Here is a 229075-nt window from a genome sequence, read left to right on the forward strand (position 1 = left end):
CGGCGGCACCACCGGCATATCAAATCTCGGCCAACCCTGCCGCAAACACCACAAACTTCGGCACACCAGCAGCTGGAAACCAACACCGGCCACCATGAACGAACCACCCGGCTGGATCTCACCCACCGGCCGGCACTACAAAAGCGAACACCAGGACTGGGAACCACCCCACTGGCCGAGTCGGATTGCTGAATCAGGGAACTCATCCTCGCAGAAGCACTCAGAACGGCCCGGGCTTTCCTCGTCCGGGTACTTTAAATTTCCCGGGTTCTTTACCGTGCCCGAAGATTTTGGCCTGCCGGAAGACTTGCCAAATTTTGACGTGCCGGAAGACCCTGGCCCTTCTGAAGACGAACTGCCAAAGGACCCGTTTCCGGACTGGCACCTGTGGCTAAGCGGGTCCCTGTCTGCCCGTTAGGACTGACGGACCCGCAATAGCTCCGGGGCCTCATCGACCTTGAAAAGATCCAAGGAGCCACGCATCGTCACGTCTACTGCATGCTTGACCACTGCACCAAAGCCCAAGTCCTCCGGCGCCGAGGTGACCAAAGCTTTGTCGCGGATGCGTCGCTGTTCGGCTGCCCCTGTCCCGCGGGCAATGACGTCCTCTACCCCCTGCCGGGCCAAGGCAAGTTCGCCCTGCTCCTGCAATACTGGCGCGAGATAGTCCACCAGGGAACGCACGACATCGGCGGCACGGGCCGGCCGGAAGGAACCGAAGTCCAACAGCTCCCCGCTGAGTCCGCCGCTGCTCGCCTGCCAGGAAGCCATCCGCAAAAGTACGGTGGGCACGGGCGCAGGATCAACGCCCTCGTGCCACTCACGGCTCGCCGTCTCCACAAGCGCCCGGACGAGAACAGCGATGAGGGCCGCATCCTCGGCCCGCAGGCAGACATCTGCAACACGGACCTCCACAGTGGGGTGGTTCCGGGACAGTCGGGCGTCGAAGTAAATCATCCCTTCATCCAGCATCACCCCGCTGTCCAACAGCCGGGTGACCACCCGGCGGTAGGCAGCATAGGTTCCATAGATACCGGCGGGACCGGCCGTCGGCCACCGGTTCCACGCCTGCGTGCGGTAACTCTCAAAACCGGTCTGTAACCCGTTCCAGTACGGCGAGTTCGCACTCAGGGCCGTGAGGACGGCAAGCTTGTCACGGATCCGGTCCAGCACAGCCACGCCCTCGTCGTGAGACTCAATGTAGGTGTGGACGTGGAAGCCGCAGGTCAGCTGCTCCTGGGCAGTCAGGCCGAAACGCTCCAGCATTTTGGCATAACGCGGATCAGGAGTGGTGTGGCTGGACAACCCGAGGGGTGACGTGGCCAGCGCCGCCACCCGGGCATTGTTTTTCCTGGCAGCCTTGTCAGCGAGCGCCCGCCCGGCATGGATCTGGTCCAGCAGCACACCGTACTCCAGGCATGGCCGCGTCTGCGTCTCGATCTGCTCCAGCTTGAGTTCGGCACTCAAGCCCATCTCGTCGTCGTCGTAAACGGTTTTGTCTTCCGTTTCGAGGTCCCGAGGGTCATCCGGAGCATCGTCGGCAGCCAACCGGTGGCCGGACAGCAGGGCATCAGCGAGGGCAAGCGGCTCCCCGCTCTCCGGATCAACGATCAGGAGCTCTTCCTCAACGCCGAATGTTCGCATACTCACATTCTGCGACAGGTGCGGGCCTTTTAGAGGTCCTTATGGGTTCATGACGAAGCGTGAATGCTCAATCCTGGAAGTACTCCACTTTGGCGCCGATGGCGTTGAGCCGCTCCGCCAGGTCCTCATACCCGCGCTCGATAACGTAGATGTTCCGAAGCTCGGAGACCCCCCGGGCTGCCAGCATGGCCAGCAGCAGGCATGCCGCGGGGCGCAGTGCCGGCGGGCAGCCAACCTCCGCCGCGCGCCATTTTGTGGGCCCGTTGACGTAGATCCGGTGGGGATCCAGCAGCTGTACCTGTGCGCCCAGCCGGTTCAGCTCCGTGAGGTAGATGGCCCGGTTTTCGTAGACCCAGTCGTGGATCATGGTCTGTCCGCCGGCGTTGGCGGCAATGACTGCAAAGAACGGGAGGTTGTCGATGTTCAGGCCGGGGAACGGCATCGGGTGGATCTTGTCCTCCGGCGCGTGCAGCACGGAAGGCTTGGTGGTCACGTCCACCAGCCGGGTGCGGCCGTTGCGGGCCATGTACTCGCCGGATATCTCCAGCTGCTGGCCCATCTGCCCCAACGTTGCAAGTTCAATCTCCATGAACTCGATGGGGACCCGGCGGATGGTCACCTCAGAGTTGGTCACAATGCCGGCGGTGATAAGGCTCATGGCCTCAATGGGATCCTCGGACGGGAAGTATTCAATCTCGGCATCGATCACGGGACGCCCGGTGATCTTCAAGGTGGTGGTGCCGACGCCGTCGATGGTCACGCCCAGCATCTGCAGGTAGAAGCAAAGGTCCTGCACCATGTAGTTCGGGCTGGCGTTGCGGATTACCGTTGTCCCCTCGCGGTGCGCCGCTGCCATGATGGCGTTCTCGGTGACCGTATCGCCCCGTTCTGTAAGCACAAAGGAACGGTCCCGGCTATCGGCAGATGGAGCCTGCACCGCATAGAAACCGGCAGTTGCTTCCACTGTGAGTCCGAACTGGCGCAGCGCCTGCATGTGCGGCTCAACTGTGCGCGTGCCCAGGTCGCACCCGCCTGCGTACGGGAGCCGGTACTGCGCGGATTCGTCCAGCAGCGGCCCCAGCAGCATGATGACGCTGCGTGTGCGGCGGGCGGCTTCAACGTCCATCGCCTCGAGGTCGAGGACGGCAGGCCTGCGGAGCTGGAGGTCGGAATCGTTGAGCCAGGTGCACTCCACCCCAATGCTGCTGAGAACCTCAACGATGCGGTTCACTTCCTCGATGCGCGCAAGGCGGCGAAGAACAGTCGTCCCCCTATTGATGAGGCTTGCGCACAGCAGGGCAACGCCGGCATTCTTGCTGCTGTTGACGTCCACGGCGCCGGATAGCGTCCGGCCGCCCTCCACCCGAAGGTGTGTCATCTGCGGTTTTCCCACATTGACAATGCTCCGGCCGAAGATCGCCTCGAGCCGCTGGATCATTTTCAGGCTCAGGTTCTGCTTGCCCTGCTCCATGCGGGCTATGGCGCTCTGGCTGGTTCCCAGCTCGGAGGCCAGCTGGCCTTGGGTCCAGCCTTTCTCACCCCGGGCATCCCTGAGCATGGCGGCAACGTGTTCCGTAGTTTCCTGCGTCATGCCAGAAAATATATCACAAATGAGCTAATCGCCCGAAAATGATCCTCAAAGAAGCCGCTTCGCGGAGCCCTTACCCACTACATGCGATAGAAGTCGGCCCGCCGCCGTTGTTGACCTTGACCGCCGGGCGGGAGGAAACTGGATTAAATCCTACTTCAGACGACGACGGAGGTGACAGTGCGCCGAGCTCGAGGCACCAGAGTGGCAGCCGGGCTTGCTGTGTTGCTGTTCGCCGTCCTGCTGCTGTTGCCCGCGTGGCCGGCCTCCGCGGCGCCCTCGCCGGGTGAAGGCATGCAGTCAACACTGGGGAACGATGTCTCCTGGCCCCAATGCGACAACCGACTGCCTTCGGACCAGGCTTTCGCCATTGTCGGCGTCAACAACGGGTTGGCCAACAACACCAATCCTTGCCTGACGGAACAGCTCGGGTGGGCCGCAGCCTCATCCGGCATCACGCCCCAGCCAAAGGTGGCCCTTTACGTCAACACCGCAAACCCTGGAAGCAGCGGCTCATGGTGGCCCACCAGCAACGAGTACCCCATAGGATCGGCAGTGCATAACCCCTATGGCTCCTGCGGCGACAAGGACTACGGGAAGGCGTGCGCTTACATGTACGGCTACGCCAAGGCCTACGACGACGCCTACGTCCGCGGGATTACCAGCCCCTCGGACTATTTCTGGTGGCTTGATGTGGAAACCGGGAACAGCTGGTCCACCACCGACAAGGATGCCAACCGCGCAGTGCTGGAGGGCATGACGGACTTCTTCCACAGCATCGACGTCGCGGGAGTCGGAATCTATTCGACCGGCCTTCAATGGGGCCGGATTGTGGGGACCGTCAGCAGCTCGAGCAACCTCTACTCCCTGCCGAGCTGGCTGGCCGGGGCGCGCACCGTAACGGGGGCCAAAGCCAACTGCTCGGACCCGCCGTTGACAGACGGCGGCGAAGTAGCAGTCACACAGTTCGTGTCCAGGAAATTTGACTACAACTACTCCTGCGAATTGCTGCATTCAGGCTCCCGCGACTGAAACAGAAATCCGTCCTCAGGATCCCAGCCACACCATGTTCCACGTCCCGGCCCATACGGCCGCAACGAAGGCTGCGCCTGCCACCAGCACACCGCTCGCCAGCACCCACACGTCCAATGCGCTGTATGTGGATTCCCGTGCCCACGTCCGCGTTCCCCCGCCGAATCCACGCGCTTCCATGGTGACGGCCAGCCTCGAGGCACGCCGGATGGCCTGAACCAAGAGCCCGAAGCTCTGCCCCAGCGTCGCCTTCAGCCGTTGTACAGCACTGCCGCGGGAACCGACGCCCCGGGCGCGGCGGGCCATCCCGATTGTTTGCCACTCCTCCGCCATCAGCCCCACCAAGCGCATGGCGGCCAGGGTTCCCAGCACAAACCTGTGCGGAAGGCGCGCCTTCTGCGCCAACGCGTCGGCTAAATCTGTGGGATCCGTGCAGCTCATCAACAGCACCGCCGGGAGCGCAATTGCCAGGCCACGCAGCATAAACCCGGCCCCCAGCTCCAGCGAGCCTTCGCTCATGGTCCAAATGCCGACGTCGACCAGCGTCTTTCCGCTGTCTGCAGCCAGGATGGAAGTACTCCAGCCGCCGACAGCTGCGGCGAGGATCAGCGGCCACCCCCGCTGCCACAGCAGCGTCAGGGTGAGGCCCGCCAACGGGAACAGCAGGAACTCAAAGACCAGCGCCACGGAAGCGGACACCCAGTCGATGGAGAGCGCCAGGACTGCGGTGATCAGGAAGACGGCGGCGAACTTGCTCAGCGGGTTGGCGCGGGTCAGCAGGGCGCTGTTGCCGTGCAGGTTCAGCTCCTGCCTCACGGTGCCACCGCCGCCGCTGCCGCCAAACGCAGTTCCGCTCCGCCCAGCGCCGCAGTGAATTCGGCGTCGTGCGTCACGGACACTACGGCGGTGCCGGCGTCCAGGAGTTCGGAAAGGAATGATGCCAGCTCCGCCCAGGTGTTGGCGTCCTGCCCGAAGGTGGGTTCATCCAGGACCAGGACCTGCGGATGCGCGGCCAGAACGGTGGCTACGGAGAGCCGCCGTTTCTCGCCGCCCGACAGCGTATAGGGGTTCGCGTCAACGAGTTCGGTGAGCCGGAGCCGCGCCAGCAGTTCGTCAACGCGCTCCTCGCCGTGCCCAAGGTGCCGCGGGCCAAAGCGCAGTTCGTCCAGCACATTTCCGGTGACGAACTGGTGCTCGGGTTCCTGGAACACCGTGCCCACACGCTCAATCAGCTGCTCTGCCTTCCACCGATACGGGTCAATTCCCGCGCCGCGGCTGAGCGGCAGGGTGGCGGAAACCTTGCCGGCGACAGGCTCCAGCAGCCCGGCGAGGGTCAGCGCAAACGTGGATTTTCCTGCTCCATTGGGCCCGGTGATGGCCAGCGCCTGCCCTGCGCGGACCTGGGCGGAAATGCCCTGCTGTACGGGCACCGGCTGCACTTTGCGAAAGCCCTTGCGGCGGGCGCGTTCCCGCGATACAGCCAGTTCCTCCGCGGCCAGCAGCAGGTCTTCAGTACCGGAAGCAGGACCCGCCGCCCGGAGGCGGGTAGCCGGAACATAGCCAGGCACCCAGACCCCGGCCGCAGTGAGCATGTTCCGGGCTTCGCTGAGGACCTGGTCCGGCGCCCCGTCCAACAGCACAGCCGGATCGGCGGCCGAGCCGGGTTGCAGCACCACGATGCGGTCTACCAGGTCCTTCCACACGGCCACGCGGTGCTCCACCACCACCAACGTTGCCCCGGTTTTGTCGAGGCAACGGCCAACGGCGTCGCGCACCTCCAGAACCCCTGCGGGGTCCAGGTTGGCCGTCGGCTCGTCAAGGAGGATCAGCCCGGGCCGCATGGCAAGGATGCCGGCGAGCGCGAGCCGCTGTTTCTGCCCGCCGGAGAGGGCCGACGTCGGGTGGTCCAGCGGCAGGTGGGAAAGCCCGACGTCGTCCAGCGCCTCGTGCACGCGGGCCCAGATATCACCGCGGGGCACGGCAAGGTTCTCGGCGCCGAAGGCGACGTCGTCACCTACGCGCGAGAGGACAACCTGGGTCTCCGGGTCCTGCTGCATCAGCCCGGCCCGGCCGCGCTGCTCCCGGGGGGAGGCGCCGTCGATCAGCAGCGAACCGGACTCATCGGAATCGCCGGCCTCGTCGTCGTCATGTGCGTCCCCCAGCACCCCAGCCAGAGCGTGGAGGAGCGTGGACTTGCCTGCGCCGGACGGGCCCAGCAGGAGCACTCGCTCCCCCGGCTGGATGTCCAGGTCAAGGGCACGGACAGCAGGTTTGGAGCGCCCGGCATGCCGCCAGCCCCAGCCCCTGGCGGTGACTGCAGCCGGCCGCGCCGCCACCGCAGCGCCGGAGAGGGAAGGAGCAGTCATCAGGAAAAGACGGGCTCCGTTGCTGCCTTGCGCGACGCAAAGGAACTCAGGACTCCGGTCTTGGCCAAGCCGCGGGTGGCGATCCAGGACAGGGCTCCGGCGATCACGGCACCGGAAATCGCGGTGACGATGATGTAAGCCAGCTTGTCCCCGCCGGAGTAGGCGATGTTCCAGCCCCAGGGCGCGAAGGAGTCATTCAGGCCGCAGAAAAGCCCGGCAGCGGCGCCCGCGAGCAGGGCTACCGGCAGGTTGAACTTCCGGTACACAAAGATCGCGAAGATGATCTCGGCGCCCAGGCCCTGGACAAACCCGGAGAACAGCACGGAGGCGCCGTACTGCGACCCCATCAGCAGCTCACCGGTGGCGGCGACGGTCTCGCAGAACAGCGCGGCGCCCGGCTTGCGGATGATGAGCATGCCCAGCACCGCCGGGATCATCCATCCGCCGGCGATCAGGCCGGTCAAAGGCGGGTATACGGCGTTCATGGGGGCTGAGACTGCGTTAGCCCCCTGGGACCATGCCCAGAAGATGACGCCGCCGGCGATGGCGATCAAGGCCGCCACCACGATGTCCACGACGCGCCAGGACTTGCTGGTGGTCTTCTTTACTGCTGTTGTTGCCATGCGATCCTCCTGAGGAACAGGAGGGGAAAGCACGGCAACGGCACGCCGCTGCGGTGCTTCGAGAACTCGACTCCCTTGCGCCGGTACTAACCGGATCAGGTTCGAGGGTCTGCGGCTGTCCGCACTCTCAGCGCCCACCTGCGGATCCTGGCTTTGCCAGTGATGCCCGACGGCGGCGCTCCCCTGTCGTTGAATGATTCTGTGGGTAAATAATTGCCCTTGCAGGCGGGGTCCAGTTTACACCGGAGGGGGGTAGATTGTGGGCCATGACTGCCAATTCCCCGCATGTGACTGAGTTCGATCCGGATTCCGATGCCATCCAGCCGGAAGGATCCCTGCAAGCACTTATCGCCCGGATCGAGGGTGAAATCCGGGAGCTCCAGCTTCCAGCGTTCTCCATGGACGACGCACTGAACCTGGGGCTGCTGCTCGTGGAGCTGGGCAAGGAAGGCCAGTTCCCCATCGCGATAGACATCACCAAGGGTGAGCAGGTCCTGTTCCACGTTGCCCTGGCCGGCGCCACCCCGGACAACGGGCACTGGATCCGCGCCAAGCAGCGCACGGCCGCCAGGTATGAGGTGCCCTCCCTGCTGGTGGGGCTGCGCGCCCGGCTCCGCGGCGGACGGATCGAAGACCAGGGCTGGTTCGATCAGACCCGGTATGCGGCACACGGGGGTTCCTTCCCCGTGTACGTCGCTGGGGTGGGCGCGGTCGCAACGGTGACTGTTTCGGGGCTTCCCCAGGTGCAGGACCATGAACTGGTGGTACAGGCCCTGCGCGAGATCCTCAGCTCCATGCGCACGGACTGAGGACAGGCCGGCGCGATGGACCCTCAATATGCCTGGAGTACATTCGAAACGGCGAAGTTCCAAACAGGAGGGGCGCCATGCCCAGTAATGCAGCCGAAAACCAGGTGCAGGCGGCAGTGGACAAGGCCGCGGAGGAAATGATCTATATTGGCCCGGACCACCCCTACTATCCCCTGCTGGCGGAACTGGTGTCCGCCGTGGGCAAGGCCTGGCAGCAAGGGTACGAGCACGGCCGCCACGGTGGGCACCATGTAAACCCTTACGTGTGGACCACTCCGGAGGGTTGAGCGCCACCAGCGGCCTGCGAAAGCTGCGGGCAGCGGCGGGCAGCAACAGCAGGATGACCACCGCACTTAGCTTAAGTTAGTAATCATGCTTACTATGTTGTCTCCCGGCTTTTGAGGAGACAGGTCATGACAGTCAGCACCCGGGCCACCGGAGCGAGGACGGGCCTGCAGAAGGCTGCGCTCGCAACGGGCGTCCTCTTCCTGCTGGTAGGTGTCCTTGGATTCATCCCTGGGATCACCAGTAACTACGAATCATTGGGCATGGCCGGCCACGGTTCGAAAGCCTTGTTATTGGGCGTCTTCCAGGTGTCCGCCCTGCACAACATCGTGCACCTGGCGTTCGGGGCGGCCGGACTGCTGCTTGCCCGGACCCATCAGCAGGCAAGGAGCTTCCTCACCTACGGGGGCGTCGTTTACCTGGTCCTCTGGCTGTACGGGCTCTTGGTGGGCGATGAAACACCCGCCAACTTCGTCCCCGTCAACGGCGCCGACAACTGGCTGCACCTGGCCCTGGGGCTGGCCATGATCGTCCTGGCCATCATGCTGTCCCCGCGGACCACCCCGCCGGCCACCCCGCGGCGCAACCGCGGACGCGACCTGAACGCTTAGCCTTAACCGAAGCCGCCACCGTCGACGGCGCAGCACCGGCAGCACCGCTGCCGCCCGAAGGAGCATCATGAAGATCCCAGAACCCCGAGGACCCATCAGCACCGCCCTGTCCAAGGCCCTGGCAGTTACAACCGGGGCTGCCGACGGCGCCAAGCTCGTCGAGGAACTGCGCCGGCTGGTCACGGCACAGCTGGAGGCAACCACCGACATCATCGGGGACGACGACGTCCAGCTGGCACTCTTCTGCCTCTACGAACTTCACTATTCCGGCCTTCAAGGCGTAAGTGACGAGTGGGAATGGGAGCCGGACCTCATCCGCGTCCGCCGCCTGCTGGAAAGGCCATTCGAAAAAGCGCTGCGGGCAGCCGCCCAATCAGCAGCCGGGGAGCTGGACCTGCCGCCGGCGGCGGAGATGACCAGTGACGCCGTCGCCGACGTGCTGTTCGGCCTGGCCGCCACCGACACCGGACCCAGCGTGTCCCGGTATGTGGCCAAGAAGGCAACCCTGGACCAGCTCAAGGAGTTCCTGATCCACAAGTCCGTCTACCAGCTCAAGGAAGCGGACCCGCACACCTGGGCCATCCCCCGGCTTACCGGGAGGCCGAAGGCTGCACTGGTGGAGATCCAGGCCGACGAGTACGGCGGAGGACGCCCCGAACGCATGCACAGCGCACTGTTCGCCCGCACCATGCGCGGCCTGGGAATGGACGACCAGTACGGCGCCTACGTCAACGCAGTACCGGCCGTTTCCCTGGCGGCGGTGAACATGATGTCCCTGTTCGGGCTCAACCGGCGGCTCCGCGGCGCCATCACCGGACACCTGGCGATCTACGAGATGACCTCCTCCCAGCCCAACCGCCTGTACGGCAACGGTTTCCGCCGGCACGGCTTCGACGCTGAAGTGACGCACTACTTCGACGAGCACGTGGAAGCCGACGCGGTCCACGAGCAGATCGCCGGCCGCGACCTCGCAGGAGGACTTGTGGAGGCCGAACCTGAACTGCTCGGGGACGTCCTGTTCGGGGCGACGGCCGTGATGGCAATCGATGGCAGGCTGTCGACGCACCTCTTGGCCTGCTGGGAAAACGGAGAGACCTCACTGAGGGCGGCAGTGCCGGCAGCAGCGTGAACGTTACCGCCGTCGGGCAGCCCGCAGAGTACATCCTGCCGCTGCGCTGGAGCGAGGATTCGGAACTGCCCAACCTGGCCGCCTACCTTGAACGCCTCTCCGAATGGATCCCTGTCACCGTGGTGGACGGCTCAGGCCTGGAGCTGTTCGAGCGGCACCGTGCCGCCTTCCCATCCGCCGTTCGCCACATCCGTCCGGAGCCCGCCGGAGGCGGCGGCAGTCACGGCAACGGTGGCGGCGGCAACGGCAAAGTGGCCGGTGTGATGACCGGCGTCCGCGCCGCCAGGGCGGAGCTGCTGGTGATAGCCGACGACGACGTGCGCTACACACGCGAATCGCTCACCGCCGTCGTGAATCACCTCCAGTCAGCGGACGTTGTGCGGCCGCAGAACTACTTCGATCCCCTGCCCTGGCACGCGTGGTGGGACACCTCCAGGAGCCTGATCAACCGGGCCTGGTCGGCGGACTTTCCTGGGACCTTGGCCGTGCGCCGGAGCGCACTGCTGGCCACCGGCGGCTATGCTCCTGTGCTGTTCGAGAACCTGGAGCTGATCAGGACCGTCAAGGCCGCCGGCGGCCGGGAGAAGATCCTGCCGGACCTGTTCGTTGCCCGCAGGCCGCCCGGGCCGCGGCACTTCCTCAAGCAGCGCATCCGGCAGGCATACGACGACTTCGCCCAGCCCCGCCGCCTCGCCGCGGAACTTTCGCTGCTTCCGGTGATCGCCGCAGCAGCCCGCCTTCCCGCGAGGCACCGCGGCCGGGCCCTCCTGGGACTGGCGGCGGCACCGGTCATCGTCGCCGCTGTGGGGCGGCAGCGGCACAACGGGGCAACCGTCTTCCCCTTTCGGGCCGTGTGGTGCGCTCCGCTGTGGGTTTCGGAGCGGGCGGTCTGCATCTGGGTTGCGCTGGCCTTCCGCCTCAGTGGGGGCGTCCCCTACGCTGGGAGCCGGCTCAAGATCGCGGCGCACACGGAAGCCGAGCTGCAGCACCGGCACTCCGGAAAACTGGCCGCCCTGTGCTCCCAAGACACCCACACTTCCGCCCGCAACCCCCACCAGGAGCAGCCATGAACCAGGAACCAGCCGAAAGTTCGATCGTGGTGTGCCCCGACGGGCCCCTGATTATCCGGGGCGACTTCGAAATCGTGACACCCTCCGGGGACCCGGTTCCCCGCCAGCGCCAAACCGTGGCGCTGTGCCGCTGCGGCGCGTCGGCCATCAAGCCCTACTGCGACGGCACACACAAGATGATCAAGTTCCGGACGGAACCGCCCGCGGGCTGAGCAGCCCTCCTGCAGGACGTCCACAACGCCCACAGCGAATCGGGGCCACGCCGCTCCGGCTCCCGGCCGCGATGCCGCTAGGCTGAAGTCAGCCTGTTTTCCGCCCGCAAGGAGTACTAAGAATGAACCTCTTCATCAAGCTGCTCGGTACCGGTGTGAGCCTCGGTGCCGGCTTCGTCGGAACCAAGCTGGTCAACACCGTCTGGGAAAAGACCACCGGCCGGAAGCCGCCCACGGGCAAGGACGAGGACATCCCCACCAGCCTCCAGTCCGCGCTGACGTTCGCTCTGATCTCGGCCTCGGTGAGCACCATCATCCAGGTCCTGGCCAACCGCGGCACCCAGCGGGCCATCACCAGGTTCGCGAAGAGCAAGGACATCGTCTGACCTGCAGGGATCGCCCGGCAGTTACTTGCTGGAGCCGTCGCCGGAATCGTCCTCACGGGCGGTTTTGGCGGCGGCTTTTTGCACTACTGCCTCCAACTCATCGGCCGTCAGCAGTTCGCGGTGCAGGTGCTTGGTGCGGTAACCCGCCCTGCCCACCATGTGGGCGGACACCGGTACCGTCAGAAGCTGGAAAATCCAGGCCACCACGAGTGCGGGCCACACCCACCAGGTGCGCATCTGCAGACCGATGGCTGCCAGCAGCAGGAACAGCCCCAACACCTGCGGCTTGGTGGCGGCGTGCATGCGGCTCAAGAGGTCCGGAAAGCGGAGCAGGCCGATAGCGGCGGCCAGGGACATAATGGCCCCCACCACCATAAACACGGCGGATAGCAGGTCGATCCACAAGTCCATGCCGGTAGCGTCAGGACTCACCTGGCACCTCCCTTCGGTCGGCCACAAACCGGGCAACCGTCACGGACCCCAGGAAACCGATGATGGAGATGGCCAGCACCAGCATCAGGTTGTGCAAATGCCGGTTCACGGCCATGTCCACGCACAGTGCGCCGCCGAGGATGGCCAGCAGGACGTCCGCCGCGAGCACCCGGTCCAGCAGCGAAGGCCCGCGGGCGATCCTGATGATGGCACCCCCCGCAGCCAGCGAGAAGATGACGGCGGTAAGGACCAGGACTGTCTGCATCATGCGGCTGCCTCCGTCCGGACGGCGTCGAGTTCTTCCTTGGTGCCCATGATCCTGATCAGCCCGGCTTCGATGGAACGCACCTCTTTCCTCAAGTTTTCAACGTCCTCGGCGGAACTGATGTTCAGTGCATGCAGGTACAGGGTTGAGGTGGACCTGTCCACCTCAACCACCAGCGACCCCGGGATCAGCGAAATTACGTGCCCCGTTGCCGTGACCAACAGGTCCTGGTGGCTCCGCAGCGTCACGGCCACCACGGCGTTTTTCACCCTGGGCCCGCGCACCACGGCCAGGTACAGGACCTGCGCACTGGCAACCACCACCTTCGCCAGGAACACGAGCGCGAAGGGTACGGCGTAGAGGATGTTGAAACGGCCGCTCAGTTCCACCGGCGGGAGGTAGAACAACCGCGCGACGGCAACAGCCAGCAGTGCACCAAAGAGGAGATTTCCGGGGCTGAAGTCCTGCCACAGGGCGCCCCAGACAATGACCAGCCACACCAGGAGGGGAAGCTCCTGGCGCAATGAAATGCGCCGGCGGCTCATTTTCCTCCTCCGGACGTCAGGACCATTGGAACAATGGTGTCCTCGCCCAGGACGGCCTGGATGTAGGAGGACCTGTCCAGCATGTCTTCCGCGGCCTGGTCGGAAACCGCAAACAACGGACCGGCGAAAACAGTAAGCGCTACACCAAGAACCACCAGTCCCAATGTGGAACCCACCATGGTGCGCGGCAGGAGGGTTACCGTGTTCCGCTTGGCCCCCGGACCGGCCACCCTCGCAAGGGGCGGGGCAAGCAGTACGGGATCCGGGTGTTCGGCATCGGCCGGGCTTCGCCAGAAAGCGCGGTTCCAGACCCTGGCGATGGCAAGGAGCGTGAGCAGGCTGGTGAGGACACCGCCGATCACCAGTGCGTAGGCCAGCGGCGTGCCCAGCTCGATGCCGGCCTGCATGAGCCCCACCTTCCCCAGGAAACCGGAGAAGGGAGGGATGCCGGCCAGGTTCATGGCGGGAACGAAGAACAGCAGAGCCAGCAGCGGCGAGAGTTTGGCGAGGCCGCCCAGGCGGTCCACCGACGAGCTTCCGCCGCGGCGTTCGATCAGGCCCGTCACCAGGAAGAGGCTGGTCTGGATGGTGATGTGGTGGGCCACATAGAAGACGGCCGCACCCAGCCCCGCGGTGGAGGACATGGCGAGGCCGAACACCATGTAGCCGATGTGGCTGACCAGCGTGAACGAGAGCAGACGCTTGATGTCGTTCTGCGCCAGCGCACCAAGGATTCCCACCACCATGGTCAGCAGTGCGGCCACCATCAGGGGTGTGTTGAGGGTGTCCCCGGGAAAGAGCAGGGTCTCGGTGCGCACCATGGCGTAAACACCCACCTTGGTGAGCAGTCCGGCGAACACGGCGGTGACCGGCGCGGGCGCGGTGGGGTAGGAGTCCGGCAGCCAGAAGGACAGCGGGAAGACAGCCGCCTTGATGCCGAACGCCACCAGCAGCATTACGTGCAGCAGCGTCTTGGTGCCCTGGTCCAGCTCGCCAAGCTTGATGGCGAGATCGGCCATGTTGACGGTCCCCGTGGCTCCGTAGACCATGGCGATGGAGATCAGGAACAGCACCGAGGACACCACGGACACCACCACGTAGGTGACGCCCGCCCGGATCCTTGGCCCGGTGCCGCCAAGGGTCATCAGGACATAGCTTGCCGTCAGCAGGATCTCGAAGCCGACGTAGAGGTTGAAGAGGTCGCCGGAGAGGAACGCGTTGGAAACGCCGGCCACCAGAATCAGGTAGGTGGGGTGGAAGATCGAGACCGGAGCGTCATGGTCGCCGTCGGCCATGCCCTGGCCGGTGGCGTACACCAGCACGGCCAGGCTCACCGCCGAGGAGACCACCAGCATCAGGGAGGAGAACTGGTCCACCACCATCACGATGCCCCACGGGGGCAGCCAGCCGCCGATGGTCACGGCCGCAGTCCCGCCGTCCCACACCGAGGCCAGCAGGAAGCATTCCAGCAGGAGCGTGAGGGACAGCAGCGCGATGCTGACCGCCCGCTGCGCCCGTGAGTGCCGGATCAGCAGGAAGGTCAGGGCGGCGCCCAGGATGGGAAGTACGACGGCGAGCGGGGCAAAGCTTGCGATGTTCACTTTCCGACTCCTTCCGGGCCAGGGGCCACATTTTTGGAGCCGGGTTTTTCTTCCGCGGCTGCACGCTCGGCCGGCATCTCCCGGCCGCCCGCCACGACCGTCGCAACCGGGAACTCCGAGGTTTCTGCGGGGATCTCGGCGTCGTCCTCGGCGTCGAAGCTGGGCGTTACCGCCACACGGAGGTCTTCCACGTCGTCCTGGATTTCATCCTGGCGGGCCAGTACCCACGTGCGGTAGATGATGCCGAGCATAAACGCCGTGACCGCAAAGGAGATCACAATGGACGTCAGGATCAGCGCCTGGGGCAACGGATCGTTGTAGTCCTGGGCGGCAATGTCCTTTGAATACAGCGGGGCAAGGCCCGAGTATCCGCCGGTGGCCAGGATCAGCAGGTTGGTGGCGTTCGCCAGGAGCATCAGTCCCAGCAGCACGCGCGTGAGGCTGCGTTCCAGGATCAGGTAGATTCCGCTGGCGTACAGGGCACCCATCACAATCAGCAGGGTCAGGTTCACGCTCATGCTTGGCCCTTTGCGGTGGTTTCGGCGGACAAGCCTTCCGGCTCTTCGCTGCGTGCGGACGCGGCCGGGGCGCGGATATCCGCGCCCCGCAGGCCTGCGGCGGAAGCAGCCCCGGCCAACTCCGGCTCGTCATCGGTGGCACCGGCGGGAGCGGCGGACCGCTCTTCGAGGTGCTCGTCGATTTCGGCGCCGAGGCTCCGCAGGACGTCCAGCACCAGGCCCACCACCACGATGTACACGCCGATATCGAAGATGGTTGAGGTGACGAACTTGATGTCGCCGAACACCGGCAGCCAGAGTTCAATGATGGCCGTCTGGAATACCTGGCCGCCCAGCAGCAATGGCGCCACGCCGGAAGCTGCAGCAACTGCGAGCCCCACACCCAGCAGGGCACCCGCGCTCACGGGTGTCGCCTCTCGCAGTTCGAACCGCCCGCCGGCAAGGTAGCGGATGGTCAGGGCGAGACCTGCGGTGAGGCCGCCGGCAAACCCTCCGCCCGGAAGGTTGTGCCCGGCCAGCAGGAGGTACAGCGAGAAGATGATCATGGAGTGGAAGATCAGCCGGGTGACCACTTCGAAGATGATGGAGCGGCGTTCGGGGGCCAGGGTGCGCCCTGCCACTATCCACGCGTCCCGTGCTGCCGCGGCGAACTTCCGGCTGACCGCTAGCGCAGCGGCGTCCCGCGTGCTTGGGTTGACGGCGCGGTACCGGCCCACGGTGCCCGCGGCAACGGTGGCGGAGTTCCTGATGCGGTCGCCGCGGCCCCGGATGAAGATGAGGCTTGCGACACCTGTGGCTGCAAGGGCAAGGACGGTAATTTCGCCGAAGGTGTCCCAAGCCCGGATGTCCACAAGGGTGACGTTGACGATGTTCAATCCCCCGCCGCCCTCGTAGGCGAGGCGCGGGAACTCCAGCGAGACGGGGATGGCTGTCCGGGCGCCCATGGCGTAGATCGCGGCGAAAACCATGGTGACGCCGAAGCACAGGCCGATGATGACCCGTACCACGCGGTATTTTCCGCCGGTGCGGCCGCGGAGCTCAGGGGGCAGGCTGCGCAGCGCCAGGACGAAGGCCACCAGGACGATCGTTTCCACCAGCATCTGGGTCAGGGCCAAGTCCGGAGCGCCCTGGAGTGCAAACATCAGGGCGATGCCATAGCCCGTTACCGAAACCATCAGGACCGCCAGGAACCGCTTGTTGGCTTTGACTGCGGCCAGGGCACCGATCACGATGCCCGCGCCCACCACGAGCTGGAGCGGGGAACCGGGGTCAACAAGGTAGATATCGTCCGGAAGCGGCTTGCCGGCCAGCAGGATGGCCGAGAGAGGCAGCACAAACGCGACGCTGAGGATGACGGCGAGGTAGTAGTACAGCGAACCGCGCTGGGTACGGCCGGTAACCCACACCGCCACGTCATCCAGTGCACCGACGGTGTACTGATAGGCCTTGTCTCCGTCCACCCATCCCGGCACCAGGGACTGGGCCCGGGAAACCGCGTTGCGGCCAAAGTACATCGCCAGGCCAAGCGCGAACGTGAGTGCCGTCAAGCCAAGCGCGGGGGTGAAGCCGTGCCACAGCGCGAGGTGGCCCGCCTGCTCAGCGGGCGTTCCGGCGTCGGGAGCGGAGGAAGCAAACAGGGCGGCGTACGGCTGGATCCAGGCGTCCACGGGGACCGGCCAGAGGCCGTAGACAATGGTCAGGAGGCTGAGGATAGCCGGCGCTGCCAGGAAGGAAGGCTTGATGGCCTTGAAGGGCGTGCGCTCCACTCCGGGCTTGACGGCGAACGCGCCCCACATAAAGCGTGCGCTGTACGCGAAGGTGAGGATGGATCCCAGGACCAGCCCGGCCAGGACTACCGCACCCCAGAAACCGGCAGCGGGGTCACCTGCGTGGTGGACGAATGCCTCCAGCACTGATTCCTTGGCCACGAAGCCACCCAGGAACGGTACGCCTGCCATGGACGCGGCGCCGATGCCGGCCACAATACCCAGGGCACGGGAGGACCGGAAAACGCCGGAAAGCTTGCGGACATCGCGGGTGCCGGACTGGTGGTCGATAATGCCCACCACCAGGAACAGGGTGGCCTTGAACAGTCCGTGGGCCAGCAGCATCGCGAGGCCGGCCAGGGCGGCATCCGGCGTGCCGAGCCCCACCACCATGGTGAGGAAGCCCAACTGGCTCACGGTGCCGTAGGCGAGGATGAGCTTGATGTCGGTCTGCCGCAGTGCGCGGTAGCCGCCCACGAGCATCGTCGCCAGCCCGAGGCCCAGCACCACCGGCTGCCAGAACGACGTCTCGGAGAAACCCGGAGCGAGCCGCGCAACGAGGTAGATGCCGGCTTTGACCATCGCCGCCGCGTGCAGGTAGGCGCTGACCGGCGTGGGGGCGGCCATGGCTCCTGGAAGCCAGAAATGGAAGGGCACCAGGGCCGATTTGGTGATGGCACCTACCAGGATGAGTACGACGGCGGCGCTCACCATGGTGCCCGAAGGTCCGCCCATGAGCGCCGGCGCCTGCTGGAGGATGTCCGAGATACGGTAGGTGTCGGCGGCGTAACCCAGCATGATCAGGCCCACCAGCATGGCCAGGCCGCCCGCGGTGGTGACCATCAGCGCCTGGAGCGCCGACCGCCGTGCCGCCAGACGGGTCCGGGCGAATCCGATCAGGAGGTAGGACAGGATGGTGGTGAGTTCCCAAAAAATGAACAGCAGCAGGAGGTCGTCCGCCACCACCAGGCCGAACATCGCCCCGGCGAAGGCCAGCAGCTGGGCTCCGAAGGCGCCGAGGTCCTGGTCCTTCCGTTTGAAGTACCGTGCGCAGTAGATAAGGACCAGCGAGCCGACGCCCAGTACCAGCAGGGACATGACCCACGCCAGGGCATCCATCCGGAAGGCGAACTCAAGCTGGAGGCCCGGAATCCAAGGGACTGCCTCGGCCACCGCCCCGCGGCCCGAGTAGACGGATACGTGCTGGAGCAGCAGCCAGATGAAGGAGACAGCGGGAACAGCCGCCAGTGCGTAGAAAGCGTTGCGGCCCCAGGCCCTGAAGAAGAGCGGGGCCAGCACAGCCACCGTAAAGTGCACGGCAAGGACTGTGATCACTGGTATCTCCGCAACGTCAGGGATTCGATTGTCAAAAGTTGGAGCTGGCGGTCATTCGTAAGGTTCGGGAGGGCCCAGTTTATCAAGGCTCTGCTACCGCTTCCTCCGTGGGTGTTGTATCCTCCGGCCGCTTTCCCTGGCGTCACGGGCATCAGGTCCGCTGGGTGTTCGCCAGGGGCGGATACGATGCATCGTATGAACAGCGCCAGCGCTCCCGGGGCCACGCAACCGTCCTCGGAACTCGAATCGGGGAACCAGGCAACCAGCAAGGGCCGGATCCTTGCCTGGGCATCCTGGGACTGGGGGTCGGCGGCCTTCAACGCTGTAATGACCACGTTCGTGTTCACCGTGTACCTCACATCCAACGCGTTTGGCGGGGAAGACCAGGCGTCGGCGGTCCTGGGCGGGGCGCTGGCGGTTGCCGGCCTTGCCATCGCGTTGCTGGCTCCGGTCACCGGACAACGCTCGGACGCGGGCGGCCGGCGGAAGCTGTGGCTGGGAGTCAACACGGCTGCCGTCGCCATCCTTACTGCCCTGTGCTTCTTTGTTTTCCCCCGGCCCGAGTTCCTCCTGCTTGGGGTGTCGCTCATCGCCCTTGGCAACGTGTTCTTCGAGTTCGCGGGCGTCAACTACAACGCCATGCTGGCCCAGATCTCCACGCCGCGGAACATCGGAAAGGTCAGCGGACTCGGCTGGGGCGCGGGCTATCTGGGCGGTATCGCGGCGCTGCTGATCGTCCTGCAGCTGTTCGTCCAGCCCAGCTTCGACTGGTTCGGAGCCTCAACCGAGGACAGCCTGAACATCCGCCTCGTGGCAGTCTTCTCCGCCCTGTGGTTCTTCGTCTTCGCCCTGCCCGTACTGTTCGCCGTGCCCGAACTGCCCAAGGCCCCCCAGGCCCGCCGGCTGGGAATCGCGGCCAGCTACGGGCTGCTGATCCGGCGGATCAAGGCGATTTATGCCACCAGTCCGCACACCATCTATTTCCTGCTGGCGAGCGCAGTCTTCCGTGACGGCCTGGCAGCTGTTTTCACTTTCGGTGGAATCATCGCCGCGGGCACCTTCGGCTTCGAATTGTCCCAGGTCATCTTCTTCGCGATCTTCGGGAATGTGGTTGCGGCTGTTGGCGCCATCATCGGCGGATTCCTGGACGACAAAATTGGACCCAAGGCGGTGATCATCGGGGCCCTGGTGGGCTTGCTGATCGCCGGCACCGTCATCCTGGTCCTGGGCAGCGGCGATTACGTCTTCTTCGGAATGGCATGGCCTGGCAGCGCCACTTTCTGGGTGTTCGGGCTGTTCCTCTGCCTGTTTGTGGGGCCGGCGCAGTCCTCCTCGCGGGCGTACCTGGCGCGCCTTGCCCCGCATGGCGAATCCGGTGAACTCTTCGGGCTCTATGCCACCACGGGCCGGGCTGTCAGTTTCCTGGCACCGGCCCTCTTCACCCTCTGCATCACCCTGGCCACCCCGCTGGTGGCGCCCGGTGAAGCCCAGCGCTGGGGCATCCTGGGGATCATGGTGGTGCTCCTGGCCGGGCTCCTGGTGCTGCTGCCCGTGAAGTCGCCGGACAAGGCCTCCATCGCGGTGGTTCCCGCGGCCTGATTTTCCCCAGGCGTTTCGACGGCCCCGGCTGCCCCCGGGCCCGTCCTTACCGCGTTGGGGCTGGTCCTGCGGGAATCCTCAGGGCCCGCCCCACCGGGGTCGCGGCAGACTAGGCTTAACTCATGAACGTGGATGAGACCGACCTTCCGGGCCTCGGCCGGCGCAAGGACTTTATGACCGCTTCCGGCCGCCGTATTGGCGTCGTGGAGCTGCGGGAAGGCCAGACGGAACTTATCGTTTCCACCTGGGATGATCCCGATACCTGCCAGGCATCAATTCCCCTGACCGGGGACGAGGCTGCAACCCTCGGCAACCTTCTGGGCGGGCAGCACCTGGCCATGAAGCTGACTGAAGAACACAAAGATGTTCCCGGCATCGTCACCAGGCAGTTCTCGATCGCACCCGACTCCCCGTTCCAAGACCAGCCCATGGGGAAGGCCTGCATCCGCACCCGTTGCGGCGTTTCGATTGTGGCCATCATGCGCGAAGGCGAGGTGCTCCCCTCGCCGGGACCCGACGTCGTCCTTCACACCGGCGATCTGCTGGTAGCTGTTGGCACCCAGGAAGGCCTCGATTCGGCGGCCGATATCCTGCGTCACGGATAAACGCGATGGACCCGCTGGCCCTGACCCTCATCGAACTGGGGGCCGTTGTGTTCTGCCTTGGCCTGTTGGCAAGGCTGGCCGGACGGATCGGAATGTCACCCATCCCGCTGTACCTTCTAGGCGGGCTCGCCTTTGGCGCCGGCGGGATCATCAAGCTCGAAGGTATGCAGGAGTTTGCACACCTCTCCGGGGAAATCGGCGTGATCCTGCTGCTGCTTATGCTCGGACTGGAATATACCGCCGCTGAGCTTTTTACCGGACTTCGCCGTTCCTGGCAGGCCGGCGTGCTGGACCTCATCCTGAACTTCCTGCCCGGCGCCGCCCTCGCCCTGCTGCTGGGCTGGGGCGGGGTGGGTGCGATGGTGATGGGCGGGGTTACCTACATCTCCTCGTCCGGAATCGCGGCCAAGGTCATCACGGACCTGGGCAGGCTGGGTAACCGCGAAACTCCGGTGGTGCTGTCCATCCTGGTCTTTGAGGACCTGGCGATGGCTGTCTACCTGCCCATCCTCACCGCCGTGCTGGCCGGGGTGAGCTTCCTCGGGGGACTGACCACCGTGGGTGTCGCGTTGGCTGTGGTGAGCCTGGTCCTGATGGTGGCGCTGCGCCACGGGCACCGGGTCTCCAAGGCCGTGCACAGCGAGAACTCCGAAGTGTTCCTGCTGAACGTCCTGGGCGCCGCGCTGTTGGTGGCCGGCTTCGCTTCAGCCATGCAGGTGTCCGCGGCGGTGGGGGCCTTTATGCTCGGCATCGCCATCTCCGGCGCTACCGCCCACAACGCCACCCGCATCCTCGAACCATTGAGGGACCTGTTTGCGGCCATCTTCTTTGTGGCATTCGGCCTCAACACTGACCCCTCGTCCATTCCCCCGGTGCTCGGCTGGGCACTCGCGCTCGCCCTGGTCACCGCGGTAACCAAAATGGCAACCGGGATTTGGGCGGCAAAGCGCGCCGGCATCGCACGTCCCGGACGGTTCCGTGCCGGAGCAACGCTGATAGCCCGCGGTGAATTCTCGATCGTCATTGCCGGTTTGGCCCTGGCCTCAGGTGCGATTCCTGACGAACTTGCCGCACTGGCCACTGCCTATGTGCTGATCATGGCCGTTGTGGGTCCGCTGGCGGCACGCTATGTGGAACCGTTGGTAAAGTCCGTGCTGCCGCCCGCTGGTGTTGCGGCGAAGGCCTAAACGGTTGCGGCGACGCTAAATCGATGTGCGGTGGAAGTTGAGGTGGCTGCGGCTGGCCGTAGGCCCGCGCTGGCCCTGGTAGCGGTTGCCGTAGTCGCCCTGCCCATAGGGGTACGCGGCCGCGGACGTGAGCCGGAAGAAGCACAGCTGGCCAATCTTCATGCCTGGCCACAGCTTAATGGGCAGCGTTGCCATGTTCGAGAGTTCCAGGGTGACGTGGCCCGAGAAGCCGGGATCGATAAATCCCGCGGTGGAGTGCGTCAGTAGCCCCAGCCTGCCCAGGGACGACTTGCCTTCCAGCCGGGCAGCAATGTCATCCGGGAGCGTCACCGTTTCATAGGTAGAGCCAAGGACGAACTCGCCCGGGTGCAGGATGAAGGGCTCGTCCTGTTCCACTTCCACCAGCCGCGTGAGCTCCGGCTGTTCTTCGGCCGGATCGATGTGCGCGTACTTGTGGTTGTCGAACAGACGGAAGAACTTGTCGATCCGGACATCCACCGACGACGGCTGGACCATCGCCGGTTCGTACGGTTCCAGCACGATCCGCTGGGAGTCTATTTCGGCGCGAATATCGCGGTCAGAGATCAGCACCGTCCCAAATTACCGTATCGGTTATCCACAGCCGCATTCTTTCGTTGTTCCTGTGCCCTGGTGGGGCTAGTGTTGCCTCAGTGATTTAAGGCGCCGGATGGTCTCCCGGATGGCCCAACAGAGCTGGGGATGTTTGTGAATAGATTGGTCGCGCCCTCTTTTATTGGCGTGCTCTGCGCGTTGGCGCTGGTTTCCTCGTCCGGGGGCACGGCCCCCTTGCCGATCGCGGCGGGCCAGACGGCGAGCCCGGCAGGCCCGCGCAGCGTCACCCTGGGGCCGGCGGGCGCGAACAACGACGGCGGCGCTTCCATGCCGGACAGCTCAGCTGTTGCCGGCCTCACCCCCGCCGTCGAACCGGACATCCGTCCGGCATCACCGTCTGAAATGGCGGGTGCGGTGACGGAGCCCGCCGCTGCGGTTGCCACGACAGAGGCCCTCCCTGCACCTGCGCCGGCCGCCCCTGCCGCAGAAGCACCGGCCCCCGAAGTAGCACCGGCCCCCGAAGTTCCGTCGATCCCGCCGCTCTGGGCACCGGATGAGGAACTGGCCTCGCCGTCGCCCCAGCGCCTCGCAGCCCCCGAGTCTGCTGCCGCCCTGCCTTCACCGGAGGCCCTGGTGGCGGACAGCAATGCGGCCGCCGTGCTCACCGTGTTCAACAAAATCAATGAATATCGTGTGTCCAAGGGCCTGAACCCGGTGAAGTACCACCCCACGGTGGCAGGGTTGGCACAGGAATGGTCCGACAGCATTGCCTCCCGCGAAGTCATCGAGCACCGCGCCAATTTTTGGACTGACTCCCGGGCCATGAGCCCCAACAACGGCGCCGGCGAGGTCATCGCCATCCGTACGGACCGCGACGCCGCCCAGCTCGTGGAGTGGTGGAAGGGTTCCCCTGGCCACAATGCCATGCTGATTGATCCGCGGTTCAACGTTATGGGTGCCGGGGTCAGCTACACGGACCGAACCTACAAAATCTGGGGCGTGGTGAACTTTTTTGGCTACACCACACTGCCGGCCGGCACCCTCAACTCGCCAGCCAGCGCAGGGTCCGGCGGCGCCTTCCCATCACCAGCACCAACTGTGTGCGACGCTCCTGCCAAGCACATGCCCCCAACGCTCAACCTCTCCGCAGCAGCGATTAAGGGGCCAGGGGACCTCGTGACAATTGACGCCACGGGGCAACTCCTCGCCCGGGCAGTCACCGCGGCACGTACCTATTCCGCCGCCAAGGTGATTGGGTCAGGCTTCGCCGGCGCCAAGGAAGTGTTCACCACCGACTGGGACCGCGACGGCGCCTTCGACCTCCTGACGCAATGGAACAGCGGCACACTGACGCTGCACCGCGGCATCGCCACCGGGGGGTTCCAGGCGCCAGTCACTCTTGGAAGCAGCGGTTGGCAACCCTTGACCCTGGCCGTCGGCGGGTGGTGCGCCAGCAACCGGATGCCGCAGATCCTTGCATTGGACGCCGGCGGGAACCTTTACCTTTACCCGAACAAGGGCCTTGGAGATTTAAACTCCAATGCACCGATGGGCAACATCGGCGTTGCCCGAAAGCTGTCCATGGTGGACTATGACGGCGACGGGTTCCAGGATGTCCTTGCCGTACGGACGAACGGGTCGGTCCAGCTCCACCGCGGCTGGGGCACCACCGCCCTGCGTGCCGAGGCGAGGGCTACCGTGGCCACCGGCTGGGGCGACGTTACGGGCATTCGGCCACTGCGGGACGTCACCGTGCTGAACTCCACCGGATTGGCGCTGCGCCGGGCCTCGGACGTGGTGCAGTACTGGGACCTGACCTCCGGAAGCCTCACGTCGCCGTCGAACCTTACGGGGCCCTGGGCGGGCCAGCGGTTGGCGCAGTAAGGGCCTGGATGGCCGGCTGGAGCTCCATGACGTCCTCGAGGCGCTCCAGTTGGGCTACCTCGGAACAGAGGTTCCGCTGGGACATCCTGCTCAGGAACCCGAGCCTTTGCAGGAGACCGGTCCGGCCCTCCGGCCGGACTTCGAGGGCAAAGCGGACGCGGGTCCCCGAAGCCTCGGAACTGAGGTAGTAACCGCCCAGGCGCTGGCCCAACCCTGAGGCGATCCGGAACTGGATTTCGGCCCCTGGCCTTGCCTCCGTGATTTCCAGATCGGCCGGAATACTCAGTCCGGAACGTCCTGCCACCATCTTCCTGTACACGGCGCCCTTGGTGCCGGCGGAACCCTTAAGCAGCTTGACGCTGCGGACCCCGTCGCGCCAAAACGGAAGGTTCGTGGCATCAAGGAGGTACAGGTAGACAGCCATGGCATCGCGCTTGATGAGGACCTCATGCTCTGCGAATACCATCGGGATCTTTCATGGTCGACGTCTACTTGTCAGTAGCTGCACCCCCCGGCACCGCAGCTACCCGGAACAGGTTAGCCCGCGCTCCCCCGCCCCCACCTAGCCAGCACCCGGTACGTTATTGAAGAGTTACTGGATGACACCCCGTTGACCGGACACGGGCAGCCAGCCCCTCTGCTTGGACGGCCCACTGCCACATCTGCGCTAAGCTATGTTCTGCCCCTGGAACGGGGGCGATGCGGCTGTAGCTCAATGGTAGAGCGCTAGCTTCCCAAGCTTGATACGCGGGTTCGATTCCCGTCAGCCGCTCCACTATTCCGCTCGTAGCCGCTAAGCTGCGCCCCGGTTATTAGGTACCGGCGTGTAGGGTCAGAGGTCAGGAACCTCTTCGGTTCCGCTACAGGAGCATTCATGGCTGACAAGTCCCCGCGTAAAACAGCATCCGCTAAATCCGGAAAGTCCATTAAGGAAAAGCGCGCAGACAAGAGGGCCGCCGCCGCGCCGGCCAGCTCCCTGGACGTGACGTCCAGCAAGGCCGCAAAGAAGAAGTGACTGGCCTCGAGAACAAACTGACCCTGGGAGTCCTGGCTTCCACCCGTAAGCCTGCCGAGCGCCGGCTCCCTATCCACCCGCTGCACTTTGAGCGCATCGCGCCGGAGGTCCGCCAGCACATCATCCTTGAGCAGGGCTACGGTGAACGCTTCGGCGTCTCGGACGGGCACCTCTCAACTTTAGTGGGCAGGATGGCGAGCCGGGAGGACCTGCTGGCGGAGGCCGACGTCGTACTCCTGCCCAAGCCGCAACCGGAAGATCTGGCCGAGCTGAAGGATGGCCAGGTCCTCTGGGGCTGGCCGCACTGCGTCCAGGACCGCTCCATCACCCAACTGGCCATTGACAAGAAGCTAACGCTGATCGCCTTCGAGGCCATGAACCACTGGGCCAGTGATGGCGGCTTCGGCCTGCACGTCTTCCACAAGAACAACGAGCTCGCCGGGTACTGCTCGGTGCTGCACGCCCTGGCACTGACCGGTTCAACCGGTGACTACGGACGGCGGCTCAGCGCTGTGGTGATCGGTTTTGGAGCCACAGCCCGAGGCGCCGTCACCGCCCTCAACGCCCATGGCGTCCACGACGTCCAGGTGCTGACCAACCGCGGGGTCGCCGCCGTCGGTGCCCCCATTCATTCGGTCAATATCGTCCAGTTTGATCACGACGACAAAGCGCCCTTCCTGAGCCAGGTCATCACCGAGCGGGGCCGGGTGCCGCTGGCGCCGTTCCTGGCCGAGAGCGACATCGTGGTCAACTGCACCCTGCAGGACCCCAACAATCCGCTGACCTATCTGCAAACAGGGGATCTTGCCGCCTTCAAGCCGGGAAGCCTGATCGTGGATGTCTCCTGCGACGAAGGAATGGGCTTCAGCTGGGCAAGGTCCACCACCTTCGCAGATCCGATGTTCACCGTCGGTGACCACATCAACTACTACGCAGTGGACCATAGCCCGTCCTATCTCTGGAACTCCTCCACATGGGAGATTAGCCAGGCCCTGCTTCCGTTCCTGGAAACGGTCATCGATGGCCCGGAGGCGTGGGCCGGGAACGACACCATCAGCCGTGCCATCGAGATCCGCGACGGCGTAGTCCGCAACAAGGACGTCCTCGAGTTCCAGAAACGGGAAGACGCCTACCCGCACCTGACCCTGTAGCCCGGCTTCAGGCCGCCGTCGCCTTGCTGACGATGCTCACGGGGTGGCGGCGGTCCTTGAGGCTGACCCTCAGCAGCAGGGAGCCTTTCCGGGCCAGGACGACGGCGACTGTCAAGGCGGCGAGGGCCGGGACTCCTCCGGCCACCAGCAAGGCCAGGTGCGGGCTGGCGTGCTCCGAGAGCCAACCGAGCATCGGCCCGCCTATTGCCTGGCCGCCGATCAGCACCATGATGTACAGGCTCACCACCCGGCCCCGGATACCCATGTTGGAGCTCACCTGGACCATCTGGTTGGACCCGGTCAGAAACATCATGCACCAGAATCCGGACAGCACCATCACAGCCCCGAACACCGCCATTGACGATACAAAGGCGGCAAGACAGAGCATCATTCCGTACATGCCGGCGCAGAACACCACGGAGCGCAGCCGCAACTGCCGGCGCCGCGTGGACGCCACGGCTCCCGCCAATGCGCCGAGCGCCACGAGGGCATTCAGCAGGCCATAGCCCCCGGCTCCGACGTCGAAGACGTGATCGGCGAAGGCAGCAAGCACAACCGGCAGGCTCATTGCGAAAACCGCAATGAATCCGGCCATCAGCCACGGCCAGTAGATGGTGGGCTTGCTGAGGGCGTAGCGGAGTCCTTCACGGAGCATGCCCTTGCTCTTGGGGGCAGGGGCGCTGACGAACAACTGGTCCTTCCGCAGGACCAGGAGCATGGCCACCGTCGAACAACAGGCGACGGCGTTGCCGGCGAACGCCCACCCTGCTCCCAGGGAAGTGAGCAGCCAGCCGGCGAGGGCGGGACCGATCAGGCCGCCCAGCTGGAACGTGGTCGAGTTGACACTGATCGCATTGCGCAGGTACTTCGGGCCCACTAGTTCGTTGACGAAGACCTGCCGGGCCGGCTGATCCAGCACAGTGACCAGGCCGAGGACCAGGGCGATGACGTAGACGTGCCAGACCTCGACGGCGCCAGTCAGGGCAAGTATCGCGAGCGCTGCGGCCAGAATCGCGGCCATACTCTGGCACAGGATCAGGATCTTCCGCTTGGCGAACCTGTCCGCCACCATGCCGCCCCAGGGTCCCAGCAGCAGTGAAGGCAGGAACTGCAGCGCCACAGTGATCCCCACGGCGGTCACGGATCCGGAAAGCTGAAGGACCATCCAGTCCTGGGCGATCCGCTGCATCCAGATGGCAATGACAGCGATGAAGTGCCCGATCGCGAAGATCCGGAAGTTGGGGACCTGCAGTGAGATGAAGGTGTGCCTCCACGGAAGGCGTTCAGGCACGACGGCGAGGGGCTGGGTCTGGTGGTCCGGCGGTGCTGAGCCGGCTGAGTCGATGACGGGCTGGGTAACAGTTGCCGATGAAGGCGGTGGGGGTGCCACAGGAGTGTCCTCAAATTGCGGTCGGTCCGGGATGAGGTTAACGCTAGGGTGGGTGCACATGATTATGGAGACGTATTGTCCCTATAACTCGTATTGCGAACTGCAATGCCACCGATGCCCGCCCCTCGCCACCGGAGTCACAAGTGTTCGAACCAGCCCAGCTGCGCTCCTTCCTGGCCGTCGCCGAAACCCTGAGCTTCACTAAGGCTGCTGAGCGGTTGGGGCTGGCCCAACCCACCATCAGCCAGCACGTCCGCAAGCTGGAAACCGCAGCCAAGCGGGTGCTCATCACGAGGGATACCCGCGATGTCAGGCTGACGGACAACGGCGATGCGATGGCCGGGTTCGCGCGGAACATCCTCTCGGCCCACGACGCCGCCGCCCGTTATTTTTCCGGCTCAGCCATGCGTGGACGGCTGCGGTTCGGCACCGCTGATGACCTCGCCATCACCGGACTGCCACGCATCCTTCGCGAGTTCCGCCAAATCTATCCGCAGATCAACCTGGAGCTGACAGTTGGCCAGAGTGACCAGCTGTACCGGAAGCTCAACGCAGGCCAACTGGACCTTGTATTCGTGAAATGGGTGGCCGGAGCCAAGGACGGCACAGTGGTCCAGCATGATTCCTTCTCCTGGGTAGGGCAGGAACAGACAGTGCTGGAACCAGGATCACCTGTCCCGCTGATCGCGTACCCCTCGCCCAGCTTGAGCCGGAAACTCGCCATCGATGCCTTGGAGTCGCGTGGCAGGACGTGGCGCATCACCTGCACCACGCGCCAGATCAGCGGGGTTCTGGCCGCCGTCCGGGCAGGCATTGGAGTCGCCGTGATGCCGTCCTCCCTGGTACCCGACGACCTGAAGATCATCACCCGGCGCTTTGACCTGCCGGCAGTCGGCGACGTGGATTTCACCCTGATCCGCAACCCCTTGGCCAACTCCGAGGTGATCGACGCGCTGACACAGTCAATAGTGGGCCGGACCATCAACCAGCCGGCTTAAGGACATTTGCTGGAGCTCCGCGGTCACGGGCGGAGCACCTCGAGGCCCGGTGACCTTTCACGGGAGGCCTTTATTGCCGACGTCGTCAACGTCATCGAGAGCCCCACGGAGAATATGCAGCTCGGGGAATTCTTCCGCTCCTGGCCGGTTCCCTTCCTGAGCCGGGATAAGGCGCAGTTCGTATCGCGCGGCCACGATGTTCGGCGGGCTGACGTCCCGGACGCATCCCACGACGCGCACCTGGACACCAACGGCGCCTGGGCAGCGGCGTTGAAGTCGTTCCTGAGCAGCTAAAGCTTAGGACAGAAGACAACCCGTTCTCCATTGATGCCAGAAGGTAGCATCACCTATGCTGGTTTTCCCACTGGTCAATCAGTTGGCCAGGTCTCTAACACGAGCATGCCCTGCCCGTCAGGTTGCATGCCCGGGACAGGCAGCCAATGACGACAGCCAAGAACACCCACCTCAGCTCTTCACACGCCCGCCCGCATAACACCGCACGGCCGCCGGCCACCCGCCAATCCACCCTCGGCTCCGGACTAGCCACCACAGACACCGGATACGTGGGTAAGCCCACTTGCGACAAGTGCCGCACCGATGAATTTGTCTACCTTGAGTCCTACATCCCGCCGACATACCGGCGCGACGGATCCGTTGCTGCCCTGGGCGAAGTCGCCTACACCTGCACCCGATGCGAGGAATTTTCCGCCCACAGCGTGCCGGTGACCTGGTCACCACCAGGCTGGTACCTGGGCTGATCGGACAGCCAACCAGCCAGTACAGCAGAAGGCCGGGCGGCCACCGCGAAGGTGGCCGCCCGGCCTTTGCCTTGCTGGGAATGTGACTAGATCAGGGCGTCCGAAAGGTGGTTCGGTGTGCCGAAGCGGTGCGCGGTGATGCTGACAGCCTGCTCGTGCAGGAACGGCAGCAGTTCCACGCGGCCGGCCTCGGTGACCGGGTGTGCGTAGACAGCAAGGTCCGGGCGGCCGCCGGTCGCCTGAGCCAAGGCAGCGGCGTCTCCGCCGATCAGGCGGATGCGAGCCCCCGAAAGTTTACCGGCAGAAGCGAGCTGGCCAGCGGCAGCCAGCCATTCGCCGTCGGACTCAACCTTGACGTCGATATCCAGCGCGGTGAGGACCGGGCGCAGTTGGGCGGGAAGCTCGACGGCGGCGGACACCGTCAGCTCCGAGCCCGCCAGCACGCCTGCTGCTACGGTCCGGACCAGGTGCGCGAGCGGCGCGCCTGCGGACAGCCGCACCGTCACCGGCAGGCTGCGGTACCGGAAGATGTTGCGCTCCGCGCTGAGGCCGGAAACGTCCTTGGCGGTGCCGAACTCCTCTGCCCAGGCCTCCGCGTCCGAGGCCAGGGCCCGCTCGACGGATTCGAATTCTGCAGGCTCCAGGGCGGAACCTGCGGCATTGATGATCCGTCGGACGCCGGGATGGCTGATGGTGGCATCCGCCGTGCTCGTGGCGGCAGTCCAGTTGCCCAGACCCGCGAGGTAGTTGGGTCCGCCGGCCTTTGTGCCGGCGCCGACGGCCGACTTCTTCCAGCCGCCGAAGGGCTGGCGCTGCACGATGGCTCCGGTGATGCCACGGTTCACGTACAGGTTTCCGGCCTGGATGGTCTCCAGCCAGACGCCCAGCTCCTCCGGGTTCAGGGAGTGCAGGCCCGCGGTGAGGCCGTACTCGATCTGGTTCTGGATGGCGATGGCCTCTTCCAGCGTTTCAGCGGTCATCACGCCCAGGACCGGGCCGAAGAACTCGGTCAGGTGGAAGTAGGAACCGCGCTTGACGCCGTTGCGAACGCCGGGGCTCCAGAGCCGGCCGGTGCCGTCCAGCTTCTTCGGTTCCACTGCCCAGTTTTCGCCTTCGCCGAGCGTGGTGAGGGCGTTGAGGAGTTTGCCGTTGGCAGGCTCGATAATCGGACCCATCTGGCTGGTGGGATCCTCGGGGTAGCCCACCTTCAGTGAAGTGACGGCGTCGATCAGCTGGTTGTGGAACCGCTTGGATTTGGCCACCGAGCCCACGAGGATCACCAGTGAAGCGGCCGAGCACTTCTGACCGGCGTGGCCGAACGCAGAGTAGGCAACGTCCTTGGCGGCAAGGTCCAGGTCGGCGCTGGGGGTGACGATGATGGCGTTTTTGCCGCTGGTCTCGGCCAGGAGCGGCAGGTCCTGGCGGAAGGAGCGGAACAGCTCTGCGGTCTCGTAGCCGCCGGTGAGGATCACGCGGTCAACGGCCGGGTGTGAGATCAGCTGCTTGCCAAGTTCCCGTTCACCCAGTTGCACCATGGTCAGGACGTCGCGGGGAACGCCGGCTTCCCAGAGCGCTTCCACCATCACGGCGCCGCTGCGGGCGGCCTGCTTGGCGGGCTTGATGACGACGGCGGAGCCGGCCGCGAGTGCCGCGAGGGTGGATCCGGCCGGGATGGCGACCGGGAAGTTCCACGGCGGTGTGACCACGGTGAGCTTGGCAGGGACGAACGTGGCGCCATCGACCTTTTCCAGCTTGCGGGCAGACTCTGCGTAGTAGTGGGCAAAGTCCACTGCTTCGCTGATCTCGGGATCGCCCTGGTCGATGGTCTTGCCGGTTTCGCTGGCCATGACCTCGAGCAGGTCGGCGCGGCGGGCCTCGAGGACGTCGCCGGCGCGGTGCAGGATCTCGGCGCGCTCGTCGCCGGAGAGCTCGCCCCAGGCTTTGCCCTTTTCGACGGCGGTGGCAATCACGGTGTTGAGGGTGGCCTCGTCCCTGATGGATGCTGCAGCAACGGAAGCGTTACCCAGCGTCGAGGACGGAACACGTCCCAGGATGGCGCGGCCCCAGTCGCGGTTGGCGGGCAGGGACGGGTCGGTGTCCGGGGTGTTCTCAAAGCCGCTGTGGGGCATCGGAACCGGCGGCAGGCTGCGGTCCTGCTGCCGGTTGGCCGGCGGAACCGCGTTGTCCAGCGCTGTCAGCGACGCGAGGAAGCGCTGCTTCTCGCGCTCGAACAGGACCTCGTTTTCACTCAGCTCAAAGACGGCTGACATGAAGTTGTCCTGGCTGGCGCCCTCTTCGAGGCGGCGGATGAGGTACGCGATGGCGACATCGAACTCGGCCGGGTGTACCACCGGGGTGTAGAGCAACAGCGAACCGACGTCCTTTTTGACGGCTTCGGCCTGGCCCTGTGCCATGCCCAGCAGCATCTCGAACTCGATCCCGGATTCCACCCCGCGCTGCTTGGCCAGCAGCCAGGCGAAGGCGATGTCGAACAGGTTGTGGCCGGCCACGCCGATCCGAATGTTCTGGATCCGGTCCGGATGGAGCGAGTAGTTGATGACGCTCTTGTAGCTGGTGTCGGAGTCCTGCTTGCTGCCCCAGGTGGCCAGCGGCCAGTCATGGAGGGAGGCTTCCACCTGCTCCATCGGCAGGTTGGCGCCCTTGACCACGCGAACCTTGATGGCTGCACCGCCGTTGGCCCGGCGTTCGGCAGCCCAGTCCTGCAGGCGGATCATGGCTGAGAGTGCGTCCGGGAGGTAGGCCTGGAGCACGATGCCGGCCTCGAGGTCCTTGAACTCAGGCTTGTCCAGGATCCGGGTGAAGACCGCAATGGTCATGTCCAGGTCCTTGTACTCCTCCATGTCCAGGTTGATGAACTTGGCCTTCTTGCCGTTTCCGGCGAAGGAGGCGGCGCGCTGGAACAGCGGGGTGAGCTTCTCGACGACGTGTTCCACGGCTTCATCAAAGGCCCAGGCGGAGTGCGGGGCAACGGTCGAGGACACCTTGATGGAGACGTAGTCCACGTCGGGACGGGCCAGCAGGGTGTGTGTGCCTTCGAGCCGGCGGGAAGCTTCGTGCTCACCGAGGACGGCTTCACCGAGGAGGTTGACGTTGAGCTTGATGCCGTCCTTGCGGATCTTGGCGATGGCCGGGCCCAGCTTCGCCTCGGTGGCGTCCACGATCAGGTGGCCAACCATCTCGCGCAGGACTTTGCGGGCAATGGGGATAACAACCTGCGGCATGACCGGAGCCATGGTGCCGCCGAGCTGAACAGCGCGGCGCATGTACCAGGGCAGGAACGCGGGGACCTTGGGAGCCAGTGCGGCGAGGTTGCGTGCGGCGACGTTCAGGTCTTCGGGGCGGACTACACCGTCGACAAAGCCAACGGTGAAGTCGAGGCCGTTGGGGTCCTTCAACACACCTGCGAGCTGCTGGGCTGAAGCATCCACGGGAACCTTGGACGCCTCGGTTAGCCAGTGGCGGACCAGCGCGACGGTTTCGTTGGCAAGCGCCTTCGCCTGCGGCACATCGACGTCGACGGTCCGCGGCGTCGTTCCGGCGGCAACTGCCGGTTCCATTGCAATGTGGGTCATGGCTTTTCCCGTTCTTTCCTGTGGTTCGAGGGGTCTTACCCACCAGTATGATCTTGCAGTCACGTAAGATAAAGCGATCTTTTCTAAGCAATACAGGTTAGAAAAACCAAAGATTTAGGCCGCCCGCGTACGACCCAACCGGCCTTGTTAAACGCCCCACCACCTTCCGCACGTTTCAAGCCCACGCCCCATCACGTTCCGCATGAAATCCGGCAACCCTTTTGCACTGCCCAATAAGCAACGAACCCTCCCCCACAGGAAGTGGAAGAGGGTTCGTTGCTTTTACGCCAGAGGTGATAGAGCGTCCGGGAATTTGGTGCGGTAGGTGATGGGGCGTTGGGGAGAGGGTCAGCCGACTGGCCGGTGCATCTCCACAATCTCCTCGTGCCGCGGGCTGTTCGGGTTCATCAGCGAGTTCTTGCGTCCATAGAAGAAGTAGATGGCAAGGCCGACAAGAAGCCAGACGCCGAAGCGCGCCCAGGTTTCCCAGTGCAGCTGGAACATCAGGAAGGCCGAGGCCAGCACACCGAAGGCCGGGATGACCGGCATCAGTGGCAGGCGGAAGGTGCGGGGAGCATCCGGACGCTTGTAGCGGAAGACGATCACCGAGAAGCAGACGACGACGAACGCGGCCAGGATGCCGATGTTCGTGAGGTCCGCAACGGCCTTGATGGGAAACACTCCGGCCAGCAGGGCGGAGGCGACGCCGGCGATCCACGTGACACGCTGCGGGGTGCCGTGGCGGTCAGTCTTGGCGAACCAGCCGGGCAGCAGGCCATCGCGGCTCATCGAGAACCAGACACGGGTAACGCCGAGGAGGAAGGTCAGCATCACGGTGAGGATGGACAACACGGCGAACACCGAGATGATGGTGGCGATCACCGGCAGGCCCACACCGGTGAAGGCTGAAGCGAAGCCTGCAGTCGGGTCGATGTCCCTGTAGTTCTGCATGCCGGTCAGCACCAGGGTGGCCGCGACGTACAGCAGCATTGCAATGATCAGCGAAAGGATGATGGCCTTGGGCATGTGCTTCTTGCCGTCTTTCGCCTCTTCGGCCGCAGTACTCATGGCGTCGTAGCCGAACACGGCGAAGAAGACTGTGGCCGCGCCGGCGAGGACGGGGCCGAAGCCGCTGGGCATAAACGGGTTGTAATTGTTGGTGTCGATGTAGAAGACGCCCAGCCCGATGATGAAGAGGATCAGGATGACCTTGATGGCCACGGCCACGAGTTCAAAACGGCCGAACGCCTTGGTGCCGCGCGAGAGGATCCAGGTCACGATGAGGCACACCACGATGGCCGGGATGTTCACGATTCCGCCCCGGCCCTCATCGGCCGTGGACGTCATCCAGACAGGCATGTTGATGCCGATTCCGGAGAGGAAGGCGTCGAAATAGCCGGAGATGCCGATGGCCACCACCGCCACGATGGCGATGTATTCGAGCAGCAGGTCCCAGCCGATGAACCAGCCGATGATTTCCCCCAGTGCCACATATCCATAGGTATAGGCCGAGCCCGCACGCGGAATCATGCCCGCGAACTCTGCGTAGGACAGCGCGGCGGCCGCCGACGCAAGACCGGCCACCAGGAAGGAAATCAGCACCGCGGGGCCCACCCCGGGCGCGCTTTCGCTTCCTGCTGCCACCAGTCCCGCAAGGGAGAAGATGCCGACGCCGATAATGCCGCCTACGCCGATCGCCGTAAGCTGCCACAGCCCGAGTGACTTAAAGAGGCCACTGTGTTTGTTTTCTTCCTCGATGTCGTCGATGGGCTTGCGCCTCATGATCGACTGGCTCATGTCTCTAGTGCTCATCAGGAACTCCTGCTTGGGGTGCGACCCCGCCGCGGCACGCCCACGGGCGCAGTGACGGGGGTAACTCGGTCCCAACAGTATGCAAGCCTGCTTGCATTAGATAAAGTGACTACTTCTAACCTATATTCGTTAGTTTCAGTTAGGAATTCGCCATGCTTGACGTCCGCAGGCTCCGGCTGCTCCGCGAATTAAGCATCCGGGGGACGCTAGCGGAGGTGGCGGAGGCACTGCAGTACAGCCCGTCGTCGGTATCGCAGCAGCTTGCCCTGCTCGAGAAGGACGTGGGCGTGGAGCTGCTCCGCAAGACCGGGCGGCGGGTGCAGCTGACCCCCCAGGCCGAAGTGCTGGTAGCGCACACGGCGCAGCTGCTTCAGACCATGGAACAGGCGGAAGCGGATCTGGCGGCTTCCCTGACCACCGTCACGGGGACAGTCAGGATCGCGGTTTTCCAGTCAGCGGCCCTTGCGCTGATGCCGGACACCCTCACCCGGATGTCCTCCAAGTACCCCGAGGTCCGTATTGAGATGATTCAACGGGAACCCGAAACCGCGCTGCATGAGACGTGGGCACGCGACTTCGACCTGGTCATTGCCGAGCAGTATCCCGGGCACGCGGCGCCGCGATATCCGGAGCTGGACCGGATCAAGCTGACCACTGACGCCATCCGGCTGGCAGTCCCGGCCGGGTCCGACGGCGGGCCGGCCATCCGCTCGCTCGAAGACACCGCGGAACTCGCGTGGGTTATGGAACCCCGGGGTGCCGCGTCGCGCCATTGGGCGGAACAGGCGTGCCGCAGCGCCGGCTTCGAACCGGACGTACGGTACGAGACCGCTGACCTGCAGGCGCAGATCCGCCTGATTGAGTCCGGCAATGCGGTGGCGCTGATGCCGGACCTGGTATGGACCGGCCGCGGCACCACGGCACAACTGTTGGAACTGCCAGGCAAGCCGTACCGCACCATCTTCACCTCCGTCCGCCGCTCCAGCGCAAAACGTCCCGCCATCCTCGCCGCCCGGGAAACCCTCGCCGCCGCTGCAGAAGCGGTGGCGGGGAACGACGCCGGATGAGGACCGCCGTCGCACGCCCTTCTTCGTGCCGCCCAGGTGTTCCCTGCGTCACTGCGCGGAAGGGCCCCCGGCGCTAGACTGATGCCGTTATGAATCGAACAATGTTCAAGTCCAAAATCCACCGGGCCACCGTTACCCACGCCGACCTGCACTACGTAGGGTCGGTCACCGTTGACCTGGACCTGCTTGAGGCTGCCGACATCCTGCCCGGCGAACTCGTCTCGATTGTGGACATCACCAACGGTTCACGGCTGGAAACGTACACCATCGCCGGCGAGCGCGGCTCGGGCGTCATCGGCATCAATGGTGCCGCCGCGCACCTGATGCATGAAAACGATCTTGTCATCCTGATTACCTACGCCCAGATGACCACCGAGGAAGCCAGGGCCTACGAGCCGCGGGTGGTCCACGTGGACGAGAACAACCGGGTGATCCAGCTGGGCAACGACCCCGCCGAGGGCCTGACGCCCGGACTGCTGCGTCCCCCGTTTGCCCTTAACAACGCCAACTTCTAACCGGAGCGTGTGTCCCGGTACCTGCCTCCGCCGCGCCCTGTGGCTTAATCCGCTGCGGCTTGTCCCTTGCTAGGCGTACTGGCTGGCTTTTTTGTGGTCTGGTGCATCATCCTGGTGGGCTGGTTTGTGGGCCGGCAGAAAATCCTGGGCGACAATGCACGGCAGGTCCTCAGTTCCCTCACCTTTTTTGTGGCCAGCCCGGCGCTCCTTTTTGAAACGCTGAGCAGGGCGCGCCTCGCCGAAGTCTTCGCAGCACCGCTGCTGGTTGCGGCGGTGTCGGCCATTGCCACCGCCGCCATATTCTTTGCCATCGCCAAGTTCTGGCTGAAACGCTCGCTTTCCGAGGCCCTGATGTCCTCGATGGCGGCCTCGCTGGTCAACTCCGCCAACCTCGGCATTCCCATCGCCGTCTACGTCCTGGGCGATGCGAGCTACGTGGCGCCGCTACTGATCTTCCAGTTGGCCTTTTTCACGCCGCTGTTCCTGATGATCCTGGATTCGAGCACCAGCTCGCACCGCACCACGCCCCTGAGTTTTGTGGTGATGATCCTGAAGAACCCCATGATCGTCGGCTCCGCGCTGGGCCTGCTGGTGGCGGGTACCGGCTGGCAGGTCCCGCCGCTGGTCATGGAGCCCATCCACCTGATCGGCGGTGCGGCAATTCCGGCCATGCTGATCGCTTTTGGCATGAGCCTTAACGGCAGCCGCCCGCTGCAGGCCTCCGCGGCCCGCCGGGTGGACACGCTGCTGGCCAGTGCATTCAAACTGGCGGTCCAACCGGCGCTTGCGTATCTCTTCGCACGGTTCGCGCTGGGGCTGGAAGGCCATGTTCTTTTCGCCGTGGTGGTCACGTCAGCGCTGCCCACCGCACAAAATGTTTTTGTAGCCGCCAGCCGTTACAAAACCGGCCTCACCGTGGCCAAGGACACCGTGCTGATTACTACGGTGGTGGCAGTCCCGGCGATGATTGGCGTAGCGCTGCTGCTGACGTGATGGGAGCTTGATGGAAAAGATGCTGGACACCGTGGTGATCGGCGGCGGAGCCATGGGATCGGCCGCAACCTGGGCGCTGTCGCGACGCGGCCGGCAGGTGACGCTGGTGGAGCAGTTCGGGCCCGGGCACAAGATCGGCGCCTCGCACGGCAGCACCCGCAACCTGAACCCCGGCTACCACCGTCCCGAATACGTGGCCATGCTGGCCGAGGGGCTGGCCCTGTGGGACGAGCTGGAGCAGGAAAGCGGCGAGACGCTGCTGGCGCGCACGGGAATCGTGAACCACGGACCGGACCCGCGGCTTGCGGACGTCGCCGCGGCCCTGAACGAGGCAGGCATCCGCGCCGAGTTCCTGTCCCCCGTGGAGGCAGGCGAGCGCTGGCGCGGCATCCGGTTCGACCAGCAGGCGCTGCACATGCCCGACGGCGGCCAACTCAACCCGGAGGCTGCGCTCCCCGCCTTCCAGCGGCTCGCCACGGCCCGGGGCGCCGAGATCCGCCACCATACCAAGGTGGTTGAACTCCGGGTGATGGACGACGGCGTCCGGCTGGCTTTGGAGTCCGGCGCCGGTACCGAGGTGGTCGCCGCCGCCCAGGTGGTGGTCACAGCCGGCGGCTGGACGGAGAAACTCCTCGGCAGCAGCGGCGCAGGACTCCGGATCCCGCAGCTGCGGGTCACCCAGGAGCAGCCGGTGCACTTCCAAGCGGTGGACCAGGGGGCCGCATGGCCCGGGTTCAACCACATGCCGGGCATGGGCGAGCAGTACAAGAACTGGTACTCCCCCGTATACGGAATGCAGACTCCTGGTGAGGGCATCAAGGCAGGCTGGCACGGCGTGGGACCGGTGGTGGACCCGGACCGGCGCTCCTTCCAGCCGGAGCCTGCCCAGCTTGCCGCCCTGCAGGACTATGCGCGGGTGTGGCTGCCCGGCGTCGACGCGGACTTGTTCGAGGCGATCAGCTGCACCTACACCACCACCCCGGATGAGGACTTTGTCCTGGACCGGATCGGCCCCGTGGTGATCGGCGCCGGGTTCTCCGGGCACGGGTTCAAGTTCACTCCCGTCGTCGGCCGGATCCTTGCAGACCTCGCCACCGGCGCCCGGCCGGCCCCGGAAATCTTCCGCGCAGCACGCTAGGTATCAGTGCTGCTGCTGGCCCTCCCCACTGCTGCTCAGAGTCTCCTCTTCGGGTTGCTGAGCGGTGTCCGCCTTCACCGCGGGCATCGCCAGCACCGCGGCCACGGTGAGGATGCCGCCCACCAGCGCCGCCAGGAAGACAGCGCCGGAAGCAGCCACCACTGCGGGAGCATCACCTTCCCCGGCTGTGTTTGCGTAGATCGCATTGGCTACGGCGCCGAATACGGCCACGCCCAGTGCGCTGCCGATGGAACGGGCGAACATGTTGGTGCTGGTCACCACACCGCGCTCATTCCAGGAAACGCTGGACTGCGCAGAGATCAGGGTGGGCGTGGCAACCAGCCCCAGGCCGAGTCCCACCACAAAGCAGCTGGCCGCCACCAGCACCGGGTTGGGAGTGGCTGCCGTGAGTGTCAGGGCCATGAGTCCCGCCACGGTGATGGAGATGCCGATCAAGGCGGTTGCCTTGAACCCGATCCGCAAGTAGAACCGCCCGGCCTGCGAGGCGCTGATGGGCCAGCCGAGGGTGAGCGCTGCGAGCGCCAGGCCGGCAATGAGGGGCGAGGTGCTCAGTGCCCCTTCCAGGAACGTGGGGACGTAGGACGTCAGCCCGATCATCACCGCGCCGACCCCGAAAGACACCAGTGCAGTGGTGCCAAGAAGCCGCCGCGATACCACCCAGGATGGCAGGACAGGTTCCGCCGCCCGGCGCTCCACCACGAGGAACAGGGCCAGCAGCAATGCGCCCACCGCAAAGATGCCGATGCTGACCGGGGAATTCCACTCCCACCCCTGCCCGCCCTCGAGGGCGCCAAGGATCAGCAGGCCAAGTGAAACCGCCAGCAGGGCCGCGCCGGCGTAGTCCACCGTGTGCTTGGCGCGCTCCACGTTCTCGTGGAGGGTCCGGAACAGCATCCACGCGGCCAGCAGGCAGAGCGGAACGTTGACCAGGAAGATTCCGCGCCAGATCCCCAGTGCGGAGAAGATGCCGCCAAGGCTTGGACCAACCACCGAGGAAACCGCCCACACACTGGCAAGGTAGCCCTGGACCTTGGCGCGCTCCTCGAGCGAGTAGATGTCACCGGCGATGGTGATGGACACGGGCAGCACGGCTCCCGCGCCGAGCCCCTGCAGCGCCCGGAAAGCGATCAGGGCCGGCATGCTCCAGGCGATCCCGCACAGGATGGAACCGAGCAGGAACAGCCCGATGCCGGCCAGGATGATGGGCTTGCGGCCAACCATGTCCGAGAGCTTGCCGTAGATGGGCACCGAGACGGCCTGGGCCAGCAGGTATGCAGAAAAAAGCCACGGGAACGACTCGAACCCGCCGATGTCACGAACGATTGACGGTACCGCGGTGGCCACGATGGTGGAGTCGATGGCCACCAGCCCGGCAGACAGCATCAGTGCAATGAGGATGGGGCCCCGTTCAGAACGGAACCCCACTCCCTGCGAGCGGGCGGTCATCATCAGTCTCGTTTCGGTTTGGGTCCCTGTTACCTCCACTCTAGGTACCCAAAACGCACGCCTGCTATCTTTTGCCCTGGTGTTCGTCCAGGAGCCGGGCGCAGCGGATGAAGCCCAGATGGGAGTACGCCTGCGGATGGTTCCCCAGGTGGGTCTCCGTGCCGGGGTCGTACTCCTCCGGCAGCAGTCCGGTGGGCCCGAAAAGGTTCACCAACTGGTCGAACAGGTCCCAGGCCTCATCAATCCGGCCCACGGCCACGTAGGCTTCGATCAGCCAGGTGGTGCAGATGTGGAACCCGCCCTCCAGGCCCGGCAGGCCGTCGTCGTACCTGTACCGGAAAACGGTGGGCCCCACCCGCAGCTCCCGCTCCACGGCAGTGACGGTGTCCAGGAAGCGCTGGTCCGCAACGTCCAGCAGGCCGGAAAGGCCAATGTGCAGGACGGCAGCATCAAGGTCCGGGCTGTCGTACGCCACGGTGTAGGAATTTGCCGACTCATCCCAGCCCTCGCACAGCACCTCCTCCCGGATGGTGCCGGCGGTCAGCGCCCAGGCCGGGTCCGGCTCCCGGCCGTGTCGGGCCGCTGTGCGCAACGCCCGGTCAAGGGTCACCCAACACATCACCTTGGAGTAGACGTGGTGGCGGGCTGCACGCCGGGCTTCCCAGATCCCGTGGTCAGGTTCGCGCCAGCGGGCCAGGACCGCTGAGGACATCTGGACCATCAGCTCCCAGTGCTGATCGGCGAGCACGCCTTCCCGCTCGCTCAGCGCATGGATCAGCTCAGCAACGGGCCCGAAGACGTCCAGCTGGACCTGGTGGTCCGCGGCGTTGCCGATCCTGACGGGGCGGGAGCCGGCGTAGCCGGGAAGGCTGTCGACGACGGCTTCCGTGGAGAGCGGCGCGCCGGTCACCGAGTACAGGGGGTGCAGCCATTCGGGGCCGGGTGCGTGTTCGAGGATCCGCCCCAGCCAACCCAGGAATCCGACAGCCTCCGCCGTGGAGCCGAGGTCCACCAGCGCGTTTACCGTCATGGACCCGTCCCGCAGCCAGCAGTACCGGTAGTCCCAGTTCCTTGTCCCGCCGATTCCCTCAGGCAGCGACGTGGTGGGGGCCGCGAGGACTGCACCTGTTGGTTCGTGCACCAGGGCGCGGAGCACCAGCGCCGACCGCCGCACCAGGGAAGGTTTAACGGACGGGAGGACAAGCTTCTGGACCCACTGCCGGGCATGAAGGGCCACCCCCGACCGCCGCTCCGTCTCCCCTTCCGGGTCCGCGGGCTGCGGTTCCGTGTCTCCGCAGCGCAGGTTGAGCACCACGGGGCCGTCCTGCAGGTTCACGGATGCTGTGGCCGTAGCGTGGCGCCCGTCTGAGGTGATGCTGAAAGTGACCCCAGGGGCGAACAGGATGATCGGTTCTGAGGTACCCAGAATGTGAAGTTCATCCCCGCGGGCCTCCATGCTGAACGGGGCATTGGCGTAGTCCGGCCGGGGAGCAAAGGTTATCCTTGCGGCGCCATTGCCCGAGAGCACCCGGACCAGGCTGGTGATGCCGTCCGGGGCAGGCTCCAGGTAGTCCGTGACCGTGACGTCCGCCCACCGGGTTTCAGCAATCATGGTGCTGTCCACGTAGCGCTGCCCCAGCACCGGGGAGGCCTTAACCGGCTCCACGGAGAAGTGGCCGGCGGCGTCTCCGCCGAGGATGTGGGCAAACAAGGATCCCGAATCCGGCAGCGGATGGCTCATCCAGCAGATCTTCGCATCGGGTGTCAGCAGCGCGGTGGAGGAACCGTTGCCGATCATGGTGTGCCGCTCAAGTCCCACGGCATCCTCGCCGAACAGCCATGCCCTGCGCAGTTCGAAGAGGAGGGCCAGGACCCGGGCGAAAGTTTCCGGGTCACGGACACGGTGCGCAGCGCCGGTTTCCCCCGGCCCTACCCGCAGGCCCAGGTCCGGCCCGCGCAGGGTGGCGATGGCCAGTTCGTCACTGTAGGCATCCCCGGCGAACATGGCTGCGCTGGCTCCGAGCCGGGAACGGAGGCTTTCCAGGGCCTCCGCTTTGGACGGCTCCACCACGGACAGGTCCAGCACTGAACCGTCCACAATGAAGAACAGGCCGTGCGTGCGGGCAATCTCCCGGGCAGATTCCGTTACGGACTCCACGACGTCCGGCGGTGCAGGCCGGGTGTGGACAGAAATGGCCACGGGTTTGCGTTCAATCCAGATGCCTTTTTGGAAACCCACGGCCTCATTGAGCGCGGCGTTGACCTTCTGCAGGACGGACTCGGTGGCCAGGGTCTGGGCGTGCGCGAAGCCCATATCCGATTCCGCGCCGTGCGAGCCAATGAGATGAACCTCCACCGGAAGGCGGGATACCGCTGCAAGATCACGGAGCGAGCGCCCCGAAATGACTGCCGCATGGGTGTTGGGGAGGGCAGCAAGGGCGCGCAGGGCTATAGCCGCACTGCCGAGTGGGAGGATCTCGGTGGAGATGCCCTCGGCGCCGCACAGCGTGCCGCCATAGTTGCAGGCCACCAGCAGCCCGGGAACCCGAGCCAGTACTTTGAGCTCCGCGAGGAGCGCAGGCGTCAGCCCGTTCTCCACAGCATCCGACTGGACGAAAGCGCGGAGCATCTCCAGCGGGAGGGAACGGGTGAGCAGCGCGGAATCCGCCACGCTTTGGTTTAAAGGCGTCGGCATCCGTGTACCCCTCAAGGCAGGACCAGGCCGGGAACTCAGCCGCTGGATTGCCTGCGGACTACCGGTTGGTGCCCCTCGCGGGAATCCCGGCGGTTTCCCCTGGGGGCAGTTCCCATATTCGGCCCCGGCGGTTTCCCGCGAAAGTCCCCTTCATTGCGTATGTGTAAAAGTCCGGCGTCCGTCCCGTGCCCGTGTCAAAAGCGGCAGGGCCTGAACCTTCGCGAACTAGACCCGCACCAGCCCGGCAGCCATGGCCAGGAGTTCAACGGACCGCAGCCGCGCCCCGGTGTCGTTGCTTTGGTGGGCGACAATGAGTTCGTCGGCATCGGCGTACGCGCCAAAGCTATCCAGGTAATCCATAACGACGTCGGGCGTTCCCACCGCAGAGTAGGTCATCATCTGCGAGACGTGCTGCCCCTGTGGGGAGTCGAGGATCATGTCTGCTTCGTCGTCGGTAAACTCACGGCCGCCGCCAAAGAACAGGGAGACCCTGGCCCGTTTGGTGGCCTGCATCATCGCCTGTGCTTCAGAGGCGGAATCAGCGGCAATGACGTTGACGCCAGCGATGACGTGCGGGGCATCCAATTGCGCGGAGGGCTTGAATTCACGGCGGTAGATGGCCACGGCATCCTGCAGCGCGTTGGGGGCAAAGTGCGAGGCGAACGCGTACGGCAGGCCCAGCTGGGCGGCGAGGCGGGCACCGAACAAAGAGGATCCCAGGATGTACAGCGGCACGTTGGTGCCCTTGCCCGGGGTGGCTTCGACCCCCTGGATCCTGGTGGGGCCGGTGAGGTAGCCCTGCAGTTCCAGGACGTCCTGCGGGAAACTGTCCGCGGACATGGGGTCGCGCCGCAGCGCGCGCATCGTGTTCTGGTCGCTGCCGGGCGCGCGGCCGAGGCCAAGGTCGATCCGGCCCGGGTGCAGGGTTTCCAGGGTGCCGAACTGCTCGGCGATGGTCAGCGGCGAGTGGTTGGGCAACATGACCCCGCCGGCACCGAGCCGGATGCTCTCCGTTTGGGCGGCAACGTGGGCGATCAGGACGCTGGTGGCCGAGGAGGCAATGGAGGACATGTTGTGGTGCTCGGCGTACCAGACGCGCCGGTATCCCAGCTTCTCGGCGCTCTGCGCCATGGCCACGCTGCCTGCGAAACTCTCTGCCGCCGTCTGGCCCTTGCCGATGGTTGCCAGGTCAAGGATGGAGAGGGGGAGAGTCACGGTAAGTGCCGGCCTTTCAAAATGTTGCGTAGAGTTTGCCGGCCGGGTCGCGGCGGGCACTCAATGCATAACGACGGCGGCGTCCGGCTTATTTCTGTGACTTACGGCATACGCAGCGGGCTGCCGGGCTCCGCGAAGCCCACACCGCAGCCTTCACCATCACCGCGCTGCTGGCGCTTGCTGCCTGCGCAGATCCAGGTGCCACGGCGGCGACAGCGCCGTCGTCGTCCTCCGCCACAACGGCCGGTAAGACTTTCAACCTGTCCCCCGAACAGGACCGTTTCAAGGTCTCAGTTGACCCCGCGGCCGCAGCTTTGGTTCCCGAGGCCATCAAGGCTGACGGCAAGCTCACTGTGGTGAGCACCGGAGGTACCGCACCGCTGAGCCTTTTCGCCACGGACAACAAGACCCTCATCGGCAGCGAGGTGGACATCGCCTACGCCGTGGGTCAGACCCTGGGGCTGGAGGTCGAGGCTCTTCCGGTGGCCTGGGCCGACTGGCCGCTGGGCGTTGAGTCCGGCAAGTACGAGGCCGTGCTCTCCAACGTCACGGTCACCGAGGCGCGCAAGGAAAAGTTCGACTTCGCCACCTACCGGAACGACCTTCTGGGGTTCTACGCCAAGAGCGGTTCGGACATCGGCGGGATCAAGGAAGCCAAGGATGTTGCCGGCAAGCGCATCATCGTCGGCTCCGGCACCAACCAGGAAGCCATCCTGGTGCGCTGGGACGAGGAGAACAAAAAGAACGGCCTGAAGCCGGTTGAGTTCCAGTATTACGACGACGACTCGGCCTCCACCCTGGCCCTTCAGTCGGACCGGGCGGACCTGACGTTCGGGCCCAACGCGGGTGCCGCCTACAAGGCAGCCCAGGACGGCAAGAGCAAGCAGGTGGGCACACTCAACGGCGGCTGGCCGCTGACGGCGGAGATCGCCTTCACCACCAAGAAGGACAATGGTTTGGCCGTGGCCGCCCAGGCCACGCTGAACGAGCTGATCGAGAACGGCACCTACGCCAAAATCCTGGACCGCTGGGGCCTGACTTCGGAGGCCGTCCAGAAGTCCGAGCTGAACCCGGCAGGCCTCCCCAAGAAGTAGGGGGACCGGATCCGGAAAGTACACTCCGGGCGGGTTTGGCCATAGTCTGGCCCGATGGGGACAAATACCGTGAACTCCGGCGAACAGCTTGACCGGCAGTCCCGCATTCTCGAAGCGGCGCTGGAACTGCTGTCCCGCCACGGTATCTCCGGCGTGAGCATGCGGGCCGTGGCGCGCGAAGCCGGCGTCGCGCTGGGTCTCGTGAACTACTACTACGACGATAAGACCAGCCTCATCCGCGCGGCCCTGCACCGGGTGGATGAGCACGATCTCAGGCTGGTCTCGCCCGACCCGTCGCTGGCCCCGGACGACCAGTTGCGTGCGGCGCTGCGGCGCGTTGCGGGAGCTGACCTGCTCACCACCCGCTACCTGTCCCTGCGCCTGCACCTGTGGGCCCTCGCGCAGGCTGATGAAGGCTATGCGGAGATCAACGCCGCGGCCTTCGACCGGTATCTCGACGGGCTGGCGGCACTCGTCGGCAATGCCAAGCCCGAGCTCTCGCCGGAGGAATGCAAGGACCGGGCGGCCGACATCGTCGTCGTACAGAACGGTATGTGGCTGACCTCGCTTCTTGGCGTGGACAAGGCATCCATCCAGAGAAGCATCGCCCGCACGGAGCAGATTGCCTTCGGCCCGGCCGGGGACGATAACAGTGAGGGCGCCGCGCTTCACGAGCTCTAAGCCGGACGTTTCCCGGCGCCGGCCGGGAAGACGCCGAGCGCGCCGTCGCTGTAGCCCGGGCTGCCTTCAATTCCGGCGTCTGGTCCTCATTACCGGCACCGGAGGGCGGCACGTTCCTGCTCAAGGTCGCGGCGGAACTGCGCGTTCGGCAAGGCCTTCCTTGCGTGCACCCTGTCCGTCCACGCTGCCGCCATCCGGATGATGTTCGCGATGGCCCGGAACAATAACCTGCCGTTCAGCCGGCAGCTCAGCAAAGTGGATCCGGAACGCAGGACCCCGACTGTCGCGGCTATGGTGATCGGCGTCCTGGCCGTCATCCCGCTACTGGTCAACGTGAACCGGCTCCTGAAGAAGTGGCCGCTCGCCGACGACGGCTCCGAGCCCGGCTTCAGCCTGGGCAAGTGGGGACTGCCCGTGAACATCCTCGCGGTCCTGTGGGGCGGCGCCATGACGGTGAACCTGGTCTGGCTGTACCGCCGGAAGATCCGCCATCAGACGGGTGTGCTCCCGGAGCACGCCGCGGCCGTCGCAGCCCATCCGTCATCGGGCTCCGCCCTGCAGGCAATCTTAGCTGAATCCCGCGCTATGGAGGTCAAAGTGCCCTAGAGCCGCTGCTCCCATACCGTCAGCTGGAGCCTGACGGCCCCCAAGGAAGGGTCGACGGCGCACTCACCCTGCTGCCCGTCGGCCCTTCCTCGACGCTTTAAGCAGGTTAACAAGACGTTCGTTCGCCAATAAGCCGCGCGTTTGGTCCAACATATCGAGGGCGCCCTGCCTTATCCCAGGTTTCCACAAGATGCCCCGAGGCGCTGGTGTTGTTCGGAAATCAGCTGTGACTCACGAGCCACTTGATCCTGGATGACAACCGCTGATTGAAGAACCGCCGGGTCGGGCTTCGATTGCCGGGCCCGGCTCGCACAAGCATCTTGCCTCTGCGCCGGTACAAGCGGCACAAGGCCGCCCGTCTTCGTGGAAGTTTTTCCTGGGCCCCATCTATGGCAAGGTTCAGGGATTTCTTGCCCGGAAACGAGGCTTCGACAAGGTTTTTGCAACTTGGTTTCTAACGTTTCTCCAACTCGGGTTCATGAGAGTGGTTGTTACCTCGCAGGCGTCCGTCCTGCAGCTGAACTATTCCGGGGTCTGGGGGCGCCGCTAAGGAAAGGATTCGTAATGAGCTTTCGAAGGCACGTTTCTCCCGGTACGCCCGGTAACTCGTCCTCACGTAGACGTATCACTGGCTTGCTCGCGGGAACCACCACGCTTGCACTTCTGGGAGCTGGTGCGTCCGTTGTGATGGCGGCGAACCCCCCGGTCGGCCCTGGCAACATTGAAATCTTTACCAAGCGCGACATGGTCGCAATCGAGGGATACGCGGCACAGGCGGGACAGGACGCAACTATCCGCGTGTCCCGGGGCGGTAGCCTTATCGGCGTCGCACGCGGCGTGGTCGATAGCACCGGCTTCCTTGAGGTCAACCACCCCGGAGGCGTCTGCTGGGATCTGGTCACACCCAACATTTCAGGAGGCGACGACGTCACGGTCGAGTTTGAGGACGGCAGCTCAGACGGAGCGATAGCAGGCACGGCGGTCGTTACCTCAGTCGACGCTGTTGACGGGACGGCCACTCCGGAGACCGCCGGTGATGTCGAGGGCAAGGTTGTGGTCAAGGGCACGTACGGCGCGGACGTCGACATTGCCCGCATGGCGGTGGAAATCGTCAACCCCGACATGAGGGACATGGGCATCGGCGAGCGGGCAATCGGCTGGCCCGACGATGAGACACCTGCCGGCTACACGGTCGACGGCAGCACCGAGAACGGCGAGTTCACCGTGACGTACGGTTTCTTCTCCAAAGCCGAGCGCGACGCCGCTCTTGCTGGTGATCCGTCCGTCGCCAGCTGGCAGGCAGAACCGGTCGGCGTTGAAGCCCAGCTCGGCCTGACCATCTCCGAGTTCAAGGAGATTGACGGGCCAGGCTTCGGCGGATGCCCCGCGGGGCCCTCCGGGCAAGCACCCAACCAACCAACTGAGGCCTTCGCCAGCACGGCAGGCAACAACAGCATTACCGCCACCTGGGCACCCGCCACCGTTCCCGCGGACGCTCCTGCCATCACCGGCTACGAGGTAATCGCAGAGGACACTGTTCTGGGCCAGGAGGTGAGCATCAAGGTCGGAGCCGAAGCAACAAGCGCAACTATCCACGGCTTGGTGGACGGTCAGGCGTACCCGGTCAAGGTAGTGGCATTGAACGGACAGTCAAGTAACCCTGCGGCGGCCGGCACGGTTAACGTGACGTCTGCCGAGCAGCCTCCAGCGGCCTCCGCACCCGCAGGCCCGGGCGACGTGGCCGTGAAAGACGGCTCCCTGCTCGGTTCAGCGGATGTCACGTGGACCGCGGCCGCCGCCAACGGCTCGGCTGTCACCGGGTACACCGTTGAGGCGGTGTCCGGGGATGTGGCAGTCACTTCGGTTGAGGCAGGAAGCGGTGCCACTTCAGCCAAGCTCGAAGGCCTGACACCCGGAACGAAGTACAGCTTCGTCGTCACTGCTAATAGCCTCGCGGGTAATACCGCCGCTGAACCAGTGGCCTTCTCCGTGCAGGCAGGGGACATGACTGCACCGGCCGCTCCCAACGTCGTCAGGGTAACCACCGGCAACGGCAGCGCGAATGTCGAATGGCAGGCGGCAGCCGCAGGCAATACACCGGTTACCGGCTACGTCCTGACGGCCACCCCGGCATCCGGAACAGCTGTCACGGTGGAGACGGACGCGGCAGCGCGTAGCGCCGCCCTGAGCGGGTTGACAAATGGAACCACCTACACCCTCAAGCTGGTGGCCACCAGCGCGGCAGGCGAGAGCGCTCCGGCAAGCTTTGGTACCGGCGCTTCGTCAACCTTGACTCCCGCCGACCAGCTCACGGCCACGGCCGAGTTCCGCGCTGACAAGCGGGAATGGCGGCTTGGTGGAAGCGCCAGCATCACCACCGGCAACACCATCACGGCCACCAACGCCAGCGGTGTGCGGATCGGCACCGCAACGGTCGCCGCTGACGGTACCTGGACGATCCGCGCCCGTAACTCGACCGCGGCAGTGACGCCAACCATCAAGGTGACGTCCTCCGCGGGAGGATCCATCACGGTATCCGCCAGTACAAGGTAGCCGTATTCGCTGAAGGGCCGGTTCTATGAACTGCTCCCCGAAAGTTGGACTGAAAGTTCAGTTCTGACTTACGGGGAGCAGTTTCATGTTTAGGGTTAGTTCGTTGTCTGAGGAGCAGCGCGAAGCCGCGGTGGCGCTGTTTAAGACCGGTTGGGTGTCCAAGGCTGTAGCGACCAGGCTTGGGGTGGGTAGGAAGGCTGTCCTACGGTTGCACGACAGATGGCGTGTTCGCGGAGATACTGCCCTAGTGACCAAACCAGGCAAGCGGCTGTATCCATTCGAGCTCAACATCGCGTTCCTGCAGTTCCGGCACCAGGTGGTTCACGATGTCGTCCAGGCCGGTGGGAACCAGCCACGGTGAGATGTTGAAACCGTCCACCGCACCAACCCGCGCATACTCTGCCAACTGGTCCGCCACCGCCGCGTACGAACCGGTGAAGGTGGCGTCCACCCGCGCTGTGCGGGAGGTGACGAACTGCCGGATGAAGAGGCCCTTGTCCTTGGCCTCCGCCCGCCACTGGTCCGCCAGCTGCCGCGCCTTGGCCCGTGGAAGCCGCTGCCGCGCGTCTCGGAGGTCTCCTCCACCACGGGGTCGATCTCCGGAAGCGGCCCGTCGGGATCGTATTCGGACAGCTCACGGCCCCAGAGCAGCTGAGCTTCCTGCCACCGCCGGTCCCGCCGCGGATCCAGCCGCATACCTCGTCGAGCTGGCCAACGGCCGGCCGACGTCGTAGTGACCGCCCTGGGCCACACTGATTCCCGTCCTGAGGCCGCCTCTGCCGCCTGGGCCGGCTTCGCCGAGCGCCACGGGGGCTACCACGCGGCACGCAGCTACACCACCGACGTCGACTACTCACCCATCGCCCCCGGGCAGGATGTGATCGTTTTCCGGTAGGGTCTCGCCTTCGTTGACCTTCTGGTCCTCCTGATGGAAGGACGCGGCGGACGCTTCGTTGAAACTCCCGACGGCGGCCTGCAGTACCTTGCGTCGGGCAGGGAACCGAGGCTGTGGGCTGGTTCGCGCCCGGGTGTCCGCCACCATGTCCGCAGAACCAGCCGCCGTCGGAAAGAACTGAAACCGTGGCTGTAGAACCTGACCTCGCGTGCAAACCCCTTGAGGCTGGACCCGAGCCCAATGACGCGGAGCGCCAGCGCGTCACGCGCCGGCCCCTTGACCCGGCCGCGCTGACGGTCCTCAACCTTCCCATGCACGATCCCCGGGTCCGGCCGCTGCTGGACGAACTCGCCGTCGAATACGACACCCGCTATGGCGACCTCTTCGGACGGAAGGCGGCAGCGGAGGAACTGAACCGCTATCCGGCTGACGAATTCGAGGGACCCGGCGGTGCGCTCCTGGTGGTCCAGGAAAACGGCGAATCCATCGCCGGCGGAGCCTTCCGCCGCTACGACGACGCCACCGCCGAACTGAAGCGGATCTGGACCCACTCCGGCCACCGCCGCCGCGGCCTGGCAAAACTTGTGATGGCCGAGCTGGAAACCCTGGCCGCCCACCGCGGGTACACCAGGCTCTACCTCACCACCGGTCCCCGCCAGCCGGAAGCAAAGCACCTTTACCTCACCACCGGCTACCAGCCGCAGTTCGACCTGGCCGGCCACCCGGAGACGTTGAAGTTCCTGGCGTTCACCAAAGAGCTTCCAGAGGTTCCGGCCAACTGACGTTTCTTACCCCGCCGGCGGGGCCTGGCCGCAGCTAAGCTGGCGGCATGGCCAACAAAACCACAGCAGAGAAGCTTGCCACCATCCGGAAGGGCTACACGCTGGAAGGGCCCGCCATCGAACTGGGTGCCGCCATCGTGGACGGCGAACTCCATAAAGTGGCGCAGGTCCGCCTGCCGCTGGCCATGATGAACCGGCACGGCCTCGTGGCAGGCGCCACCGGCACCGGCAAAACCGTCACGCTGCACATGATGGCGGAACAGCTGTCCACCGCAGGTGTTCCGGTCTTCCTGGCTGACATCAAGGGCGACCTCTCCGGCCTGGCCACTGCGGCCGCCGGCAGCGGGAAAATCGCGGCACGCACCGAAGCTATCGGCCAGGCCTGGCAGGGCAAGGCTTTCCCCGTCGAGTTCCTGGCATTGGGCGGGGATGGCAACGGTGTCCCGGTCAGGGCCACCGTGACGTCCTTCGGCCCCATCCTGCTCTCACGGATCATGGAGCTGAACGACACGCAGGAATCCAGCCTGCAGCTCGTATTTTATTTCGCTGACAAAAACGGCCTGGAGCTGATTGACCTGAAGGACCTCCGGGCGGTCATCCAATTCCTAACCTCGGCCGAGGGCAAGGACCAGCTGGAAGAGCTCGGCGGATTGTCCAAGGCGACCGCCGGAGTGATCCTGCGCGAACTGGTGAACCTGGAGGCCCAGGGGCTGGAGAAGTTCTTCGGCGAACCGGAGTTCGACACCGCCGAGCTGCTGCGGACCGCTCCCGACGGCCGGGGCGTGGTCACCTGCCTGGAACTGCCCACCCTGCAGACCAAGCCCATGCTGTTTTCCACCTTCCTGATGTGGCTGCTGGCCGACCTGTTCGAGGACCTGCCCGAGGCCGGCGACCTGGACAAGCCAAAACTGGTGTTCTTCCTGGACGAGGCCCACCTCCTCTTTAATGACGCTTCCAAGGCCTTCCTTGAGGCCATCACCACCACCGTCCGGCTCATCCGTTCCAAGGGCGTCGGGATCTTCTTCGTCACCCAGACCCCCAAGGACGTTCCCGCTGCCGTACTCGGCCAGCTCGCCAACCGGGTACAGCATGCCCTGCGCGCGTTTACCCCGGAGGACGCCAAGGCGCTCAGGGCGACGGTATCCACGTTCCCGATGAGCGACTACGACCTCGAAGAGACGCTGACGTCGGCCGGAATTGGCGAAGCCGTGGTCACCGTTATGAACGAGAAGGGCGCTCCCACCCCCGTGGCGCTTACCCGGCTGCGAGCCCCTGAATCAGTGATGGGTCCCAGCGACGAGGCCCTGGTGAGAAGCACCGTGGCGGGGTCGGCTCTGCTGGGCAAGTACGGGACCGCTGTGGACAACCCCTCGGCCTACGAGAAGCTCACCGGCAAAGCTGCAGCTCCCACCGGCCCCGCCGCGACCGGCCAGCCGCCTGTTCCCGGCGTTGGCGCTCCCGGCGGGGATGGTCCTGACGGCGGTTCAGGCGGCGGTCCAGGCCGCGCGACCGCCGGGGGTTCCGACGTCGACGCCGAGGCCCGGCGGATCGAAGAGGAGATCCTCGGCCGTCCCAGCAGCAGGCCCGTTTCCAGGCCGACGTCCACCAGGCAAAGTCCGGGCCGCGCCCGCGCGGAGGCATCCCGCACCACCCGCCGGGAGACGGGGGATGGCATGATGGGCGACCTTGGAGGTGTCCTCGGTGGAGCCCTGGGCGGCGGGCTGAAGAGCATGGCCCGGTCCGTCGGAACCCAGCTGGGACGCGAACTGCTCCGCGGTGTGTTCGGCACCTCGTCCCGGCGCCGCCGCTGACGGGAGCCGCCGCGGTGCGCCGGCTCAACTGCCGCCGTCGGGCGCGTGGCAGGTAACGTATGGAACGTGCAAATGAGTCAAGCGTTAGTGAGGATAGCGGCCGGATGGCTGCTGGGCCTCATGCTTGCTGTTGCCGGCGCCATCGTTGCCATCAACCTCGTGAACAATACTGTGGCCAGCCCGCAGCAACCCGTTCGCGAGTATCTGGCCGCACTGCAGAGCGGCGACGGCGGCAAGGCGCTGGGACTCCTGCGGGCAACTGTGCCGCCCAGCGACGCCGCTATGCTCGACGGCACGGCCCTGCAGACCGCCGCGTCCCGCTTTACCAATGTGAACGTCGGCGAGGCCGAGGAACGCCCGGGGGGCCAGGTGATGGTGCCAATGGAATACACCATCGACGGCAGCCAGCTGCGCACCGAGTTCGCGCTGCAGAAGACTGGTACCGAGTGGATCTTTTTCAACACGTGGGCCTTTGTTCCGTCCCGGCTGCCTACCATCGATGTCACGGTGGTCAATGCAAGCGAGGCCACCGTCAACGGCGTGGACGTGAACATGCCGAACGGCCGGAACTCCTTTGCCGTTTTTTACCCGGGCGAATATGAGGCCACGGTGAACGGCGAGTACTTCTCTGCGCCCGCCAGCCGTGCCACCGTCACCACCCGCGACGTCCCGGTGGCGCCGCTGAACCTGCTGACGCAGGCCACGGACGACCTGAAGACTGACGTGGCGGCGAAGGTCAAGGAGTTCCTGGACGGCTGCGCGGCCCAGGCTGTCAAGGAGCAGAAGCTCCAGCCGGACTGCCCCTTCTACTACGCCAGTAACAACCGGGTCCAGGACGGCACCATCAAATGGTCCGTGACTGAATATCCCAACGTGGCCATCGAGCCCTTCGACGGGCGCTGGGTGGTGGCGCCGCTGGACGGCAAGGCGAAGGTGGAGGCGCTCCAGCAGAACCTGTTCACCGGCGCGTGGTACCCGCTCGACGAAGAGGTGGACTTCAGCTTCACCACCCGCCTGGACGTCGCCGGGGACACCATCAAAGTCACTCCGCTGCTCAGCTTCTAGGGCTGGATTCGGCCCGCCGGTACCTCCCGGACGCCAAAAGCCTGCCGCCCGTGACGCGTAGGTCACGGGCGGCAGGCTTTTGTTTCGCTACGAGGGCGGCGGGGTCAGTCCATGCCGCGCAGGTCCAGCACCAGCTCGGTATCGCCGTCGCTTTGCAGCAGTACAGGAATGCCCCAGTCCTGCTGGTAAAGGTGGCAGGCAGCGTGGTCTGGAATTTCGCCGTCCTCGGTCTCCGGGCCGTCGCAGGCTGCGGCGCGGGCGGTGATGTGCAGGACGCCTTCAGGCACGTCTGCGGACAGCTCAAGCGTCCGGAGCAGACCCACCGAGGTTCCGCCGCCGGACACCAGCAGCTCGGGTGGAGTGGACGAGATCTTCAGCTGGGTGGGGTCGCCCCAACGGTCATCCAGTTTCTGCCCCGTGGGGGCGGTGAAGCGGACGGTCAGTTCCAGGGGGCCGGGGGCCACTGGGCTCTTCGGACGGTGGGTCTGAACCGCGCCCTCGTCCACCTGCTGGGCTTCCTTGGGGATGGGGACGTACACCAGCTGGTGCTGGTTGGCCTCCACCACCACGAGCAGCGGCTCTGAACCGGCCGACTGTGTGTGGTCCACAATCACGTCCGAGGGCTCCAGGAGCCCGCGCGCCAGCGTTGAGACCGTTCCCGCTGCGGGGTCGTAGCGGCGTACCGCACCGTTGTAGGTATCGGCGATTGCCACCGAGCCGTCCGGCAGCACCGTCACGCCGAGCGGATGCTGGAGCCGGGCTTCAGACGCGGCACCGTCCCGGAACCCGAAGTCGAACAAACCCTTGCCGACGGCGGACTCCACGGTGATGGCGCCGTCGTCGTCGATCACGAGCTTGCGGAGGGCGGACGTTTCGGAGTCAGCCACCCAGATGTTGCCGGCCGCGTCTTCAGCGAGGCCGGAGGGCTGGGCGAACCAGGCCTCGTGGGCAGGGCCGTCCAGCAGGCCTTCCAGACCGTTGCCGGCCTCGATGGCCACGGCACCTGACAAGGGGTTGTAGCTGAAAATCTGGTGCGTGCCCGCCATGGCGATGACCACGGCGTTGAGCTTGCTGGACCACACAAGATCCCACGGCGAGCTCAGGGAGACCTCCAGCGGGTGTTCGCTCAGGCGTCCGGTGAAGCCGGCGGCGTCCTCGTCCACGCGGGCCGGGCCGGTCTCCAGCAGCCGCTGGATGCCATTGCCCACGAGGGTGGTCACCTTCCCGTCCTGCAGTGAAAGACCCCGGAGCCGGTGGTTCACGGAGTCTGCAATGACGACGTCGTAGCCCGCCTTGGCTGCCACGTCTTCCGGCAGCAGGACCAGGCCCTGGGGCTCGTTAAACTGGGCGGCGGCCGCGTCACCGGCGGAGGGGCCGTCAGCGTAGCCCTTCACGCCGGAGCCGTAGGTGCCCAGGACGGTGCGGAAGTCGGTGCCCAGTTCCACCAGGCGGTGGTGGCCGGTATCTGTAACCAGCCACGACCCACGCGTTGCTGCGCCGTTGGATGCTGAGCCGTTGGACGCTGAGCCGTTGGACCCTGGGGCGGACGCTGCGGCACTTGCCGCTGCGCCGTCGTCGGACATTCCCTCTGGGGCGGCTGAACCGCGCCCGGCGGGCAGGAAGAGCGCCTTGCCCGGGAACCGCAGCGTGCCGGACGTTGGCTCGGGCGCCACGTACGGGCCGGAGCCGCGGTGCAGGGTGCCCTTGGCCTCGTGTTCGGCGATGAGCTCGGGGATCAGCACCGCCAGCCCGTCCGCGTGGCCTTCACCGGAGAGGTGCGCCACGATGTAGCCCTCGGGGTCGATGACCACTAGGGTGGGCCAGGCGCGGGCGGTGTAAGCCTTCCAGGTATCCAGCTCGGGATCGTCCAGGACGGGGTGGTGGATCTCGTAGCGCTCCACGGCGGCGGCCAGCGCCACAGGGTCCGCCTCGTGTTCGAACTTGGGCGAGTGGACGCCCACCGTGACCAGGACGTCCGAGTACTGTTCCTCCAGCGGGCGCAGCTCATCCAGGACGTGAAGGCAGTTGATGCAGCAGAAGGTCCAGAAATCCAGCAGCACGATCTTGCCGCGGAGGGCCTCGAGGTCCAGCGATTTGCCGCCGGTGTTCAACCAGTTACGGCCCACCAGTTCGGAGGCTCGGACCCGGAGGTGGGTGCGTACGGTTTCGCTCATCAGCGTCCTTCCAGCTTGTTTCGTTCAGCCACCCTGGCGTCGCGTTCAGCCAATTTGGCGAACATATCGTTGTAAGCGGTGAGATCGGCGTCGTTATTCCTGTCCGCCGCCCGGTCCACGCGTTTGGTCTCCCGCTGGTCGGACCGGGACCACATGATGGCCACGCCGATGGCCACCAGGAGCGTTGGCACTTCGCCAATGCCCCAGGCCACCGCTCCGCCGGTCTGCTGGTCCAGCAGCGCCGACTGTCCCCAGGTCCGGCCCAGGTTGCCGAAGTAGTCAGCAGCCAGCAGGTTGGTTCCGCCCATGATCGCCACGCCGAAGAAGGCGTGGAAGCCCATGGTGGCCAGGAGCAGCAGCAGCCGCATGGGGTACGGTGCCCGGCGCGGCAGCGGGTCCGAGCCGATCATGCTCAGGATGAAGATGTATCCCGTGAGCAGGAAGTGCAGGATCATCAGTTCGTGCCCCACGTGCTCGCGCATGGCGAACCCGAACAGGTCCGAGTAGTAGAACAGGACGATCGAGCCGGCGAAGTTTGCGGCGGCGAAGAGCGGATGCGTGACCACCTGCGAGAACCTGGAGTGCACAAACACCAGCAGCCACTCGCGCGGGCCACGTGAACCGTCTCCCCGCGGGCGCAGGGCGCGCAGGGCGAGGGTCACGGGCGCGCCGAGGACCAGGAAGATGGGGGCCACCATGGTGAGCGCCATGTGGTCCACCATGTGCGCGGAGAACAGTACGCGGCCGTAGACCGACGGCGGACCGGACGTGATGTACGTCAGCACCAGCAGGCCGATCACCCAGTTCACGGACCGGAACCACTGCCACTTGTCACCGCGGCGGTGGACCTTCGCCACGCCCAGGAAGTAGGAAACGAGCCCGAACACTGCCACTGCTATCCAGAGCCAGTCCAGCCGCCACTCTGTGAGCCAGCGGGCGGGGGTCAGCTCCGGCGGGAGTTCGTAGCCGGTGAGAATGAAAGCGGGTGAGGCGTCGGGTGCATACGTGGTGGACTGGGGCGGGGCAGAGCGGCCCAAGGCCACGGCCACACCGGAGGTTGCACCCATGATCAGGAATTCAGCGAGGACGAGCTGCCATAGGACCCTTCGCGAGGACATGGTGGAACCCTTGCGGGTCAGCTGCGGGATGACCCACCGGCGGTGCATCAGGCCGATCCCTCCCAGGACCAGTGTTGCAGCGGACTTGGCCAGGATCAGCTGGCCGTAGGAGGAGCCGAAGAGGCCACCCCAGTTGGTGATGCGGATGCTGGCGTTGATGATGCCGGAGGCGAAGACCAGCGCGAACGCGAAGCCGGCCAGGGAGGAAAACCTTTTGAGTGTGGCCCCGGTGATGTCCGCCGTCGCGCCGGCTTTGGGGCCGGTCAGGATGCCGGACAGCAGCGCCAGCATGATGATGCCGCCCACCCAGGTACTGACGCCCACAAGGTGCAGGCCAAGGGAGTTGATGGCACCTTCGTGGTCCGAGGAGCTCGAGGAGTGCCCGATCAAGGCGGTTGGGACCAGGCCGATGAGTGCCAGGACCAGGGTCAGGGCGAGCCCGCCCCAGGACCGAACGCCGAACAGGGCTGTTGTCACCACGGCGGCAATGATGATGACGGCGAGCCAGGCACGGCCCGTCTCGATGTCGGTCATGAAGAAGACGAGGGCCTGGGTGAATTCGGCGTCTCCGGACACGCCCTGCCCTGCCACGTCCGAATAGGTGAGCACCAGGACGGCAATGGCGGACAGGGTCCAGGCGGCGCCCGCAGCGGCTGCGACGGACAGGGCGCGGGTGAAGGCGGGATGTTCGGCATCCGCTGAGGGGGCCTCCCGATTCCTGCTGCGGAGTCGCAGGCTCCTGGGCAGGATGCCTACGGCGAAGATGAGGCCGCCGATGACCGTGGCCACCGCTACGTTGTGGATTGCCTTGCTGACGGGCAGGCCCCAGCGGACCAGGGCGCCGGGATCCGAGACCTCACGGGCAGCGGCCGCGCCGGAAAAGATGAGTGCCGCCACGAGTCCGAGGAGGAGTGCCGCCAGTCCTGCCAACTGCCATGCCCTGGGGACGCCCGGGGCACCGCCGCCCTGCCCAGGGGCTCCCTTACCGGGAGCTGGCTGGGTTGGTGTGGATTGGGGTTTTGCGGCAGAAGGCACCTATCCATTGTCCGCTACCCTCGCCCCGGCCGCGAATCGGCTTAAAGCAAAGGGGCGGCAACCGGGTGGTTGCCGCCCCTCGTCCATGCCGGTGTGATGCCGGGAGGAAGAAGCTTTACTTCTTGTTGGAGACCGCAGCCTTCAGCTTGGAGCCGGCGGTCAGCTTGACGCTGTGGCCAGCGGCGATCTGGATGGTCTCACCGGTCTGCGGGTTGCGGCCGGTGCGTGCTGCACGGTCGGTGCGCTCAACGGCGAGCCAGCCCGGGATGGTGATCTTTTCGCCCGCGGCAACGGAAGTCTCGAAAACCTCGAACAGTGCGTCGAGGACGGAGTTGACGGCTGCCTGGCTGGTGCCTGCCTTGCCTGCTACCTCTGAAACAAGTTCACTACGGTTCTTAGCCATTGATGTCCTCCTGGACGGTAATAATTCTGGAGCCTGCACGCGGCATGCGTACAAGCCACTGTTCGAAAACTTACCAGCTTGGGCCGTCCCGTTCCGCAAATTCCGCGTGTTTCCGCGACTTTTTGAGGTTAATCACCAGATTTGGGGGGATTTCGAGCCCGCTTTCGCGCTAATGGCTGGCCGTGCCGCACCTCCCGGTGACGCCCCATCACCTCCCGCAGGTTTCCGGGGATCCCTCCATCACGTCCTGCAGGTTTCCGGGATCCCTCCATCACGTCCTGCAGGTTTCCGGGATCCCTCCATCATGTCCTAGAGTACGACGGCGGTGCTGCCGCGGGAGCTGATGCCGCGTTGCCCAGCCTGGTGCGGGAGCTGTTGGGGCGTTGCCGGCCCGTGCGGGGTGTGTTAAATGTGGGAGGCCCCAACCGTTGTGGTTGGGGCCTCGACCTAATGGTTGTCCGGCGGTGACCTACTCTCCCACACCCTCCCGGGTGCAGTACCATCGGCGCTGTGGGTCTTAGCTTCCGGGTTCGGAATGGGACCGGGCGTTTCCCCCACGCTATGACCGCCGTAACCCTTGTACCCGGCACCAACCCCTTTCGGGGTGGTGTGGGAAAACTTTTGTGGTTACAACAGGTGCTGCAGTGATGCAGCTGTGGTGTTGTTATTCAGTTGTGGTTTTGTTCCCTGGACAACAGTTTGGTTTGTTGTTCGGGAACCACATAGTGGACGCAAGCAGTCTTGTTTATCTTTTTACCAACCCGTGGTTGCAAACGCTTTTGAAGGAACGTTTGCCGGGGTGGTGTGTGGTGTAAGTTATCGGCCTATTAGTACCGGTCAGCTTCACGAGTCGTTAGTCCTCGCTTCCACATCCGGCCTATCAACCCAGTGGTCTGGCTGGGGGCCTCTCACACACAAGGTGTATGGAAATCTCATCTCGAAGCGAGCTTCCCGCTTAGATGCTTTCAGCGGTTATCCCATCCGAACGTAGCTAATCAGCGGTGCACTTGGCAGTACAACTGACACACCAGAGGTTCGTCCGTCCCGGTCCTCTCGTACTAAGGACAGCCCTTCTCAAATTTCCTGCGCGCGCAGCGGATAGGGACCGAACTGTCTCACGACGTTCTAAACCCAGCTCGCGTACCGCTTTAATGGGCGAACAGCCCAACCCTTGGGACCTACTCCAGCCCCAGGATGCGACGAGCCGACATCGAGGTGCCAAACCATGCCGTCGATATGGACTCTTGGGCAAGATCAGCCTGTTATCCCCGAGGTACCTTTTATCCGTTGAGCGACGGCCATTCCACAATGTACCGCCGGATCACTAGTCCCGACTTTCGTCCCTGCTCGAGATGTCTCTCTCACAGTCAAGCTCCCTTGTGCACTTACACTCGACACCTGATTGCCAACCAGGCTGAGGGAACCTTTGGGCGCCTCCGTTACTTTTTAGGAGGCAACCGCCCCAGTTAAACTACCCATCAGGCACTGTCCCTGACCCGGATTACGGGCCGAAGTTAGATGTCCAAAGTGACCAGAGTGGTATTTCAACGATGACTCCACCCGAACTGGCGTCCGGGCTTCAACGTCTCCCACCTATCCTACACAAGCCACTCCGAACACCAATACCAAACTATAGTAAAGGTCTCGGGGTCTTTCCGTCCTGCTGCGCGTAACGAGCATCTTTACTCGTACTGCAATTTCGCCGAGTTTATGGTTGAGACAGCGGGGAAGTCGTTACTCCATTCGTGCAGGTCGGAACTTACCCGACAAGGAATTTCGCTACCTTAGGATGGTTATAGTTACCACCGCCGTTTACTGGGGCTTAAATTCTCAGCTTCGCCTTGCGGCTAACCGGTCCTCTTAACCTTCCAGCACCGGGCAGGAGTCAGTCCGTATACATCGTCTTGCGACTTCGCACGGACCTGTGTTTTTAGTAAACAGTCGCTTCCCCCTGGTCTCTGCGGCCCCGATCCCCTCCGGACAGCAAGTGTCCATCAAGGTTGGGGCCCCCCTTCTCCCGAAGTTACGGGGGCATTTTGCCGAGTTCCTTAACCATAATTCTCTCGATCGCCTTAGTATTCTCTACCTGATCACCTGTGTCGGTTTGGGGTACGGGCGGCTAAAACCTCGCGTCGATGCTTTTCTCGGCAGCATAGGATCACCAAATCCCCCCAAACGGGGGTCCCATCAGATCTCAGGCATCATGAACAGCGGATTTGCCTACCGTTCGCCCTACATCCTTAGACCGGGACAACCATCGCCCGGCTTGGCTACCTTCCTGCGTCACACCTGTTAATACGCTTGCCTCCCAGGATCAGGTCCTGCGCTCCACCAAAACCCTTCACCCACAAGGGGTGTCAGGCAGGTCTCGGGCAGTTAGTATCCCCTGTTCAGCATGGGCGGTTTTTCGCCGGTACGGGAATATCAACCCGTTGTCCATCGACTACGCCTGTCGGCCTCGCCTTAGGTCCCGACTTACCCAGGGCAGATTAGCTTGACCCTGGAACCCTTGATCATTCGGCGGACGGGTTTCTCACCCGTCTTTCGCTACTCATGCCTGCATTCTCACTCGTGTAGGCTCCACCGCTGGTTTACACCGCGACTTCACTGCCCACACGACGCTCCCCTACCCATCCAGACGCCTGAACCACAAGGGCTTAGCTAATATCTGAATGCCACAACTTCGGCGGTGTACTTGAGCCCCGCTACATTGTCGGCGCGGAATCACTTGACCAGTGAGCTATTACGCACTCTTTTAAGGATGGCTGCTTCTAAGCCAACCTCCTGGTTGTCTTCGCAACTCCACATCCTTTCCCACTTAGCACACGCTTAGGGGCCTTAGTTGGTGGTCTGGGCTGTTTCCCTCTCGACTATGAAGCTTATCCCCCACAGTCTCACTGCTGCGCTCTCACTTACCGGCATTCGGAGTTTGGCTGACGTCAGTAACCTTGTAGGGCCCATTAGCCATCCAGTAGCTCTACCTCCGGTAAGAAACACGCAACGCTGCACCTAAATGCATTTCGGGGAGAACCAGCTATCACGAAGTTTGATTGGCCTTTCACCCCTACCCACAGCTCATCCCCTCCATTTTCAACTGAAGTGGGTTCGGTCCTCCACGACGTCTTACCGTCGCTTCAACCTGGCCATGGGTAGATCACTTCGCTTCGGGTCTAGATCACGCCACTGCAACGCCCTATTCAGACTCGCTTTCGCTACGGCTTCCCCACACGGGTTAACCTCGCGACGTAACACTAACTCGCAGGCTCATTCTTCAAAAGGCACGCCGTCACAACTACAAGGCTGCTCCGACGGATTGTAAGCACACGGTTTCAGGTACTGTTTCACTCCCCTCCCGGGGTACTTTTCACCTTTCCCTCACGGTACTGGTCCGCTATCGGTCATTAGGGAGTATTTAGGCTTATCAGGTGGTCCTGACAGATTCACACGGGATTTCTCGGGCCCCGTGCTACTTGGGATACTCATCCAGGCGGTACACAACATTTCGGTTACGGGGCTCACACCCTCTCTGGCCGGCCTTTCAAGACCGCTCACCTATGCCTGCACATCACACCCCACTGCCCCGGCAGAGACAGTACGGAAAGTCCCACAACCCCGACCATGCAACGCCCGCCGGCTATCACACATGGAACGGTTTAGCCTGATCCGCGTTCGCTCGCCACTACTAACGGAATCACTATTGTTTTCTCTTCCTGCGGGTACTGAGATGTTTCACTTCCCCGCGTTCCCTCCACGCACCCTATGTGTTCAGATGCGGGTCACCAGGCGACTCGCGCCCCTGGCGGGGTTTCCCCATTCGGACACCCTGGGATCACAGTCCGGTTATCGACTCCCCCAGGCTTATCGCAGATTCCTACGTCCTTCTTCGGCTCCTAATGCCAAGGCATCCACCGTGTGCTCTTAAAAACTTGACCACAAAAGATCAATCAGTAATTTTCGAGAGAACCATGAAAACCAGCCACAACCACAAAAGGGCTGCAACCAGATCCAGGTTCATATTCTTGGAAATTGCTTCTTATAAAAGATGCTCGCGTCCACTATGTAGTTCTCAAACAACAACCCCAAACCACACACCCCACACATCTACATGCATGATCGGTGCAGCCAGGAAAACCAGAAACAAACAAACCCGGGAACAAAACCCCCGGCCCTGTTGCCTCAGGACCCAACAGTGTGCCAAACACTACCCAACACCACAAACCACCAGCGTTCCCGAACCAACCCCACAAGGAGATCAGCCCGTACTAACAAACGGTCCGTGCCACCAGGCACCTATTCGTTGATATTCCACCCATGAGCACCCGCCGCAGAACAAACGTCTGCGCAACGGGCATATACTCCTGACAAACCCCCACCAACGCATACACGCAGCAGAAGCCTGTAGGTGCTCCTTAGAAAGGAGGTGATCCAGCCGCACCTTCCGGTACGGCTACCTTGTTACGACTTAGTCCCAATCGCCAGTCCCACCTTCGACAGCTCCCTCCCACAAGGGGTTAGGCCACCGGCTTCGGGTGTTACCAACTTTCGTGACTTGACGGGCGGTGTGTACAAGGCCCGGGAACGTATTCACCGCAGCGTTGCTGATCTGCGATTACTAGCGACTCCGACTTCATGGGGTCGAGTTGCAGACCCCAATCCGAACTGAGACCGGCTTTTTGGGATTAGCTCCACCTCACAGTATCGCAACCCTTTGTACCGGCCATTGTAGCATGCGTGAAGCCCAAGACATAAGGGGCATGATGATTTGACGTCGTCCCCACCTTCCTCCGAGTTGACCCCGGCAGTCTCCTATGAGTCCCCACCATCACGTGCTGGCAACATAGAACGAGGGTTGCGCTCGTTGCGGGACTTAACCCAACATCTCACGACACGAGCTGACGACAACCATGCACCACCTGTAAACCGACCGCAAGCGGGGCACCTGTTTCCAGGTCTTTCCGGTTCATGTCAAGCCTTGGTAAGGTTCTTCGCGTTGCATCGAATTAATCCGCATGCTCCGCCGCTTGTGCGGGCCCCCGTCAATTCCTTTGAGTTTTAGCCTTGCGGCCGTACTCCCCAGGCGGGGCACTTAATGCGTTAGCTACGGCGCGGAAAACGTGGAATGTCCCCCACACCTAGTGCCCAACGTTTACGGCATGGACTACCAGGGTATCTAATCCTGTTCGCTCCCCATGCTTTCGCTCCTCAGCGTCAGTTAATGCCCAGAGACCTGCCTTCGCCATCGGTGTTCCTCCTGATATCTGCGCATTTCACCGCTACACCAGGAATTCCAGTCTCCCCTACATCACTCTAGTCTGCCCGTACCCACCGCAGATCCGGAGTTGAGCCCCGGACTTTCACGGCAGACGCGACAAACCGCCTACGAGCTCTTTACGCCCAATAATTCCGGATAACGCTTGCGCCCTACGTATTACCGCGGCTGCTGGCACGTAGTTAGCCGGCGCTTCTTCTGCAGGTACCGTCACTTTCGCTTCTTCCCTACTGAAAGAGGTTTACAACCCGAAGGCCGTCATCCCTCACGCGGCGTCGCTGCATCAGGCTTGCGCCCATTGTGCAATATTCCCCACTGCTGCCTCCCGTAGGAGTCTGGGCCGTGTCTCAGTCCCAGTGTGGCCGGTCACCCTCTCAGGCCGGCTACCCGTCGTCGCCTTGGTGAGCCATTACCTCACCAACAAGCTGATAGGCCGCGAGTCCATCCAAAACCACAAAAAGCTTTCCACCCCCCACCATGCGATGAGGAGTCATATCCGGTATTAGACCCAGTTTCCCAGGCTTATCCCAGAGTTAAGGGCAGGTTACTCACGTGTTACTCACCCGTTCGCCACTAATCCACCAGCAAGCTGGCTTCATCGTTCGACTTGCATGTGTTAAGCACGCCGCCAGCGTTCATCCTGAGCCAGGATCAAACTCTCCGTTGAAGTAAAACAAAAACAGACACAACCCCCAGCCCCGGGAAAACGGGACCAAAAAGCTGCACAAAATTTGAAACCAGCTGTAAAAACCAGACCACCCACAGGGGCGGGCAGCCCGGCAAATCCAACCAATTCATAAAACAAATCGGTATCAACAAACTTGGCACACTATTGAGTTCTCAAACAACAGACACACCCGGCACCACCACAACACATACCGTGTCAAGGATCGCTCCGGAGCAACTTTTCAAACTTACCCGATCCCCCAAAGCTTTGCAAATCAGCGTTTCCGCGACACAAAACCAGGAAAACCAGCCCCACCCAAACCCGGCACGCCCAAAAGCGAACCATTTTCAGGCTGTTGAAGAAGGGGATTGGCCGCACTCTTTCCGCTTCAGCGGCGGCGACTCAGAAAACAATACACGCCCCCAACCCAACCCGCAAATCCACCCCAACACCACCCCCACACCCCCAAAAACCCCGCCAACACAAGGAACGTCAGGTCAACCGCCGCAGCTTTCCGGGGCACACGCAAGAAACGCGCACTATGGACTGGCTCACACTTACGCCGCCCTTAACGACGCGCAGTGAAGACCCTGCTCTCCATTGCGGGTGGGGCTTGGCGACGTCTGAACGCCGCCGGCGGATGGCTACCGACAAGGGCCCGAGGACGTGAGCACAAGTCCGCGCTTACACCGTTCGGGCGGACCAGCCGGGGGTCATTAGGGCAGCTTCCACTTGCACCAGCTTAAGATGACTTTGATCTGTCGACAGCTGGGGTCCCTTCGGGTATCCACGGTTGAAAAGTGGGAGCCATGGGGATAGCTCCCTGACTGCAGTAGCGATGGATAACCCATCAGGATTGTCCCCGGTTGTAGGCAGCGGAACCTGCTCCCGTTGTCGCTACTGACAGGAGCAGCGAAACGGCGACAGCAGCAGGCATGTACGACGCCCGTCTGTGGAGACTAAGCGTCGAAGTGCGTCCGCACTCTCGGGTCTTCGGACAGTGACGCGACGACTGACGCTGCGATGTCCCGGAGTTTAACGTTCCGGGTATTGGAGGCGATTTTCAGGATCTTCATCGCAGATTCCTGATTGCAACGGTTTTGCGCCATTATCGCGCCGGCTGCCAGATCAATGACGGTGCGGGACTCAAGCGCGGCAGTCAGGTGGTTCTTTGCCTCGGCCAGCTGGCTAATCCGCACCGCGAGCCGGAGAGCCTTGGAGGCGTGATAGGCGTAAGATTCGACCCTTTCGATGTCTTCACGGCTGAATCCATAGCAGCGGGTGGAGTACAAATTCAGGCCCGCTTCCGCTTCCCCCTCCAGGATCAACGGTACGGACAGACTGGAACCGACTCCCTCCACCAGTGCCGACGCGGTGTAGTCGGGCCAGCGGTGTTCGTGGCCTATGTCAGGCAGATGTATGACGATCTGCTCACGGATGGCGGTCAGGCAGGGCCCGTCGCCGGCGCGGTATTGGGTCTCATCGAGCCGCACGGCACCCTTTTCGCTGCTGGCTACCGTCAGTGGCTTCTTGCGTCGCATCAACGTGATGCTGCAGAAGGCAGCGGCAGGGTCAGAGAGCGTGAGAGCCGTAAAGGCGGCCAGTTCGTCCAGCATCTCCTTCACGTCCACGGTCTTCAGGACCAGGTCCTGCAGGTGATCAACGACAAGCTCAGGCGGCAATAGACGTGGTTCATCGGCCATGATGGGCCTCATTTCCCTTTTATGCCCAAACAACAACCCCTTGCAAGGGGGGCGACCCGAGGACAATGAAACCGCAAACGCGGCCTCCCCTCAGTATGCTCCCTATCCAGCGCATAGTGAGGCTCTCATGCTCACCCCGTCGTCCCAGCACACGCCCTCCAGCGTTGCCGGCTTAGAGTGCTGGAGCCAGGAAAGGCTCCGCAACGCTGAGGATATGCTCGTTCGAACGCACAGCAGCACTCCGGGCGAAATTTTCTAACGAACGCCCGCAACGATGAGGAACTCGATGCGGCGGGTCATCCGGGGGCGTTTATGCCTGAGGATGGTGACCACTTCGGGTTCAGTGTCCTCGGGCACGATGCAGCGCTTTGTTCGAACACTTCCGCCTGAACTCCTTGGCGAATCAGGCCATGATTGAGAGCCGACGCATTCTCCTGCTGCCCGGTGCCGACACCTCGGCGGCAGGGCCGCCATCCGGCTGGAGGAGGTCTTCGCCGCGGACGATCCGACCGGCGCCCTCCATCACGTCCTGCAGGTTTCCGGGGATCCCTCCATCACGTCCTGCAGTACGACGGCGGTGCTGCCGCGGAAGCTGATGCCGCGTTGCCCAGCCTGGTGCGGGAGCTGATGCCGCGTTGTCCAGCCTGGTGCGGGAGCTGATGGGGCGTTGCCGGGGCTGTGTGTGGTGGTGGTTAAAGCGGTAGGGCCCTGACGTGGTGTGTCAGGGCCCTGCCGCTTAATGTGGGAGGCCCCAACCGTTGTGGTTGGGGCCTCGACCTAATGGTTGTCCGGCGGTGACCTACTCTCCCACACCCTCCCGGGTGCAGTACCATCGGCGCTGTGGGTCTTAGCTTCCGGGTTCGGAATGGGACCGGGCGTTTCCCCCACGCTATGACCGCCGTAACCCTTGTACCCGGCACCAACCCCTTTCGGGGTGGTGTGGGAAAACTTTTGTGGTTACAACAGGTGCTGCAGTGATGCAGCTGTGGTGTTGTTATTCAGTTGTGGTTTTGTTCCCTGGACAACAGTTTGGTTTGTTGTTCGGGAACCACATAGTGGACGCAAGCAGTCTTGTTTATCTTTTTACCAACCCGTGGTTGCAAACGCTTTTGAAGGAACGTTTGCCGGGGTGGTGTGTGGTGTAAGTTATCGGCCTATTAGTACCGGTCAGCTTCACGAGTCGTTAGTCCTCGCTTCCACATCCGGCCTATCAACCCAGTGGTCTGGCTGGGGGCCTCTCACACACAAGGTGTATGGAAATCTCATCTCGAAGCGAGCTTCCCGCTTAGATGCTTTCAGCGGTTATCCCATCCGAACGTAGCTAATCAGCGGTGCACTTGGCAGTACAACTGACACACCAGAGGTTCGTCCGTCCCGGTCCTCTCGTACTAAGGACAGCCCTTCTCAAATTTCCTGCGCGCGCAGCGGATAGGGACCGAACTGTCTCACGACGTTCTAAACCCAGCTCGCGTACCGCTTTAATGGGCGAACAGCCCAACCCTTGGGACCTACTCCAGCCCCAGGATGCGACGAGCCGACATCGAGGTGCCAAACCATGCCGTCGATATGGACTCTTGGGCAAGATCAGCCTGTTATCCCCGAGGTACCTTTTATCCGTTGAGCGACGGCCATTCCACAATGTACCGCCGGATCACTAGTCCCGACTTTCGTCCCTGCTCGAGATGTCTCTCTCACAGTCAAGCTCCCTTGTGCACTTACACTCGACACCTGATTGCCAACCAGGCTGAGGGAACCTTTGGGCGCCTCCGTTACTTTTTAGGAGGCAACCGCCCCAGTTAAACTACCCATCAGGCACTGTCCCTGACCCGGATTACGGGCCGAAGTTAGATGTCCAAAGTGACCAGAGTGGTATTTCAACGATGACTCCACCCGAACTGGCGTCCGGGCTTCAACGTCTCCCACCTATCCTACACAAGCCACTCCGAACACCAATACCAAACTATAGTAAAGGTCTCGGGGTCTTTCCGTCCTGCTGCGCGTAACGAGCATCTTTACTCGTACTGCAATTTCGCCGAGTTTATGGTTGAGACAGCGGGGAAGTCGTTACTCCATTCGTGCAGGTCGGAACTTACCCGACAAGGAATTTCGCTACCTTAGGATGGTTATAGTTACCACCGCCGTTTACTGGGGCTTAAATTCTCAGCTTCGCCTTGCGGCTAACCGGTCCTCTTAACCTTCCAGCACCGGGCAGGAGTCAGTCCGTATACATCGTCTTGCGACTTCGCACGGACCTGTGTTTTTAGTAAACAGTCGCTTCCCCCTGGTCTCTGCGGCCCCGATCCCCTCCGGACAGCAAGTGTCCATCAAGGTTGGGGCCCCCCTTCTCCCGAAGTTACGGGGGCATTTTGCCGAGTTCCTTAACCATAATTCTCTCGATCGCCTTAGTATTCTCTACCTGATCACCTGTGTCGGTTTGGGGTACGGGCGGCTAAAACCTCGCGTCGATGCTTTTCTCGGCAGCATAGGATCACCAAATCCCCCCAAACGGGGGTCCCATCAGATCTCAGGCATCATGAACAGCGGATTTGCCTACCGTTCGCCCTACATCCTTAGACCGGGACAACCATCGCCCGGCTTGGCTACCTTCCTGCGTCACACCTGTTAATACGCTTGCCTCCCAGGATCAGGTCCTGCGCTCCACCAAAACCCTTCACCCACAAGGGGTGTCAGGCAGGTCTCGGGCAGTTAGTATCCCCTGTTCAGCATGGGCGGTTTTTCGCCGGTACGGGAATATCAACCCGTTGTCCATCGACTACGCCTGTCGGCCTCGCCTTAGGTCCCGACTTACCCAGGGCAGATTAGCTTGACCCTGGAACCCTTGATCATTCGGCGGACGGGTTTCTCACCCGTCTTTCGCTACTCATGCCTGCATTCTCACTCGTGTAGGCTCCACCGCTGGTTTACACCGCGACTTCACTGCCCACACGACGCTCCCCTACCCATCCAGACGCCTGAACCACAAGGGCTTAGCTAATATCTGAATGCCACAACTTCGGCGGTGTACTTGAGCCCCGCTACATTGTCGGCGCGGAATCACTTGACCAGTGAGCTATTACGCACTCTTTTAAGGATGGCTGCTTCTAAGCCAACCTCCTGGTTGTCTTCGCAACTCCACATCCTTTCCCACTTAGCACACGCTTAGGGGCCTTAGTTGGTGGTCTGGGCTGTTTCCCTCTCGACTATGAAGCTTATCCCCCACAGTCTCACTGCTGCGCTCTCACTTACCGGCATTCGGAGTTTGGCTGACGTCAGTAACCTTGTAGGGCCCATTAGCCATCCAGTAGCTCTACCTCCGGTAAGAAACACGCAACGCTGCACCTAAATGCATTTCGGGGAGAACCAGCTATCACGAAGTTTGATTGGCCTTTCACCCCTACCCACAGCTCATCCCCTCCATTTTCAACTGAAGTGGGTTCGGTCCTCCACGACGTCTTACCGTCGCTTCAACCTGGCCATGGGTAGATCACTTCGCTTCGGGTCTAGATCACGCCACTGCAACGCCCTATTCAGACTCGCTTTCGCTACGGCTTCCCCACACGGGTTAACCTCGCGACGTAACACTAACTCGCAGGCTCATTCTTCAAAAGGCACGCCGTCACAACTACAAGGCTGCTCCGACGGATTGTAAGCACACGGTTTCAGGTACTGTTTCACTCCCCTCCCGGGGTACTTTTCACCTTTCCCTCACGGTACTGGTCCGCTATCGGTCATTAGGGAGTATTTAGGCTTATCAGGTGGTCCTGACAGATTCACACGGGATTTCTCGGGCCCCGTGCTACTTGGGATACTCATCCAGGCGGTACACAACATTTCGGTTACGGGGCTCACACCCTCTCTGGCCGGCCTTTCAAGACCGCTCACCTATGCCTGCACATCACACCCCACTGCCCCGGCAGAGACAGTACGGAAAGTCCCACAACCCCGACCATGCAACGCCCGCCGGCTATCACACATGGAACGGTTTAGCCTGATCCGCGTTCGCTCGCCACTACTAACGGAATCACTATTGTTTTCTCTTCCTGCGGGTACTGAGATGTTTCACTTCCCCGCGTTCCCTCCACGCACCCTATGTGTTCAGATGCGGGTCACCAGGCGACTCGCGCCCCTGGCGGGGTTTCCCCATTCGGACACCCTGGGATCACAGTCCGGTTATCGACTCCCCCAGGCTTATCGCAGATTCCTACGTCCTTCTTCGGCTCCTAATGCCAAGGCATCCACCGTGTGCTCTTAAAAACTTGACCACAAAAGATCAATCAGTAATTTTCGAGAGAACCATGAAAACCAGCCACAACCACAAAAGGGCTGCAACCAGATCCAGGTTCATATTCTTGGAAATTGCTTCTTATAAAAGATGCTCGCGTCCACTATGTAGTTCTCAAACAACAACCCCAAACCACACACCCCACACATCTACATGCATGATCGGTGCAGCCAGGAAAACCAGAAACAAACAAACCCGGGAACAAAACCCCCGGCCCTGTTGCCTCAGGACCCAACAGTGTGCCAAACACTACCCAACACCACAAACCACCAGCGTTCCCGAACCAACCCCACAAGGAGATCAGCCCGTACTAACAAACGGTCCGTGCCACCAGGCACCTATTCGTTGATATTCCACCCATGAGCACCCGCCGCAGAACAAACGTCTGCGCAACGGGCATATACTCCTGACAAACCCCCACCAACGCATACACGCAGCAGAAGCCTGTAGGTGCTCCTTAGAAAGGAGGTGATCCAGCCGCACCTTCCGGTACGGCTACCTTGTTACGACTTAGTCCCAATCGCCAGTCCCACCTTCGACAGCTCCCTCCCACAAGGGGTTAGGCCACCGGCTTCGGGTGTTACCAACTTTCGTGACTTGACGGGCGGTGTGTACAAGGCCCGGGAACGTATTCACCGCAGCGTTGCTGATCTGCGATTACTAGCGACTCCGACTTCATGGGGTCGAGTTGCAGACCCCAATCCGAACTGAGACCGGCTTTTTGGGATTAGCTCCACCTCACAGTATCGCAACCCTTTGTACCGGCCATTGTAGCATGCGTGAAGCCCAAGACATAAGGGGCATGATGATTTGACGTCGTCCCCACCTTCCTCCGAGTTGACCCCGGCAGTCTCCTATGAGTCCCCACCATCACGTGCTGGCAACATAGAACGAGGGTTGCGCTCGTTGCGGGACTTAACCCAACATCTCACGACACGAGCTGACGACAACCATGCACCACCTGTAAACCGACCGCAAGCGGGGCACCTGTTTCCAGGTCTTTCCGGTTCATGTCAAGCCTTGGTAAGGTTCTTCGCGTTGCATCGAATTAATCCGCATGCTCCGCCGCTTGTGCGGGCCCCCGTCAATTCCTTTGAGTTTTAGCCTTGCGGCCGTACTCCCCAGGCGGGGCACTTAATGCGTTAGCTACGGCGCGGAAAACGTGGAATGTCCCCCACACCTAGTGCCCAACGTTTACGGCATGGACTACCAGGGTATCTAATCCTGTTCGCTCCCCATGCTTTCGCTCCTCAGCGTCAGTTAATGCCCAGAGACCTGCCTTCGCCATCGGTGTTCCTCCTGATATCTGCGCATTTCACCGCTACACCAGGAATTCCAGTCTCCCCTACATCACTCTAGTCTGCCCGTACCCACCGCAGATCCGGAGTTGAGCCCCGGACTTTCACGGCAGACGCGACAAACCGCCTACGAGCTCTTTACGCCCAATAATTCCGGATAACGCTTGCGCCCTACGTATTACCGCGGCTGCTGGCACGTAGTTAGCCGGCGCTTCTTCTGCAGGTACCGTCACTTTCGCTTCTTCCCTACTGAAAGAGGTTTACAACCCGAAGGCCGTCATCCCTCACGCGGCGTCGCTGCATCAGGCTTGCGCCCATTGTGCAATATTCCCCACTGCTGCCTCCCGTAGGAGTCTGGGCCGTGTCTCAGTCCCAGTGTGGCCGGTCACCCTCTCAGGCCGGCTACCCGTCGTCGCCTTGGTGAGCCATTACCTCACCAACAAGCTGATAGGCCGCGAGTCCATCCAAAACCACAAAAAGCTTTCCACCCCCCACCATGCGATGAGGAGTCATATCCGGTATTAGACCCAGTTTCCCAGGCTTATCCCAGAGTTAAGGGCAGGTTACTCACGTGTTACTCACCCGTTCGCCACTAATCCACCAGCAAGCTGGCTTCATCGTTCGACTTGCATGTGTTAAGCACGCCGCCAGCGTTCATCCTGAGCCAGGATCAAACTCTCCGTTGAAGTAAAACAAAAACAGACACAACCCCCAGCCCCGGGAAAACGGGACCAAAAAGCTGCACAAAATTTGAAACCAGCTGTAAAAACCAGACCACCCACAGGGGCGGGCAGCCCGGCAAATCCAACCAATTCATAAAACAAATCGGTATCAACAAACTTGGCACACTATTGAGTTCTCAAACAACAGACACACCCGGCACCACCACAACACATACCGTGTCAAGGATCGCTCCGGAGCAACTTTTCAAACTTACCCGATCCCCCAAAGCTTTGCAAATCAGCGTTTCCGCGACACAAAACCAGGAAAACCAGCCCCACCCAAACCCGGCACGCCCAAAAGCGAACCATTTTCAGGCTGTTGAAGAAGGGGATTGGCCGCACTCTTTCCGCTTCAGCGGCGGCGACTCAGAAAACAATACACGCCCCCAACCCAACCCGCAAATCCACCCCAACACCACCCCCACACCCCCAAAAACCCCGCCAACACAAGGATGTAGGGGTGCAGCACGGGACGCAGCCTGCTCACGCCCCGTCTTTTGCCGGTATGGACTGTCTCACACTTTCAAGGCCGGTCAGCTACGGATACTAAAGGTCAGCATGAAGTCGGCTTCCCGGGGCTTAAGGCGGTACTGCTCCAGCACCGCGGGACCACAGGCAGCGGTACCTACACCCCTGAGTGCATGGTCGAGATACAGGTAGGTCCGCCCATCCGCCGTCAAATCCGGGCGGTGAGCCGCTGCATCCAGAACCTTCAGGCCATACGGCCGGACAGTCAAGGCAAAGGGATCACCAGAAATCTCGAGCGTGCTGCTGCCCACCCCCAGGGCCGCTGACCGAACGCCGGACCTCGCGCCGGACTCCTGTGGCCGCACGTAGTCGACGTCCATTTCTGCCAGGGACCGGGAGAACCACCCCGTGCGTGTCCCCTGTCCCGTATCCGGATAGCTCTGGTGGGGGCCCTGGCCGAACCAGCTCACGGTGGACGTTTCTTCATCCAGCACGAGTTCCAGTCCAATTCGGGCCCATTCCACTTCGAAGCCCCGGTGGACCCACTCGCCGTCAGGCCGGACCTGGGTGCGGAGCGCAACGGTTTCACCGTCGCTGGTCCAGGTATAGTCCACAAAAGCCCCATACTGCCTGTCCGCAGCACTCACGCGGGTGCGCACCGTCAGTGCTTCCCCGCCCTCCGGGCCCGCCTCCGCGCTAATGCCCAGCAGGCGGGCATGGAGCAGATCCAGCCTGGCGTCCTTCCACTGCGTGGCGAGCGGGCGCTCATCGGCACCACCCCATTCCCGGCCGAGGTCGTTGTCGGTGGGCGCCCACCACAATGCCAAGCCCATTTTCTCCACGGGGATCCCACCTATAGCCGTGGGCATGCCGTTGGTCCGGCTGAACACCACGGGGCCCAGCTTGAGTTCGCTGTCCTGAACGAGCACCCATTGAAGGGGTGCCGGCTGAACTGCGGCACCACGCTCCCGAAGCGATTGCCCCCACGCGACCTCATGGCCGGCCGAAGCCCACGCTGAATCAACGGCGAGGACTGCATTCACGGTGAGCACCGCGGCCTGGCCGTCAGGAAGCCCAGCCGCCAAAGCAGCTACGCTGGCGGGCAGCGCCACAACTGCCTCGGCCTGAGGGGGTACAGACGCGGCGTCCACCGTCCCGGCGTCCAGCGTGGCGCCGTCGGCCTCCACCACGTAACGGAAGCTGTAGGCGCCGGTGTCCGCGAAGTCGTGGCCGTTGCGCAAGGTGAAGCCGGACCAGTCGGTGGCCACGCTGATGCGGAGCGGTTCAATGACCTTTTTGAAGTCCAACAGCCCTGGCCTGGGGTTGCGGTCCGCGTCCACCAGCCCATCTGTGACGAAGTTGCCATCGTGGACCTCCTCGCCGAAGTCCCCGCCGTACGCGTAGTGCTCGCCGCCGTCCGGAGAGGTGACGGTGATGCCGTGTTCCAGCCATTCCCACACAAAGCCTCCCATCAGGCGCGGGTACTTCTCGAAAAGCTCCTGGTACTCGGTCATGCCGCCGGGGCCGTTGCCCATGGCGTGGACGTATTCGCAGAGCACAAATGGCATGGCGCGGCGTCGGAGGTCCAACTCCGCGACGTCCAAGGCCGGCTCTATACCCTGCCCGATCAGGGCCGTCTCCGCCTGGCTGGCGTACATTCGGGAGTAGACGTCAACGTGCGCCGAGGTCCAGTCACCCTCATAGTGGATGGGGCGGGACGGGTCCCGGTCCTTGGTCCAGCGCGACATGGCGGCGAGGTTCCTGCCGGTGCCGGCCTCGTTGCCCAGCGACCACATGACCACCGCCGGGTGGTTCTTGTCCCGCTCAACCGTGCGGCTCATGCGGTCCACGAGTGCGGTTTCCCATTGGGGGTCATCGCTGGGGTTCCGGGCCCAGCCGGAGCTCACAAAGCCGTGGGTTTCGAGGTCGCACTCGAGCACCACGTAGAAGCCAAGCTTGTCCGCAAGCGCCAGGAACTCCGGGTGGGGCGGGTAGTGGGACGTCCGGATGGCGTTGATGTTGTGCTGCTTCATAAGCCGCAGCTCGGCCTCCATCATGTCCCGCGGTACCACCCGGCCCAGGCGCGGATGATGCTCGTGGCGGTTGACCCCGCGCAGCAGGATCCGCCGGCCATTGACTTTGAACTGCGCGTCCTCGACGGCAATGCTGCGGAAGCCCACCTGCAGGGCAATGGACTCCCCTGACGTGCTGACTGTTGCCTCGTAGAGCCGGGGCACCTCGGCAGACCACGGCTCGACGCCGGGGACGCGCGCCTCGGTGCCGGCAGGCAGTTCCAGGTTAAGTTCCGGAACTCGGACGACGGCGTCGATCGGCTGTTCGCCCCGGCTTGCCTCCACCAGGAGGATGCCTTCGCCGGTCCGGTGGTCGTAGTCCGCGTGGACAAAGACGTCGTCGATGCCCTCGGCCGGCCGGGCCTGCAGGGTGACGTCGCGGAAAATCCCGGGGAGCCACCACATGTCCTGGTCCTCCACATAGCTGGCGGCCGAGAACTGGGCAACGCGCGCGGCCAGGGTGTTCGTCCCCTCCGCCAGAATTCCGGATACGTCGAATTCATGGGCCAGTCTGCTGCCGCGGGTAGTGCCCAGCTCCACTCCGTTCAACCACACGGTTCCGGCGGATTCGATGCCGTCAAACCGTAAAAGTGCATGCGGAAGGAACTCGGGTCCGGCCTCAAAGACCACGACGTGGTCACCAACGGGGTTAGCCTCGGGCACGTGGGGCGGTTCAACGGCAAACGGGAACTGGACGTTCGTGTACGCGGGAACACCGTGGCCGTGCATGGACCAACTGGACGGTACCGGGAGGCTGGCAAACCCTGCCAGGTCCTCGCCCATCTGCCAGCCGTCGTCCGGTGCCGTGCGGATCCCCGGGCTGAGACGGAACTGCCACTCCCCGTTGAGCGACAGCTTTGGCGCGTCGCTGCGCAGGTAGGCACGCGGGGGCAGGCTGCCGGCGCCAGGGTTCAGCGAGGACAGCGCCAGAACGCCCTCGACGCCAAGTTCGAGTCTGGTGACAGGCGAACCTGAGGTGGGATCCGGGCTGTTGCCAGCCGGTGCGGACGGCGATTGAACTGACATTGGCTTCCTTGCATCGTGCGTTGGCAGAGGGTTGTGCAGGCGGACCTTCGTTCCCCCGACCGCTAAATCGTGAACGTTCACGGGCTGCACAAGGAGCTTAGTTGACTATGTCCGCTTTGAGTAGGGTCAGGCCGACTGACGCAGGACCAGCTTGTGTTGGAGGACCAGCCTGGAGTCTTCGCTGCCAGCGTCCACGGTTCCGGTCAACAGATTGTCAACGAGGTCGACGGCGGCCCGTCCAACTGCGCGAAGGTCGAGCGAGAGAGTGGTCAGCTCGGGAGTCAAGAGCTCACCCAGGGGGATCCCGTCCATGCCGATGACAGCACAACCTCCCGGCACCTTCTTACCGGATTCGTGCAGGGCTTTTAGCGCTCCTGCTGCCATGAGGTCATTGAACACTATGAGCCCATCGATCCCGGCCTGCTGTTCGATCATTGAATGCACAGCTGCCCGGGCCGCGGGGGCGGAGTCAGCGGCCTGGCGGACAGTGAGCTCGATGCCCGCTTCTGCTGCTGCGGCGGCGACTGCCCGGCCTCGTGTGGTGGCGGTGCCCTCTTGGTCTGAGTCAAGATAGGCAATCTCCCGGCAGCCGACGGAATTGAGCCGTTCCAAGGCAATGCGTGCCCCGTGGGAGTAGTCAAAGGAGATGCCGCCGGCCGCTTGGCTGGACGGGTAATCGAGCACCACCACTGGACGTCGGCCCATTAGTGCCTGGGCATCACCCGAGCCAGCACCGAGATACCCGACGAGGGCGTCAACCTGCGGGGCCAGGCGGGTCACCGCGTCCAGGCCGCTCCCGCTGCCGTGGCCAAAATCATCTACCACCACGTTCCAGCCCCGCTGGGTGGCCACTTCCACCACACTGGAGGCGAATGCAGGGAAGTATGGGTTGGTAAGGTCCGGGATGGCGAGCCCCAGGGAAACCCGGGCGCCCTGCACCAGGCCCTTCGCAAACCGGCTGGGGGTGTAGCCCATCTCTTCGGCAAGCTGTTGGACGCGCTCACGCGTGGCCGTGCTGATTCCGGACATGTCATTCATGGCACGGGTAACGGTCTGGCGTGAGACACCCGCGGCGGCCGCCACATCCAGAATGGTCGCCCGGCGGATGCGCGGCTCGCGGGAACTCGGGGTCATCCCGTAAGTCTAGGCGGGCACCGGATGTTGGGGCGTTGCCGGGGCTGTGTGTGGTGGTGGTTAAAGCGGTAGGGCCCTGACGTGGTGTGTCAGGGCCCTGCCGCTTAATGTGGGAGGCCCCAACCGTTGTGGTTGGGGCCTCGACCTAATGGTTGTCCGGCGGTGACCTACTCTCCCACACCCTCCCGGGTGCAGTACCATCGGCGCTGTGGGTCTTAGCTTCCGGGTTCGGAATGGGACCGGGCGTTTCCCCCACGCTATGACCGCCGTAACCCTTGTACCCGGCACCAACCCCTTTCGGGGTGGTGTGGGAAAACTTTTGTGGTTACAACAGGTGCTGCAGTGATGCAGCTGTGGTGTTGTTATTCAGTTGTGGTTTTGTTCCCTGGACAACAGTTTGGTTTGTTGTTCGGGAACCACATAGTGGACGCAAGCAGTCTTGTTTATCTTTTTACCAACCCGTGGTTGCAAACGCTTTTGAAGGAACGTTTGCCGGGGTGGTGTGTGGTGTAAGTTATCGGCCTATTAGTACCGGTCAGCTTCACGAGTCGTTAGTCCTCGCTTCCACATCCGGCCTATCAACCCAGTGGTCTGGCTGGGGGCCTCTCACACACAAGGTGTATGGAAATCTCATCTCGAAGCGAGCTTCCCGCTTAGATGCTTTCAGCGGTTATCCCATCCGAACGTAGCTAATCAGCGGTGCACTTGGCAGTACAACTGACACACCAGAGGTTCGTCCGTCCCGGTCCTCTCGTACTAAGGACAGCCCTTCTCAAATTTCCTGCGCGCGCAGCGGATAGGGACCGAACTGTCTCACGACGTTCTAAACCCAGCTCGCGTACCGCTTTAATGGGCGAACAGCCCAACCCTTGGGACCTACTCCAGCCCCAGGATGCGACGAGCCGACATCGAGGTGCCAAACCATGCCGTCGATATGGACTCTTGGGCAAGATCAGCCTGTTATCCCCGAGGTACCTTTTATCCGTTGAGCGACGGCCATTCCACAATGTACCGCCGGATCACTAGTCCCGACTTTCGTCCCTGCTCGAGATGTCTCTCTCACAGTCAAGCTCCCTTGTGCACTTACACTCGACACCTGATTGCCAACCAGGCTGAGGGAACCTTTGGGCGCCTCCGTTACTTTTTAGGAGGCAACCGCCCCAGTTAAACTACCCATCAGGCACTGTCCCTGACCCGGATTACGGGCCGAAGTTAGATGTCCAAAGTGACCAGAGTGGTATTTCAACGATGACTCCACCCGAACTGGCGTCCGGGCTTCAACGTCTCCCACCTATCCTACACAAGCCACTCCGAACACCAATACCAAACTATAGTAAAGGTCTCGGGGTCTTTCCGTCCTGCTGCGCGTAACGAGCATCTTTACTCGTACTGCAATTTCGCCGAGTTTATGGTTGAGACAGCGGGGAAGTCGTTACTCCATTCGTGCAGGTCGGAACTTACCCGACAAGGAATTTCGCTACCTTAGGATGGTTATAGTTACCACCGCCGTTTACTGGGGCTTAAATTCTCAGCTTCGCCTTGCGGCTAACCGGTCCTCTTAACCTTCCAGCACCGGGCAGGAGTCAGTCCGTATACATCGTCTTGCGACTTCGCACGGACCTGTGTTTTTAGTAAACAGTCGCTTCCCCCTGGTCTCTGCGGCCCCGATCCCCTCCGGACAGCAAGTGTCCATCAAGGTTGGGGCCCCCCTTCTCCCGAAGTTACGGGGGCATTTTGCCGAGTTCCTTAACCATAATTCTCTCGATCGCCTTAGTATTCTCTACCTGATCACCTGTGTCGGTTTGGGGTACGGGCGGCTAAAACCTCGCGTCGATGCTTTTCTCGGCAGCATAGGATCACCAAATCCCCCCAAACGGGGGTCCCATCAGATCTCAGGCATCATGAACAGCGGATTTGCCTACCGTTCGCCCTACATCCTTAGACCGGGACAACCATCGCCCGGCTTGGCTACCTTCCTGCGTCACACCTGTTAATACGCTTGCCTCCCAGGATCAGGTCCTGCGCTCCACCAAAACCCTTCACCCACAAGGGGTGTCAGGCAGGTCTCGGGCAGTTAGTATCCCCTGTTCAGCATGGGCGGTTTTTCGCCGGTACGGGAATATCAACCCGTTGTCCATCGACTACGCCTGTCGGCCTCGCCTTAGGTCCCGACTTACCCAGGGCAGATTAGCTTGACCCTGGAACCCTTGATCATTCGGCGGACGGGTTTCTCACCCGTCTTTCGCTACTCATGCCTGCATTCTCACTCGTGTAGGCTCCACCGCTGGTTTACACCGCGACTTCACTGCCCACACGACGCTCCCCTACCCATCCAGACGCCTGAACCACAAGGGCTTAGCTAATATCTGAATGCCACAACTTCGGCGGTGTACTTGAGCCCCGCTACATTGTCGGCGCGGAATCACTTGACCAGTGAGCTATTACGCACTCTTTTAAGGATGGCTGCTTCTAAGCCAACCTCCTGGTTGTCTTCGCAACTCCACATCCTTTCCCACTTAGCACACGCTTAGGGGCCTTAGTTGGTGGTCTGGGCTGTTTCCCTCTCGACTATGAAGCTTATCCCCCACAGTCTCACTGCTGCGCTCTCACTTACCGGCATTCGGAGTTTGGCTGACGTCAGTAACCTTGTAGGGCCCATTAGCCATCCAGTAGCTCTACCTCCGGTAAGAAACACGCAACGCTGCACCTAAATGCATTTCGGGGAGAACCAGCTATCACGAAGTTTGATTGGCCTTTCACCCCTACCCACAGCTCATCCCCTCCATTTTCAACTGAAGTGGGTTCGGTCCTCCACGACGTCTTACCGTCGCTTCAACCTGGCCATGGGTAGATCACTTCGCTTCGGGTCTAGATCACGCCACTGCAACGCCCTATTCAGACTCGCTTTCGCTACGGCTTCCCCACACGGGTTAACCTCGCGACGTAACACTAACTCGCAGGCTCATTCTTCAAAAGGCACGCCGTCACAACTACAAGGCTGCTCCGACGGATTGTAAGCACACGGTTTCAGGTACTGTTTCACTCCCCTCCCGGGGTACTTTTCACCTTTCCCTCACGGTACTGGTCCGCTATCGGTCATTAGGGAGTATTTAGGCTTATCAGGTGGTCCTGACAGATTCACACGGGATTTCTCGGGCCCCGTGCTACTTGGGATACTCATCCAGGCGGTACACAACATTTCGGTTACGGGGCTCACACCCTCTCTGGCCGGCCTTTCAAGACCGCTCACCTATGCCTGCACATCACACCCCACTGCCCCGGCAGAGACAGTACGGAAAGTCCCACAACCCCGACCATGCAACGCCCGCCGGCTATCACACATGGAACGGTTTAGCCTGATCCGCGTTCGCTCGCCACTACTAACGGAATCACTATTGTTTTCTCTTCCTGCGGGTACTGAGATGTTTCACTTCCCCGCGTTCCCTCCACGCACCCTATGTGTTCAGATGCGGGTCACCAGGCGACTCGCGCCCCTGGCGGGGTTTCCCCATTCGGACACCCTGGGATCACAGTCCGGTTATCGACTCCCCCAGGCTTATCGCAGATTCCTACGTCCTTCTTCGGCTCCTAATGCCAAGGCATCCACCGTGTGCTCTTAAAAACTTGACCACAAAAGATCAATCAGTAATTTTCGAGAGAACCATGAAAACCAGCCACAACCACAAAAGGGCTGCAACCAGATCCAGGTTCATATTCTTGGAAATTGCTTCTTATAAAAGATGCTCGCGTCCACTATGTAGTTCTCAAACAACAACCCCAAACCACACACCCCACACATCTACATGCATGATCGGTGCAGCCAGGAAAACCAGAAACAAACAAACCCGGGAACAAAACCCCCGGCCCTGTTGCCTCAGGACCCAACAGTGTGCCAAACACTACCCAACACCACAAACCACCAGCGTTCCCGAACCAACCCCACAAGGAGATCAGCCCGTACTAACAAACGGTCCGTGCCACCAGGCACCTATTCGTTGATATTCCACCCATGAGCACCCGCCGCAGAACAAACGTCTGCGCAACGGGCATATACTCCTGACAAACCCCCACCAACGCATACACGCAGCAGAAGCCTGTAGGTGCTCCTTAGAAAGGAGGTGATCCAGCCGCACCTTCCGGTACGGCTACCTTGTTACGACTTAGTCCCAATCGCCAGTCCCACCTTCGACAGCTCCCTCCCACAAGGGGTTAGGCCACCGGCTTCGGGTGTTACCAACTTTCGTGACTTGACGGGCGGTGTGTACAAGGCCCGGGAACGTATTCACCGCAGCGTTGCTGATCTGCGATTACTAGCGACTCCGACTTCATGGGGTCGAGTTGCAGACCCCAATCCGAACTGAGACCGGCTTTTTGGGATTAGCTCCACCTCACAGTATCGCAACCCTTTGTACCGGCCATTGTAGCATGCGTGAAGCCCAAGACATAAGGGGCATGATGATTTGACGTCGTCCCCACCTTCCTCCGAGTTGACCCCGGCAGTCTCCTATGAGTCCCCACCATCACGTGCTGGCAACATAGAACGAGGGTTGCGCTCGTTGCGGGACTTAACCCAACATCTCACGACACGAGCTGACGACAACCATGCACCACCTGTAAACCGACCGCAAGCGGGGCACCTGTTTCCAGGTCTTTCCGGTTCATGTCAAGCCTTGGTAAGGTTCTTCGCGTTGCATCGAATTAATCCGCATGCTCCGCCGCTTGTGCGGGCCCCCGTCAATTCCTTTGAGTTTTAGCCTTGCGGCCGTACTCCCCAGGCGGGGCACTTAATGCGTTAGCTACGGCGCGGAAAACGTGGAATGTCCCCCACACCTAGTGCCCAACGTTTACGGCATGGACTACCAGGGTATCTAATCCTGTTCGCTCCCCATGCTTTCGCTCCTCAGCGTCAGTTAATGCCCAGAGACCTGCCTTCGCCATCGGTGTTCCTCCTGATATCTGCGCATTTCACCGCTACACCAGGAATTCCAGTCTCCCCTACATCACTCTAGTCTGCCCGTACCCACCGCAGATCCGGAGTTGAGCCCCGGACTTTCACGGCAGACGCGACAAACCGCCTACGAGCTCTTTACGCCCAATAATTCCGGATAACGCTTGCGCCCTACGTATTACCGCGGCTGCTGGCACGTAGTTAGCCGGCGCTTCTTCTGCAGGTACCGTCACTTTCGCTTCTTCCCTACTGAAAGAGGTTTACAACCCGAAGGCCGTCATCCCTCACGCGGCGTCGCTGCATCAGGCTTGCGCCCATTGTGCAATATTCCCCACTGCTGCCTCCCGTAGGAGTCTGGGCCGTGTCTCAGTCCCAGTGTGGCCGGTCACCCTCTCAGGCCGGCTACCCGTCGTCGCCTTGGTGAGCCATTACCTCACCAACAAGCTGATAGGCCGCGAGTCCATCCAAAACCACAAAAAGCTTTCCACCCCCCACCATGCGATGAGGAGTCATATCCGGTATTAGACCCAGTTTCCCAGGCTTATCCCAGAGTTAAGGGCAGGTTACTCACGTGTTACTCACCCGTTCGCCACTAATCCACCAGCAAGCTGGCTTCATCGTTCGACTTGCATGTGTTAAGCACGCCGCCAGCGTTCATCCTGAGCCAGGATCAAACTCTCCGTTGAAGTAAAACAAAAACAGACACAACCCCCAGCCCCGGGAAAACGGGACCAAAAAGCTGCACAAAATTTGAAACCAGCTGTAAAAACCAGACCACCCACAGGGGCGGGCAGCCCGGCAAATCCAACCAATTCATAAAACAAATCGGTATCAACAAACTTGGCACACTATTGAGTTCTCAAACAACAGACACACCCGGCACCACCACAACACATACCGTGTCAAGGATCGCTCCGGAGCAACTTTTCAAACTTACCCGATCCCCGGCTCCGAATCAAATCCGTCTTTCAGGATTCTTATCGGTGGAGGATCGTCCCCACCTCTTCAGGGAGCGCTCGAAAGCCCTACCGGAATTGGTTTTGATTTTGGGGTTTTGGCCGCCCGGGGTAACCAGCTCTTCGCTGTCTCCCTCGCGGCGACTTAGAAAACAATACACCTCCTCCGGCCCCTCCGCAAATCCCCCTCCAAGCGGTCCTGTTCCCCGCCATCCTGCGGCAGAAGCGGCGGTGAGCGCCCAAACCAGCCACCCGCCGTCGAACTTTCCCTGTATGCGCTGCACCACAATCACCAAGGCCTTAATCCGGCCGAGCCCGATCCCCCGCGAGCCTTAAACGCAGAAAGGGCTGGCAACCGTGAGGTTGCCGGCCCTTTCTCAAGCAGCTGGTATCAGCAGGGCTGAATTACCAGGAAGACTTGGTGACGCCCGGGAGCTCGCCCTTGTGGGCCATGTCGCGGAAGCGGACACGGGAGATGCCGAACTTCTGGAGGGTACCGCGGGGACGGCCGTCGATGATGTCGCGGTTACGCAGACGGATCGGGGACGCGTTGCGGGGCAGCTTCTGCAGGCCCAGTCGGGCTGCTTCGCGTGCTTCGTCGGTTGCGTTTTCGTCAACCAGGGTCTTCTTCAGCTCGAGGCGCTTCGCAGCGTAACGCTCAACGATGACCTTGCGCTGCTCGTTGCGAGCAATCTTTGACTTCTTAGCCATGGTTTAGCGCTCCTCTCGGAATTCGACGTGCTGGCGGATCTTGGGGTCGTACTTCTTCAGAACCATGCGGTCCGGATCGTTACGACGGTTCTTGCGGGTTACGTAGGTGTAACCCGTGCCCGCGGTCGACTTGAGCTTGATGATCGGACGTACGTCCTTGTCCTTAGCCACTAGAGCTTCACCCCACGAGCGAGAATGCTGGCGACGACAACGTCGATGCCGCGTACGTCGATGGTCTTGATGCCCTTTGCAGAAACCTGCAGCGTGACATTACGGCGCAGGGACGGAACCCAGTAGCGCTTCTTCTGAATGTTCGGATCGAACCGACGCTTGTTGCGGCGGTGCGAGTGCGAAATGCTGTGCCCAAAGCCCGGCTCGGCTCCGGTCACTTGGCAGTGTGCTGCCATGACTTCTCCTCAAGAATTGAAAGTAATGATCCGCATATCTGCTGCTGGACCATGCTGCTAAGGGCGACCCAAAAATGAAGAAGGGCAACGGTTAGTCACGCAACTTGAGCCCCTAACTACCGGCCACCCTGGAGAAATTACCGGGCAACCGGAGCAATTGCGCACGCTCCGCGCACTTAGCGCCTACCAAGTCTACGAGTTCACGCAATTAAAGACCAATCCGGCCCCGGAGGGTGTATAAGGCGACCCCGCAGCTAGAGCCTAATGAACTGGGGGTACTTCGGCTTCAGTCCATCGCCAGATGACTTTCCGGTGACCCGGCGGACAACCCATGGGCCGGCGAACTCCCGCACCCAGCGGGCGTTGGCGCGGACGGCTTCCAGCCGGCTGAGCTCCGGTACAGGTGTCATCGGGGGAACCTCAACGGAGTGGTCATGTTCCAATACGTCCAGCACGCGCTTGGCCATGTTGGCGTGCCCCGCCGCGGACATGTGCATCCTGTCCTTCGCCCACATGCCCCAGTCGTAGTACTCACTGAAGCGCCAGTAATCCACCAGCAATGCCCCATGGTCTCCGGCGATGCCGCGGACCAGCTCGTTGTAGATGGCCGTGCGCCCGCGGGTGGTGCTGAAAACTTTCGATCCCCTGGAGTCGAACCCGGTGAACATAACCACAGCGGCGCCGCTGGCGCGCAGTTTGGCGATGGCGTCGTCGTACTCCACCAAGAGGTCGTCAATGTCGATCCTCGGGCGGAGGATGTCGTTGGCCCCCGCGTAAATGCTCACCAAAGTGGGTTTGAGCTCGACGGCGGCCTCCACCTGCTCAGCCAGGATCTGGCGGAGTTTCCTTCCGCGGATGGCGAGGTTTGCGTAGCCGAAGCCGGCGTCGGCGGCGCCGAGCTGCTCCGCCACACGGTCAGCCCAGCCGCGGACACCGTTGGGACGGGTGGGATCGTTGTCCCCCACGCCTTCGGTGAAAGAGTCACCAAGGGCCACGAACCGGGTAGTGAAATCCATTCGGCCAGTTTGCCACCAGTTGCTGGGAGCAACCAACCCCAGGGACGGGCCCTAACTTTCCCTCAGGATCCAATGGTCGGAGTCCAACCGGCCAACAACCTTCTCCCCAATGCGTGCCAGATCCAGCACGTCCTGCTCCGTCAGGGCGTCCAGGAACAAATCCCTCACGGTCTCAACGTGACCCGGTGCCAGGCCCACGATGGTCGCCATGCCTTCTTCGGTGAGGTGGGCCGTGGTGACGCGGGCGTCGTGCGGATGCGGACGGCGTTCGACCCACCCCCGCTTCTGCAGTTTGGTCACCACATGCGAAAGCCGCGACAACGATGCGCTGCTGCGCGCAGCAAGCTCACTCATCGGCAGGAACCGCTCTTCCGCCTCAGACAGCATGGCCAGGACCGTGTAGTCGAAGAGGGACAGTTTCCCCGCTGCATAGAGCTTGGTGTCGAGGGCCGCCGGCAGGAGCGTATTGATGCTTACCAGGGCCAGCCAGGCACGGCGTTCGTCGGCGGAGAGCCAGCGGGGTTCGGTCATGTGCCCATTCTACGAGAAGGAGGCGGTTGATCCTTCAAGTAGCAGCAGTGCCACAGGTAGGCTGGGCGCATGTATGTTGTCTCACTGAGCTACCGGGTTCCGCAGGACATCGTGGATTTCCACAACGACGGGCACATCGCCTGGCTGAAGAAGGCTTTCGACGACGGCGTGTTCATTGCCGCCGGGCGTAAGGTTCCACGGACGGGCGGTATGTTGCTCTCGCGGGCCGACCGCGCGACCCTTGACGCCAGTTTGGCTCAGGACCCCTTCTACTCGAATGGGGTTGCCGACTTCGAGGTGGTGGAATTCCACGCTGCGAGGGTTGCATCGGGTTTCGAGAACCTGCTGGACAGCTAGGACCCCGCACTGCCCGCCAGAGAGCTTGCGGCGATCTTTTTCAGGCCGCCTTTTCGCGGCACCTTGACCGGCTCCGGCCACCGTGGAGTCAGCTGGTCACCTAACGTGACGCCGCGAAGTTTCCGGCCGAATAGCGGCAGGACCCAGTCGTGGACCCAGCGGCGCTGGTGCTGTTCCCACTCCCGCAGGCTGAGCTTTGCCGGCGGTTCCCAGTCCTTGAGCCGGATCTTGTGCGGCACGCCCAGTTGGTCCAGCACCTGGCCCGCAAGGTACTTGTGGCCGGCCTTGGACATGTGCAGGCGGTCCGAGTCCCACATCCGGCGGTCGTGGAAGGCATCCAGGCACCAGTAGTCCACCAGTACCGCACCGTACTTGGCTGCGATGGCCCGAACCTGCTGGTTGTAGAAGTTGTTGCGCTTCTTCAACGGCTCCAGGAGTGCCGATACTTTCACGTCGAAACCGGTGAAGAGCACAAGCGTGGCACCTGTTGCCGCGAGCCGCGCCACGAGCTTCTCGTAATCGGCCATGAGCGCGGCCATGTCCGTCTTCACGTCCAGGATGTCGTTGCCGCCTGCGTAGAGCGTGACCAGGGCGGGCCGCATGCTCAGCGCCGGTTCCAGCTGCTCGCCCATTACGTGCCTTAGCCGTTTGCTCCTGATCGCAAGGTTCGCGTACCGCCATCCCGGCTGTGCCTTGGCGAGCTTTTCCGCCACTCGGTCGGCCCAGCCCCGAACCCCATTAGGTAACCGCTCGTCCCGGTCCCCGACCCCCTCAGTGAACGAGTCCCCCAGTGCAACAAACACGCGCCGCCCAGACTCAGGAAGCAAAGGTTGGGGACGCACCAGCCCAACCTAGCCATCAAAAGAAAAGGAAGAACGACGCCGGGATGAACAGGACGTGATGCCGGGTTCCGCGCTTTGCAGCAGGACGTGATGGCGCCTTCCCGGTATCACCGCAGGATCTGATGGCGCGTTCGGGAAAAAGCTGCAACACGTGATGCCGCGTTCCGGGTTTCACTGCAGGACGTGATGGCGCGTCAGGGGCCGGCGGCAAGTAGTCAGGCGGCGGGAGGGACATCCGGCAGCGTGCGTCTAAGCGAGGAACGAGCGAGCACGCAGAGGATGTGCCTCCCGCCACCCAAGTCCGGGAAACTTAGCCCTCGGCCTTGCCCTGACGCCAGTACCCCATGAAAGCAACCTGCTTCCGGTCAATCCCAACGTCCCGGACAAGGTACCGGCGCATGTCCTTGATGACGGCGGCTTCGCCGGCGATCCAGGCGTAGAAGGGCATCGCTCCGGCGGGCATGTCGGGGTTTTTGGTGGCCTGGATTTCGGCCGTCTCCATCCGCTGGGGAGTCTCCCAGAGGATGTCCACGTCCACGTTGACGTCCTCTGGCTCGGGGCCAGCGCCGCCGTCGGCCGCTTTGATTCCCACCCAACCGGGCACCGGGACTGCCTTGCGGACGGCGTCCTGAAGCAGTTCGCCGTGCGGCCGGGACCGTCCAATCGCGGCGCCCCGCGCCAGCCAGGTGATCTCGATGTCAGCGGGTGAGGAGAGTTCGAGGAAGTCACCTGCTTCCGGGACTTCCAGGAAGGCGTGCCCGGTCATGTAGTCGGGCAATCCTTCAAGAATCGCGGAAATGGCGGGGATGGCTGTCTCGTCGCCGGCGAGCAGGACACGCTGCGCCAGTCCGGGCCGCCATTCGACTCCGCCGTAGGCCTCCGCCGTCGCGCATTGTGCGGCGCGGTTGTTGGGGCCGATGAGGGTAAGGGCATCCCCGGGCTTGGCATTGAGGGCCCAATTGGCGGCGGGCCCGCCGTTGCCCTGGCTGTCGAAGTGCATCACGAAGTCGACGTCGATCTCGGGGTAGACGGTGTCCAGGCGGGCCTGGCGGACGGTGTAGGTCCGCATGGAGCCGCGCACGGCCGGATCCATGGCCAGCCATTCGCGGTACCAGCCCGCCTGGCTCATCTCGAAGACAGGCAGCGGCAGCGGCGTGCCGTCTGCGGCGAGGGACGGGATCATGAGTTTGATCCGGAGGTCGAGGGTGTCACCGTTGACGCCGAAATCCCGCAGCGAGTACCCGCCGAACGTGATCCTGCGGAAGTTGGGACTGAGTTCCTGCACTGAGGAAACTGTGACCTCGAACGCGAGGGTCATCGGCTCGGTGGAGGCGGCGGAAATATCGCGTGTCTTCATGAAACGAGCTCCAGTTCGTTGGCGGGGACGTGGTGTCGGCCGATGGGAATGATCAGTGGGGTTCCGGAGACGGGATCCGGGATGACGCGGGATTCGAGGCCGAAGACGCTGCGGACCAGCCCCTCGGTGACTACCTCCTGCGGTGCGCCTACTGCCACTACGGCGCCGCCCTTCATGGCAATGACGTTGTCCGCGTAGCGGGCGGCGAGGTTCAGGTCGTGCAGGACGATGGCCACAGTGGTGCCACGCTGGCGGTTCAGGTCCGTCACGAGGTCCAGGACCTCCACCTGGTGTGCCAGGTCAAGGTACGTGGTGGGCTCGTCCAGCAGCAGGACGTCGGTTTCCTGCGCCAAGGCCATGGCGATCCAGACCCGCTGCCGCTGGCCACCCGAAAGTTCGTCCACGTTCCTCTCCGCGAGGGCCAGCGTCTCGGTGGCTTCCAGCGCGCGCTGCACGGCGGCGTCGTCCCTTTCGCTCCAGCTGCGGAAAAAGCCCTGGTGCGGGTAGCGGCCGCGGCCCACGAGGTCGCGGACAACGATGCCGTCAGGAGCGGTGGGGTGCTGCGGGAGCAGGCCAAGGGTGCGGGCCAGTTCCCGCGCCGGGCGCGAGTGGATGTCCTTGCCGTCCAGGGTCACGACGCCGGCCGCGGGCTTGAGGAGCCGGGACAGGCCGCGGAGGAGGGTGGACTTCCCGCAGGCGTTGGCGCCCACGATCATGGTCACCTTGCCCTCGGGAATTTCGGCGGTGAGCCCGTCCACCACGCAGCGCTGATCGTATTTCAGCGTCAGGTCCTTGGCGTTGAGAACTGCCACGTCAGGCGTCCTTTCGGTTGGTTGTGACCAGGAGCCACAGCAGGAACGGGGCACCGAGCGCGCCGGTGATGACACCCACCGGCAGCACGGTGCCGTCCAGCAGCAGGGGCGCAAGATTGGCGGCCACGTAGTCCGCGGCAAGGACAATAACGGCACCCACCAGGGCCGACGCCGGGAGGCTGGCTTTGCCGGTGAAGCGCCGGGCGATGGGCCCAGCCAGGAAGGCGACGAACGAGACCGGGCCGGCTGCCGCCGTCGCGACTGCTGCCAGCGACACCGCGATGATCACCAGCGCCAGGCGCGTGGCACCTACCCGGATGCCCAGCCCGGCAGCGGCATCGGGGCCAAGTTCCAGAATGCGCAGGGGGCCGGCGATGGCAACCACGGCGGGGATCAGGACCGCGAGGGCTAGGGCAAGGACGCCTGCCCGGTCCCAGCTGGCGGAGTTCAGGGACCCGTTGAGCCAGACGAGGGCGTCGGCCGCGGTGCGGATGTCTGCTCGGGTCATCAGGAAGTTGACCACTGCGTGCAGCGCCGCGGCAATCCCTACGCCGGCCAGGATGAGCCGGTTGCCGGCCGCATCGCCACGGCTGGTCCCTCGGATGGCGCCGCTGGAGATGGCGTAGATGAGGGCGGCCACGCATAACGCGCCGCCCAGTGCGGCACCGGAGACCGCTGCGCCGGAGGCACCGAAGATCACGATGGCCACCACGGCGGCAGCACTGGCGCCGTAGCTGATGCCGATGACGTCAGGGCTGGCCAGCGGGTTGCGCAGCATGGTCTGGAACAGGGCGCCGGCCAGGCCGAACGCGAGGCCGATCAGGGTGCCGATGACAGCCCGCGGCAGCTTGTTCTCCATCACGATGAAGCTGGCACCGGGGATCTTTTCACCGCCGGTCAAGTGCGCGAAGAGGATTTTGAAGAAGTCCGGGATGGTCACGGTGAAGGTGCCCAGCAGGACAGCCACGGCGAACAGGATTACGACGATGACGGCCAGGATGGCGGTCCGGTTCAGCACGCGAGATGGCAGAAAACGGCGGTGTTTCGGCGCCGGATTGCCGTCAAGTGTCATCTCGGGCCGGGACTTGAGGAGCGTCACAGTCCGGCCCCCTTGCCACGGCGGATCAGCCAGACGAAAACGGGCGCGCCGACGAGGGCGGTCATGATGCCGGCAGGGACTTCGCCCGGAAGGAGCACCACGCGGCCGATGATGTCTGCACCGAGAAGGAGTACCGGCGCCAGGACAAGTGAAAACGGCAGGATCCAGCGGTAGTCCGGGCCGGTCAGGAACCGTACCGCGTGCGGGATGACCAGACCCACAAAGCCGATCGGACCGGCAAGCGCGGTGGCGGAACCACACAGCAGCACGATTCCGAGGGCAGTGATGCCGCGGACCAGTCCCACGCGCTGGCCGAGCCCGCGTGCAATGTCATCACCAAGGGCCAGGCTGTTGAGGATTCGTCCGGTCAGCAACACGATGAGTGCGCCGGCGGCCAGGAAAGGAAGTCCGGACAGCACCACGGACCAGTCTCGTCCGGCGATTCCGCCCACCTGCCAGAAGCGGAAGCGGTCCAGGGTGTCCTGGCTGGAAACCAGGATGACGTTCATCAGGGAATACAGGCCCGCGTTGAGCGCAGCACCCGCCAGGGCGAGCTTGACGGGCGTGGCACCGTCCCTCCCCAAGGACGCGATGAGGTACACCACGACGGCGGCTGCTGCTGCTCCGACAAAGGCGAACCAGACGTAGCCGGAGAACGTGGCAATACCGAAGACATAGATGCCGGTGACCACAGCCAGCGCAGCGCCGGCGTTGACGCCCATGATGCCAGGGTCGGCCAGCGGATTGCGGGCCACTCCCTGCATGGCTGCGCCCGCAAGGCCCAGGGCGCCGCCGGCCAGGAGGCCAAGGACGGTGCGCGGGATGCGGGCGTGGACCACAGCGTGGTCACCGTTGGCGGAATCGAACTGCGTGAGTGCGTCCCACACGGTGCCCAGGGGAAGACCGCGGGCTCCGACGGCCAGGGAGGCCCCGGCCAGGAGTGCAAGCACGACGACGGCGGCCAGCAGCCAGGCGGCCCGCCTCCCCCCGGAGGCGAGGCCGCGGGAGGGACCGCCTGGTCCTCTCGCCGGCACCTTGGTGCCGGCAACCCCCTCCCGGGAGGCCGCCGTCGTCGTACTGGGCATCATGGAACGGTGCTTACTTCACTGCGTCCGCTGCGGTGGCCAACTGCGGCAGGAACGTGTCCAGCGACCACGGCAGGCTCAGCGGGGAGGCGGCGGAGATGGACAGCGTCAGGGTGTTATCCGAATCGGCAACCAGTGCACCGTTCTTGATGGCCGGGATCTGGCTGAGCAGCGGGTCGGCCTTGATTGCGTCAGCGGTGGAAGCGTCCGGAACCCAGGTCACGAAGACGTCTGACTCAAGCTCGTTGGCCTTCTCCGCGGACCACGCGATGAAGAATTCCTTGGAGCCCTTGGAGCTGTTTTCAACCACCGGAGCCAGCTTCATGCCAATTGCGGAGAGGAACCGGGGACGGTTGTCGGCAGCGGTGTAGACGTTGACGCCGTCACCCTTTGCAGGCTCGAGGTTGCCGTAAATGAAGCTCTTGCCCTCGATCTGCGGGTACTCGGACACCTTGTCCTTGATGGTGGCCTCGGTGTCCGAGACCAGCTTGGCGGCCTCGGCATCCTTGCCAAGGGCCTTGCCAATGATGGACGTGGACTCCTGCCACGGGGTGCCGTAGGCAAGTTCCGGGTGGGCAACCACGGGGGCAATCTCGCTGAGCTTCTTGTAGTCCTCTTCTGTGAGGCCCGAGTATGCCGCAAGGATAACGTCCGGGGTGAGCTTGGCGATCTCGGTGAAGTTGATGCCGTCTGCCTCGGAGTACTGAACCGGGGCCTTGTCCGAGCCGAAGCCGGCGCCGAGGTCCTGGAGGGCTGCGTCCTTCCAGGGGGTGGAGCCCTGGTCGTTGCCGCCCCACTCAACCTTGGGAACGCCGACGGGGACAACACCAAGGGCAATGGCAACGTCGTCATTGACCCAGGAGACGGTGGCTACGCGCGTGGGCTGCTTCTCGATGATGGTTTTACCGAAAACGTGCTCGATGGTCACCGGGAACTGCGAGCTGCTGGAGCTGGAAGCGGTGGAGTCAGTGCTGGAGGTGGCGGGGCCCGTGGAGCAGGCGGAGAGGGTGAGCGCCGCCGCGGCCAGAACGGCGGTGGCCTTGCCGGCGGATTTGAACAGCGTGCGGCGGGTGGCGCTGGGCCCGGAGAAGAGGGGGGAAGTCACGGAACTCCTTAAGTGAATGAAGCGAACCCAAGTAAGGCTAGCCTAGCCTCGCTGCTATTACGCAAGAGTTCCGTAACTTAATCCTCCTCCGTGACGAAGGACACAGCCGTACTGGCGGCAGCCGGCCAGGGGCCGTCGGCCATCCCAGTCAGCGGTAGGAGAAGCTCATCAGCACGGACTTCAGGGCACGGCCCTCATCACTCCAGTACCAGTCTTTCGCCGCCTCATCATTCGCGAACGGCGAATCGGTGAAAAGTACGTCTGCTGTCAAAACGCGGTCCCCGAGCATAATGAGCCCGTCCTGCACCTTTCCGTCCGGCGAGACGGGCAGTCCTGCAGTTAGCCCCATCCGGTAATTCGCCTCGCCGTCACTGCGATCAACAAAGAACGAGGAATGGGGCGTGGGAACAAAGTGCCCCACCAATCCCGGTACCGGGTCCGTCTCGAGTACGGTCCTGCCGGCAGAGCCCGCCACAATGTCTGCGATCGTCCCGTAGTAGATGTTGACCACATCATTGCCGCTGGCGTCGTAAACGGTCGCCGTCCCAACATAAGGGGATTGTGATGGCTCAAAAACTTCTACCCGCCAGTCCGCCGGATGAGCGAAGGAAAGCCGGCCATCCGGGAAGGTGAAGGCTTCCGGCCCCTTGGGCACGGGGGAGGAGGTGGCGGCGGGAACGGGCGCAGGAGCAGCATTTGCGGAGGAAGCGCTGGCTGCCGGCCGGACGGCAGACCCTGTGGACGGGCTGCCGCTCCCGGCCGGGGCGCCTGCCGCGCAGCCGCCGAGGGTCAGTGCGGCCACGGCGGTCGCTGCGAGAAAGAACGTAGTGCGATGTGCTGGGCGCATCGGGTGGCCTTTCAAGAGGACGCCATCATTCTCTTGGGGAACAAGCGGGACCCAGCGTTCCGCAGTACCTATGGGATTTTCTCAGGCGGGGTGAGTTGGTAAGGCCCAGAATGACACAGCGGAAATACCGGCCACCAGACCCGAAGTAATAAATCCATCAATTTGTTATATCGGGTCTCGGATCAGCGCAAGACGATGTCCACCGGGTTGGCCTCGGACCGCCAGGTACCTTCTTCATCAGGCCGTGGCCGGATGACCGGCGCCGTCAGCACCCCTGACCGGTTGGTGCGCTTGTCACGAAGTATTTCGGTCACGGAGCCAAGATGCCGGGACAGATCAATAACGTTCTCCGGTGCAGCAAGAAGCAGCTGGAACCCGAATTCATGCAGCGCCTTGATTCCGGCCCCTGCAAACTCCTCGGACGCCAGCACAAAGGCTTCGTCCATCATCACGGTGCCGTAGGTGGTAAAGCCCTGCTCGGCGATGCCTAGCTGGTAGCTCAGTGCAGCGGCCATGATGAAGGCCGTGAAACGCTGCCGCTCACCGCCGGACATGGATCCCGTGTCCGCGTGCATAAAGACCTCGGTCTTCTTCGCCCCGCCCTTTTTGCCCGTCGCCGGTCCGGCAGCTTCCCGGTGCTCCTTGCACTGGATGAACAGGTGCCCGCGCACATCCAGCACCTCCGCCCGCCACCGCCTGTCCTCCGGCGCCTGCGAGCCCAGCCGCTTCACCAGGGTTTCCAAGGACTTATAGCGGGCGGTGAGCTCGGCGTCGTCATCCCTTTCGCCACTGGCACCTTCGGCGCGGGGACCGTCGGACTTCGCTGGCCGCGTGTGCCGTGCCTTCAGGGCGTTCTGGATGGCGTCCTTAAACTGTTTGGCGGTGGGAGGCAGGGTCTGCTTGATGTCCAGTTCCAGGAAGCTGCCCTCGTGGAAGTTGACCTGCGAGAGGATCCCGTTCAGCGGGAGGATGCGGCTGGTGATGGAGCGGCGTTCCTCATCGAGCAGGTGCAGCAGGGTGCTGAAGGATTCGTGCGTGCGCTGGTTGAAGAACTGCCGGAATTCCGCTTCCTGGGCCGGCAGGCCATCGCTCACAATCGCGTGGTACCGCGTCTCGAACTCGCCGGCCGCACCGATAGTGGTGCCGTGGTCCGCGGATATGGCGCTGCCCCACTCGCGGACGAAGCCTTCGAAAATCCTGGTGAGGCGCTCGGCTGTGGTTTGGCCCCGGGTCTCCGCCGTGTGCAGTTCAGCCAGCAGTGCGGTCCGTACCCGGTTCGCGAGGTTGTCCAGCTCATGCATCTCCGTCACGTCGCCGAAACCAGCAAAGTACTGTTCCAGCGCAGTGACGGTGGCGTCCGACGGCGGCGCCTGCGCAAGGCGCCCGCGGGCGGCTTCCAGCAGGGTATCTGCAGCAGTCAGTTGTTTGTCCAGGGCCTTGTACTCGCTCTGCAGGACCGCGGCCGTTTCGGTGCTGGACTGGTGCTTCTGCCGCACCTCCTCGATGGTCGCACGCAGCGGCTCCAGGTCCGCCTGCGCTGCCAGGGCGTCCTTCAACCGCCGTTCAATCCTGTCGAGATCACCGGCCGCAACTGCCGCCGACACCTGTTCCCAGGAGCGATGGTCCTCGGCGATGCGCCGCAGGGCGTCGAGCTGCCGGCTCATGCCCTGGTGCGAATCCTCCCGGGCCTGTGCCAGCTCCGCGGCTTTGGCCACCTCCTGCCGCAGGTCCGCCACCTGGCCGGCAACGAGTTCCAGCTTGGCGGCATTGTCGAAACCAAGGACGTAATCCTGCCGGCTGGTGAACCGGTCGTCCTTTTCCACGGTGTGGCGGTTGCGCTTGACTACGCCGCCCAGGCTGAGGCCCCGGTCCAGCCGTGCCAGCTCGTCCGGGTCCTCCACGCAGGGGTAGGCGAAGTCCAGCGCGATACGCTCGCGGATCCAGGACCCCGCTTCGCTCGCGACACCCGTGGTGAGGATGTCCAGCTTGGTGAGCAGGTCGCCGTCGTGCACGGCCTCCAGCGCCAGCACCCCACCGGCCAGCGGCTTGGAAACGTCAACCGCCCGCAAGGCGCCGCGCACGTTGTGGTCGTTGAGGTATCGGGTCACTGACGCGAAATGTTCCCCGGGTACCAGCAGGGTGGTGGCGAGGTTGCGGAGCGCTCGCTCGGCGGCGGGGCGCCACTTCTCCTCTCCCTCGGCGAGGTCCATCAGTTCGCCGGCGAACGGCATCCGGTCTTCGGCAACACCGGTGGCGGCGGCAATCGCTGCCCGGTTTTCAATGCTCGACGGCGGCAGCAGCGACTTGCGCGTCTTGAGCGACACGAGCTCCTGCTCAGCCGCGGCCAGCTCGCGCTTCTTGGTTGCGTGGGCGTCGAAAGCTTCAAACCGGAGTTCCTGCAGGGCCTGCGAATCGTCTTTAAGCTCTGCCGACCTTGCCGCCGCCTGCTCGTGCGCCTGTTCCCACCCCTCGGCGGTCCACTCGAGTTCGAGGCCGGCGTCGGTCAGCGCCTGGCGCGCCGCCTCCTCCACCTGCTGGCGGAGCTTCAGGCCCACCCGGGCGTTGTCCAGGGATTGCTCGATGGCGGAGATGGCGTTGCCGCCCTGGTTGTTGTAATCCGCCTCCAGCTGGCGCAGCTCCTTGGCCAGCTCGTCCCGGACTGCGCGCTCAGCCCCAAGCTCCTTTGCTTTCGCCTGGGCGAGCTCCTTGAAGCGGACCAGCATTTTTTGATGGACCGTGACGGCCAGCTGCTGCTTGTAGGCCTCGAATTCCTCTCCGGAAAGGTCCCGCAGCCGGTTCGCGTCCAGCAGCGCCTGCGCATACTCCCTGTTCAGCCCGGGAACCGGCGCCAACTGGTCCCGCTGCTGCCGGACGTCCTCCAACCGCTGCCGGATGGACATCAGGTTGCTGAACTCCTCGACCACGTCGTCTGCGGCGCCGAGCGTGGCCGGGGCGTCCAGGACCTGGTCGCGGAAGAAGGTGTTGACGCTGCCACCCAGCCCCTTGCCTGCCTGAATCACGCGCAAAAGCGGCAGGGCCTGGTCCGAGTTGATGCCGAGGAGCCGGCGGAACCGTTCCGCGAAGGCCTTGTGGACGTCGAAGACCTGGGCCTCCGGGAAGATTGTCTCGAGGGCTGCCTTGGTGAACCGCTTGTCCGCGATGCCCTCAAGGGCCTCAAGGTCCAGAGGCCCGTGGTCCATAAGGTAAAAACGTCCGACACTCGACTCCGTGCCGTTCTTCGGCAGGTCAAACAGCGCCGAAACCGTCACCCGCGTGCCGGCGGCGTTGTCAAACGTCAGCGCGACGGCGGACCAGGTGGCACCCGGACGCTGGAAGGCACTCGCCGAGCCCTCCCCCACAGCCTTGTCGCCCACCTTGCCGCGCATGTACGTGAACGTGGTCCGCTTGTCCTCGACGGCCCCGCCCGATCGCTGGGCGGCCGCTTCATTGGACCTCGGCCTCGCATCGAAGACCCGCAGCATGGCGTCGAACAGCGTGGACTTACCGACGCCCGAGTTACCCGTGAGCAGTGTGCCGTTGCGGTCCACATGCATTGTGTGCGCCCCGTGGAACGTGCCCCAGTTCACCACCTGCACCAGCGCAAGGCGCATCTGGCCCGGGTTCGTCAGCTCGCCCATTGGCAGCATGGCTGCGATGCTCACTGTACGTCCTCCGCTTCGGTTGCATCCTCGGGTTCCGCAGGTTCAACCGTCGTTTCCATGTCCAGCTCTATGAGCGCCTCGGTGCCGGCGGGGTCTGTGGTGGCTGCTGCCAGGGCTTCTATCTGGGCTGGGATGTCGCCGATGTTTTCGAAGGGCAGGGCCAGGGGCAGGGCATTGGAGATGGTGTAGACGTCGTCCAGGCCGCTGGGGAGGAGGAGTTGGCGGGCCAGGAGCTTGGTGATGGCCCGGTTCACCACGTCGGAGTCGCGGAGCGCGTCCTGCTGGCCTGCGGGCTGGTAGTGGGTCACGAGGTCGGCGATTTCCTCGCGTGTGATGGTGGGATCTGTCTGGGCGGTCACGTGCCGGTCGAGCAGCAGCCGCATCCGCAGCAGGACAATGGTCTCCACACGGCTGAGCGCACGCTGCTGCCTCAGGATGCTGGAGCGGGTACCGCCTCCGATGGCGTCCGGGTCCACCGGGCGCAGGACGGCAATCTTTCGTTCATGGTCCAGCTGCATCGTAAGGAACAGCTCGGACAGGCGGCTGCGCAGGATGATCTGGTTATCCAGCAAAACGGTCCAGAGCTTCTCATCCCGGCCACCGTCCACGTACGGACCTTTGAGCAGTTTCACCAGCGCCTGCCGCACTTTCATGGAGAGTACGCCGGTATCACCCGGGAAAAGGGCGGCGCCGTCGATGAACGTGTCGCGGGGGGTGATTCCTCCGGTGAAAGGTCGCTCAGCGCCAGATGCCGCTGGACTCGCAGCGTTTGTTACTTCAGTCATCGTCAATCCTTTGGAAGCGTGACCAGCGGCAGGTAGGCCCTGCGCGTGGTGCCGTCTATCTGTTCGAAGTCCAGGGCGTCGAGGGCATCCTTGTCGAAGCCTGCCCCTGCGTGCAGGGCATGCGAGAGGAGCGCCCGGATGGTGTTGATGTGCTGTTCCTCCGGCGGCAGCTGGTGCCACGCCTCGGAAAGGGTGGAAGCGCCCGCCATCGCAGACTTGATGACTTCCGGCTTCGCCTTTCCGGTCCTCAGCGAGCGCACCCGGTCCGAGTCACTGAAGGCGATGGGGTCGGCAAGTTTTGGTGGCGCGGCGAACTCGTCCGGGTCGAAGAGCTTCACCATGGACAGCGACTCGAACCCTGCGTTAAAGAGGACAGGTCCGCGGACCAGGCCGGGACGTTCCCGCTCATACGGAAGGGACCTGATAGCCTGCTCGGCTTCCCGGAGGACCTGCCGGAGCCGGACCGACTGGCGGAAGTCGTCACTCTGGACGTAGGTGTTGAGGCTTTCGCTGAGCTTGCCGTAAATCCGCTGGATCTGGCTGTGCTGCTGGCGGAGCTCTGCCACCAGGTTTTTCATGGTTTCCCGGTCCTCGGATGAGAGGTCGTCCGCGAACTGCCGGCTAAGGACCTCACCGATCGCCGACCGGAACCTCAACTGCTGCTGCGGATCCTCCAGGAAGGCCGTGAAGGAACGGAAGGTCCTGCCCTCCGGGCTCTGGCGCAGTCGCTTGTCTGCCTCCAGCACCTGGGCCATCGTGGCGCCCTTGGTCAGTGACTCCTCGATGATCTGGTTGCGCAGCCCGCCCACCAGTTCCTCGATCCGGTCACGCATCTTTTTGTAATCGGCTGGCAGGCTCGCGGCCAGATCCAGGATGTTCCCGGCAGCTTCCACCGCTTCGTCGTCATCCAGCAGGCCGTCAAACTCGCCGGAGCTGATGTCCTGGATCAGTTGCCGACGCTCTTCGATCTCGTCTTCCAGTGACTCCAGGCGGGCGCTCTGGTCCGGGTTGGTCTCGTTGGCGAGCTTCTCGACGTCGCCCAACAGCGTGCCCAGGCGCGAACCATTGAGGGTGGAACGCTCGCTGGAAAGGCTGTCCAGGAAGGCGAGCACGCGGGCCGCCGGCTCGGTGACCTCGTAAATGATCTGGCCCGACTGGTTCCGCCGCGTCAGGAATTGCCGGCGCGTCCACTCGTCGCCAAAGGCCTTCCCGTTGGCGCCGCCTCCGAGGCCGGGCTCCTGCCGGCGGAGCTCCTCAAGGAAGGAGTCGACGTCGGCGTGGAACTCCTCAAGCGGCAGCTGAGGCCTGGCGCGGGTAAAGGACGCCTGCAGCACCGCGATCACCCAAGGGGCAGAACGCGTCAGCGCCCAGGCGGGTCCTTTGGTCAGGAGTTCGAGGTCCCGGAGCCGGGCGCTGATGGCGTCAGCGGATGACCTGGCGGAGCGGGGCACACACTCTCCTTGGGCTGTTGAGGGGGCTGGGGCAGGGCTCCAAACGGAAAACTGCCAACAACAAGGTTAACGCAGGCGGCCGCGACCGCTCCGTGACCTACTTCGGCGTAGTATTTCGATCCAATATCAACAGTCACTTCAGTCCCATGCGCCCCTAGCTTGGCGCGCAACCTGCCCCTACGCTCGTGCTACTGACTTCAGGGCAAGCAACGTCGCAGCAGGGGGATTCATGCAGTTCGATCTAAGCTCGGTGGAAACCGCCACCTTGGTATTCGCGGGCACACTGGTGTTCGCGCTGATCCTGGCCGCTTTTGTGCTCACGGCAGGACTGGTGGCGTTAGTGTTGCTGGGCACGGGAAAGCTCGCCTGGACAGTGGTTTCCACGTCGCTCCTGGCCGTGGTCCACGGCATCAACGCCGGCTGGGACCGGCTGGTGCACCGCGCGTCTGCATTCGACACCGCCGGGGACTTTCAGGGGCAGTCCTCCCCTAGCACGGGAACCTACCCGCGGGTAATATTGAGAGACAGCTGAAGGGTTCTCCAACCCGGCGGATCCTGGCTAAGAAAGCTATCCGGCCAAGGAGATAACCCATGAGCTCCGCCACTGACAGCCCCTCAAAGACCAGCCCCGCCAACGGCAAAACCCCAACAGATGCCCCCGCCGGGGAAACCCCGGTCCCCGCAGGCAAGATCGGCGCGGGCGTCACCGCAGACGAGGCGCGCGCCGTAACAGAGGCCGCCCGGGAAACCACCTGGGACCGCCCCAGCTTCGCCAAGGGGCTCTACCTCGGCAGTTTTGACCTCAGCCTTGTCCACCCCTGGCCCACGCCGGACCGGGAGGATGTGGAACGGGGCGATGCCTTCATGGCGCGACTCACGGAATTCGCGGGCACCCTGGACGGGCGGGTCATAGAGCGGGACGCCAAGATTCCCGACGAATACCTTCGGGGCCTGGCAGACCTTGGCGTCTTCGGGATGAAAATTCCGCAGGAATACGGCGGCCTGGGATTGTCCCTGGTGTATTACGGGCGCGCCCTGGCACTCCTGGGGAGCGTCCACCCGAGTTTGGGGGCCCTGCTTTCCGCGCACCAGTCCATCGGCGTGCCTGAACCGGTGAAGGTGTTCGGAACGCCGGAACAAAAGCGCAAATACCTGCCGCGGTGCGCCGCCGGGGCCATCACGGCATACCTTCTGACTGAACCGGACGTCGGCAGCGATCCCGCCAGGATGGGCAGTACAGCGGTCCCCACGGACGACGGCGGGTCCTACGTTCTGGACGGTGTGAAACTTTGGACCACCAACGGCGTGATTGCGGAGCTGGTAGTGGTGATGGCAGTCGTTCCGGCTCGCACCGGCGCAGACGGCACCCTGCACAAGGGCGGCATCAGCGCCTTTGTGGTCGAGATGGACTCTCCAGGCATCACCGTGGAGAACCGGAACGCCTTTATGGGGCTGCGCGGTATTGAAAACGGGGTGACCCGGTTCCACCAGGTGCGCGTGCCGGCGGAGAACCGCCTGGGACGCGAGGGCCAGGGCCTGAAAATAGCGCTCACCACCCTCAATACGGGCCGGCTTTCGATCCCGGGTCTGTGCGTCGGCTCAGGCCGCTGGAGCCTCAAGATCGCCCGTGAATGGTCCAACGCCCGTGTTCAGTGGGGCCAGCCGGTGGGCAAGCACGAGGCCGTCAGCAAGAAGATTGCTTTTATCGCCGCTTCCGCCTTTGCCCTGGACGCCGTGTTCGAGCTCTCCGCAGAACTCGCCGACGCCGGCCAGAAGGACGTGCGCATAGAAGCTGCCCTCGCGAAGCTGTGGTCTACGGAGATCAGCTGCCGGATCGCAGACGAACTGGTTCAAATCCGTGGTGGGCGGGGTTTTGAGACGGCCGAGTCGCTGGCTGCTCGCGGAGAACGCGCCGTACCGGCGGAGCAGCAACTGCGCGACCTCCGGATCAACCGCATCTTCGAAGGTTCCTCGGAGATCATGAAACTCCTCATCGCCCGCGAAGCGGTGGACGCCCACCTGGCCGCCGCCGGCGACCTTGCCTCGCTCACCGCGAGCCTGCAGGAGAAAGCGAAGGCCGCCGTCGGCGCTTCAGGCTTTTACGCCAAGTGGCTGCCCAGGCTCGTGGCCGGTGCGGGCATGGATCCGCGCTCATACAGCGAGTTCGGCCGGCTGGCCAAGCACCTGCGCTTTGTCGAGAGGTCTTCGCGCAGGCTGGCCCGCCAGACGTTCTACGGCATGGGCCGCTGGCAGGCGAACCTGGCGCACAAGCAGGCATTCCTTGGCCGGGTGGTGGACATCGGCGCGGAACTGTTCGCCATGACAGCGTGCTGTTCACGCGCGGAGATGCTGCTTCACACTTCCCCGGGAAAGGCCGCCAGCGGTTACGAACTCGCGGAGGCGTACTGCGAGCAGGCCCGCGTGCGGGTTGATGAATACTTCGACCAGCTGTGGCGCAACACGGACGACGGCGACCACCGGCTGACGCGGAAGGTCCTCGCCGGCGACTACACGTGGCTGGAGGCCGGCGTCCTGGACCAGTCTGAAGGCACTGGCCCGTGGATCGCGGACGCCTCCCCAGGGCCCTCCCGGAAGGAAAACCTGCACCGCAACTACCGGTGACGGCACTGGTCACAAAATAGTAAGCATCCTTGCTATCTCGATGGGTGGATGGTTGAGTTGAGCCATGAGCAGCTCAACGGACCCAGAGAACCTGCCCCCGCGACGTGCCCGGGAGAACGCTGACGGGAGCGGAAGTTACCGTGCCGCGGCTGATGATGATGCCACCCGCACCTTTGACCGGGCGCCGGCAGCCGATGCCACACCAACCTCCGCCTACGACCGCGTGCCGGAGTCCCGCGCCGGGGCATCCGGCCCCTCCGCAGAGCGGGACTATGTCCCGGCAGCCTCGGGATCTGCAGTGGATCCACATCTGACAGACCGGCAGACCGCCGTCGCCAGGGAAAAGGACCGGTTCGGCGGCATCAAGGTGGGCTCGGCCTTCTTCGGCTGGCTGACCGCCACCGGCATGGCTGTGCTGCTGACCGCCCTTGTTGCAGCGGCCGGAACTGCGGTGGGCCTTGCCACCAACACCGATGTCAATGAAGCCGTGAACCAGGCGGCCTCAAACACCGGCACCGTTGGCCTGGTGGGCATCATCGTCCTGCTGGTCATCCTGCTCCTCTCCTATTACTGCGGCGGTTACGTGGCAGGACGCATGGCGCGCTTCAACGGCGCCAAGCAAGGCCTCATGGTGTGGATCTGGGCGCTGATCGTGGCGGTCCTGATCGCCATCCTGGGCCTCGTGGCCGGACAGCAGTTCAACGTGCTGGCCAACCTCAACAGCTTCCCGCGGATCCCTGTGAATGAAGGGCAGCTGACCACCACGAGCATCATCGCCGCCGTCGTGGTGGCACTGGTGGCACTCGCCGGTGCAGTGCTCGGCGGACTGGCAGGCATGCGGTTTCACCGCAAGGTGGACCGGGCGGGCTTCACTCCGGACCAGGATTACAACGAATAGTCAGGCCAAGATTTTCCCGTCCACGTAAAACCAGCGGCCGTTTTCCCGGACAAACCGGCTCACTTCGTGATGCGTGCCGCGCTCGGAGCCGCGCCGGAACCAGGCTTTGAACTCCACCGTCCCCTGAACGTCCAGTGGGCCCCCGCGGTTGGTGGAGACGATGTCCAGGCGCCGCCATTGCAGGTCCGGGTCAAGGTCCAGATTCGCGGGGACCTCCCCCGGGTGCCAGGTGCGCAGCAGATAGGACCCGTCCAAGAGCACAAACGCACTGTAGCGGGACCGCATCAGCTGCTCTGCAGTGGCTGCTTCTGCCTCACCGGAGTGGAACCTCCCGCAGCACCCGCGGTACTGCTCGCCGGACAGGCACATGCAGTTTTCCAGTCCCCGGTCTTCAGCCATGACCTGATGTTGTCATATCGGGTAACAGCTTTGAAACAACACTGGACGCGCCCCTCCGCCCGTCGGCACGGCGCGGCAAAAATCCGTATGGTGGAGAAGGAGCTCTGGCCGCGGCAGGGGTGCGGATGCGGGCTTCGCGGCCGGCAGAGAGGAGAGATGACATGGAAAATCCAGATACGCTCGTCCTCAACCTGACCTTTTTGGGCACTGTGGGAGTGGCTTTCCTGATGTTCCTGGTCCTCTTCCTGCTCGGCGTCATCACGCTGTTACTCGCGGGGATAGGCAGGCTCGCCGTCGTCATGCTGATGGCCTTGTTCGGCCGGCGCGCCCCAAGGGAGAGCATTCCCCAGCCCGCCGTCAAAACCCCGAAACCCCAGCGGAAGCCGCGGGATTGGCGGGCTGCGCTTAAGCCCGCGCACTTGCGCGCGGCGCTGCGCACCGCCGTCGTACATCACCCCGCAGTGACTGCCGCACGGCCGGTTCCCCCCGTCCTTGCCGAGGACTGGGCCTCCGCTGTTGCTGAGGCGGACGCGAGGGCAATCGCGCGGGCGCGGGCGGCGGCACCGGAAATCAAGCTTTCAGTGCGGGATCTGCCCGATCCCCGCGTGCCTGCCGACAAGGTGGTGGAGGTTGCACCGCTCGTGGAATCGGCGCTGGACAACCACCGCCCGGGCCGGGTGCCGCGGTCGTTCAAAAAGGCGAAGGCTTCGCGTCCGTTGGCTCCTCTGGACACGGGATCACTGGTGTCCTTGTCCGGCCGCGCGCAGGCTCAGGCGCTCAAAGGCGCCTCTCCCAAGGACACAGCCAGCAAGGGAACCGCTCCCAAAGGCTCTTCATCCAAGGGCGATCCTCATCTGGGCAAACAGCCCTTACCCTGAGCAACCATCTGGGTTAGCGTGAAACCCATGGAATTCAGATACCTCGGAAACAGCGGCTTCAAAGTCTCGGAAATCACCTTCGGCAACTGGCTCACGCACGGCTCACAGGTGGAGAACGACGTCGCCTCCCAGTGTGTGGGCGCTGCCCTGGATGCAGGCATCAGCACCTTCGACACTGCGGACGTGTATGCCAACACGGCTGCGGAAACGGTCCTCGGCGAAGCCCTGAAGGGCGAGCGCCGCGAGTCCATAGAGATCTTCACCAAGGTCTTCGGCGCTACCGGACCCAAGGGCAAAAACGATCTGGGCCTGTCCCGCAAGCACATCATGGAATCCATCAACGGTTCGCTGCGCAGGCTGCAGACGGACTATGTGGACCTGTACCAGGCACACCGCTACGACTTCGAAACACCGCTTGAAGAGACCATGCAGGCCTTTGCGGACATCGTCCGGCAGGGGAAAGCCCTGTACATCGGCGTCAGCGAATGGTCGGCCGACCAGCTCCGCGCAGGCCACGCTTTGTCCAAGGAACTCGGTTTCCAGCTCATCTCCAACCAGCCGCAGTACTCCATGCTGTGGCGCGTCATCGAGGCCGAGGTTGTGCCGGCGTCGGAGGAACTGGGCGTGTCCCAGATCGTTTGGTCACCCATGGCCCAGGGCGTCCTCAGCGGCAAGTACCTTCCCGGCCAGCCCGCCCCGGAAGGCAGCCGGGCCACGGACCAGAAGGGCGGCGCCAAGATGATCGAGCGCTGGATGCGTGACGACGTCCTTGCCGGGGTCCAGGAGCTCAAGCCCGTCGCGGAGGAAGCCGGACTTTCGATGCCGCAACTGGCCGTGGCCTGGGTGCTGCAGAACCCCAACGTCGCTTCGGCCATCATTGGTGCTTCCCGGCCCGAGCAGATTGCGGACAGTGTTGTGGCGGCAGGGGTGAAACTGGAACCTGAGGTGCTGAAAAAGATTGACGACGCCATCGGCTCCCTGGCCGAACGTGATCCTGAGCAGACCAAGTCCCCGGCCAAGCGGGAACACTAAGCGTGGCTTCCAGTTCGGAACTGCCGGACCTCGCCGTCACCGGTTCCACGGGCGGCGTGGGCGGAATGGTGGCACGTCAGCTTTCCGCCGCCGAATCTGCCCAGCGCCTCCTGGTCCGTGATGCCCGCCGTGCACCAGGGCTGGAGAACGCTCCGGCAGTGGTGTGCAGCTACTCGGACTCACCTGCTGCCCGGGCGGCCCTGGAAGGGGTCAAAGTCCTGTTCATGGTGTCGGCTGCGGAGACCGAGGACCGGCTGCAGCAGCACTGCGCCTTTGTGGACGCGGCCACCGAAGCGGGCGTGCAGCATGTTGTGTACACCTCGTTTTATGGCACGGCGCCGGATGCAACCTTCACGCTGGCCCGGGACCACTACGGCACGGAGCAGCACATTCGGGAGTCGGGGATGGACTACACGTTCCTGCGGGACAGCTTCTACCTCGATTTCCTGCCGCTTCTGGCAGGGGAGGACGGCGTGATCCGCGGGCCTGCCGGCAAGGGCGTGTTTTCGGGGGTCGCCCGGGAGGACGTAGCGCGCTGCGCCGTGGCGGTGTTGCGCGATCCCGCCATCCATAAGGGAAAGACGTACAACCTGACAGGCCCTGAGGAACTGACCCTGGCGGACGCTGCCCGGATCGTTACCGACGGAACAGGGCGAACCATCACCTACCAGCCGGAAACGGTGGAGGAAGCCTACGCATCCCGCGCGTCTTACGGTGCGCCCCCCTGGCAGGTGGATGCGTGGGTCAGCACCTACACGGCGATGGCAGCCGGGGAAATGGCAGGAATTTCACCCGATGTCCATGGGCTGACCGGGCAGGATCCAATCGGCTTGGCTGAGTTCCTGAAGCAGCCGCAGCTGTAGCGGCAGCACAGCACTTTGGGCGTTGACGGGCTCGCGGGGCGGGCGTAGACCTGAGGGCAGGGACCCGCCAGCCCCGCCAAGCAGAAGCCCAGCCACAAGGATCGCAGCGCCATGAAGCAGATCTACAGGAACCACCATTCCGCCCGGTCAGCGGAGCAGCAGCGACCGCCTGCTTCCCTTCCAATGGCACCGACTAAAGGCCCGCTTACGCCGGAAGAAGTCCAGCTGGGTGCCCGTAACCACTCCATGCCCCTGGAGGCGCTCCGGCGCGACATCACTCCGCCCGGCCTCCACTACATCCTTACGCACTTCGACATCCCGTTTATCGACACCGGGGCCTGGCATCTGCGGATTAACGGGGCAGTAGAGCGCGCCCTGGAGCTGAGCATGCCGGCGCTGCGGAAGGACCCCGCCATCACAGTGCCCGTCACCATGGAGTGCGCGGGTAATGGCCGGTCCCTCCTGAAGCCGCGGCCGCCCAGTCAGCCGTGGGTCCTCGAGGGCGTTGGGACGGCAGCCTGGACGGGGGTTCCGCTCGCTTATCTCCTGGGGAAAGCCGGGGTCCTGCCGAACGCCGTCGAAGTGATCTTCACGGGCGCCGATGCCGGCATCCAGGGCGGCGTCACCCAGCGGTACGCACGGAGCCTGCCGATCCATGAAGCGATGCGTGCCGACGTCGTGCTCGCCTACAAGATGAACGGCAACGAGCTGCCGCCCCAGCACGGCTACCCGCTCCGGCTCGTAGTTCCCGGGTGGTATGGCATGACGAGCGTGAAGTGGCTGGAATCCATCGAGGTGGTCACGGCGCCGTTCACCGGTTACCAGCAGGTAGTGGCGTACCGCTACCAGGATTCAGTGGACGACGCCGGGACGCCGGTTTCGCGGATCAGGGTGCGTTCGCTGATGGTCCCGCCCGGCATCCCGGACTTTTTCACCCGCAAGCGGGTGCTGCCGCATGGTCCCGTGATGCTGCAGGGCCGGGCATGGTCCGGGCACGCGGCGGTGACTGCTGTAGAAGTGGGCATCGACGGGAAGTGGGTGCGGGCCCATTTGGAAGAGTCTGCCGGCGGGTTCACGTGGCGCAAGTGGACGCTGCCGTGGGTGGCTGACCCGGGCGAGCATGAGCTCGCCTGCCGCGCTGCGGATGCCAGCGGTGCCATCCAGCCCCTGGAGCAGAACTGGAACTACCAGGGCATGGGCAACAACGTGGTGCAGCGGATCAGTGTCCGGGTTGAATAGCTCTCTTTTCAAGAGGCGCGGTTGGGCAGGCCTGAGTGTCCACTTTGACCACTGGCTGCCGGGCGGAGGCACCGGGGCTATACTCGGTGCCAACCATGACCAGCCTTCCTTCCTCCCCCGCCAGTGTCCGCATCGATGCGTGGCTGTGGGCCATCCGGGCCTACAAGACCCGCTCTGCAGCTACGGCTGCCTGCCGCGCCGGCCATGTGCGGCTGAACGGCAGCCCGGCCAAGGCGTCCGCCACCCTGGTCAGCGGCGACTCGGTGACGGTCAGGATGCCGGGCTATGAACGCACCCTCGAAGTGCGCCGGCTGATCAACAAGCGCGTGGGAGCGGAAGCTGCATCCCACTGCTTTACGGACCACACGCCGCCGCGGCCCGTTGCCCCCGCACTGGGCCTGCCGCAGCGGGACCGCGGCGCTGGCCGGCCCACCAAGAAGGACCGCCGCGAGATGGAACGCCTCCGCGGGGCCTGAAGGTTTGGCGAGCCTGGCTTAGGTTTTGACCCGCGCCTGCACCAGATTCGCGAACGGCAGCTTTCCGTACTCCTCGATGAAGGCTGCGTGGTACTCGGCTTCGGCCTTGGTTAGGGCCGCGCCGGGCAGTTCCTTCCAGGCAATCAACAGCTGCCCGGCGTCCTTGAGTTGCCAGACCAGCCGGCCGTCCCAGTGCCCCGGCGGTTTGCCCTGCCCGAAATCCAAAAACTCCTGTACCTGCCGCCTCAGCCCGCGGTTGCCCTTGCTGCCCGGCCCGGCCTTGCCCAGATAAAGGACGACGGCGGTATCCACCCACTCCGCCGACAAGGCCGGCTCTGGCAGTGATGGGTCCTTCTTCTTGAAGACACCGGCGGTGCTTTTCTTCAGAAATTCCGGCTGGAACTCTTCGGGCCGCAGGACGGCGAAGACGCCGGTTCCTTGCGGAACCCGCATGACCTCCAGGTCCTTGAACGACCGGAAGCCCGAAAAGCCGTCAGCTTTCAGGCCCTTCCTGGTGAACTGCATCCCTACATTGAACAGCATGCCATTGGCAGCTGCTTCTTTTATCCACATAGGCCTCCCGGCACCGGCTTTTGTCACACCCTGCTGGAAGACTCTGTCCATGGAAGCAATAGCGGAGTCGGCACCGCGGGGTCACGGAGCAGCGCAGGAGGCAGGACCCCTCCCCGGTCCTCGTGTTGCCGACGTCGTGCGCACCTTGGCTTCCATCCGCCCTGCCGCTGACGGGCCGGGGATGATTGACCAGTTGCGCGAACTGGAGGATGCGAAGTCGGCGGCAGCGGCAGCGCAGGCCCGGATTGCGGTGGCCTTTGACTTGGCTGTGCGCCGGGAGCAGGCTGCAGCGGCTGTTCCGGCTGATGAGCTTGGCGCCGGGGTGGGAGCCGAAATCGCTTTGGCCCGGCGGGAGTCTCCTGCCCGGGGCGGCCGGCTGCTGGGATTGGCTAAAGCCCTGGTCACGGAGATGCCCCACACGCTGGCGGCGCTTGAGTCAGGGCAGCTGAACGAGTGGCGGGCCACCCTGATCGTGAAGGAAACAGCGTGCCTGCCGGCCGGGGACCGCTGCGCCGTGGACGAGGAGATCGCCGCCGACACCGGCACGCTGGCAGGCGCCGGAGACCGCGCCATCATTGCAGCCGTCCGAACGGCCTCGTATCGGCGGGATCCGCGGTCCGTGGCGAAACGGGCTTCCCATGCCGTCATTGAACGTACCGTCAGCCTTCGCCCGGCGCCGGACACCATGGCGTACCTGACCGCGCTGGTTCCGGTGGCCCAAGGGGTCGCCGCCTACGCAGCCCTTACCCAACAGGCAGATACGCTGAAGTCCTCCGGTGACGAGCGTTCCAAGGGGGCCATCATGGCCGACGCCCTCATCGAACGTATCACCGGCACCCCGGTCGGCTACACGGGCATCGACATCCAACTCGTCATGACCGACCGCACACTCTTCCAGGGTGACAGCGAACCGGCCAGGCTCACCGGCTACGGAGTCGTCCCCGGCGAGTGGGCCAGAAGAATCATCCGGGATGCGGCTGGTGATGGGTCCCCGGACGCCCACGCATCTTCCTCAGGAACCACGGATAGTGAGTTGAAAATCTGGCTTAGTCGGCTTTACACCGCCCCGGCGGACGGGGATTTGGTCGCCATGGACTCGAAGGCCCGGTTCTTCCCGCCACGGCTCCGCCGCTTCCTCCAAGTCAGGGACGCCACCTGCCGCACGCCCTACTGCGACGCGCCCATCCGCCATCACGACCACGTCATCCCATGGCACCACGACGGACCCACCACGGCCGGCAACGGCCAAGGGCTCTGTGAAGCCTGCAACCACATCAAGGAAGCACTCGGTTGGGGCTCAATACCACTTCCAAGCCAGCGGCACACCGTAGAACTACGCACACCTACCGGCCACACCTATCGATCAACTGCTCCACCCCTGCCCGGCACTGCCATGACTGCGGCTGCGGCCGCGGCTGCGAAGGCAATCTCCCGCCGACGGCGGAAACTGAGGCATCACGCCAAGGCACTCAAACGCGCCCGTGGGGTACGACTGGCGGGGTGAGCGGGTGGTCATCCTGAGTCTCTCCTGCCCACCCCTGAGCACGGAAGCGTAGAGTGGCCTAAGACGCCTGATTCTGGACGCCTTGCTGCAGAGGGAGAAATCGTGACGATTGACTGGGACGAAAAAAAGGCCCTGCTACAGGAACCTAACATCGCGAAGGTAACCCAGCTTTGCGACGAACTGATGGAAAAGAAGCCGGGCTCCACAGTCCCCTACATCGACCCGGTGCACGACGAAGATGAATGCCGGATCGTCAGCCTGCAGGTCAGCCCCGGAAAGGGCACGGAGTCCGGCTTTGTTTCACACTACAACGACGACGAAGCGGCCCGCCGAGCCACGCAGATCTACGAGCTCGCCGAGCTTGACCCGCGCTACGTGATGCCGTGGAATGCCTACCCCTGGGTCCGCGATCCTGGTATGCCGTCAGCACTGAGCGTGCAGGAGAAAACCGACGGTTTGCGGCCCTTCCGGCAGTTCCTCAAGATCAATTCCCGGGTTTCTGCGATCATTGCCCACGGCACGGACGCCTCAACCTTCCTCACCCTGTTCGAGAAGACCTATCACTCGTCGTTGAAGAACAGCGGCATCAAGGTGTACAAGGCCAGCGCCCTTGGCGGGCGCGCATTCGCCGTCTCGGATGCTAAACAGGAAGAGCTTCTGGCCAAGAGCGTGGACATCTACAAGGACGCAATGCAGCGGGCAGGCATCCAGCACCTCTGACCCGGTGACGCGAATGGATGTTCTCGGCTGGCTGCTCGATTCCGATCCGGCCATCCGCTGGCAGGTCCTGCGCGACCTCACCGACGCCCTGCCTGAAGAGGTACAGGGCGAGCGGGAGCGGGTTGCGAACGACGGTTGGGGCGCGCGGCTCCTCGCCCTGCAGGGCACGGACGGGCAATGGGCGGGCGGCACCTACTGGCCCGCGCAGGACGACGACGCTGACAACCAGCCCTGGACGGCGACAACCTACAGCCTGCTGCTCCTGCGGGACTTTGGCCTGGACCCCGCCAGCGTTGAAGCCGGACGGGCAATTGCGCTTGTCCGCGACAACAGCCGCTGGGAGGAAGGCAACCAGCCCTTCTTCGAAGGTGAAGTGGAGCCGTGCATCAACGGTATGACCGTGGCACTGGGGGCGTACTTCGGGGAGAAATTGGATTCGGTGGTGGAGCGGCTGACCCGTGAACAGCTCCCAGACGGTGGCTGGAATTGCGAAGCCGAAAGAGGTTCCATCCGCTCTTCCTTCCACACCACAATCTGCGTCCTGGAAGGGCTCCTCGAACACGAACGGGCTACACGAGGAACACTTGCATCCCGGGAGGCACGGCACCGCGGAGAACAGTATCTTCTGGACCGCGGCCTCTTCAGGCGGTTTTCTACCGGGGAGCTCATCAGCAGGGATTGGCTGCGGTTCTCTTACCCCACCCGCTGGTTCTTCGACGTCCTTCGTGGGCTGGACTACTTCCGCGCCGCCGGCGGCACACCTGACGAACGTCTCGAAGAGGCAGTGCAGGTGGTGCGGTCAAAGGAGCAGCCGGACGGCAGGTGGCTGCTGGAAAACAGTCATGCCGGCAAGGTGCACTTTCCGCTTGAGGACGGCGACGGACAGCCAAGCCGGTGGAACACACTCCGGGCTCTGCGGGTACTGCGGTGGTACGAGGGCGCCTAACTGTTCCCTCCGCCGGTCAGCCTTCCATCAGCCTCCGGCGGTGCTTCAGCTCTTTGACCCACGCCCTGGTGGCCAGGTCAGGAAACGGTGAGCCGCCGCCGTCGTGACCTTTTGCCTTGACCCCGTTCAGTCCGCGGAAGGCGGTCCCGGACTCCAAATCCGAGATCAAAGGGCCTGACGCCTTCAGCCCGATCTCCACAACCTGGGCAGCCGCCCGGTCAGTAAGTCCCAGCTCGGTGGCCCAGCCCAGGAAGTGGCGGCGCGATATCCCGGTCCGCTTCCCGCTCAGGGTCAGGGCAAGACTTTTATCGCCGTAGACCACTGTGGAAGGGATGTCGTAAACCGGTGCGATGCCCCACTCCCCGGAGGGCTGCTGAACCATGGAGACGTTCTTGGCGTGCAGGTCCCCATTGCCGGTCAACCATGCGTAAGCCGCCTGCAGCGCCAGGTTCCGAAGAGCGGGAAGCGGAGCAGAGCAGTAGTCCGCGAGCGCGTGACAGACTTGGCCGTACCCCACGTTGTACTTGTCCGCCGGGTAGAACTTCAGCACCTGCGCCCCGTCTTCGACTGCCAGCCGCTGCACGCCGTTGGGGTTTCCTCCCGGCTCAGGCATGCGGTCGAAGCGCTCCACCAGCAGTCCCGGGCGGCCCGCCACATCCCTGATCAGCTGGACACGGCTCAGGGGGATCCGGAGCTTGGCCGCGTAGCGAAACATCACCAGCTCGTTTTCCACCACGTGCGGGAACTCCGGCGCGTTGAGTTTCAGGATGAACTGCCGCCCGGTACTGGCCACCGGTACCGAAATCATCCCGGCGGACAACTTGTCCTGCACACCGGCCAGCGCTACGGGGTCTATGAGGTCCGGATCGCCAAGCAGCTGGTCGAAGTCCAGCGGCTGTTTTGGATCCAGTTGCACGGCATGCCCGTCCGGGTCCAAGGGCTCGCCGTGGCCCACGATTTGCACGTCTCCTACCGGATTCCCGCCAGCCGCAATCAGAAGGGACAGGTCGTCGTCGGCGCTGGTCTTGATGGAACGGCGCAGCGCGTTCAGCCGGCGGCCCTCAGGCAGCAGCCCGGTGAAATAAGGAGGCGCGGCCCCGGCACCTGACAGCACAGGTTCGGTCGTGAGCGGCAGGGAGGTGGCGACGGCGGGTCCACCGGAAGGGAGGTAGGCCGGCAGGTAGCTAAAGCGGGTGCCGCCGTCGTGCCGTTCAAGCCGGGCGGCAAGCAGGCCCGCCTTGTAGATGTCGGCGATGCGGTGCCTCATGTCCGCCGCTCCTGTGCACCTGCGGTCGCCGTCCTGTTTGGAACGTCAGGGGTGCGGGTTCGAGTCGTCAGCTGAAGCTCCAAACCAAGCGTCTCCAGCAGCGCGAGGAGTGAGTCCAGCTGGACGCTTTGTTTGCCTTGTTCGACGAACCGCACGAAGCGCTCCGAGACCCCGGCCAACTGGGCGAGATCGTGTTGCGTCAGGCGGAGGGCGGCACGCCGGGCCCGGACCTCTGCGCCAAGAAAGTCAGAGAATGATGTTCTGATTGCAAATACTCCCGTCGGCACGAGCGTTCCGATCTGTCCTTTCTTGCAACTGTATTGCCATTTGCCGGTCCTAACCAGGGCGACTCCGGCACGAACGTTCCGACAGCGCGGCTGCGCACTCGTCCCGTTTGCCGCGGGGAGGCAGAAGCACCCCCGCTCCACATTGACACCACCTGTGACCCCTGCCATATTTAAAGCGTGAACCTGTCAGACAGCCGGACAGCAGGACAGCCTGCAGCCCTTCCGCTCGCCCGGCTCAGTGCTGCCGAAGCAGTGTTCAACACCATCCGCCAGGACATCGAGTCCGGACGAGTCGAAGTGGGAAGCAAACTCAGCTCCGAAGCAACCCTTTCCCAGCAGTACGGGGTGAGCCGGTCAGTCATCCGCGAAGCACTCCGCTCCTGCACCGCACTGGGCCTTACGGTCACCAAAACGGGCAAGGGCACGTTCGTGGTTGCCAACAAAGTGGCCAACGACCTCATGCTTGGGCAGTATTCGGCCCGGGACTTGACCGAGGCCCGCCCGCACATCGAGGTGCCCGCCGCCGGACTGGCCGCGGAACGCCGCAGCAACGATGAGCTGGAAACTCTCCGCCAGATCGTGGCAGCAATGGCCAGCGAAACCGACCCCGAATCGTGGGTGGCCCTGGACTCGAGCTTCCATGCCGCCATCGCCCGCGCCAGTGGCAACAAGGTGTTCGCCAGCGTGGTGGCCGACATCCGTGGCGCCCTGGCCCACCAGTCCGAAACCCTCAACATGGTGGCTGACCGGCAGCACGCCTCGGACCTGGAGCACCAGGAGATCATGGCCGCCATCGAAGCTGGCTCCGCCGAAAAAGCGCGTGCCGCCATGGCCCATCACCTGGAAGCCGTGGGCCTTGCCCTGGATTCCATCCTGAACAACTAGCTTCCGCACCCGAACACGCAACGAACCCAAGGACCCCATGCCATCCCCTGCGCTTTCTGCCGCCCCCACAGCTGGACTGCTCCCGCAGCACACCCCCCTGGTCACCGCCATCCGCGACGGCCTCGTTGAAAGCGTGCACTACGGCTCGGCCATCGCCATTGCAGCAGACGGCTCAACAGTGGCGGCCGCGGGTGAGCCTTTGACTCCGTTTTATCCCCGTTCCTCGCTGAAGCCGCTCCAAGCTGTTGCCATGGTCCGGGCGGGCCTCGAGTTGCCGGCGGATCTCCTTGCCCTGGCAGCGGCAAGCCACTCGGGCGCGGCCAAGCACCGCGAAGGAGCGCTGCGCATCCTCACCCTGCACGGGCTCAGCGTCACTGACTTCGAAAACAGCACCGACCTTCCCTATGGCGTCCGCGAGCGCGGGGAATGGCTGCGCAACGGCGGTGCGGCCACCCAGCTGACCCAGAACTGCTCCGGCAAGCACGCGGCCATGGCTGCCACCTGCGTGATCAACGGCTGGCCGGTCCAGGGCTACCTGAAGACCTCCCACCCCCTGCAGCAGCTGGTGGCCACAACTGTCAGGGACTTGACGGACGAGGAACCGTTCACCGTCAGCACCGACGGTTGCGGCACCCCGCTGTTTGCCCTTACCCTCCAGGGCATGGCCCGCGCTTTCGGCCTCATCGCAGGCGCCGCTGCGGACTGCGCTGGTGCTGACGACGACGGCGGGCTGGCTCAGCGAAGTGCGGAAGCCGCCGTCGGGCTCGCCATGCAGCAGCACCCGGACATGGTGGCCGGGGAAGGCCGCGATGTCACGGAGCTGATGCGCCTGCTCCCGGGCTCGGTAGCCAAGGACGGCTTCGAAGGTGTGCAGCTGGTGGGCCTACCCGACGGCAGTGCCGTGGCCGTCAAGATTTCCGACGGCGGCGACCGCGCCCGGATGCCCGCCACCGTCAAGCTGCTCGAGGCGCTGGGCGTGGACACCGCACCCCTCGCCGGCATCGCAACTGCACCGGTGCTGGGCGGCGGCCACCAGGTGGGCCTGCTGCAGGCCACCGACTTCCTGTCCCAGGACAACCTGTCCATACCCGCCAACGAAGCCCTGTAAGGACCCCATGACCACCACCGACACCGCCGCACCAGTCCGGTCCGAACACGACCTGCTCGGCGACCGCGACGTCCCGGCGAACGCCTATTGGGGTGTTCATACTCTCCGCGCCGTGGAGAACTTCCCCATCACCGGCCAAAAGCTCTCCTCCAACATGCACCTCGTCCGCGGCCTCGCGGCCGTAAAACTCGCCGCCGCCCGCACCAACCGCGAACTCGGGCTGCTGGACGCCGAACGCTCGGACGCCATCGAGCAGGCCTGCCAGGACATCCTGGACGGCCGGCTTGCCGACCAGTTCGTAGTTGACGTCATCCAGGGCGGCGCCGGGACGTCGTCGAACATGAACGCCAACGAGGTTATCGCCAACCGTGCGCTGGAAATCCTGGGCCACCCGAAGGGCGACTACACCCGCCTGCACCCCAACGACCACGTGAACCTGTCCCAGTCCACGAACGATGTCTACCCCACGGCCGTGAAGCTGGGCACCATCTTCGCCGCCCGTGAGCTGCTCGACGCCCTGGCCGAACTTGAGGAAGCCTGCGCGGCAAAGGCGCTGGAGTTCCGCACGGTGGTCAAGATGGGCCGCACCCAGCTGCAGGACGCCGTTCCCATGACCCTGGGCCAGGAATTTGGTACCTACGCCATCACCATCGGCGAGGACCGGCTCCGCCTGGCCGAAGCCGACCTGCTGATCCACGAGATCAACCTCGGCGCAACCGCCATCGGCACCGGGCTAAACGCACCGGCCGGCTACGCGGAAGCCGCCTGCAGGCACCTTGCGGAGATCACCGGTCTGCCGCTGGTGACAGCCCCGGACCTGATCGAAGCCACCCAGGACGTGGGCGCGTTCGTGCATCTGTCCGGCGTACTCAAGCGTGTGGCCGTCAAGCTTTCCAAAATCTGCAACGACCTCCGCCTGCTCTCCTCCGGGCCGCGCGCCGGCTTTGGCGAGATCAACCTGCCGGCCGTGCAGTCAGGTTCGTCGATCATGCCCGGCAAGATCAACCCGGTGATCCCGGAAGTGGTCTCCCAAGTGGCCTATGAAGTGATCGGCAACGACGTCACCATCACCATGGCCGCCGAAGCCGGGCAACTCCAGCTCAACGCCTTTGAACCCGTCATCGTCCACAGCCTGCACAAGAGCATCTCCCACCTGGAAGCCGCCTGCCGCACCCTCACGGCCCGCTGCATCCGGGGCATCAGCGCCAACACGGACCACCTCCGCCGCACGGTGGAGCAATCCATCGGACTCGTGACCGCCCTCAATCCCCACTTGGGCTATGCCACCGCCACCGCCATCGCGCAGGAAGCACTCGCCACCGGCAAGGGCGTGGCCGAACTCGTCCTCGAACACGGCCTCCTCACGAACACGCAACTCCAGGAACTCCTCAGCCCCGAACGACTGGCCAACCTCAGCAAGTAGTCCCCACCGCCCGGACCCCAAAAAGGACTCCCCATGACAAACTCCCCCATCACGGACCACACGGTCCCGCCCCAGGCGCACGCCTCCGAGGCTGCCCTGCACGCCGAGGACAAGGGCTACCACAAGAACCTCAAGCCGCGGCAGATCCAGATGATCGCCATCGGCGGCGCGATTGGCACCGGCCTGTTCCTCGGTGCCGGCGGCCGCCTCAACGCAGCCGGCCCCTCCCTCGTCATCGCCTACGCGGTGTGCGGCTTCTTCGCGTTCCTGATCCTCCGGGCCCTGGGCGAACTGGTGCTGCACCGCCCCTCATCAGGGTCCTTCGTCTCCTACGCCCGCGAATTCTTCGGCGAAAAGGCCGCGTTCGTTTCCGGCTGGTTCTACTGGATCAACTGGGCCACCACCACCATCGTGGACATCACCGCCGCCGCGCTCTACATGAACTTCTTCGGCAACTACATCCCCTGGATGGCAGCCGTCCCGCAGTGGGCCTGGGCCCTGATCGCCCTCGTGGTGGTCCTGGCACTGAACCTGGTCTCGGTCAAGGTCTTCGGCGAAATGGAATTCTGGTTCGCCCTGATCAAGGTCGCAGCCCTGGTGGTCTTCCTCATCGTGGGCACCTACTTTGTCATCTTCGGCACTCCCGTGGACGGCCAGCAGGTGGGCTTCAGCCTCATCTCGGACAACGGCGGCATCTTCCCCAACGGCCTGCTCCCCATGATCATCCTCATGCAGGGCGTGCTCTTCGCTTACGCCTCCATTGAACTGGTGGGCACCGCAGCCGGTGAAACCGAAAACCCGGAAAAGATCATGCCCAAGGCCATCAACTCCGTGGTCTTCCGCATCGCCGTGTTTTACGTCGGCTCCGTCATCCTGCTGGCCCTGCTCCTGCCGTACACCTCCTACGAAAAGGGCGTCAGCCCGTTCGTGACGTTCTTCGGCTCCATCGGCATCCAGGGCGTGGACGTCATCATGAACCTCGTGGTCCTCACCGCCGCTTTGTCCTCCCTGAACGCGGGCCTGTACTCCACCGGCCGCATCCTGCGCTCCATGTCCGTCAACGGCTCCGCCCCCAAGTTCGCGTCCCGCATGAATAAGGCAGGCGTGCCTTACGGCGGCATCGCCATCACCGCCGGGGTGTCATTGCTGGGTGTCCCGCTGAACTACCTCGTTCCCGCCGACGCCTTCGAAATCGTCCTCAACGTCGCCTCCGTGGGCATCATCATGACCTGGGCAACCATCGTGCTGTGCCAGATCCAGCTTCATCGCTGGGCCGACAAGGGCTGGCTCAAGCGTCCCTCGTTCCGGATGTTCGGCGCCCCGTACACCGGCTACCTCTCCCTGCTCTTCCTGGTGGGCGTGCTGGTGATGGTGTTTATCGAATCCCCGCTCACCATGCTCGTCACCGCCATCGCCTCGGTCCTGATGGTCTTCGGCTGGTACGCCTGCCGCAAACGGATCCACGAAATTGCCGAAACCCGCCAAGGCTTCACCGGGCTCTCCCCCGTGGTTGCCAACCCGCCGGCGGACACCTTCAAAAAGTAACCCGCCTCGTAGCGTGCGACGGCGGCACCCCAGGTTCTGGAGCTACAGAACCTGGGGTGCCGCCGTCGTTCGTTAACTATTCAATCCTGGAGCTAATTTGCGGGTTTCACTACCATCGCTGAGCCGCCGCCGCGCCTTGCCGGTTCGGCGGCAGCCACGGTCCTTCCGTCGGGAAGGAATTCGATGGCTGTCGCGGCGCCGAGTTCGGAAACAGAGCTGAAGGCGGGGTGTCCGTACTTCATCAGCTGCGTCTGGTTGGCTGCGATGAAGGCGGGTTCCGCCTGCGGAGCGGCCGAATTGCGCTGCGAGGCGCGGGGTGCAGCAAGTGCGTCGGAAATACTCATGCCAAGGTCGATCCGGTTGATCAGTGTCTGCAGCACGGTGGTGATGATCGTTGCGCCGCCCGGCGAGCCGAGCGCCACGAACGGCTTATCGTCCTTCAGCACGATGGTGGGCGACATGGACGAACGGGGACGCTTGCCCGGCTCGATACGGTTCGGGTCCGTTTCGCTGTACACCGGCGAGAAGTCCGTCAGTTCGTTGTTGAGGATGAAGCCGCGGCCCGGGACCACAATGCCGGACCCGCCGGTCTGTTCGATGGTGAGGGTGTACTCCACCACGTTGCCCCACTTGTCGGACACTGTCAGGTTAGTAGTGGAAAGCCTCTCCGTATCCGTATGGTTAGTCCGCGCCGCGGCCGGCCGCTTGCAGACGCCGTCGTAGGACTGTATATCCCCCGCGGGCACCGGCTTCTTGGCGGCCTTGGCCGGGTCGATTTCACAGGCCCGCTCCTTGCCGAACACGGGGTCAAGTAGCTCCTCGGCAGGAACATCGACAAATGCCGGGTCGCCCACGTACGCGCCGCGATCAGCAAATGCCAGGGCGCTGGCCTCAAGGTAGTGGTGGAGCACCTTGGGCTTGTCATTGGCCAGGCCTGCAAGGTCGAACACCTCAAGGATATTCAGCGCCTCACCCACCGTGGTCCCGCCGCTGCTGGAAGGCGCCATGCCATAGACGTCGTAGCCGCGGTAGTTCACGTGGGTGGGATCCTGGTCCAAGGCCCTGTAGTCATCAAGGTCTGCAGTTGTCATGACGCCTGCAGGTCCGGGCAAAGTGTTGGGATCGGGGTTTGTGGGCGCGTTCCTGACGGTGGTGACGATTTCCTCAGCGATCCTTCCTTCGTAGAAGGCGTCAGTCCCCTCCCGGGCCAGCAGCCGGTACGTCTCCGCCAGGTCATTGTTCTTGAGGATCGAACCGACTACCGGAAGTTGGCCTCCGGGCAGGAAAAGCTCCGTGGTGGCTGGAAATGGCCGGAATCGCTCATCATTTTCATCAGTCTGCTGGCGGAACGTCTCGTCCACCACAAACCCGTCCGTTGCCACTTCAATGGCGGGCCTGAGGGCTTCGGCAAGGCTCACACTCCCCCAGCGGTCCAGGGCCCGCTCCCAGGTAGCCGGGGTTCCCGGAACGCCCACGGACATTCCGCTGGTTGCCTGCTTGGTGAACGGATAAGCCTCGGTGGTGCCAGGCTTGACGAAAGCGTCCCTCGGCATCGCCGCCGGCGCTGTCTCGCGGCCGTCGATGGTGCTGACCTTGCCCCTCTTCGCGTCGTAGAACACAAAGTAGCCGCCGCCGCCGATGCCCGCGCTGTAGGGTTCGGTCACGCCCAGGGTTGCTGCTGCGGCAACAGCAGCGTCAACAGCGTTGCCGCCCTTGCGGAGGACTTCGATGGCCGCGGCGGATGCGTCGAGGTCCACTGTGCTCACGGCGCCGCCATAGCCCGTGGCAGTAGGAGTTTTTTCGGTCTGCGCGGCAGGCCCGGAATGGGCGGCGGCCGGGCCTCCCAAGGCTCCTGTTGTTACGCTCATTGCCAGCGCCGCCGTCATGGCTGCAAGCCGGCGTCCCAGATTTGGCATGATTGCTCCTGAACGGGTTTTGAGTGATGCGGGTCACGCTACTCCTCCGGCAGGGGACACTCAACGGCTGCTGCTACCCCTGATACGCGCCCTTCGGAACCGGCGTGCCCCCGTCGCTTGACGCATGACAGGCTCAGGTCTATCGTCGGCCCCATCCCGCCGTTTCAACGTCGGCTAAGAGCATCAGCAGGCCTCGTTAACTGCTTGTCCCAAAGGCCCCAGGCAGGCGGATGCCCCGGGACAGGTTTACGCCCCTACGGGTCAAGGAGGACCTTGATGAACAACCCGGAAGCAAAAATTGTTGTTGGTGTGGACGGCTCTGATTCCTCGGTGCAGGCCCTGCGCTTGGCGGCCCGGCTGGCGCCCGCACTCAACGCGCGAATCCACGCTGTGGCTTGCTGGGACTTCCCGCAGATCTATGCAGGCTACGTTCCGCCCGACTTTGAGGCCTTCGAAGCGGCCGCAACGCACACTTTGGCCGAGTCACTGGGCAAAGCGTTCGGGCCGGACGCCTCCGTGGACATCACCCAGGAGATTGTCCGGGGCCCGGCGCCGGCCAAACTCGTCGAAGCCGGCGCTGACGCCACCATGCTGGTGGTGGGCCGCCGCGGGCACGGCGGCTTCATTGGAATGCACCTTGGGTCCGTGAGCTCCGCATGTGTTTCACATGCTGCATGCCCAGTTTTAGTAGTGCATGCTGACGGCAGCCACCGCCCCCACCATCTTTGGAGGGGCTCCAAGGGCAAGGACGCCGCAAAGCTGTAAAAACCCCCGGGATGCCCGGCGTAACGCAACGCTCTTGCAACTCCCGCGAGGGAGCAGATCCCCTATGCTCAGCAGGGTGCCACTTGGCGCGCCCGCGCCCGTAAGGGTGGCGTGCACAGAGCAGTTCAACGACGAACCAAACCGGGAGACGGTATGACCAACTGGCGGATCAGGGACTTCCACTCGGCGGACCTGGACGGGATCCTGCACCTCTGGGAAACCCTCAAGTCGCACAACGTCGAGCCGGTGTACGCCCTCTCCGAAGTCCTCGCATCCTGCGAGAAGGACCACGCCGTGGTGGCGGTGCAGGGCGAGCAGGTGGTGGGCGCCGCTGTCGGACGCGCCGCCCACGACCAGGGCTGGATCGTTTTCCTGGCCACCCTGCCTGAATACCGCGGCCGTGGCATCGGCACCTCGCTGCTCGCCGCCGTCGAAAACCGGATGGCGCCGCACGGGCTGAACAAGCTCTCTGCGCTGATGCCCGAGTCCGAAACCCGGGTTGAGGCCTTCCTGGGCCGCGGCTTCGCGCTGAAGAAGAACCTGCGCTACTTCGAACGGACAATCCCCGTCCAGCGCCAGGAACTCGGCGCGCTGGGCCAGCTCGGCGGCCGCGTCCTGGCCCGCGACCTCTGGGAAAACGTAGCCGGCATGCGCAAGGAAAAGGAACTGCTCGAACGCCGCCTGGTCCTTCCCCTGGCCGAGGCCGACCTCGCGGACGAATTCGGCGTGGTCCCGCCGCGCGCCGTCGTCCTGTTCGGCCCGCCCGGCACCGGCAAGACCACCTTCGCCAAAGCCATCGCCTCCCGCCTGGAATGGCCCTTCGTCGAAGTATTCCCTTCCCGGCTCGCCGCCGATCCGCAGGGCCTGGCAGGAGCGTTGCGTGAAACGTTCCTGGAAATCGCCGAGCTCGAGCACGCTGTGGTGTTCATCGACGAGGTGGAGGAGATCGCCTCCCAACGGTCCGGGGAGCCGCCGTCCCCGCTGCAGGGCGTCACGAATGAGCTGCTCAAGATCATCCCTGCGTTCCGTGAGCAGCCGGGCCGCCTGCTGGTTTGTGCCACGAACTTCATCCGCGCCCTGGACACCGCGTTCCTGCGGCACGGCCGCTTCGACTACGTCATCCCCATCGGCCTGCCCGACCGCCAGGCCCGCGAAGCCATGTGGCAGCGTTTCATCCCCGCACCCGTGGTGGACGCCGTGGACGTGGAACTCCTGGTGGAAAAGACGGAGGGCTTCTCCCCCGCGGATATCGAGTACGCCGCCCGCAGTGCCTCCCAGCGTGCGCTGGAAAAGGCAGTGTACGACGACGGCGGGCTCGCCTCCGGCGGCACACGTTCCGTCCGTGAGGCGGTGCGGAAAGGGCCCTCCACGCAGGACTACCTCGACGCCGTCGCCGAAACCCGCACCACCGTCAGCGCCGAAGTGCACCAGGACTTCCTGGAAGACATCGACTCCCTGGGCCGTGTGTAACTTTTACTTATGTCCTCCAATCCCCTCCGGCATGCCATGGCTCGCATGGGCGGCCGCGATCCGCATGAAAAGCACAGGGCCGCCACGCCGCTGGAACTCTTCTTCGACCTGACCTTTGTGATTGCCTTCGGCGTGGCAGGCAGCCAGTTCGCCCATGAGATCGCGGAAGCGCACTTCATACCCGGCCTGCTGGGCTTCTCCTTCGCGATGTTCGCCGTGATCTGGGCTTGGATCAACTTCACCTGGTTCGCCAGCGCCTACGACACCGATGACTGGATCTTCCGCGTGGTCACCATGATCCAGATCGTGGGCGTCCTGATCCTCGCCATGGGAATCGAGCCCATGTTCCGTTCGCTGGTGGAGGGAAAGCACGTAGATAACGCCGTGATCGTAGGCGGCTACGTGATCATGCGGCTCGCGCTGGTCACCCAGTGGCTGCGGGCAGCCAGGCAGGATCCTGCCCGCCGCGACACCTGCCTGCGCTACGCCCGGTACCTCGCACTGGTGCAGCTCGGATGGATTGCGGTACTGATTATCGAGGCCGACATCCTCACCACATTCGTCATGATTGTGCCCCTGATCGCGCTGGAGATGGCCATCCCCTATGCCGCCGAGCGAACAGCCAGGACGCCGTGGCACGCACACCATATCGCCGAGCGGTACGGACTGCTGGCCATCATCGCCCTGGGTGAATGCCTGATCGGCGCCATCGAAACCCTGCGCGCCATTGTGGCCAACCACGGCTGGAGCGTCGATGCGGCGCTGGTGGGCTTCGGCGGGACGGCCCTGGCCTTCGCGATGTGGTGGATCTATTTCATGCTGCCCGCGGGACGGGCGCTGCACCTGCGCCGGCACCGGTCGTTCCTCTTCGGCTACGGCCACATCCCTATCTTCGCCGCGATTGCGGCGACGGGAGCAGGCCTGCATGTGGCCGCCTACTACATTGACCGCGAGGCCAATATCAGTGCCGCGGCGGCCGTGGCCAGCATCGCGGTTCCGGTGGCACTGTTCAAGGGCTCGTTGACCTGGCTGTACAGCGCCATGGTTGGCCTGGACCGGACCGTCATCACCGTGGCCGGCATAGTGCTGGTGGCGCTGGCTGCTGCGGTTGGACTGGCTGCTGCCGGGGTTTCGGTCCCGGTGTGCCTGCTGGTGATTGTGCTGGCGCTCGGCCTTTCAATCGTCATTGACGAGCGCCGCGGCTCGACGCGGCTGCATCACGCCCTGGAGAAGCTTGAGGCGGAGACTACCGCTCCCCGCCCGTCCTAGCATCCGGCGCCGCCTCGCCCCCGGCATCCGGCTCCCCGTAGGACAGGTTCTCATAGTCCGTGGTGTCTTCCTCATCCAACTGGTCGTCCAACTCCTTTAGCAGCCAGGGATTCACCCGTGCAAGGATCTTCCGGACCTCCTCCACCTCGACGGCGGCGTAGAGCACAGGACGCGCATCGCGGTACTTGGTGACGGGCGGCTTGTCCGGCCATTTCTCCGCCAGCGCTTTCACCCTCTCGGGCAGCGAGTTGTGGGCGTTGTCCGCGATCTTGACCAAGGCCGCGTCATGGTGCCCGGCAATTTCGCGAATCCCGGCCTGGTAGTCGTCCGGGTCGTTGTGCAGCCGGTTGGTGAGGCGTTCAATAATCTCCACCGCCCGCTCGGAGACGCCCATGTCCAGCAGGGCCTGGCGGGTAATGGGAGTGTCCTCGGCAATATCGTGCAGGTATCCGGCGATCCGGATGTCGTCGTCGAAATCGGCGAGGGCATCGCCGACGGCGAGGACATGCTCCCGGTAAGGGCGCTTGAGTTTGTCCTTTTGCCGGTTATGGGCCACCTCGGCAAGGACCTTTGCGGTCTCTACCGTAAATTTGGGCGCCGGGCTCTGCTCCGCGGCATGCTGGTCTGACATGCCCTAAGCCTAGGCTGAACAGGCAGCCTGGGCTCAACCGGCCTCCGCCGTTCCGGCCGCTATTGCTTGCCGTACTTCCGGTGAACTGCCTGCTTGCTGACTCCCAGGCACAGCGCGATGGCTTCCCAGGACAATCCGGACAGCCGTGCGCTCCGGACGAGCGAAGATTCGGCCCTGTTCACTTCCTTTTGCAGTTCAGCGACGGCGTGCAGCGCCTCTGCAGGCCCCATTCCATCCATCGATCCGACGAGTGTTTTCATGCGGTCCACCTCCATGGCGTCAACATTAGTTGACAAGGTCCTGCCGCGTCAACAAAAGTTGACGATGCGAGTGGAGGATGCCCTTGGGGTCCAGGCCGGTGCTCACCGCCCGGAAGACTTCATTCCACTCCACACCCAGGGCTCGCGCGGCACGGCAGCGGGGTCGAAAGCATCCATTGCCCGCTGAAGTGGTCCGGCCGGCAGCCCCAGCGATTCCAGCAGCCTGTCCCGCACGGCAGCACCAGAGCTCCCCGCCTCTGCGAGATCCCGCAGCGTCACGGCGCCGTCGCGCTTTGCCAACCGGACGCCGTCGGCATTCACCACCAACGGAACGTGCGCATATTCCGGAATGGGAATATTCAGCAGCGAGGCGAGGAACGCCTGCCGCGGCGTGGAAGGGAGGAGGTCATCGCCCCGGACCACCTGGTCAATTCCCTGCTGGGCGTCATCCACTACAACGGCCAGATTGTAGGCGGTGACGCCGTCATTGCGGCGAAGCACAAAGTCATCCACTACGCCGGTGTAGGTGCCGCGCAGCACATCGTGGACAGTGTATTCCGCAACGTCCGTGCGCAGCCGGACGGCCGCGGGGCGGGTGGACCGCTTGAATTCCAACTCTGCCGGGTCCAGGTTCCGGCAGGTCCCGGGATACGAACCCTGCGGCGCATGCGGGGCGGACGGAGCCTCCTGGATTTCCCGCCGCGTGCAGAAGCACTCGTAGGTCAGTCCAGCGGCCTCCAGCCGTGCGATCGCGGCTGCATAGAGGGTCCCACGGGCAGTCTGGCGCACCACCTCGCCGTCCCAGGTCACGCCGATGGCCGCCAGGTCCCGCAGCTGCTCCGCTTCCGCGCCGGACCGTGCCCGGTCCAGGTCCTCCACGCGGAGCAGGAACTTCCGGCCGGATGAGCGGGCAAAAAGCCATGCCAGGACGGCAGTCCGAAGATTTCCTACATGGAGTTCACCGGAAGGGCTGGGGGCAAAGCGGCCGGCGGAGGTCATGAATTAACCCTATGCGGGACGGGAAGATGCGCAGGGACAACACAAGAGCCCCTCAGCTACCGATGACTTCGGGAATCCGACGCCGGTAGCTCAGGGGCTCTTGTGTTTGCAGAATGACCGTGGTGTGAACAAGCGTCAATCAGCGGCGGCCTCCTTGCGGGAAGCTGTGTCCAGTTGCCGGGTGGTGTGCCGGGGAACCTGTAGCCTGCGGGAATCAGCGGTAGCTTGCGCCCTTGTTGCCATCATTTCAGCAGACACCCTACAGTTGGGACAACCAGCAGAACCTGGGTTGATCAGTCTGATCAACCTTCGAGGGTCCAACCGACAGGGAATGATCAGATTGCAGGAACTGGACGCCACGGACAAGCGGATCCTGAATGCCTTGGACGAAGACCCCCGCGTTCCCATCATGGTGCTGGCGCAAAGGCTGGGCCTGGCGCGCGGCACCGTACAGAGCCGGCTGGAGCGGATGACGGTGTCCGGAGCACTGCGGGCCAACAGCAGCAGGGTGCTTCCGGCAGCGCTCGGACGGGGCGTGGCAGCAGCGGTCAGCGCGGAGTTGGACCAGAGCCACCTCAACGAGGCCATCGCTGCCCTTCGAAAGATTCCCGAGGTCCTGGAATGCCATGCGCCGGCAGGGGACACCGACCTGCTGATCCGGGTGGTGGCCACCAGCCCGGACGACCTCTACCGGGTGTCGGAGGAAATCAGGCTGTGCCCGGGCATCGTCCGGACCTCCACCAGCATGTTCCTCCGCGAAGTCATCCCCTACCGCACCACCGGCCTGCTCAACGATTAGCCCCAAATGGTGAGCTCTCGCCATCGCCGCTGCTTTACCCGACGGCGGTTAGGTGGCTCGGGAGTCCAAAAGGGGGGAAGCATGGTGGGGAATTTTTACGGTGCTGACGTGATGCAGCTCCGGCAGCTTGCCGCCATCGATCCCGGTACCGCCGAGGAGTGGGCGAAGATCGATTCCGGCGATCCGCAGCTTATCCGGGAGGGCAACACGGCCCTGCTCTACCGTGAGCAGAACGAGATCATCGCCGACGACTACGACAGCGGGTTTCAGCAACGCCCTAAACGGGCGGACCGGCGTTGGACTTCAGGTTCTTCATCACCAAGGTGGACGTCAGCCGTTCCACCCCGGGCAGGGACGTGAGTTCGGCGTCGTAGAAGCGCTGGTAGGCGGGCAGGTCCTCGGCGATGACCTTCAGCAGGTAATCCGGTGAGCCGAAGAGCCGTTGTGCCTCCACGACATTGGGATTATCCGCCACCCGGTTTTCGAAGACCTCCATGGTGGCGCGGTCCACCTGGCGCAGGGTGACGAACACAATCGCCTCAAAGCCCAGCCCCACGGCTGAGGGATCTATGTCCGCCCGGTAGCCCCGGATCACGCCCGACTGCTCCAGGTCGCGCAGCCGCCGGTGGCACGGAGCCACTGTCAAACCGACCTTGGCTGCGAGTGCTGTGGCGGTCATCCGCCCGTCCTCTTTGAGGTGGCGCAAGATATTTCTGTCGATATGGTCCATCACGCAAAAATCTTACCGCGTGGGCGGGAAAGCGGGCGAAAAAGGACAGCACTTCCGGAGCAAAAGTATCTAGGGTTTCTCCTGACGCAGAATTGGCAGGAGAACAAATGAACCCGGAGCTGTTTTTGGCCTTTGTGCTGGTGGCTGCCGCCCTTGCATGCACTCCCGGCGTTGACTGGGCATATTCCATCGCTGCGGGCCTGAGGCAGCGCAGCTTTGTGCCGGCCGTGGCAGGGCTTTGCGGAGGATACGTCCTCCATACGGTCCTGCTGGTGGCGGGCCTTGCTGCCCTTCTCACGCGAATGCCGGGGGTCCTTGGCTGGATCACTCTGGCCGGCGCCGGGTACCTGATGTGGCTGGGAGTGAGCACGCTCCGTTCCTGGCGCGGGGCCAGTTTCTCGGCCGGCGCCGGCAGTGACGGGAACACACGGCTCCGCACCTTCCTGCAGGGCATGGGAACCAGCGGCATCAATCCCAAGGGCCTGCTTTTCTACGTGGCACTCGTTCCCCAGTTCGTCAGCGCGGAGGCGTCCCTGCCCGTCCCGATTCAGTCGGGCCTGCTGGGCATGACGTTCGTACTGCTTGCGGGGCTCGTATACACCGCCGTCGCCATGCTGTCCCGAACCCTGCTGCAGAGCCGGCCGGGTGCCGCCCGGATGGTGACCTTGGCCAGCGGGGTGATCATGGTGGTGCTGGGCGCGGTACTGCTCGGTGAACAACTCCTGCCGCTCTTCGACGGAGCCCCTGTCGCCGGTGCCTTGCCGGCGCAAACCTAGTCGTCGCTGAGTTTCTTCCAGTCCTGCTCCCAGATCCGCCGCATCTCCTCGTCCTTGCGGATGGGCACCGGCGCGGCGATTTCCCGCTGCGGCACCGGATCCTCGTGCCGCCGCCCCCAGTCCCGCGGGTTGAGAGACCTCCTGCTGGAGTCAAGGAGCAGCAGCGCGCGGTCGGTAAGGGCGTCGTTCCGCAGGGTCAGGTGCGTCTTCCGCCGCCGCAGGACTTCTGCCAACGCCTGGTTCGCCGCGTCCAGCCGGCCCTCCCGCCGCAGCGCCCGGGCCCGCACGAGCAACAGGGCGGCAGAGAGATCATCCGCGTTGAGCAGGCCGTCCGTCCAGTCGATCACCGTCCGACTCCTGCCCAGGGTCAGCGCCAGCGAGCAGCGCGCCAAAGCCATGGGGAGCGACGGCGGCAGCCCGGTGAGGGCGTCCAGCGCCGCCTCCGTACGCCCCGTCTCCCGCAGCGAGTGCGCCAGTGCCAGGAACACCGACTCCTCGCTGAACAGGACGGGGATCTCCACACGTTCGGCCAGCTCGATGTGCGTGATGATCCTGGTGAGGTAGGTGGACGAGTACCGGTTGGCTTCGTCTTCATTCCGGGTGGTGAGTCCGCGCTGGAGAAGTTCCGAGGCGCGCAGGTATCCGCCCTGCTTGTAAACCAGCAGTCCGGCCATGAGGTAGCAGAGCCCGGCCCATCCGGGGTAGGCGCGTGCCAGCGTGATCAGCTGTTCGGGCTGCCGGCTGGTGAAGACTGCCTCATGCACCGCCTTGGCGGGCTTGGGCGGCATCCGTTTAAGCCGGGGGATCTCGCCGTCCACGGAGAGCAACGCCGGGTGCCGTCCGCCCAGCACTCCCGTGAGCAGGCTTCCCACTCCCCCGGCGAGGTCATGGACGGGCGTGCGAAGCTGCGGCTGGCCGAAGGGTGTGAGGTCGCGTCTGTCCCAATAGATCGGTGCAGGGTCCCCGGGCGTCATCTTTCCATGCTAACCGGGACCTGCGACAGGCGGGGCAATCCCCGCAGGTGCCCGCGCACCGTGCTGCCCATCAAGCCGGCACTTGTTCCCGCAGGACATTTCCGCAAGGCTGGTAAGCACCCTTAGCAGTTCCGTCACCAGCAAGGAGAACGCCATGCAAATCGACAAGTCCCAGATTCTCGAGCTCCTCCGAAACCAGGGAGACAACGACAAAGCAGCCCAGGCCGAGTCGGAACTGCCGGACCAGGTGGACACCGACCAGCATGCCGGACTCCTGTCCAAGCTGGGCATCAATCCTGCAGATCTGCTGGGGAAACTTCCCGGCGGCCTGGGGGACAAGCTGGGCGGGCTGGGCCTCTAGCTCAGGGCCTTTCCATAAACCACTCCGTAAAGGCGGATGCCTTCCCGGAGGGGTCGAGCCGCAGCACCCAGAGGTTGTCATAGGTGGGCTGGTCGCCCGAATAGGTGGTGACGCCCTGGATGAAGGCGGTGTTACCGTCTGTACCCAGCAGCTCCCAGCTGAAGCTCCAGTCCCCGGGCTCATCACGGGCGGCTAGCCAGCCTTTGACAATTCCGTCCTGCCCCTGCCACGCCTGCGGGTCATGGGGCCGTGTCTCGTACCGTGCATCCTCCGTGAAGAGTGCTCGGATATCGTCCGACCGGTTGCTGGCCCAGGCGGCCTGGTACTTTTCCATCCACGCGGACACCTGCTCCCGCGCTGAAGTTCGCTCAGTCATGGTGCCGTTCTACGCCCTTCCGGAAAGGGCGGCAAGCGCTTCAGCCGTTGTTGGCGGCGACCCAGACGCCGATCACCCAGGTGCTGGCCGCGAGGCAAGCCAGCCCGAACTCGGCGAGCATGCCCAGCCCGGTGGCTTTAAGGGCGGCCCAGCTGGAAGTCGTGGCCGTACCGATGTTCCGTGTGCGGAAGAATTCACTGAGCAGCAGGCCGGCCGCGAAACCGACGAAGAGCCCCACCACGGGAATGATGAACATTCCCACCACGCCCGTGGCCAGCGCGGCCGCAATGCTTCTGCTGGGGATGGCGTGTTCCTTGAGCTTCCTGCCCGTGAGGACGGCGCTGGCGGCCATACCCGCAACCACAAACACCATGGCAACCGCGAATACTACCCAGCCCGCGGTGCCGGCCCCGCCCCAGACGGCCCATGCCAGCAGGCTGGCGCCAATGAGGATGCTGCCCGGAAGCACCGGGATCACGGTGCCTGCCACGCCTACGAGAATCGCCAGGCCGCACAGGACGGTCACCACGGTTTCCGAGTTCATGATCCTCAGTCTATGGTTGGCGGCCGCTTAACCTTCGACGGCGGTACCTCCCGCACAGGGGAGGTACCGCCGTCGTAATGGTCGAAAGCGACGGGCTGCTACTCCGCTTCCACCGCAGCGGCGACGGCCGCGGTGACAGCGGGGGCAACCCTCGGGTCCAGCGGGCTGGGCACGATGTAGTCGGCCGAGAGGTCTTCGGCCGCGAGCTCCGCGATAGCATAGGCAGCCGCGAGCTTCATGGCCGGAGTGATCCGGCGTGCCCCGGCGTCCAGGGCTCCGCGGAAGATGCCCGGGAAGGCCAGCACGTTGTTGATCTGGTTCGGGAAGTCGCTGCGGCCGGTAGCGACTACGGCGGCGTACTTCACGGCGACCTCGGGCAGCACCTCGGGGTCCGGGTTGGAGAGGGCGAACACAATGGCGTCCTGGTTCATCAGGGCCAGGTGCTCCTCGTCCAGCTTCGAGGAAGAGACGCCAATGAAGACATCCGCTCCGGCGAGGGCCTCGGCAGGACCGCCTTCCAGGCTGCCGGGGTTGCTGCGGCCGGCGATGTCGGCCTTCTTGCTGGCCGGGTCCGCGGCAAGGTCCTTGCGGCCGGCGTTGATGATGCCGCGGGAGTCCAACAGGACCACGTCGGTGATGCCGGCGGCCAGCAGGATTTCGGCGACGGCGATGCCTGCCGCACCCGCACCGGAGACCACCACGCGCAGGGTTTCCAGCCGGCGGCCGGTCACCTTGGCGGCGTTGGTCAGCGCGGCCAGGGCCACGACGGCGGTGCCGTGCTGGTCATCGTGCATCACCGGGCAGTCCAGCGCCTCGATGAGCTTTTCCTCAAGCTCGAAGCAGCGGGGAGCGGAGATGTCCTCGAGGTTGACGGCGCCGAAGCTGGGGCGCAGGCGGACGAGGGTTTCCACGATTTCGTCAACGTCCGTGGTGTTGAGCACCAGCGGAATGGAGTCCAGGTCGCCGAAGGTCTTGAAGAGTGCGGACTTGCCCTCCATGACGGGCAGGGAGGCGCTGGCGCCGATGTTGCCCAGGCCCAGGACAGCGGTTCCGTCGCTCACGACGACCACCAGGCGCTCCGCCCAGGTGAGGGTGCGGGCGAGTTCGGGCTTGGCGTGGATGGCGCGGCTGACCTCGGCCACTCCGGGGGTGTAGGCGATGGACAGGTCGCGCTTGTTGGACAGCGGGACGGTGCTGGCAATGGAAAGCTTGCCGCCCTGGTGGGCGTCAAAGATCTCGGCTTCGCTCAGTGCGGTGGCTGCCGAATTGTCAGTAACTGCGATTGCGTCAATGGACACGTCGTTGTCTCCTGGTGCTCGCCGTGGGCACACGGCACGTGGGGCCCAGGCCCGAACAGGCCTGAGTCGAAAGTGGTGCGGCGGAAAACCCAGGGGTGGCGGGTCCGTAGGAGCTTCGGGGGTGGGCCCTGTTGCTACATGTCTGCCATCGTAGGCAGCCAGGGGAGGCGCTTCGGCGCCGTTTGACAATTGCGGAGGTTGCCAAAACGGTTCTTCAGAGCGGATGGTGACTCACGTCACGGCAATAAGCCCGATTTAGCGGGCAATTGGTCTAGACCGATTACGCGCTCTGATGGAGTGTGTAGCTGCCTCCGCTGGCAGGAGCGAGGCGCGCGCAGGCCTTTTTGAGGTCTTCCTCGGCTTCGAAGAGGGAAAGGCGGCGGTTGCGGACGGACTGGACCAGACCAGTGATCGTCAGCAGGAGGACCCTGGCTGCGGTGGCGTCACTACAGGCGTTGGCCAGCAGTTTTTCGCTCAGTGCGTCGATTTCGCGCAGGAGGACGGTGGTGTCCCTGTCCGGAAGGTAGACACCGCGGCTCAAGCACTGCTCCACGGCCGGCTGCATGACCCTCATGTGGAAGATCTCCATCACCAGTCCGCCCAGTGCCCGGCCACGGAACCGCGCCGCAGAGGTGCGCCCGGCGGCCTGCAACTCTCCGAGCTGGTGGCGGTAGAGCGCGAGCATCAGGTGGGTGCTGGTGGGGAAGTAGCGGTACAGCGTCCCCAGGGGTACGTCAGCCCTGGTTGCCACCTCGGGCAGCTCCACGGCATCCAGGCCCTTCCGGGCGAAACCGCCGGCAGCCTCGAGGATGCGGGCATAGCGGAGCCGCTGGCGTGGAGCGGAGGGCATGGCGGCCATGGGCGGATGGTCTGGAAAGGTCTCAGGCATCTGTATTCCGGGTTGTGTTTGACGGTGCAGCAGCCAGGAGCGTCCCCATCCCGGACCGCCTGCAATCCGGTTCAACTATACGGCACGCCAATGTGGCGTAATCAGGCAGCTGTCTTAGGTCCTGCCCTTCGGCAGGTCAGCGGACGCCCTTGATCTTCACCACAAAAACAGCCCCGAGCAGGCCGATGACCGCCGCAGCGAGGAAGAGCGAGCGGTAGCCGCCCCAGTACGTGACAGCAACCAAAGCGAGCGTGGGCGCCACCACCTGGGGCAGGGAGTTGGCCACATTGATGATGCCCATGTCCTTGCCCCGGTCCACCGCCACGGGCAGGACCTGCGTCAGCAGCGCGTAGTCCACCGCGACGTAGGCCCCGAAGCCGACGCCCAGGACAGCAGCGCCGGCCAAGGCCCCGGGCCAGACCGGGAAGAAGGCCATAATCAAACCGGCCATGGCAATGATGGCGGAAGAACCGATCACGAACGGTTTCCGGCGTCCCACCCGGTCACTCCAGGGGCCTGCCACCACGGCGGTAAGCATCACCATCAGCGCGTAAATGCCGGTGAGGACCAGCACCCCGGCCGGGGGGTCCTCATGCTTCAGGATGTCCCGCAGGAAAAAGAGCAGGTAGACGATGGTGAGCTGGTTGCCCACGTTCACCAGGAAACGGGTCAGCCCGGCCCAGGCAAAATCCGGGTACAGCCGGGGACTGATCCAGAACCCACGGAGGAAAGCCACCAGCCGGAACCGGGGCAGGACGCCCTTGTGCAGCACAGGGTCATCGCTGTGCATCAGATATGGGAGTACGGACAGCAGCAGTGCGCCGGCGCACAGCCAGTAGCCCACCATGAAGTTGCCGGACACCACGGCGCCAAACACGGCGCCCGTGAGGATACCCAGCGTCTGGCCCATGGCGGCGAGCCCGCCCACCTTGCCGCGCTGAAGCACCGGCACCCGGTCCGGGACCGCGGCCGTGATGGCTGCGTAGGCCGCGTTCGCCCCGAGCTGGACCACACACCAGAAGGCCACCATCAGCGCCACCGTGGTGGCGCCGGACATCGCGAGAAGCGCTATGGCAGCGAGCACAGCGCCGGCCAGCACCCAGGGCGCACGGCGGCCGAAACCGGACGTGGTGCGGTCCGAGAGTGCCCCGAACAGCGGATTCGCCACCAGCGAGACCGCCGCGCCGCAGGCGGTGGCAAGGGAAAGGATCGCTTCCTTGCTGGGTTCATCGATGCTGATGGCCTGCTGGCCAATGAAAATATTGAGGGGGCCGAAAAAGGCGGCATTGATCCCCACGTTGACCAGGACGAGTCCGGTGACCCATCGGGGCGTGACATTGCGTGTCGGCTCGGCGAATGCCGCTTCCGGACCGTTCAGCCCGGTGCCGTGGTCCGGTGGCGCGGGAGTGTTGGGCAGGCTCATGGCGTTTTCTCCCGGGTACGGCTGATTGGCTACCGGATCAGACTATCGTGGGCCCTACCGTGCCGTCCCTGTCGGGTCGCGTACGGCAGAGGCTGACGGCAGCCGGAACATAAAGGAGAACCACATGAGCGCAGCATCCATCCCCGGTACGGCTGGTCCGGCCGTTAATACCGCGGACCTCTACGACGAACGCGGCGACGAACTGGCCTCGGTTTCACTGCAGTTCCAGTCCCTGGGCGGCCGTTCACACTTCAGCGGGCAGGCGCGGACCATCCGCTGCTTCCAGGACAACGCGCTGGTGAAGTCCACGCTCGCAACCCCTGGCAACGGCAACGTGCTGGTGGTGGACGGCGGCGGCTCGCTGGGCACCGCCCTGATGGGGGACATGATCGCCGAAAGCGCTGTGGCGAACGGCTGGGCCGGCGTCGTGATCAATGGAGCCATCCGGGACCGCGAAGCAATTGCCCAACTGGACCTCGGCGTCAAGGCCTTGGGCAGCAACCCGCGCAAGAGCGCCAAGGCCGGCGCCGGCGAAGTTGATGTGGACGTGGAGATTGACGGCGTGACCATCCGGACCGGGGCAAGGATCTGGTGCGACCCGGACGGCATCCTCGTGGAGCGCTGATCCGCCTGCCGGGGAGGGGCCGGAAACTTTCCGCTCCCGGGGAATAGGCCGGGGCGTGCGATAGTTACTGAAAGCAACTATCGCTTATTTCCCTTCCCTGGAGCACCCATGTCCACACCCACTGCCGCGCGCACCGCCGGAGAAACCCTGACGCAGCGCCAAATTGTCACCGTGATGGTGGGCCTGATGCTGGGCATGTTCCTGGCATCGCTGGACCAGACCATCGTGTCCACGTCCATCTACACCATCGCCAACGACCTTGACGGGCTCTCGCTCCAGGCGTGGGCCACCACCGCTTACCTCATTACGTCCACGGTCAGCACCCCGCTGTACGGCAAGCTGAGCGACATCTTCGGCCGACGCCCGCTGTACCTGATCGCCATCGTGATCTTCCTGGCGGGATCCCTGTACGCAGGCTCAGTCAACTCCATGACCGAACTTGCCCTGGCCCGGGGCGTCCAGGGCCTGGGCGCGGGCGGCCTGCTGGCCCTCGCCCTGACCATCATCGGCGACATCGTGTCCTTGAAGGACCGCGCCAAATACCAGGGCTACTTTATGTCCGTGTTCGGCATCTCCTCGGTGCTGGGTCCCGTCGTGGGCGGCGCGTTCGCCGGTTCCGCCAACATCCTGGGGTTCGACGGCTGGCGCTGGGTGTTCTTTATCAACCTGCCCATCGGCCTGGCCGCGCTGGCGGTGGTGTTCCTGTTCCTGCACCTGCCGGCCAAGCACGTCAAGCAGAAAATCGACTACTGGGGTGCGGCCGCCATCACCTTGGCCATTGTGCCGCTGCTGCTGGTGGCGGAACAGGGCCGCAGCTGGGGCTGGGCGTCCCCGAACTCCTTCCTCTGTTACGGCCTCGGCGCGGTGGGCATTGCCGGGTTCCTGCTTGCCGAAAAGCATGCCGGGGACTACGCGCTAATCCCGCTGCGGCTCTTCCGGAACGCCACCTTCGGCCTGTCCTCGCTGCTGAACTTCATCATCGGCATCGGCATGTTCGGGGCCATCGCCATGCTCCCGATGTACCTGCAGCTGGTCAAGGGCCTCACCCCCACAGAGGCCGGCCTGATGATGATCACCTTCACTATCGGCATCCTCAGCGGCTCCATCACGGCCGGCCGCACCATCTCATCGTCCGGCACCTACCGGATCTTCCCGATCATGGGCACGGCCATCCTCACTGCCGCAGCTGTGGTGATGGGACTGGCCCTGGGCGTGGACACCGGCCTGTGGGTTCCGGGGCTGATCGCGGTGTTCTTCGGCATGGGCCTGGGCTTCTGCATGCAGCCGCTCACCCTGGCCATGCAGGTGTCCGTCCCGCGCCGCGACATGGGTGTGGGCACCTCCTCCGCCGCGTTCTTCCGCTCCATGGGCGGCGCGGTGGGCACGGCCGTGTTCATCTCCATGCTGTTCAGCCTGGCCGCCGGCCGGATCGCAGACACCATGAAAACCGCCATGGGAAATGCCGACTACCAGGCGGTCCTTCAGGATCCCGCGGTGGCTGCCGACCCCGCCAACGCCAAGCTGTACGAGTTCTTCCGGAACGGCGCCTCCAACGAATCCCTCAACGACACCAGCTGGCTGCACACCGCCAACAGCACGCTGACCCGGCCGATCACTGAGGGCTTCGCGTACGCCATCGACACCGTAATGCTCACGGCGGCCGTGCTCACCGGGATCGCGTTCCTGATCAGCTTCGCGCTGCCGAACAAAAAACTCACGGACTCCAAGGCGGCTCCACAGGAGCCAGCCGTGGTTCACTGACCTTCCCTTCCCAGCAGGGGACGACGACGACGGGCCGCTCCCGCCGTCGTCGTCGTCCCCTGCTGTTTAGGGGCAAGCAGGCACCCGATACCCCTCAACTGGAACAGTCCGCGGTGGCGTGGAACACTGTGTAACGCGTGTGCGCCGGCCAGTGGCCGGTTCCGCAGCCGACGACGTCCGCACCGCAACCACCGAACCCCCAGACCAAGGGAGAACCATGCCCACTGCCCAGGAGCAGACAACCGCCCAGATACCGCGGCGGGTGATCTGGCTGGCGCTCGCAGGTGCGGTGGGCGGATTCCTGTTCGGCTTTGATTCGTCCGTGGTGAACGGCGCTGTGGATGCCATGAAGGACGAGTTCGCGTTGTCCGAAGCCGTCACGGGCTTCGCCGTGGCCATCGCCCTGCTCGGCTGCGCCGCAGGCGCGTACCTGGCCGGAAAGGTCGCCGACCGTTACGGACGCATCCCTGCCATGAAGCTGGGTGCGCTGCTCTTCCTGGTCAGCGCCCTCGGCACCGGCTTCGCCTTCAGCGTCTGGGACCTGATTTTTTGGCGCCTGGTGGGTGGACTGGGGATTGGGCTGGCCTCGGTAATTGCTCCTGCATACATCTCGGAGATTTCGCCGCGCAAGGTCCGCGGCCGGCTCGCCTCGCTGCAGCAGCTTGCCATCACCACGGGCATCTTCGCCGCCCTGCTGTCCGACGCGCTTTTTGCCACCAGCGCCGGCGGCGCGGACCAGGCGTTCTGGCTGGGGATCGAGGCCTGGCGCTGGATGTTCCTGGCCGCCGCCCTGCCCGCAGTGGTGTACGGCTGGGTGGCCTATACCCTTCCCGAATCGCCACGGTTCCTGGTGTTCCTGGGCAAGGAAGACGAGGCGCGGAAGATCTTCGACTCGATCGCGCCGTCCGAGGACACCGACCGGCACATCCGCGAGGTCCGCGAAGCCATCGAAGAGGACAAGCTGGCCGGCCAAAAGGGCTCGCTGCGCGGCAAGACCTTCGGCCTGCAGGCGGTTGTCTGGGTGGGCATTATCCTGTCCGTCCTGCAGCAGTTCGTGGGCATCAACGTGATCTTCTACTACTCCACCACGCTGTGGAAAGCGGTGGGCTTCCAGGAAAAGGACTCACTCACCATCTCGGTGGCAACCTCCGTCACCAACATCCTGGTAACCCTGGTAGCCATAGCGCTGGTGGACCGCATCGGCCGCCGCCCCATCCTGCTGGCAGGTTCAGTGGGCATGGCCGTGTCCCTGGCTGCCATGGCCCTGGCGTTCTCCTCGGCTGTTGGATCCGGCCCGGAGATCTCCCTGCCCGGCGCCTGGGGTCCGGTGGCCCTTGTGGCGGCGAACGTTTTTGTGGTCAGCTTCGGCGCGTCCTGGGGTCCGCTGGTGTGGGTCCTCCTTGGTGAGATCTTCCCTTCCCGGATCCGCGCCCGCGCCCTTGGCCTGGCCGCCGCTGCCCAGTGGGTGGCGAACTTTGCGATCACGCTGAGCTTCCCGGTCATGGCCGCCGGTTCCCTGCCACTGACGTACGCCATGTACGCGCTGTTCGCGGCGGCGTCGTTCTTCTTTGTGATGTTCAAGGTGCCGGAGACCAACGGCATGTCCCTTGAACAGGCGGAGACGCTGTTCGTGGCGAAAGGTTCGAAGAAGGGCTAGCGACACCCCATCACGTTCCGGGCTTTTCCCTCCAACGCCCCATCACCTTTCGCAGCTCAACAACAAAACCCTCCTGCACGTTTTCTGGTGCGGGAGGGTTTGTTTTTTGCCCGGCCATGCGTCAGGCGAAGTAGACGCCGATTCTGTTGCCGTCGATGTCCTCGATGCGGATGTCGATGTCGTACACGTCGCGGAGCATGGCCTGCTGCATGATCTCCCGGGGGCTGCCCTGGTGGACCAGCCGGCCGTCCTTCATCGCCAGGATGGTGTCCGAGTAGCAGGATGCGAAGTTGATGTCGTGGACCACCAGGACGATCGTCTTCCCGAATTCGTCGGCCAGCCGGCGCAGGAGCCGCATCATCTCCACCGAGTGCTTCATGTCCAGGTTGTTCAGCGGCTCATCCAGGAGGAGGTACCGGGTGTCCTGGGCCAGCACCATGGCGATGAATGCGCGCTGGCGCTGGCCGCCGGAGAGCTCGTCCACGAACTTGTCCGCCAAGGGCGTCAGGTCCAGGTGGGCGATGGCCTCCTCGACCTTGGCGAGGTCCTCCACGGTGGGCCGCCCGCCGGAGTGGGGAAAGCGGCCAAAAGCCACAAGGTCCCGGACGGTCAGCCGCATGGTCAGGTGGTTCTCCTGCCGCAGGATGGCCATGGTCTTGGCCAGCTCCCGGCTGTCCGTGGAGGCGATGTCCAGTCCGGCCACGGAAACGGCCCCGGCCTCGAGCGGCTGCAGCCTGCTGATGAGCGAGAGCAGGGTGGACTTTCCCGCCCCGTTGGGACCGATGATGGAGGTGATGCCGCCCTGCGGGATAACGCAGCTGACGTCGTCGAGGACGGCCTGGCCGCCGTAGCTCTTGGAGACGTTGCGGACGTCGATCATGGCCGGGCTCCCAGGGTTACGGCCAGGCTTCCGGCGGCGGGAAGGGGGCAGGTCATTTCAGTGACCCTTTCAGGAGGAGGTAAAGGAACAGGATGCCGCCGGCGAATTCGATGACCACACTCAGGGCGGTGCCGAAACCGAACACCTTCTCCAGGAGCAACTGCCCGCCCACCAGGGCGACGGCGCCGATCAGCACCACGATGGGCAGCAGCCAGGCATGGCTGAAGCCGCGGCACAGCTGGTAGCCCAGGCTCACCACCAGCAGCCCGAAGAACGTCACGGGCCCAACCAGCGCGGTGGACACCGCCACCAGCAGCGAGCACCCCAGCAGGACCCGCATCACCACCTTCCGGTGGTTCACACCCACGTTGATGGCAACATCCCGGCCCAGTGCCAGAACATCCAGCGTGTGCCGGGCCCGCCAGACAAGGGCACAAACAACGGCAACCATGACCGCCGAGACGCCGAGCAGCGCAGGGTCCACATTGTTGAAACTTGCGAAGAACAGGTCCTGGAGGATGATGAATTCGCTCGGCTCCATCAGCCGCTGCAGCAGCGAGGACAGGCCGCGGAACAGGCTGCCCAGGATGACACCCACCAGCAGGAGCAGGTGCAGGGAGCGGGTGGCGCCGGTGAACATCCAGCGGTACAGCAGCGCACTGAACGCCACCATCAGCAGCACTTCGACGCCGAACTGCAGCGTGGGCGGGGCGGCCACCACCGCGGCGGCCCCGAGCGTGAACGCCATGGCCGTCTGCACCAGGATGTACAGCGAATCGAAGCCCATGATGGACGGCGTGAGGATGCGGTTGGCGGTGACGGTCTGGAACAGCAGCGTGGACACGCCCACGGCCACGGCCACCAGCAGCATGGCGGCCACCTTGATGGCGCGGCGCGGCAGGATGTAGCCCACGTTGCCCCTGAGTTCGAAGAACAGGAAGAGGCAGACGACGGCGGCAGTAGCCGCGAGCAGGATAGCCAGGACCACGCGGGGCGAGGCGTTCCGGATGGAGGCTTTGAGCTTCTGCGGCACCCCCGCGGCCTTCTCGGCAGCTGGCCTCTTGGCGGCCGGCAGCAGCGCTGTGTTCTCAGGCATTGCGTTTCCTCAGGATCAGGGCGAGGAAGAGGACAGCACCCAGCACGGACATCACCATTCCCACGGGGACCTCGTACGGGTAACGGATGGTCCGGCCGATGACGTCGCACACCAGCACGAACGCGGCTCCGAACACGGCGGTCCAGGGCACGGCGCGGCGGAGGTTGTCGCCGAAGATGAGGGACACGATGTTGGGGACCACCAGTCCGAGGAAGGGAACGGCGCCCACGGTGGTGACCACCACCGCCGAGATCAGCGAGACGATAATCAGTCCGAGCCGCATGGTCCGGCCGTAATTCAGGCCGAGGTTGGTGGTGAAGTCCTGGCCCATGCCGGCCACGGTAAACCGGTCGGCGGCGAGCATGCCCAGCAGCATCAGGGCGGCGACGATCCAGAGCAGTTCGTACCGGCCTCGGAGGACCCCGGAGAAATCCCCGATCATCCAGTTACTCAGGGTTTGCAGCAGGTCGTAGCGGTAGGCGAAGAACGTGGTGACCGCGGCGATGACTCCGCCCAGCATGATGCCCACCAGCGGAATGAGCAGGGTATTGCGGGCCGGCAGCCGCCGCAGGATGGCCAGGAAGAGCGCGGTCCCCAACAGTGCGAAGGCGCTGGCCACCAGCATCTTGACCAGAACCGGGGCCTGCGGGGCGAAGACAGTGACCGCCAGGATCCCCAGGGTGGCGGACTCAACGGTGCCCACCGTGGAGGGCTCCACGAAGCGGTTCCGGGCCATGAGCTGCATGATCAGGCCGGCGACGGCCACCGCCATCCCGGCGAGCAGCACTGCGAGGGTCCGTGGAACACGGGAAATCCAGAAGACCTCCACCGTTGCCGGGTCCCCCGCCAGGAGGGCCGGAAGCGAGACATCGCTGACGCCCACGAACATGCTGCCGGCCGCGAGGACAAGGACGGCAACTGCGGCCGCAGCCAGGCCTGCACTGTGGCGGGCCCGGCTGCGTGTTACCGGCGCAAGGGAGCGCACGGCGGTGGCGGTCATGGGAGCTGGAGCTTAGCTGGCGGCGTTAGGCCACGGAGTCGGCGACGGCGTCAACCATGGCTTTGACGTTGTTCAGGCCGTAACCCACGATGTACCAGCCGGCAGGGTCAAGGTTGATGACCTTGTTGTTCTTGGCGGCATTGGTGGACTGGACGAGTTCGTTGTCGAGGATCGGGTTGGCGGCGGAGCCTTCGGTACCTACCGCGGTGTCGCGGTTGATCACATACAGGATGTCCGGGTTGGCCTGCTTGATGTATTCAAAGGAGACTGCCTCACCGTGGCTGCCGTCAACCTTGACGTCAGCGGCCGTGGGCACGCCCAGGACGTCATGGATGATGCCGAAGCGCGAGCCGGCGCCGTAAGCGGTCACTTCGCCGCCGGAGGTCAGGACGATGAGGCCCTTGCCTGCAGTGGCGGCCTTGGCCTTGGTCTCGGAGATGGTGGCATCTACAGCGGCGAGCTTTTCTTCCACTTCCGCTGACTTGTCAAAGATGGTGCCGAGCTTCTCGGTCTGGGCCTTGAAGCTCTCCAGCGGCTGGGCCGCGTCAATGGACAGGTCGATGGTGGGGGCGATCTTGCTCAGTTCCTCATAGGCACCCGCCGTGCGGCCGGAGATGATGATGAGGTCCGGGTCACCGGCACTGACGGCCTCGAAGTCGGGCTCCTTCAAGGAACCGATCTTGGTGTACTTCGCGTCAGCATACTTGCTGAGCGCCTCCGGGTAGGCGGCTTCCGGCACGCCCGCGGGCTCGACGCCCAGTGCGTCCAGTGTGTCCAGTACGCCGAGGTCGAACGTGAAGACCTTCTCCGGGTTGACGGGGACGTTGACGGTGCTGCCCTGGGCGTGCTCAACGGTGATGGCGGTTGCTTCGTCAGCGGGAGTCGCCGTCGCGCTTCCTCCGCAGGCGGTGACGGTCAAAAGCGCCGCTCCCGCCGCAAGTGCCCCCAAATAGCTCGACAGCTTCTTCTTCACGTTTTTCTCCGCTCGGCTAATACATCACAACTTCGTTTCCTAATAATCCAGAGCCTATAAGTAAGGGAAGGCTAACTTCAAAACGGGAGTGGCAGTAATCCGTCATAAGTGGGAGAGGTCACACAGAACGACGCCGGCACTCAGGTGAGTGCCGGCGTCGTCATTGCGGACGCGTTGGTAAGAATGCCGCAGGAGGTGATGGGGCGTTGGGATAAAAGCAGCAGGAGGTGATGGCGCGTCTCTTGCCGCAGTCAGGCGGGGGTGGTGGCTACCTCAGCCTGCCGCTCCTCCACCAGCGTGGAGACGGCGTTAAACAGCGGGTGCCCCGGCTCCAGGCCGGTGATCCGGGCCGTTGCATCCGCCGGGCTGGCCGAGGCGAGGATTCCGGCCAGCTCTGTTGCCTCGGTATCGGCGGGATCGGTAAACCGCAGGGCACCGGCGATAGCGCCGAGGAGCGCCTCCGGCACCACGCCTCGCTCGGCGAGTTCGGCCGCCGGCCCGATAAACCGCTCGTGCCGGCTCAGCTTACGCAGCGGGGCGCGCCCCACCCGGTTCACGGTGTCCGGCAGGTAGGGGTTGGAGAACCGGACCAGGATCTTCTGGACGTAGGCTTCCTGCTCGTCGTTGCTGAAGCCGTGCTTTGCCACCAGGAGCTGCTTGGTTTCTTCCAGCACCGCCCGGACATCCTCGGCCACATCCTGGTCCGCCATGGCGTCGGAGATCTTCTCCAGGCCTGCCTCATACCCGAAGTATGCGGCCGACGCGTGGCCGGTGTTCACCGTGAACAGCTTCCGCTCGATGTACGGCGAGAGGTCGTCCACAAAGGTGGCACCCGGGATCCCGGGGGCGGCACCGGCAAAAGCCGTCCGGTCGATGACCCATTCATAGAACGTCTCCACTGTGACGTCCAGGCCCTGGCCGGCCTCCTGGTTGGGAACGATGCGGTCCACGGCCGTGTTGGCGAACACTGCCTTGCCGTCCAACGCCGCGGCGGCAGCCCCCGGCTGGGAGGCCACCTCCTTGGCCAGGATGTCCGTTGCGTTAATGGCGTTCTCGCAGGCCATGACCTGCAGCGGGGCCAGCCCGGCCTCCCTCGCGGCGATGCCCCTGGCGATGACGGGCGCCACGAACTTGAGGATGTGCGGCCCCACCGCTGTGGTGACGATGTCCGCCGTCGCGATCTCCGCGACGAGCTCAGCTTCCTGGGTGTTCGAATTCAAGGCCCGGAAGTTGTTCACGGTCCGCACCGCGGGGTTCTCCCCCACTTCGTGCACGGCGTAGCTGTCCGCCTTGGCGAGCTGGTTGATGAGCTCCTCGGCGACGTCGGCGAACACCACCTCATAGCCGGCGTTGTGCAGGAGCAGTCCAACAAAGCCGCGGCCGATGTTTCCTGCGCCGAAATGTACTGCCTTCACTATGCGTTGACCTTTCCGAAAAGCTCCAGGACCTCGTCCTCGGACGTTGCGGCTTCCAGCCGGGCAACCTGTTCCTTGTTCGTGAAGACCTTCGCGATGGAGGACAGGATGTGCAGGTGTTCGTTGTTGATGCCGGCGACGCCCACTACGAACTTGACCTGCTTGCCGTTCCAGTCGATGCCCTCGGGATAGCGGATCACGGACACCGCGGACTTCCGGATGTGGTCCTTTGCGGCGTTGGTGCCGTGCGGGATCGCGAGGAAGCTGCCCATGTAGGTGGACACCGACTGCTCGCGCTCGTGCATGGCGCGCACGTAGTCCTCGTCCACCGCGCCGCGGGCCAGCAGGAGCCGGCCGGCTTCATCGATGGCGGCGTCACGGGTGGTGGCTGTTCCGCGGAGCACGACGCTCTCCCGGGCCAGGATTTCGGCGGTTCCGCCCGCTGACGGTTCGGTGTCAGGTGTCCCGGCGGCGGTGCCGGCGGCAACTGCGCCTGCTGCTGTGCCGGTTGCCGGTCCGCTGGCGGATGCCCCGCCGGGCGTTCCCGCACCAGCGTCCTGGCCTTCGGTTGCCACGGTGCCCCCGGTGTTGCTCTCCCGGACCAGTTCAACGATCTCTTCGTAGCGCGGGCTGCTCATGAAGTTGTCAACGGAGTAGTGGACCGCACTGGCCGTGGCCGGCTTTGCGCGCTCGGTCAGGTCCTGGTGGGTCACCACAACGTCGTAGTCGTCCTTGAGGTTGGCGATGGAAGCATTGGTGACCTTCACGTCAGGGAACCCGGCGGCCTTGATCTTGTTCCGCAGCACCGAGGCACCCATGGCACTCGAGCCCATGCCGGCGTCGCACGCGAACACAATATTCTGTACCGGACCGGCCAGGACACCCACTCCGCCGCCGCCGGCAGCCGCACCTGCGCCCGTCAGGGTGGAGGACACGGAGCTCTTCTTGCCCTTCATCTGTTCCATCCTGGAGGTGGCAGCGTTCAGGTCGCCCTCATCGCTGTGGCGGGTGGTCTTCATGATGACCGAGGCCACCAGGAAGGACACGGCCGTGGCCAGCAGGACCGCGAGGATGACGCCGACGTAGCTGTCGCGTGAGGTCTGGGCCAGAACGGCGATGATGGACCCTGGAGCAGCCGGAGCAACCAGGCCGGCATTGGTGATGGCCAGCGTGGCGATGCCCGTCATGCCGCCAGCGATGGCAGCAAGGATCAGCAGCGGGCGCATCAGTACGTACGGGAAGTAGATCTCGTGGATGCCGCCGAAAAAGTGGATGATGGCGGCACCGGGAGCCGAAGCCTTGGCTGCGCCGCGGCCAAAGAACATGTAGGCGAGCAGGATGCCCAGGCCAGGACCCGGGTTTGCCTCAAGCAGGAACAGGATGGACTTGCCCTGCTCCAGGGACTGCTGCACGCCCAGCGGTGTGAGCACGCCGTGGTTGATGGCGTTGTTCAGGAAGAGGACCTTGGCAGGTTCGATGAAGATGCTGGTCAGGGGCAGCAGGCCGTTGTTGACCAGGAACTGGACCACGTTGCCCGCGCCGGTACTGAAGGCGGTAACCAGCGGCGAGATGCCGTAGAAACCGAGCAGTGCCAGGAGTGCGCCCCAGATGCCCGCAGAGAAGTTGTTGACCAGCATCTCGAAGCCGGGGCGGATTTTGCCGTCCCAAAGGGCGTCGATCTTCTTCATTGTCCAGCCGCCCAGTGGGCCCATGATCATGGCGCCGATGAACATGGGAATGCCGGCACCCACAATCACGCCCATGGTGCCGATGGCGCCCACCACGCCGCCGCGGACGTCGTAGACCATCCTGCCGCCGGTGTAGGCGATCAGGAGGGGCAGCAGGTAGGTGATCATCGGTCCAACGAGGCCCGTGTTCGGCACCCCGTTTGTCTCGCCGAAGCCGCCCAACTGGGGAACAGGCAGCCAGCCCTTTTCAATGAAGAGGGCGGTGATGATGCCCCAGGCGATGAAGGCGCCGATGTTGGGCATGATCATTCCGGACAGGAACGTCCCGAATTTCTGGACGCCAACCCGCATGCTGGTGCGGGGTTTTGCAACTGTCTCTGTTGCCATGTGCTTTCCTAACCGTCATTCCCGCTGCTCCGCAGGATGGTCCGATACTTACGACGACGTACTGGTGGAACTGGGTGGCGCTTTTCAGCCGGCCGGGCTGGTGGAGATGCGGTGAAGCCATTCGAGGAAGAGTTTGAGTTCCGAGCTGGAGAGCTGGTCTGAGTGCGAGGCCTGAAGTGCGGCGTTCAGGGCGATCGCTGCCACCACCACCGAGGATTTTCCGGCGTCGCCCGGAGCCGCGCCGCTGGCGGGCTCGGCGGACACCGCGAAGATCATGGCGTCCCGGGTCATGGTGGACAGTTCGAGGTTCCGGTCGGAGGCGGGTTCCGCAATCAGCATCAGCGTCACGCCCACGTTCGCGGCCAGGATGGACCTGGCCGCCTCCCTGGGCTGGACGTTCAGCTGGCCCGCCACCGCTGCCTTGTTCAGCATCTCCTCCATGAGCGCCTCGGCATCGGCAACGATGGCGGGGCGGCTCTCCGGGCGGATATTGCCGAACATCACCAGGTACAACTCCGGCTGCTTGAGCCCGAACTGCACGTGGTTGTCCCACATTCTCCGGATATCCTCGAGCGGCTGTCCGGAGGGGGCGAAGTCCCGTTCGCCCGCAACATATTCTTCAAACCCTGCGGCCACGACGGCGTCGAACAGACCTTCCTTGTCACCGAAGTGGTGGTACAGGGTGGGAGCCGTCACCCCCGCCAGCTGCGTGATCTGGCGGGTGGAGACGGGTGCTCCGGAAGAATTCGCCAGCAGTTCTGCCGCTGCACGGAGCAACCGCATTTTGGGGGGAAGCTGGCCATCCAAACTCATAACCGCTACCCTAGCACCTATAGCATTGCTATATGAACTGAATCACATACAATTTTTTTCAGGCACGTTTCCCGCTTCCGGACGTAGCAGTCCTCCGGCGGACCGGCATGGCGCCGGGCAATATCGGCGGGCCTGGCAACCGGCAGAGAATGAGGACCTTCAGTGCAGAACTTCCCAGGAGTAGGCGTCAGTCCAGGCCGCGTTATCGGCACCGTCCGGCAGATGCCCAAACCCATCAGCGAACCTCCGGCCGGCGAACAGCTGGCAGCAGGCACTACCGCGGAGGAAGCTACTGCAGCCCTGAAGGCCGCCTCCCAGGCCGTGCACGACGAGCTCAAGGCACGGGCCGCCCACGCCATCGGTGACGGCAAGGCTGTACTGGAAGCCACGGCGCTGATGGCCAAGGACACCATGCTGATCAAGGGTGCCGCCAAGCTCATTGCCCGCGGCGTTTCGGGCGAGCGCGCCATCTGGGAGTCCGGCTCCTCCGTCTCGGAAATGCTGCACAACCTGGGCGGCTACATGGCCGAGCGCGCCACCGACGTCCTGGACGTCCGCGCGCGTATCGTCGCAGCGCTGCGCGGAGTTCCCGCACCCGGTATCCCCGCATCCAGCACGCCCTTCGTCCTGGTGGCCGAGGACCTGGCCCCGGCCGATACCGCCACACTGGACCCGGACAAGGTCCTGGCCCTTGTCACCGCTGGCGGCGGCCCGCAGTCCCACACTGCCATCATCGCCCGCTCCCTCGGCCTTCCCGCCGTCGTCGCCGCCGTGGGCGTGGACGAACTTCCGGACGGCACCGAAGTGTATGTGGACGGCGCCGCCGGCAGCATCACGTCCACGCCTGATGAATCCCTGCGGGCAGCAGCGGAGGCATGGGCGGCCACTGCTTCCCTGCTGGCCGAGTTCAGTGGAACGGGCGCGACGGCGGACGGCCACCTGGTGCCGCTGCTCGCCAACGTGGGCGGCGGCAAGGACGCCGAGGCGGCCGCAAAGCTGGGCGCCCAGGGCGTGGGCCTGTTCCGCACCGAGTTCTGCTTCCTGGAGCGGGATACCGAACCCTCCGTGGAAGAGCAGGCCGCGGCCTACAAGGGCGTTTTTGATGCTTTCCCGGGCAAAAAAGTGGTCCTGCGCACGCTCGACGCCGGCGCCGACAAGCCGCTTCCGTTCCTGACCGACTCCACCGAGCCCAATCCAGCCCTGGGCGTTCGCGGCTACCGCACGGACTTCACCACACCCGGCGTCCTGGACCGCCAGCTGGAAGCCATCGCGCTGGCAGAGAAGCAGTCCGAAGCGGACGTGTGGGTCATGGCCCCCATGATCTCGACGGCGGAAGAGGCTGCCCGGTTTGCCTCCATGTGCGCGGATGCCGGCATCAAGACCCCCGGCGTGATGGTGGAGGTTCCCTCCGCTGCCCTCACAGCGGAAGCCATCCTCCGTGAAGTGGGCTTTGCGAGCCTCGGCACCAATGACCTCACCCAGTACGCCATGGCCGCCGACCGCCAACTTGGCCCGCTCGCCAACCTCAACACGCCCTGGCAGCCAGCCGTCCTGCGCCTGGTGGGGCTGACAGTGGAGGGGTCACGTGCCGAGGGCAGCAACAAACCCGTAGGCGTCTGCGGCGAGGCAGCCGCGGACCCGGCGCTCGCCGTCGTACTGACCGGCCTGGGTGTGAGCACGCTGTCCATGACGGCCCGGTCCCTCGCTGCCGTTGCAGCGGTGTTGAAGACGGTAACGCTCGAGGAGGCGCAACAGCTGGCCAAGCTTGCCCTATCCGCCCCCAGCGCCACCGAGGCGCGGGCGTGGGTACGGGAAAAGCTGCCCGTGCTGGAGGAACTGGGGCTCTGATGCTGCCGGCCCCCGCCCTGCCGGCGGGGGCCTCTGTCAGGCCGTGACGCCGAACCCGTTGGCGGCCCGGACCCAGCCGCTGATGGCCTGGGCAGCGATTTCCGGCGCAGTGTGCTGGAAGACGTGGCCCTGGCCCAGGATCTCGGCCATCGTTCCCTGCGGAGCCACCCTTGCAAGGTTCACGCACCAGGGCCGGCGGGCGATGGGGTCCTTGGTGCCGCGGAGCACCAGCACGGGCTGGCTGACCGCGGCCAGCCGTTCTTCCAGGGGGTATTCCATCATCACCGGCAGTTCCGTCAGGTACCAGCGCGGGCCGGCCCGGAAGTAGTCGGTGAAGACGATGGCGTTGGACGTCAGGGACTCGCTGAACATAGCGTCGCGCGTCAGTGCCATCGCCTGACTGGCCACTGACTTCCGGCTGGCCTCCACCACCGGCCCCATCAGCACGGCGCCGGCTACCCGCCCAGGTTCCCGCAGAGCCAGTTCCACCGCGAACTGGGCGCCCATCGAGTGGCCCACCGGCACGTAATTGTCGACTCCGGCTTCCGCCAGGACGCTGCCCACGAACGCCGCGAACTCTTCAACCTGCAGCTGGCGCCCGGGATTTGACGACTTCCCGAAGCCGGGCAGGTCGAAGGAGTACACGTCCGCTTCTTTTGCCAGTTCCTGATGCAGCCGGGCCAGGTAGCGGTGGGAGACGCCGATGCCGTGCAACAACACATAGGCAGGCCTCGCTCCAGTCTCCGCCGGATGGACGGAGGAGTAGAGCGTTCCCTGCAAACCGCCGGATTCAACGTCCCTGCCACCACTCAATGCCATCAAGCGAGCATACCGCCGGAGCGCGGGGCGCACCGGTAGGGTGGGCCCATGGCACTGATTGCTCCCAGAATGGCCGGCGCGCTCCCGCCGGAGGAGGCCGTGAAGCTCCAGCAGGCTCTGGCCGGCAGCGACGACATCACCGTTTTTGTGGACGGCACCGTCCACCGCCTGCCGCCCCTGGCGAGAGACGCCGTCGTTGACCTCCTTCAGCGGTTCAGCCGCGGCGAAGCGGTGACCGTGAGCAGCGTGGAGGAAATGCTGACCACGTCAAAGGCTGCAGAACTGGCGGGAATTTCACACACCTACCTGCGCAACATGACGGACCGCGGCGAGATCCCAGTGGAGTACCGCGGCAGCCACCGGCGGATCCCCCTGGCGGCCATTATGGCGTGGCTCGAGGGGCAGAAAAAGGACCGGCAGAAAAAGGCGGCTGAGGAGCAGGCCTAGATTCGAGGCCGAAGAGCCCAGCGGCGCATCTTGAGGGCAGCATGGAGTTCGAGTCGGGGCAGCCCCTTCAGCGGATCCACCCCCAGCAGCTGGCGGATCCTGCCCAGCCGGTTGTAGATGCTGCTGCGGTGCAGGTGGAGTTTTACGGCCACGTCCTGGACGGAGCCGTCGTTGTCGTAGAGCAGCTCCAGGACAGGGATCAGTTCGCCGTTGCGGTCGTGGTCCTCAAGCCTGCGGAAGTAAACGGACCCGGAGTCAGCCCAGGCTCCCGCCCCTCCCCCGGCCGAGGCCAGCAGCTGATAGACACCGGTGGAGCGGCAGTCCACCAGTTCCCCGAGCTGCGGGTCCACGGCAGCGGCCTGCGCGGCCACTTTTGCTTGCCGGTAGGCCTCGGCGAGCTCTCGTGGCCTGGCAAACCCTTCGCTGAGCCCCAGGATGATGCGGTGGACCGGCCGGCCGGAGCGCTTGGCCAGCTCCAGCTGGTAGTGGACCAGGACCTGCGCGTGGTTTGCCCTCCCGGAAGACTCGCGGAACAGCACCACCGAGTGTGTTTCCGTCCCGGCACTGAAGAGGGCCGCGTCCACGCCGATCGTGGCCTGAAGCGCTGCCGAACGGTGGATCAGGGTTGAAGCGATGGGATCGGGACCGCCCGCCCACCCGTCGGCGTCGAGCACTGTGACCATCTGCCAAGGCCCCCGGCCCTGGACTTCCTTCCACCCGGCCACGGCCGCCACCGCATTTGCTTCCCCTGCACACGCAGCCAGGAATTCCCGCTCACGCCCCCGCCGGAACTCGGATTCGGCGGTGTTCGAATCCAGCAACAGCCCGGAGAGCATTTCGAGCTCGTTGGTGACAGAGGGCAACTGGGTGAGGATCGCTGCCGGATTCTCCTCTACGGATTCCTGCTGCACCCAGAGGTACCCCACGCGGAAACCTCGGACCATCAGCGGGACGCAAACACGGCCCAACATTCCAAGGTGCGGATTTGCGGGAACCACCACCGGCCGCACTGCTGTCGCGATGCCGTGGGACAGCTGCCAGGCGCTCACATCCGCCGGCACCTTCTTGCTGAGCAGGAAGTTCACCCGCACGCGGTCGGCATGGGACTGGTTGGAGCTGTAAGCCAGCAGCACGCCGTCGAGGTCTTCCAGCGACAGGCCTCGGCCCAGTTTTTGCGCCACCTGCTCAACCAGTTGCTCCACGCCCTGCTGCATGGGCCAACACTACTTCTTTTGCGGCCTCCGGGCCGAACGAACACGAGGCGACACCTGACGCTTGCCAACTCAACAAATGTCGAGGGCGCCAAGGCGAAAACCGCGGGATTACGGCATTTAGCCGCAGTCCCACCGGCGGCATGCTGTCGGCTGGCTCACAAAGCGGACTTATCGTGGAAGCACGCAATCCTTTCCGCACTTTCCGGCCCACCGGCCGAGAACCTGGAGCCCACGATGATCATCGGTGTCCCCAAAGAAATCAAAAACAACGAATTCCGGGTGGCCATCACCGCTGCCGGCGTCCACGAGTTCCGTACCCACGGCCACACCGTTCTGGTGGAGCGCGGGGCAGGATTGGGCTCCGGCATCACGGACGAGGAATACGCCATTGCCGGCGCCGAGATCGTCAACGAAGCCGATGACGTCTGGGCCCGCGCGGACATGGTCATGAAGGTCAAGGAACCGATTAAGGCCGAGTACCACCGCTTCCGCAAGGACCTGATTCTCTTCACCTACCTCCACCTCGCCGCTGAGCCCGAACTCACCCGCGAGCTCATCAACTCCGGCGTCACGGCCATCGCGTACGAAACCGTTCAGGAAGGCCGCACCCTCCCGCTGCTGGCCCCCATGTCCGAGGTAGCCGGCCGGCTTTCCGTTCAGGTGGGAGCCGCTTCCCTCATGGCCCCCGCCGGCGGCAAAGGGGTGCTGCTGGGCGGTGTCCCGGGCGTCCGGCCTGCCAAGGTGGTTGTCCTGGGCGCGGGCGTTGCCGGAACCAACGCGGCCGCCATGGCCCTGGGCCTGGGCGCCGACGTCACCATCATGGACATCAACATTAACCGGCTGCGCGATCTGGATGCCCAGTACCAGGGCCGGCTGAAGACGGTGGCATCAAACTCCTACGAGATCGAAAAGTCGGTGGTGGACGCTGACCTGGTGATCGGCTCCGTGCTGATCCCGGGCGCCAAGGCCCCCAAGCTCGTGACCAATGATCTGGTGGCCCGCATGAAGCCCGGCTCGGTCCTGGTGGACATTGCGGTGGACCAGGGCGGCTGCTTCGAGGACACCCACCCCACCACGCACCAGGAACCCACCTACAAGGTCCACAACACGATCTTCTACTGCGTGGCCAACATGCCCGGCGCTGTCCCCAACACCTCCACCTACGCCCTGACCAACGTGACCCTGCGGTACGCCGTCTCGCTGGCCAACCTGGGGGTCAAGGCCGCCTTCGACCGCGACCCCGCCCTCGCAGCCGGCCTGAACATCGCCGCCGGCCACGTTGCGCACCACTCCGTGTCCGAGGCGCACGACCTGCCCCTCGTAGCGGATTGGCACGAACTGGTTTCTGCGTAACACTGCTCTGTCGCCGTCGGAACGGCAGTCATCCAACGCGTTCCGACTCATGGGGCCACGCCAGCAGGGTTCCCTGGCCGAGCCTGCGAGGTTAGGGTGCTGGTGGGGAGCACGCTGCCGGATGTCTGTCGTCCAGCATTTACGATTAAGACCTCGCCGAGGCCAGTTCCCTTGCTTGTTCTATAAGTTTGAGGACTTCCACCGGTCCGGCCGGGTCTACCGGGAGGGGCAGGGCTGAGGTGGCGCCGCCGTCGAGGATCTTGTCCGCCAGGAGCCGGTAGAACTCCGGGTAGGCGCCCCGCTCGGTGGGCAGGGCATCCAGGTGGCCGTCGCGGCCCAGGAGCCCTGCCCACTCCGGCGCTTCCTCGCCGTACTCCGCGTCCAGGGGGCTGCCGCCCGCCACAATGTAGGGTTCCTGCGGGTCCACGCCGTTCTTGGTAAATCCGCCTACGGAACCGAGGACGCGGAACCGCGGGCCCTGCTGGGCGCAGAGCATGTTCATGCTGAGGTGGCTCAATACTCCCGCCTCGTGCCGCAGCACCAGGAACACGTCGTCATCTGCGCGTTCATCGGCACGCCGGGCCTTCAGCTCGGCATGGACCACGGTGGCGGGACCAAACAGCAGGAGCGCCTGGTCGATCAGGTGGCTGCCGAGGTCGAACAGGACGCCCCCGCCGTCAGCAGCAGTCGCGTGCGCCTTCCAGGCCTTGGCTATGGCGGGTGACCACCGCTCGAACCGCGACTCAAACCTGGTCACCTTACCCACGGCGTCCGCCGCCAGGAGCTTCCGGAGCGTCAGGAAGTCGCCGTCCCACCGCCGGTTCTGGAATACCGTCAGCACCCGGCCCAGTTGCTGCGCGAGGGCAACCAGCTCCTGCCCTTCCCCGCTGGTCACCGCGAACGGCTTGTCCACCACCACGTCCAGCCCGGCCTCCAACGCTGCCTTGGCAAGCGGGTAGTGCGTAGCCGGCGGGGTGCCCAGCACCACGAGGTCAAGGTCAGCAGCGCGCGCAAGGACAGCATCGCCGTCGTGCACTGTCCTCACGCCCGGATAGCGGGCCGTGGCCGCTTTCTGCCGCTCCAGGTTGGACGTGGCGATGACATCCAGCGAGTAGCGTCCGTCCGTCCCGATCAGGGGGGCGTGGAAGACGCTGCCGGACAGGCCATAGCCGACGACGGCCGTACGGATGGTGCGTGAAGCGGCGGAGTCAGTCATAGGGCTACGGTACCCCGCACGCCGTGCGCAGGACTCCCCTGGCTCGAAGGGGAGGGAGCGCCTGGGGCATGCGGCGAAGGCCGGCATCCCCTGATGTTCCAGGAGATGCCGGCCTCGACGGCTATTCAGTTAGCGCCCGTCAGGATGGACTGTTACTTCTTTTCCCAGCCGAGGGTGGTCCAGTCCGGAACCTGGGACAGGCTCTGGAACAGGGACGGGCCGTAGTTGGCCAGGCCAGTGCGAACGAAGGAGATCTGTGGACCGTTCATCACCACCCCCATGGAGTAGTACTTCGCCATGTGCTCCTTCTCAACTTCCATGGCTGCCTTGTTGCGCTCGGCGTTGTCCTCGATGGTCGCCAGGTCCGCGATCTTCTTGTCCAGCTCGGCGTCGCCCAGCTGGTTCTCGTTGGTCTTGGAATCGTAGTACTGCTTGACGGCGGACGTGGCGTCCGCACCAACCGTGTAGCCCGAGACGCTCATGTCGAATTCGCGCGCGCCCAGGACCTTGCCAAAATCGGCGGAGGCGCGCTGGTCGATCCCAACATCCATGCCGCCGGCCTGGAGCTGCTTCTGCAGCGTTTGGGTGAAGGCGAGGGTGGTGGGATCGTCACCGAAGTTGCTGATCTTGAAGGCGGCAGGCTTGCCGTCCTTCTCCATGATGCCGTTGGCATTCGCGGTGTAGCCGGCGTCCGTCAGTACCTTCTTGGCGGCGTCCGGACCGGTCTCCTTCACGGGGTAGTTGTCCTGGTAGTAATCGGAGAACGGCAGCAGCATCATGGAGCCGGAGCTGGGCTCTTCCCAGTTCAGGCCGTTGAAGCGCACCTTGCGGAGGGCCTCACGGTCCACTGCCGCGAAGATCGCCTTGCGGACTGCCACGTCGGTGATGCGCTGGGCATTGAGGTTCAGGCCGCCGGCGAACAGGCGCTGACCGCGGCGGACCTCGGAGTTGGTGGCGCCTTCGAGCTGCTTGTAAAGGGAGATGGTGTTGGCTGACACGCCGTCAATCTCACCGTTCTTGAAAGCCGCGATCTGTGCGCTGGCCTCCAGCTGGCGGAACACCACGTTCGCCAGGACCGGCTTGTTGCCCCACCACTTCTCGTTGGGCACCATGGTCACGGTCTTGGCTGCAGAGTCGTACTGGTCCAGCTTGAACGGGCCGGCCATCCACTCCGGGTGCAGCTCGCCGTTGAACCCCTCGTTAAAGATCTGGGGGCTGTTCACGGCAGGGTGGATCAGGCCAAAGAAGAGGTCCTCCAGCGGGTACACCGGCCGGCTGGTTTTGACGATGACTTCCTTGTCGCTGCTGCCGGCCTCAACGGATTCAATAAACCCATACGATCCGGAGGTGACGATGTCGTAACCGGCATCCGGGCTCTTCAGAATGTTCCAGGTGTTCTGGAACGCTTTGACGTCGATGGGTGTGCCGTCGTTGTAGGTGGCTTTCTCATTCACCTTGATGGTGATGGTTTGCTTACCATCCGTGACTTCGCTCTTGACCTCCTCGCAGAAGTCCTTATTGGGCGTTGCCTTGCCCTCGAAGTCGACCTTCCAGCAGCCGCCGATGCCGCCGCTGCCTACCCCCACCGGATTCATCGGAACCATCATCGCGGAGTTGTCTGCGCTGTTGCCATTGTTGGAGAAGCCGTTGAAGTCCGGGCCGATGTTGCCCAGCGGAAGGGTGACCTTGCCGCCCTGTTCAAGATCGGCGGCGGGCTTTTCGTTGATGCTGATGAGCTTGGACAGGTCACTGCCTGCCTCCTGGCCCTTTGCCGTTTCCGGCCCCGTGGCCCCGCCACCTCCGCCGCCGCAGGCGGTCAGCGCCAGAGCCGCAGCAATGGCTGCCGCTCCGCCGATCTTGTTCAGATTCCTCATGGTGTTCCCTTCGTTGTTGCTGGTGGTGATGCTGGTGATGGGTCGAAAAAACCTAGGGTGCATGGTGGTCCGCCGAATCGTGGACTACCAGCATGTCTTCGTCCAGTTCCCCGTCCGGGAAAAAGCAGGCGAAGCGTTGGTCCAGGGCCGGCAGCGGGTGCGCGGCCAGGGCCTGGGCCGCTGCCGAGGGTGCCACCGGTTCCAGCGGAGGTTCCAGGGTGAGGCACTTTTCCTGTTTCGTCGCTGGCAGGGCCGCGAAGACGGGGCAGCGGGTGGCGAAGTTGCAGCCCTTGGGGGCGTCCAGCGGTGAGGGCAGGTCGCCGCGCAGGATGATCCGCTCCCTGGTCCGCTCCACCTGCGGGTCCGGCACCGGGATGGCCGAGAGAAGGGCCCGGGTGTAAGGGTGGCGGGGATTATCGAACACGCGGTCCACTTCACCGACCTCCACGATTTTGCCCAGGTACATCACCGCCACGCGGTTCGAGATGTGCCGGACCACGGAAAGGTCGTGCGCCACCATCAGGTAGCTCAGGCCCAGCTCGGCGCGGAGCTTGTCGAGGAGGTTGATCACCCCGGCCTGGACGGAAACATCAAGGGCAGAAACAGGCTCATCCAGGACCACCAGTTTTGGATTCACGGCAAGGGCGCGCGCAATGCCAACGCGCTGGCGCTGTCCTCCCGAAAACTGGTTGGGGAAGCGGTTGACGTGGTCCGGCTGCAGGCCCACCAGCCTCATCAGTTCCATGATGCGCTTTTTGATGGCCTGCTTGTCCATGCCCGCGTTCTGAAGTGGTTCGGCGAGCACCTCGTACACCGTGAACCGCGGATCCAACGCGCCGGTGGGATCCTGGAAAACCATCTGGAGCTCGCGGCGCATCGCGGCTTTCGTCCTGGCATCAGCCGCCTGCTTGTTGCTGATGCCGCCAATCACCACCTCGCCGTCCTGGTCCTTGTGGAACTCCATGATTTCCAGCAGGGTGGTGGTCTTTCCGGAACCGGACTCGCCCACGATCGAGAAGCACTCGCCCTCGCGGATGTCGAAGCTGACACCGTCCACGGCTTTGACGGTGCCGATCCTGCGCTTGAGCAGTGCGCCTTTGGTCAGGGGGAAGTGCTTGCGCACGTCCTTGAGCTGCAGGACAGTTGAACGCCCCCCGCGTGGAATGGCATCAAAACGGGACACTGGCACCGGCGGAGCGGAGAAGACGTCATGGACGTCCACTTCGCCGCCCAAGGCCCCGGACTTGATGCAGGCGGCACGGTGAAGGGCGCTTCCGGCTACCGGCGCCAGCGCAGGTTCCCCGTCCAGGCATGCGTCGGAGGCCAACGGGCACCGGGGCGCAAACGAGCAGCCGGTGGGCGTGTGGATGAGGTTGGGCGGCATGCCCTCGATAGGAATCAGGGACGACTTCTGCGCAACGTCCACGCGCGGCACGGCTCCGAGCAGGCCCATAGTGTAGGGCATCCGCGGGTTGTAGTAGATGTCATCCACCGCCCCTGTCTCCACGGGCTTGCCGGCGTACATCACCATAATGTCGTCCGCCATCCCGGCCACCACGCCCAGGTCATGGGTGATCATTACGACGGCGGCACCCGTCTCCTCCCGCGCAGTATGCAGCACCTCCAGCACCTGGGCCTGGATGGTGACGTCCAGCGCCGTCGTCGGCTCATCAGCGATGAGGACGCGCGGGTTGTTCGCAATCGCGATGGCGATCATGACGCGCTGGCGCATGCCGCCCGAGAACTCATGCGGGAAGGCCTTCAGCCTGTCCTTTGGGCTGGGAATGCCCACCATGGCCAGAAGTTCGACGGCGCGCGCTTCTTTTGCCTGCTTGCTCATCGTGGGGTTGTGGATGGTAAGTGCCTCCACGATCTGGGTGCCCACCGTGTACACCGGCGTGAGGGACGACAGCGGGTCCTGGAAGACCATGGCCAAATCGTTGCCGCGGAACTGGCACATGGCTTTGTCACTGAGGCCCAGCAACTCCTTGCCCTTGAGCCTGACGGACCCGGAAATTTCCGCTGTGGTGGGCAGGAGTCCCATGATGGCCAAAGACGTTACGGATTTGCCGGAACCCGATTCGCCCACGATGCCCAAAGTCTTCCCGGGCAGGAGGTCGAAATCAACGCCCCGGACTGCGTGCACCACGCCGTTCTCGGTGTTGAAGCGCACGTTCAGGTTCCGGACGGACAAAACTGCGTCCGTGGGGGCCTGCAGGCCGGCGACGTGCAGGCGTTCCACTGCTGGCTGGGGCTGTTCGGCGGCAATTTCGCTGCTCATGAGGACTTCCCCTTAACACGGGTTTTCAGGGCACTGCGTTTTTTGGCGCTGCCGCTGGAGCTGGAGCTGGGGTCGAAGGCGTCACGCAGTCCGTCATTCATCATGGCCAGCGAGCCCGTGAGCAGGAACATCACCGTCAACGGCACCCAGAACATCCAGGGAAAGGTCTGTACCTGCGACGTCGCGCCGCCAATGAGGACGCCCAGGCTGACGTCCGGAACTTTGATGCCGATGCCAATGAAGGAGAAGGCTACCTCCGCAAGGATGGCCCCGGTAACGCCGCGGGTGATGTCCAGGACCAGCAGGGACCCGATGTTGGGAACCAGGTGCCGCCAGACAACGCGGCGCGGCGGGACCCCCATGTACTGGGCGGCCTTGACGTAGTCCCGCTGCATCAGGGACATGGACAAAGACCGGATCAGCCGGGCGGTGCCCATCCAGCTGAAGACCAGCAGCACGATGATCAGCAGCAGCCAGGAGGGCAGGTCCCGCTTCAGGCCTTCGCCTCCGCCGCTGGTGGCAACCGCCACCACCAGCAGTGCGGGCATCATGATGAGCGCCTCAAGGATGAAGAGCATCACCTTGTCCACCTTGCCGCCGAAGTAGGCCATGGTGCAGCCGTAGACGGCGGCAATGAAGACTGAGACGAGACCCACGATCAGGCCGATCAGGATGGAGATCCTGGTGCCTTCCACCGTCATGGCGTAGAGGTCGATGCCTGCCTGGGATGTTCCGAGGTAGTGCTCGGCCGAGGGAGGCATGCCGATGTTGAATGGATCGATGGTCTCCTTGTCCCACTCGGTGAAGTAGCCGCCCACGAAGGAGAAGGCGGTCAGGGCCAGGAAGATGGCGAGGCCCGCCACCGCCGTCTTATTGCGCATGAAGCGACGGAAGATGATGGTGTTCTTACCGATGATGACGTCGGCGTTTTCCAGGTGGGCGTCCTGTGCGACGGCGGCCGGATCAACGGCGTTGAGGTTGGTCATGGCTACTGCACCCGCACTCTCGGATCAACAAGCGTGGTGGCGAAGTCCGCCAGGATGGCCCCCAGTGCGAATATAACGGAACCGTAGGCCAGCGTGGCAGTGGCGGCGTTCACGTCCTGGAGCGAGATGGCGTCAATGCTCCAGGAGCCTACACCCGGCCAGGCGAAGATCTTCTCAGCGAAGAAGCCGCCCGCAAAAATGGCCGGGATGGTAAAGGCAATGCTTTGGGCCACCGGAATGAATGAGACCCGCAGCGCATGCCGGGAGATCGCCTGATTACGGGTAAGCCCCTTGGCGCGGGCGGTCCGGACAAAGTCGGCGTTGACGTTGTCCAGGAGGTACTGGCGCTGGGCAATCTGGTAGGACCCCCAACCCACCAGCGTGATGGCGATGGTCGGAACGGCATAGTGCGCCACCATGTCCACGAACTGTGCCCAGCCCGGCTCCATGCCGGGTGTGGAGATGCCGGTGACGAAGAAGATGCGCTCCCCCACCGTTTCATTGATGTTGATGGCGCCCAACTGCACCAGGAAGTACGCGATGGGGGCAGGCACGATGTAGGCAAGGTAGCTGTACGACGTGATGACACGGTCCTGGAACCTGTACTGCCGCGCTGCCGAATAGACCCCGAGTGCCACACCGATGACGAGCGTCAGGATGATGGACGCCAGGAAGAGCCGGGTGGAGATCCAAACCCGGTCACCGAACTCGGCGTTGATGAAGGCACCGTTCGGGCTGCGGCCCCAATCCCAGCGGGTGACGATGGCGGTGAGCCATTCCACGTAACGCTCCCATGGGCTCAGGTCCGGGTCCAGGCCTTTGAGGCGCATCGAGTTGGCCACCTGCTCCGGGGTGGGCCGGGGAATCCGTTCCTGTTCAAGCAGCGCGGGCTTGAGGGAACTGACCGCCAGGAAATATCCTGCCGAAGTGGTCAGGAAGATCATAAAAACGTAAGTGATGCCGCGCTTTGCGAGGTACCTGAGCATGGCGCTAGTTCTGCTTCGCCGCCGACAGCTGGACGGTAAAACCCCGCGGTGTCAGCAGGCAGGCCAGGCTGTTGGGCAAATCAACATTCACGTGCTGGATCCTTCCGTTATCCCCGGCTAGCGGGAGTTGTGCCGCTTCACCGGGTCCTCTGCCAGCGGAGAGCCGGCTCCCGCAGCCTTTGCAGGCATGGCCCTTTGTAGACTATGTCGCGGGTCACATTCCAGAGGAAACTATCACAAGCCGCTACCCGATACGGGCTCGTTGTGTCCAAACCCACCTGCCCGTATCAGATTGTTATGAATAATTCTGTAAATCTGGTTTGACTGGATGCCCTAAACGCGTTCGCCGTGACCTATTCCGCGGTGACAACCCGTGTAACAAGCTCCCTCCAGGATGCACTGAGCCGGCCCTTCTCCACGCCATGCACGCGGACCAGGTTCAGGAGCCGGTCCGGAGCCAACGTAGCCCCCAGGGAACGCGCCATCAGCCAGGGGTCCGCCGCGAAGCCCTCCTCGGTAAGCAGCATCTCGATATGGCGATACCAGAGGGCCGCAGCGGGAACTTCGGAGCGGCCCCGGGAAGCGTTCTCTGCGGCAAGCGCCAGGTCACCGAATTCCATAACGTAGGCAATCCGTTCACTACCGAAAGCAATGAGGCGGTCCAGTCCCGGCGCGCCCGGGCCCAGAGGCGGCGGACCGAACATAAAACGCGCCTGGAAGGCAGCCTCGGATTCACTAAGGAGGGTAAGCATGAGCCCGGCGCGGCTGCCAAAGCGGCGGAATACAGTGCCTTTGCCTACCCCGGCATGCTCGGCGAGCCGGTCCATGGTGAGCCCTTCCGCCCCGCATTCCCCGATCAGGTCGCGGGCAGCCTCGAGCAGGCGCTCCCGGTTCCGTGCGGCGTCGCTGCGCTCCACGGTTTCGCCCGGCGAGAGTCGGGGGCGCATTGGGATGAAGCTCACATTCCACATTCTAGACCCCGGGAATAAGAAGCGGACCGTAGTCCGTTTAGATGGGGTGAAGGCGCTGACACGCCTCAGTTGTTACCGACCGGCGGCCCCTCCCGCCGCCTCTACCCCAAGGAGTTCCCATGACCAAGAGCACCGTACTCACCCTCGTCGGCAGCCTCCGCGCCGAGTCCACCAACCAGAAGCTGGCAGAAGCAATCCAGCTGAACGCGCCGGAGCAGGTGGACGTTGTCATCCACGAAAACCTGGGAAACATCCCCTTCTACAACGAGGACATTGACGTCGAGGGCCAGGTTCCCGCGGCCGCTGCCGCCCTGCGGGCCGCAGCCAATGACGCCGACACGCTTCTCCTGGTCACCCCCGAGCACAACGGCACCGTGCCCGCAGCGCTGAAGAATGCCATCGACTGGCTGTCCCGTCCCTTCGGCGCCGGCGCCCTCGCCGGCAAGCCAACCGCCGTCGTCGGCACTGCCTTCGGACAGTACGGCGGAGTCTGGGCCCAGGACGAGGCGCGCAAGGCAGCAGGAATTGCCGGGGCCCAGATCCTCGAGGACGTCAAGCTCGCAGTGCCGGGTTCCATGGTCCGGTTCGCTGAACTCCACCCGAAGGACGACGCAGAGGTCGTGGAGCAGATCAGGGGCGTGTTCGATGCCCTCACAGCTGCCCAGCCTGCCGCATAGGCAGCATTCCGCGTAACCAGCCTTTAGCGGTGCCCGGCGCAGGATTGCGTCGGGCACCGCTGCGTTTAATGCCGCACATCGTCCTGCTGACGGGGCGGCCACGCCTGCTCTGGCTGTGGCATTGAATCGTTGCTAGCGTGACGGAATGACCCCCTCGAAGGCCCCGGCCGAGATCCTCGACATCACCGGCGCTGAGGTCCGCATCTCAAGCCCGGACAAGATGGTGTTCCCCGAGCCCGGGGTCACGAAGCTGGACCTGGTGCGCTACTACCTCTCGGTCGCGGATGGCGCGTTGCGCGGCGCCGGCGGGCGGCCCATGGTGCTTAAGCGTTTCCCGAAGGGCATCGACGCCGAACCGTTCTTCCAGAAGCGCGTGCCCGGGAACCACCCTGATTTCATCGACACCGCCACTCTTCACTACGCCTCCGGCACCTCGGCCGAGGAAGCCGTTATCCGGGATGCCGCCGGCCTGGCCTGGGTGGTGAATCTTGGCTGCCTCGACCTCAACCCCCACCCCGTTCGGGCGGAGGACCTGGAGCACCCTGATGAGCTGCGGGTGGACCTCGATCCGATGCCGGGGGTCGACTGGTCGCAGATTGTGGATGTCGCATATGTGGCACGGGAGGTGCTCGAGGACATGGGGCTGGTCGGCTGGCCGAAGACAAGCGGCTCCCGCGGACTCCACATTTTGGTGCGCATCGCACCGCAATGGTCCTATCGCGACGTCCGGCTCGCCGCCGAGGCACTTGCGCGTGAAGTCGAGAACCGCGCCCCAGGCCTCGCCACCGCCCGGTGGTGGAAGGAGGAGCGCGGCGAGAGTGTGTTCGTCGACTTCAACCAGAATGCCAAGGACAGAACCGTGGCATCCGCTTATTCGGTCCGTGCGCTCCCCGATGCCCGGGTCTCTACGCCGCTTTCATGGAACGAAGTGCGCTCCGCCCGTCCCGATCAATTCACGGTGCGCACTGTGCCCGGACGCTTCGCGGACGTGGGGGACCCCCATGCCGGGATCGACGAGGCCGCGGGCAAGCTGGATGGCCTCCTCGCCCTGGCAACCGAACTGGGCCCCGCGGAGAAGGCGCCCCGCAGCGGTGACGGCTCCGGCCGCCGGCAGTCAGTGATGCCGCTCATCGAGGTGGCCCGCACCAAAACCAAACCCGAGGCACTCGCGGCCCTCGATGAGTGGAAGTCCCGGCATGCGCACCTCATCCCTGCCCTGCATCCCGCGGACGTGCTCGTGGACGGGATGCGCGGATCAAGCTCGCTCTGGTACCGGGTGCGGGTGAACCTGCAGCACATTCCCGATGCTGAACGTCCCGCGCAGGAGGAACTCCTCGTGGACTATGACCCCTGGGCGGGCAAGGATTGGCCGGGGCGCCCCGAATCCTGACTCCGGTCGCGTGCACCCCGCCGTGCCGCCGTGACCAACTCTTGTCCCAACCGGTACCTCAAGGACATTCTTTGGCGGACGGGCCAGCCGTAACGTTAATCCACGGACGTACCGGGACGGGATTGCGGTGCAGGGATGGCAAAAAGGCCGATGGCTGGAAGGCGGCTGGCGGGGCTGCGCGCTGTGACGGCGGCATCCGCATTGGCGCTTCCACTGTGGGCCGCCGCCTGCGTCGCCCCGCCCGTTCAGGAAACACCGCCTTCCCCGGCGCCCTCCGCTGGTGCCGGCGCCACCCCCACCCCGGCAACCACCCCTACTGTCCCCGGCCCGCCGCCGCAGGTCCTGCCCCCGGCGGGAACAGCGGTCACGTCCCCGCCCCCGGCGACCCAGAGTGGCACCCCCGCGGCCCCGGCCGTAACCGCACCAGGCGACACTTCCCCAGCGTCACCCGCGCCGGAAGTAACGGCGTCGGAGGCCCCCCTTCCTTCCGCTCCGGCTGTGTCAGGCAGGGCGGCAGGACTGCAGACGGTGACGGCCTACTACGTGCTGGTGGACGACGGCGGCAGCAATGGTGTGCGTTTCGGCTGCAACGACAGCCTGGTGGGGGTAGCCCACAGCAGTTCCGCCGGAGACGACACGCTCGCTGCTGCCGTGCGCGCGCTGCTGGATTCGCAGGCTGAGGCAGAACAGCCACAGCCGGCACCGGAGGTCTACAACGCACTCTCAGGTTCGGACCTGAAGTTTCTGTCGGGAAGCTTCGACGGCACAACCGTCACGGTGTACCTCGCCGGGTCGCTCAGCATGGGAGGGGTCTGCGACGTCCCGCGGGTGGAAGCGCAACTGACCCATACTGCGGTTACGGCGGTGGGGGCAATCCGTGCGGAAATCTATGTCAACGGGCTGACCCTTGCTGAGGCCCTGCGGCTTGACTGACCGCTTGACCCACCGCAGAAGCCCCCGTGCATAATTACTCAACGGGTGTTGCCTAGGCAGCAACACTCGGTTGTATCCTGTTTGATGTGAGCCACGAGACACTCGACGCCGCAGCACGGACGCTGCCTGCCGAAGCCATTGATGCCATCGAACGGGCGGCGACATCCGCCCACCGCCATGAGGAACTTTTCTCAGAGCGCGCAGCCAATATCCGGCAGTCCGCTGTCAGGGATGTCTTCGACATTTCACTGCGCCCCGGGCTGGTTTCCCTTGCAGGTGGAAGCCCCTACCTCCAGTCCCTCCCCCTTGACCGGCTTGCGGCCACCGCGGCAGCGATCATTGCTGAGGACGGCTTAACGGCCCTGCAGTACGGCAGCGGCCAAGGCACGGAGGAGCTTCGCGCCCAGATCTGCGAGGTGATGGCGGCCGAGGGCATAGAGGACGCGCTGCCGCGGAATGTGGTCATTACGGCCGGGTCGCAGTCGGCGCAGGACGTCGCCACCAAGGTCTTCTGCAATCCCGGTGACGTGGTGCTGGTGGAAGACCCTACGTATGTGGGCGCCCTGAATGCCTTCGAGTCGTACCAGGTTGAGGTTGAAACGGTGGAGATGGACAGGGAGGGCCTTGTTCCGGATCTCCTTGAGGCAAAGATCGCGGCCCTGCAGCTGGCCGGCAAGAGCGTGAAGTTCCTGTACACCATTCCGAACTTCAACAATCCCTCCGGAATCACCCTCGCCCGGGAGCGGCGGCAGCAGATCGTGAATATATGCCGTAACGCGAATATCCTAATCCTTGAGGACAACCCTTACGGACTCCTGCGTTTCGATGGTGAGCCGCTGCCACCGCTGCGCGCCGGCAATCCAGCGGACGTCATCTATACGGGGTCCTTCTCGAAGATCTTCGCCCCCGGGCTTCGTATCGGCTGGGCCCTTGTGCCCGAACACCTGCAGCGCCGCTACTACCTGGCAGCGGAAGCTGTGACCCTGTGCCCTCCCGCGCTTAACCAGATGCTGGTATCCGCTTATCTGCGCGACTTTGACTGGCGGGGCCAGATCGAAACGTACCGCGGGCTGTATGCGGAGCGGTGCCGCGCCATGCTCGCCGCCCTTGAGGCCCATATGCCGGCCGGCACCAGTTGGACCAGCCCGCAGGGCGGGTTCTTCGTCTGGGTGACCCTGCCCGAAGGTGTGGACACCTATCCGTTGCTGCAAAAGGCGATCGACGCCGGCGTGGTGTTTATCCCCGGAGCCGCCTTCACGCCGTCAGACGAGCCGTCCAACAAGCTGCGCCTGGCATACAGCGCCGTGCCGCCGGAAGCCATCACCGAAGGCGTTCGGCGCCTGGCGCCGGTACTGCAGGAAGCCATCGCGGAGCTGTAGCCTTGGGCTCACTGACTTAAGCCGCACACTCAAAGCAAAGGAGCAACACATGAGCGGAATCATCGTTGTAGGGGTTGACGGCAGCGGTACGGCCAAGAAGGCCGCGGAGTCCGCCCGGGACCTCGCCGCGGCACTGGGCGCCTCGCTTCACGTGGTCTCGGCCTTCGACAGCGACCGCACCGAGGTCTTCGGCAGCGGCAGCGACCAGTGGATTGTGTCCGACGCCGATGCCGCCGAGCATGTGGCGCGCACTGTCGCGGATTCCCTCGGCCGGGACATCAAGGTGACCTACTCGGCAGCCCGGGGCCGTCCTGCAGATGCCCTCATTAAGGAGGCCCTTCGGATGGAAGCCCGAATCATCGTAGTGGGAAACCGCAGGATGCAGGGCATCGGGCGCGTCCTGGGCAGCGTTGCCAACAGTGTGGCCCACAACGCTCCCTGCGACGTTTACATCGCCAACACCTACGACGCCGACTAGCGTCACCAGGGACACCATGGGGCGGCATTTCCGGCCCCATGGTGTCCGTTCTCACCCTCGAAACAGGGTTTTGGAGCTAAAGCCGAAGATAAAATTGGATAAGCCCTCAATGGTGCGGACATCCAGCATTCACCGTCTTCAAGGGGCTCCATTGATAACTCTCCAGCGCCGCCAGCTCGTAGGCCACGACATCCTCCTGGCCCGCCATGGAAACCACATCTGCTCCATGCGTGTTGACCGCAGCAGTGGCAGGGTGGTGGCACTGCTGGACGACGGAACCGTGGACAGTGCACCGAACCTCATTGCCCCGGGCCTGGAGCTTCCCGCCACAGTGGGCAGCGTGCTGCGTGATGACTGGAAGATTCTGTCGGTTTGCGCGGCGGTGGCTGCGGGGATGGGTGCAGTGATGGTGACAGCAGCGGTGGCCCTCGGAACCATGGCGGATCCGTCCACCATTGAAATGCTCTCGGTCTACAGCATCTATTAGGCCGCCCTGGGCTAAGGCACCATCCAGCCCTGCAGGACCCACCAGATACCGGCCATCACCACACCGCCGAAGAGTGATCCGGCGACCACCTGCGCCACCGTGTGGGCGCGCAGGACCACCCGCGACCACCCGACGGCGGGGATGAGCAGCAGCAACGGAAGCCACTGCGCTCCGAGCATGAGAACGGCAATCACGGCCGACGAGGATATTGCAGCGGCGTGCCCGCTGATCTTCCAGAATGGGCTGACAGCCGCCAGGACCACCACCCCGCCCACCACACCAAGAACCATGGCCACAACGCTTCGCGGAGCCCCGACTGCATTCAGCACCAGCAGCCCGGCCGCAATGGAGGCCAACGCCATCAGCAGCACGGGCGCCCGCTGTTTGCGGTCGCTGACGTGATGGTCGGTGACTCTACCGAGTCTCACCAGGACAAGCAGCAGCAACAGCGGGATGACACAGACGAACAAGGCTGCCAGGGCACCGTAGGCCATGGTTCCGGGAAAGCCGGCCTGGGTCAGCGGGCTGAACAACAGCTGCACGCTGACCACCACTGGCGGCTGGAGCGCCTCCGTGATCCATCTGGCTGTCCTGTTTTTGGCACGGATGGCGCCGGCGTTCATCACCAATGTTGTCAGGTTCCTAGTCCAGCAGCAGTGCCGGTTCCTCCAGGATGGCGGCGACGTCCGCCATAAAGCGGGCGGACAGGTCGCCGTCCACCACGCGGTGGTCAAACGAACCGCCGAGCGTGGTGATCCAACGGGGAATCACTTCGCCGTCCAGGACCCAGGGCTTCTGCTTGATGGTTCCGAACGCCACGATCGCCACTTCGCCAGGATTGATGATCGGCGTACCCGTGTCGATGCCCAAGGCCCCAATGTTGGTGATGGTCAGCGTGCCGCCCTGCATTTCGGCAGGTTGGGTTTTTCCGGCCCTGGCGGTGGTGGCGAGGTTGTTGAGGGCCAGCGCCAACTCCTTCAGGGAGAGGTCTTGGGCGTTCTTGATGTTCGGGACCATCAGGCCGCGCGGGGTTGCCGCCGCGATTCCCAGGTTCATGTAGTGCTTGACCTGGATTTCCGCGGCACCCTCGTCGTTGTCCACCCAGGTGGCATTGACGCTGGGGTTCCGCGCGGCTGCCCAAATCACGGCCTTGGCAAGGATGAGCAGCGGCGATACCCGGATGCCCTCGAAATCGCGGGAGGATTTGAGCCGCTTGACGAACTCCATGGTGCGGCTGGCATCAACGTCGACAAAAATGCTGACATGGGGTGCCGAAAACGCAGACTCCACCATCGCCTTTGCCGTGGCTTTGCGGACCCCTTTGACGGGAATCCGCTCAATCCGCTGGTCCTGCGGTTTTCCTGCCTTGCCCCAGAAACCGTCCGCCTTGTCCAACTCGGCGTCACGCTGGGCCTGGTAGCTGACCAGGTCCTCGCGCGTCACCTCGCCGCGCAGCCCCGTCGCCACCACGTCTGCCAGGTCGATGCCCAGGTCCCGGGCGATTTTGCGGACCGGCGGCTTGGCCAGGACCTTGTTCACCAGGCCGGTGAGGGCGCCGCCGAAGGTGGGTCGGCTGTCCACCGGCTCCACGGACCGGGCCTGGACAGGCTCGACCACCTCGGCTGCCGAACGGGGCTGGACAGGCTCCACCTCCGGGGCGTTGACCGTCAGGGAACCGGAGGCAGGTGCGGCTTTGCGCGGGCGGCGCTTGACGGCGTCGGCCTTGGGACCCGAGCCCACCAACGGGCCGCCGGCCAGGGCACTTCCCTGGCCGGCGCCGTCGGCCGCTGCAACTTCCTCGGGCAGCGTGCCGTAAAGCGGTTGAACAGGACTCTCCGGGGCCCTGACGTCGGCGGGCGTGGGGTCGCCCGTAACGTCATCGCTCACGCTGATGATGGCCGTGCCGACGTCGATGGTCACCCCTTCCGGGACCAGCAGATCCGTGACGGTACCGGCAAAGGGGGACGGCAGTTCCACGATCGACTTGGCGGTTTCGATCTCGCACAGGACGTCATTGATGGCGACGGCGTCACCGGGCTTGACCTTCCAGGAGACGATTTCCGCCTCGGTGAGGCCCTCGCCCACGTCAGGCAGGTTGAATTTGTTAAGAGTCATGGTGTCCTCAGAAGGAGAGGGCGCGGTCCAGCGCCTCGAGGATGCGGTCGATGTCCGGAAGGTAATCTTCCTCCACCTTGGCAACGGGATAGGGCATGTGGAAGCCGCCTACGCGGATCACAGGCGCCTCCAGGGAATGGAACGCGCGCTCACTGATGCGGGCAGCGATTTCGCCGCCGATTCCGCCGAAGGTGGGTGCCTCGTGGGCCACGATCAGCCGCCCGGTCTTCTTCACCGAGGCGGTGACGGTATCGAAGTCGAGGGGTGAGATGGAGCGCAGGTCAATGACCTCAACGCTGCGCCCGTCCTCCTCCGCTGCGTTCGCTGCTGCCAGCGCCACCGGGACCAGCGGACCGTAGGCCACAATGGTGGCTTCCGTTCCCTCCCGGAGAACATGGGCCTTGAAAGGATCCTCCGCCCGGCCCGGCGACTCGACATCAACGTCGCCCTTGAGCCAGTAGCGGCGTTTGGGCTCGAAAACGATCACCGGGTCCTGGCACTCCACGGCCTGCTGGATCATCCAGTAGGCGTCGTGCGGGTTGGACGGGGTGATGATGCGCAGGCCTGCCGTATGGGCGAAGAGCGCTTCAGGAGATTCGGAGTGATGCTCCACGGAACCGATGCCCCCGCCGTAGGGGATACGGATGACCACCGGGACGGTGAGGTTGCCGTTGCTGCGCGCGTGCATCTTGGCCAGCTGGGTGGTGATCTGGTTGAAGCCCGGAAACACGAATCCGTCGAACTGGATCTCGCATACCGGCGTGTAGCCGCGCAGGGCGAGGCCGATCGCGGTGCCGATGATGCCGGATTCTGCGAGCGGGGTGTCCACCACACGGTCCGGGCCAAACTCGCGGATCAGCCCGTCCGTCACTCGGTAGACGCCGCCCAGGGCGCCGATGTCTTCACCCATCAGCAGCGACTTCGGGTTGTCGGCCAGTGCCGCACGAAGGCCCTCGTTGATGGCTTTGGCGATGGTCATGGTGGTCATCAGTGGCCTGCCTCCTGGGACGCCGGGGCTGTTGCTGCCTGCCGTTCTTCTGCCTGCTCTTCGCCTGCAAAGCCCGCCGAGTACTCCTCAAACCAGGCCAGTTCTTCTGCCACCAGGGGGTGGGCTTCCACGTAGGTGTTGGCGAAGGCAGACCGGATGTCCGGCGTTTCAAGGTCATGGGTGGTGCGGCGGACGTAGGCTGCGAGCTCGTCGCCGTCGGCTTTGACCTTGGCGAAGAAAGCGTCGTCAGCCAGGCCTTCGGAGCGCAGGTATTTCTCCAGGCGCGCCAGTGGGTCCTTGGCCCGCCAGGCGTCCTCCTCCGCCGACTCCCGGTATTTGGTGGGATCATCCGCCGTCGTATGTGCACCCACCCTGTAAGTGAAGGCCTCAATCAGGACGGGGCCCTTGCCCTGGCGTGCGCGCTCCAGTGCCCACTCGGTGACGGCGTGCACGGCAATGACGTCATTGCCGTCCACCCGGATGCCGGGGAAGCCGTAGCCCTTGGCCCGGTTGGACAGCGGCACCCGGGTTTGCACGTTGGTGGGGACGGAGATGGCCCAGTGGTTGTTCTGGCAGAAGAACACCACCGGGGCGTTGTAGGAGGAGGCGAAGACCATGGATTCGTGGACATCGCCCTCGGAGCTGGCGCCGTCGCCGAAGTACGCGATTACTGCGGCGTCCGGTCCTGAAGTGGATGCGCCAGAAGCGGCAGCGTTGGAGGCGGCGAGCTTCTGGTCGCGCTGGATGCCCATGGCATAGCCCACTGCATGGAGCGTTTGGGCCGCCAGGACCAGTGTGTACAGGTGGAAGTTGGTGTCCTTCGGGTTCCATCCGCCATTGGAGACCCCGCGGAACTGGCGCAGGAGCTCGGCCAGGTCCACATTGCGGGTTAATGCCACGCCGTGTTCCCGGTATGTAGGGAAGATGTAGTCCTGCGGCTGGCTTGCCCGGCCCGAACCGATTTGCGCGGCTTCCTGGCCGGTCAACGGAACCCAGAGGGCGAGCTGGCCCTGGCGCTGCAGGGCGGTGGCTTCGACGTCGAACCGGCGGATGGCGGCCATGTCCGCGTAAAGTCCCTGGAGCTTCTCCGGGGTGAGCTTTTCGGCGTAGGCGGTGAAGACGGGGTCGAAGCCGAGTTTCCCCTCGGGACCGAGGAGCTGCACCATCTGCGCCGGCGGCTCGCCCATGACGGCTTCGGCGTCAGCCTCACGCTGGTCGTCTAAAGCTGTTCCGTCGAACTCGGTGGCAGGCAGATGTGCGCCCATACCGTCTCCTTGCTTGCCGCATCCGGATGCAATGCAATGTCGCTGGGATATATGCCGCAAAAGGAATACATTCCTGCTACGGCATATATAATGGCTTACTGATCCTAACTTTATCTTCAGTAAGTAAGCGCGGGGCTACGTGCCAAGTGCTAGGAACCGCGCGGCGGCTTTGTATAGTTGGCACACAGTTCGAGGAAGCGCGTATTTGCTTCTTCCTCACCGATGCTTACCCGTACCCCGTCGTCGGGAAACGCCCTGACAGACAAGGCCCGGGCACCCGCCAGTTCTGCAAACCCGGCACTGTCGGCCCCTAGGTCCAGCCAGACGAAGTTGCCCTGCGCATCCGGAACGGCCCAGCCCAAGCTCCGCAGCCCGGACGTGACGCGCTCCCGCTCGTCCACGAGCCTTTGTACCCTTTCCACAACTTGGGAGTAATTCTGCAGGGAAACAATTGCGGCAGTTTCTGCAATCTGCGACACGGCAAATGGGGTGGCAGCGACCCTGAGGTGTTGGGTTAGCCCGGGATTGGAGACGCTGTAGCCTACCCGCAGGCCGGCAAGCCCGTGGGCCTTCGAGAAGGTCCGAAGCACCATGACGTTGGGGTATTTGCGGTACAGGGCGATCCCATCTACGGCTTCCGCTGACCGCACGAATTCCTGGTAGGCCTCGTCAATCACCACCACCACCCCTGCCGGGACGGAACGAACAAACGCCTCCGTCTCGGCAGCTGTCAGGGCAGGGCCGGTGGGATTGTTTGGTGTGCACAGGAGGATCACCCGGGTGCGGGCGGTTACTGCAGCGGCCATGGCCTCGAGGTCATGGCGCCCGCCGTTTGCCAGGGGAACGGGGACACCTTCCGCACCTGAGAGGCCAATGCTGATGGGATAGGCCTCAAAGGAGCGCCACGCGTAAATCACTTCGTCGGGCTTGCCGTCTTCGTTCCGTCCGGCGAACGCGGCCAGCAACTGGTTCAGGGCTCCCAGGCTGCCTGCGCCCGTGACGATATCGTCGGCGGGAACATTGAGGAACGCTGCGAGCTCTGCGCGAAGCCGGCTGCTCAGCGGATCCGGGTAACGGTTGAAGTCTGTCTGCGCCGCAATTGCCTCAACCACCGCGGGTATCGGGGGCAACGGGTTTTCATTCGAGGACAGCTTGTAACTGGTGATGCCGTCCGCGGCGACGGGAGGTTTGCCTGCGGCGTAGCGGGGCAGCTTTGCCACCACGGGGCGCGGCTGGATGCCCCCGGCGAGGGTCTCTGATGTCATGCAGACCAGCCTACTTCTCTGGCTGCAGGACGGAAGGAGGGACTGACCACGGTTTGCATGGCCGCCGTCGCCGCGGAAATGGCCGGCGAGGCCCTCGGAAACAGCGGACCGTCAGGGGCTTCACTTTTCTGAGCTGGCCTTCAGAATGATGTGCAACCATTGGCCCATGCGACTGATTGCCCGCGTACTGATCAACAGCCTTGCCCTTTGGGTGGCCAGCTGGATACTGCCAGGGCTGGAGATTTCCAGCTCAGCAGCCACGGATGCAGTGGTGAAAACCGGTGTGACGCAGGGGACGGACACGATCGGAATCGTTCTCGCCTACTTGTTCATCGGTGTCATCTTCGGTTTGGTGAATGCCCTGGTCCGCCCGTTGGTGAGTCTCCTCGCGCTGCCAATCACCATCCTGACCCTCGGCCTGTTCACCATCGTCATCAATGCAGCGATGCTTTATGTAACGTCCTGGATCAGCAGCTACACACCCGTGCACTTCACCATCGATTCCTTCTTCTGGACCGCCCTTCTGGCTGCGATCATCATTACCCTGATCTCGCTGGTTGCCGGCCGGATTACTGGAGTCCGGCGGTAACTGAGCACCAAAGGTGCTGCTCCCGCCCGCAGGGCGCCGTCCGCAAGTTCACGTCTGTGCCCGCCGCTACCGTCCGCCATGTCCGCGCTCCTGCCGACGGGTGTCTGCCGCGTGGAGATTTGGCGCGGGAGTCTTGGCCCGGGCCAGGGAGAAGCGTGTGGCAGTGGCAGCGCCGCCAGCTCCAATCACAGCACCCAACGCGGCAGTGGACCCCACCAGCGAGGGATCGTTGCTCGCTGAGATGAGCCGGGCGCCGTCCTGGTAACCAGCAAGCTGGTGGCCGGGACCGATGCCCACGTGCTTTCCGGTCTCAACGTACAGGTCATCGGTCATAGTCGCCGTGACCTGGTTCCTGGCGTCCCGGTTGGCTGCACCGTCGGCCCCGGGTACCCAGTCGGTCCGATGCTCAAGATGGAGCATACTGACGTCCGGATTCGGCGTGATTCCCGCAACGGGAGATCCCGCTGTCAAAACGTACTTCAGGTCATATTCGTACAGAAAGTCCTCGCTCGCTGCCAGATTCATAGCGTGAATGCCTCCCTGGCTGTAGCCGACACCCACCACCGCGGCTCCCCTTTCGGCGCCGGCTTCCTTCAGTGCCTGCAGAATGGCTGAGTTGATGTTTGCAGAACCGTTTCCTACTCCTTCCACTATCCCGTGCAGGCCAAAAGGGTTCTCGTCCACACCGTCCAGCTGGGTACCCGGAATCACCACCACATAAGCCTTCTGCCCGCCGTTCTGGACCTGGATGACCTCAATGAAGCCGCCACCACGTTCATCGATCAGCCGGATCCGTTCGAGCAGCCCGGCAGGAGAAGGATCGAGGTCAATGGGAATTCGCTCCTCGCGCCGAACCTCAACCGGCCTGGGTCTCATTCCCGGATACGCGCCCTCCACCAGAGCCATGAGGAGTGGGGTGACGGGCACCGCGCCTCCGGTCATGTCCTCAAGGGCTTTTCTGCTGGGGACGCCCGTCCTCCAGAAGTCCGCGTGGCTTTCCAGTTCAGCTCTAAAGTCCGGGATGCCGACACTGCGGGCCGTGGCCGCCACGGCCTCTGCCATCTCGTACTCCTGTTTGCAGGCACGCACGTCGCTGCTGATGCGCTGCAGTTCCGTCCGCACTGCCTGAAGGCTCCGCCCGGACTCACCTACCGCGCTCAGGGCCATGGTCCCGGACCACCGGGGCAGGTCCTGGAAGGGAACGACGTCCTCCCAGATCCGGCGGACTTCAACCTCCAACTCGGAAAGCCTGGCGGCAAGGTCATCCAGCTTCTTTGCGCCCGCCGCCAGCGCCTCCAGCTGGAAAGTTATGCCGCCCACGCCGCCGCGGATGGTCAGGATCCCGTCCCCGGGCGGGCCGGACACTCTGATGGAGCCGCTGTCCGACGGCGCAACGTCGGCCATTAGGAGCTGCCCGGATAAGTACACCCAGCGGTGAAGGTCTCGCGGGCATGCCGCTCCACAGCAGCCCTTGCCTCAGTGAGCGCTTCAACTGCATGCCGCAAGGCAGCAGACTGCAGTGACACAGCGTCGCGGTAAGCACGGCCGGCCGGTGACTCCCATTCCAGCAGCTGAATATCTTTGAAGCCGGCCAGGACCTCCTCTCCGCGGCCAGCGCAGGAAGCGAGTCGGCCCGCCAACTGCTCCACCTGCGAAGCGCGGAGCATGTCCTGCTGCAAATCCGCCCCTGCCAGTTGGCTGTCCATCGCTGTTTCCTCTCCGAAAGTCGCCTGCACCCGCGGCGGCGGTCAGCAAGCATTGCCCGGGATGAACGCTACGGAGGACAACCTGCCGGCCCAACCACCGCCGTCGCGTATGTGGACAAGTAACGTCCCGGGAAGGGCTAAAGCCGCCGCGGGAGTTCATGAAAGAATCAGCACATGCCTGAAACCGCCGCCACAGCTGACACCCGTACGCCCTCAGGACGCCTGGCCCTCGCCGCGTCCCCGGAAAACATCGCGCTCGGCCCGCTGGACGGCCGCTACCAGTCCGCCGTCGCCCCGCTGGTGGACTACCTGTCCGAAGCAGCGCTAAACCGCGACCGCGTGGCAGTGGAAGTCGAATGGCTCATCCATCTGACCAGCAACAGCGTCCTTCCCGGCGCCGGGCCCTTGACGCCCCAGCAGCAGGATCAGCTGCGCGCCGTCGTCACCGAGTTCGACGCCAATTCAGTGGCGGAACTGGCCGACATCGAAGCTGTGACCGTCCACGACGTCAAGGCCGTGGAGTACTACATCGGCCGCCGCCTGCCCGCCATCGGCATCGAAAACCTCACGGCCATGGTGCACTTCGGCTGCACCTCCGAGGACATCAACAACCTCTCCTACGCGCTGGGTGTCAAGGGCGCTGTGGAGGACGTGTGGCTTCCGGCAGCGCGCGCCCTGGTAGCCCAAATCAGCACGATGGCCCAGGACAACCGCGCCGTCCCCATGCTGTCCCGCACCCACGGCCAGCCCGCCACTCCGACGACCCTTGGCAAAGAACTGGCCGTCATTGCGCACCGCCTCACCCGGCAGCTGGACCGGATCGAAAAGACCGAGTACCTGGGCAAAATCAACGGCGCCACCGGCACCTACGCCGCCCACGTTGCTTCCGTCCCCGGCGCAGACTGGCAGCACGTGTCCAAATCCTTCGTGGAGGCCCTGGGGCTGACCTGGAATCCGCTGACCACCCAGATTGAAAGCCATGACTGGCAAGCGGAGCTTTACGCCGACGTCGCGCGCTTCAACCGCATCCTGCACAACGTCTGCACGGATATCTGGAGCTACATCTCCATCGGTTACTTTGCGCAGATTCCGGTGGCCGGGGCCACGGGATCCTCCACCATGCCGCACAAGGTGAACCCCATCCGCTTCGAAAATGCCGAGGCCAACCTGGAGATCTCCTCCGGCCTGCTGGACGTCCTGGGGTCCACGCTGGTCACCTCACGCTGGCAGCGCGACCTCACCGATTCCTCCAGCCAGCGCAACATCGGCGTAGCGTTCGGGCACTCCCTGTTGGCCATCTCCAACGTGGCCAAGGGCCTGGAGCGGCTGGACGTTGCCGAGGACGTTCTCGCTGGAGACCTGGACACGAACTGGGAAGTACTGGGCGAAGCCATCCAGATGGTCATGCGCGCCGAGGCGATTGCCGGCGTCGAAGGCATGGAGAACCCCTACGAGCGGCTCAAGGACCTCACCCGCGGGCAGCGCGTGGACGCCGCCCGCATGCAGGAATTCGTCCAGGGCCTTGGCCTCTCACGCGAAGCGGAAGCGCGGCTCCTGGCGCTGACGCCCGGCAAGTACACCGGCATCGCGGACCAGCTGGTGGACCACCTGAAGTAAAGTACGACGCCGGCTCCGGGCCTGGAAAGGCCCGGAGCCTTCTTCGTCCACACCTTCCTGATGGCCCAGGGGCCGCCAGCTCCAGGTGCGAGACTGGAGACATGAAGCTGCTCTTGATCCGCCACGGGCAAACCCCGGGCAACGTGCTTGGCCAACTGGACACCGCCCACCCCGGTCCCGGGCTTACCGAACTTGGTGAGCGGCAGGCGCAGGCCCTGGCCCGTTCGCTGGCCAACGAGCCAATTGAGGCACTGTATGCCTCCACCCTGGTGCGAACCCAGATCACCGCAGCCCCATTGGGCCGGTTGCACAACCTTGACGTCGAAGTGATGGATGGCCTCCATGAAATCGAAGCCGGGTCCTTGGAAAAGCTGACGGACCACGAGTCGCACAAGCGGTACATGGGGACGGTCATTTCCTGGGCTGCCGGGGATCTTGACCGGCGCATGCCCGCCGGGCCGGACGGCCATGACTTCTTTGGGCGCTTTGATGCCGCCATCGCCCGCGTCCTGGAACGTGTCTCCGGGAAGCAGGCCACGGCAGCAGTCGTCAGCCACGGCGCAGCCATCCGCACCTGGGCGGGGCGCCGGGCCGAGGACGCTGACCACGAGTTCGCCGCAAAGCATGTGCTGGCCAACACCGGGATCGTCGCGCTGGAAGGTGACCCGGACAATGGGTGGCGGCTGATCCACTGGGACGGAAGCCCGGTGGGCGGGCTGGCACTGGCAGACCCCACCGCTGAGGACCCCACGGGGCGTGCTGTCGCGGGCCCCTAAACCAGCTGCCTGATACGTCGCGCGGGAAACACCGCCATTTTTCGGCAGGTGCTGTTGGCATCGCCGGCGGCGACCGGGGGCATAAGTCTCGCGGCGATCACAGCGGCCTCAGCCGCCGTCGGCCGTGCCGCACTGTCCATGTGGGTAAGCGCGCGGAGAAATGAGCACCATCCGGGCCCCAGGGAGTCCGGAATTTCGGGACTCCGAAGTGTCCTGGCCACCAGGGATTCAATGGCCGTGCCTGGAAAGGCTTTGGAACCCGTGAGAAGTTCCAGCAGGACCAGGCCCATGGCGTAGACGTCCCAGGAGGTACGTGCTGGTTGCCCCGCAGCCTGTTCGGGGCTCATGTAGTGCACTGTTCCCGACGAGATGCCTGGCTCCGGAGCAGCTCCGGCAGCGGCGACGATGCCGAAGTCGATGATGCGCACCGGGCTCCTTCGCAGACCGCTGAGCATCAGGTTCGCGGGCTTGATGTCGCGGTGGACCAACCCCTTTTCATGCAGGTGGGCGAGCGCTCCGAAGAAACCGCGGGCCCAGCCCGCTACGTCCCCGGCGTGCGGCAGGCCGGCGCGGGTAGCCTCGGCAAGGCTCCCGCCGAGGGCCAGCTCTTCAACAAGGAAAGGGCGGCCGGCGAGGGGCGTCCCGGCGGGCATCACCGACTGGGCGATGAATCTGATGATGGAGGGGTGGTCCAGTACTGCCAGGACCTCGGCTTCGTTGCGGATCCGCTCGAAGTGCTTCCCGGAGTCGCCAACAGCCACCTTGACAGCCACATCGGGGCCACCCTCAAGGTCGGCAGCGCGGAACACCTCAGCCAGTGAGCCCCGGCCCAAGCGTTCTTTGAGCCCGTAACGGCCTCCCACAGGTTCCCCGAAAAGAAGGGCAGCACCGCCCTGCCGTGCTGGAACGGTGGAAGTCATGCGGAGAGGGCGGCGGTATGGACTGCCCCCGAACCAGCAACCTGGCCCTGAGAAGCGTATGGCGGGTATATCCAGGCATCGAGCTGAAACCCGCAGCCGCAGCGCCAGACGGGAGGAAGCTGGACGGGCCGCCTGTCGTCCGGCTCGAAGGTGTAGCCGACGGCGGCTGGCCCCACAGCAGGGGTCACAAGTTCCATGGCGGTTCCGCAGTGCACGGCGGCACCGTCCCAGCCGCCGTCCTCATGCTCCGCTCCGTCCTGCAAAGCTCTGTTGGACAAGGCATGCGTGGCGCCAAGCTCAGTAAAAGTTACCAACACACTCACGACTCCAGCTGAAGGGATATTCAAGAACGATCGTAAGCATACATATTACTAGACCGGCTAGCTAGTCCGCCTAGCTACTTCTGCTGGTGCTACTTATCTATGTCCCCAAGAGCGTGAGTCATGCGCTGCAGGAAGCCGATGACAACATGCGCGTCGTCGGCGCTGAGCTCCTCCGCAACGGCCATCATGCGCCGATGCATCGCCCCCAGGGTGACCCGGACTTCCTTATCCGATTCCACCGTTGGCACCACCACCACAGAGCGGCGGTCCGTCGGATGGGCTTCACGGCGCACGTGGCCGCTGCCCACTAGCCTGTCGATCAATGAAGTGGTGGAGGCGCTGGTGATCCCAAGGAACCGGCTCAAGTCCTTCGGCGCCGTAGCCTTGCCGGAGGCCTGCATGCGCAGGAGGTAGCGCAGGGCGAGGATGTCCGTTTCGCCCATACCCATGGAGTCACGGGTAGACCGGCGGACGGCTGTTTCAGCGGCCCGATAGTCCCGCAGTGACTTCAGTACTGCCGCACTGTAGTCCAGCTGGCCGTCCGGCCCGTACCAATAGCCTGAGCCTTCATTACCGGTGGAACCCATGGAAACATTCTAGGTCAGCTGGTATCTAGACAAACAAGCGAGTTAGGTCGCCGGCGTTATCCGAGCGCTTACGGGGCAGAAACATCAGCGTAACCGCGCGCTTCTAAGCTTGTTGTGCATTACCCCTTCGGCGAATCGAGGCAGACATGCAAACCAATCCGCGTCTGAACATCCGGCAGGTTGCCTGGACCAATCCGGTGGGCGCGGACCTGCGCCGTGCACAGCAGGCCGAACTCGATGCCCGCTTTGGTACCCCTGACCACGAACCGGGCACTCCGCCGTCGGACGCTGACTGCGCCATGTTCCTGGTGGCCTATGACAAGGGATCCGGCCAGCCCGTGGGCTGCGGCGGCTTGCGGCTCCTGGACGATAGGACAGCAGAAATCAAGCGCTTGTACGTTCTCCCCTACACCCGGGGATCAGGAGTAGCCAGCTCGATTCTGGCCGCCCTGGAAGCCGAGGCCTTCAAGCAGGGAATCACGCGCATCAAAGCAGAGGCTGGTTCCGCCCAGCCCGACGGGCGGAACTTCTACGAGAACTCCGGCTTCGAGCCCGTCCCCAACTTCGGTGCCTACATTGGCGTTGAGTACTCCTACTGCTACGCCAAGGGGATCAATGCCCGCAGCGCTGCCCACACTGCCATGGCGTAGGGGCGGGACGGTCACACTCGGTGCCGCCGGCGCCGCTCGGCTAACCTCGGGCCTATGGAATCAGCAGACATCACCTTCCGCACCCGAAAGTGGGTCCGGCCCGAGGACCTCAATGCCAACGGCACCCTCTTCGGCGGCAGCCTGCTGAAGTGGATCGATGAGGAAGCGGCCATTTACGCCATCCTGCAACTCGGCAACGGGCGGGCCGTCACCAAATACATCTCGGAAATCAACTTTGTCAGCTCCGCGGTCCAGGGCGACCTGATAGAGATGGGCCTGACCGCCACCCGGTTCGGCCGGACGTCCCTGACCATGCGCGCGGAGGTCCGGAACATGATCACGCGGCAGAGCATCCTCACCATCGAAGAGATTGTTTTCGTAAACCTGAGCACCGCCGGCAAGCCGGAGCCCCACGGCTACACCGAAATCACCTATGACCGGGACAGGATCCCCACGCATCACCTAACAGACACGCTCCAGCAGGACTAACGCATCCGGGGAGGACAGTAAGCCTCCTGCCGCGCCCGTGCCCTGATCAGCTGGAAGTGCCGCTGCCGACGGCGTCGCGTGCGTTCCGCCGTCGCGCCAGGTTGAGCAGGCGGTCACGCAAGGGCTGGGCCCCTTCTGCCAGGGCGACCCGCGCGAGCGCCGAGGACGCCAGGCTTAGCGCACGGGTCCGCAGGCGGCGCCGTTGGTCGTAGGCATGGAGTGCCTGATCCTCGGGCAGCGTGTTGAGGAGCTCAGCAAGTGTTACCGCGTCCACCAGCGACTCACAGGCCCCACGCCCGAGGGTGGGGGCCATGGCGTGCGCAGCGTCACCGATGAGCACAGCCCTGCCACGGACGAAGGACTTGAGATGGGGAGCTGTCCAGATCCGCTGCACCAGCGAGTCTTCGGGTTCAGCGGCTGCCAGTACTTGGCGTATGGCTGGCGCGTGCCCCGCGTAGCGCTTCCGGGCCTGCTCCAGGACTGACGCTGGATCGATGCCATAGGGGCCAAGCCCGGACCGGTAGCTGGCGTACCAGAACATACCGCCCCTGGAGGCAGCGATGCCGAACAGGTCCCCGCGGCCCCAGTACTCGCCGACCACGTCCGGGCTGGCCCCGGAGGGGAGGGTTCCGCGCAGGGCAAGGTAGGGCGTGAGTTTGGCGGCGGCGTGCGTGCCCCAGACCCCGCGGCGAACCAGGCTGTGCACGCCATCGGCCCCTACCACCAGGCCGCCATGGGCTGGAAGTGCCTGAACATGACCCGTGACCCGGCGGACCGTGCCGGGTACGGCTGCATCAAGCAGCCGCAGCAAGTCAATGCGGGAAATCGCGAACACGTGGCCCGCGTCGACGGTGACCCAGGGCCTGCCATCCGCGTTGCGGATCGAGCCACTGCCAATCACCGGGCTGACCGCCTTCGCCTCATCCAGCACGCCCACCCGGGCAAGCGCGCGCTGCGCATTGGGCCACATCCCCAGTGCGTTTCCAACAGTGGGCAGGTCCGGACGCTTCTCGATGACCTCCACGTCGAACCGTTCCGGGTCCAGGCAAGCTGCCAGGGCCAGCCCCGCGATGCCGCCGCCAACAATCGAGATTGCTTCCATGGCAGCAATGCTACTACTTTTGTAGTAAACCGGAAGAGATTAAGCTGGCTTTATGCCCGATCGCCGCCCCCAATTGCTCGATGCTGCACTGGCCGTGGTGGCGGATAAGGGTATGAAGGGCCTCACCCACCGCGCGGTGGACGCTGCGGCCGGCCTTGCCGAAGGGACCACGTCCAACTACTACCGAAACCGCACCGCCCTCGTTGAGGCGGTGCTGGACCGCCTGCTGCAGTTGGATGCCGAACTCCTCCAGCACGCCGGCCCGGCCGGCCCGCCGTCCAACGTTCCGGAACTGGCGGGGCAGTTGGCGGCAATGGTGCTTGCGCTGGCCGGGCAGCACGCAGGCCTCACCCGGGCCCGGTTGGCACTTTCGTTAGACCACCCGGAGGTGGTGGCAGCCGGCCACTACCTGCTGGTTAGCGGTTTGGAGCAGGCACTTGCCGCATTGGGACTGGCTGACGCAGCGGCCAGGGCACGTGATGTGGCCGACTACGGCGACGGCCTGATCCTCCATCTGCTCACCGTCAGGCGGGACAAGGAACCGGACGCGGCCGCCGTCGCGGCGGCAATCCGGCGGCTGCTGGCTCCCTGATGCGCCCTCCGGCCCCCAGTGGACGGCGACCTGCCGCCGCAGCCGGCGCCAGCGCGCCGTCGTACTTCCAGGAGACTTACCTCTGGGCAGCGGCGCCCGGCCAGCCCGTATAGGCCTCGGCGAGGTATGCCATGCCGTGCCTCGAAGACACCACCGAGTGCAGTTCGCCCAGTTGGCGGGCGCGGGAGAAATCATCAGCGTCGGCGGGCGTGTGCAGCATGGTGGTCATCCAGTACGAGAACTGCTGCGCCTTCCATACCCGCTCCAGCGCCCGGTCGCTGTAACTTTCGAGCAACTGGTCGGAACCTGAGTTGTAGTGGCTGTCCAGCCCCTCGAAAAGAACTTTGACGTCATGGATGGCCAGGTTCAGGCCCTTGGCGCCCGTGGGCGGCACAGTGTGCGCGGCGTCTCCGGCCAGGAACAGATTCCCGTGGCGCATGGGGGTGTGGACAAAACTCCGGAACGGCAGCACCATCTTTTCGATGACCGGCCCCTCCTTGAGCTCGAAACCGTTGCCGTTGACCCGGCTGCGGAACTCGGCCCAGATCCGGTCGTCGTCCCACTCCGCCACGTTCTCCTTGGGGTCGCACTGGAAGTACATCCGCTGGACCGACTCGGTGCGCTGGCTGATCAGGGCGAACCCGTTGGCCGAGTTGGCGTAGATCAGCTCATCCGAACTGCGCGGGGCTTCTGCCAGAATGCCGAACCAGGCGAACGGGTACTCGTGGAAGTACCACTTGCGGTGGGCCTCCGGAATCTGGAAGCGGCAGTGGCTGCGGGAGCCGTCCGCCCCCACCAGGAAGTCCGCCTGGATCTCGTACGCGACACCGTCCGCGTCGGTGAACCAGACCTTCGGCTTGCCCTCAAGGTCGTGGACGGAAGTCTCCGTGACGCTGTAGCGGACGTCGCCGCCGTCGGCCTTCCTGCGCCCGGCAAGGTCCAGGAACACGTCCGTCTGCGGGTAGAGCCACACGGATTCCCCCACCAATTCCTTGAAGTCGACGCGGTGGCTTTCGCCGTTGAAGCGCAATTCAATGCCGTCGTGCCGGTCGCCGTCGCGCAGCACCCGGTCTGAAACTCCGCTGTCCACCAGCATGTTGACGGTCCCGTGTTCCAGGATGCCGGCGCGGACGGTCTCGGAGATGTCCTTGTGGCTGCGGACTTCGATCACCGTGGATTCGATGCCGGCCTTAGCCAGCAGGTGGGAGAGCATCAGCCCGGCAGGGCCGGCTCCCATGATGGCCACCTGGGTGGTGATGATCTTGCGTGCTGCCATGGCGCATCTCGCTTCGTTGCGGGGCTCCGCGGGGCGGGCCGGTTGTTGGGTCTGGCAATCAGTGTGCGCTACAGGGAGTGATTGCCGACACGGGAATTCCGTTCAATGGGAAGGCGGCGTCAGGAGTCAGCCAAGCGCCGGGCGATTCCCCGGGCGGCGGTCTGCAGTGCCGGCACCAGCGCCTGCAGGCGCATCTCCTGCAGCGGCACCACGACGCCGAGCGACGCCACCGCGCGCTGCCGGCGGTTCAGCACGGGTACGGCAATCCCCCAGGTGTCCGGATCCACCACGCCTTTGAGCTGGGCGAAGCCCTGGAAGGCAGCTTCGGCGAGCAGCGCCCGGACCTGGTCAGTGTCAATTTTTCCGTCCGGGTCCGCGAACTGGTCCAGGTACTGACGTTGGAGAGCCTTGTCCTGGTGGGCCATCAGCGCCAGTCCGGCCGACGAGATGTGGATGGGCATCTTTCCCGCCACTTGGGCCCGGTTGGCCACCGAGCCCCGCCGGGACAGCCTTTCCACAAAGAGCGCCTCCCAGCCGTCAAGCACCGCAAGGTTCACGTTTTGGTTGAGGACGTGCTGGATGTCCTCCATAAAAGGCATTGCCGCCTGCCGGAGCGCAAGGGTGGGGGACGTGCGGTTGACCAGCTCCCACAGCCGCAGTCCCGGCCGGACCGTGCCGCCGGGGCCGGCTTCGAGGAGCCCGTGTCCGGCGAGCTGGCGTACCAGCCGATGGGCGGTGGTGAGGGGAAGGCCCGCGCGTTCTGCAAGTTCAGAAAGCTGCAGGGCGTGGACGTCCTGGGGAAAAGCAGCGATCAGGCGGACAATCCTGTCCACCACCGAATCACCTGAGGCGGAATTAGCCACCACACACCCGCTTCCGTTCAATGGGACGTTTTCAGCCTACCTGTGCGCGGCTCAGGGCGGCTGGGGCACCAGCTAAAGTGCCGGCGTCGTCCGTTCCCGGACGCGGCGCCATACTCCCGGCGCCACCACCACGGCGATCCCGACGGCGGCCCCGATCACCGTCTCGATGATGCGGTCCCGGAGCAGGATCGCGGGCGGTGACGGGACCACCAGGAGGGTGGAGATCAGCGCCAGGGGCGTGACGAAGAGCTGGGCGAGCAAGTACTGGCGGATGATGAACATTTCCGCGCCGAACTGGCACAGGGCCATCACCAGCACCGTCTGCCAGGGCTCCAGGTTCAGCAGCACAATCCCGGCCAGGATCACCAGGCCCAGGACAGTGCCGATGATTCGCTGGACACCGCGGCGCACGCGGTGCCTCGTAGTGTGCCCCACCAGCGGCACAACGGCCGCCACCATGGCCCAGTAGTTGTGCCCGAAGCCCAGCAGTTGGCCGGCCCAGGTTGCCAGGGTGCCGGCCAGCCCGGCTGCTATGAGGTAGCCGAGGCCTTCCAGCAAGGCGGCCCGCTTCTCGTTCGGCGTGCGGCGGACTGGCAGCGGCCGGATCCAGGGGGTCCGGCGGCTGGGCAGGATCCTGGAGGAGAAGCCGATCAGCAGGCAGAACACGGTGGTGAGGACGGCCACCAGCATCGCCTGCCACAGGGGTGGCTGGTTGGGAATGGAGGCGATGGCGGCGAACGCGAAGATGTGGAACAGCGAGCCCGCAGGGCGCATCCGCCACCATGAAATGATCAACGAGCAGGCGCCTGCCACGAGGGTGGTGGCGGGTACCAGGAGCCATGCCGTACCGGCGCCGTCCAGTTCAAGGGCTGCCGCGGCCCTCGCCGCCAGGGTGGCCAGAAGGATGACTGCGAGCATCAGCAGTCCTGCCCGCAGTTGCAGTGCGAACCGGGTTCCATGGGGTTCGCCGCGGCCATAGATCCCGGTGAAGGCGCCGAAGGAGGCGAAGATCGCGAGGTCCAGCCGGCCCAGCAGCACCAGCGTGAGGAGCGGAACGAAGACGCCCACAGCGCACCTGATCGCCGGGTGGTGGTCCTTGTTCCCTGGACCAATGCTGAACATCTCAGCGAACAGCTTCACGGGGCGCCTTTCCTGGGGGTGGACTTTTGACGGGCGGCCGCGCTGACGTTCCTGATAAATCTTACGGTGCGGCCCCTCCAAGCCGGTGAGGACGTTCCCATGAATGGAACCGCCGGGCAACACAGCTGAAACAGCTCCCCCTGATGCTTGAGCCATGAAGCCTTTCGCACGGAACACGCCCGCGGCTGAATTGAGCTGCGAAGTCTGCGGCCTGATGCCGGAACCTCCCAAGGCCCGGCTGACCATGGCGAACGTTGCCGTGATGCTGCCCATAGAACTCCTGGTGCACGCCCTGGTGGTCGAAACCCATCTGTCCTACGTGGCGAAAGTCCTGGTGCTGACCCTGACCGCCACGGTCCTGGTGATCTGGGTGGCCGAGCCGTCGGCTGCCAGGATGCTGCGCAGCTGGCTGCACGCGCCGGCGTTGAGCCACCGAAGGAAGCTGGGTACGGCCCCTGCCCTGTGGCGGGCACGCACTGTCCTGCGCGACGAGCCCGGTTCCCTGCAGAGGGTCACCCAGGCCTTGGCCGGTACGGGTGTCAACATCCTGAGCATCCACGTCCATCCGGTGGCGGACGGGGTGCTGGACGAGTTTGTCCTCTCAGCGCCCGGTGATCTCGGCGAGCGCGGGCTTTTAGACGCCCTGCACGACGGCGGCGGCACACGTTCGCACGTCTGGCCCACCACCGCACTGGCAATGGCGGACGGGCAGACCAGGGCGCTGAGCCTCGCGGCGCGGATCGCGGACGCGCCGGATGAGCTTCCGCTCGCGGTGGCTGAGCTGCTCCGGGCGCGGATCCTCACCCCGGCGGAAGCCGCCTTGGAAAGGCACGACGCCGGCACCCGGATCAAGATTCCCACCGCGTGGCACGGGCCCATCACCTTCGTCCGGCCCGGGGAACCGTTCACTCCGGCGGAGTCAGCGCGGGCCCATCGGCTCGCAGAGCTCGCGGAGATCCTGTCGCACCAGCAAGCGGCCACCTCCCCCAAGTAGCCGCCACTCCGAATTACATCCGGATGGTGAGGGCGCCTGGGTCCATGGTCATCAGGACGTGCCTGCCCTCGCCCTCGTGGTCGCCGTCGAGCTGGTAATCGTCCTTGTGCTCCAGGGTGATCTCCACGGTCTTGCCCTGGAAATACTCCACCGCGGTGTCCTTGCCGCGGCCTTTGCCGATCATTCCGACAAGAACCGAGAGCCAGCCCAGCCGTCCATGATGGGGGGCGAGCACCGCAACGTCCAGCAGGCCGTCGTCCATCTTGGCCTCCGGGAAAATCTCCAGGCCGCCCTGGACCTTGCCGCAGTTGCCCACCATCACGCTGCGGACTCCGCGGCGGACAGCGGTCTTCCCGTCAATCACGATGGTTGCTTTCACTGGCTTGCCGGGCAAATTGCGGATCCCCGCGTCCACATAGGCCAGCCAGCCCACCTTGTGCTTAAGCTCCTCATCGGTGTCGGCCATGATGGTGGCGTCGTATCCCACGCCGGCCATCACCAGGAAGAGCTGCTCCTTCTCGGGGTCGCTCCGGCGGGCGCGGACGACGTCGATCTTCCGCTCGGTGCCGGCAAACGCGCCGGCCATGGCGCCGTCGTAATCCGTGATATCCATGCCGAGGTTACGGGCCAGCAGGTTGCCGGTGCCCAAGGGAAGCAGGCCCATGGGGATATCGCCCCCGGAGAGTACTTCGGCCACGCAGCGGACCGTCCCGTCGCCCCCGCCGGCGATGACGATGTCGGCCCCCTGCGCGAGGGCTTCCTTCGCCTGGCCGACGCCGGGGTCCTCCTTGGTGGTTTCGAACCAGAGCGTTTCGCCCCAGCCGTTTTCGGCGCTGTGCTTGGCCGCCAGTTCGCGCACATCGATGTCCACCGTCTTGGCCGGATTGATGATGATGGCTGCGCGTTGAGGGGCAGTGGAGTAGGCAGTCATGGCGTCCTTCGGGCGTTGATCCGGGCAGAGCGAATAATGGTGGCGATGCCAATGGCGTCAACCACGGCGATAACAGCAATCATCCAGTACAAGCCCTGCGATGCCACCAAGGCCATTCCGATCAGGCCTGTGGCAATGGACGCTATAACCGGCAGCAGCCACGCGGGACGGGACGGGCGGGCTGCGGCGGGCGCCTCGGACGTGGTTCGGGGGTCACTCATGCTGTACGGCTCCTCGGGCTGGCATCTGTTGAATCCTGCTCCCAGCAGGCTACAGCGCCTTCACTGCCCCCAGTACCTGGGCCAGCGAATCCTTGGCGTCGCCAAACAGCAGTGACGTCTGCGGCTCGTACAGCAGCTCGTTCTCTATCCCGGCAAACCCCGGGCGCATGGACCGCTTGAGGAACACCACCTGGCGGGCGTCCGCCACCTCCAGGATGGGCATGCCGTAGATCGGTGACCCTGACGACGTCTTGGCAGCCGGGTTCACTACGTCATTCGCACCCACCACCAGCGCCACATCCGCGGTCTTGAACTCCGGGTTGATCTCGCCCATCTCCTTCAGAGATTCGTAGGGCACATTGGCTTCGGCCAGGAGCACATTCATATGCCCCGGCATCCGGCCGGCCACGGGGTGGATGGCGAAATCTACCTCAATGCCGCGGGCCTCCAGCGCCTGGGCCAGTTCGGCTGCGGTGTGCTGGCCCTGCGCCACGGCCAGGCCGTAACCGGGAACAATGATCACGCGCTGTGCGTAGCCCAGCAGTACTGCGACGTCCTCGGCGCTGGAGGACCTCACCGGACGTTCACTGACGGCGGTGGACCCCGCCGTCGAACCTCCCCTGAAGGCGCCGAACAGGATGCCGGCCACGCTGCGGCCCATTGCCGCTGCCATGGCACGGGTGAGGATAGTACCCGAGGCGCCCACGAGGGTGCCCGCCACCACGAGCAGCACGTTACCGAGCACCACGCCGGACGCCGCCACGGCCAGGCCGGTGAAGGCATTCAGCAGTGAGATGACGATCGGGACGTCGGCGCCGCCCACGGGCAGCACCAGGAGGATTCCGGCGGCGAGCCCCAGGACCAGGAGCAGTACCGCGAGCGCCCCGGAGCCGGTGAGAATGACGGCCATGCCGGTTGCCACCGCCGCGAGCAGCACCACGCCCATCACAGCTGGGAGGCCGCGAAACACCACGGGCCGGGTGGTCATCAGCTCCTGCAGCTTCGCGAAAGTGACGCCGGATCCGGCGAAGGAAACGGCACCCACCAGCAGGGTGAATACAATGGCGAGGCGGACCCAGGGATCGTCCGTATGGCTGAGTTCCAGAAGCGCCACCAGGGCAGCGGCGCCGCCGCCCACGCCGTTGAAGAGCGCCACAAGCTGCGGCATCTGCGTCATCTTCACGCCCCGTGCTACGGGCGCTGCCACCACCGTGCCCACGGCGATGGAACCTATGATCCAGGGGATGTTGTCCAGCCGCGAGGACAGGAACACGGTGATGACGGCGATCAAAGCACCCAGCGCGCCGATCAGGTTGCCCCGACGGGCTGTGCGCGGCGAACTGAGCCCGCGCAGCGCCAGGATGAAGAAGACGGCGGCGGCAAGGTACAGGAGCGACGTCCAGACGGGGTCGAGGAGGGTCATCTGCCTTCCACCTTCCCTCTTGCCGCTGTGCTTCCGTCTTCCTTGCGCCCAACCGCTCTTTTCGCGTGGAACATGTGCAGCATCCGGTCGGTCACCACGAAGCCGCCCACCAGGTTTGCGGTGGCGAGGACGACGGCGAGCAGGGCCACCGCGAGCATCCACGGGTCGGTTGCCTGGCCGGCAACAATGATGGCGCCTACCAGGATGATTCCGTGGATGGCATTGGCACCGGACATTAACGGCGTGTGCAGGGTGCTGGAGACCTTGGAAACCACCTCGAAGCCCACAAAAACCGCCAGGACCGTGATGGTCAGCAGGCTCATCGCGTCCATCAGAGCACCTCTCCCCGCCGGCTTCCGGCCCTCGCGGCCAGCAGTTCCGCCGTGGGTGGGTGCCGCACCGTGCCGTCGTGTGTCAGGCAGGCGCCTGCCAGCACCTCGTCGTCGAAATCGGGGGCCAAGACGCCGTCCCGGATCATCAGCGCCAGCAGGTTGGCGACGTTTTTCGCGTAGAGGCGGGAGGCATCGAACGCCATCGCGGAGGGCGCGTCCTTCAGGCCCACCAGGGTTACGTGGCCGGAACCGTCGGCCGTGGGGACGGGGATGTCCTGCCCCGGCACAGCCCCTTCCACGTTGCCGCCGGACTCAGCGGCAAGATCGACGACGATGGACCCGGGCTTCATCCCCTGCACCATCTCAGTGGTGACCAGGAGCGGGGCGCGCCTGCCGGGGACGGCCGCCGTCGTAATCAGGACATCCGCCTGGGCCACGTGCGGGGCAAGCAACTGGCGTTGCCGGATGCCGGCGTCGGAACTGAGCTGGCGGGCGTAACCGCCGGCTGCCTCCGCTGTTTCGAGGTCCAGCCGGATGAACGTGCCGCCCATGGATGCCACCTCGTCTGCCGAGGCGGGGCGGATGTCGTTGGCAAAGACGCGGGCGCCGAGCCGTTTTGCGGTGCCGATGGCCTGAAGGCCCGCAACGCCCGCACCGAGTACCAGGACGCGGGCGGGCGGGACGGTTCCGGCGGCGGTCATGTACAGCGGGAAAAACCGGGGCAGCCGGATGGCGGCCTCCAGGACGCAGCGGTACCCGGCCACCAGCGCCTGGGAGCTGAGGGCGTCCATGGACTGGGCACGCGAGATCCGGGGCACCAATTCCAGGGCGAAGGACGTGACGCCGGCTTCGGCGAGTGCCTCGACGGTGGGCAGTTCGGACGACGGCGATGCCAGCCCCACCGTCACCGCTCCCCTTTTCAGGGACCCGGCGGTTTGCGGATCGAGCGGCCGGACGTGGGTAAGGACGTCCAGCTGGGCTTCATCGAGTTCCGGGACGATGCGGGCCCCGGCCTGGCGGTACTCGGCGTCCGGGAGGCCGGCGGCTGCACCGGCGCCCGCTTCGAGGAGTATTTCCACGCCCAGCGCCGCCAGTTGCTTCACCGTTTCCGGTGTGGCGGCCACCCGCCGTTCGCCCTCACGGCGTTCCCGCGGTATGCCCACTTTCACCCGCCGACTCCCCTCGCTGCACGAGTACGGCAGCGCCGCCCTGCCGGGCCAGTACCCTGGTTCGTCTGGATCAGCGGGCTTCGCGGAGCGGCGCTGCTGCACGTAGTTGGCTAGAGTCTATGGCCCGCACCGCTGCGGCGGGAGTAGGGCGGCGGGCTTGGATGGCAAACAGTTACCTTACTGGCCCCCCGGCTGCCGGCGTCGGCTGCGTTCCCCTCCCGCGAGCCGGTAGGAGTCCTCCAGCAGTTCCTCCAGCAGCTGCCCATCGATCCGGTCCAACCGGACCAGCACCAGCTGGGGTGAGCGCTCGTGATGCGGAGTCCAAAAGTAGGTATCCGGTTCGGTTCCGGCCAGGGCCTCACGCTCTTCCGTTTTGACCGTGAGGATGCCGGGCTCCCAGATCCGGGCCAGCAGGGACTTGGCGAACCACGCGGGCTGGCCCCAGCTCAGCCGCTCGGTGACTCCCGGCAGCGCCAGGGCAGCGTTCCTGACGTCGTCTTCTGTGGCCATGAGCCACAGTCTGCACCGTGGACGGCGGGTCGACAACAGCCGGCCATACCCAGGAGGGTGGGAGATGGGGGAAGTCAGCCCCGGGCGGTCAGATCCGCGGAGACGAGCTTCGCCGTCGCCACGATTTCCTGGGCCACCGACGAGAGGTAGGCGTCCGGGTCCGGTTGCGCCGCCACGGACTGTGCCTGCAGGGACACGTTCACTGCGGCCACCACCTTTGATCCGTCGTAGACCGGCGCTGCCACGGACATCAGGCCCAGCTCCAGTTCCTGGTCCAGCAGGCACCAGCCCTGTGCGCGAACGGTATCCAGGACGGCGAGCAGCTCGGGGACGGTTCCCAAAGCCTTGGACGTGAGCGGCTTGATGTCCGCCGCGGCAAGGTATGTCTTCAGGTCTTCCGGCGGAAGGTGGGCCAGCAGCACCCGCCCCATGGAGGTGGCGTATGCCGGGAAGCGGGTACCCACCGTGATGCCGATGGTCATGATGCGGCGTGTGGTGACGCGCGCGATGTAGGCAATGTCGATCCCGTCCAGAACGGCGGCCGACGTCGACTCCCCCAGCTTCAGGGACAGCTCCTCCAGGTGTGGCTGGGCCAGCTGCGGCAGGGACAATCCGGACAGGTACGCGTACCCAAGCTGGAGCACCTTGGCCGTGAGGGCGAAGGTCTTGCCGTCGGTCCGCACGTAGCCGAGTTCCACCAGGGTGTGCAGGAACCGCCGGGCCGTGGCCCGGGTCAGATCGGTCCGGGCTGCCACCTCGGTAAGGGTCATGACGGGGTGCTCGGTATCGAACGCGCGGATCACGGCGAGCCCGCGGGCCAGCGACTGGACGTACTGGTCGCTGGCCTGCGGGGTACCTACTGCTGCGTTGGTCATGGTTACCAATCCTAGGGGCGGCGACAGACTCAGGTTTTTTGCAGCTCAATCACCGACGGCGGCGGCAGCCTTCAGCGGCACGGGCACGAGTTCCTGAAGCTCTTCGAGCGTGCAGCCGAACGTCTCCCGGACGGTGACGCCGTCGGGTCCGGTGAGGAACACTGCCTTGTCCGTGTAAACGCGGGTGACGCAGCCGACGCCGGTGAGGGGGTAGGTGCAGGCTTCCACGATCTTGGAGGCGCCTTCGCGGGTCAGCAGGGTCATCATCACGAACACGTCCTTAGCACCGGTGGCGAGGTCCATGGCGCCGCCGACGGCGGGAATGGCCCCGGGTGCCCCGGTGTGCCAGTTCGCGAGGTCACCGGTGGCCGAGACCTGGAAGGCGCCCAGGACACAGATGTCCAGGTGCCCGCCGCGCATGATCGCGAACGAGTCGGCGTGGTGGAAGTAGGAGGCGCCGGGGAGTTCGGTGACGGGGATCTTGCCGGCGTTGATGAGGTCGCCGTCGATCTGGTCCCCTTCGGCGGCCGGGCCCATGCCGAGCATCCCGTTTTCCGTGTGGAGCGTGATGTTCTGCTCCTCCGTAAGGTAGTTGGATACCAGGGTGGGCTGGCCGATCCCAAGGTTCACAAAGGATCCCGGGGCGATGTCCTTCGCCACGAGCCGGGCAAGGTCGTCGCGGCCGAGTGGGCCGTCAGAGGTCTGGAGGGACTTTTCATTGGACTGCACGTCCTTGGATTGAACGCTCATGTCAGGCCGCCTTCTCTGTTTTTTCGCCGCTGCCGGCAACCCGGACAATGCTGTTGACGTAAATTCCGGGGGTGACGACGTTTTCCGGGTCCAGCCCGCCGGTCGGGACGATCTCGGACACCTGGACGATCGTGTGCTTGGCGGCGGCGGCCATGATGGGGCCGAAGTTCCGTGCGGTCTTGCGGTAGACGAGGTTGCCCTTGCCGTCCGCCTTGAGGGCTTTGATCAGGGCGACGTCGGCGTGGATGGGCGTCTCGAAGACCTGGCCGCGGCCGTCGATGATGCGGGTCTCCTTGCCTTCGGCGAGCATGGTGCCGTACCCGGTGGGCGTGAAGAACCCGCCGATGCCGGCCCCGGCGGCGCGGATGCGCTCGGCCAGGTTGCCCTGCGGCACGAGTTCCAGTTCGATCTCGCCGGCCTTGTACTTGGCGTCGAAGTGCCAGGAGTCGGACTGCCGCGGGAAGGAACAGATCATCTTCTTTACCCGGCCCTCCTTAATGAGCAGCGCCAGGCCCTGATCGCCCTGCCCGGCGTTGTTGTTCACTACCGTCAGGTCCGTGGCGCCGCAGTCCATCAGTGCGTCGATCAGTTCGAACGGCTGCCCGGCGTTGCCGAACCCGCCGATCATCACGGTGGAGCCGTCCTTGATCCCGGCCACGGCCGCCTGGACCGAATCTACGAAGTTCAGCATTCCCCTACGCCTTTCGAGCAGTTACGTTTTCGAGCACCACGGCCAGGCCCTGGCCCACACCGATGCAGATCGCCGCGACGCCCCACCGTTCACCGGAGGCCTGCAGGGACCGGGCCAGCGTGCCGAGGATCCGGGTTCCGGAGGCGCCGAGCGGGTGGCCCATCGCGATGGCCCCGCCGTGCCGGTTAACGATGGAGGGGTCGATGCCCCACGCGTTGATGCACGCCAGGGACTGCGCGGCGAACGCTTCGTTAAGTTCGACGGCGCCCACCTGGTCCCAGCCGATGCCCGCCTTCGCGAGGGCCTTGTTCGCCGCTTCCACCGGGGCGAACCCGAAGTACTGGGGGTCATTGCCGTGCGCGCCGCGGCCCGTGATGCGGGCGAGAGGCTCCAGGCCCAGCAGCCCGGCGGCACCCTCGGATCCGATCCAGGCCGCGGAAGCGCCGTCGGACAGCGGGGACGCATTCCCGGCAGTGACGGTGCCGCCCACCTCTGCACCTTCGGGCTCATTGCGGAAGACCGTTTTCAAAGCCGCGAGTTTCTCCGCGGTGGAACCGGGGCGGATGCCCTCGTCCCGGACCAGGTCGGTTCCCGGCACCGGGGCCACCAGGTTGTCGTAGAAGCCCTGGTCCCAGGCGGCGGCGGACAGGTTGTGCGAGTCTGCGGCAAACTGGTCCTGCTGCTGGCGCGTCACGCCGTACTTCTCGCGCAGCCGTTCGGTGGCCTCGCCCAGGGAGATGGTCCACTCCTTCGGCATCGCCTTGTTGACCAGGCGCCAGCCCAGGGTGGTGGAGGCCAGGGTCATGTCCCCAGCGGGGTAGGGTTTCTCCGTCTTCGGCAGGACCCAGGGCGCGCGGGACATGGATTCGGCGCCGCCCACCAGCATCAGGTCGGCGTCACCGGCGTTGATCTGGCGCGAGGCGATGATCGCCGCGTCCAGCGACGAGCCGCAAAGCCGGTTCACGGTGGTGCCCGGAATGGACACCGGCAAGCCCGCCAGCAGGGTGCCCATCCGGGCGATGTTGCGGTTCTCCTCGCCGGCGCCGTTGGCGTTGCCGAACACCACCTCGTCGATCCGCTCGGGATCGAGCCCGGGGGCCCGCTTCACGGATTCCCTGATGACGTGCGCGGCAAGGTCATCCGGGCGGACGGCGGCGAGGCCGGAGCCGAATTTGCCGAACGGGGTGCGCACGGCGTCGTACACAAAAGCCTGGTTCATGGGGTTGTATCCATTCCGGTGTTGTCCATTTCATGGAACACCTGCTGCGCGGTTTTGAAGGCGGTGTTGGCGGAAGGTACGCCGCAGTAGATGGCGGTCTGGAGCAGGATTTCCTTGACCTCGTCCCTGCTCAGTCCGTTGGTGAGGGCCGCGCGGATATGCATGGCCAGCTCCTCCCAGTGCCCGTGCGCCACCATTGCGGTGATGGTGACGGCGGAGCGCATCTGCCGCGTCAGGCCGGGGCGGGTCCAGATGCCACCCCACGCGATCCGCGTGATCATGTCCTGGAAGTCCTCGGTGAACCCGTCCTTGTTGGCGTTGGCGCGGTCCACGTGCGCGTCGCCCAGGACTTCGCGGCGGACCACCATCCCGCCGTCGTAAATCTCCTGGCCGGTGGCCCCGGGCTGGACCACGCCGTGGCGTTCGGCGCCCTGCTGTTCCATGCCGCTCATTCGCTTGCTCCCCGCGATTCCCGGGATTCTGCCCAGGAAAGAAGGCCACGCATCAGCTCCGCCACGTGCGCCGGGGCCTCGGCGGGAGCCAGGTGCGCCACGCCCTCGAGCGTGACGGCGGTGGCGGTGCCGCCACCGGCGGTGATGCCTGCCGCAACTTCCTCAGCGAACGACGGCGGGGCCACGCCGTCCAGTGCCCCGGCAATGACCTGGGTGGGGACCTGGATGCTGCCCAGTTCCCCGCGGACGTCGAAGGCTGCCAGTGCTTCACAGCAGAAGGCGTAGCTGAAGCGGTCGGCGTCGCGGAGGGCGTGCAGGAGACGGCTGCTCAGCTCGGGTTCGCGGTCCATGAAACCCGGGGCAAACCAGCGCTCCGCCGAGCCCTGGATCATCACCGGTGTGCCCTGGCTGCGGACCGTTTCGGCCCGCTCCAGCCAACCCTCCGGCGTGCCCAGCTTCGCGCCGCTGCACTGCACTGACAGGCTCTTCAGCCGTTCGCCGTGCTTGATGCCCAACTGCAGGCCGGTGGCGCCGCCCAGGGAGACACCGGCGTAGTGGAAGGACTCTCCGGGGGCGATGGAATCGAGAAGGTCCACCACCGAGTCGGCTAAGGCGCCAACGTCGAATGCTTCTGTTGCGGCAGGCGAGACACCGTGGCCGGGCAGGTCCCAGGCAACCACGTCAAAGTCGTTCCCCAGCAGGGATGCGGTCCGGTTCCACAGGATGGAGGAGGTGCCCAGGGACGAGCCCACCACAAGGAGCGGGTGGCCGCCCAAGGGCCGCTGGGGCGACAGGAGGGCGGCTTTCAAGGCAGGTTTAGCCACGGCGGGCTCCTTTCGAGTCGGTGTCTGCAGATGGATTGGCGGCGAAGCCGGGGAAGGCGGCAAGGATGCGCCGGGAGATTTCGGTTGCCTCGCCCAGGTAGTTGGCCGGGTTGAGGAGTTCCTCCAGCCGGAGGTCGGTGAGCGCGCTGGCCGGGACGGCTTCGCGGAGCAGTTTGCGGTACGTGGCGGCCTGTTCCGCGGGCGGCGCCTGCAGGGTCTGGTCCACCACGGCCTGGAGCTGCTGCTTGCCGTTGCGTCCGTCCTTGTCCCCAAGCAGGGGCGCAACGGCGGCACCCACCCCTTCGGCCAGGAGCAACGGACCGGCAAGGTCCAGGTTGCGGCGCATGGCGTCCGGGAAAACCTGCAGCCCCTCGGCGAGCTCCCGGATGTGGCCGGCGGCGCCGAGGGCCAGGGACAGCAGCTGCCGGAGGGCCGGCCACTCGGTGTGCCACGCACCGTCCGGGCGCTCGTCGTTGAAGTTGGCGGCGGCCAAATGCAGTTGTGCCACCAGTTGGGGTGCCTGAAGCGCTGCGCTGCGGACCAGCACGGACAGAACCGGATTCTGTTTCTGCGGCATCGCCGAGGAGACGCCGCGGCCGGCGGCCCGCGGCTCGGCCAGCTCGCCCACCTCGGGACGGCTCAGGAACAGGACGTCAGCGGCGATCTTGCCGGCGGCATCCAGCACTGCAGCGAGGCCGTGGCCCAGCGACGTGATGGCCAGGCGGTTGGTGTGCCAAGGCGCCGGAGCAGGGGCGAGGCCCAGCTGGGATGCCAGGGCATCAGCGAGGCTGAAGGCCGTCTCCGATGAACCGGAGGTCAGGACGCTTCCTGCGGCCAGGGTGCCGGCAGCACCCCCGGACTGGACCGGAAACTCCAGGTTGTCCAGGTGCCGTCCAGCGGCAGCCGCACCGTGGAACCACTGCGCCGCCCGGAGCCCGAACGTGAACGGCAGCGAATGCTGCGTCAGGCTCCTGCCCACGCACAGCGTGTCTGCATGCTGCTCCGCCAAGGTGGCGATCGCCGTCGTGGTGCCTTTCAAGTCGGCCAGGAGCGCCTCGACGGCGTTCCGGGCAACCAGCATCAGCGCCGTGTCCAGCACGTCCTGGCTGGTCAGCGAGGTGTGCACGGCCTTCCCGGCCCCGACACCGGAGCTATCCAGCGCCGCGACATGCTTGCGCAGGTCGGCCAGCAGCGGGATTACGGGGTTGCCGCCACCCTGGGCGCGCCGCGCGAGGCCGGCAGGATCGTAACGGCCCGCCTCAGCGGCGGAGGAGACGACGGCGGAAGCACCGGCGGGTGCCAGGCCCGCCTTTTCCAGCACGGCAGCCCAGCCGGACTCGACGGCGAGGATCGCCGCCAGCACTGCCCGGTCCCCCGTCAGCGCCGCCACACGAGGCGACGCCGAGACAGGGCTGAGCAGGCCGACGTCGCCCACTGAACTGGCCGTTTCAGTCACTGGAAGTCCAGGAAAACTGTCTCGCCCTCACCCTGAAGGCGGATGTCAAAGGTGAGGCCGCCGTCGGCATCGCGCCGGGCGATGAGCGTCTTGCGGCGCTCCGGTTCCAGCGAGCCAAGCAGCGGGTCATTGGCCAGGGCCTCCTCGTTTTCCGGGAGGTAGATGCGGGTGAAGAGCCGGTTGGTCAGCCCGCGGGCGAAGAGGGCCACCGAGATGAACGGCGCGGCCCCCGGCTTCGTCGGGCCCGGGTTCACGGTGGTGAAGGTGTACACGCCGCTGTAGCCGACGGATCCGCGGCCCCAGCCGGTAAAGGTGTAGCCGTCGCGGACCAGCGAGCCGGTCTTCTGAACCACGTTGCCTTCGGCGTCGGGCTGCCAGATTTCCAGGATTGCGTCGGGAACGGTCTCGCCGGCGCCGTCATACACGGTGCCCTGGAGGCGGATGGATCCCGGTGAGCCGGGGGCCAGGAGTTCGTTGTCCTTCTCGAACGGCAGCGCGTAGCCGTAGAACGGGCCTACGGTCTGGCCGGGGGTGGGGACAAGCTGGGTGGTCTGGTTGCTCATGTGCCTATTCCTCATCGCCTTCTGCACCAAGTGCCTCGTTTTCGGTCCAGGTCCGCTTGGGCCCGGTCAGGACGATGTCCCAGTTGTAGCCCAGCGCCCACTCAGGCTCGGTGAGGTTGTGGTCGTAGTCGGCCACCAGCCGGTCACGGGCGTCCTGGTCCACGATGGTCTGGTAGATCGGATCCAGCGGGAAGAGCTGGTCGCCGGGGAAGTACATCTGCGTGATGATGCGCTGGGTGAACTCGGTGCCGAACAGCGAGAAGTGGATGTGCGCCGGGCGCCAGGCGTTCAGGTGGTTCTTCCACGGGTAGGCGCCGGGCTTGATGGTGGTGAACCGGTAGGAACCGTCGGGGCCGGTGATGCAGCGGCCGATGCCCGTGAAGTTGGGGTCGATCGGGGCCGGGTGCTGGTCGCGCTTGTGGATGTAGCGGCCGGACGCGTTGGCCTGCCAGATTTCCACCAACTGGCCCACAACGGGGCGGCCGCTGCCGTCCAGGACCTTGCCGGCCACGATGATCCGCTCACCCTGGGGTTCGCCGTTGTGCTGGATGGTGAGGTCCGATTCCAGGGCGTGCACGTCCTGGTGGCCGAAGGCCGGGGAGTACAGCTCAATGGTTTCCGGATCCGTGTGGTGCAGGCTTTTGGTGGGGTGGCGCAGGATGCTGCTGCGGTAGGGCGGGTAGTCGAGCCGGGGCTGGGTTTCGGCCGGCGCGCCATCCTTGAGGGCGCGCGCGTAGGCGTCGGCGAGTCCGTTAATCTCTGCACTGAGATCAGCCTGGGTCTCGACGGCGCGGTCCAGGGTCACGTGCGCTGCGTGGGGTTCGGCGGCCGGTACGAGCTCGTCGGTCTCAGCTTGGGTGTTGATGTCCTGCGGCACGGCTGGCTCCTTTCGTGGGTGGTTTCTTAGGTGGTGTGGTTCAGAAGCGGTGGAGCGAGTCGTATTGGACGGCGTGGCGGACAGGGGCGTTGGGCGCCCCGTAGCCGTCGTAGTCGCCGCGGCGTTCCACCATTTCGAAGAACACACTGCCCACGGTGGCGGTGTAGAAATGGAGGAATTCCCCGCTGGCGTCCCGGTCGTACAGGAGGTTGAGCTCCCGAAGGGTGGCCAGGAATCCCGGTTCAAGGTCGAAGCGGGCGTCCAGGTCCTCGTAGTAATTGGCTGGAATCTGCAGGAACTCAAGGCCGCGCTCCCGGGCGGACCTGGCCGCGGACACGAGGTCGCCCACCGCGAACGCGATGTGTTCCTGGTACGTCTTGTGCGCCTGCTGGGCCGGCGCCTGCTGGTGGGGTGCCAGGTTCAGGACCAGCCGCACCGCGCCGTCGGAGGTCTGCATAACCTGCGAGCGCACCAGGCCGCTGGGGCTCGGCACCTCCGCGAACGGCTGCGGCTCAAGGGCGAGTGCGCTGGTGTAAAAGAGGACGGCTTCGTCGAAGTGCTGCCAGGGCTGGGCCAGGTTCACGTGGTCAATAACAGCGCCAGGCCCGATGCTGCCGGCGGGCCCAAGCCCCTCACCGAACTCATGGGTCCAGGCGGCGGTGCCGTCCGGGCTGCCCTGGCACAGGAAGATCTCCGTGGAGTCCGGGGCGGAGATGCCCTGGAACACTTCCTCGTCGGCCTGGACCTTCCGCGCCACCACCGGCGCCTTGAGCTGCTGGGCCCGGGCAGAGGCAATCACGGGAGAATCGACGTCGAACCCCAGGGCGGCGATGGCCGGCTCGGCGTGGGTCGCCGCCTGTTCGTTGATGATTACCCGCGCTTGGCCCATGCTCCAGAGCTGGACGTCCTTGGTGCGATGCCGTCCCTCAAAAGCAAAGCCGAGCTGGCCCAGGAGCTTCTCGAGCTGGGCGGTGTCGTCGGCCTTCACTTCTGCGAAGTTGAAGCCCGCCGGTTCGCTTACCTTGGGCAGCGTGGCCAGTTCCATGGGATAACGACGGCGGGAGGCGGCGCCGTTGGCGGCCGCACCGTCCGCTGAGGAGCCTGCGAGCCACTTGGCGCTCTGTTCCTCCAGCCAAATCAGCGAGCGCATGGCATCCACGGCGGTGCGTTCAACATCTGACTGGCGGAAAACGTCGTTGAAGACCTCGAGGGAAACCGGGCCGGTGTACCCGGCGCGGACCACGTGGCCCATGAACTTGGCGAGCTCGAACTGGCCTTCGCCCGGGAAGACCCGGTAGTGGCGGCTCCAGGACAGGACGTCCATGGAGAGTTTAGGGGCGTCGGCAACCTGGACGAAGAAGATCTTCTCCGCGTCGATGTTTTCGATGGGTGCGGTGTCCCAGTCGCGGGAAAGGATATGGAAGGAGTCCAGGCAGGTGCCGAAGTTGGGGTGGTCCACCATCTCCACCAACCGGTACGCGTGCTCGTAGTCGTTGACGTACTTGCCCCAGGCCAGGGCCTCGTAGGCGACCTTCACGCCGTGGTCCCCGGCCAGCTCCGCGAGTTCGGTGAGCTGGGAGGCGCGGAGGCCGTCGTCGTCGATGGTAGCGGTGGCAACGTTGGAGCAGACCAGGATGGTGTCCATGCCCAGCCGGGACATCAGCTTGAACTTCGCTTCCGCCCGCCGGAGGTTGGCCTTCAGCAGGTCCGGAGTGACGCCGTCGAAATCACGGAACGGCTGGTAGAGGTCCAGGCCCAGGCCGAGGTCTGCAGCCATCTTGCGGACGTCCTCGGGGCTGAGGGGTGAGGTGACCAGGTCCTGCTCAAAAATCTCGATGCCATCGAAACCTGCGATGGCGCAGGCCTGCATCTTTTCCTTCAGGGTGCCGGACAGGCAGACAGTGGCGATTCCCGTACGCATCAGGCGGCCACCTCTTCGGCGGCGACGAGCTCCAGGAAGTGCGAGCGCATGCGATCCGGATCAGGCTCCAGGCCGGTGAAGATGCGGAACGCATCGGCTGCCTGGCCCACCGCCATCCGGCCGCCGTCCAGCACCTCGCAGCCCTTGGCGCGGGCAGCCCGGACCAGTTCGGTTTCGATGGGGCGGTAGACAATGTCCGCTACCCAGTGGCGGGATTCCAGCAGCTCCAGGTCCAGCGGGACGCCCGGGTGCGCTGCCATGCCCACAGGAGTGCAGTGCACCAGGCCGTCGGCCAGCGGCATCAGCTGCGGCAGCTCCACGGCCGTACGCGCCGTGACAGTGCTCTCCGGGAAGAAGCCGGCCAGTTCAGCCGCCCGGGCCGCGCCGCGGGCGGCATCCATATCCACCAGGTCCAGGTGGCGGACCCCGGCGGTCAGCAGGGCATAGGCCACCGCAGACCCGGCGCCGCCCGCCCCCAACTGCACCACGCGGTCCAGCCCGGCACCGGGAAGACCGGAGGCGAGGGCGGCCGCGAAGCCGGAGAAATCGGTGTTGTGGCCGACGAACCGGCCATTTTGGATCACCACGGTGTTGACGGCGCCCAACCGGAGGGCGTCCGGGGATACCTCATCCAAATGCTGCAGGACCAACTGCTTGCAGGGGTGGGTGATGTTCAGGCCGTTGAAGCCCAGGCTGCGGGCACTCTGCAACAGCTGGCCCACGGACTCGCCGGGAAGGCCCAACTCCAGCAAGTCGATGGGCCGGTAAAGGTAGCGCAGGCCCTGCACATCACCTTCGCGTTCGTGCATGGGCGGGGTGAGTGACGGCATCACGCCATCGCCGACCAGTCCCACAAGGTAGGACTCAGTTCGATTACTCATCCGTGCAGCTCCTTTGGTACGACACCTGGCTGCTGCGGGGCTGCTGCCGGGTGATGGAAATTACGATACATGATTTGTTCACTGACCGCACGCATGTTCTACATACGAACGAAACGAAGCCCGGGAGGGCGGAGCAGACCAAAGCCCTTACCGCTGGGGCAACCTGGCGGCAAGCTCCGCCGCCGCTTCCTGCAGCAGGGGAACGTGCGCTTCGAGCTCCTCAAGGCTGAGCCGGAAGACGGGGACGGCGGTGGCCAATGAGGCGAACGCGTGCCCCTGGTCGTTGAACAGCGGGACGGCCACAGCGCGCATGCCGGTCTCATTCTCCTCATCCATCACCGCGAACCCCCGGCGCCGGACGAGTTCGATTTCGGCGTGGAAAGCCTCCCTGTCAGTGATGGACTTTTCCGTCAGCGGCTCGAGCGGAAGGTCCGCGAGGAGCTTTTCGCGCTCGGAGTCCTCGGCGAACGCCACCAGGGCCTTGCCGACGGCGGTGGTGGAGAGGGAGCCGAGGTGGCCCGGATCGCTGGTCACCCGGAACATTTTTGGGCCGTCCACCTTGTTCACGGTCAGGTGGTGGTGGCCGTCCCGGACGCTGAGGATAGTGGCCTCCCCCGTCTGCTCGGTCACTCGGCGGAGGACAGGCATTGCAGTCCCGGCGAAGCCATGGTGGTTGGAAACCCGCTGGCCGAGCTGGAAGATCCGCAGGCCCAGGTGATACCGGCGCCCCTCGGCCTCGTAGTCCACAAAGCCGTCCCGGGTTAGGGAGGCAAGGAGGCGGTAGGTGGTGCTGAAGGGCAGCTGGGCCCGGCGGGAGATTTCCGCCGCACTCGCACCCCTCGGCTCATCACCCAGCAAAACCAGCAGGCCCAGGGCTTTGCCCACCATGTCCGTCCGGTCAGCTGACCGCCCCGCCTTGGCAGGAGTTTCGTCTTCAGCGACTCCGTCGTCTGCTGTGGCTTGGTTCACACTCATACCTCGATGTTGCCACAATGTGAGAGCTATTGCCAGAGCGTGATTATTTTCTTGACAAGTGACTGCCCTCACAGCCACTATTGCTGTATCGCACAAGTAGCTCCCACAATGTGGCTACTGTCCGGGTTCTCCCGCACCTCCAGCCGTGCCGCGCCAAGCCACCACCCCCAGGCAGCGCCGGCTGCGAGTCCTGATCCATCCGCGACAAAGTCGTCACATCAAAGGAACTCCATGAGCCAGATACTTCCGTCCGCTGAGCCGGGCATTGCTGCCCCGGCCGGGACGCCGAAGAAGGCAGCCCTCGCCAGCTTCCTGGGCAGCGCCGTCGAATACTACGACTTCTTTATCTTCGGTTCCGCCGCCGCCCTCATCTTCCCCACGGTCTTCTTCCCGGATGCTGACGCCAACGCGGCCATCATGTCCTTCGCCACCTTTGGCTTCGCCTACGTGGCCCGGCCCGTAGGAGCGGTCATCCTGGGCCACTTCGGCGACCGGGTGGGCCGGCGGAAGGTCCTGATGTTCACCCTCCTCCTGATGGGCGCCTCCACCTTCCTGATTGGCTGCCTTCCGGACTTCAACACCGTTGGCTGGTGGGCTCCGGCACTGCTGGTGCTCGCCCGGCTCTGCCAGGGCCTTTCCGCCGCAGGCGAGCAGGCGGGCGCTTCCTCCATGACGCTGGAACACGCCCCGGATAACCGCCGTTCCTTCTTCACCTCCTGGACCCTCACCGGCACCCAGGGCGGCCAGATCCTCGCCGCCCTCGTCTTCATCCCCGTGCTCGCACTTCCGGACGAGATCAAGTACGGCATCGGCTGGCGCATCCCCTTCTGGCTGAGCGCCGTCGTCGTAGTGGTGGCGTTCTTTATCCGCCGCACCCTGCACGAGCCGCCGGCCTTCGAGGAAGCCCAGAAAACCGCCCAGATCTCCAAGCTCCCCGTCGCCGACCTCCTCAAAGGCCACTGGCGCGACGTCCTCCGGGTCATCTGCTGCGCCTTCATCGCCGCCGTCTCCACCGTCTTCGGCACCCTTGCAATCAGCTACGCCAAAACCGTGGCCGGCGTGGACGGCACCACCACCCTGTGGCTCGTGGTGGGAGCCAACCTCGTGGCACTCAGCACCCAGCCGCTGTTCGGCATGCTGGCGGACAAGATCGGCCGCAAGCCCGTCTTCATCTACGGCGCCCTCGCCAGCGCCGCACTGACGCCCGTTTTCCTGCTCAGCCTCGAATCCGGCAGCGTGCCGCTGATGTTCCTGGCCGCCATCGGCTTCTTCTCCTGCGGCTACGCAGCCTCCAACGCCGTCTGGCCGTCCTTCTACGCCGAGATGTTCAGCACCAAGGTGCGCTTCTCCGGCCTGGCCATCGGCACCCAGCTCGGCTTCCTGATGGCAGGATTCGCCCCCGCCATTGTGGCGGCCATGGGCGGCATCAAGCCCGGCGGCTGGGTGCAGATCAGCATCTTCACCGCCGTCATCTGCATAGTGGCAGCCATCTCCGCGCTCACCGCCAAGGAAACGTTCAAGGTTCCCACCAAGCAGCTCGGCCTGAAGTAATTTTTGCGGGAGCACCTATGCTGCTCCCCCAAATTCCTTCCGCCAAAGCCCGCCATTCCCCCGGAGTGGCGGGCTTTCCGGTGCCCGGGGCGCCAGCAGCCTGGCGGGCAAGCGGGCAGGAGCGTACGACGGCGTGTCCCGGCAGCGGCGTACCGCTTCCCTTCCCCGGCGCTGACCCGGCGCTGAGCAGGCACGTCATCAATTCACGGCTTGCCGGAAAGGAAGGCTACCCTAAGTAGTCCCCTTTTCTATTTCTGCCCCTCCCCCCGGCAGCCCTCCAAGGCGGTTTTCTGTGCGTTCCTACCTCCGTCCCCGCGTCCTGATGGCTGCGGCGGCTGCCCTGACCCTTACCGGCTGCGGTTTCAGCGGTACCCAGACCCAGGCCTCCCAGTCCGCCGCAGCGGCCGACACCAGCCAGCGCATCGTCGTCGACAACTTCCGTGCGCCGGTAGCCAACTGGGCCGTCGAGTCCGACGCCGCCTACATCCTGTCCCTGGCCGGCTGCCTCGAGACGCTGACCACCTTCAACCAGGCCGAGGGCAAGGTCCTCCCCTCGCTGGCCACCGAGTGGAAGCAGACCTCACCCCTGGACTGGGACTTCAGCATCCGTCCGGGCGTCAAATTCCAGGACGGCACCGGGCTCACCGCCGAGTCCGTCGTGTCAGCGCTCAACCACGTGCTGGACGCGAAGGTCCCCGCCCGGGCCTTCAACCGCACCATGATCAGCAGCGTCACCGCACTGGACGCGCAGACCGTCCGCGTCAGCACGCCGGCCGAGAACCCGCTGGTGCCGTACCGGCTGGCCAGCGTCAACACCGGGATCCTGGCACCCGCCGCCTACAAGGCCGAAGGCCTGGACCCGTTCGGCCACTGCACCGGCCCCTTCACTCCCGTCTCCGAGAAGGCAAAGCAGTCCCTGACCCTGGACCGCAACGAGAACTACTGGGGCGGCGACGTGCAGCTCGCCGGCGCCGAAATCCGCTTCATCACCAACGGTGCCACCCGCGCCGCCCAGGTGCAGACCGGGGAAGCGGACATTTCCCTGTCCATCCCCGTCGCCAGCCTCGCCGCGCTGAAGGCGGACGACGGCGTCTCCGTGCTGGGCGCCGATTCCCCCCGCACTGCCACGCTCTACATGAACAACGGCCGCGCACCGCTGGACAACGTCGACGTCCGCAAGGCCATCCGGGACGCCCTGGACCTCGATGCCCTCGCTGCCAGCGTTTACGAAGGTGCCGCCCTCCCGGCCACCGGACCTTTCGCGCCCTCCGAGCCCTGGACCGGCGAAAAGCAGGACAAGCAGCAGCAGAACCTCGAGGAAGCCCGCAAGCTGCTCGCCAATGCCGGCTACACGGCCGGCCGCCCCCTGGAAATTATCGCCATCGTGGAGCGTGCCGAGTTTGCCGATGTTGCCGCCGTCGTCCAGGAGAACCTGAAGAAGATCGGCATCCCGGTCACCATCACGTCCAAGGAATACGCCTCGGCGGAGCCGGACGTCCTGGCCGGGAACTACGACATGCTGCTCAGCCAGCGCAACCGGCTGATCGACATCGCGGACCCCATCGGGTTCCTGACCGCGGACTACACCTGCAAAGGCACATACAACCTGAGCCACTTCTGCGACCCGGAGTACGACCGGATTATCGCCGAAGCCGCCACAACAGTGGACACGAACGAGCGCTACAAGCTGTACGCGGAAGCAGGCCAGATCCTCCAGGACAAGGCGGTCAACGCTTGGCTGGTGAACGAACAGGCAACTGACGCGATCCGCACCAACGTCCTCTCCTACGTCCAGGACCCGCTGTCCCGCTACGTCCTGACGGCGAAGACGGGCAAGACCGCGTCCTAGTCCAACTCTCCGGAATCCCGCGAATGCTGCAGTTCATCACTAAACGGACGGCCACCCTGGTGGCCGCCGTTGTGGTGTCCTCTTTCGCGGTCTTCCTGATCCCGTACTTCACCCCAGGTGATCCAGTGCGGAAGATCATCCGCTCCCGGGTGGCGGGCGATGCTGTCGACGAGTCCGCCGTGCAGGGACTCAGCGAGAGCCTGGGCCTGAATGACCCGCTGGCCGTCCAGTACTTCCGTTGGCTGGGGGACTTCTTCAGCGGTGACATGGGCCTGTCCTTCGTCAGCCGCACCCCTGTGGCTGAGCAGGTGCTTCCGGCACTTTCCGTCACGCTCAGCCTGGTCACCATGGCACTGGTCCTGGCCGCGGCGGTATCGCTCCCGCTGGGAATCATTGCCGGACTGAGGCCGGGAAGCACCGCGGACAAGGCAATCACCGCCGTAACGCAGGCCCTGATCGCCATGCCGGAATACTGGGTGGCTCCCGTGCTGGTGCTGGTCTTCGCCCTGAAGCTGTCCTTGCTGCCCACCGCAGGATGGAACGATCTCTCGTCCGCCGTCCTGCCCGCACTGACCCTGGCCCTGCGTCCCATCAGTTTCTTCACCTCGGCGGTAAGGGCCGGCATCATCGACGCCGCAGCCGCGGAACACGTGCCGGCCTCCCGGGCACGCGGCCTAAGCCAAGGCCAGGCCATCCTCCGCCACGTGGTGCCGAACGGACTGGTGCCGCTGTCCACCCTGTTCGCCGTGTGGTTCGCGGGGCTGCTGGGCGGATCAGTCATCGTCGAGGTCATTTTCGCGGTGCCCGGCATGGGCAGGCTGCTCTTCGACGCCGTGGTCAACAGCGACATCCCGCTGGCCCAGGGCGGCGTGGTGGTAGTGGTGGCACTCGCCGTCGGCGTCACCACCCTGGCGGACTTCGTGCACCGGTTCCTCAGCCGCACGGTGGGAGCGTCCCTTGCGTAAATGGTTGAACGTCACCACCCTTGCAACGACGGTGCTTGCCCTCATTGTGCTGGCGGTACTCCTGGCCCCGTGGGTCTCGCCCTATCCGCCGGCGGAACAGAACCTGGTTGAACGCCTTGCTCCGCCGTCGGCCGGGCACTGGCTGGGAACGGACAACCTGGGCCGGGATACCCTCAGCCGGATCCTCGAAGGCGGCCGGTTCTCCATGTCCGTGGCGGCACTGGCAACCCTGCTGACGTGCCTCCTGGGCGTGGCCATCGGCATCCTGAGTGCGAGGCGGCGCGGCTGGGTGGATGAATTCCTGACCCGCACCAACGACGTCCTGCTGGCCCTGCCGGAAATGGTGGTGGCGCTGTTCATCGTGGCGGCGCTGGGCACAGGCTTCGGGCCGCTGCTGCTCGCGCTTGTGGTCACAGGGTGGACGCCCTTTGCCCGGCTCGCCCGCACCCTGGCGTACGACGTCTCGGCCCGGGGCTTCGTTGACGCTGCGCGCGTGGTGGGCTGCACGCCGTCGTTCATTGTCTTCCGGCACGTCCTGCCGCACCTCGCAGCCCCGATCCTGGGCCAGGCGACACTGCGGTTCGGGCACCTGCTCATCAGCGTCGGCGCGCTGTCCTACCTGGGCCTGGGCGTCCAGCCCCCGCAGTCGGACTGGGGTTCCATGCTGGCGGCAGCGCAACCGTTCGCGGACCGCGCCCCCATGGGAATCCTTGCCCCCGGCCTGGTGATCTTTACCGTGGCCCTCTGCGTAACCCTGATCGGCCAGCGGGCAGCCCACATGGCCGCGGCACCGCTGCTGATGCCGCAGGCTGCGGAAAAATGAGCTCCGTGAACACGCGCCTGGTCCTGGAGGACCTGGAGGTGAGCCACAGAGCTTCCGACGGCGGGACTTCCGGCAAGGACCTGCTGTCCGGCGTCTCCCTGTCCGTTGATCCCGGTGAGTTCGTTGCGCTCGTGGGCAGTTCCGGTTCCGGCAAGACGCTGACTGCGATGTCCTGCCTGCAGCTGCTGCCGCCCAGCCTGGGCATCACCGGCGGTTCCGTCAGGCTGGGGGACCTGGACCTGACCCGCGCGTCCGAACAGGAGCTCAACTCGGTGCGCGGCGGACGGCTGGGGATGCTGTTCCAGCAGCCCAAACGCATGTTCAACCCGAACCGGACCATTGAGCAGCACCTCAAGGAGCCGCTGCGCCTGCACGCCGGACTGCGCGGCACGAAGGCGCGCAGCAAGGCTCTGGAGCTGCTCGACGAGGTGGGCTTCGCCGATCCCGTGAAGGGGATCCGGGCCTACCCGCACCAGCTGTCCGGCGGTATGGCCCAGCGGGCCATGACGGCACTGGCCCTGGCCGGGCGGCCCGGGATGCTGTTGGCAGATGAGCCGACGTCGGCGCTGGACAAGGTGCTGGAGCGCCAGATCCTGCAGCTGTTGGACAGGGAACGCCGGGAACGCGGCTTGGGCGTCCTCTACATCACCCATAACATCGCCTCCGTTGCCGCCTTCGCCGACCGCGTGCTCGTCATGAACTCGGGCAGCATTGTGGAGGCTGGACCTGCCGGTGCGCTCCTTACCCGGCCCAGGACGGCCTACACCCGCGAGCTGCTGGCTGCCGCGCGCCTTGCGCCGGAGTCCCGCCGTCGTCCGCCTTCCAGGGAACGCGACATCCTGGTGCTGCAGGGTGTGGGCAAGCACTTCGGGCCGCGGCGGAAGCTGGGCCATGCCGCGCTGCAGGATGTGTCGCTGACCCTGCGGCGCGGGGAAATCCTGGGCGTCCTGGGGCAGTCGGGCTCCGGCAAGAGCACCCTGGCCAAGGCCATCGTGGGCCTGGACACGGCCAGCACGGGAACCATCACCCGGCAGCTCGATGCTGCGGGACCACGTGAGGCAACGGCCGTGCAGCTGGTGTTCCAGGAACCGCACGGCGCGTTTGACCCGCGGATGACGCTCCGCACCAGCCTTCAGGCCCCGCTGCGCGCGCATCATGACCTTTCGCCGGAACACCGGGACGAGCGGATCACCGCCGCGATGGCTGAGGTGGAGCTGGATGCAGCTTTGCTGGACAAGCGCCCCGGGCAGTGCTCCGGCGGCCAGTTGCAGCGCGCCACAATCGCGCGGGCCCTGCTGCTGGAGCCGCAGGTCCTGATCTGTGACGAAGCTACCTCGGCACTGGACGCCCTCACGCAGCGCACCATTCTTAACCTGCTGCTGCGGCTGCAGCGCGAGCGCAACCTGTCCCTGATCGTCATTTCGCACGACATGGACGTGGTGCGGTACATGTGCGACCGGGTGGCTGTGCTGCTCGAAGGGCGCGTGGTTGAGGTTGCGGAAACCAAGGACTTTTTTGCGGCGCCACAGCACAAGCACAGCCAGGCCCTGGTGGAAGCCTCAATTCCTTGCCGGGCGGACGGACTGTGGAGTGTCCTGGACATTGCGAAGCCATAGTCGCGCTATGGCCGGCCGGTTTCCAATACGGACGCGAGATCGAAGCTGACCGGTTCCTCCAGCTGCGCGTAGGTGCACGATTCCGGGTCCCGGTCCGGCCGCCAGCGGTTGAACTGGGCCGTGTGCCGGAACCGGTCCCCCTCCATGTGGTCGTACCGGACCTCCACCACCAGTTCCGGGCGCAACGGCACGAAGGAGAGATCCTTCCCGGCGCTCCAGCGGCTGCCTTCGGCATTCCGCGGGGTCCGCTCCCCTTCCTCCTGTTTGCCCCACGCCCAGGGGTGGCCGTCAAAATCGGTGACCAGCGGCTGGAGCTGTTCGTACAGCTCCTGTCGGCGCTTCATGGGGAAAGCGCCAATCACCCCCACGCTGGCCAGGCCGCCGTCGTCCTTGTAGAGGCCGAGCAGCAGCGAGCCGATGACGTCCGGCCCGCTCTTGTGCACGCGGTAGCCCGCCACCACACAGTCGGCTGTGCGCTCGTGCTTGGTTTTGAACATCACCCGCTTGTCCGGCTGGTACTTACCGTCCAGCGGTTTGGCTATGATTCCGTCCAGGCCGGCCCCCTCGAACTGCCGGAACCACTGTTCTGCCATGTCCTTGTCGGTGGTGGCGGCGGTGAGGTGGACCGGGGCTTGGCTGGCTGCGAGTGCCTTCTCAAGCGCCGCCCGACGCTCGGTAAAGGGCCGGTCCGTGTAGTCATCGTCGCTCAAGGACAGCAGATCAAACGCCACGAACGAGGCGGGTGTCTGGGAAGCGAGCAGTTTCACACGGCTGGCGGCGGGGTGGATGCGCTGCTGCAGGGCATCAAAATCCAGCCGGTCCCCTGACGCGCCCACCACGATGATCTCGCCATCAACCACGCAGCGCGGTGGCAGGTTTTCCTTGAGCGCCTCAACCAGCTCCGGGAAGTAGCGGGTCATCGGCTTTTCATTTCGGCTGCCAATTTCCAGGTCGTCGCCGTCACGGAAGATGATGGACCGGAAGCCGTCCCACTTTGGCTCGTAACTGAGGCGCCCTTCCGGGATGCCGCTGACGGCCTTGGCGAGCATGGGCGGGACGGGCGGCATCACAGGAAGTTCCATGTGCCCATTCTTGCCCGGAGTCAGCCACTCGCGGAACCCCAGAGGGCGTGCGGCTTACCCCGCCAGCAACCAGACGATCAGGACCAGCACCGGGGCGGCCGCCGCCGTCGAAATGAGGATGCTTTCCCGCGCCACTGCCACTCCCCTGCCGTATTTGCTGGCAAACAGGAACACATTCTGTGCGGGCGGCAGCGCCGCCATCAGCACCACGCCCAGGAGCATGTGCTGGTCCAGGTTGAAAAGGAAGCGGCCGACGACGAACGCCACCGCCGGCATCACCGCGGACTTCAGCGCGGTGGCAGTGAGGATTTCGGCCGTGTGCCCGCCGCTTTGCAGCATGCGGGTACCGCGCAGGGACATACCGAATGCGAGCAGCACCACCGGGACCGCCGCGCCGCCCAGGAGCGTCAGCGGCGCCATTACCGGATCAGGAAGCTCCACCTTGAACGCGGCCAGAACCACTCCCAGGAGGGAGGCGATGATCATGGGATTCCGGAACGGCTGGGTGAGCAGCAGGCGCGGCGCGAACCGGCCGGCCTCAGAGAGGTCCAGCACGGTAAGGACCAGTGGTGCAAATAAAAGCAGCTGAACCAGCAGGACGGGTGCCACCGGGGTGGCATCTCCCAGGGCATACAGCGTGATGGGAATGCCGATGTTGTTGGCATTCACGTAGGAACTGGCCATCGCACCGATAGTGGTCTCAGCCAGCGGCCGCCGGAACCACAGCCGGCTAACCACCACGTAGAGCAGAGCGGTGGCGGCCGCGGTGATCAGCGCCAGCGGAACGTAGGCGGAAAAGACCGTAGTGATGTCGGATTCCAGGACCACCGTGAACAGCAGGACGGGGTTGGTGATGAAGAAGGCGGTCCGCGTCAGTGCCGAAACCGTGGGCTCCCCGCCCAGCCCGCACCGTGCGGCGATGTACCCCACTGCAATGACGACGCCGATCACCGCCAGCCCGATCAGCACACCGCCCACGAGTGGTACTTCCTTCCAGTTCCGCCGCCTGCGCAGGAGTTCCGGGGAAGCGCAGTACTACAAGTTACAAACTTATCCGACAAGCGGCGTGCCGCAGGCACGCCGGTCCCACCTCGGCGATGCACGCCAGAAAATCCTCGACACAGCACCACGCCGGACGGTAGAGGTTAAGGATGGTTACCGTCGGCTTCCACGCCTCCCATGAACAGATCAGTCCCGGCCAACTGCTTAAGGACGTCCAGCACGCGGAACGCGTCGGCTTCGACGCGGCCATGTGCTCGGACCACATCGAGCCGTGGTCCGCCCGGCAGGGGCACTCGGGGTTCGCATGGTCGTGGCTGGGGGCTGCGCTGGCCACAACAAAGCTCCGCTTCGGAGTGGTGACGGCGCCGGGACAGCGCTACCACCCGGCCATCATTGCCCACGCCTCAGCCACCCTGGCCAGCATGTTCCCGGGCCGCTTCTGGTTCGCTCCCGGCAGCGGCGAGAACATGAACGAGCACATTACGGGTGACGGGTGGCCGGCAAAGGACATCCGCCAGCGCCGGCTGGAGGAAAGCGTTGAGGTCATCCGGCGCCTGCACCGGGGCGAGGAGGTCACCCACCGCGGCCTGGTGACTGTGGAACAGGCAAGGATCTGGGACGTTCCGGACAATCCCCCGCCGCTCATCGCTCCAGCGGTCAGCGTGGACACCGCGCGCCGGGCGGCCTCCTGGGCGGACGGCCTGGTCACCGTGAACCAGCCTGCCGACAAGCTCAAGGACATGCTGGCCGCCTACCGGGACTACGGCGGGCGGGGCAAGGCTGTCCTGCAGGTGCATTTGTCCTGGGCCGGGAACGAGGACGAAGCAGTTGCCGTTGCCCTCGACCAGTGGCGGACCAACACCTATGATCCGCCCATCCCGTGGGACCTGCCCACGGCCGGACACTTCGACCTCGTGGGCAAACACGTGACGGAGGAGCAGGTCCGCACAACAGTCAACATCTCAGCAAGCCTGGAACAGCACGTGGACTGGCTTGCCGGGTACGCGGAGCTGGGCTTCGACGAGCTCTACCTGCATTTTGTGGGCCAGGAGCAGGCACCGTTTATCGACACGTTCGCCGGAGAGGTCCTCCCGCAGCTGCGCACACCCGGCGGAATCCCTGCCGGTGTCCACGCTGTGCCGCAGCTTGCGGCGGCCGCTGCCGAACCGCCGTCGTCCGGTGCTTCCGCATGAGGATCGCGGAAACCTCGGACCTCTGGTGGAAAAATGCGGTGGTCTACTGCCTGGACGTTGAGACGTTCTTTGACGACGACGGCGACGGCATCGGCGACTTCGCCGGCCTCACTCAGCGCGTGGACTACCTGGCCGCCCTGGGCGTGACCTGCATCTGGCTGATGCCGTTCTACCCTTCGCCGGACCGGGACGACGGCTACGACGTGACGGATTTCTTCACCGTAGATCCCCGGCTGGGCACCATGGGGGACCTGGTCGAGTTCATCCGGGCGGCCAGGGACCGCGGCATGCGGGTCATCGCGGACTTCGTGGTCAACCACACCTCGGACCAGCACCCGTGGTTCATCGAGGCCCGGAAATCCAAGGACAACCCGTACCGGGACTTCTACGTGTGGCGGAGCGACACTCCTCCGGACACGTCCTCGGAGGTGGTGTTCCCCGGCGAGGAAACCTCGCTGTGGACCCAGGATGACGCCACCGGGGAGTGGTACCTGCACATGTTCGCCAAGCACCAGCCGGACCTGAATGTAACCAACCCAGCGGTGCGGAACGAAATCGCCAAGGCCATGGGCCTGTGGCTGGAACTCGGGTTGGACGGCTTCCGGCTCGACGCAGTGCCCTTCTTCCTGGAGACCCGCGGCCAGCCCAAGGACGAGGCGGCCAACCTGGATCCGCACGAATACCTCAGCGCGCTGCGCAGTTTCGTCAGCCGACGCAACGGCAGCGCAGTGCTGCTGGGCGAGGTGAACCTGCCATACAAGGAGCAACTGGAGTACTTCGGCGGGCCGGAGGGCAATGAGCTGAACATGCAGTTCGACTTTCTGTCCATGCAGCACATCTACCTGTCGCTGGCCCGGCAGGAGGCCCGGCCGCTGGCCGAGACGCTCAAGAGCCGCCCGGCACTGCATCCCGACAACCAGTGGGCCATGTTCGTGCGCAACCATGACGAACTGACCCTGGACAAGCTCAGTGACGGCGAGCGCCAGGAGGTGTTCGCCGCGTTCGGGCCGGAGAAGAACATGCAGATCTACGGCCGCGGCCTGCGCCGGAGGCTTCCCCCGATGTTGGGCGGCGACCCGGACCGCCTCCGCATGGTGTACTCCCTGATGTTCTCCCTCCCCGGCACCCCGGTGCTGTTCTATGGCGAGGAGATCGGCATGGGTGAAGACCTCAAGCAGAAGAGCCGCGCCGCGGTGCGCACCCCCATGCAGTGGAGCGACGCTAAAAACGGCGGCTTCTCGAGTGCCAAGGCCTCGGACCTGGTGGCGCCCCTGGTGCGCGGGGACTATGGGCCGGAACGTATCAGCGCCGCCGCCGCGAAACGCGACCCCGGTTCGCTGTTCAACTTTATGACCACCCTGATCCAGCGTTACCGGGAATCCCCGGAACTGGGCTGGGGCGAATTCGCCATCATCGACCAGCCCGAGCCCGCCGTCTTCGCGCACACCTGCAGCTCCGACGGCGGCACCCTGGTCCTCCTGCACAACCTCAGCGGGGAACCGGTGAAAGTCGCCGGCAACGCCGGACCGGAAGACGGGCCGCGGCAGGCGTTCAAGGGCGCAATCCTGCTGGACCTGTTCGACGGCGACAACGTGCCTTTGGAGCCCGACGGCGGCTTCACGGTTGAGCTGGGACGTTACGGTTACCGCTGGTACCGGGTGCACGGGAAAGGCGACCGGTTGGCGCCCTGAGCGTGCAGATGTCCGGCGGGCGGCACGGCAGCAGTCAGGAGGCCGCTGGAGGCCCGGTCAGGACGGGAGTCGGCGGGCGGAGGACACCGCCAACAGACGTTCAGCTTCGCCCAGGATCCGCTCCCTCACTGGCAGGGACACTGTCACTGTGCGCCGGCCGTCCTGCTCCTGGTCGCGGATGCCCACCGCAAGGGCGCTCATCAGGTCCGCGTCCTCCTCAGTAGCCAGGTCGCTGCCGATGAGCTGGACCAGCACCTTCAAACCCGCCAGCCGCCGTTGCGGGTCGGCGTCGTTAAGTGCGGAGTCAATGGCCCATTGCGCGCGCTTCCACCATTGGTCCCGTCGGTCTGCGCGCGATCTTTGCCGATACGTCAGGTAGGCCACCAAAACGACGCCGAACGTGGCCAGTGGCGCGAGCGATGCGGCCCCGAGCATCCCTGCCCAGATCCCCTGCACGATATCCATGGCACTACCTTAGGTGCCTCCGCCTGCCGGCCCGCGGACAATTGCCGTGCCGGAGAAACAAGGCCGGCTCGAAGAACTAACCGGCACCTAACCGGCGGGAAACCGGCTGGCAACATTGGCCGTCCACACTTGGTAGTGCAGGCAAGAGCCGGCACCAGCTCCAGCCAGGAGGCCCCGCCATGTTGAAGGAAGCAGCAGCCCATGTAACCAGAGTCCGCGCCCTGGACCAGCTCCGCCGCGGCGATGAAATTGAAGCCCGCCTCTCGGTGGGCCCTTCCTATGACGACGTAGTGATCCGCCGTGGCAGCGTCCAGGAAACAGCGCCGGGCATCGGCGTCGTCTGGATCCTCGACCGGATCACGGGCCTGCGGAAAGCCGTCAATGCAGACGAATGCAGCGTGTGGCGGGTCGCCTGAACCTGGACGCCATCCGGCTTTTGTGGAGTGCACACAACCGCGACGGCGGGTGTAGTCAGTAAGGACTGCCCGCCGCCCGCGAAGCATGCTTGGCCAGGCGTCACCCACCGGCCACCGACTGGATGATCAGCACCTCCTGGCCGGGTGCCACCTCCGTGTCCAAGCCCTGCAGCCGCCGTACCTCGTCACCGGCCACATAGATATTCACGAAGCGCCGCAACGTTCCCGTCTCGTCACGGAGCCGCCGGGCGAGCACAGGATAGCCCGCCGTCACAAAATCCAGCAGCTTTGCCACCGTTAAAGGCCCGCTGGCGGGCGCAGTCAGTTCGGACTGCCCGCCGGCCAGGGGTTGCAGGATGCTGGGAAGCACCACTGTGATGCCCGGCTCAGCGCCGGACTGCCCGCTGTTGCCGGCCGTCGGCCTCCTGGTCCGGGCGGACGCGTTGTCCGGCATCGTGCTGTCAGGCACCGGCCACCACTGCTGCCCGGACACACAGTACATCCGGCAGGTGGGCCGCCACCTCGGCGAACGTCTCCCCTTCGTCCGCGCTGGCGTAGACCGTGCCGCCGCGGGTACCAAAGTAGACCCCCGCGGGCTCCGCAGTATCCACGGAGGCGGCGTCCCTCAGCACGCTGTTGTACTCAGCTGTCGGCAGCCCGTTGCTGAGCCTCTTCCAGGTGCCACCGGCGTCGTCCGTGCGGTGCACTGCCAGCTCGCCGTCGGGCGGGATACGCTCACCGTCGGCCTTGAGCGGGACAACCCAGGCAGTACCTTCCCGGCGGGGATGGGTCAACATCACGAATCCGAAGTCGGCCGGCAGGCCTTCGGCGATGGAGTTCCAACTCTCGGCGTTGTCATCCGTACGGTAGACACCGTGGTGGTTTTGCGCGTACAGGCGGCCGTCGACGGCGGCGTCCCCGGCTATCTTGTGGACGCACTGGCCGAACTCGGGGTTGGGGTCCGGCATGAAGTAGGCCGAAATTCCCCGGTTCCGCGCTTCCCAGGAGGTGCCGCCGTCGAGCGAGCGGTAAACGCCGCCGGTGCTCATGGCTACGTGCACGGTGTCGCGGGCGGGGTGGGCCACGATGGAATGGGCGGCCGCCCCGCCGTAACCGGCACCCCATTCGCTCCGGTGGGGGTGGTCCCAGAGGCCGCGGTTGAGTTCAAAGTGTTCGCCGCCGTCGGTTGACTTCCAGACCGAGATGGGCTCGGCTCCTGCCCACACCACACCCGGACGGGACTCTGCGTCCGGATAAATCTGCCAGATCCGCTCCAGCGCGGCGCCGGTATCCTCGGGGAACCTAATGGCGCCCTGCTCTGGTTCGGACCAGGTGGCACCCAAGTCGTCCGAATGGGCAACAGTAGGTCCCCAGTGCTCGTTTCGGACCCCCACCATAATGCGTGTGCGGCCTTCCCTTGTATCGATCCCAATGCTGGGAATCTCACTCATCAGGAAATGCGGGCCAGTGAATGACCATTGGCGCCTGTCCTCGCTGGTGGCCAGCCAAAGGCCCTTTTTGGTCCCGATCGCCAAGACAAAACTCTCTGCGGTTGTCATGACCACCATGCAACCACCGCCCCGGGCGGCCCGCAACGGTTTCTTGGCCGGCGAGGCCGTCCGGCGGCTGTTAGTCCACGAACTCCGACTGGGTTTCGATGAAGTCCCAGTCCGCCGCCGTCAGCACTGCCGTTGGGTTATCCGGATGGGGTCCACCTGCCTGGGCGATGCCTTGCAGCACCGGAAGCGGAAGCTCCCCCGCACGGAGGTTCTCCCGCAGCCATTCCTTGCTTGCAAGGTCCAGGTCCAGCCACCACATAAAAATTTCCATACCCTCACGCCCTTTCGTCGACTGATTCAACGGTATGCGCGGGCGGGACGGGCTACAAGGTATTGGGGCGGCGCCAAGTGGCGCGTCCGATTATTCGGGTACCGGCAGGTAACCGGTCCTTTGGAAGCTTGCCAAAGACGAGTAGCTCCTACCCGCGACCGGCCACAACAGCCCGCCTAGCCTGAAAACTCAAGCAAGCTGACCGTGCTGCTGGGACAATTGGCGCATTCGCTGGTCCTCCCCATCATGGTCCGTCCCACCTCGAGAAATGGGGAGAATCATCATGAAACGTGCCATAACAACGTTGGGGGTGCTGAGCCTGGTGGCGCTTGCCGCCGCGGCTCCAGCCGTGGCGGACCGCGGCAGCGACCACGACAAAGTCATCATTTGCCACGCTGGTAAGGGCTCGAAGTCCGGGCACTTTACCGCAAACAGTGTTTCCGTCCCCTCAATGAGCGGCCATGACGAACACGGCGCAGACATCATCCCGCCCAACAACGGCATGAAATACGGACAGAACTGGGATGATGTGGGGCGGGCCATCCACGCCAACGGGTGCGTCGTTCCGCCGGTTGTCGTCCCACCCGTTGACGTCCCACCCGTTGACGTCCCGCCCGTTGACGTCCCGCCGGTTGTGGTCCCGCCCGTTGACGTCCCACCCGTTGACGTCCCGCCTGCCGCCACGCCCGTGGTCGTCCCGGAACAGCCCGTCGCCGTGCCGGAACAGCCGGCGGCCGTCCAGCCGCAGGCGAACGGGCCTCAGGCTGCAGCAGCGGCCCCTGCCGCCGGCGCCACTGGCAACGAAAGCCTGGGAACGAACCAGGGGTACAACGCCCAGACTGCTGTCGGCGGCTCTGACGGCGCACCGTCCTGGTTGGCCGGCCTGGGCGCACTGCTCACAGCGGGAGCGGCCGTGGCATTCCGCCGCAAGTCCCGATCGCTGCCCCTGGCCGGGTGACGGAGGCTAAGCCGCAGTCCGTGGCTACCTAACAAGGAAGGCGTCCCGCCAGTGCCCGGCTGGGCGCCTTCCTTCCCCGATGCAACTGCTGAGGAGCAGCATGCCCAAGGAACGCAGCCGGCACGCGGCCTCTAAAGCGCACAGGTGGAGGCGCTGGAACCGTGGCGACCTGGTCATTCTCCTGTGCGGCATCCTGGCCTTTTTTTCCATCAGCTTCGGCACTCCCATGGTCCAACAAGCGGAATGGTCCGCCCATGGAAGCGGTACAGAAACTACATCGGCCCCCTCGGCCGGCAGCTCCATGGAACCGGCGCCCATCGCCGCAACAAGGACACCGGAAGGGGCAACACCAGCCCCCGCCGATTCCGTTGCACAGCAAGCCTCTGGCCTGCCGGCAGCAGCGGCTCCGGCGCGCATTCGCTACCCGTCCGCCGCGTTCGATGTGCCGGTGCACGCGCTGGAGCTGGACGCCGCCGCGCAGGAAGGCCGAACCATCGTGCCTCCGGCCACCAAGGACGGCTACTGGCTAACCCTGTTCGGTGCGCCGGGAAACGGCTCCGCCAACACCACTTACGTCATCGGACACAGCTGGGAAGGCGCAGATGCGCCCTTCAATCGGCTGAGCTCAGCAGCCAGGGCGGGTGACGTGTTTGAGGTGGACACACTGGCGGGCACCATTCCCTATCGTGTGGACAGCGTGACGACGTACCTGAAGTCTGGCCTGAAAGACAGTCCCATTTGGGAGATTGTGCCAAACCGGCTGGTCCTGATCAGCTGCTACACCGAGGATCCCTGGGGGAAAAACGTAGTGCTTACGGCTTCGCCTGCCACGTCCTGACACCCCATATCAGATCGCCGCTGTTCAAGAGGGTGCGGGCGGGCTGAGAATAAACTATGTCGTCAGAACACATACGCGGTACATCGCCCCTGCTGGTAGGGGTAGCCCCCCATCAGCATCCAGAGGTCCTGCAAACCGCCGCCAACCTCGCTGCCCGGCTGGGGGCGCGCCTGCTCTGTGCCTACGTTGATGAGGCCAGCTATTTGGTGGAATGGGACCCTGCGCGGTCCGCCCACAGACTCTCCCTGCACCCGAACGCGGATGCGGAGAACATTGGCGGCGTGACGTCGGAACTTAAGGCTGCGATAGAAGCCGCAATAGCCCAGGTGCCGCCCGGAACCGCGGCCTCGGAATGGACTCTGCAAACCCTGGCAGGGGATCCCGCCCGTGCTCTCGCCCAACTCGCAGCGGAAACCAACGCGCCGATGATCATCGTGGGGACCTCCGAGCGGGGCTTCTCGCATCGCCTTGCGGAAGCACTCAGCGGCTCGGTGGGTGCGTGGCTTACGCACCATCAAAGCAGGCCGGTACTCATCGTCCCTTACCGCATGGCCGCCCACGAGGACCGGCGCTGACCTGCGAAAGGCCCTGCCATACACCTGAGAATCACGGCAAAGAAAGTAAAGCGAAAGTAGTTATTCGCGGTGCTGGCGGACCGGGCTACCAGCCCGTATGCTGATTCAAGCAGGCCGATTCCAGCAGTGTGGAAGTAGGCTTTGCCCAAGAGCTGCTCCGGAGTGCGTATCCCCCAATAACGCACTCCGGAGCTTTTTTGTGCCCAAAACCCGCCTGCACGCAAGGCATGAATACCCCCTAGGGGTACTTGCGCTTATACCCCCAAGGGGTATAGGATAGCTGTATGAGCGAAGCTGATGCAGCAGTCACGGAAACCATTGCGGACCAGCCGGCAGCAGGGCATGGGTACGCCGGGAACAAGGATGCCTACCTTCGCCGGCTCAAGCGCATCGAAGGCCAGGTGCGGGGAATTGCCCGCATGGTGGATGAGGACAAGTACTGCATCGACATCCTCACGCAGGTTTCCGCCGTGACCAAGGCGCTCCATGCCGTCAGCCTGGGGCTGGTGGAGGAGCACATCGGCCACTGCGTGGTGGGTGCAGCCTCCGAACCGGACCCTGCAGCTCGCGCCGACGCCATCGACGCCAAAGTCAAGGAAGCCGCCGACGCCATCGGCCGGCTCCTCCGGTAACAGCTGCCCGCCGTCGACGCGTCCCCAACGCCTTCCAATAACGCCGCGCCAACAACAAGGAGCAACACATGAGTACCACTTCCCCCACTACAACCACCGTCAGCGTCTCCGGAATGACCTGCGGGCACTGCGTCTCGGCCGTCAGTGAAGAACTTGAGGCCCTCGCCGGCGTGGAGGCAGTGGACGTCGAACTCAACGCCGGGGGCATCTCAACCGTCACCATCACCTCCGGCAACGAGCTGTCACCGTCCGAGATCGGCGAGGCCGTTGCAGAGGCCGGGTACCTGGTCGTCGCAAACGAAGCGTAACCACCACCACTGATTCGAGGAACGGCATGAGCAACCAGGAACTCCTTCACCAACCCGGAAGCCGGGTGGTGGAACTCGACATCGAGGGCATGACCTGCGCGTCCTGCGTCAACCGGGTAGAAAAGAAGCTCGGGAAGCTCGACGGGGTCCAAGCCCTGGTAAACCTACCCCTGGAATCGGCCCACGTAACAGTCCCGGCCGCCGTAACGGACGAGCAGTTGTTAACTACAGTCAGTGCCGCCGGGTACAAAGCAAAGGTCCGCCAGCCGCTTTACCGCAGCCCCGAGGCGGGCACCGAGAGTCAAACCCTCGGTGCCTTGCCCGCGAGAGGGGACAGCGGAGACTTGCGGCAGCATGCGTCTAAGCGAGGCACGAGCGAGCATGCCGGGCAAGTCTCCCGTGGCGCCGCGGCACGCGACCACGCCACCGCGAAAGCTGACCACGGTGTGGCCACCGAAAACCACATGTCCCACGGAGGCGCCGCATCCCAGCTGCGCCCGCGCCTGGTCCTGGCCGCGGTTCTTACGGTGCCCGTGTTCCTTCTTTCGATGGTTCCGGCGTTCCAGTTCCCGCACTGGGGCTGGGTGGCTGCCGCGCTGGCCCTGCCCGTGGTTAGCTGGGCAGCCTGGCCGTTCCACCGCGCGGCCGCCATCAACGCCCGCCACTTCGCCTCCACGATGGACACTCTGGTGTCCATCGGCGTTGCCGCAGCGTACCTGTTCTCAGCCTGGCAACTGCTTGCGGATCCCCTGATGACACAGCACCCCGGCATGGAGGGAATGGAGCAGGGCGGCCTTTACTTCGAGGTTGCAGCCGTCGTCACCACCTTCCTGCTCCTGGGACGCTACCTGGAGGCCAATGCGAAGCAAAAGGCCGGGGACGCCCTGCACGCCCTTCTCAGCCTCGGCGCAAAGGATGCCACCGTTTTAGTCGGGGGCACCGAACACAGGATTCCTGCCGAGCGGCTCCAGGTGGGCGACGTCCTGGTGGTCCGGCCGGGTGAGAAGATCGCCACCGACGGCCTGGTGGTTGAGGGGACGTCGGCCGTGGACGCCTCACTGGTCACCGGCGAATCAGTACCCGTGGAAGTGGGCCCGGAAAGCCACGTAACCGGTGCAACCATCAACACCTCCGGCCGCCTGCTGGTCAAGGCGACCCGTGTCGGCTCCGAGACCACGCTGGCGCAGATGGCTCGGCTTGTGTCCCAGGCCCAGACGGGAAAGGCTCCCATCGCCCGCCTCGCGGACCGCATCAGTGCCGTGTTCGTTCCCGTAGTCCTGGCCATCGCCGCTCTGACCTTTGTGCTTTGGCTGCTCCTCGCCGGGGCGGAAGGCGGAGGGCTGCGTTCGGCCTTCATCGCCGCCGTCGCCGTCCTTGTGATCGCCTGCCCGTGCGCGCTGGGCCTCGCCACTCCAGTCGGCCTGCTCACGGGCACCGGCCGGGGCGCCCAACTGGGAATCCTCATCAAAGGCCCGCAGGTCCTTGAGGACACCCGGACCGTGGACACCATCCTGCTGGACAAAACCGGCACCGTCACCACCGGACTGCTGGCCGTGGACTCAACCCTTGCATTTGAGGGGTTCGAGGAGCGCGAGGTGTTGAGGCTGGCCGGAGCCGTGGAAGCGGCGTCCGAGCACCCCATCGCCCGGGCCATTGCCGCAGCTGCAGGGGCTCAGGAAGCGGAGACAGCCACTCATACAGCGTCCGACGGCGCGGTGTTGCCGTCAGTCCAGGCCTTCCGTTCCGCTCCGGGCGGCGGAGTCACTGGAACGGTCGAGGGGAGACTGGTCACCGCCGGGCGCACCGGCTGGCTCAAGGAAAACGGCATCGCCATGACACCCAGGCACCTGGAGCTGCTCGCTGCCGCCGAAGCTGCCGGCGCCACCGCCATCTGGGTTGCCGTGGACGGTACTGCTGCCGGAATCATCAACCTGCGGGACACCATCAAGAACGGCTCCGCTGCCGCCGTTGGACGAATGAAATCCCTGGGCCTGCGGCCCATCCTCCTGACCGGCGATAACGCCGCTGTTGCCGCCCAGGTGGCTGCCGCCGTCGGCATCGATCCCGCAGATGTCTACGCAGGGGTCCTGCCGGAGGGCAAAGTGGAGGTGGTGCGCACACTGCAGTCCCGTGGCGCTACCGTGGCCATGGCCGGAGACGGCGTCAATGATGCCGCAGCGCTGGCACAGGCTGACCTCGGGATCGCCATGGGATCCGGCACTGACGTGGCCATCGAGGCGGCCGACCTTACCGTGATGGGCAACGACCTTTCGCAGGTGGTCCAGGCCATCGAGCTGTCACGCCGGACCCTGGCCACCATCAAAACCAACCTGTTCTGGGCGTTCTTCTACAACGCCGTGGGCATCCCGGTGGCGGCCCTGGGCCTGCTCAACCCAATGATTGCCGGCGCCGCGATGGCCGCCAGTTCCGTCCTGGTGGTGGCCAACTCGCTGCGCCTCCGGAGCTTCGGCAAGAAGAGCTAAAGCGCCAGGCCCGCAGCCCATGCCCACGGCCCGGGCCTGAAGCCCGCGGCTCAGGCGGCGCCGTACCGCACGGCCGCCCGCGCCCGCGCCTTGGCCGCCTCTTCGTCCCGGTCCTTGGGCGGGGCCTGCGTCACCAGCGCATCCAGAAGGTGCTGGGTGATGTGGGCGATCTCATGGACCGCCTCCTCGAAGGCTTCCTGGTTGGCCCTGGACGGTTTGGTGCTCCCGCTGACCTTACGCACGTACTGCAGCGCTGCGGCGTGCACTTCCTCGGACGTGGCGTGGGGTTCGAAGTTGTGAAGGGTTCGGATATTCCGGCACATAGAGCCATGCTAGGCTCTGGATCGCCTGGGATCGACCCCTCCGCAAATGCTTCAGGGCACCTGTCCATGGGGAGCACGGCATGGGCAGGGGTGCCCATCGACACTGTTTTAAGCGCCGGGGTAGGTTTTAGGCAATGGATCTTCCGGATGAGCCGGGGGGCCGCTGGGGATGCCGACCTAATTCGGATCCACGATTCTTACGAGGAGAAACTGATGGCTATTTGGGGTGCAGACGTTCAGCAGCTTCGTCAGCTGGGCAGCAAGCTTCAGGCGGGTGCGTCTGAAATAGAGACGCAGAAGTCCACTCTCACCAAGGTTCTGAGCAGCACCAACTGGGAGGGCCCCGATGCGGATAAGTTCCGCAACGAGTGGTCCGGAACCCACACCACCATGCTCACCAAGGTGGCGGAAGCGCTTAAGGAAGCCGGCGATAAAGCCAGGCGCAACGCCGAAGAGCAGGACCAGGCTTCCCGCTAACCACTGCGGCTGCGGGTACTCCCGCGGGAGCCGAAGCACTGCCGGTAAGGCCCGGGCGCCCTCAAGGTGTCCGGGCCTTTCGCGTCCGCCGTGGCTTGGGGCCCTCCTTTTAGCCGCCGCAGAGGTGACCGCCCGCAGCGGTAACGCCCCGCCCCTAAGGGACGGGTTCGACGTCGTTCGCGTGCTCCAGCGGCGACGCCGCCTTGGATGCCTCCACGGCCTCTCCGGCGGGCCCGGCCGCGGGGCTCCGCAGTTCATCGAGCCGGACCAGGATGACACCGCCCACAATGAGGACACCGCCCAGGAGCTGAATGGCACCGGGCAGCTCCCCCAGCAGCAACCAGGCCCAGAGCACGGCGAAGAGGACCTCGGTCAGCGACACAAAGGACGCCACCTTGGAGCCCAGGGCGCGGGCGCCGATAATGCCCGAGACATAAGCCAGGACCGTTGCCAGGATCACCAGCCCGCCCAGCGACACCCACCAAGGGGTGAGCCAGGGCCCAAGCTTCGTGTCCGCAGCGCTGAAGGCCATAGGCAGAAAGCCGGTCGCTGCGGCAAGCCACATCACGGCGGCACCAACCAAGAGGCCGCCCGAGGCCAGCACTATGGGCGGCAGGGAGTCGTTCTCCTTTGCGGTGATGAAGAAGTAGATGGCCAGGCAGACCGCCGCGGCGAAACCCCACATGACGCCGACCCGATCCACCTTAACGGCACCGGTAAGGTCCAGGACCAGCACCAGGCCGCCGAGTGAGAGCAGGGTTCCGCCGAACGTCAGCGCGCGGGGGCGCTTCCGGCTGGCCGCCCACAGCCACAGCACGATCAGGACGGGCGCCAGGTATTCCAGGAGCAGGGCAACCCCAACGGACAGCCGGGCCACGGCGTTGAAGTAGAACAGCTGGCATGCCGCGACGCCGATCAGGCCAAACAGCAGGATGGTCAGCCAGTTGTCCCGCAGCTGGTGCCAGCGGCCGCGCAGCGCCGGGATGGCGGGGACTGCGAGGATCAGAGCGGCGCCCGTCAGCCGGACGGTGACTGCTGCCCCGGGCGACCAGCCGGTTTCCAGCAAGGCCTTGGCAAAAGAGCCGGAAAGTCCGAAGACTGCGGAGGAAAACAGCGCCATGCCGAGTCCGGAGGCCAGGAATCCGCGGCGCGGCGTACCGGCCCGGATGCTTTCAACGTGGTTGGTGGCGGCAGGCACCGTCGCCTCCTGTCAGGAGTAAAGTGGGGTGATGGTCATGACAGTACGCCCCATGCTCGTAAGGAGTCAAGATGACTTTTGCCCCTGACACCGAGGTGGCGCTTCGCACCGTCGTTAATCTCATCAATTCCGCAGCAAATGGACGGGAGGAGCTGGCCTCGCAGCAAGACCTGGACGGCTTCCTTGCGGCGGAAGGATTTAGGGGTTCCAGAACCCGGGACGCAGCGGAGCTGGCCAGCGTCCGGGAACTGCGGCAGCAGCTCACGGCCCTGTGGACTGCCGATGAGGACGCCGCCGTGGCTATCGTGAACGGGCTGCTGCGGAGGGCGAACGCCCTGCCCAAGCTGGTTAAGCACGACGAGTGGGACTGGCACCTGCACGCCACCACTCCCGAGGCCCCATTGGCGGACCGGATGAGCACCGAGGCGGCGATGGCCCTGGCGGATGTCATCAGGGGCAAGGAGATGGACAGGCTGCGCACCTGCGAGGCCGACGATTGCGACGCGGCCGTGCTGGACCTCAGCCGGAACCGGTCCAGGAGGTACTGCGATACCGGCAACTGCGCCAACCGGGCGCATGTGGCTGCCTATCGCGCGCGGCAGGCGGCAGGGACCCGGGAGCGCAGCGGCACCGAGGGCGCGTAGGGCTTAGCGGCGCAGCGGCATCGAGGGCGCAGCGGACGGTCCCCCGGATGGTCAGCGGTCCGCAGAACCCTCGGGGCTGTCGTCGGTCGCTGCCGGGTTCTGGGCGCCCGGCGCACCAAGGCCATGGGACGGCTTTTTCGCCGAGCTGAGATTGACGCCGGAGCCCTTGCCTAAGTACTCGGCGTTCTCCTTATGGCTCATGGACAGCATGGCCGCTATCACCAGGGTGACGATGAACGCGATGCCGGCGGCGGTGAAGGCCAGATCGAAACGGGGGGCCCGCGCGCTGCCGCCGGAGGCGAAAATCACGACGGCGACGAAGGCGATCACGGCCCAAAATGCGGAGAACATCAGCGGGCCCTTCACCGAAGTCCGCATCTTGCGCGGATTTCCTGGTTGCTGGTCTGCCACGGTGATTCCTCCCTGCAGGCGGCGAGTGGCCGGCCTGGCTCAATGTCTTTCGGTGGTGCGCCGGCTTTCTTCTACGAGAAGTAGAACCGGGCACCCTCCTAGTTTACGGGTTTCCCGCTTCGCCGCGGGCATCGTGCCGGATGGTCAGTCCGGCGATGGCCCAGAGCACACCGGAGATGATGGCCCCGCCACCGGCAACGCCCAGCAGTGCATGAGCCCCGAGGCTGATGAAAAAGGGCAGGATGACGGCAGTACCGAGGCCGATAATGCCCGAGGCGATCCAGTCCCTGGCCAACACATGCCGGCCCCGGAATTTCAGCCCGCAGGTCAGCTCGAGGGCCCCCGCTACGCCCAAACCGAGGGCGGCAATCACACCAAACAGCAGGTCCGCGTGCAGCACTATCAGCGCAAACCCGGCACCGGCAAGCACGGACCCGGCGGCGGAAAGCATCTTGCCCGCCGTACTGTCACGCGCGAAACCCGTCGCCGGAATGCCCCACATCAGGAGGAGTCCAGTTGCCAGCAGGTAGAGCCCGCCGGACCAGCCCATCACCTCCACGGACGGCGCCGCCCAGAAGATGGTCACAATTCCAAACACCAGGGCCACCGCAGAACGGAGCAGCACCGGCTTCCACAGTTCAGCCATAGGGGCCGTTCCGGAAGCAGTGCCTGCGGGAGTTTTCGGTTTGGTCACCGGTCCAGTTTAGTGGGGGTCCGGCCTAGGTCGAACCCAGCACCATCCAGCGGTCGGACCGGGCGCGGGCGCCCAGGGTGACGGCGCGCGCCGCCATGTAACCAAGGGCGAAGGCTGCCCACAACCAAGCCAGCCCCGCCGCGCCGCCTGCGCCTGTCAGGGCTACGGCGATCAGCAGCGGCGCGTACACGGCGAGGTTCACCACACCTGCGAGCGCCAGGTATTTGGCGTCGCCGGCACCGATCAACACCCCGTCCAGCACAAAGACATAGCCGGCGACGGGCTGGCCGGCGGCAAGGATCCACAATGCGACGGCCAGGGCCGAGTGCACATCGGGATCGGGCGTGAAGAGGGAGCCCGCCCAGGGCGCGGCAATCGCCAGCAGCACCCCGGTAACCGTCCCAAAGCCGAGTCCCCAGCGGGTCATGGTCCCGGTCAGGAGCCGCGCCCTTGCGGGGTTCGAGGCACCGAGCTCCTTGCCGATCAGTGCCTGCGCGGCTATGGCCAGGGCGTCCAGGGCGAAGGCCAGGAACGAAAAGATGGTCATGGCCAGCTGATGGGCAGCGAGGTTGACCGGCCCCTGTGCGGTGACCACAACCACCGTCGCCAGGATTGCCACCCGCAGGCTGAGGGTCCGCAGCATCAGCCAGGACCCAACCCGCGTCATGCTCCTTATGCCGCGCCAGCTCGGCAGGAGGCTGACGCCGTTGCGCCGGGCATTCCGCTTCACCATCACCAGGTAGACGGCGGCCATGGCCCATTGGGCAAGGCTCGTACCCACGGCGGAACCGGTAACGGACCAGCCCAGGCCGTAGACGAGCCACAGGTTCAGGACGATGTTCAGGCCAAACCCGGCCGTGGCCACCACCAGCGGCGTCCGGGTGTCCTGCAGGCCGCGGAGGAGGCCGGTGCCGGCAAAGATGAGCAGCATTGCCACCAGTCCCGGCATCGACCAGCGAAGGTAGTCGACGGCGAAAGCGCGCACCTCGCCTTCCGCCCCCAGGAGGCCGATCAGCGGGTCGGCGGCCAGGAAGCCGGCCACGGCCAAAACGGTGCCGAGCAGCAGTGCCAGCCAGACGCCGTCGCGCCCGGCCGCCAGGGCCTTGCCCAGCTGGCCGTCACCGATGGCACGTGCCACGGCGGGGGTAGTGGAATAGGCCAGGAAGACCATCAGGCCAACGACGGTATGCAGCACGGCCGACGCCAGTCCCACCCCCGCCAGCTGTGCGACGCCAAGGTGTCCCACAATGGCCGAATCAGCCAGCAGGAACAGCGGTTCGGCGACGAGCGCACCGAAAGCCGGGACAGCCAGCCGGAGGATTTCGCGGGCATGTCCCTTTGGTGGCGCGGCCGGCGCCGGGGCAGGTGATTGGGGCACCCAGCCAGCCTAATGCGCCGCCTGGATCTGACCGCGGCTGCATGACAAAGACCACATTATGACGCCAATAGTTGACTCTTCAACTATTGGCGGGGAGACTTAAGTCCTATGAACCAGTCACGTCTTACCACCACCGCCATTACCGCCCTCCGAATCATCCTGGGTTTCCTCTTTGCAGCCCACGGCTGGCAGAAGTTCAGCGAATGGACCATCGCAGGCACGCAGGCTTCGTTCGCCAAGATGGGAGTTCCGGCAGCTGAGCTTGCCGCACCGGCCGTGGCCGTACTGGAACTGGCCGGCGGAATCGCCCTGATCCTCGGCATCCTCACCCGCGTGGTCGCGGCACTCCTGGCACTCGATATGCTGGGCGCCCTGTTCCTTGTCCACGCCTCCGCCGGCGTGTTCGCCGCGAACGGCGGCTACGAACTGGTGCTGCTCCTCGCGGCGGCAGCCTTCTCCCTGGCACTCACCGGCGCAGGCCGCCTCTCGGTGGACCGCGCCCTCTTTGGCCGCAACAACTCAAAGCTGGCCGTGCTGGCCTAACCAACTCATCCGGCCTCAGCCGGGAACCGCACGATGGCGGATGGGCACCTGGGTGCGCATCCGCCGTCGTGCGTTAAGGCAGTCCTTCCAAGGCCGCGGGCCGGAACCAGCCACCTTTCGGGGAGGCCGGAGAACAAACCAGAACATTCGGTACCAGAAGCTCACGGGAAAGTTGGGAAAACGCTTGCCAGCGCCCTTCACGAGCTGATAAACAATTGAGTGCTGCAGTGAGAGCTGCATCACCCCTCCCAGGTCTCAGCCACCCCGAATCACCCGGAAGCCCTCAAGCCCGTAACTTCGCCCCAGTTTGCGACCTATGTTCTTGAATCGTTCCAATCCCCGTGGGTACAGCTTTGCCACCGCTCATCGAAGGAGATGTCCGTGACTACACCCCCGCAAGTGACACCGCTGCCCCAGGAAGCACCCCCACCCCGCCGGCGCCGGCTTCCTGCCGGGGCGAAAGCAGTTACAGCCGCCGTGGCTTCCGCTGCCATCGCCTTCACCGGACTCCCCGCAGTCCAGGCCGATACCGCCCTGCCGCCCGTGGGAAGCGGCTTCAAGTTCGACTTCGGCCCCGGAGCCGTGGCAGAAGGTTTCACGGCGGTAGCTGCCGGCACGCAGTATTCCGCGGGCACCAGGTTCGGCTTTACCGATACTGCCGTCACCTCCGGCGTGGACCGCGGGACGGATGACGCGTTGCGGTCGGACTTTGTGCAGGCCCAGGGGAGCTCCTTCCTGGTAGACCTGCCCAACGGTGACTACACCGTAAAGCTCATCGCCGGCGACGCCGCCGAAGCCACGAACATCGCCATCACAGCGGAGAGAATGGCCAAGGTCCAAGTAACCGACAAGCCGGCCGGCCAGTACCTGGAAATGGAATTCCCCATCTCGCTGGTGGACGGCCAGCTCAACCTCGACTTCACCGGCACAGCGGCCAGGATCAACTCCCTGGTGATCGCGGCCCGCGCTCCCCGCACCGCCACCACGGACCCCGGCGTCTATCTCGCCGGTGACTCAACGGTGCAAACCTACGACCCCGGTTTTGCGCCCCAGGCCGGGTGGGGCCAGATGATCGACCGCTACTTCGATGACAGCGTTTCCTTCAAGAACCACGCCATCGGCGGCCGGAGCTCCAAGAACTTCATCAGCCAGGGCCGCCTGGACGAGATCCTGCGTGTCATCAACCCCGGCGACTACCTGCTGGTCCAGTTCGGCCATAACGATGCCACCATCGGCGTTGACGACCGCTATGCCTCCCCCGCCGACTACAAGGAATACCTCCGGACGTACGTGAACGGTGCGCGCCAGCGTGGGGCAACCCCTGTGCTGGTGACCCCCGTGGGCCGCCGGGACTACGACGAAGCCACCGGTAAGTTCCGGGTCAGCTTTCCCGAGTACGTGGCCAAGATGCAGGAACTGGCCGCGGAGGAAAACGTGGCATTGGTGGACCTCTCCGCCTCGAGCCGCGCCTACTACGACGCGATCGGCCCGGAGGACACCAAGTCCGTGTTCCTCCACGTCGATGCCGGCGTCTACCCCGGCCGGCCCACCGGCACGGTGGACAACACCCACTTCCAGGAATACGGCGCCATCCAGATCGCACGCCTGGTGGCCGGCGGAGTAAAGCAGCTCAGCGTTCCGCTGGCCGCGCGCGTGAAGGAAGTCGCGCCGCCGTCGTCCGTTCCCGCCAAGCCCCAGGGCCTGGTGGCGGGCAGCGTCTCCAACGCCGGGGCGCTCCTCAAGTGGCAGCCGGTGGACGGCGCGGATATCTACAAGGTGTACCGCAAACTGGCGTCCGAACCGGACAGCGCCTACAAGCTCACCACCACCGCCACTGTCCCCACCGCCAACCTGGCCGGGCTGGCCGAAGGCACCGCCTACAGCGTCCGCGTCGCAGCCATGAACGGCAAGGGTCTCTCCGAGCCCAGCGACACCCTCACCGTGACCACCAAACAGGCGAAGTACAAGTTCGACTTCGGGCCGGTGGGAGCACCGCTTGAGGCCGGCTACACCGAGGTTAACCGGACCATGGCCTACGCCCCGGAGCGGGGCTTCGGCTTCAAGGACATCTCCGTGCTCAGCGACCGGGACCGCGGAGCGGTTACCAGCAACCTGCTGCGCGACTTCGTCCTCAGCGGCTCCAGCTTCGAATTCCAGCTGGACGTCCCCAACGGCACCTACGCCCTGAAGACCTACCACAGCGACTGGATCGGCTCCACGCGGACCGATGTGGCCGCCGAGGGCACTCCCTTCGGCCAGGTGTCCTCCAGCAGGGCATCCTCGGCCACCAAGATCATCAACCAGGTCCTGGTCTCCGACGGCCAGCTGAACCTGGCCATCAGCGGCTCCGGCCAGCGGCTCAACGGGCTGGAGGTCACCCCGCTCCTGGTGGGCCCCACCAACCTGCACACCTCGGCGGTTGACGCCGCGGCCGAGCCGCCCACCGTGGACCTCGCGTGGGACGCCGTGGCAGACGCTGCCGGCTACAAGGTGTTCCGCCAGGCCTCCTTCGAAGCTGAACCGCAGCTCATTGCCGAAAACGTCAGCGCCGCTTCCTTCCAGGACACCACGGCCTTCGCGGGCCTGAAGTACAAGTACTTCGTCACGGCGCTGGACAGCACAGGACTGGAATCTGTCCCTTCCAACACGGTGGAGACCGCCCTGGTGGATCCCAACACCCCCGTTCCTGCGGCCACCGGCAAGGTGGACGTGAAGGCGGTGGAGAAGACCAGTGTCACGCTCAAGTGGCAGAGGGTCTCCGGCGCGGACGCCTACCAGGTCTACCGGTCCACCTCCCCCGATGGCCCCTTTGACTACGTGGGCCGCGCCACCGAGGTGAACTACACCGACTACACCGTGCTGACCACCATCAAGTACTACTACCGCGTCACCACCCTGAACAAGGGCGGTGAATCCGTGCCCTCACCTATGGTGGGGACGGAAAAGGTCACGGTGGTCAACCGCCAGATGGAGAAGCTGGACCGCGCCCCCGTGGCCCTGCTGACCAGTGACGGCGTGCGCGTCGGCTGGCGGATGCTGGGCCTGGATCCGGAGCAGGTTGGCTTCCATGTAATCCGCGACGGCGTCCAGCTCACCGACGAGCCGATCCGCAGCAGCACGACGTTCCTGGATCCCACCGGCACAGCGGCCTCCACCTATGCCATCAAGACCGTAGGCAACGGCGGGGACCAGCTCACCGCCGGGTTCACACCGCTGGCCCAGGACTACCTTGCCATCAAGCTGGACAAGCCGGCAGACGATTACACCAAGGACGGCCAGCCCTACAGCTACTCCGCCGGGGACTCCAGCGTGGCGGACCTGGA

201 protein-coding genes, 1 tRNA gene, 9 rRNA genes, 3 pseudogenes and 1 riboswitch (2 of these 215 cut by a window edge) are annotated in these 229075 nt (G+C 64.7%); of the genes and pseudogenes, 90 read left to right on the forward strand and 124 right to left on the reverse strand.

The genetic code is table 11. The annotated features are described in order from the left end of the window. Nucleotides 1-418 (forward strand): annotated as a pseudogene (locus M1E07_RS18945) (HNH endonuclease signature motif containing protein) (it extends 1089 nt beyond the left edge of the window). Here M1E07_RS18945 and M1E07_RS18950 read toward each other — a convergent pair. Then, the gene (locus M1E07_RS18950; protein WP_461188160.1) at nt 415-1644 is read right to left on the reverse strand and encodes a glutamate--cysteine ligase 2; all 1230 of its coding nucleotides are present in this window, start codon (nt 1642-1644) and stop codon (nt 415-417) included. The pseudogene M1E07_RS18945 and the gene M1E07_RS18950 overlap by 4 nt on opposite strands. Before the next feature lie 67 nt (nt 1645-1711). After that, the gene (locus tag M1E07_RS18955) at nt 1712-3235 is read right to left on the reverse strand and encodes a UDP-N-acetylglucosamine 1-carboxyvinyltransferase (RefSeq protein ID WP_461188161.1); all 1524 of its coding nucleotides are present in this window, start codon (nt 3233-3235) and stop codon (nt 1712-1714) included. Nucleotides 3236-3436: 201 nt separating this feature from the next. Between M1E07_RS18955 and M1E07_RS18960 the strand changes: the two genes are divergently transcribed. After that, complete coding sequence (locus M1E07_RS18960) at nt 3437-4264, forward strand: hypothetical protein (RefSeq protein WP_461188162.1); 828 nt, start codon at nt 3437-3439, stop codon at nt 4262-4264. Nucleotides 4265-4279: 15 nt separating this feature from the next. Here M1E07_RS18960 and M1E07_RS18965 read toward each other — a convergent pair whose 3' ends face one another. Genes M1E07_RS18965 through M1E07_RS18975 form a run of 3 tightly spaced genes read right to left on the reverse strand, consistent with a single transcriptional unit; the run spans nt 4280 to nt 7253 of the window. Then, nucleotides 4280-5080, reverse strand: a complete 801-nt coding sequence (locus M1E07_RS18965) for an energy-coupling factor transporter transmembrane component T family protein (RefSeq protein WP_461188163.1) — start codon at nt 5078-5080, stop codon at nt 4280-4282. Then, the gene (locus tag M1E07_RS18970; protein WP_461188164.1) at nt 5077-6630 is read right to left on the reverse strand and encodes an ABC transporter ATP-binding protein; all 1554 of its coding nucleotides are present in this window, start codon (nt 6628-6630) and stop codon (nt 5077-5079) included. Before M1E07_RS18970 ends, M1E07_RS18965 begins: the two co-directional genes overlap by 4 nt. Beyond that, nucleotides 6630-7253: an ECF transporter S component gene (locus M1E07_RS18975; RefSeq protein ID WP_461188165.1), complete on the reverse strand. Its 624-nt coding sequence runs from the start codon at nt 7251-7253 to the stop codon at nt 6630-6632. Before M1E07_RS18975 ends, M1E07_RS18970 begins: the two co-directional genes overlap by 1 nt. Before the next feature lie 54 nt (nt 7254-7307). Then, nucleotides 7308-7448, reverse strand: a riboswitch (TPP riboswitch). A gap of 71 nt (nt 7449-7519) precedes the next feature. On the opposite strand from M1E07_RS18975, the gene M1E07_RS18980 reads away from it, so the two are divergent. The 7 genes from M1E07_RS18980 to M1E07_RS19010 all read left to right on the forward strand — a co-directional run bounded on the left by M1E07_RS18980 (nt 7520) and on the right by M1E07_RS19010 (nt 11755). Further along, nucleotides 7520-8062, forward strand: a complete 543-nt coding sequence (locus tag M1E07_RS18980) for a heme-degrading domain-containing protein (RefSeq protein WP_461188166.1) — start codon at nt 7520-7522, stop codon at nt 8060-8062. Nucleotides 8063-8139: 77 nt separating this feature from the next. Next, nucleotides 8140-8349 carry a hypothetical protein gene (locus tag M1E07_RS18985; protein ID WP_461188167.1) on the forward strand — a complete coding sequence of 70 codons (210 nt, stop codon included), beginning with the start codon at nt 8140-8142 and terminating at the stop codon, nt 8347-8349. 126 nt (nt 8350-8475) lie between these two features. After that, a complete protein-coding gene (locus M1E07_RS18990; protein ID WP_461188168.1) occupies nt 8476-8958 on the forward strand; it encodes a DUF4383 domain-containing protein in 483 nt (160 codons plus the stop codon). A gap of 67 nt (nt 8959-9025) precedes the next feature. Continuing rightward, on the forward strand, nt 9026-10087 hold the full coding sequence (locus M1E07_RS18995) for an iron-containing redox enzyme family protein (RefSeq protein ID WP_461188169.1): 1062 nt from the start codon (nt 9026-9028) through the stop codon (nt 10085-10087). Continuing rightward, entirely contained in the window at nt 10084-11157 is a 1074-nt protein-coding gene (locus tag M1E07_RS19000; protein ID WP_461188170.1) for a glycosyltransferase family 2 protein, read from the forward strand. Before M1E07_RS18995 ends, M1E07_RS19000 begins: the two co-directional genes overlap by 4 nt. Then, the gene (locus tag M1E07_RS19005; RefSeq protein ID WP_461188171.1) at nt 11154-11369 is read left to right on the forward strand and encodes a CDGSH iron-sulfur domain-containing protein; all 216 of its coding nucleotides are present in this window, start codon (nt 11154-11156) and stop codon (nt 11367-11369) included. Before M1E07_RS19000 ends, M1E07_RS19005 begins: the two co-directional genes overlap by 4 nt. Nucleotides 11370-11491: 122 nt before the next feature. Beyond that, a complete protein-coding gene (locus M1E07_RS19010; RefSeq protein ID WP_461188172.1) occupies nt 11492-11755 on the forward strand; it encodes a DUF4235 domain-containing protein in 264 nt (87 codons plus the stop codon). Nucleotides 11756-11776: 21 nt separating this feature from the next. On the opposite strand, the gene mnhG is transcribed toward M1E07_RS19010, so the two are convergent. The 6 genes from mnhG to M1E07_RS19040 are packed head-to-tail and all read right to left on the reverse strand — an operon-like array spanning nt 11777 to nt 18217. After that, nucleotides 11777-12187, reverse strand: coding sequence for a monovalent cation/H(+) antiporter subunit G (gene mnhG / locus M1E07_RS19015; protein WP_461188173.1), 411 nt, complete (start codon nt 12185-12187; stop codon nt 11777-11779). Next, complete coding sequence (locus M1E07_RS19020) at nt 12177-12455, reverse strand: monovalent cation/H+ antiporter complex subunit F (RefSeq protein WP_461188174.1); 279 nt, start codon at nt 12453-12455, stop codon at nt 12177-12179. The genes mnhG and M1E07_RS19020 overlap by 11 nt, the downstream gene beginning before the upstream one ends. Further along, the gene (locus M1E07_RS19025; RefSeq protein ID WP_461188175.1) at nt 12452-12997 is read right to left on the reverse strand and encodes a Na+/H+ antiporter subunit E; all 546 of its coding nucleotides are present in this window, start codon (nt 12995-12997) and stop codon (nt 12452-12454) included. Before M1E07_RS19025 ends, M1E07_RS19020 begins: the two co-directional genes overlap by 4 nt. Then, complete coding sequence (locus M1E07_RS19030) at nt 12994-14598, reverse strand: Na+/H+ antiporter subunit D (protein ID WP_461188176.1); 1605 nt, start codon at nt 14596-14598, stop codon at nt 12994-12996. Before M1E07_RS19030 ends, M1E07_RS19025 begins: the two co-directional genes overlap by 4 nt. After that, nucleotides 14595-15116 (reverse strand): Na(+)/H(+) antiporter subunit C, encoded by a 522-nt coding sequence (locus M1E07_RS19035; protein ID WP_461188177.1) that lies wholly within the window; start codon nt 15114-15116, stop codon nt 14595-14597. The genes M1E07_RS19030 and M1E07_RS19035 overlap by 4 nt, the downstream gene beginning before the upstream one ends. Then, on the reverse strand, nt 15113-18217 hold the full coding sequence (locus M1E07_RS19040; protein ID WP_461188178.1) for a Na+/H+ antiporter subunit A: 3105 nt from the start codon (nt 18215-18217) through the stop codon (nt 15113-15115). Before M1E07_RS19040 ends, M1E07_RS19035 begins: the two co-directional genes overlap by 4 nt. Before the next feature lie 195 nt (nt 18218-18412). Here M1E07_RS19040 and M1E07_RS19045 point away from each other — a divergent pair, with 195 nt between their 5' ends. From M1E07_RS19045 to M1E07_RS19055, 3 genes are all read left to right on the forward strand, one after another. After that, on the forward strand, nt 18413-19816 hold the full coding sequence (locus tag M1E07_RS19045) for an MFS transporter (RefSeq protein ID WP_461188179.1): 1404 nt from the start codon (nt 18413-18415) through the stop codon (nt 19814-19816). Between the two features lie 122 nt (nt 19817-19938). Next, nucleotides 19939-20421, forward strand: coding sequence for a cation:proton antiporter regulatory subunit (locus tag M1E07_RS19050; RefSeq protein ID WP_461188180.1), 483 nt, complete (start codon nt 19939-19941; stop codon nt 20419-20421). Nucleotides 20422-20426: 5 nt separating this feature from the next. Continuing rightward, nucleotides 20427-21608, forward strand: a complete 1182-nt coding sequence (locus tag M1E07_RS19055; RefSeq protein WP_461188181.1) for a cation:proton antiporter — start codon at nt 20427-20429, stop codon at nt 21606-21608. A 15-nt stretch (nt 21609-21623) separates the two neighbouring features. Here the strand turns inward: M1E07_RS19055 and dcd are convergent, their stop codons facing one another. Next, complete coding sequence (dcd, locus tag M1E07_RS19060) at nt 21624-22199, reverse strand: dCTP deaminase (protein WP_458780130.1); 576 nt, start codon at nt 22197-22199, stop codon at nt 21624-21626. 129 nt (nt 22200-22328) lie between these two features. Here dcd and M1E07_RS19065 point away from each other — a divergent pair, with 129 nt between their 5' ends. Next, nucleotides 22329-24065, forward strand: coding sequence for a CAP domain-containing protein (locus M1E07_RS19065; protein WP_461188182.1), 1737 nt, complete (start codon nt 22329-22331; stop codon nt 24063-24065). Here the strand turns inward: M1E07_RS19065 and M1E07_RS19070 are convergent. After that, the gene (locus M1E07_RS19070) at nt 24028-24531 is read right to left on the reverse strand and encodes an SRPBCC family protein (protein WP_461188183.1); all 504 of its coding nucleotides are present in this window, start codon (nt 24529-24531) and stop codon (nt 24028-24030) included. The genes M1E07_RS19065 and M1E07_RS19070 overlap by 38 nt on opposite strands. Nucleotides 24532-24766: 235 nt before the next feature. On the opposite strand from M1E07_RS19070, the gene M1E07_RS19075 reads away from it, so the two are divergent. The 3 genes from M1E07_RS19075 (at nt 24767) to M1E07_RS19085 (ending at nt 26231) form a co-directional block, all read left to right on the forward strand. After that, nucleotides 24767-24840 (forward strand) — tRNA-Gly (locus M1E07_RS19075). 99 nt (nt 24841-24939) lie between these two features. Beyond that, entirely contained in the window at nt 24940-25080 is a 141-nt protein-coding gene (locus M1E07_RS19080; protein ID WP_461188184.1) for a hypothetical protein, read from the forward strand. Beyond that, entirely contained in the window at nt 25077-26231 is a 1155-nt protein-coding gene (locus tag M1E07_RS19085; protein WP_461188185.1) for a N(5)-(carboxyethyl)ornithine synthase, read from the forward strand. The genes M1E07_RS19080 and M1E07_RS19085 overlap by 4 nt, the downstream gene beginning before the upstream one ends. Nucleotides 26232-26238: 7 nt before the next feature. Here the strand turns inward: M1E07_RS19085 and M1E07_RS19090 are convergent, their stop codons facing one another. Next, entirely contained in the window at nt 26239-27621 is a 1383-nt protein-coding gene (locus tag M1E07_RS19090) for an MFS transporter (RefSeq protein ID WP_461188186.1), read from the reverse strand. Between the two features lie 143 nt (nt 27622-27764). Between M1E07_RS19090 and M1E07_RS19095 the strand changes: the two genes are divergently transcribed. From M1E07_RS19095 to M1E07_RS19105, 3 genes are all read left to right on the forward strand, one after another. Then, entirely contained in the window at nt 27765-28619 is an 855-nt protein-coding gene (locus M1E07_RS19095; protein WP_461188187.1) for a LysR family transcriptional regulator, read from the forward strand. A gap of 6 nt (nt 28620-28625) precedes the next feature. Beyond that, entirely contained in the window at nt 28626-28913 is a 288-nt protein-coding gene (locus M1E07_RS19100) for a hypothetical protein (RefSeq protein WP_461188188.1), read from the forward strand. A 146-nt stretch (nt 28914-29059) separates the two neighbouring features. Then, nucleotides 29060-29377 (forward strand): hypothetical protein, encoded by a 318-nt coding sequence (locus tag M1E07_RS19105; RefSeq protein WP_461188189.1) that lies wholly within the window; start codon nt 29060-29062, stop codon nt 29375-29377. 86 nt (nt 29378-29463) lie between these two features. Here the strand turns inward: M1E07_RS19105 and M1E07_RS19110 are convergent, their stop codons facing one another. Beyond that, entirely contained in the window at nt 29464-32970 is a 3507-nt protein-coding gene (locus M1E07_RS19110) for a proline dehydrogenase family protein (RefSeq protein WP_461188190.1), read from the reverse strand. Nucleotides 32971-33318: 348 nt separating this feature from the next. Continuing rightward, a complete protein-coding gene (locus M1E07_RS19115) occupies nt 33319-34782 on the reverse strand; it encodes an amino acid permease (protein ID WP_461188191.1) in 1464 nt (487 codons plus the stop codon). A 152-nt stretch (nt 34783-34934) separates the two neighbouring features. Between M1E07_RS19115 and M1E07_RS19120 the strand changes: the two genes are divergently transcribed. From M1E07_RS19120 to M1E07_RS19135, 4 genes are all read left to right on the forward strand, one after another. Next, entirely contained in the window at nt 34935-35849 is a 915-nt protein-coding gene (locus M1E07_RS19120) for a LysR substrate-binding domain-containing protein (RefSeq protein ID WP_461188192.1), read from the forward strand. Nucleotides 35850-35938: 89 nt separating this feature from the next. Then, nucleotides 35939-36364: an aspartate 1-decarboxylase gene (panD, locus tag M1E07_RS19125; RefSeq protein WP_461188193.1), complete on the forward strand. Its 426-nt coding sequence runs from the start codon at nt 35939-35941 to the stop codon at nt 36362-36364. Between the two features lie 66 nt (nt 36365-36430). After that, nucleotides 36431-37357: an AEC family transporter gene (locus tag M1E07_RS19130; protein ID WP_461188194.1), complete on the forward strand. Its 927-nt coding sequence runs from the start codon at nt 36431-36433 to the stop codon at nt 37355-37357. A gap of 10 nt (nt 37358-37367) precedes the next feature. Next, nucleotides 37368-38495, forward strand: coding sequence for an FAD-dependent oxidoreductase (locus M1E07_RS19135; protein WP_461188195.1), 1128 nt, complete (start codon nt 37368-37370; stop codon nt 38493-38495). Nucleotides 38496-38498: 3 nt separating this feature from the next. Here M1E07_RS19135 and M1E07_RS19140 read toward each other — a convergent pair whose 3' ends face one another. The 3 genes from M1E07_RS19140 to M1E07_RS19150 form a co-directional block, all read right to left on the reverse strand. Then, complete coding sequence (locus M1E07_RS19140) at nt 38499-39965, reverse strand: MFS transporter (protein ID WP_461188196.1); 1467 nt, start codon at nt 39963-39965, stop codon at nt 38499-38501. 61 nt (nt 39966-40026) lie between these two features. After that, complete coding sequence (locus M1E07_RS19145; protein ID WP_461188197.1) at nt 40027-42657, reverse strand: trehalase-like domain-containing protein; 2631 nt, start codon at nt 42655-42657, stop codon at nt 40027-40029. Between the two features lie 225 nt (nt 42658-42882). Next, on the reverse strand, nt 42883-43872 hold the full coding sequence (locus tag M1E07_RS19150; protein ID WP_461188198.1) for an LLM class flavin-dependent oxidoreductase: 990 nt from the start codon (nt 43870-43872) through the stop codon (nt 42883-42885). Between the two features lie 158 nt (nt 43873-44030). Here M1E07_RS19150 and M1E07_RS19155 point away from each other — a divergent pair, with 158 nt between their 5' ends. From M1E07_RS19155 to M1E07_RS19170, 4 genes and pseudogenes are all read left to right on the forward strand, one after another. Beyond that, nucleotides 44031-44966: an ABC transporter substrate-binding protein gene (locus tag M1E07_RS19155; protein WP_461190442.1), complete on the forward strand. Its 936-nt coding sequence runs from the start codon at nt 44031-44033 to the stop codon at nt 44964-44966. 54 nt (nt 44967-45020) lie between these two features. Beyond that, nucleotides 45021-45647, forward strand: coding sequence for a TetR/AcrR family transcriptional regulator (locus M1E07_RS19160; protein WP_461188199.1), 627 nt, complete (start codon nt 45021-45023; stop codon nt 45645-45647). 144 nt (nt 45648-45791) lie between these two features. Beyond that, nucleotides 45792-46253: pseudogene (locus M1E07_RS19165) on the forward strand (amino acid permease); the annotation flags it as partial. Nucleotides 46254-46997: 744 nt separating this feature from the next. Continuing rightward, nucleotides 46998-48806 (forward strand): fibronectin type III domain-containing protein, encoded by a 1809-nt coding sequence (locus M1E07_RS19170; RefSeq protein WP_461188200.1) that lies wholly within the window; start codon nt 46998-47000, stop codon nt 48804-48806. 286 nt (nt 48807-49092) lie between these two features. Here M1E07_RS19170 and M1E07_RS19175 read toward each other — a convergent pair. Beyond that, nucleotides 49093-49454, reverse strand: a pseudogene (locus M1E07_RS19175) (F420-dependent methylene-tetrahydromethanopterin reductase); the annotation flags it as partial. 85 nt (nt 49455-49539) lie between these two features. Here M1E07_RS19175 and M1E07_RS19180 point away from each other — a divergent pair. From M1E07_RS19180 to M1E07_RS19195, 4 genes are all read left to right on the forward strand, one after another. Next, nucleotides 49540-49701 carry a hypothetical protein gene (locus tag M1E07_RS19180; RefSeq protein WP_461188201.1) on the forward strand — a complete coding sequence of 54 codons (162 nt, stop codon included), beginning with the start codon at nt 49540-49542 and terminating at the stop codon, nt 49699-49701. Between the two features lie 311 nt (nt 49702-50012). After that, the gene (locus M1E07_RS19185; protein ID WP_461190443.1) at nt 50013-50483 is read left to right on the forward strand and encodes a GNAT family N-acetyltransferase; all 471 of its coding nucleotides are present in this window, start codon (nt 50013-50015) and stop codon (nt 50481-50483) included. A gap of 47 nt (nt 50484-50530) precedes the next feature. After that, entirely contained in the window at nt 50531-52294 is a 1764-nt protein-coding gene (locus M1E07_RS19190; RefSeq protein ID WP_461188202.1) for a helicase HerA-like domain-containing protein, read from the forward strand. Nucleotides 52295-52366: 72 nt separating this feature from the next. After that, nucleotides 52367-53359, forward strand: coding sequence for a hypothetical protein (locus tag M1E07_RS19195; RefSeq protein ID WP_461188203.1), 993 nt, complete (start codon nt 52367-52369; stop codon nt 53357-53359). Nucleotides 53360-53463: 104 nt separating this feature from the next. Here M1E07_RS19195 and M1E07_RS19200 read toward each other — a convergent pair whose 3' ends face one another. From M1E07_RS19200 to M1E07_RS19295, 20 genes are all read right to left on the reverse strand, one after another. Continuing rightward, a complete protein-coding gene (locus M1E07_RS19200; RefSeq protein WP_461188204.1) occupies nt 53464-55533 on the reverse strand; it encodes an NHL domain-containing thioredoxin family protein in 2070 nt (689 codons plus the stop codon). Further along, on the reverse strand, nt 55533-57686 hold the full coding sequence (locus tag M1E07_RS19205) for a cytochrome c oxidase assembly protein (protein ID WP_461188205.1): 2154 nt from the start codon (nt 57684-57686) through the stop codon (nt 55533-55535). The genes M1E07_RS19200 and M1E07_RS19205 overlap by 1 nt, the downstream gene beginning before the upstream one ends. Before the next feature lie 115 nt (nt 57687-57801). Further along, nucleotides 57802-58089: an HU family DNA-binding protein gene (locus tag M1E07_RS19210; protein ID WP_104045996.1), complete on the reverse strand. Its 288-nt coding sequence runs from the start codon at nt 58087-58089 to the stop codon at nt 57802-57804. A gap of 456 nt (nt 58090-58545) precedes the next feature. Beyond that, nucleotides 58546-58662: ribosomal RNA gene (gene rrf, locus M1E07_RS19215) — 5S ribosomal RNA — on the reverse strand. Between the two features lie 233 nt (nt 58663-58895). Next, nucleotides 58896-62021 (reverse strand): 23S ribosomal RNA (locus M1E07_RS19220). Between the two features lie 481 nt (nt 62022-62502). Then, a 16S ribosomal RNA gene (locus tag M1E07_RS19225) occupies nt 62503-64025 on the reverse strand. Together the 16S, 23S and 5S rRNA genes form the textbook arrangement of a ribosomal RNA operon. Before the next feature lie 959 nt (nt 64026-64984). Further along, nucleotides 64985-65728, reverse strand: coding sequence for a GAF and ANTAR domain-containing protein (locus M1E07_RS19230; protein ID WP_461188206.1), 744 nt, complete (start codon nt 65726-65728; stop codon nt 64985-64987). Nucleotides 65729-66514: 786 nt separating this feature from the next. After that, nucleotides 66515-66631 (reverse strand): 5S ribosomal RNA (gene rrf / locus M1E07_RS19235). Nucleotides 66632-66864: 233 nt separating this feature from the next. Further along, nucleotides 66865-69990: ribosomal RNA gene (locus M1E07_RS19240) — 23S ribosomal RNA — on the reverse strand. A gap of 481 nt (nt 69991-70471) precedes the next feature. After that, nucleotides 70472-71994 (reverse strand): 16S ribosomal RNA (locus M1E07_RS19245). Nucleotides 71995-72563: 569 nt separating this feature from the next. Then, entirely contained in the window at nt 72564-75596 is a 3033-nt protein-coding gene (locus tag M1E07_RS19250) for a glycoside hydrolase family 2 TIM barrel-domain containing protein (protein ID WP_461188207.1), read from the reverse strand. A gap of 126 nt (nt 75597-75722) precedes the next feature. Then, nucleotides 75723-76730 (reverse strand): LacI family DNA-binding transcriptional regulator, encoded by a 1008-nt coding sequence (locus M1E07_RS19255; RefSeq protein WP_461188208.1) that lies wholly within the window; start codon nt 76728-76730, stop codon nt 75723-75725. 154 nt (nt 76731-76884) lie between these two features. After that, nucleotides 76885-77001, reverse strand: a 5S ribosomal RNA gene (rrf, locus tag M1E07_RS19260). A gap of 233 nt (nt 77002-77234) precedes the next feature. Continuing rightward, nucleotides 77235-80360: ribosomal RNA gene (locus M1E07_RS19265) — 23S ribosomal RNA — on the reverse strand. Nucleotides 80361-80841: 481 nt separating this feature from the next. Beyond that, nucleotides 80842-82364: ribosomal RNA gene (locus tag M1E07_RS19270) — 16S ribosomal RNA — on the reverse strand. A 675-nt stretch (nt 82365-83039) separates the two neighbouring features. Continuing rightward, on the reverse strand, nt 83040-83345 hold the full coding sequence (gene rpsN, locus M1E07_RS19275) for a 30S ribosomal protein S14 (protein WP_142041307.1): 306 nt from the start codon (nt 83343-83345) through the stop codon (nt 83040-83042). Between the two features lie 3 nt (nt 83346-83348). Continuing rightward, on the reverse strand, nt 83349-83516 hold the full coding sequence (gene rpmG / locus M1E07_RS19280) for a 50S ribosomal protein L33 (RefSeq protein WP_013602737.1): 168 nt from the start codon (nt 83514-83516) through the stop codon (nt 83349-83351). After that, nucleotides 83516-83752, reverse strand: a complete 237-nt coding sequence (gene rpmB, locus M1E07_RS19285) for a 50S ribosomal protein L28 (RefSeq protein ID WP_104043693.1) — start codon at nt 83750-83752, stop codon at nt 83516-83518. Before rpmB ends, rpmG begins: the two co-directional genes overlap by 1 nt. Before the next feature lie 254 nt (nt 83753-84006). After that, a complete protein-coding gene (locus tag M1E07_RS19290) occupies nt 84007-84768 on the reverse strand; it encodes an SGNH/GDSL hydrolase family protein (RefSeq protein ID WP_461188209.1) in 762 nt (253 codons plus the stop codon). A 51-nt stretch (nt 84769-84819) separates the two neighbouring features. Continuing rightward, nucleotides 84820-85299: a MarR family winged helix-turn-helix transcriptional regulator gene (locus tag M1E07_RS19295; protein ID WP_461188210.1), complete on the reverse strand. Its 480-nt coding sequence runs from the start codon at nt 85297-85299 to the stop codon at nt 84820-84822. A 69-nt stretch (nt 85300-85368) separates the two neighbouring features. Here M1E07_RS19295 and M1E07_RS19300 point away from each other — a divergent pair, with 69 nt between their 5' ends. Next, nucleotides 85369-85656, forward strand: a complete 288-nt coding sequence (locus tag M1E07_RS19300; RefSeq protein WP_461188211.1) for a YciI family protein — start codon at nt 85369-85371, stop codon at nt 85654-85656. On the opposite strand, the gene M1E07_RS19305 is transcribed toward M1E07_RS19300, so the two are convergent. The 10 genes from M1E07_RS19305 to M1E07_RS19350 all read right to left on the reverse strand — a co-directional run bounded on the left by M1E07_RS19305 (nt 85653) and on the right by M1E07_RS19350 (nt 98701). After that, on the reverse strand, nt 85653-86459 hold the full coding sequence (locus M1E07_RS19305; RefSeq protein WP_461188212.1) for an SGNH/GDSL hydrolase family protein: 807 nt from the start codon (nt 86457-86459) through the stop codon (nt 85653-85655). The two genes, M1E07_RS19300 and M1E07_RS19305, sit on opposite strands and share 4 nt — an antisense overlap. Nucleotides 86460-86808: 349 nt before the next feature. After that, nucleotides 86809-87855 carry a siderophore-interacting protein gene (locus M1E07_RS19310; protein ID WP_461188213.1) on the reverse strand — a complete coding sequence of 349 codons (1047 nt, stop codon included), beginning with the start codon at nt 87853-87855 and terminating at the stop codon, nt 86809-86811. Further along, the gene (locus tag M1E07_RS19315) at nt 87852-88667 is read right to left on the reverse strand and encodes an ABC transporter ATP-binding protein (RefSeq protein WP_461188214.1); all 816 of its coding nucleotides are present in this window, start codon (nt 88665-88667) and stop codon (nt 87852-87854) included. Before M1E07_RS19315 ends, M1E07_RS19310 begins: the two co-directional genes overlap by 4 nt. A 1-nt stretch (nt 88668) precedes the next feature. Continuing rightward, complete coding sequence (locus M1E07_RS19320) at nt 88669-89739, reverse strand: FecCD family ABC transporter permease (protein ID WP_461190444.1); 1071 nt, start codon at nt 89737-89739, stop codon at nt 88669-88671. A gap of 23 nt (nt 89740-89762) precedes the next feature. Continuing rightward, nucleotides 89763-90854, reverse strand: a complete 1092-nt coding sequence (locus tag M1E07_RS19325; RefSeq protein ID WP_461188215.1) for a FecCD family ABC transporter permease — start codon at nt 90852-90854, stop codon at nt 89763-89765. A gap of 10 nt (nt 90855-90864) precedes the next feature. Then, nucleotides 90865-91956: an ABC transporter substrate-binding protein gene (locus tag M1E07_RS19330; RefSeq protein WP_461188216.1), complete on the reverse strand. Its 1092-nt coding sequence runs from the start codon at nt 91954-91956 to the stop codon at nt 90865-90867. Nucleotides 91957-92104: 148 nt separating this feature from the next. Then, a complete protein-coding gene (locus tag M1E07_RS19335; protein ID WP_461188217.1) occupies nt 92105-92803 on the reverse strand; it encodes a hypothetical protein in 699 nt (232 codons plus the stop codon). 182 nt (nt 92804-92985) lie between these two features. After that, on the reverse strand, nt 92986-96465 hold the full coding sequence (locus M1E07_RS19340; protein ID WP_461188218.1) for an ATP-binding protein: 3480 nt from the start codon (nt 96463-96465) through the stop codon (nt 92986-92988). After that, nucleotides 96462-97250 carry a DUF4194 domain-containing protein gene (locus M1E07_RS19345; RefSeq protein ID WP_461188219.1) on the reverse strand — a complete coding sequence of 263 codons (789 nt, stop codon included), beginning with the start codon at nt 97248-97250 and terminating at the stop codon, nt 96462-96464. Before M1E07_RS19345 ends, M1E07_RS19340 begins: the two co-directional genes overlap by 4 nt. Nucleotides 97251-97252: 2 nt before the next feature. Continuing rightward, nucleotides 97253-98701, reverse strand: coding sequence for a DUF3375 family protein (locus M1E07_RS19350; protein WP_461188220.1), 1449 nt, complete (start codon nt 98699-98701; stop codon nt 97253-97255). Nucleotides 98702-98930: 229 nt separating this feature from the next. Here M1E07_RS19350 and M1E07_RS19355 point away from each other — a divergent pair, with 229 nt between their 5' ends. The 3 genes from M1E07_RS19355 (at nt 98931) to M1E07_RS19365 (ending at nt 102221) form a co-directional block, all read left to right on the forward strand. Continuing rightward, nucleotides 98931-99233, forward strand: a complete 303-nt coding sequence (locus tag M1E07_RS19355) for a hypothetical protein (RefSeq protein ID WP_461188221.1) — start codon at nt 98931-98933, stop codon at nt 99231-99233. 59 nt (nt 99234-99292) lie between these two features. Then, the gene (locus M1E07_RS19360) at nt 99293-101323 is read left to right on the forward strand and encodes an acyl-CoA dehydrogenase family protein (protein ID WP_461188222.1); all 2031 of its coding nucleotides are present in this window, start codon (nt 99293-99295) and stop codon (nt 101321-101323) included. Nucleotides 101324-101387: 64 nt separating this feature from the next. Continuing rightward, complete coding sequence (locus M1E07_RS19365) at nt 101388-102221, forward strand: hypothetical protein (RefSeq protein ID WP_461188223.1); 834 nt, start codon at nt 101388-101390, stop codon at nt 102219-102221. Here the strand turns inward: M1E07_RS19365 and M1E07_RS19370 are convergent, their stop codons facing one another. Further along, nucleotides 102222-102620: a YchJ family protein gene (locus M1E07_RS19370; RefSeq protein ID WP_461188224.1), complete on the reverse strand. Its 399-nt coding sequence runs from the start codon at nt 102618-102620 to the stop codon at nt 102222-102224. It abuts the gene before it with no gap. A gap of 161 nt (nt 102621-102781) precedes the next feature. Here M1E07_RS19370 and M1E07_RS19375 point away from each other — a divergent pair, with 161 nt between their 5' ends. From M1E07_RS19375 to M1E07_RS19395, 5 genes are all read left to right on the forward strand, one after another. Next, nucleotides 102782-103498 (forward strand): hypothetical protein, encoded by a 717-nt coding sequence (locus M1E07_RS19375; RefSeq protein WP_461188225.1) that lies wholly within the window; start codon nt 102782-102784, stop codon nt 103496-103498. Nucleotides 103499-103525: 27 nt separating this feature from the next. Then, nucleotides 103526-104530 (forward strand): aldo/keto reductase family protein, encoded by a 1005-nt coding sequence (locus tag M1E07_RS19380; RefSeq protein ID WP_461188226.1) that lies wholly within the window; start codon nt 103526-103528, stop codon nt 104528-104530. 2 nt (nt 104531-104532) lie between these two features. Further along, on the forward strand, nt 104533-105393 hold the full coding sequence (locus M1E07_RS19385) for an SDR family oxidoreductase (RefSeq protein WP_461188227.1): 861 nt from the start codon (nt 104533-104535) through the stop codon (nt 105391-105393). A 111-nt stretch (nt 105394-105504) separates the two neighbouring features. Further along, entirely contained in the window at nt 105505-106632 is a 1128-nt protein-coding gene (locus tag M1E07_RS19390; protein ID WP_461188228.1) for a sulfite oxidase, read from the forward strand. Between the two features lie 95 nt (nt 106633-106727). Continuing rightward, nucleotides 106728-107108 carry an RNA-binding S4 domain-containing protein gene (locus M1E07_RS19395; RefSeq protein WP_461188229.1) on the forward strand — a complete coding sequence of 127 codons (381 nt, stop codon included), beginning with the start codon at nt 106728-106730 and terminating at the stop codon, nt 107106-107108. 18 nt (nt 107109-107126) lie between these two features. Here the strand turns inward: M1E07_RS19395 and M1E07_RS19400 are convergent, their stop codons facing one another. Continuing rightward, entirely contained in the window at nt 107127-107633 is a 507-nt protein-coding gene (locus M1E07_RS19400; RefSeq protein ID WP_461190445.1) for a hypothetical protein, read from the reverse strand. Nucleotides 107634-107730: 97 nt separating this feature from the next. Here M1E07_RS19400 and M1E07_RS19405 point away from each other — a divergent pair, with 97 nt between their 5' ends. The 3 genes from M1E07_RS19405 (at nt 107731) to M1E07_RS19415 (ending at nt 110851) form a co-directional block, all read left to right on the forward strand. Next, complete coding sequence (locus tag M1E07_RS19405) at nt 107731-109185, forward strand: HNH endonuclease (RefSeq protein ID WP_461188230.1); 1455 nt, start codon at nt 107731-107733, stop codon at nt 109183-109185. Between the two features lie 102 nt (nt 109186-109287). After that, on the forward strand, nt 109288-109905 hold the full coding sequence (locus M1E07_RS19410; protein ID WP_461188231.1) for a uracil-DNA glycosylase family protein: 618 nt from the start codon (nt 109288-109290) through the stop codon (nt 109903-109905). Between the two features lie 13 nt (nt 109906-109918). After that, entirely contained in the window at nt 109919-110851 is a 933-nt protein-coding gene (locus tag M1E07_RS19415) for a prenyltransferase/squalene oxidase repeat-containing protein (RefSeq protein ID WP_461190446.1), read from the forward strand. Between the two features lie 16 nt (nt 110852-110867). Here the strand turns inward: M1E07_RS19415 and M1E07_RS19420 are convergent, their stop codons facing one another. Beyond that, complete coding sequence (locus tag M1E07_RS19420; RefSeq protein WP_461188232.1) at nt 110868-112118, reverse strand: type II toxin-antitoxin system HipA family toxin; 1251 nt, start codon at nt 112116-112118, stop codon at nt 110868-110870. Continuing rightward, nucleotides 112115-112573: a type II toxin-antitoxin system Y4mF family antitoxin gene (locus M1E07_RS19425; RefSeq protein WP_461188233.1), complete on the reverse strand. Its 459-nt coding sequence runs from the start codon at nt 112571-112573 to the stop codon at nt 112115-112117. Before M1E07_RS19425 ends, M1E07_RS19420 begins: the two co-directional genes overlap by 4 nt. Before the next feature lie 9 nt (nt 112574-112582). Here M1E07_RS19425 and M1E07_RS19430 point away from each other — a divergent pair, with 9 nt between their 5' ends. The 4 genes from M1E07_RS19430 to M1E07_RS19445 are packed head-to-tail and all read left to right on the forward strand — an operon-like array spanning nt 112583 to nt 117366. After that, the gene (locus M1E07_RS19430; RefSeq protein ID WP_461188234.1) at nt 112583-113290 is read left to right on the forward strand and encodes a FadR/GntR family transcriptional regulator; all 708 of its coding nucleotides are present in this window, start codon (nt 112583-112585) and stop codon (nt 113288-113290) included. A 37-nt stretch (nt 113291-113327) separates the two neighbouring features. Further along, the gene (locus M1E07_RS19435) at nt 113328-114398 is read left to right on the forward strand and encodes an asparaginase (RefSeq protein ID WP_461188235.1); all 1071 of its coding nucleotides are present in this window, start codon (nt 113328-113330) and stop codon (nt 114396-114398) included. A gap of 7 nt (nt 114399-114405) precedes the next feature. Further along, on the forward strand, nt 114406-115821 hold the full coding sequence (locus M1E07_RS19440) for an aspartate ammonia-lyase (RefSeq protein ID WP_461188236.1): 1416 nt from the start codon (nt 114406-114408) through the stop codon (nt 115819-115821). A 33-nt stretch (nt 115822-115854) separates the two neighbouring features. Then, nucleotides 115855-117366, forward strand: a complete 1512-nt coding sequence (locus tag M1E07_RS19445) for an amino acid permease (protein ID WP_461188237.1) — start codon at nt 115855-115857, stop codon at nt 117364-117366. A gap of 92 nt (nt 117367-117458) precedes the next feature. On the opposite strand, the gene ggt is transcribed toward M1E07_RS19445, so the two are convergent. Then, nucleotides 117459-119282 (reverse strand): gamma-glutamyltransferase, encoded by a 1824-nt coding sequence (gene ggt, locus M1E07_RS19450; RefSeq protein ID WP_461188238.1) that lies wholly within the window; start codon nt 119280-119282, stop codon nt 117459-117461. 276 nt (nt 119283-119558) lie between these two features. On the opposite strand from ggt, the gene M1E07_RS19455 reads away from it, so the two are divergent. From M1E07_RS19455 to M1E07_RS19465, 3 genes are all read left to right on the forward strand, one after another. Beyond that, on the forward strand, nt 119559-120047 hold the full coding sequence (locus M1E07_RS19455; RefSeq protein ID WP_461188239.1) for a universal stress protein: 489 nt from the start codon (nt 119559-119561) through the stop codon (nt 120045-120047). 153 nt (nt 120048-120200) lie between these two features. After that, nucleotides 120201-121517: an ATP-binding protein gene (locus M1E07_RS19460; protein WP_461188240.1), complete on the forward strand. Its 1317-nt coding sequence runs from the start codon at nt 120201-120203 to the stop codon at nt 121515-121517. A gap of 9 nt (nt 121518-121526) precedes the next feature. Next, complete coding sequence (locus tag M1E07_RS19465) at nt 121527-122786, forward strand: low temperature requirement protein A (protein WP_461188241.1); 1260 nt, start codon at nt 121527-121529, stop codon at nt 122784-122786. On the opposite strand, the gene M1E07_RS19470 is transcribed toward M1E07_RS19465, so the two are convergent. From M1E07_RS19470 to gluQRS, 3 genes are all read right to left on the reverse strand, one after another. Further along, complete coding sequence (locus M1E07_RS19470) at nt 122764-123417, reverse strand: HD domain-containing protein (RefSeq protein ID WP_461188242.1); 654 nt, start codon at nt 123415-123417, stop codon at nt 122764-122766. The two genes, M1E07_RS19465 and M1E07_RS19470, sit on opposite strands and share 23 nt — an antisense overlap. Nucleotides 123418-123476: 59 nt before the next feature. After that, nucleotides 123477-123677 carry an AsnC family protein gene (locus M1E07_RS19475; protein WP_461188243.1) on the reverse strand — a complete coding sequence of 67 codons (201 nt, stop codon included), beginning with the start codon at nt 123675-123677 and terminating at the stop codon, nt 123477-123479. A gap of 102 nt (nt 123678-123779) precedes the next feature. Continuing rightward, entirely contained in the window at nt 123780-124676 is an 897-nt protein-coding gene (gluQRS, locus tag M1E07_RS19480; RefSeq protein ID WP_461188244.1) for a tRNA glutamyl-Q(34) synthetase GluQRS, read from the reverse strand. Between the two features lie 331 nt (nt 124677-125007). On the opposite strand from gluQRS, the gene M1E07_RS19485 reads away from it, so the two are divergent. Next, complete coding sequence (locus M1E07_RS19485; protein ID WP_461188245.1) at nt 125008-125475, forward strand: Lrp/AsnC family transcriptional regulator; 468 nt, start codon at nt 125008-125010, stop codon at nt 125473-125475. A 48-nt stretch (nt 125476-125523) separates the two neighbouring features. Here M1E07_RS19485 and M1E07_RS19490 read toward each other — a convergent pair whose 3' ends face one another. Both M1E07_RS19490 and M1E07_RS19495 read right to left on the reverse strand, forming a co-directional pair. Then, nucleotides 125524-125748, reverse strand: a complete 225-nt coding sequence (locus M1E07_RS19490; protein WP_461188246.1) for a hypothetical protein — start codon at nt 125746-125748, stop codon at nt 125524-125526. Between the two features lie 4 nt (nt 125749-125752). Further along, nucleotides 125753-126208 (reverse strand): Lrp/AsnC family transcriptional regulator, encoded by a 456-nt coding sequence (locus tag M1E07_RS19495; RefSeq protein WP_461188247.1) that lies wholly within the window; start codon nt 126206-126208, stop codon nt 125753-125755. Nucleotides 126209-126312: 104 nt separating this feature from the next. Here M1E07_RS19495 and M1E07_RS19500 point away from each other — a divergent pair, with 104 nt between their 5' ends. After that, nucleotides 126313-126981 carry a LysE family translocator gene (locus M1E07_RS19500; protein WP_461188248.1) on the forward strand — a complete coding sequence of 223 codons (669 nt, stop codon included), beginning with the start codon at nt 126313-126315 and terminating at the stop codon, nt 126979-126981. Here the strand turns inward: M1E07_RS19500 and M1E07_RS19505 are convergent. After that, nucleotides 126978-127955 (reverse strand): hypothetical protein, encoded by a 978-nt coding sequence (locus M1E07_RS19505; RefSeq protein ID WP_461188249.1) that lies wholly within the window; start codon nt 127953-127955, stop codon nt 126978-126980. The two genes, M1E07_RS19500 and M1E07_RS19505, sit on opposite strands and share 4 nt — an antisense overlap. 154 nt (nt 127956-128109) lie before the next feature. On the opposite strand from M1E07_RS19505, the gene M1E07_RS19510 reads away from it, so the two are divergent. Next, nucleotides 128110-128316, forward strand: a complete 207-nt coding sequence (locus M1E07_RS19510) for a hypothetical protein (RefSeq protein WP_163165253.1) — start codon at nt 128110-128112, stop codon at nt 128314-128316. 1 nt (nt 128317) lies between these two features. Here the strand turns inward: M1E07_RS19510 and M1E07_RS19515 are convergent, their stop codons facing one another. From M1E07_RS19515 to M1E07_RS19535, 5 genes are all read right to left on the reverse strand, one after another. Continuing rightward, on the reverse strand, nt 128318-128692 hold the full coding sequence (locus tag M1E07_RS19515) for a nuclear transport factor 2 family protein (protein ID WP_461188250.1): 375 nt from the start codon (nt 128690-128692) through the stop codon (nt 128318-128320). 40 nt (nt 128693-128732) lie between these two features. Next, nucleotides 128733-129236, reverse strand: coding sequence for a DUF456 domain-containing protein (locus M1E07_RS19520; RefSeq protein WP_461188251.1), 504 nt, complete (start codon nt 129234-129236; stop codon nt 128733-128735). Nucleotides 129237-129334: 98 nt separating this feature from the next. After that, nucleotides 129335-130534 (reverse strand): NAD(P)-dependent malic enzyme, encoded by a 1200-nt coding sequence (locus M1E07_RS19525; RefSeq protein ID WP_461188252.1) that lies wholly within the window; start codon nt 130532-130534, stop codon nt 129335-129337. 280 nt (nt 130535-130814) lie between these two features. Beyond that, complete coding sequence (locus M1E07_RS19530; protein WP_461188253.1) at nt 130815-131423, reverse strand: TetR/AcrR family transcriptional regulator; 609 nt, start codon at nt 131421-131423, stop codon at nt 130815-130817. A 136-nt stretch (nt 131424-131559) separates the two neighbouring features. Beyond that, nucleotides 131560-132846, reverse strand: coding sequence for an MFS transporter (locus M1E07_RS19535; RefSeq protein WP_461188254.1), 1287 nt, complete (start codon nt 132844-132846; stop codon nt 131560-131562). A gap of 124 nt (nt 132847-132970) precedes the next feature. On the opposite strand from M1E07_RS19535, the gene rraA reads away from it, so the two are divergent. The 3 genes from rraA (at nt 132971) to M1E07_RS19550 (ending at nt 136889) form a co-directional block, all read left to right on the forward strand. Further along, a complete protein-coding gene (rraA, locus tag M1E07_RS19540) occupies nt 132971-133471 on the forward strand; it encodes a ribonuclease E activity regulator RraA (protein WP_461188255.1) in 501 nt (166 codons plus the stop codon). 108 nt (nt 133472-133579) lie between these two features. Continuing rightward, nucleotides 133580-135232 (forward strand): MDR family MFS transporter, encoded by a 1653-nt coding sequence (locus M1E07_RS19545; RefSeq protein WP_461188256.1) that lies wholly within the window; start codon nt 133580-133582, stop codon nt 135230-135232. 217 nt (nt 135233-135449) lie between these two features. Next, nucleotides 135450-136889, forward strand: a complete 1440-nt coding sequence (locus M1E07_RS19550; RefSeq protein ID WP_461188257.1) for a sugar porter family MFS transporter — start codon at nt 135450-135452, stop codon at nt 136887-136889. Between the two features lie 121 nt (nt 136890-137010). Here M1E07_RS19550 and M1E07_RS19555 read toward each other — a convergent pair whose 3' ends face one another. From M1E07_RS19555 to M1E07_RS19585, 7 genes are all read right to left on the reverse strand, one after another. Then, nucleotides 137011-137769 (reverse strand): iron ABC transporter ATP-binding protein, encoded by a 759-nt coding sequence (locus M1E07_RS19555; protein WP_461188258.1) that lies wholly within the window; start codon nt 137767-137769, stop codon nt 137011-137013. Nucleotides 137770-137821: 52 nt separating this feature from the next. After that, nucleotides 137822-138865, reverse strand: coding sequence for an iron chelate uptake ABC transporter family permease subunit (locus tag M1E07_RS19560; RefSeq protein ID WP_461188259.1), 1044 nt, complete (start codon nt 138863-138865; stop codon nt 137822-137824). After that, on the reverse strand, nt 138858-139865 hold the full coding sequence (locus tag M1E07_RS19565; protein WP_461188260.1) for an ABC transporter permease: 1008 nt from the start codon (nt 139863-139865) through the stop codon (nt 138858-138860). Before M1E07_RS19565 ends, M1E07_RS19560 begins: the two co-directional genes overlap by 8 nt. Nucleotides 139866-139890: 25 nt before the next feature. After that, entirely contained in the window at nt 139891-140838 is a 948-nt protein-coding gene (locus M1E07_RS19570; RefSeq protein WP_461188261.1) for a siderophore ABC transporter substrate-binding protein, read from the reverse strand. 251 nt (nt 140839-141089) lie between these two features. Next, the gene (locus M1E07_RS19575) at nt 141090-142253 is read right to left on the reverse strand and encodes a mannitol-1-phosphate 5-dehydrogenase (protein ID WP_461188262.1); all 1164 of its coding nucleotides are present in this window, start codon (nt 142251-142253) and stop codon (nt 141090-141092) included. Further along, nucleotides 142253-144328, reverse strand: coding sequence for a PTS mannitol transporter subunit IICBA (locus M1E07_RS19580; protein ID WP_461188263.1), 2076 nt, complete (start codon nt 144326-144328; stop codon nt 142253-142255). The genes M1E07_RS19575 and M1E07_RS19580 overlap by 1 nt, the downstream gene beginning before the upstream one ends. Before the next feature lie 84 nt (nt 144329-144412). After that, nucleotides 144413-145141 carry a TetR/AcrR family transcriptional regulator gene (locus M1E07_RS19585; RefSeq protein WP_461188264.1) on the reverse strand — a complete coding sequence of 243 codons (729 nt, stop codon included), beginning with the start codon at nt 145139-145141 and terminating at the stop codon, nt 144413-144415. 162 nt (nt 145142-145303) lie between these two features. Here M1E07_RS19585 and ptsP point away from each other — a divergent pair, with 162 nt between their 5' ends. After that, nucleotides 145304-146989, forward strand: coding sequence for a phosphoenolpyruvate--protein phosphotransferase (gene ptsP, locus M1E07_RS19590; protein WP_461188265.1), 1686 nt, complete (start codon nt 145304-145306; stop codon nt 146987-146989). A gap of 36 nt (nt 146990-147025) precedes the next feature. Here ptsP and M1E07_RS19595 read toward each other — a convergent pair whose 3' ends face one another. Next, nucleotides 147026-147808, reverse strand: coding sequence for an alpha/beta fold hydrolase (locus M1E07_RS19595; protein ID WP_461188266.1), 783 nt, complete (start codon nt 147806-147808; stop codon nt 147026-147028). 48 nt (nt 147809-147856) lie between these two features. On the opposite strand from M1E07_RS19595, the gene M1E07_RS19600 reads away from it, so the two are divergent. Next, on the forward strand, nt 147857-148255 hold the full coding sequence (locus tag M1E07_RS19600) for a helix-turn-helix domain-containing protein (RefSeq protein ID WP_461188267.1): 399 nt from the start codon (nt 147857-147859) through the stop codon (nt 148253-148255). Here the strand turns inward: M1E07_RS19600 and M1E07_RS19605 are convergent. Continuing rightward, on the reverse strand, nt 148252-149469 hold the full coding sequence (locus M1E07_RS19605) for a PucR family transcriptional regulator (protein WP_461188268.1): 1218 nt from the start codon (nt 149467-149469) through the stop codon (nt 148252-148254). The two genes, M1E07_RS19600 and M1E07_RS19605, sit on opposite strands and share 4 nt — an antisense overlap. A gap of 234 nt (nt 149470-149703) precedes the next feature. Between M1E07_RS19605 and ald the strand changes: the two genes are divergently transcribed. Then, nucleotides 149704-150822: an alanine dehydrogenase gene (ald, locus tag M1E07_RS19610; protein WP_461188269.1), complete on the forward strand. Its 1119-nt coding sequence runs from the start codon at nt 149704-149706 to the stop codon at nt 150820-150822. 145 nt (nt 150823-150967) lie between these two features. Here ald and M1E07_RS19615 read toward each other — a convergent pair whose 3' ends face one another. From M1E07_RS19615 to M1E07_RS19640, 6 genes are all read right to left on the reverse strand, one after another. Beyond that, on the reverse strand, nt 150968-152038 hold the full coding sequence (locus M1E07_RS19615; protein ID WP_461188270.1) for a Gfo/Idh/MocA family protein: 1071 nt from the start codon (nt 152036-152038) through the stop codon (nt 150968-150970). A gap of 152 nt (nt 152039-152190) precedes the next feature. Continuing rightward, nucleotides 152191-153912, reverse strand: a complete 1722-nt coding sequence (locus M1E07_RS19620) for an ABC transporter family substrate-binding protein (RefSeq protein ID WP_461188271.1) — start codon at nt 153910-153912, stop codon at nt 152191-152193. A 52-nt stretch (nt 153913-153964) separates the two neighbouring features. Beyond that, complete coding sequence (locus tag M1E07_RS19625; RefSeq protein ID WP_461188272.1) at nt 153965-156193, reverse strand: dipeptide ABC transporter ATP-binding protein; 2229 nt, start codon at nt 156191-156193, stop codon at nt 153965-153967. Next, nucleotides 156190-157179, reverse strand: coding sequence for an ABC transporter permease (locus M1E07_RS19630; protein ID WP_461188273.1), 990 nt, complete (start codon nt 157177-157179; stop codon nt 156190-156192). Before M1E07_RS19630 ends, M1E07_RS19625 begins: the two co-directional genes overlap by 4 nt. 2 nt (nt 157180-157181) lie before the next feature. Beyond that, a complete protein-coding gene (locus M1E07_RS19635) occupies nt 157182-158165 on the reverse strand; it encodes an ABC transporter permease (RefSeq protein WP_461188274.1) in 984 nt (327 codons plus the stop codon). Between the two features lie 353 nt (nt 158166-158518). Beyond that, on the reverse strand, nt 158519-159127 hold the full coding sequence (locus M1E07_RS19640) for a TetR/AcrR family transcriptional regulator (protein ID WP_461188275.1): 609 nt from the start codon (nt 159125-159127) through the stop codon (nt 158519-158521). Nucleotides 159128-159255: 128 nt separating this feature from the next. Between M1E07_RS19640 and M1E07_RS19645 the strand changes: the two genes are divergently transcribed. The 6 genes from M1E07_RS19645 (at nt 159256) to M1E07_RS19670 (ending at nt 164480) form a co-directional block, all read left to right on the forward strand. Further along, nucleotides 159256-159813, forward strand: coding sequence for an NAD(P)H-dependent oxidoreductase (locus tag M1E07_RS19645; protein WP_461188276.1), 558 nt, complete (start codon nt 159256-159258; stop codon nt 159811-159813). A gap of 145 nt (nt 159814-159958) precedes the next feature. Beyond that, nucleotides 159959-161203 (forward strand): non-homologous end-joining DNA ligase, encoded by a 1245-nt coding sequence (gene ligD / locus M1E07_RS19650; protein WP_461188277.1) that lies wholly within the window; start codon nt 159959-159961, stop codon nt 161201-161203. Between the two features lie 135 nt (nt 161204-161338). Further along, nucleotides 161339-162136: a GerMN domain-containing protein gene (locus tag M1E07_RS19655; protein WP_461188278.1), complete on the forward strand. Its 798-nt coding sequence runs from the start codon at nt 161339-161341 to the stop codon at nt 162134-162136. An 86-nt stretch (nt 162137-162222) separates the two neighbouring features. Further along, nucleotides 162223-163515 carry an aminotransferase-like domain-containing protein gene (locus M1E07_RS19660; protein ID WP_461188279.1) on the forward strand — a complete coding sequence of 431 codons (1293 nt, stop codon included), beginning with the start codon at nt 162223-162225 and terminating at the stop codon, nt 163513-163515. A 49-nt stretch (nt 163516-163564) separates the two neighbouring features. Then, entirely contained in the window at nt 163565-163993 is a 429-nt protein-coding gene (locus M1E07_RS19665; RefSeq protein ID WP_104043756.1) for a universal stress protein, read from the forward strand. Between the two features lie 151 nt (nt 163994-164144). Further along, the gene (locus tag M1E07_RS19670; protein WP_461188280.1) at nt 164145-164480 is read left to right on the forward strand and encodes a hypothetical protein; all 336 of its coding nucleotides are present in this window, start codon (nt 164145-164147) and stop codon (nt 164478-164480) included. An 11-nt stretch (nt 164481-164491) separates the two neighbouring features. Here M1E07_RS19670 and M1E07_RS19675 read toward each other — a convergent pair whose 3' ends face one another. The 5 genes from M1E07_RS19675 to M1E07_RS19695 all read right to left on the reverse strand — a co-directional run bounded on the left by M1E07_RS19675 (nt 164492) and on the right by M1E07_RS19695 (nt 170113). Then, complete coding sequence (locus M1E07_RS19675) at nt 164492-165103, reverse strand: phosphatase PAP2 family protein (RefSeq protein ID WP_461190447.1); 612 nt, start codon at nt 165101-165103, stop codon at nt 164492-164494. Nucleotides 165104-165122: 19 nt separating this feature from the next. Then, complete coding sequence (locus M1E07_RS19680; RefSeq protein ID WP_461188281.1) at nt 165123-166595, reverse strand: dihydrolipoamide acetyltransferase family protein; 1473 nt, start codon at nt 166593-166595, stop codon at nt 165123-165125. A gap of 7 nt (nt 166596-166602) precedes the next feature. Further along, nucleotides 166603-167583, reverse strand: a complete 981-nt coding sequence (locus M1E07_RS19685) for an alpha-ketoacid dehydrogenase subunit beta (protein WP_461188282.1) — start codon at nt 167581-167583, stop codon at nt 166603-166605. After that, nucleotides 167583-168848: a pyruvate dehydrogenase (acetyl-transferring) E1 component subunit alpha gene (pdhA, locus tag M1E07_RS19690; RefSeq protein ID WP_461188283.1), complete on the reverse strand. Its 1266-nt coding sequence runs from the start codon at nt 168846-168848 to the stop codon at nt 167583-167585. Before pdhA ends, M1E07_RS19685 begins: the two co-directional genes overlap by 1 nt. Nucleotides 168849-168997: 149 nt before the next feature. Continuing rightward, on the reverse strand, nt 168998-170113 hold the full coding sequence (locus M1E07_RS19695; protein WP_461188284.1) for a histidinol-phosphate transaminase: 1116 nt from the start codon (nt 170111-170113) through the stop codon (nt 168998-169000). Nucleotides 170114-170279: 166 nt separating this feature from the next. On the opposite strand from M1E07_RS19695, the gene M1E07_RS19700 reads away from it, so the two are divergent. Then, the gene (locus M1E07_RS19700; protein ID WP_461188285.1) at nt 170280-170702 is read left to right on the forward strand and encodes a phage holin family protein; all 423 of its coding nucleotides are present in this window, start codon (nt 170280-170282) and stop codon (nt 170700-170702) included. A gap of 66 nt (nt 170703-170768) precedes the next feature. On the opposite strand, the gene M1E07_RS19705 is transcribed toward M1E07_RS19700, so the two are convergent. Together M1E07_RS19705 and M1E07_RS19710 are read right to left on the reverse strand one after the other, a co-directional pair. After that, the gene (locus M1E07_RS19705) at nt 170769-172106 is read right to left on the reverse strand and encodes a hypothetical protein (protein ID WP_461188286.1); all 1338 of its coding nucleotides are present in this window, start codon (nt 172104-172106) and stop codon (nt 170769-170771) included. Then, a complete protein-coding gene (locus tag M1E07_RS19710) occupies nt 172106-172408 on the reverse strand; it encodes a hypothetical protein (protein ID WP_461188287.1) in 303 nt (100 codons plus the stop codon). Before M1E07_RS19710 ends, M1E07_RS19705 begins: the two co-directional genes overlap by 1 nt. Before the next feature lie 174 nt (nt 172409-172582). Here M1E07_RS19710 and purB point away from each other — a divergent pair, with 174 nt between their 5' ends. Both purB and M1E07_RS19720 read left to right on the forward strand, forming a co-directional pair. Further along, on the forward strand, nt 172583-174025 hold the full coding sequence (purB, locus tag M1E07_RS19715) for an adenylosuccinate lyase (RefSeq protein WP_461188288.1): 1443 nt from the start codon (nt 172583-172585) through the stop codon (nt 174023-174025). 101 nt (nt 174026-174126) lie between these two features. Beyond that, complete coding sequence (locus tag M1E07_RS19720; protein ID WP_461188289.1) at nt 174127-174801, forward strand: histidine phosphatase family protein; 675 nt, start codon at nt 174127-174129, stop codon at nt 174799-174801. On the opposite strand, the gene M1E07_RS19725 is transcribed toward M1E07_RS19720, so the two are convergent. The 3 genes from M1E07_RS19725 to M1E07_RS19735 all read right to left on the reverse strand — a co-directional run bounded on the left by M1E07_RS19725 (nt 174798) and on the right by M1E07_RS19735 (nt 176631). Next, nucleotides 174798-175721, reverse strand: a complete 924-nt coding sequence (locus M1E07_RS19725) for a serine/threonine-protein kinase (protein ID WP_461188290.1) — start codon at nt 175719-175721, stop codon at nt 174798-174800. The two genes, M1E07_RS19720 and M1E07_RS19725, sit on opposite strands and share 4 nt — an antisense overlap. Next, entirely contained in the window at nt 175718-176044 is a 327-nt protein-coding gene (locus tag M1E07_RS19730; protein WP_461188291.1) for a hypothetical protein, read from the reverse strand. The genes M1E07_RS19725 and M1E07_RS19730 overlap by 4 nt, the downstream gene beginning before the upstream one ends. 89 nt (nt 176045-176133) lie before the next feature. Next, nucleotides 176134-176631 carry a MarR family winged helix-turn-helix transcriptional regulator gene (locus M1E07_RS19735; RefSeq protein WP_461188292.1) on the reverse strand — a complete coding sequence of 166 codons (498 nt, stop codon included), beginning with the start codon at nt 176629-176631 and terminating at the stop codon, nt 176134-176136. Nucleotides 176632-176777: 146 nt separating this feature from the next. Between M1E07_RS19735 and M1E07_RS19740 the strand changes: the two genes are divergently transcribed. Together M1E07_RS19740 and M1E07_RS19745 are read left to right on the forward strand one after the other, a co-directional pair. Next, complete coding sequence (locus M1E07_RS19740; protein WP_461188293.1) at nt 176778-177281, forward strand: GNAT family N-acetyltransferase; 504 nt, start codon at nt 176778-176780, stop codon at nt 177279-177281. 54 nt (nt 177282-177335) lie between these two features. Then, nucleotides 177336-177770, forward strand: a complete 435-nt coding sequence (locus M1E07_RS19745) for an acyl-CoA thioesterase (RefSeq protein WP_461188294.1) — start codon at nt 177336-177338, stop codon at nt 177768-177770. A gap of 46 nt (nt 177771-177816) precedes the next feature. On the opposite strand, the gene M1E07_RS19750 is transcribed toward M1E07_RS19745, so the two are convergent. Then, on the reverse strand, nt 177817-178872 hold the full coding sequence (locus M1E07_RS19750; protein ID WP_461188295.1) for an FAD-dependent monooxygenase: 1056 nt from the start codon (nt 178870-178872) through the stop codon (nt 177817-177819). Between the two features lie 52 nt (nt 178873-178924). Here M1E07_RS19750 and M1E07_RS19755 point away from each other — a divergent pair, with 52 nt between their 5' ends. Then, nucleotides 178925-179464, forward strand: a complete 540-nt coding sequence (locus tag M1E07_RS19755) for a TetR/AcrR family transcriptional regulator (RefSeq protein ID WP_461188296.1) — start codon at nt 178925-178927, stop codon at nt 179462-179464. 76 nt (nt 179465-179540) lie between these two features. On the opposite strand, the gene M1E07_RS19760 is transcribed toward M1E07_RS19755, so the two are convergent. From M1E07_RS19760 to M1E07_RS19770, 3 genes are all read right to left on the reverse strand, one after another. After that, nucleotides 179541-180740 (reverse strand): 4-hydroxybenzoate 3-monooxygenase, encoded by a 1200-nt coding sequence (locus M1E07_RS19760; RefSeq protein ID WP_461188297.1) that lies wholly within the window; start codon nt 180738-180740, stop codon nt 179541-179543. A 119-nt stretch (nt 180741-180859) separates the two neighbouring features. Then, nucleotides 180860-181603 carry an IclR family transcriptional regulator gene (locus tag M1E07_RS19765; RefSeq protein ID WP_461188298.1) on the reverse strand — a complete coding sequence of 248 codons (744 nt, stop codon included), beginning with the start codon at nt 181601-181603 and terminating at the stop codon, nt 180860-180862. 72 nt (nt 181604-181675) lie between these two features. Next, on the reverse strand, nt 181676-182743 hold the full coding sequence (locus M1E07_RS19770) for an FUSC family protein (RefSeq protein ID WP_461188299.1): 1068 nt from the start codon (nt 182741-182743) through the stop codon (nt 181676-181678). 154 nt (nt 182744-182897) lie between these two features. Between M1E07_RS19770 and M1E07_RS19775 the strand changes: the two genes are divergently transcribed. Continuing rightward, complete coding sequence (locus M1E07_RS19775; RefSeq protein WP_461188300.1) at nt 182898-183737, forward strand: ACT domain-containing protein; 840 nt, start codon at nt 182898-182900, stop codon at nt 183735-183737. 13 nt (nt 183738-183750) lie between these two features. Here M1E07_RS19775 and M1E07_RS19780 read toward each other — a convergent pair whose 3' ends face one another. The 18 genes from M1E07_RS19780 to M1E07_RS19865 all read right to left on the reverse strand — a co-directional run bounded on the left by M1E07_RS19780 (nt 183751) and on the right by M1E07_RS19865 (nt 199807). Then, nucleotides 183751-184668 (reverse strand): diacylglycerol/lipid kinase family protein, encoded by a 918-nt coding sequence (locus M1E07_RS19780; protein ID WP_461188301.1) that lies wholly within the window; start codon nt 184666-184668, stop codon nt 183751-183753. Then, nucleotides 184665-184889, reverse strand: coding sequence for a hypothetical protein (locus tag M1E07_RS19785; protein ID WP_461188302.1), 225 nt, complete (start codon nt 184887-184889; stop codon nt 184665-184667). Before M1E07_RS19785 ends, M1E07_RS19780 begins: the two co-directional genes overlap by 4 nt. 49 nt (nt 184890-184938) lie before the next feature. Further along, a complete protein-coding gene (locus M1E07_RS19790) occupies nt 184939-186312 on the reverse strand; it encodes an NAD(P)(+) transhydrogenase (Re/Si-specific) subunit beta (RefSeq protein WP_461188303.1) in 1374 nt (457 codons plus the stop codon). Continuing rightward, entirely contained in the window at nt 186309-186644 is a 336-nt protein-coding gene (locus M1E07_RS19795) for an NAD(P) transhydrogenase subunit alpha part 2 (protein WP_461188304.1), read from the reverse strand. The genes M1E07_RS19790 and M1E07_RS19795 overlap by 4 nt, the downstream gene beginning before the upstream one ends. Further along, a complete protein-coding gene (locus M1E07_RS19800; protein WP_461188305.1) occupies nt 186644-187813 on the reverse strand; it encodes a Re/Si-specific NAD(P)(+) transhydrogenase subunit alpha in 1170 nt (389 codons plus the stop codon). The genes M1E07_RS19795 and M1E07_RS19800 overlap by 1 nt, the downstream gene beginning before the upstream one ends. Before the next feature lie 177 nt (nt 187814-187990). Further along, on the reverse strand, nt 187991-188323 hold the full coding sequence (locus M1E07_RS19805) for an MmcQ/YjbR family DNA-binding protein (RefSeq protein ID WP_461188306.1): 333 nt from the start codon (nt 188321-188323) through the stop codon (nt 187991-187993). A gap of 74 nt (nt 188324-188397) precedes the next feature. After that, the gene (locus tag M1E07_RS19810) at nt 188398-189198 is read right to left on the reverse strand and encodes an IclR family transcriptional regulator domain-containing protein (RefSeq protein ID WP_461188307.1); all 801 of its coding nucleotides are present in this window, start codon (nt 189196-189198) and stop codon (nt 188398-188400) included. Between the two features lie 45 nt (nt 189199-189243). Beyond that, on the reverse strand, nt 189244-189948 hold the full coding sequence (locus tag M1E07_RS19815; protein WP_461188308.1) for a 3-oxoacid CoA-transferase subunit B: 705 nt from the start codon (nt 189946-189948) through the stop codon (nt 189244-189246). A gap of 1 nt (nt 189949) precedes the next feature. After that, a complete protein-coding gene (locus M1E07_RS19820; RefSeq protein WP_461188309.1) occupies nt 189950-190639 on the reverse strand; it encodes a 3-oxoacid CoA-transferase subunit A in 690 nt (229 codons plus the stop codon). A 4-nt stretch (nt 190640-190643) separates the two neighbouring features. Further along, nucleotides 190644-191858: a thiolase family protein gene (locus M1E07_RS19825; protein WP_461188310.1), complete on the reverse strand. Its 1215-nt coding sequence runs from the start codon at nt 191856-191858 to the stop codon at nt 190644-190646. Next, nucleotides 191855-192310: a 4-carboxymuconolactone decarboxylase gene (gene pcaC, locus M1E07_RS19830; RefSeq protein WP_461188311.1), complete on the reverse strand. Its 456-nt coding sequence runs from the start codon at nt 192308-192310 to the stop codon at nt 191855-191857. Before pcaC ends, M1E07_RS19825 begins: the two co-directional genes overlap by 4 nt. Further along, entirely contained in the window at nt 192307-193134 is an 828-nt protein-coding gene (locus M1E07_RS19835) for an alpha/beta fold hydrolase (RefSeq protein ID WP_461188312.1), read from the reverse strand. Before M1E07_RS19835 ends, pcaC begins: the two co-directional genes overlap by 4 nt. Continuing rightward, nucleotides 193127-194590 (reverse strand): class-II fumarase/aspartase family protein, encoded by a 1464-nt coding sequence (locus M1E07_RS19840; protein ID WP_461188313.1) that lies wholly within the window; start codon nt 194588-194590, stop codon nt 193127-193129. The genes M1E07_RS19835 and M1E07_RS19840 overlap by 8 nt, the downstream gene beginning before the upstream one ends. Continuing rightward, nucleotides 194587-195153, reverse strand: a complete 567-nt coding sequence (pcaG, locus tag M1E07_RS19845; protein ID WP_461188314.1) for a protocatechuate 3,4-dioxygenase subunit alpha — start codon at nt 195151-195153, stop codon at nt 194587-194589. The genes M1E07_RS19840 and pcaG overlap by 4 nt, the downstream gene beginning before the upstream one ends. A 4-nt stretch (nt 195154-195157) precedes the next feature. After that, nucleotides 195158-196030, reverse strand: coding sequence for a protocatechuate 3,4-dioxygenase subunit beta (pcaH, locus tag M1E07_RS19850; protein ID WP_461188315.1), 873 nt, complete (start codon nt 196028-196030; stop codon nt 195158-195160). 40 nt (nt 196031-196070) lie between these two features. Further along, nucleotides 196071-197951, reverse strand: coding sequence for a bifunctional sugar phosphate isomerase/epimerase/4-hydroxyphenylpyruvate dioxygenase family protein (locus tag M1E07_RS19855; protein WP_461188316.1), 1881 nt, complete (start codon nt 197949-197951; stop codon nt 196071-196073). Further along, entirely contained in the window at nt 197951-198832 is an 882-nt protein-coding gene (locus M1E07_RS19860) for a shikimate dehydrogenase (RefSeq protein ID WP_461188317.1), read from the reverse strand. Before M1E07_RS19860 ends, M1E07_RS19855 begins: the two co-directional genes overlap by 1 nt. A 147-nt stretch (nt 198833-198979) precedes the next feature. Continuing rightward, a complete protein-coding gene (locus tag M1E07_RS19865; protein WP_461188318.1) occupies nt 198980-199807 on the reverse strand; it encodes an IclR family transcriptional regulator in 828 nt (275 codons plus the stop codon). Between the two features lie 231 nt (nt 199808-200038). Between M1E07_RS19865 and M1E07_RS19870 the strand changes: the two genes are divergently transcribed. The 5 genes from M1E07_RS19870 (at nt 200039) to M1E07_RS19890 (ending at nt 206611) form a co-directional block, all read left to right on the forward strand. Then, on the forward strand, nt 200039-201358 hold the full coding sequence (locus tag M1E07_RS19870) for an MFS transporter (protein WP_461188319.1): 1320 nt from the start codon (nt 200039-200041) through the stop codon (nt 201356-201358). Nucleotides 201359-201680: 322 nt separating this feature from the next. Then, a complete protein-coding gene (locus tag M1E07_RS19875) occupies nt 201681-203207 on the forward strand; it encodes an ABC transporter substrate-binding protein (protein ID WP_461190448.1) in 1527 nt (508 codons plus the stop codon). 23 nt (nt 203208-203230) lie between these two features. Beyond that, nucleotides 203231-204172, forward strand: a complete 942-nt coding sequence (locus tag M1E07_RS19880; RefSeq protein WP_461188320.1) for an ABC transporter permease — start codon at nt 203231-203233, stop codon at nt 204170-204172. Further along, on the forward strand, nt 204165-204995 hold the full coding sequence (locus M1E07_RS19885; protein ID WP_461188321.1) for an ABC transporter permease: 831 nt from the start codon (nt 204165-204167) through the stop codon (nt 204993-204995). The genes M1E07_RS19880 and M1E07_RS19885 overlap by 8 nt, the downstream gene beginning before the upstream one ends. Before the next feature lie 5 nt (nt 204996-205000). Continuing rightward, nucleotides 205001-206611 carry an ATP-binding cassette domain-containing protein gene (locus M1E07_RS19890; RefSeq protein WP_461188322.1) on the forward strand — a complete coding sequence of 537 codons (1611 nt, stop codon included), beginning with the start codon at nt 205001-205003 and terminating at the stop codon, nt 206609-206611. A 5-nt stretch (nt 206612-206616) separates the two neighbouring features. Here the strand turns inward: M1E07_RS19890 and M1E07_RS19895 are convergent, their stop codons facing one another. Both M1E07_RS19895 and M1E07_RS19900 read right to left on the reverse strand, forming a co-directional pair. Continuing rightward, nucleotides 206617-207693, reverse strand: a complete 1077-nt coding sequence (locus tag M1E07_RS19895; protein WP_461188323.1) for an ATP-dependent DNA ligase — start codon at nt 207691-207693, stop codon at nt 206617-206619. Nucleotides 207694-207747: 54 nt separating this feature from the next. Beyond that, nucleotides 207748-208671: an AEC family transporter gene (locus tag M1E07_RS19900; RefSeq protein WP_461188324.1), complete on the reverse strand. Its 924-nt coding sequence runs from the start codon at nt 208669-208671 to the stop codon at nt 207748-207750. A 173-nt stretch (nt 208672-208844) separates the two neighbouring features. Between M1E07_RS19900 and M1E07_RS19905 the strand changes: the two genes are divergently transcribed. Continuing rightward, nucleotides 208845-209888: a TIGR03885 family FMN-dependent LLM class oxidoreductase gene (locus M1E07_RS19905; RefSeq protein ID WP_461188325.1), complete on the forward strand. Its 1044-nt coding sequence runs from the start codon at nt 208845-208847 to the stop codon at nt 209886-209888. Then, the gene (locus tag M1E07_RS19910) at nt 209885-211579 is read left to right on the forward strand and encodes an alpha-amylase family protein (protein ID WP_461188326.1); all 1695 of its coding nucleotides are present in this window, start codon (nt 209885-209887) and stop codon (nt 211577-211579) included. Before M1E07_RS19905 ends, M1E07_RS19910 begins: the two co-directional genes overlap by 4 nt. Nucleotides 211580-211636: 57 nt before the next feature. Here the strand turns inward: M1E07_RS19910 and M1E07_RS19915 are convergent, their stop codons facing one another. Continuing rightward, entirely contained in the window at nt 211637-212044 is a 408-nt protein-coding gene (locus tag M1E07_RS19915) for a hypothetical protein (RefSeq protein ID WP_461188327.1), read from the reverse strand. Nucleotides 212045-212223: 179 nt separating this feature from the next. Between M1E07_RS19915 and M1E07_RS19920 the strand changes: the two genes are divergently transcribed. Then, the gene (locus M1E07_RS19920) at nt 212224-212460 is read left to right on the forward strand and encodes a hypothetical protein (protein WP_461188328.1); all 237 of its coding nucleotides are present in this window, start codon (nt 212224-212226) and stop codon (nt 212458-212460) included. A 100-nt stretch (nt 212461-212560) separates the two neighbouring features. On the opposite strand, the gene M1E07_RS19925 is transcribed toward M1E07_RS19920, so the two are convergent. From M1E07_RS19925 to M1E07_RS19935, 3 genes are all read right to left on the reverse strand, one after another. Beyond that, nucleotides 212561-212833 (reverse strand): MoaD/ThiS family protein, encoded by a 273-nt coding sequence (locus tag M1E07_RS19925; protein ID WP_461190449.1) that lies wholly within the window; start codon nt 212831-212833, stop codon nt 212561-212563. A gap of 88 nt (nt 212834-212921) precedes the next feature. Beyond that, nucleotides 212922-214028: a WD40/YVTN/BNR-like repeat-containing protein gene (locus M1E07_RS19930; RefSeq protein WP_461188329.1), complete on the reverse strand. Its 1107-nt coding sequence runs from the start codon at nt 214026-214028 to the stop codon at nt 212922-212924. 61 nt (nt 214029-214089) lie between these two features. After that, nucleotides 214090-214290, reverse strand: coding sequence for a hypothetical protein (locus tag M1E07_RS19935; protein ID WP_461188330.1), 201 nt, complete (start codon nt 214288-214290; stop codon nt 214090-214092). Nucleotides 214291-214573: 283 nt separating this feature from the next. On the opposite strand from M1E07_RS19935, the gene M1E07_RS19940 reads away from it, so the two are divergent. From M1E07_RS19940 to M1E07_RS19965, 6 genes are all read left to right on the forward strand, one after another. Then, the gene (locus tag M1E07_RS19940) at nt 214574-215248 is read left to right on the forward strand and encodes a hypothetical protein (RefSeq protein ID WP_461188331.1); all 675 of its coding nucleotides are present in this window, start codon (nt 214574-214576) and stop codon (nt 215246-215248) included. A gap of 100 nt (nt 215249-215348) precedes the next feature. Continuing rightward, entirely contained in the window at nt 215349-216086 is a 738-nt protein-coding gene (locus tag M1E07_RS19945) for a class F sortase (protein WP_461188332.1), read from the forward strand. 56 nt (nt 216087-216142) lie between these two features. Further along, nucleotides 216143-216661, forward strand: a complete 519-nt coding sequence (locus M1E07_RS19950) for a universal stress protein (protein ID WP_461188333.1) — start codon at nt 216143-216145, stop codon at nt 216659-216661. Between the two features lie 284 nt (nt 216662-216945). Beyond that, nucleotides 216946-217293, forward strand: a complete 348-nt coding sequence (locus tag M1E07_RS19955; RefSeq protein ID WP_461188334.1) for a metal-sensitive transcriptional regulator — start codon at nt 216946-216948, stop codon at nt 217291-217293. 68 nt (nt 217294-217361) lie between these two features. After that, nucleotides 217362-217601, forward strand: a complete 240-nt coding sequence (locus M1E07_RS19960) for a heavy-metal-associated domain-containing protein (RefSeq protein WP_461188335.1) — start codon at nt 217362-217364, stop codon at nt 217599-217601. A gap of 26 nt (nt 217602-217627) precedes the next feature. Beyond that, complete coding sequence (locus tag M1E07_RS19965) at nt 217628-220084, forward strand: heavy metal translocating P-type ATPase (RefSeq protein ID WP_461188336.1); 2457 nt, start codon at nt 217628-217630, stop codon at nt 220082-220084. Nucleotides 220085-220134: 50 nt separating this feature from the next. Here M1E07_RS19965 and M1E07_RS19970 read toward each other — a convergent pair whose 3' ends face one another. Beyond that, on the reverse strand, nt 220135-220407 hold the full coding sequence (locus M1E07_RS19970; RefSeq protein WP_461188337.1) for a DUF2277 domain-containing protein: 273 nt from the start codon (nt 220405-220407) through the stop codon (nt 220135-220137). Between the two features lie 213 nt (nt 220408-220620). Between M1E07_RS19970 and M1E07_RS19975 the strand changes: the two genes are divergently transcribed. Then, complete coding sequence (locus M1E07_RS19975; protein ID WP_256247244.1) at nt 220621-220884, forward strand: WXG100 family type VII secretion target; 264 nt, start codon at nt 220621-220623, stop codon at nt 220882-220884. Nucleotides 220885-221038: 154 nt separating this feature from the next. Here the strand turns inward: M1E07_RS19975 and M1E07_RS19980 are convergent, their stop codons facing one another. Beyond that, nucleotides 221039-222082 (reverse strand): EamA family transporter, encoded by a 1044-nt coding sequence (locus M1E07_RS19980; RefSeq protein WP_461188338.1) that lies wholly within the window; start codon nt 222080-222082, stop codon nt 221039-221041. Nucleotides 222083-222153: 71 nt separating this feature from the next. Between M1E07_RS19980 and M1E07_RS19985 the strand changes: the two genes are divergently transcribed. Further along, entirely contained in the window at nt 222154-222726 is a 573-nt protein-coding gene (locus M1E07_RS19985) for a CGNR zinc finger domain-containing protein (protein WP_461188339.1), read from the forward strand. Between the two features lie 51 nt (nt 222727-222777). On the opposite strand, the gene M1E07_RS19990 is transcribed toward M1E07_RS19985, so the two are convergent. From M1E07_RS19990 to M1E07_RS20000, 3 genes are all read right to left on the reverse strand, one after another. Beyond that, complete coding sequence (locus tag M1E07_RS19990) at nt 222778-223137, reverse strand: hypothetical protein (protein WP_461188340.1); 360 nt, start codon at nt 223135-223137, stop codon at nt 222778-222780. Nucleotides 223138-223240: 103 nt separating this feature from the next. After that, nucleotides 223241-223831, reverse strand: a complete 591-nt coding sequence (locus M1E07_RS19995) for a hypothetical protein (protein ID WP_461188341.1) — start codon at nt 223829-223831, stop codon at nt 223241-223243. Nucleotides 223832-223856: 25 nt separating this feature from the next. After that, nucleotides 223857-225209, reverse strand: a complete 1353-nt coding sequence (locus M1E07_RS20000) for an MATE family efflux transporter (protein ID WP_461188342.1) — start codon at nt 225207-225209, stop codon at nt 223857-223859. Between the two features lie 108 nt (nt 225210-225317). Between M1E07_RS20000 and M1E07_RS20005 the strand changes: the two genes are divergently transcribed. Both M1E07_RS20005 and M1E07_RS20010 read left to right on the forward strand, forming a co-directional pair. Continuing rightward, the gene (locus M1E07_RS20005) at nt 225318-225752 is read left to right on the forward strand and encodes a DoxX family protein (RefSeq protein ID WP_461188343.1); all 435 of its coding nucleotides are present in this window, start codon (nt 225318-225320) and stop codon (nt 225750-225752) included. A 375-nt stretch (nt 225753-226127) separates the two neighbouring features. Continuing rightward, nucleotides 226128-229075: the 5' portion of a rhamnogalacturonan lyase family protein gene (locus M1E07_RS20010; protein ID WP_461188344.1), read on the forward strand. The gene runs 1453 nt beyond the window's last position; 2948 of the gene's 4401 nt are visible here — the first part of the coding sequence; the start codon lies at nt 226128-226130; the stop codon falls past the right edge of the window.

The sequence above is a fragment of the Arthrobacter sp. Z4-13 genome (assembly GCF_054792705.1).

Bases quoted from the DNA above. Each gene is read 5' to 3' on its own strand.
- M1E07_RS18950 (WP_461188160.1), bottom strand. From the start codon at position 1,644: ATGCGAACATTCGGCGTTGAGGAAGAGCTCCTGATCGTTGATCCGGAG.
- M1E07_RS18955 (WP_461188161.1), bottom strand. From the start codon at position 3,235: ATGACGCAGGAAACTACGGAACACGTTGCCGCCATGCTCAGGGATGCC.
- M1E07_RS18970 (WP_461188164.1), bottom strand. From the start codon at position 6,630: ATGACTGCTCCTTCCCTCTCCGGCGCTGCGGTGGCGGCGCGGCCGGCT.
- M1E07_RS18975 (WP_461188165.1), bottom strand. From the start codon at position 7,253: ATGGCAACAACAGCAGTAAAGAAGACCACCAGCAAGTCCTGGCGCGTC.
- M1E07_RS18980 (WP_461188166.1), top strand. From the start codon at position 7,520: ATGACTGCCAATTCCCCGCATGTGACTGAGTTCGATCCGGATTCCGAT.
- M1E07_RS18985 (WP_461188167.1), top strand. From the start codon at position 8,140: ATGCCCAGTAATGCAGCCGAAAACCAGGTGCAGGCGGCAGTGGACAAG.
- M1E07_RS18990 (WP_461188168.1), top strand. From the start codon at position 8,476: ATGACAGTCAGCACCCGGGCCACCGGAGCGAGGACGGGCCTGCAGAAG.
- M1E07_RS18995 (WP_461188169.1), top strand. From the start codon at position 9,026: ATGAAGATCCCAGAACCCCGAGGACCCATCAGCACCGCCCTGTCCAAG.
- M1E07_RS19005 (WP_461188171.1), top strand. From the start codon at position 11,154: ATGAACCAGGAACCAGCCGAAAGTTCGATCGTGGTGTGCCCCGACGGG.
- M1E07_RS19010 (WP_461188172.1), top strand. From the start codon at position 11,492: ATGAACCTCTTCATCAAGCTGCTCGGTACCGGTGTGAGCCTCGGTGCC.
- M1E07_RS19020 (WP_461188174.1), bottom strand. From the start codon at position 12,455: ATGATGCAGACAGTCCTGGTCCTTACCGCCGTCATCTTCTCGCTGGCT.
- M1E07_RS19025 (WP_461188175.1), bottom strand. From the start codon at position 12,997: ATGAGCCGCCGGCGCATTTCATTGCGCCAGGAGCTTCCCCTCCTGGTG.
- M1E07_RS19035 (WP_461188177.1), bottom strand. From the start codon at position 15,116: ATGAGCGTGAACCTGACCCTGCTGATTGTGATGGGTGCCCTGTACGCC.
- M1E07_RS19045 (WP_461188179.1), top strand. From the start codon at position 18,413: ATGAACAGCGCCAGCGCTCCCGGGGCCACGCAACCGTCCTCGGAACTC.
- M1E07_RS19050 (WP_461188180.1), top strand. From the start codon at position 19,939: ATGAACGTGGATGAGACCGACCTTCCGGGCCTCGGCCGGCGCAAGGAC.
- M1E07_RS19055 (WP_461188181.1), top strand. From the start codon at position 20,427: ATGGACCCGCTGGCCCTGACCCTCATCGAACTGGGGGCCGTTGTGTTC.
- M1E07_RS19065 (WP_461188182.1), top strand. From the start codon at position 22,329: ATGTTTGTGAATAGATTGGTCGCGCCCTCTTTTATTGGCGTGCTCTGC.
- M1E07_RS19070 (WP_461188183.1), bottom strand. From the start codon at position 24,531: ATGGTATTCGCAGAGCATGAGGTCCTCATCAAGCGCGATGCCATGGCT.
- M1E07_RS19080 (WP_461188184.1), top strand. From the start codon at position 24,940: ATGGCTGACAAGTCCCCGCGTAAAACAGCATCCGCTAAATCCGGAAAG.
- M1E07_RS19105 (WP_461188189.1), top strand. From the start codon at position 29,060: ATGACGACAGCCAAGAACACCCACCTCAGCTCTTCACACGCCCGCCCG.
- M1E07_RS19110 (WP_461188190.1), bottom strand. From the start codon at position 32,970: ATGACCCACATTGCAATGGAACCGGCAGTTGCCGCCGGAACGACGCCG.
- M1E07_RS19115 (WP_461188191.1), bottom strand. From the start codon at position 34,782: ATGAGCACTAGAGACATGAGCCAGTCGATCATGAGGCGCAAGCCCATC.
- M1E07_RS19120 (WP_461188192.1), top strand. From the start codon at position 34,935: ATGCTTGACGTCCGCAGGCTCCGGCTGCTCCGCGAATTAAGCATCCGG.
- panD (WP_461188193.1), top strand. From the start codon at position 35,939: ATGAATCGAACAATGTTCAAGTCCAAAATCCACCGGGCCACCGTTACC.
- M1E07_RS19135 (WP_461188195.1), top strand. From the start codon at position 37,368: ATGGAAAAGATGCTGGACACCGTGGTGATCGGCGGCGGAGCCATGGGA.
- M1E07_RS19140 (WP_461188196.1), bottom strand. From the start codon at position 39,965: ATGATGACCGCCCGCTCGCAGGGAGTGGGGTTCCGTTCTGAACGGGGC.
- M1E07_RS19145 (WP_461188197.1), bottom strand. From the start codon at position 42,657: ATGCCGACGCCTTTAAACCAAAGCGTGGCGGATTCCGCGCTGCTCACC.
- M1E07_RS19160 (WP_461188199.1), top strand. From the start codon at position 45,021: ATGGGGACAAATACCGTGAACTCCGGCGAACAGCTTGACCGGCAGTCC.
- M1E07_RS19170 (WP_461188200.1), top strand. From the start codon at position 46,998: ATGGTCGCAATCGAGGGATACGCGGCACAGGCGGGACAGGACGCAACT.
- M1E07_RS19185 (WP_461190443.1), top strand. From the start codon at position 50,013: ATGCACGATCCCCGGGTCCGGCCGCTGCTGGACGAACTCGCCGTCGAA.
- M1E07_RS19190 (WP_461188202.1), top strand. From the start codon at position 50,531: ATGGCCAACAAAACCACAGCAGAGAAGCTTGCCACCATCCGGAAGGGC.
- M1E07_RS19195 (WP_461188203.1), top strand. From the start codon at position 52,367: ATGAGTCAAGCGTTAGTGAGGATAGCGGCCGGATGGCTGCTGGGCCTC.
- M1E07_RS19200 (WP_461188204.1), bottom strand. From the start codon at position 55,533: ATGAGCGAAACCGTACGCACCCACCTCCGGGTCCGAGCCTCCGAACTG.
- M1E07_RS19210 (WP_104045996.1), bottom strand. From the start codon at position 58,089: ATGGCTAAGAACCGTAGTGAACTTGTTTCAGAGGTAGCAGGCAAGGCA.
- M1E07_RS19230 (WP_461188206.1), bottom strand. From the start codon at position 65,728: ATGGCCGATGAACCACGTCTATTGCCGCCTGAGCTTGTCGTTGATCAC.
- M1E07_RS19250 (WP_461188207.1), bottom strand. From the start codon at position 75,596: ATGTCAGTTCAATCGCCGTCCGCACCGGCTGGCAACAGCCCGGATCCC.
- M1E07_RS19255 (WP_461188208.1), bottom strand. From the start codon at position 76,730: ATGACCCCGAGTTCCCGCGAGCCGCGCATCCGCCGGGCGACCATTCTG.
- rpsN (WP_142041307.1), bottom strand. From the start codon at position 83,345: ATGGCTAAGAAGTCAAAGATTGCTCGCAACGAGCAGCGCAAGGTCATC.
- rpmB (WP_104043693.1), bottom strand. From the start codon at position 83,752: ATGGCAGCACACTGCCAAGTGACCGGAGCCGAGCCGGGCTTTGGGCAC.
- M1E07_RS19290 (WP_461188209.1), bottom strand. From the start codon at position 84,768: ATGGATTTCACTACCCGGTTCGTGGCCCTTGGTGACTCTTTCACCGAA.
- M1E07_RS19295 (WP_461188210.1), bottom strand. From the start codon at position 85,299: ATGACCGAACCCCGCTGGCTCTCCGCCGACGAACGCCGTGCCTGGCTG.
- M1E07_RS19300 (WP_461188211.1), top strand. From the start codon at position 85,369: ATGTATGTTGTCTCACTGAGCTACCGGGTTCCGCAGGACATCGTGGAT.
- M1E07_RS19310 (WP_461188213.1), bottom strand. From the start codon at position 87,855: ATGAAGACACGCGATATTTCCGCCGCCTCCACCGAGCCGATGACCCTC.
- M1E07_RS19320 (WP_461190444.1), bottom strand. From the start codon at position 89,739: ATGACACTTGACGGCAATCCGGCGCCGAAACACCGCCGTTTTCTGCCA.
- M1E07_RS19325 (WP_461188215.1), bottom strand. From the start codon at position 90,854: ATGATGCCCAGTACGACGACGGCGGCCTCCCGGGAGGGGGTTGCCGGC.
- M1E07_RS19335 (WP_461188217.1), bottom strand. From the start codon at position 92,803: ATGCGCCCAGCACATCGCACTACGTTCTTTCTCGCAGCGACCGCCGTG.
- M1E07_RS19345 (WP_461188219.1), bottom strand. From the start codon at position 97,250: ATGACTGAAGTAACAAACGCTGCGAGTCCAGCGGCATCTGGCGCTGAG.
- M1E07_RS19355 (WP_461188221.1), top strand. From the start codon at position 98,931: ATGCAGTTCGATCTAAGCTCGGTGGAAACCGCCACCTTGGTATTCGCG.
- M1E07_RS19360 (WP_461188222.1), top strand. From the start codon at position 99,293: ATGAGCTCCGCCACTGACAGCCCCTCAAAGACCAGCCCCGCCAACGGC.
- M1E07_RS19365 (WP_461188223.1), top strand. From the start codon at position 101,388: ATGAGCAGCTCAACGGACCCAGAGAACCTGCCCCCGCGACGTGCCCGG.
- M1E07_RS19370 (WP_461188224.1), bottom strand. From the start codon at position 102,620: ATGGCTGAAGACCGGGGACTGGAAAACTGCATGTGCCTGTCCGGCGAG.
- M1E07_RS19375 (WP_461188225.1), top strand. From the start codon at position 102,782: ATGGAAAATCCAGATACGCTCGTCCTCAACCTGACCTTTTTGGGCACT.
- M1E07_RS19380 (WP_461188226.1), top strand. From the start codon at position 103,526: ATGGAATTCAGATACCTCGGAAACAGCGGCTTCAAAGTCTCGGAAATC.
- M1E07_RS19390 (WP_461188228.1), top strand. From the start codon at position 105,505: ATGAAGCAGATCTACAGGAACCACCATTCCGCCCGGTCAGCGGAGCAG.
- M1E07_RS19395 (WP_461188229.1), top strand. From the start codon at position 106,728: ATGACCAGCCTTCCTTCCTCCCCCGCCAGTGTCCGCATCGATGCGTGG.
- M1E07_RS19400 (WP_461190445.1), bottom strand. From the start codon at position 107,633: ATGCAGTTCACCAGGAAGGGCCTGAAAGCTGACGGCTTTTCGGGCTTC.
- M1E07_RS19405 (WP_461188230.1), top strand. From the start codon at position 107,731: ATGGAAGCAATAGCGGAGTCGGCACCGCGGGGTCACGGAGCAGCGCAG.
- M1E07_RS19415 (WP_461190446.1), top strand. From the start codon at position 109,919: ATGGATGTTCTCGGCTGGCTGCTCGATTCCGATCCGGCCATCCGCTGG.
- M1E07_RS19420 (WP_461188232.1), bottom strand. From the start codon at position 112,118: ATGAGGCACCGCATCGCCGACATCTACAAGGCGGGCCTGCTTGCCGCC.
- M1E07_RS19425 (WP_461188233.1), bottom strand. From the start codon at position 112,573: ATGGCAGGGGTCACAGGTGGTGTCAATGTGGAGCGGGGGTGCTTCTGC.
- M1E07_RS19435 (WP_461188235.1), top strand. From the start codon at position 113,328: ATGCCATCCCCTGCGCTTTCTGCCGCCCCCACAGCTGGACTGCTCCCG.
- M1E07_RS19440 (WP_461188236.1), top strand. From the start codon at position 114,406: ATGACCACCACCGACACCGCCGCACCAGTCCGGTCCGAACACGACCTG.
- M1E07_RS19445 (WP_461188237.1), top strand. From the start codon at position 115,855: ATGACAAACTCCCCCATCACGGACCACACGGTCCCGCCCCAGGCGCAC.
- ggt (WP_461188238.1), bottom strand. From the start codon at position 119,282: ATGCCAAATCTGGGACGCCGGCTTGCAGCCATGACGGCGGCGCTGGCA.
- M1E07_RS19455 (WP_461188239.1), top strand. From the start codon at position 119,559: ATGAACAACCCGGAAGCAAAAATTGTTGTTGGTGTGGACGGCTCTGAT.
- M1E07_RS19460 (WP_461188240.1), top strand. From the start codon at position 120,201: ATGACCAACTGGCGGATCAGGGACTTCCACTCGGCGGACCTGGACGGG.
- M1E07_RS19465 (WP_461188241.1), top strand. From the start codon at position 121,527: ATGTCCTCCAATCCCCTCCGGCATGCCATGGCTCGCATGGGCGGCCGC.
- M1E07_RS19470 (WP_461188242.1), bottom strand. From the start codon at position 123,417: ATGTCAGACCAGCATGCCGCGGAGCAGAGCCCGGCGCCCAAATTTACG.
- M1E07_RS19475 (WP_461188243.1), bottom strand. From the start codon at position 123,677: ATGAAAACACTCGTCGGATCGATGGATGGAATGGGGCCTGCAGAGGCG.
- gluQRS (WP_461188244.1), bottom strand. From the start codon at position 124,676: ATGACCTCCGCCGGCCGCTTTGCCCCCAGCCCTTCCGGTGAACTCCAT.
- M1E07_RS19485 (WP_461188245.1), top strand. From the start codon at position 125,008: ATGATCAGATTGCAGGAACTGGACGCCACGGACAAGCGGATCCTGAAT.
- M1E07_RS19500 (WP_461188248.1), top strand. From the start codon at position 126,313: ATGAACCCGGAGCTGTTTTTGGCCTTTGTGCTGGTGGCTGCCGCCCTT.
- M1E07_RS19505 (WP_461188249.1), bottom strand. From the start codon at position 127,955: ATGACGCCCGGGGACCCTGCACCGATCTATTGGGACAGACGCGACCTC.
- M1E07_RS19510 (WP_163165253.1), top strand. From the start codon at position 128,110: ATGCAAATCGACAAGTCCCAGATTCTCGAGCTCCTCCGAAACCAGGGA.
- M1E07_RS19515 (WP_461188250.1), bottom strand. From the start codon at position 128,692: ATGACTGAGCGAACTTCAGCGCGGGAGCAGGTGTCCGCGTGGATGGAA.
- M1E07_RS19520 (WP_461188251.1), bottom strand. From the start codon at position 129,236: ATGAACTCGGAAACCGTGGTGACCGTCCTGTGCGGCCTGGCGATTCTC.
- M1E07_RS19530 (WP_461188253.1), bottom strand. From the start codon at position 131,423: ATGCCTGAGACCTTTCCAGACCATCCGCCCATGGCCGCCATGCCCTCC.
- M1E07_RS19535 (WP_461188254.1), bottom strand. From the start codon at position 132,846: ATGAGCCTGCCCAACACTCCCGCGCCACCGGACCACGGCACCGGGCTG.
- rraA (WP_461188255.1), top strand. From the start codon at position 132,971: ATGAGCGCAGCATCCATCCCCGGTACGGCTGGTCCGGCCGTTAATACC.
- M1E07_RS19545 (WP_461188256.1), top strand. From the start codon at position 133,580: ATGTCCACACCCACTGCCGCGCGCACCGCCGGAGAAACCCTGACGCAG.
- M1E07_RS19550 (WP_461188257.1), top strand. From the start codon at position 135,450: ATGCCCACTGCCCAGGAGCAGACAACCGCCCAGATACCGCGGCGGGTG.
- M1E07_RS19555 (WP_461188258.1), bottom strand. From the start codon at position 137,769: ATGATCGACGTCCGCAACGTCTCCAAGAGCTACGGCGGCCAGGCCGTC.
- M1E07_RS19560 (WP_461188259.1), bottom strand. From the start codon at position 138,865: ATGCCTGAGAACACAGCGCTGCTGCCGGCCGCCAAGAGGCCAGCTGCC.
- M1E07_RS19565 (WP_461188260.1), bottom strand. From the start codon at position 139,865: ATGACCGCCACCGCCGTGCGCTCCCTTGCGCCGGTAACACGCAGCCGG.
- M1E07_RS19580 (WP_461188263.1), bottom strand. From the start codon at position 144,328: ATGGCAACAGAGACAGTTGCAAAACCCCGCACCAGCATGCGGGTTGGC.
- M1E07_RS19585 (WP_461188264.1), bottom strand. From the start codon at position 145,141: ATGAGTTTGGATGGCCAGCTTCCCCCCAAAATGCGGTTGCTCCGTGCA.
- M1E07_RS19595 (WP_461188266.1), bottom strand. From the start codon at position 147,808: ATGGCATTGAGTGGTGGCAGGGACGTTGAATCCGGCGGTTTGCAGGGA.
- M1E07_RS19600 (WP_461188267.1), top strand. From the start codon at position 147,857: ATGGCACTGATTGCTCCCAGAATGGCCGGCGCGCTCCCGCCGGAGGAG.
- M1E07_RS19605 (WP_461188268.1), bottom strand. From the start codon at position 149,469: ATGCAGCAGGGCGTGGAGCAACTGGTTGAGCAGGTGGCGCAAAAACTG.
- ald (WP_461188269.1), top strand. From the start codon at position 149,704: ATGATCATCGGTGTCCCCAAAGAAATCAAAAACAACGAATTCCGGGTG.
- M1E07_RS19615 (WP_461188270.1), bottom strand. From the start codon at position 152,038: ATGACTGACTCCGCCGCTTCACGCACCATCCGTACGGCCGTCGTCGGC.
- M1E07_RS19620 (WP_461188271.1), bottom strand. From the start codon at position 153,912: ATGAGGAATCTGAACAAGATCGGCGGAGCGGCAGCCATTGCTGCGGCT.
- M1E07_RS19625 (WP_461188272.1), bottom strand. From the start codon at position 156,193: ATGAGCAGCGAAATTGCCGCCGAACAGCCCCAGCCAGCAGTGGAACGC.
- M1E07_RS19630 (WP_461188273.1), bottom strand. From the start codon at position 157,179: ATGACCAACCTCAACGCCGTTGATCCGGCCGCCGTCGCACAGGACGCC.
- M1E07_RS19635 (WP_461188274.1), bottom strand. From the start codon at position 158,165: ATGCTCAGGTACCTCGCAAAGCGCGGCATCACTTACGTTTTTATGATC.
- M1E07_RS19645 (WP_461188276.1), top strand. From the start codon at position 159,256: ATGACCAAGAGCACCGTACTCACCCTCGTCGGCAGCCTCCGCGCCGAG.
- ligD (WP_461188277.1), top strand. From the start codon at position 159,959: ATGACCCCCTCGAAGGCCCCGGCCGAGATCCTCGACATCACCGGCGCT.
- M1E07_RS19655 (WP_461188278.1), top strand. From the start codon at position 161,339: ATGGCAAAAAGGCCGATGGCTGGAAGGCGGCTGGCGGGGCTGCGCGCT.
- M1E07_RS19665 (WP_104043756.1), top strand. From the start codon at position 163,565: ATGAGCGGAATCATCGTTGTAGGGGTTGACGGCAGCGGTACGGCCAAG.
- M1E07_RS19675 (WP_461190447.1), bottom strand. From the start codon at position 165,103: ATGAACGCCGGCGCCATCCGTGCCAAAAACAGGACAGCCAGATGGATC.
- M1E07_RS19680 (WP_461188281.1), bottom strand. From the start codon at position 166,595: ATGACTCTTAACAAATTCAACCTGCCTGACGTGGGCGAGGGCCTCACC.
- M1E07_RS19685 (WP_461188282.1), bottom strand. From the start codon at position 167,583: ATGACCACCATGACCATCGCCAAAGCCATCAACGAGGGCCTTCGTGCG.
- pdhA (WP_461188283.1), bottom strand. From the start codon at position 168,848: ATGGGCGCACATCTGCCTGCCACCGAGTTCGACGGAACAGCTTTAGAC.
- M1E07_RS19695 (WP_461188284.1), bottom strand. From the start codon at position 170,113: ATGACATCAGAGACCCTCGCCGGGGGCATCCAGCCGCGCCCCGTGGTG.
- M1E07_RS19700 (WP_461188285.1), top strand. From the start codon at position 170,280: ATGCGACTGATTGCCCGCGTACTGATCAACAGCCTTGCCCTTTGGGTG.
- M1E07_RS19705 (WP_461188286.1), bottom strand. From the start codon at position 172,106: ATGGCCGACGTTGCGCCGTCGGACAGCGGCTCCATCAGAGTGTCCGGC.
- M1E07_RS19710 (WP_461188287.1), bottom strand. From the start codon at position 172,408: ATGGACAGCCAACTGGCAGGGGCGGATTTGCAGCAGGACATGCTCCGC.
- purB (WP_461188288.1), top strand. From the start codon at position 172,583: ATGCCTGAAACCGCCGCCACAGCTGACACCCGTACGCCCTCAGGACGC.
- M1E07_RS19720 (WP_461188289.1), top strand. From the start codon at position 174,127: ATGAAGCTGCTCTTGATCCGCCACGGGCAAACCCCGGGCAACGTGCTT.
- M1E07_RS19725 (WP_461188290.1), bottom strand. From the start codon at position 175,721: ATGACTTCCACCGTTCCAGCACGGCAGGGCGGTGCTGCCCTTCTTTTC.
- M1E07_RS19735 (WP_461188292.1), bottom strand. From the start codon at position 176,631: ATGGGTTCCACCGGTAATGAAGGCTCAGGCTATTGGTACGGGCCGGAC.
- M1E07_RS19740 (WP_461188293.1), top strand. From the start codon at position 176,778: ATGCAAACCAATCCGCGTCTGAACATCCGGCAGGTTGCCTGGACCAAT.
- M1E07_RS19745 (WP_461188294.1), top strand. From the start codon at position 177,336: ATGGAATCAGCAGACATCACCTTCCGCACCCGAAAGTGGGTCCGGCCC.
- M1E07_RS19750 (WP_461188295.1), bottom strand. From the start codon at position 178,872: ATGGAAGCAATCTCGATTGTTGGCGGCGGCATCGCGGGGCTGGCCCTG.
- M1E07_RS19755 (WP_461188296.1), top strand. From the start codon at position 178,925: ATGCCCGATCGCCGCCCCCAATTGCTCGATGCTGCACTGGCCGTGGTG.
- M1E07_RS19760 (WP_461188297.1), bottom strand. From the start codon at position 180,740: ATGGCAGCACGCAAGATCATCACCACCCAGGTGGCCATCATGGGAGCC.
- M1E07_RS19775 (WP_461188300.1), top strand. From the start codon at position 182,898: ATGAAGCCTTTCGCACGGAACACGCCCGCGGCTGAATTGAGCTGCGAA.
- M1E07_RS19780 (WP_461188301.1), bottom strand. From the start codon at position 184,668: ATGACTGCCTACTCCACTGCCCCTCAACGCGCAGCCATCATCATCAAT.
- M1E07_RS19785 (WP_461188302.1), bottom strand. From the start codon at position 184,889: ATGAGTGACCCCCGAACCACGTCCGAGGCGCCCGCCGCAGCCCGCCCG.
- M1E07_RS19790 (WP_461188303.1), bottom strand. From the start codon at position 186,312: ATGACCCTCCTCGACCCCGTCTGGACGTCGCTCCTGTACCTTGCCGCC.
- M1E07_RS19795 (WP_461188304.1), bottom strand. From the start codon at position 186,644: ATGGACGCGATGAGCCTGCTGACCATCACGGTCCTGGCGGTTTTTGTG.
- M1E07_RS19805 (WP_461188306.1), bottom strand. From the start codon at position 188,323: ATGGCCACAGAAGACGACGTCAGGAACGCTGCCCTGGCGCTGCCGGGA.
- M1E07_RS19810 (WP_461188307.1), bottom strand. From the start codon at position 189,198: ATGACCAACGCAGCAGTAGGTACCCCGCAGGCCAGCGACCAGTACGTC.
- M1E07_RS19815 (WP_461188308.1), bottom strand. From the start codon at position 189,948: ATGAGCGTTCAATCCAAGGACGTGCAGTCCAATGAAAAGTCCCTCCAG.
- M1E07_RS19820 (WP_461188309.1), bottom strand. From the start codon at position 190,639: ATGCTGAACTTCGTAGATTCGGTCCAGGCGGCCGTGGCCGGGATCAAG.
- M1E07_RS19825 (WP_461188310.1), bottom strand. From the start codon at position 191,858: ATGAACCAGGCTTTTGTGTACGACGCCGTGCGCACCCCGTTCGGCAAA.
- pcaC (WP_461188311.1), bottom strand. From the start codon at position 192,310: ATGAGCGGCATGGAACAGCAGGGCGCCGAACGCCACGGCGTGGTCCAG.
- pcaG (WP_461188314.1), bottom strand. From the start codon at position 195,153: ATGAGCAACCAGACCACCCAGCTTGTCCCCACCCCCGGCCAGACCGTA.
- M1E07_RS19855 (WP_461188316.1), bottom strand. From the start codon at position 197,951: ATGCGTACGGGAATCGCCACTGTCTGCCTGTCCGGCACCCTGAAGGAA.
- M1E07_RS19860 (WP_461188317.1), bottom strand. From the start codon at position 198,832: ATGAGTAATCGAACTGAGTCCTACCTTGTGGGACTGGTCGGCGATGGC.
- M1E07_RS19865 (WP_461188318.1), bottom strand. From the start codon at position 199,807: ATGAGTGTGAACCAAGCCACAGCAGACGACGGAGTCGCTGAAGACGAA.
- M1E07_RS19870 (WP_461188319.1), top strand. From the start codon at position 200,039: ATGAGCCAGATACTTCCGTCCGCTGAGCCGGGCATTGCTGCCCCGGCC.
- M1E07_RS19875 (WP_461190448.1), top strand. From the start codon at position 201,681: ATGGCTGCGGCGGCTGCCCTGACCCTTACCGGCTGCGGTTTCAGCGGT.
- M1E07_RS19880 (WP_461188320.1), top strand. From the start codon at position 203,231: ATGCTGCAGTTCATCACTAAACGGACGGCCACCCTGGTGGCCGCCGTT.
- M1E07_RS19895 (WP_461188323.1), bottom strand. From the start codon at position 207,693: ATGGAACTTCCTGTGATGCCGCCCGTCCCGCCCATGCTCGCCAAGGCC.
- M1E07_RS19905 (WP_461188325.1), top strand. From the start codon at position 208,845: ATGGTTACCGTCGGCTTCCACGCCTCCCATGAACAGATCAGTCCCGGC.
- M1E07_RS19910 (WP_461188326.1), top strand. From the start codon at position 209,885: ATGAGGATCGCGGAAACCTCGGACCTCTGGTGGAAAAATGCGGTGGTC.
- M1E07_RS19915 (WP_461188327.1), bottom strand. From the start codon at position 212,044: ATGGATATCGTGCAGGGGATCTGGGCAGGGATGCTCGGGGCCGCATCG.
- M1E07_RS19920 (WP_461188328.1), top strand. From the start codon at position 212,224: ATGTTGAAGGAAGCAGCAGCCCATGTAACCAGAGTCCGCGCCCTGGAC.
- M1E07_RS19930 (WP_461188329.1), bottom strand. From the start codon at position 214,028: ATGGTGGTCATGACAACCGCAGAGAGTTTTGTCTTGGCGATCGGGACC.
- M1E07_RS19935 (WP_461188330.1), bottom strand. From the start codon at position 214,290: ATGGAAATTTTTATGTGGTGGCTGGACCTGGACCTTGCAAGCAAGGAA.
- M1E07_RS19940 (WP_461188331.1), top strand. From the start codon at position 214,574: ATGAAACGTGCCATAACAACGTTGGGGGTGCTGAGCCTGGTGGCGCTT.
- M1E07_RS19945 (WP_461188332.1), top strand. From the start codon at position 215,349: ATGCCCAAGGAACGCAGCCGGCACGCGGCCTCTAAAGCGCACAGGTGG.
- M1E07_RS19950 (WP_461188333.1), top strand. From the start codon at position 216,143: ATGTCGTCAGAACACATACGCGGTACATCGCCCCTGCTGGTAGGGGTA.
- M1E07_RS19955 (WP_461188334.1), top strand. From the start codon at position 216,946: ATGAGCGAAGCTGATGCAGCAGTCACGGAAACCATTGCGGACCAGCCG.
- M1E07_RS19960 (WP_461188335.1), top strand. From the start codon at position 217,362: ATGAGTACCACTTCCCCCACTACAACCACCGTCAGCGTCTCCGGAATG.
- M1E07_RS19965 (WP_461188336.1), top strand. From the start codon at position 217,628: ATGAGCAACCAGGAACTCCTTCACCAACCCGGAAGCCGGGTGGTGGAA.
- M1E07_RS19970 (WP_461188337.1), bottom strand. From the start codon at position 220,407: ATGTGCCGGAATATCCGAACCCTTCACAACTTCGAACCCCACGCCACG.
- M1E07_RS19975 (WP_256247244.1), top strand. From the start codon at position 220,621: ATGGCTATTTGGGGTGCAGACGTTCAGCAGCTTCGTCAGCTGGGCAGC.
- M1E07_RS19985 (WP_461188339.1), top strand. From the start codon at position 222,154: ATGACTTTTGCCCCTGACACCGAGGTGGCGCTTCGCACCGTCGTTAAT.
- M1E07_RS20005 (WP_461188343.1), top strand. From the start codon at position 225,318: ATGAACCAGTCACGTCTTACCACCACCGCCATTACCGCCCTCCGAATC.